This is a genomic window from Bradyrhizobium sp. USDA 336 (genome assembly GCF_044908355.1).
In the GTDB taxonomy this organism is placed as follows: Bacteria; Pseudomonadota; Alphaproteobacteria; order Rhizobiales; family Xanthobacteraceae; genus Bradyrhizobium; species Bradyrhizobium yuanmingense.
Genome location: NZ_JBIYDC010000002.1, coordinates 6966507 through 7192644, shown reverse-complemented (window position 1 = coordinate 7192644; position 226138 = coordinate 6966507). Strand labels below are relative to the sequence as shown.

The following is a 226138-nucleotide window of genomic DNA, read 5'->3' as shown; positions in this document are numbered from 1 at the left end:
GTCAGCCGCGCACGCGGCGCACAAACTAAAAGCCCTCATCACAGTGTTGCGGCGATCGTACGGAAGCCGTTCGGCGATGGTGTAGCGTGGGCCGCAATGGCAGCAACTGATGAAGGGGTAGAGGTAATGCCGATTTTCTGGATCGAATAGCTCTTTGAGGCATTGCTGGCAGACCGCGGCGTCAGCGACGATCTGCGTTGACAATTTGCCGGCTTCGCTCGTACCGATCGAAAAGCCCTTCGCTGCGAGCGCCGTAGTCTCGCGAACGCAGATGTCGACTATGCGTGCCAATGGAGGCGCCTCGAGCGGCAACGTGGCGACAAACTCCGAGGCGCGGTGGCCCTCAACCTCGATGATAACCCCCTCAGGGCCATTGATGACAAACCCCGCCAATCCGTACCGAACGGCAAGTCCATAGACGTAAGGACGAAAGCCGACCCCCTGCACTGCCCCACTCACGACCACGCGCAGCCGTGTTCCGTCGCAGGTGGCTGCGGCGCTCATTGCCCTTTGTCCTCGAACGCGTGCCTCTGACGGCCCGCCTGTCTATCGATCCAGGCGTAGAGCGCGGCAAAGCCTTCGCCAGTCCGAGCCGAAACTACAATCACGTCGATCTTTGGGTTGACCCATCTGGCGTATTCGATGGCCTTGTCCACATCGAATTCGAGCAGCGACGCTAGATCAATCTTGTTAATCACCATGAGCGACGAAGCGGCAAACACATCAGGATATTTGAGCGGCTTGTCTTCACCTTCAGTAATCGAGAACACTACGATTTTGCAGGTTTCGCCAAGATCGAAGCCAGCGGGACAGATCAGATTACCCACGTTCTCGATGAAGAGAATACCGCCCGAGAGCAGCGGCAGGCAGCGATAAGCCTCGCCGATCATTGCAGCGTCGAGATGACAATTCTTGCCGGTATTGATTTGAACGGCTGGGACGCCGGCGGCCTGAATACGTTTGGCATCGTTCGAGGTCTGCTGGTCCCCTTCGATGACCCCGACCCACCGGCTGCGCTTGAGCTCGGACACCGCGCGGACGAGCAGTGTCGTTTTGCCAGCACCGGGGCTGGACAATAGATTAAATACAAGCAGGTCATCGGCTACGAAGAGCGCGCGATTGTTCGCCGCAATTCCATTATTCTTGTCCAGAATATCGCGCTCAATCTCAACGAGCCGCTTTGTGCTCTTGCCACAGCCCCTCAAATCAGGCGGATCGACGCCGCTCGGACGCGCCTGCGCGTTATGCGGCTGGTGATTGGCTGAGCGAGGAGAGCGATTATAGCTATCACCAGGGTGGTTTGACGGCGGCGGCCGTCGCTCGCCCGGTGGAAGGGTAGAATGGCAATCTCGATCGTCCTGAAGGGATCGCTCATGCATCTCCGCATCATTCGGCTCGGCGCGTTTTGTGGACGGCGTCCCTTGGTGGCAGCCGCAAACAGTACACATCAATCGATCTCCAGCTCTTTCACGCGCATCTGTTCGCCCGCGGTCACCTGCAGGTGATAGCTGCCGCAGCAAGGGCAGCACTCACCGCGCCGAGTAATTTCGACGCTCTTCGAACAGCTCATGCACCAGGCAACGCCTGGCAGTTCGACGATGTTAAGAGCCGCGCCCTCGGCAATGGTCCGCCTTGCAGCGGCAGCAAAGCAGAACCTGATCGCTTCAGGCGCCGCATGACTCAGCGCTCCCATCTCCAGACAGATGCTCCGCACCCGCGAAGAGGATCGCTCGTGTACCTTCTCCTCGACGATCTGAATGATGCCAAGACAAATCGCCATTTCATGCATCGCGAACTTCGCTAAGGTTGAGGGTGAACGCGACGCACGGATCGAGCGATGCAATCACCGCATGAACTGCATCTTCGCGTCTTCGAGCCGTCAGCACCGCGCCTTGCAGGTTCCGTACAAGCGGTCCGCGCCGGTGGAAATTCCACTCCGTCGGCGCAAGGAATTCGAAGCGGGATATTCGGCCCTGAGCATCGAGTTCAACCGCGTGGTAGAGACGGCCCCTAGCGCATTCGACCGCGGCCGCTGCACGGCGCGGCCCTAGCTTATATCTTTCGATGATCCCATGCTCCGCGGCACCAATCTGAGCGCCGGCCTTGAGCCAGGCACATAGCCGGAGGATTTCATTAATTCTGGCCATCAGCCGCTCGGCCGCACCGAAGGGTCCCAGCGGGAGCCGATCCCGGCTGACCTGGCGCGCCCATGGACCCGTCTCGGGCACATGTCCGTCAACATCGGGACAATAGCAGAACGTCGAGTCATCCCCGAGCAACCGTTTCGTGATGTTGAGGTCGTCAGCAACAGACAGGAATGAGTGCCCCGCCGGGATTGACTTCACGTCGACGTCATTAAGCGCCGCAACGCGAAGCGCCAGCGGGCTACCAGACCTCAGCGCCTCCCCCTCATGTAGACCGAGCGCGGCCAGCGCAGCGACAATCCGCGCGGTTGCTTCGCGTTGAGCGGAGCTCCAGGCTGGCTGTGCGGAGCGGACAAACGCTGACAGTTCCGACATCAGGGAGCGGATTGCTGCCGCACTGGCGACATCTAACGTAAGATGTCCGACAAAAAGGCTCCGTGCCAAATCCGCGATGCGCTCAGTAACGATCAGTGCAATCCGCTGCTGCCTTGTTGCGCGGGTGATCACTTCGTCGCGCGCCGTCTCGAGGGCGGACAATAATGCAGTTTTCTGCGCAGCGACACACAACGCGAAAAGCCGCGGCAGCACGGTCAGCACTGTCGAGGGCTCCTTTCCGGCGAACACCCGCGCCAGCGGTGGCCGGACTCGCGGCAGGATCTCGACCGAGGCGACTACGTCGGCAGCTAGCAATATGTGGACATCGATTTTGTTGCGGGCAACAAGGCTCATGCGCAACACTCCGCCATCATCCCGCGCAAGCTATAGTCCATGCGCATGCGCCGTCTGCGGGATCCCACCCGATGCCGAATGCCCGACGTCTTCATGTGAAGTACGCCTCGATAATTTCCTGCATGCGCTCGGCTGAGTCCTGGAAATCCTCATCGGCAGCCAACGCAACAATCGGCACGCCGCCGATCTCCAGCGTATCAAGGATGATGTCGTCCGTAGAATTGAAGAACTGCACGGACCAGACATTCCTGATCCCGGTCGCCTGCACTCGGCAGGTGCCGTAGCCGTGCAACATGAGTTGGACCGGTCCATTGCCCAAGCTTTGCTGTAGGAATGCCAAATCCATAATGCTCATTGGCAGTGACGTCAGATTGATGACATGGGCGTGCATGCCTAATCGCCAGACCCTCGCCCGCTCGCGTATTTCGGCCAGCACCGGTTGAACGTTCATCGCGCCATTCGGCGGCATGCCGATCACAAGATCGGCGGACGTCAGGTCAGTTGCGGCACGCCGAACAATCTGCGGAATCGACCCGACCTCAACATATTCATGCGCGGGCTCGGTGCCGATGCGCAAGCGCCAGATTCCCGCAAGCACAGACTCCCGGATTTGCGCCAAAGAGCCATCTGGCAGCGCAACGACGCCGGCCACCTCACCTTCTCCGAGCAATTCGTCGATCAACTTGCGTTCGCCATCGCTAAGATTTGCGAGTCCGTACAGTTGTGTCCGAGCACCGCTTCTCTGACCGCGAACGGCAGCAGCGGCGTTTGCTAACAGCAAGGTGGCGTTCGGATAGTTACTTCCACGCTCGTCCGCATCGCGCCAGGCGCCGCCGGCGAGCGCACTCATGGGGCCGGTATGGAATACATCGAGACTTGCAGAGCCAGTGGCAAGGTCGCTCGTGGCCCGGTCGGCGCCGCCGGATACAACGGAGATCGCTGGTTTCATGATACGAGGTTCCGTTGTCCGCATCGAGGGGCAATGCACTTGCCGACGCAAGTGCTGGCGGCGTGTGCCCTAATGATCGGTACGGAGATGCGGTTGATCGCAAGCAAACGGCCCGATCTCTTGCCAATCAGGCAGAGTTCATCGTGCCTAGAGCATGGGTTCGGCGTCGACGGTCTACGTCGACCGAGCCTGCCGACTCGTGTGCCATTAACGATGCGGAAAACCACTGCGCCTTGCGTGCCTTGCCGAAACCTCTTGACAACTTCAAGAAGGAAGAATGCGAGCTGGATGATCCGGAGCTCGGCCGCCGACAGCGGCATCACAGTCACCCCCACTTGAGGGTGCGCGGCTAGGCGCGCATCGACGCTGACGCCCTCCACGTCGGACGGAGGGGGTCGCGCCGAACCATGCTGCGCCGGCTGCAATTTCATCAGACGCCTTTCTCATGTTGTTCGTTTCTGCTAGCAGGCGGTTAGCAAGGCGCATGCCAATCATGCTCTGGCCGCGCCTCGCACTCGGACCAACGGCGAAGCGCCTGATATTTTCCAGGCAAACGTTACGTGCGATTGGAATTCGAACTGTGAGATCCCTTCAGTCGGCGCAAGCGAGCGGAACGGCTAGCGTAAGTGCTCCGGCAATTGTGGCTCGTGACCGATCAAGTCCGCAAAGAATCGATCGATGTCCTGGCCGTTGAGGCTGGCCTCAAGCCCGACAAGTGCTTCCGAGATCAGTCTTGCTTCATTGTCGTCCAAAACCCGCACCGCGCTGTCGATATGAACGAGCACCTTGGCGCCGACCGGTACATCGGCGAGCAGCATGACCGAGACGCGCCGCTGTTCATTGCCATACTCGCACAGCGCCGTGATACCGTCGGTCTCGGCAATCGTCATTGGCAGGCCAAGGCACATTGTCAGTCGCAGGCCGCTAGACGGGCTGCGCCCTCATCTCATAATTCGCATCGTCGATGCTGTTCGCCAACAGCCGTTCTGATGCAGGCAGCGGCGCTCCCCGCGGTTTTGCCGGCGAGCCCCACTGCGCTAGGAGCTTACAAGCCAGTTCAATCGCAGGCGCAATCTGAAAGCGCACCGGCGCGGTCAGAGGACCGCCCCAAGTCTCCAGGTCCAATGGCTGACAGCCGATGAGAGCGAGCTCTCGCGGGCGGCGGCCAAGAAAATCGGCCGCGCTCAAGACCTCCTGAAAACCGGTCTGATGCAGGCTCACTTTCTTGGCACCAGTAAACTTTGGCACTTCGCCATCTCGTACCAGCTCCAACTGCCCGGGCGGCAATCCATAGTCGATGGCATCGAACACGACCAGGCAATCGGCCTGTTCAAGAAAACTGACGAGGTAGAGTCCCTGGGTACCGCCATCGAGGACGGTGACATTATTATCGACGGCATAGCGGCTATGAAACTCTTCGACCACTCGCACGCCGAAGCCCTCATCGGCCCACAGGATATTGCCGATGCCGAGCACGAGGATCCGTTTTTTGTCTTTCGGGTTGAGCATTCGCTTCCCGGTCAATCGCCAAACCCGCGCTCAGCCGATCTTTTGGAAAAGAAGCTGCGCCGCGATATGATGTATTCCCGGATCACCGCGTAGATGTGGACCAGCGCGAACATCACGATGACCCACAGGCCGAGATGATGCAAGGTGTGGACGTCCTGACTGTTCGGCCAGATTGAAAACACCCAGCCGAACACCTTGTACTGCCAGCTGTCAGTACCGGCACCTTGCCCATAAAGTGCAAACCCAGTGACGACCATGAACGTGATCGTCTGTGTAAACATGAAGAACATTGCGAGCTGAGCAAGGCGATCGTGCCCGGGGCGCCTGTCAGGATCCCCTGTAAGGAACGCATACCAGAGTATCTCCTGATACACCTCCCGCCAGAAGCACCCGCGCCAGAGCGGCACGCAAAAGATCTGGACGGCATGCGCATTTCCCATCAAGGCCCAGTAGATGCGCAGAAGAAAGCCAACGCTGGCCACATATCCCGCCGAGAAATGGGCAAAGCGGATATAGCCGAACAGGAAATTGCCGCTTGCCTCTCCCTTCATCGCTGGTGTGCCGGTCCCAATAAGGTAGCCGGTTAAACTTAGTACCAGAATGGCCGCCGCGTTAGCCCAATGCCACAGTCGCACCGGCGCATAAACGTAGGCGACGCCACCGCCAATGCTACGATCAGTCGGTGCAGCATCGTCGGCGGCGAGGAGCTTCCGAGCCCTATTCAGCATGGACCTAACGCACTTTGACTGAAGCCATTTCTTGGCCCTCAGGACTCATCACGTGGGTCGAGCAAGCCAAGCACGGGTCAAAGGAATGGATGGTGCGCAAGATCTCCAGGGGCCGCTGCGGATCGGCCATCGGGGTACCGATCAGCGAAGCTTCAAAAGCGCCAATATTGCCTTTGGAATCCCGAGGAGATCCGTTCCACGTCGTCGGAACGACACATTGATAATTGTCGATCTTAGCGTCCTTGATCTTGATCCAGTGGCCGAGTGCACCGCGAGGCGCCTCAGTGAACCCGTAACCCTTGGCCTCCTTACGCCAGCTTTCCGGGTCCCACCTGCTAACGTCGGCAGTTGCCGTATTGCCTGCCCTGAGCTGGACTACGAGCTTATCCTGAAAATAACGCATCTGATGCGCCGCCCACTGGCATTCGAGCGCCCGCGCCGCTGTACGGCCAAGCGTCGAGAACAGCGCAGTCAGAGGGAGATTGAGCCCCTTGAGCAGTCTCTCGGCGGGATCCTTGAACTCGGCTTTGCCTTGCGCATAACCAATGATGTATCGCGCCAACGGCCCGACCTCGACGGCGTGGCCGCGCCAGCGCGGCGCTTTGATCCAGGAATACTTGCTGCCTTCGTCGAGTTCCTTGATATCTGTCTTGCTGCCCTTGAATTCTGGCCCAAGTTCAAAGCTCGGCTCGGTGATGCCGTCCCAGGGATGCAGCCCACCGCAATCGCTGGGGTATTTATACCATGAATGCGCGACGAATTCCTGGATCTGCTCGGGATCGCCATGGTCGATCGGCAGTATCTCCTTGAGATTGCCATTAAGAATGACCCCGCGCGGCAGCTTGAGACTTTTCGCAGAACAGTCATTGGCGTTTTCGGGGATGTCGCCATAGGACATCACGCTTTTGCTCGAAAGACCACCGCCGTGGAGCCAGTCCTTATAGAACGAGCAGATTGCAGCAATGTCGGGTAGATAGACCTGCTCGACAAACTCGATCGAGCGGGCGACGATCGAGGACACGATATTCAGTCGTTCCATATTGATCGCGCCCACCGCACCGATTCCGTCGATGTTGATCGCGCAGGGTACGCCGCCGACCAGCCAGTTCGGATGCGGGTTCTTGCCACCATAGATAGCTTGGATCTTGACGATCTCCTTCTGGAAGTCGAGCGCTTCCATATAATGAGCTACCGCCATCAGGTTTGCTTCCGGTGGTAGCTTGTAGGCTGGATGCCCCCAATAGCCATTCTTGAACGGACCGAGTTGCCCTGACCCGAAGAATTTGTTGAGCCGGATCTGAAAATCTCTGAAATAGCCGGGGGATGACAGCGGCCAGGGCGAGATAGACTGCGCCAGTGCGGAGGTCGACTTGGGATCGGCGTTGAGCGCGGAAACCACGTCGACCCAATCCAACGCATGCAAGTGATAGAAATGTACGACGTGATCATGCACGAGCAAGCACAACTGCATGATGTTACGGATCGAATTGGCATTCTCCGGAATCGTAATTCCTAGTGCATTTTCAACCGCGCGCACGGAGGCGAGCGCATGGGTGCCGGTGCAGACCCCGCAGATCCGCTCGGTGAACGCCCAGGCGTCGCGCGGATCGCGCCCGCGCAGGATGACTTCGATGCCACGCCACATCGTCCCGCTTGAGACCGCATTGCGGATTACATTGTCGGAATCGAGATTGGCTTCGACGCGCAGGTGGCCTTCGATCCGCGTCAGCGGATCGATGACGATTCGCCTGCCGGAACGATCGAGACTGAACCCATTCGGCGTCTGGACGGCCACCGTCGTGTCTCCTCAACTCGGTTTGCCTTTATCGGCCGCGCGATCCGGGTTGTGAGTCCACCGATTCACGGCGGTGACCGCCGCATGGGCAGCGACGGTTAGCCCGACCACGCCGGCAGCGGCCATGCCGATCTTGTCGGCGTTCTCCTCAATGCCGAACTGCTTGATGGTTGTAAGTCGGTCGTAAAATGACCCTTTGTCCCAGAAGCCGTCCTCGGAACAGCCGAGGCAGCCGTGGCCGGATTGAATGGGAAATGAAACGCCGCCGTTCCACCGAACGGCCGAACAGGCATTGTAGGTGGTTGGCCCCTTGCAGCCCATCTTGTACAGGCAATAGCCCTTGCGGGCGTACGTATCGTCCCACGCTTCGACGAATTGGCCAGCGTCGAAATGGGAACGCCGATAGCACTTGTCGTGAATGCGCTCGGAATAAAACATACTCGGACGTCCTTGGCGATCGAGCTCCGGAAGCTTTCCGAATGTGATGATGAAAGTCACGAGACCACTCATGATCTCTGCGATAGGAGGGCACCCGGGCACCTTGATGATGGGCTTGTTGGTGAGCACCTTATCGATTGGCGCCGCGCCAGTCGGATTGGGCTTGGCCGCTTGCACGCATCCCCAGGACGCACACGTGCCCCAAGCGATAACCGCCATGGCCTCTTCCGCCATCGACCTGAGCTTTTCAACGAACGGTTTGCCGCCGTCAATGCAGAACATGCCACCCTCCTTCAACGGTGGATTGCCTTCGACTGCGAGCACATACCTGCCTTTGTACTTGGCACGAGTTTCTTCCAGGATGGCCTCAGCCTGGTGTCCAGCCGCCGCCATGATCGTATCGTCGTAGTCGAGCGAAATCATCGACAGCAGCGCGTCTTTGATCAAGGGATGGCCCGAGCGGATAAAGCTTTCCGAGCAACAGGTACACTCGAGCCCGTGCAACCAGATGACGGGCACACGCGGCTTGGTTTCCAGGGCCTGGGCAATACTGCTTGCGGTGAGCGAACCAAGTCCCAAGCTCGCGGCCGTCACACTACAGAATTTGTGGAAACTACGGCGCGTGATACCCTGACGTCTGATCACGCTGTAGAACGTTTCCGTTGCATCAGCCATGAAACCTTCCAAGTGAGTAGTCGTGGCCGTTACGAATTGCTGGCGGTTTAGCAAGAACCAGGCCAGCGAAGCGAAACCCTTAAGACATCAAGCGACCGCTGAGATTTGCAAAATTGTGAACCTGGCCACCTGCCAGTAGCTTTGCCATGGATCTGTCATGCTAATGGTTCAGTTGCGGAGATGTGAGCACTTGAACAACTCAGCATGAAGGTTCACCACTGCACGGAGACTAACCTACAATCGCGACACTCGTCAGCCCGATTGTCGAATAGAATTGGTGCAGTTGACGGGCACCGCAATGCGCGCTCCCCCAAGGCGCTGCTGAGAAACGCCGATCTCATCGGCCGCCGCTTCGGGCAGAGGCGCGGAGTGCACCGATTGAGAGCGAATCCAGCGGCTGCCGTGGCGATAGCAAGCTTGTTCATTGTACCCTCGGAAGGATGGATGGGCCCAGTTTGCAAGACTGCCGCCCGCATTATCGGATGTCGGGCGGCAGTCCTAAGACGATTAGGTGCCCCTCCTGGCACAGTGTCTGTCGATGAGCGCCAAAGTGAAGATTGTCGCAAAGGCGAACATCACCATACCACCAGCAACCACACTTGCCTCACGCCAGCGCGACGCTTGGACGTAGTCTACGACGTATGCCGACAACACCTTGGTGCGCCCAGGAATATTGCCGCCGATCATCATCACGACGCCGAATGTGCCGATCGTATGAGAAAAGCCAACCACGGCGGCTTTAACAAATTCCAATCGCGCCAGTGGCGCGGTGATGGCGATGAAGGCATACAACCGCGAAACGCGCCCGGTCGTCTCCAAGGGGAAATCGCCTATCGCAACAAAGGCGTTACGGATCGGCTGCACGACCAACGGCAGCGCCGAGAGGACCGATCCGACCACGATTCCGGCGAAAGTAAAGGCCAGCGTGCGCTCGCCCCAGAAAGAGGCGAGAACGCCACCCGGTCCGTGGGGGCCGAGCAAAACGAGGACGCAAAAGCCGAGAGCCGTTGGCGGCAGCACCAGCGGCAGAGCGATCAACGTGGCCACCGCCTCGCCCGCAAAGGTCTTTGAGCGCGCTAGCCACCAAGCCAGGGGCACACCAATCAAGAGAAGGATCACGGTCGTCAAGCTGGCGAGCTCAATCGTGAGCGCAAGGGATTGCGAAATCTCTGCCCAAACCACATCCATCTGCGTCAGCCCGCCAGGGAGCGCGGGCCGACGTATCCTGACAGTGATGGCCTGCACGTGCGGCTCACGCAGCGCGGTGGCGCGAATCGCCAGTTGGTCGCGCGGCAGCTCGTGGCGGCCGCCAAATTCACGCGCTTCGTTTGTGCGAGCAAGAGCGGCATCGCAAGCCTCATCGACAACTCCTGTGGCAGGTCCGCTTCGGTTCATGCGACGGCGGCAACTTCTCATTTGGCATCAGCAATTCCTGTGCCGGGTGCGAACAGTGGCAGCTCTATGCTCAGCGAGAGAAATTCGCGTGGACGGCGACGTCACTTTGGAGTGGACCTAACACTCTGTTAGGTTTCCGGCACCTTTGTTTCCGAGCAGACAGCGACGGCCCTGCAACGAAGCGTTAGAAATTGTCAGCCGAAGAGATGCCTGTGTGATTGGTCGACGGCTCGCCGCGCCGGTAGTGGAGCGGACCGCAGGAAGCCCGCCGTTTGGCAGCAACACGAACGGATAGCCGAGAACTCGTTGTAAGCTGCTTCTGCGACGGCGCAAAAAGCGCGAGGGGCCGCGAGCGAAGCCGGCCTCGTGACCGCCCTGGCCAATGCGGATCGTCAGCACAGGCCTGGAGACAAATGGCTTTTACGAACAATCTTGTTTTCCAAGCCGCGCTTCCATCCGGCAAATGCGTGCAATCCAAACTATCGATTTTACCGATGCCACGTGTTGTTGCATCGATCTCAGCACTGTGTGCATATCGATCACGCTAAGGCTCCCAGTCGAGACGTAACTCCGCCAATGTGCGCTACGCTGCAATTATTTTGTTCGACCTTGCGAATGCGGTCCGCGCTCGACTCAGTCAATGCCGCCCAGGCAGACGACTTGTCCACGACTAATCAATCGGCCGCAGTTTAGGCATCTGGTGCATATCTTGCTTAACGAGAATGGACAACGTAACTACACGCCTGCCTTTGGAAGGACGCGCCGGCTCCCGGAACCGTCTTCAATCGGACACGGCTAAAATGATGAGTCTCGTATGACGCTGCCGCCTCTGAAGCGCGGCGGCTCACATTCGAGTATATTCGGGAAGGAAGCGTCATGACCACCATGGCAACTGCGGCGCCTGTACGCGCGTCGCAAGCTTGGTATAAGATACTCTACGTTCAGGTGCTGATCGCGATCTTTATGGGCGCCGTGGTCGGCTGCCTCTGGCCATCTCTAGCCACCAACGACTGGATTAAGGCTCTCGGTGACGGGTTCATCAAGCTCATCAAGATGGTGATCGCGCCGATTATTTTCTGCACCGTCACATCTGGTATTGCGCATATTCAGGATGCGAAGAAAGTTGGATCCGTCGGCCTCAAGGCGCTGTTCTATTTCGAGATCGTCTCCAGCTTTGCCTTGCTGTTGGGCCTTGTTATGGGCAATCTCGTCCAAATCGGCCATGGCCTTGCGGTCAAGCCGGATGCTGCGGCGGTCGCCAATTACGTCAAGCAGGCGGAAGCTTCGAAGACCGTCGACTTTTTTCTCAACATCATTCCCGATAGCGTGGTCGGCGCCTTCGCTCGCGGGGATGTTCTGCAGGTTCTCCTGTTCGCGATCCTTTTCGGCTTTTCTCTGATGGCTCTGGGAAAGCGTGGGGAGCGGCTGCGCGGCATGATTGACGACGTCGCGCACGCAGTGTTCGGCGTAATCGCTATTGTAATGAAAGCCGCCCCGGTCGGCGCCTTCGGCGCCATGGCGTTCACGGTCGGCAAGTTTGGGCCGGCAGCACTCGGTAATTTGATCGGCCTGATCGCGCTGTTTTACGCAACTGCCGCGCTGTTTGTTGTGGTGGTGCTCGGCCTGATCGCGCGCCTCGTCGGCTTTTCAATTTTCAAGTTCCTCCTCTATATCAAAGGCGAGATTCTGATCGTGCTCGGTACTTCGTCCTCCGAAAGCGCACTGCCGCAATTGATGGAGAAGCTCGAGCGGCTGGGCTGCTCCAAGACGGTCGTCGGACTGGTGGTGCCAACTGGCTATTCCTTCAACCTCGACGGCACCAACATCTATATGACACTTGCAACATTGTTCATTGCCCAGGCACTCGGCGTCGATCTCTCCTTTAACCAGCAGCTGACGATCTTGCTTGTGGCAATGCTAACGTCGAAGGGAGCAAGCGGCGTCACCGGCGCTGGCTTCATCACCCTCGCTGCGACATTGTCGGTGGTAAACCCAGCGCTTGTGCCGGGCATGGCAATCGTGTTTTCGATCGACAAGTTCATGAGCGAGGTGCGTGCCCTGACCAACATCATCGGCAATGGCATCGCGGCCGTGTTCGTATCCTGGTGGGAAGACGAGCTAGAGCACGGAACGCTGCAGGCTCGGCTCAACCAGCCCGCAGTTTCGACCACTATCGACCCTACAAGCACAATGAAGTAGGTCCCCGGATCTTAACCGCCACCAGCCGAACCCGAATTGAATGCAAGATTCACACTTCTTGTACTTCGAATCGGCCAGGCCAAGTTAAGGCAAGCCGGCACTTTCTCGTGCGCTCTCCAGTGCACAGCTCTTGCTCCCGCGTCGCGGCCAGGCAGCTCCCCCTGAAAAGCACGCGATCAAAGAAGTGCGGGCTTCTTCAGGGCGCCTCTTTGCCGGTCAAGGCTACCGTCCACCTGAATGCGGCGAGTCGCCCACGGCACCGTCGGCTCGGTGTCATGTCGGCGCTCGATCCCACCGAAACCAATTGGAGACGACCTCCGCAGCTAGGCTGATGGCCTAATCGCCAAGTAGCACTCGCGCAACTTGGCCTTCCTGTCTCAACACATGACGGTTGCGCTTTCCTCCGCAGGACCGACTGTGCCGGCGAGATGAGTGGTTCGCCCGCTTATTTCTGCTCGTCAGGCTCGAGCGACTGCCGTAAGGCCATCGTCAAGGGGAGCAAAGCAGACGTTTCAGCTTCGACTGCCGCACGGTCAGCGACCCTCATCGAAAAGTTTAGGACAACTATACGTACGTTTATGATGCGTTTTTTCCCCGCACGTGCTGAGTTCGGCCGCAGGTGATCAATCTCGGACACGCTCGATCCAAGCGTCGAGGATTGCCCCATTTTTGCCTAGAATGCTATAGCTCTCCCGCCGGAGAACAGGCCGGACGGTCTCAAAATGTCTATCCAGATCAGCAGTCTTAAACGTTCAGCCCCTCAGTTGACCTTCGGCGGTATAACGCTAGCCGCTGTTACATTGAGTTGCGTATACCTTAATGCCCATTTCGCCGCGACGGCGTTCGCCTATTTGTTAGTAGTCTTGCTATTCTCGTTGATGGGCAGCTTCATCGCGTCATCCGCGCTTTGCATCATGGCAATCGCTGCTCTCGCATACTACTTTGCGCCGCCCGCGTTCAGCCTACAAATCGATGACCCCCGCGATCTTCCAGCGGTTGTCGCATTCTTTATTGTCTCGATCGTAGGAACGTACTTGATCGGAAAGCTCCGCCAGGAAAGAGAGGCTGCGCGTGTGGCTGCGGTCAAGCTTCAGCGGAGTGCGGCGGATTTGGAGGATCGTGAAAAACGGTGGCGAGCAATCTTCGAGCACAATCCGGCCATGTACTTCATGGTCGATGAAGCCGGCACTGTCCTTAACGTCAATACATTCGGCGCGACCCAACTCGGCTATGCTCCTGCAGAACTGATCGGCCACTCCGTGCTCTGCATATTTCTTGAGGAGGATCGCGCATTCGTTCACAAATGCATTCGGGCGTGCCTTGAGGATATTGGACAATCGCGCACGTGGGACGTCCAGAAAGTCAGGAAGGACGGCTCCGTATTGTGGGTACGTGAAAACGCCAAGGCCATGCTTTGGGCCGACGACCGGCCCATTGTCCTTATCGCCTGCGAAGATGTCACGGAGCGAAAGCAGACGGAACTTGCCCTGCAGCGGAGCGAAGCGCATTTGGCTCAAGCGCAGGAGTTGAGTCATACAGGCAGCTTCAGCTGGAACGCCACCACCGGCGAGGCGTTCTGGTCAAAGGAGACATTTCGGATTTTCCAATTAGATCCTCAAACGACTCCCTCGCCGCAGCTTGTCGTTGATCGCACTCACCCAGATGATCGGGCTTCGGTTAAACAGGTTATCGATGGAGCGATGCGGGATTTGAGCGATTTCGAGCACGAGTATCGATTGCTGCTACCAGACGGCTCTGTGAAGCACATCCATGCGAAGGCACGACTCACGAGAACCGCTTCTGGTGAAATCGAGTTTGTCGGGGCAGCTACCGATATTACGGCAGCGAGGAGAGCAGAACAGCAGTTGCGTCGCAGCGAGGCCTATCTGGCCGAGGCCCAGCATCTCACCCACACAGGCAGCTGGTCCTGGGACGTCCATGGTCTAGATTTCGTGTATCGCTCCGCGGAAGTTGATCGACTGTTTGGCTTTAACCCACAAGAGCCGGTATCGATAGAGACCATTCGCTCGCGCATCCATCCGGAAGACTTGCCGCGGTTACAGGAGGTGCAGCGCCAGGCGAGAGAAAAGGAGCAGGAGCGGTTCGAATATGACTTCCGTGTTCTTCTGCCAGATGGCGGGATAAGGCGCATACACTCCGTTGCGCATGTTGTCGTCGCTAGCGATGGTAAGATCAGCGAGCTGATTGGAACACATATGGATGTCACCGATCAACACGCAGCTAGGGAACGCCTGGAAAACACACTTGTCGCGCTGCGCGAAAGCGAACAGCGCTTTCGCGACTACGCCGAGACAGCTTCCGACTGGCTCTGGGAGACCGGTCCAGATCATCGGGTCACTCGCTTATCCGAGCACACCAGCACTGCAGGAATTTTGGCCACAGGATTGTTAGACCTGCTTCGCTGGGAGATCGCGTGCGACGTCGAAGACGAGCCCGAAAAGTGGCGGCAGCATCGGGCGACGTTGCAGGCGCATCAGCCGTTTCGGGATCTCGTCTACCGCACAGTGAATAGGATGGGATCTCCGATCTACGTCCGCACGAGTGGCAAACCTTTCTTCGACGGAAACGGCAATTTTCTGGGCTACCGTGGCGTCAGCACTGACATTACAGCCATTATTCGCGCCGATCAGGCCGAACAAGACCTGCGAAAGGCACAGGCGGAGCTTGCCCATGTGACGCGTGTAACGACGTTAGGAGAACTGACAACCTCCATCGCCCACGAGATAAACCAGCCACTCGCCGCTATTCTCACGAACGCCGATGCGTGCCTCGGATGGATGGCTCGCGAAGCTCCTGATCTTGCCGAAGCGCGCTCTTCAGTGGAATGGATCATCGAAGACGCGATCCGGGCAAGCGAGGTGATCCGTAGTGTTCGCGCACTCGCGAAGAAAGGCGAGATTGAGATGGTGCCGCTAGACATTAATGATGTCGTCAGGGACGTCATTGCGCTGGTAACACGAGAGCTGGTGAGCCACCGGGTGACGTTGCGAACCGAGTTGACGGCCGTGCTGCCTAGGATCCTCGGTGATCGAATTCAGCTACAACAGGTGATCATCAATCTGGTAATGAACGGAATCGAGGCGATGGACGCAATTACAGACCGGCCGCGCGAACTTCTGATTCAATCATCCAAGGACGATCTGGGGCGCGTGCAGCTTGCCGTGGCCGATTGCGGCGTCGGGATCGCTGAGAAGGACGCTGACCACGTCTTGGATCCCTTCTTCACCACCAAGTCGAGTGGCCTTGGAATGGGACTTTCGATCTGCCGTTCTATCGTGGAAGCTCACGGAGGGCGGCTATCGTTTCTTCAGAAAGATGAACCGGGCGCGACCTTCCAGTTTGTACTGCCCGTGCATAAGGAGGCCATCCAGTGACAGGACCATTTGACTCGCCAGGTGAGGGTAGCAGTGCGGAGGCCTCGACGAAGGCGATCGTCTTTGTCGTTGAGGATGACATCTCCGTGCGCCGCTCGCTTACTAACCTTTTTAAACAGGTAGGATTGGAGGTCGTTGCGTTCGGATCGGCCCGGGAAATGCTGCAGAGCACAATTCCGGACGTCACAAGCTGTCTAGTTCTTGATGTCCGGCTGCCAGGCCTGAGCGGCCTCGAATACCAGACCGAGCTGGCCAGGTTGAACATACACATCCCGATCATTTTCATCACCGGTCATGGCGACATTCCCATGACCGTCAGGGCCATGAAGGGAGGTGCGGTCGATTTTCTCAGCAAGCCCTTCCGCGATCAGGAACTGCTTGATGCTGTGGTTGCGGCGACCGAACGCGATCGCAAAAGACGGGAAGCTCAGCGAACCGTCGCGAACCTGCAGTCTTTATTTGAGACCTTAAGCCCGCGAGAGCAGGGGGTGATGAAACTGGTCACGGCCGGCCTGATGAACAAGCAGGTAGCCGCCGAACTTGGGCTCGCCGAGATTACCGTCAAGATCTACCGGGGTCACGTAATGAAAAAGATGCGTGCCCGGTCGCTCGCCGAGCTGATCAGAATGAGCGAGACGCTGGGGCTTCGTGCAAATCGTCCTGAACAAACGCAAGTATGATTTTACAGCTTCATCTCTCCAGCCCATCTTTGGCCGAAGGTGGCTAGTGCTTTGGCAGCCGCTATTCCCGCGTCAGGAGGGCTCATCTTGTCCACGCCTTTGATTTCCGTCGTTGACGACGACGCCTCAGTCCGTGCGGCGACAGGGAACCTCTTAAAATCGCGTGGCTACCTCGTGCAGATATTTGCTTCGGCCGAGGCGCTCCTGCAGTCGCCGCAATTGAACGAGATATCCTGTGTCATTACCGATGTGCAGATGTCGACGATGAGCGGGCTGGAGCTGCTGGAACAGATGCGGACGCGTGGTTACGAAGCACCTTTCATTTTCATTACCGCTTTTCCCAGCGAGCGTGTGCGCACGTCAGCCCTGGACGCGGGAGCAATTGGCTTCCTCGCCAAACCATTTGGCGGACAAGAGTTACTTAAGTGCCTCGACAGCGCACTGAAGGCACCTGGCGCCCGGGGCGATATCTGATTCCAACCTGCAGCTTGAGTTCATGTCCGATCTAAACGCTCGTGGGCGACAATCACGCCACCTTGCAACGTCTTCGCAGTCCGAACCCGGGCTTACTGTAAATATGCTAGCGGCCAGCAATTTCTTGCCCGTCCACGCTTTACGGATATGGGAGGCTGCAGAACAGACTATCCTGCGAGAGACGCTGGCACGCCAACTCGACTGATTCCACGCCAACGCTCATCGTAACGCTGACCCAGAGCCGTCGTTGCGCTAAAGCACTTCTTAGCTCCATCTGGAGCGAGGCTATATATTCCATTGCAGAGTGCCGAGATGGCCCGGCAAGCACGAGATTGGCTGTGCAGCCCCACGGCGGTGACGATGACAATGGAGCTTCGCTCAGCAGCGGCCCATGTATTGGGTATCCCTCTTCTGGTGAGAGCGTTCTGCACTATGCTCGTGCTCACCGCATCGTTACGTCCGTTGACGCTTGCGGGGCCCGGCTTGTCCGTTGGGCGGCCATTCGCTGTACATTGTTGCGACTGACTATCGTCAGGCGCCCACGCCATTATTTCTTCGCAAGCTTCATCTGCGGAAGAGTTGTGGTCCCAGCCGTCCAACGTGCTGGCGCCACACGTGCCGGCCCCTCGGCCGGCCCCGGGGTCACAACAGGTCGTCGCCGCAGGCGAGCATTCTCAGCAATAGGCTTGTACAAGAAGCCCTACTTCCCAGGCGCGACAATCAGCAACTGCTAAGCCAAAGGAGAACTGAGGAGAGAGCATTCTGAGTCAAACGAGGAACTCTGAGCTAAACGCCGACGCCGCCGCAGAGAAGTGCGGAGCAGGCTAGATCGATTTCTTCCACGAGGCCAAATGCCGGTAATCCCATGATCACATGAAATCATCCTCATAATCGTATGTTGAAGCACTCGCTGGCATCTCGACTTTACGGTCTTGGCTGTCGTCAGCTTTGCGAAGATACCGCGAAGCGGTGCCTTCTCGCTGCCACTTGCCGTCGCCATTCCTCACCCACTTGTCTGACTTCACTGGGTCGAGAACCATGTTATCGGCGTCAACCTCGACGAACCCCATCTTTGCAGCACGGGCTCTTGCCTCCGGATTAGCCGGACGCAAATTCAGCAGTGGCCGTTCACCGGCCATTCCAAGTTGATGCTCGAGCAGAATATCGCCGGCGTTCTCGACAAGCGGATGAACGACCTGGAGATCTACAGTTCCGGTCGTCCCAGGTCGCCCGGGAAACAGCTCCTGCCACTTTTCCACGTCGAAATTCGTCATGCTGTCGCCCCCTTCCATTCGAAGAAGACCGACACTCTTGTTTCCTAATTGATAGCTGAAGTATCGCGCATTTACAGAATCTTGAGTTGTTCCATACTCCTCAGCAACCTCTGCAGTTCGCGCCGCTTTCTGAGAGACGAAGTCCGAATATTCTTGTGGGTTATCGGCGATTTTCCTGATTTCGTCGCTGTGATAGCCCTCTGCTGCTTTTCTGAACGACCTCTTATCGATCTCTACGACAGGCGGGCTTGAATCAAGCCAATAGGGCCGTGCTGCCGAAGACGAAGTGCCGCTGGAGTTTGGCGGGGCTAAGCGCAGTTGCCGAAACGCATCCGCGAAAGTGTCTGCGTCGTTTTGCTCATCAGCCTCGTCAAGGGGAGAAGATGTGAAATAGGACGAGCCATTGATCCGATTATACATGGCAATTGGTACTCCGGTCAGACATGCAGTTTCCACGTCTAGTTCAGGCTTGCTAGACCATGCGGCCCAGATAGGGACTCGGGCTTACCAAAACCTGACGTGATGCTGCTGGCCGCCCTCACGTTAGCGGACACAGGACCTGCTTCTAATGGAACGGCGGCGCGCTCGCCCATTGCCATTCACTCGGTCGGATGAGAAGCGAGCAGTGCGAGGATCCGCCTCCGTTGGGAACGGTCGATTGACCATTCACCTGCGGACGCCAATCAGATCCTTCCCATAGATCGCGATACTATGCAGAACGGCATTGTAGAGCGCGTGCTTCATGACGACTGCATCGCGACCGTTCAATCCCAGCATACGGCTTGGAGCATCATTAGGCCAACAAGCCTGGAACTCTTGGCATCCTGTGGCGGATTGCAATGCCTCCTGAACGGCTTCGCCAGCACATTGCAAGATCCCGCGCCGCCGCTAGGGTGACCAATCCTACTACACCAAGGCGGGCTGACAGTAGTATCGGTTGAGGTTGCACGACCGCACGGCGGCTACCAGCGACTTCGGATTGGGAACTCGTCGAGATCCATCTCGATACCAACACTGCAGCCTCATTCCACAGTGACCGATTTTGCGAGGTTACGCGGCTGATCGACGTCCGCGCCGCTTACGACGCCGGTATGGTAAGCCAAGAGCTGGACCGGAATGGCATAGACCATCGGCGTAAAGCTTGCGACCATTGTCGGCAGAACGATGGTCACGAGCGTGTCCACCGTCGCTTCTGAAGCGCCCTTCGCATCGGTGATCAGGATGATCTTGCCGCCCCGAGCCGCCACTTCTTGCATGTTCGAAATGGTCTTCTCGAAAACGCCGTCGTAAGGTGCGATCACCACCACAGGCATAGCCTCATCGACGAGTGCGATCGGCCCGTGCTTGAGCTCGCCGGCGGCATAACCTTCTGAGTGGATATAGGAAATTTCCTTCAGCTTGAGCGCGCCCTCCAACGCCAGAGGTGCCGATGTGCCACGACCGAGGTAGAGTGCGGCCCTAGCGGCGGCGATATAGCGCGCGAGCTTCTCAATCTGCGGCTCGACCAACAAGGCCGCAGCAATCAACCGCGGCATCTCGATGAGCTCTTGCACGAGCTTCGATTCATCGATTTCAGACAGCTTGCCTCGCTCTCTCCCTGCTGCGATGGCAAGCACCGCCAGTACCATCAGCTGGCAGAGGAATGCCTTGGTGGAAGCGACGCCGATTTCTGCCCCCGCCAGCGTCGGCAGAACGGATTCGCTCTCGCGCGCAATCGTCGACGTCGGGACATTAACGACAGATATCGTGTGCAGGCCCTGGCCCTTGGCGTATCGCAACGCAGCTAGTGTGTCGGCCGTCTCGCCCGATTGCGAGATGACGATCGCGAGATCGCCCCGGCGCAGAGGCGCCTCCCGGTAGCGGAACTCAGAGGCTACATCTATCTCGACAGACAAACGCGCCAGCCGCTCGAACCAGTATTTCGCGATGTGGCCAGCGTAGCTTGCCGTGCCGCACGCAGTAATTGAAATGCGCTCAATGGAATTGAAGTCGAACGGCAACGCGACCGGCAGCGCTACCCGTTTGGCCGCCACATCGAGATAATGCGCCAATGTCTTGCCGACAACTGTCGGCTGCTCGTGGATTTCCTTAGCCATGAAGTGGCGATAATTCGCCTTATCCGCAAGGAGAGACGATACATCAGACTTTGATGTTTCTCGTGGGACGACAGAGCCGTCTGTACCATAGATCACGCACGTCGCGCGTGTAAGCACGGCCCAGTCACCGTCCTCAAGATAAGTAATGGTATCGGTCAAAGACGCGAGCGCGAGCGCATCAGATCCTAAGTACACTTCACCGTTACCATGTCCGATCGCAAGGGGCGACCCTTTGCACGCACCGATCAAAAGGTCGTCGTGCCCCTTGAAAAGGAATGCCAACGCGAAGGCACCGCGCAAGCGCGGCAACGACGCCTGCACCGCATCCTGCGGTGAGTAGCCATTTTTGAGGTAGAATTCGACGAGATGCACCACAACCTCGGTGTCCGTCTCTGAGTAAAACTCGGCTCCATTTCGTTCCAGCTCCGCTCGCAGCTCGCGGAAATTCTCAATGATCCCGTTATGCACGACCGCGACATTATCCGTCGCATGCGGATGAGCATTGCTCTCGGTCGGCTTTCCATGAGTCGCCCAGCGGGTGTGACCGATGCCGCTTTGACCTGCAGGGGGACTGTAGCTCAACTGCTCCTCAAGGTTTCTCAGCTTACCTTGAGCGCGGCGGCGCTCGATACGGAGACCTTCGAGAGTCGCGAGACCCGCTGAGTCGTAGCCTCGATATTCCAGTCGCCTGAGCGACGCGACCAACTGCCCAACGACCGGACCACGTCCCAAAATGCCAATAATTCCACACATATTATCCATGCAGCCCAAGTTCGAGGAGTCCGGCGTCCGCGCTATAGGAGCCCCGTGATAGAACTCGCTTGCCCGATAACAACGGGCTTCAAGTTCGGAATCTTCCGCGGCCGTCTTTATCGCATCCCCATTCGCCCGCGTGATTTAGATCTCTTTCAGCCATCATTGTTCGTCGGCTTCATTCCACCCTTTAGCTAGCTAGTCGAATGACGCTGCGACGGGATCGCCAACGCCGTGACCGCCTGGACGAGAGCCAAACGTGCAGTAGCGCCTGCACGGCGACGTCCAGCTTGGCACAAACAGCCTCACCCTTACTGATGAGCCACCTCACGACTCTCACTTCTAAGTCTCCAAAAAGAAATGAGCAGCGATACTGGCCTACCGGATGAAGTTGATGCGGCAACAACTGCGTCGATGCTCAGGATCGACTCCTCGATAGGGGTCACGTTTCGTCTCGGCTTCTCTCCATTTCAGGCAGAAAAAAGAACGCTGCCCACATCCTCTACATGGTCTGCTGGTGATATACCTGCGCAGCAGCTCTAGCTTGAATTGTCCAGTTCTCCCGGGAACAAATTTCCGGCGCGGGCTTTAAGAGACTTGTCATACTCGGACTGAGGCAACTTACGTTCGGTCAAGATTAAAAGATCGGCGTCGAAGCTCCATTGTACTAACGTAAACTTTCGATATCGAAACGTTCGACGGTCTATACCAACGTTTGCCAGTCCCTTTGTCTTGCATCGGCTGTGCATCGCCTACTGCAAACCAGCTATTAGGGAACGGCGTGGATTATAATTTTATGCCGACGATAAGACGGGTTCTTCTATTCGGAAGCCGCAACCCCGCCGCTCCTCTGCGCCCCGATGAGAGCGCGCGGATCCATACATGCTCGTCAGGATCGATGAGGCTCACAGATGGACGGCATCTGTCTCGTTGGCGACATAGGCAGGCGGCAAGCGCGCCCGGGCGGGCGTACCGGCGCTTACAATTCATCTCACCTGCCTCGGATCATCGCCGTTGCGACGTCGCCTGACTTTCATCTCTGAAGATCGATGTGTTGGCATAAAACAGTCCACTTATAAATCAATGTATATGGTGTGTATTCCTACGCGATGTGTATGACAGGGGCTAACGATCGCGCTCCTTGAGTTGACGGTGGAGCGCGCGTGCGCATCTCGAACTTTCGGGAAGCGGCTTCGCAATGGTTCTCAGAGCGAACTCTTTCCGTCGCAACTAAGCGAGATCATGGTGGCTCACAATTCTAAACGGCGCGTTGCGCTGATCACCGGCGTCACCGGGCAGGATGGCGCATATCTCGCCCAGCATTTGCTCGGTCTCGGCTACACCGTGCATGGGATCAAGCGCCGGTCGTCCTCCTTCAACACAGCGCGCGTGGATCATCTCTACAAGGACCGGCATGCCGGTGATGTGCCATTCCTAATGCACTATGGGGACATGACGGATTCGTCCAACCTGATCCGGCTCGTGCAGCAAATTCGGCCGACCGAGATCTATAACCTGGCCGCACAGAGCCACGTCCAGGTCAGTTTCGAGAGCCCGGAATACACCGCCAATGCCGACGCGATCGGTGTGCTGCGCCTGTTGGAAGCTATCCGCATCCTCGGTATGGAAAAGGAGACGCGCTTCTACCAAGCCTCGACCTCCGAGCTTTACGGCCTCGTGCAAGAGGTGCCGCAGAAGGAAACCACGCCATTTTATCCGCGTTCGCCCTATGGCGTCGCCAAGCTCTATGGCTACTGGATCACGGTGAACTACCGTGAGGCGTACGGTATGTTCGCGAGCAACGGCATCCTGTTCAACCACGAGAGTCCGATCCGCGGCGAGACTTTCGTGACCCGCAAGATCACCCGCGCCGTCGCCGGCATCGAGGTCGGCCTCGAGAACAAGCTCTATCTGGGAAATCTCGACGCCAAGCGCGACTGGGGCCATGCCGGCGACTACGTCGAAGGCATGCACAGGGTCCTGCAGGTCGACGAGCCCGGAGACTTCGTGCTTGCGACCGGCCAGACGCGGTCCGTCCGCGAGTTCGTCGAGCTAGCGTTTGCCGAGGTCGGGCGCAGAATCGAATGGCGGGGCAAGGGCGCCGAGGAGATCGGCGTCGATATGGCTTCTGGCAAGACCCTGGTACAGGTCGATCCGACATATTTCCGTCCGACCGAGGTCGATCTCCTGATCGGGGACGCCAGCAAGGCGCGCGCGAAACTCGGCTGGACGCCGAAAACGTCGTTCTCGCAAATGGTGAAGGAAATGGTCGCCAGCGATCTCGTCCAAGCCAGACAGGACGCAGCAAATGGCAAGCGCGGCTTTTGAGCTGAAAGGCAAAACGGTTTTCGTCGGCGGCCATCGCGGCATGGTCGGCTCGGCGCTGATGCGCCGGCTCGCACGCGAGCAGGTCGATCTCTTGACGGTGTCGCGAAGCGAGGTTGACCTGCGTGACCAGGCCGCGGTGACTGCCTGGTTTGCAGCGAAGAGGCCGCGGGCCGTGTTCCTCGCCGCTGCCAAGGTCGGCGGCATCGTCGCAAACAACACGCTGCGCACCGAGTTTCTCCACGACAACCTCGCAATATCGAGCAACGTGATCCAGGCGGCCCATGCCAACAGATGCGAGAAGCTGATGTTCTTCGGCTCCTCCTGCATCTATCCACGCCTGGCGCCGCAGCCGGTGCGAGAGGATTCGATGCTGACCGGCCCGCTGGAGCCGACCAACGAGCCCTATGCCATCGCCAAGATCGCGGGCATCAAGTTGGCCGAGGCCTATCGCAGCCAGTACGGCGCCGATTTCATCAGCGTGATGCCGACCAATCTATACGGCCCCGGCGACAATTATCACCCAGAATACAGCCACGTCATGGCCGCGCTGATCCGCCGCTTCCACGAAGCCAAGATTGCGGGCGGCAGCAACGTCGTGGTGTGGGGTACCGGCAAGCCGCGCCGCGAATTTCTCTACGTCGACGATCTCGCTGACGCCTGCATCCATTTGATGAAGACCTATTCCTCGCCAGAACCGGTCAATATCGGCACCGGCGAGGACATCAGCATCGCCGAGTTATCACTCATGGTTGCGGCCGCCGTCGGCTTTCGCGGTGAGATCAGCTTCGACACGTCGCGCCCAGACGGAACGCCGCGCAAGCTGCTCGATGTCAGTCGGCTGTCCGGGCTCGGCTGGCGCGCCACCACCTCGCTCAAGGAGGGCATTCAGCTGGCATACCGCGCGTTTCGCGCTGAGAGCGATCAACGGCACAAGTGTGATCGGCTTGTTCACGAAAAGGAAGCCTGCATCACGGATCAGAGCAACCCCACCAACGATCCGAATGGCAAGCCGAGCCATTCGCGATGATTGGTAGGTCCACCTCTTTATCAAGAGAGCACCAATTGTCTTTTGCTCCCTCCGCGAGGTCGAGCTTGGTTCCGAAGCCGTGAATATCCGGCGCCGTTACGCCTGAGCAGCCAGCAGCGGACCAGCGAAGTGTTCTTCTCCGAGCAGATGAGGCGCCCTGCTCGGCACCAAATGCGCGAAGATCTCGATGCCCCAGGAAACGTGAAACGGTCCTAGGCTCCTTCGCGCGCCACACGGAGCAAACCCAATTTGATTTGATGGGTCATTGCCTGACCATCTCGGCATCAGCAGCGCCGGTGAGGTCGAGCTTGGCGAGGTTCGCGCAGTCGGCGCTCGCGTCGTCACGGTGATCGGACGCGATCGCGACATAGAGCGCAGGAAGCACGAATAGCGTGATCAGAGTGCCCACAGACATGCCGGCGGCGAGGACGAGCCCGATCGAGAAGCGGCTCGCCGCGCCAGCTCCCGTTGCAGTCAACAAGGGTATGAAGCCCGTGACCATCGCCGCCGTGGTCATCAGTATTGGGCGCAATCGGACCCGCGCCGCCATCTCTATAGCAGAGCGACGGTCAAATCTCTGCTTGAGCTGCAGCTCATTGGCGAACTCAACCATTAGGATGCCGTGCTTAGAAATCAACCCGACAAGTGTTAACAGTCCAACCTGGGTGTAGATGTTCATGGTCGCCCAGCCAAAGAATGGCGGAATCAACGCGCCGACCATTGCCATCGGCACGCTGATCATGATGATGAGCGGATCGCGCAGACTTTCGAACTGCGCCGAAAGCACCAAGAATATGATGATGAGTGCAAATGCAAATGTAAGGGCCAGTTGATTACCCTCTTGCACATACTGGCGCGCGTCGGCCAGGAAGTCGTGGCTGAAGCCTGCGGGCAGTTTCTTCGCCTCGGCTTCCAGGAAATCCACAGCCTGTTCGATCGTGACGCCAGGCATAGGCACTGCCTGAAAAGTCGCGCAGTTGAGCTGGTTGTAGTGGGTGAGCGCGTTCGGATCGATGGCGGTCTCGATGGAGACTACGGTAGACAACGGAAGCATTGAGCCTGTCGCGGTCTTTACGTAATAACTCCCGATTGCTTGCGGTACCAAGCGTTCCCCTCGGGGAACCTGCGGGATCACCTGGTAAGAGCGGCCCTGCAAATTGAAGCGGTTAACGTAGTTTCCCCCAAGTAAGGTGGCAAGCGCATTGCCGATGGTCTGCATGGTGATGCCAAGCTCGTTAGCCTTGGATCGATCAACCTTGATTCGTACCACCGGCTGGTTGAACTCGAGGTCAGAGTCGCTCACCATGAACAGGCCGCTCTTTCGCGCGGCATCCTTCAGCTTTGACATCTGCTCGTAGATGGATTGGAAGCCAAGGGTCGAATTGATCACCATCTGCACTGGTAGCCCGTCCGAACCGCCCGGAAGCGGAGGCAAGCTAAAGGCAAACGCGTTGATGCCTTCGATTTTTGACAGCTCGGCCTGGACAAGGGACTTTAGTACAATCGATGATCGCGTGCGGTCGTCCCACGGCTTGAGCAACATGCCCGCCAGGCCACTCTGCTGGCCGCTAACGCCATTGAGCACGAAGCTCAAGTCAGTCTCTGGAAATTTCTGTAACGCGTTTTCGAGCTTGTTGCCGTAATAGTCGAGGTAGTCGATATTTGCGTATTTCGGCGCCTTCATTAAAGCGAATACGATCCCTTGATCCTCCTCGGGGGCGAGTTCTTTGGAAGTGTGCATATAGAGAAAGCCGACGAGGCCCAGCATGGTTACCGCAAACAGCCCCGTAACCGGTCGATAGTCAAGCGAGCGATCGAGCTTGCGGCCGTACCACTGTGTCATGGCGCCGAACCCACGGTTCACAAATCTTGCAAACCCTCCCCCCTCGGCGCTCTTCAGGAGGAGCGAGCACATCATCGGCGATAGCGTCAAAGCGATCACGCCCGAAACGATCACCGCTCCCGCTAGCGTAAACGCGAACTCGCGGAACAGCGCACCGGTGAGCCCGCCCAGAAATCCGATTGGGGCATATACCGCAGCCAAAGTAATCGTCATGGAGACAACGGGGCCGACGATCTCGCGCGCGCCCGCTGTGGCAGCCTTTAGGGGCGTCGCACCTTCTTCTAAATGGCGGTGAATGTTCTCCACCACCACTATCGCGTCGTCGACCACGAGACCGATAGCCAGAACCATTGCAAGGAGGGTCAAGAGATTGAATGAAAACCCCAGCACCAGCATCATGCTGCAGACACCAACGAGCGACAACGGAATAGTGACGACAGGAATGATGACCGAGCGCAGCGAGGCCAGGAATAGGAAGATCACGACCACAACGACCACGACGGCCTCAATGAGCGTCTTCTCAACTTCATCGATCGATGATTGAATAAATTTGGTGGAGTCGTAGGCTACTTTCATCCTCAGTGAAGGCGGCAGGTTACGCTCGATTTCTGGAAACAGCCCTCGAACGCCTCGCGCTATGTTTAGAGGATTGCCTTGCGGGCTCGCCTGCACGCCGACAAAGACCGCGTGCTCGCCGTTCATCGCGACACTAATGTCAGTAGTCTGCGCGGCAAGCTCCACTACCGCAATGTCCTCCATGCGCACAAAGCCACCGTCATTGGCCTTCACGATCATGCGCTTGAAATCTTCGACACTCCGCAGATCCGTATTTGCCGTGACATCGGAGATAGTGAAATAGCCCTTGGTCTGGCCCGCCGCGGCCTGGAAGTTGTTGGCGGCGATTGCAGCCGAAACCTCAGCCGGCGACACGCCGTGCCCAGCCATTTTCGCAGTATCGAGCCATAGCCGCATCGCAAAACTCTGGCCGCCCAGAATGTCTGCCGCTGCAACGCCGTCGACCGTCGAGATAACCGGTTGCACGACGCGTGAGAGATAGTCGGAGATCGCACTTGCCGCCAGTTCCTCGCTGGAGAAGGCGATGTACATGACAGCAGTCTTCTGACCCGTCGACTTCGTGACGACTGGATCGTTTGATTCCTTCGGGATCAGGTATTTGACTGAGTTGACCTTGGAGAGCACCTCCGTGAGCGCTTCGTTGGGATCGAAATTGAGCTTGATGTAGACTTTGATGGTCGAAGTACCAAGCACAGACGAGGAACTAATGTAGTCAACGCCCTCGGCGGACGCGACTGCCTGCTCCAGCGGAGAGGTGATGAACCCCTGGATCATGTCGGCGGAAGCGCCAGGATAGGAAGTCGTGATATTGACAACCGTATTAGACAGCTTGGGATATTGCCGGATCGGCAGTACGGTGGCCGCGCGCAAGCCGATCAGCAAAATCAAAGAACTGACGACGATAGACAATACCGGACGTTTGATGAAAAGCTCGGTAAATGCCATATCGACCTATGTTTTCAAGAGTGGGATGCAAATTCGCCGCAACTTATAAAGCGGCAATGATCACCGATGCTGCGGCTGTGCTAGAGCCTCCGGTATGAGGGACGCGCCATCGGCTACTCTAAGAGCTCACGTGCTCGCGGATGCGGACGCCCTATCCTTCTCTTCCATGTTCGTCACTCGAGTGAATGTTGTTCCGCTGCTCTGATGGCTGATCCCCGTCTCGATGATGGGCACCTGCTATAAAGCCTCTGTCTTCTTAAGTGCAATCGGCCGAAGGTCCGAACTCTAGATGTTCGTCGCAACACCTGATTGGAACTCAACGAATTATAGCAAGGCAGCAGCTCAGGCTTCGCACTGACCCGCAAACCAAATGATCGAGGTTCGACGTCGAAAGTACAGACGACGTGACGGGTGCTCAACTCTACAAAGGTAAATGGGTGATATAGCCTGGGCTGTAAAGCACTATACCAAGGTTTGTCGAATTGATCGATGATCGCCGTAGAGCAAATCTCGTGATGTTGCCGGACACAAACTTTTAGGTCCCACAATATTCCGTACGCACCCGCGACTTATCGCTTCGCTAAGTCGCTGAACAAGGTCGCCTTGGAGTCGGCCCTTCGCCACCAGCTCGGCGCGCCCTTCGGAGGTGCTTTGAGCATTTCTTGCTGCTCAATATGCTGCGCACGGCTTAGCGACGCATTGCGCTACCGAGTTCGCAACCCCAGTAGGACGTTGTCGATCAGCCGCGTTGAGCCAACGTAGGCTGCCGCACAAAGCGCCGCGGGGCGCCGCAGTGGACTATCGGCGGTTTTGAGCGTGTCACTGTCGACAAGTTCAAGATACTGCAGTCTGTCAACTGCCTCTAAATGCCGCCTGGCGACCGCAATCAGCTTTTCTACGTTGCGCTCTCCCGAGCGAAATTCGTCGAGCGCTGCGGATAGTCCACGATTGATCGCAAGGGCCCGCTGACGCTCTTCTTTGCTCAGGTAGCGGTTGCGACTGCTCATTGCGAGCCCATCCTGTTCGCGAACGGTTGGTACAGTGACCATCTCGATCGGGAGATTGAGATCAATTACCATGCGACGCACGACTGCGCATTGCTGAAAATCCTTCTGCCCAAAAAACGCGACATCGGGCTGCACCATGTTGAACAACTTGCATACGACGGTCGCGACACCGCGAAAATGCCCAGGCCTGAAGACTCCGCACAGAGGTTTGGCGAGGTCGCCCGGTTCAACGAAGGTTTCGAAATGGCTCGTATAGACCTCCTGTGTCTCCGGCGCGAAGAGGATCGCAACACCGCCATCACGGCACAGTCCCTCATCACGTAAAAAGTCGCGCGGATAGCTACTGAGATCCTCGTTTGGTCCGAACTGAGTGGGGTTGACGAAGATGCTGACGACGGTGACGTCGCATTGCGCCTGGCTCGCCGCGATCAGCGCCATGTGGCCATCGTGGAGATAGCCCATTGTCGGCACCAATCCGACCCGTTGATCGGCACCGCGGGATTTTGCGAGAGTACGGCGAAGTTCAGCGACCCTCGTGATTGTTTGCATGTAGAGCTCTATATCAAGTTGGGTTGGACGGCGCCCAGTTGGTAATTGCTTCTTCGACGCCTTCGGGAAGCCTATAGGACTCTTGCGGTCCCGGGAATGCACCACCGCGGACATCCGCGGCCCAGCGCGAAAGCGCATCATGCAACTGCTGAAAGCCTTCTGCATAGGCGCGAACGAATTTGGGGCGATGACCTCCAGTGAGGCCCAGCACGTCGTGAAACACGAGCACCTGGCCTGAACAGTCCGGGCCGGCGCCGATCCCGATCGTCGGTATTGTCAAGGACTTGGTTGCTCGAGCAGCAAGCTCGGCCGGAATGCCCTCCAATACCAAAGCGAAACAGCCGGCCTCCTGCAGACGGTGAGCGTCATCGAGCAAACGCAACGCTTCATCCGCTTTCCGACCCTGCACTTTGAAGCCCCCCATGACGTTGACGCTCTGGGGCATAAGACCGAGATGACCCATCACAGGAATCTCGCAATCGACGAGGGCCTGTACCATCTCGATTCTCTTGCCACCGCCTTCGAGTTTCACCGCAGCTGCGCCTCGCTGCAGGAATCCGCCGGCATTGCGTATGGTTTCCTCGACGCTGACGTGGAAGCTAAGAAATGGCATATCGGCGACGAGTAAAGCACGAGGCTTGCTGCGTACCACGGCTTCCAGATGATGGTTCATCATCGCAACGCTCACTGGAAGCGTATTTTCGAATCCAAGGCAAACGTTACCCACACTGTCGCCGACGAGAATGATGTCGACGGACGGATCCGCGATACGCGCCGCAACCGCGTCGTAGGCAGTCGTCATGACGAGACGCCGACCGTCCTGCTTCCACCGCTGCAGCATGGGAATTGTGATGCGATCGATCGGCTGCTCCGAAACGTGGCTCATTTGGACCTCAGTTCGATTTTGCGGTGCGAATGTGGCAAAGCTTGAACTTCGCTTAACTCGCCGACGATTTCGAAGTCATAGCTATCCACAGCGTTCGAAATGATCGAATATGTCGGGCGATCACTGGTTGCTGCGAAACGCAGGTGAACCTCTTCTTTGTGCTCATCCAAGAAGGACAAACAGCAAACAATGAGTTGGTCACGGGATTGGCAGATCCGCGCAACAGCGGCGTTGAGAGCGCAGCAACGCGAGCGCCTGCGCTGAGAATGACATAGGTCGACATCCGCATCCCGGAGTTCTTGTTCCGGATGTTCACGAACTTCATTGGCGGAAGGGCCGCTGCGAGATAGGGGTGGATCGAGGGGTGATGGAACCGAGGTAATGAAGATTGCCTCCGTCACACGCTTCGCAGCGTATACTGTTCTCATTGAAGAACGTTCAGCCTTCCGCACACACGGTACTTCCTACGGAGCGCGGAAGAAAATTGTCAACTTGCGGAAGAGAAAAAGAAATCGACGGCTCAAAAATGGCCCTCGGATGGATGAAAATCCTTTTGGTTGCGCCATCATCGCCGGGAGACTTTCTTGGGTTGTCTGTTGGTTACGCGGGCGAGGGTCGGCTTCCGCCGATTCGCCGACCGGCTGCCGCCGTCGGCGGCCGATCCGGTCTGCTCTAGAGCAGCTCATCGGCTGGATCGACGATGTACAGTGTAGAATTCCTTGAGGTCCGCCGAGGTGACGCAATACTGCGGCGTGACAAAGATCGTGTTTCCAAGCCAGCGCAGCACCAGATCTCGATCGCGAAATAGCCCCTGCGCCCCGCTTGCATTTCTTCCGAAAAATATAGAGCTCGGTGCCGATTTGCTCGAGGCCGAGGCGTTCGCATGCTTTGCGGGAAGCAGAGGTTCGTAGCAGGGTCCGTTGTCGGTCATGACCTCCTGACCTTGACGCCGACGCTTGTGGCGTCCCCGCCTTGAGGAGGGCCGCGGCGCAGCCCTGCCGCTCGCTCTTCATCTCTTTGCTGAAGGTATTTCGGGAGGCATCCTCGATTCAGACGTCGACATAATCCCGGCCAGGTTCTTCGCCGCGTACCCGCAGGCTGCTCTTTCGAGTCCGGCCACCATCGATCGATGGTCTACACGGTTGGACTCGCCCAGCTTTGTCGATAGCGATGTGTCAGCTCACCGGGACGTTCACGTTCATAGCGCCGCACCGGCTCGGCCGGGTCAAGCTGCGCAATCGGCGTGGCGCGGCCGTGGCACTCCGAGTTCGGCGCATGTGGCAGGCAGAGTTTGGCTTGGCGTTGAAAGAGCCTTGTAGAGCGATCACGCTCCATCGACGCCTGTCCTTGCGGAACGCTTGACCCACTTGGCGACGGTTTTGGCCGAAATATTGAATTGCAGCGCGGGTTGGCCTTGTGAGGCCACTATGATCACGCTCGTCACCACGGCTTCCCGATCTTTCGGCGTCAGAGCCGCGTCCTTATGGGTGCCTATCGATCCTCCACGAGCGGGCTAAAGCTTCGCCAACTTCAGCTTCCTCGTTCACGAGAGGCTGGACAGCTTACCGAAAGCTCACACTAGTGGTCTCACAGACATGCTACCCGAACCGGCTGACACCCATGCGCCCCCTCTAAAAGCGCGCGTATGCGCGCAGCGATCTGCCGTGCTTCCTTCGGCCGCAGGTCGGGTTTTATGCAATCGAGTATGGCTAGCATTGCCTGAACTTCATCCATGTTCAATGTGGCGAGCTTGCGATCGGATAGTCCCAGAGACTGATCGGCGGCACGGACCTGATTGGCTACAAGCACCGCAAGCGCTTGCGACCGCAGGGACGTGATATGCCGCTCGAACATGTGCATTTTTGCCCTGTAGCTGCCCTATGGGCATGGTGTCGCAAGCGCTGGTGGCCAACCCGGTCACAAAGACTGGGGCTGGCCACCTTTGCTCCCATGAGGCTCAAATTCCCAAGGGCGACCTAGTCATATCTTCGAGAAGTAACGAAGGGCACCTATCAAAATAGGTCGGTCCCATCTCATCGGCGACTCTCTAAGCTGGGTCTTTGCTTGAAAGAGACACCAGCATGACCAGACACGTGGGCGTTCCTAGAAAACCGTGCATAAAACACAATGACAGGCCAACGCACATGAGAGGCGCAAGGAATGTTGGCAGAGCAAGTCCAGACGAAGCGCGATAGAATCAGTCCATTGAGAAGATTATCCTAGACCTTGAAAGCCGCGACAGGGAGCACCGCGTTGAAGAATCGACGACGCTGTCGGCATCGTCGTCGCCACACATGGCGGACACAATTGCATCAAGACAACAGCGGACCGGATTCAGCCAGGCAATCTCCTTTCCCTCCTGAGTGTTGGCGAAGATTGATCGGAAGCAGTGCGGGCGCGACTCGGCGCCGCTTGGTTGCGCTGGAGCAGACGCTGTCCCTACCCCGCCCGCACTGCCAGTTGAACTTAGCAGAACTTGAATCAGCGCTTTTCCCCCACGCATACATAGGGGCAGCGCTTTCGCTGCCACCCAGCTAACTGCTCCAAACTGAGCTTCAAGCGGCGCAAGAAGCTGATTGCTTGCAGAACGAGCAAAATCGGCAGAAGGAGAACTAACCCGCGAGTTGGAAGCATTGCGGGCGCGGCTCGGCGCCTGGGGGCATCATGAGGCACTATCCTGCCGCATCCGCAATGCAATGAGCTTAACGGAAGCGTGACTCGGCACATGGTGGTCCTTCAGCTCATGCGCTGTCCCTGCCACACCCCCGTTAAACCCAACGATTCTTTATCGGGGCTGGCTTACCGAAAGCTGACAGACCTGCACAATTTACAGAACGAAAGGCGACCCATGTGGGCGGGCCGCTTGCCGTTGGCAGCGATATCGCCGTTTACGCCTCAGATAACAGTCAATTGGGCGCGCTTGCGATCAGCGGCACCCGCATTGGGACTACGCGCCGGATTGACACTCAGCCAATCCACTGCACGTTTGATGACTGATCGGCCGTATGACCTCACGCCCCCTGGCTCGTGGGCTCTTCGACCATGCAGGATTGGCCATTCGGATTGCGCATCAGTTGCTCTCGAATTTGAATACGTCGCGCCGCTTACCGGCTCGTGCTCCACGCTGGGTTCGCGTGGGGAGGACGATTGGGTTCCGATCTGTCAAAATGCTTAATGAGCTCGATCAGCCTATCTCCCAGTAAGGCGCGAAAACTAGACGCAATTAGCGAGTTCGAGAGAAAGCAGCGCGGATGCGACTCGGCGCCGATGTCCACCGGGGAGGTGGATAAATGCGCTATCTGCCGCATCCGCTTCGCCGGAACGCTAGTCAGCCTCGCGGATCACAAGGCTAACCCACCCGGCTTTCCCGTGAGGCCCGCCGCCTCAGGGTACAATGACTTTAGCGAGAGAGCGGCCTCGGGTGACCTACCAGCATTGGTAGTCATGCACAGCACGGCGGCGCAAATGGGCAAGCACACCACGTTGAACCACCTTGCATGAAGGCAGCACGCTTCGCGCCGGGTTCGGCGGTATCGGCCGCTCCGTAACGCGTTATCCAGAGCGTCTCTGCGTACAAGCACTGGAGCTCCCTCACTACACCGTGGCCTTTGTCGGGCCGATATAGCTCCCGGCGCTGTTCGCCATTCTGGCGAGCTTCTCGTTGCCCAGCGCCCCTACGCGCCCCTTGCTTTGCGAGAGACCAAGGTGTGGCCACCACGGCTTGCGGCGGCGAGCCTTGGCTTCGAGGCGTTTGTCCCTCGGCTAGCGTCTTCGGCAGGCTTCCTGCTATTTATGGAGCGCAGTTGCGCGATGAAGTTCGCGGCGAACAGCTCGATGTCAGGCAGAGCCTTTGATTTTTATAGAGAGGCGCAAGCGTCTGCATGCTTTCTTTCACTAAGCATCGGTCAATTCCTTCTCTCGCGAGCGACCAAACGAGTTCCCGTTCCCAAAAATGAAGCCACACGAGCAACGCCATGACGGCTATGCGTGCCGCAATGCAGTCGCGCCTCTTTGCGTACAGTCAGCGCGTGGCTCCGAATTCCCGCAGGATCCTTCGATGGATCCCGAGAATTCGCGCGGCCTCAACCTGTGAGGCTGCGAGGCCATCAGCGTTGATGTTATCTATGCTCAGCATAGCTTTGAAATTCGCGTCTGCCGGTTCGTCAACGGCATGCCACCATTTTGCTTCGCCGAGACACGGCGGAACAACTCGCAACATTGGAAAGTGCGAATGTGCGGGATCGGCTGCGAAAATACGCGCGGAAGAGAAGTGCTGCCGCCCTCGTCGAGCGGCCTGCCATGATCTGTTCGGCGAGGACATCGGAAAGGACCTTGTAGCTGCGCAATGCTCAGGTAGACTATCTGATTTGCGCGTTTGCCTCTTCGCTCTCGCCAAAAATCTCTACTCATCTGCGATATCTCGTACGCGCGGCAGAAGATCCGTCACCTGCCGAACCGCAATGGGCGGCGTTTGGCGGCACCAGCATTCGGCCTCCTCTGCAGCTTAAGCGAGGTCAAGGAAGCTATGACCTATCGGATCTAAGAGGGCGCAAAAGACGTCGCTGATCGAGATCAGAGAAACCGTCCATGGTGACAAAAGCGATCTCAGCGGCGCTCGGCATGGGCAGCCGCCTCGACTCATGCTGACGCTTGCCAAGGAACGTGTCCGTCCGCTTATGCAGCAGATCGCGAAAGCATCTCAAGGTTCTGGCTGACAGCAATCGACGAGCAGGATCGGGCATGGCTCACCCGTTAGTGTGTCGAAGTATTCCGAGGCCCAGAAGGTCTAGAATTAGAAGGGAGGCAGCGCGGGCCGGGCCTCCGCGCTGTTCAAAGCTCTGAAACTACCAACTCCGCGCTGCCAGCGGAGTTAAATGACGTGTGACTCGGCGCTCGTCGGAGAGGCCCTTGGAAAGCGCTGTCCCTATCACGGCGCCACTAACTTCGCTCGCCAGCGTCGCGGTACTGCAACGCTGCCGCCTCGCACCCTTGGGGCGGCTGCCCCGGGGCGCCCTGCCTTTTATCGTCGAGACGTCCCGCAAGGCACCTGCCAGATTTGGTAGGTTGAGCTGTCTTACAAGGGAGAAACTGAAGCGTTGTGCCGAGCACTCCTGCCCCCGCGCCCGATCCTGAAGCCGCTTATCGCGAGGGGGCAAATATGAGCTTCTGGCTTGTGCACCGTAGCCACGCATCTGATTCCCGACTCCCGCATCATCTGGAGCGCGCGTGAAAACACCGGCCATCTCACGGGAATATTGAAATGTCAGAACCTGAAGGCATTTCGCAGAATTCGCTACGTATGCGCGTCCTTCATCTGAGACAAAATTCGGCAGACGATCGTACCTGGCCATATGCTTATTGCGGTTGCGCCAATGCCGTATGAGAGTCTTTCTAAATGGATCTTCGAAACCGGTTCCACATGGCACCTGCCAGATTTGATGGGTAGGCTCCCCGTCACACGACGTTAGCCATCAGGAGTCGCAGCAACATGCGCACGAGGGTCGTGCGCCAGCGAAGGGGCATCGATTTCGTCAAAAGACGCAATATCCAGGCCATAGTCGAGCCATAGCAGTCTGTCTGATGGTTGCGAGAACGGCGAAGGCCATTTCCGCTCGCTGGGTAGACCTGCCTATGGACGGTTGAACCATCCACCGCCTCCTCGCTCAGGGTCTAGCTAAGGGCTCCAATCAGGCCGAACTGGTGGCGAATTCGACAGCTGGAATAGAGTCCTTTGGCGAGGCCCGGAGTTTCCACTTCGGTTTTCGCTAGAGGGAGAGGTTGTGCGCTTCCCAGCAGTATCAATTCCATTCACGCAAAGCCGTTCGCTCCTGTCTTTTTCTTCGCCTAGGCATCCGATTGCACGACGAGTTCATAGCGGCCGTTGCACTTAGTCATGATCCGAGCAGGATGCTCGAGATGATCAGTTCCCCCCACGTCGTCTTGTCGACTGACGCCAGCGTAGGTGCGTGCACCTCGTTGAGCTGCGCGATTGCCTAGAGGTTCGATCGTGCGGGAAGCCGATCTCAAATTTTCCTTGCAGGCGAAACCAGACAAGGCGATCTTACGCCTCGCGCGAGTACTTGCCCGTGTGGCCGCGAGGGAAGATCATGAAAGACAGCTCATCGAGCGAAGCGGGAAAAGAGCGACGATCTATGCTCGATTCTCAACCGATCTTCAGAACGAGCGATCGATTGAGGATCAGCTTTCGCTTTGTCAGAGCTATGCCGAGCGCGAAGGATTAATTGTTGTCAGTACCCATGAAGATCGGGCTCGTTCGGGCGGGTCTGTCATGGGCCGCGAAGGCCTTCTACAGATGTTGGACCAAGCGCGGGAGAGATCCTTTGACGTGGTGATCGTCGAAGCGCTCGATCGCCTCTCTCGCGACATGGAAGATCTGGCTGGCATTCATAAGCGGCTGTCATTTCTCGGGATCGAGATCCGGGCGGTCCACGAGGGCGTCGCTAACACCGTGCTGGTGGGCCTTCGCGGCTTGGTCGGACAACTTTATCGCGAGGACAATGCGCACAAAGTGCGTCGCGGCCAAGCGGGGCGGGTTAAGCAAGGTTTGGCTGGCGGGGGCCTGACGTACGGATACGCAGCGGTACCTGGAAGAAGTGGTGAACGAGTGGTTGTCGAGGCCGAGGCACAAGTGATCCGGCGCATCTTTCAGGAATACGTGGATGGTCGTACGCCTCGGGAAATCGCGCATGATCTCAATAACGAGGGGGTATCACCTCCGCGGGGGCGAAGCTGGAATGCGTCAACGATCAATGGCAATCATGAGAGGGGCGCCGGCATTCTGCTAAACGAACTTTATGTGGGGCGCCTTGTCTGGAACAAAGTCAGGATGGTGAAGGACCCCGACTCGGGAAAACGCCTGTCACGACCAAATCCGAAGAGTGACTGGCAAGTGGCTGAAGTGCCGCATCTTGCAATTGTCAATCCAGAGCTATTCACGGCTGCTCAGCAACGCAAGGAAGAGCGCGGTCACATCCACCCCAGCCACCAACGTCGGCCTCGTCGGATGCTATCCGGACTGCTCCGGTGCGGCTCATGCGGTTCGGGTATGGCAACTAATGGACGCGACAAGTCAGGCCGCATTCGTATTCGCTGCTCTGCGGCGAAAGAGAGCGGCACATGTTCTGATGCCAAGACCTTTTATTTAGATGCGGTCGAAAGTGCAGTCCTCAGCGGGCTCAGGGCCGAGCTGCGTGCACCGAAGGTTTTTTCGGAATACGTACGAACGTATCTGGAGGAGCGGAAGCGCCTCCTAGCTACATCACAGGCAAAGCGGCACCGCCTTGAGCAGCAGCTAGGGCAGTTGAGTCGAGAAATCGAACGACTGGTGGATGCGATCGCGAAGGGACATGGCGATCCGTCCGTGCTCGGGCCGCGATCGACTGCCTTAGATGCCGAACGAAAGCGGATATCTGAGGAGTTGCAAAGCGAACCACCCGCTCCGATGGAAATTGCGCTGCATCCGGCCATCCTCAAACGATATGAGGAGCAACTCGGTCGGCTTGAAGAAGCACTGGGTAAAGGTGTCAGTGCGGGCGACGGAGAGGCCGCAGAAGCCATTAGAGACTTGGTCGAGACGGTCACCGTGTTCCGCGAAGCGGAACGCCCAGGTGGTTTAGCCGTCGAGATAGCAGGCCGACTAAACGCCCTGCTCGGCGAAACGGCCTATCCAAATCAAGTCAAAGGAGTGTGGGGAAAGGTGGTAGCGGGGGAGGGACTCGAACCCCCGACCCCAGGATTATGATTCCCGTGCTCTAACCAGCTGAGCTACCCCGCCACAGGGATCGCGGCGGCGAACAAGGCCGATCTCGCGAACGCGCGGCATATAAGGAAGGGGGCGGGGGTAAGTCAAGCAAAGTGGTCCGCCGCCTTCGCAAAAGGCTATGGCAGGACAAGTCGCCTTGTGAATGCGGCCTCTTTTCAATGAGTTCGTCATGGCCGGGCTCGTCCCGGCCATCCACGCCTTTGTTCGCTCGTCCAAGAACGTGGATGCCCGGGACGAGCCCGGGCATGACGAAGATTGGAGTGCGGAACAAGCCGCTATTTCGGCCTCACATTGGGGTCGCCGCCGGGGCTGCCGGGGGGCGGGATCACCGGGGTGTTGCTGTCGGTGCTGGGGGCCGGAGCGTGCATGTCGGGATCGACGCCCGCGGGCGGGCAGAGCACGCCGTCCGTCTTGGCCAGCTTGTCGCCGAGCGGTTCCCGGGACTGGCCGGTCGTGGTGCCTTCCGGGGTGGTGGCCAGCCGATCGGATGGGGCACAGCCGGCGGCGCGTTGCGGGGATGGCGGCGCGGTCGCTTGCGGCGGCGTCGCCGGGGCGGGCGGGGCCTGCGCGATCGCTGGTGCAGAGGCGGCGATCAGGAGGCCCGCAACAATGAGGTTTGTCGTGCGCATAGGAAGCAAACGCGCGCGCGAGGCCCCCTGTTCCCGCAGTTCGCAATCACGATTTGCGATAGCGGATCAGCGAAAAATGACCCATCGGCGGCATGGGGCGGCGCTCGGTGAGCGCGACGCCGCCGTGCCTTTTGGCCCAGCCCTCAAGGCGAGCCCACGGGAATTCCGGGCGCCAGCCGAGGCGGCGGGCGATGGGCGCGAAGGCAAGCTCGAACAGCTTTCGGGGACCGCTCTCCGCACCGATGTGATTGACCAGGATCAGCTCGCCGCCGGACTTGAGCACGCGCATGAACTCGTCGAGCGTGCCTTCGGGATCGGGCACGGCGGTGATGACATATTGCGCCACCACCGCGTCGAAGAAATCGTCCGGGAAGGCGAGGTTCTTCGCATCCATCACCGACAGCACTTCGACGTTGGAGAGGCGGAGCGAACGCACGCGCGCCTGCGCCTTGCGCAGCATCGGCTCGGAGATGTCGACGCCGCAGACCTTGGTGGTGCGCGCGTATTCGGAGAGCGAAAGACCGGTGCCGACGCCGACGTCGAGGACGCGGCCGCCGATGCGGTCGGCCTCCGCGATGGTCGACTGCCGGCCGGCGTCGAACACCTTGCCGAACACGAGATCATAGACCGGCGCCCAGCGGCCATAGGCCTTCTCGACCCCGGCCCGCGAGATGTCTGCTGCCATGCCCCCTGCCCTTGCGCGAAGATTCTCTAAGGTGTGTTTGTTGGTGAGAACGGATCCCGCCCCGCGGGAGGTCTAGTGCCTCTCCCGCGTGCGGGAGAGGTCGCGCCGAAGGCGCGGGTGAGGGTTCTCTCCGCATCGGGAGTATCCCATCGCGGAAGCACCCTCTCCCCAACCCTCTCCCGCAAGCGGGAGAGGGGGCGCACCGTGGCTGCGGTGACAGTTGGGCTCAATCTCATCGCGCTCAGCCGCGCACGGCTTCCGCGAGCGGGCGCGATGTGCCCGTGCTGGCCTTGGCCGCGGCGCTCTGGATGAAGCCGCCGCCGAGCACGCGGGCCTGGCCGCTCGCCGCGTCGTAGAACACGCAGGCCTGTCCCGGCGAGACGCCCTCCTCGCCGGCGACGAGCTCGACCTCGTAACGGCCATTGCTGCCGCGCAGCCAGGCCGGCTGCGGGCTGCGGGTGGAGCGCACGCGCACGAACATTTCAAGGCCGCTTCCGATGGCGCGGTCGATGTCGCCGTCGCCGATCCAGTTGACGTCGCGCAAGCTGATGCGGTGCATCTTCAGCGCCTCGCGCGGGCCGACCACGACGCGGCGGGTCACCGCGTCCAGCCGCACCACGAACAGCGGCGCATGGGCTGCGATGCCGAGGCCGCGGCGCTGGCCGACGGTGAAATTGGCGATGCCGTTGTGCCGGCCGAGCACGCGGCCCTCGAGATCGACGATGTCGCCGGGGTCCATCGCATTGGGACGCAACCGCGTGATGACGTCGGTGTAGCGCCCCGTAGGCACGAAGCAGATGTCCTGGCTGTCGTGCTTGTCGGCGACCGCAAGCCCGAAGCGGCGGGCGAGTTCGCGCGTCTCGGGCTTGGTCATGTCGCCGAGCGGAAAGCGCAGGAAGTCGAGCTGCTCCTGCGTGGTCGCGAACAGGAAGTAACTCTGGTCGCGGTCGGCGTCGGCCGCGCAGACCAGCGCGCGCGAGCCGTCGCCCCGGCGGCGCGAGGCGACGTAATGGCCGGTGGCGAGCGCCTGCGCGCCGAGCTCCCGCGCGGTCTTCAAGAGGTCGCGAAACTTGACGCTGCGGTTACACTCGATGCAGGGCACCGGCGTCTCGCCGAGCGCGTAGGAGTCGGCGAAATTGTCGATGACGGACTCGCGGAAGCGGTCCTCGTAATCGAGCACGTAATGGGGAATGCCGAGCTTGGCGGCGACGTCGCGGGCGTCGTGGATGTCCTGGCCGGCGCAGCAGGCACCCTTGCGATGGGTGGCCGCGCCATGGTCGTAGAGCTGCAGCGTGATGCCGACGACGTCGTAGCCCTCAGCCTTCAAGAGCGCAGCCGTCGTCGAGGAATCGACGCCGCCCGACATGGCGACGACGACCCTGGTGTCCTCGGGACGGCCTTCGAGATCCAGACTGTTGAGCATGGGCCCTAAAGCGTTGTGACGGCGGCGACGCGCGATCCGCGATTGCTGTGCTTTCTCCGGGGACGGCGGCGATCTCCCGGAACCTTGGTTCCCGAAGAGCACGACTGCCCAAGTCGAAGGCGGCTGAGAGTAACCTCTTTAATATAGGCGGCATTCCGGTGAAGCAATCACGCGGGCCCCCGCTTAGGGCAATTCTTGCCGGGGCGGCAGAAATGGCGGGGTCGGGGCCGGCGGCCCGGCAATGCATCCACGTCGCCAAAACGTTGATTATATTACTGAAATCTTCGAGTTGGGGCGCTGGCCCGCTCCTTGCTCCCTCTTGATGCGAAGTTGCTTGCAAGGGGTTGCCTGTGGTCGGTCGGATGTCAGATGTCGTGGCAAGCGTGCAAATCCAGAGCGCGCAGCAGAAGCCTGCCCGGTCGCAAGCCCCGAAGGACACGCCGGCGAGCGAGGCTTTCGGCTCGCTGGTCGACAGCAACACGCAGGCCAGCGGCAACAACGCGCCGGCGCAGGACAGCGCACCGCGCCGGAGCGAGCAGACCTCGTCCTCCCCGGCGACCGAGCGGCCGTCGCGCGACACCTCGTCCACGGACCAGACTTCGCAGAGCAAGGCGAGCGACGACACCGACGCGTCTGCGCCGGCGGAGCATGACAGCGAGGCGCCCGGCAATCCGGCCAAGGACGCCGGCAAGGTCAAGGACAAGTCCGAAACGGCGGACGCCAAATCGGAGGAGAAACCCGACGAGACCGCGAGCGCCGCGACTGATGGCACCGAGGTCCTCACCGCCGCCGCCGAGGCGGCTGTTGCCGCGCCGCCCGCTACGGCGCAGACCGCCCTGCCCGACCCCGGAATCATCGTTGCCGCGCCGGTCGTGCCGGTCGATCCGAATGCAGCTGCGAACCAGGCTGGCGATGCCGCCGCCGCGCCGCTCGCGATCGCCGCGGCAGGTCTTGCCGCCAGCGCCTCCATCGCGGCCCAGATCGCCGGCACCAAGACCGATACCGCCACGGCGAGCGCCAAGGCCGCAGGCGCCGAGGTCGACGCCGAGACTACGACAACGCTCGGCGAGGCCGCGGCCGGCACGACCGAGACCGCCTCGACCGATGGAAAAGCTGGTGGCGGACTGATCGCCGCGGTCAGCCAGGGCACGCCCAAGACCGCGTTCAAGGATGCCGCCACGGCGCAGGCCCAGACCGACATCTCGAATATCGGCCAGGACACCGGCAAGGCGAACGTCGCCGCGCAGGCACCGGCCGCCAACGCCGCCCATGCGCAAGGCTTGAAGCCGCAGGCCGATAATTTCGCGACCGACGCCAAGGCGGGCCCCGCCGACCGCACCGCCGAGCCGGTCCAGGGCACGCCGGCCGCGCCGGCGCATGCCGGCCCGCAAGCCACGATCGCTCCGACCGAAGCCAGCGCGCAGGCCGCTTCCGCCGTGCAGGCGCCGCTGACCAATGCGACCTCGGCCGCCACCGCCTCCACCGCGACGCTGACCGCGACCGCGGCGACCCACACTACGGCGGTGCCGATCAGCGGCATCCCGATCGAGATCGCGGCCGCCATTCGCTCCGGCAAGTCGCGGTTCGACATCAGCCTCGATCCGGCCGAGCTCGGCAAGATCGACGTCCGCATCAATATCGACCGCGCCGGCAACGTCACCTCGCATCTGACGGTGGAAAAGCCGGAGACGCTGCAGATGCTGCGTCAGGACGCGCCGCAATTGCAGCGCGCGCTCGACGATGCCGGCTTCAAGACCGGCAGCAACGGTCTGTCCTTCAGCCTGCGCGACCAGAATTCATCGGGTCAGCACTCAGGCCAGAACAACGACAATGGCGGCAATGCCCGCCGCCTGATCGTCAGCGAGGACGACAGCGTTCCCGCAGCGCCCATCGGGCGCGGCTATGGCCGCATGCTCGGATCGAGCAGCGGCGTCGACATCAGAGTGTGAGGAGTATCTGGCAATGACCACCACGAATGCCGCCACTTCGCCCGCGGTCGTCTCCGGAACGACCGACCTGCCGAAATCCTCGTCGAATTCGTCGATGAGCTCGACCACGGGGTCGACGCTCGCCGGCAATTTCCAGACCTTCCTGACCCTGCTGACGACGCAGCTGCAGAACCAGAACCCGCTCGATCCGCTCGATACCAACCAGTTCACCCAGCAGCTGGTGCAGTTCGCCGGCGTCGAGCAGCAGCTCAAGACCAACGAATCGCTGGCTCAGCTCGTCACCCTGCAGCAGACCACGCAGGCGACCCAGGCGCTGGGCTTCGTCGGCAAGACCGCGCTGGTCGACGGCTCGACCGCGACGATGAAGAATTCGTCGGCGACCTGGCATCTCAACGTGCCGACCGACTCCACGGTCGAGATCTCGATCGCCAATTCCAGCGGCCAGACCGTGTTCAACGGCAAATATACCGCCGCCGCCGGCAACGACATCCCCTTCACCTGGAACGGCATGGGCAATGACGGCACGCAATGGCCCGACGGCAAGTACACGATCTCGGCCACGGGCAAGGACGTCGCGAACAACAATGTCGGCATCGCCGCGCAGGTGCAGGGCGTGGTGTCGTCGGTCGATCTGACCCAGTCGCCGCCGCTGCTCACCATCGACGGCGCCAGCTACACGCTGAGCCAGGTCAAGAGCATCATTGCGACGGGCAATTGAGGGAGCGCTGCAGCGACAAGTTCGGTGTCATCCCCGCCTAGTGCGCAATTGCGCACGGGGGGCGGGATCCATAGCCACAGGGTGTGGTTGGAGCGCATAGCTGGTTTCCCAAGTCTTCGTCAAACCCCTTCCTGGGGTTATGGATCCTCAGATGCGCAATTGCGCATCATAGCTCGCGCTCCGCGCGCCCCGGGATGACAAGAGAGGGACTCCGCGGCACCTCGGCAGACCCTCTTTGTTAGTAAAGTATTTACCTTCTGCCCCGCTCAGCCGGCCGAGATTGCGTCTTCCGCCCGCCGAGTCGGCCGCGTTCCCGCAAGTTTCAACGAGAATTGTATTGAACCCTTAGGCTTAGCGGATTTTTAAGCCGCGGGGGTTACGGTTACGGCGTGAGTTCAGTGGTTGAGAGTTTGTGAGTACGCCATGACAGAACCCCATCGCCCGAGGGTAAAATACGTCATCGGGCCGGACGGCAGTCCGTTGACGATCGCGGATCTGCCTGCACCCGGCACCAAACGCTGGGTCATCCGTCGCAAGGCCGAAGTCGTCGCCGCTGTCCGTGGCGGACTTCTCTCCCTCGAGGAGGCCTGCAGCCGTTATACCCTGACGGTCGACGAATTCCTCTCCTGGCAGTTTTCCATCGACCAGCACGGTCTGGCGGGTCTTCGCACCACCCGCATCCAGCAATATCGCCAGTAGGCGATCCGGAATTCTGCGGTTTTTGACGAAAATCGGCCTCGCTCTGCGAGGCCGATTTTTTTCATGATGCACTTTTGTCCGACCTCTTAACCTTCGTTAACCATATCGAAACCATCACCTAGGCAATAATTGCCCAGTCGGCCTTTCCAGTGAAGCGGCCGGAGCTGTGGGGCGGTTGCTTGCAAGGGCTTGCGGACTTTCTGAAGAGTATCGGTGCCGCCCGGTTCGGGGCAATGATCGCGGTCACCGCCGCGCTCATCGGCTTCTTTGCGTTCGTCATCATGCGCGTCACCACGCCGCAGATGACGACGCTGTTCACGGACCTGTCCGTCGAAGACTCCTCCAGCATCATCAAGGACCTGGAACGCCAGGGCATCCAGTTCGAGATCCGCAATGAGGGCTCCATCATCATGGTGCCCAAGGACAAGGTCACGCGTCTCAGGATGAAGCTCGCCGAGGGCGGCCTGCCTAAGGGCGGCGGCGTCGGCTACGAAGTGTTCGACAAGTCGGACGCGCTCGGCACCACCTCCTTCGTCCAGAATATCAACCACCTGCGCGCGTTGGAGGGCGAACTCGCCCGCACCATCCGGGCCATCGACCGCATCCAGGCCGCCCGCGTCCATCTGGTGCTGCCCGAGCGGCCGCTGTTCGCCCGCGAGGCGCCGGAACCGTCGGCCTCGATCGTGGTGCGCGTCCGCGGCGCACTGGAAGCCCAGCAGATCCGCGCCATCCGCCATCTCGTCGCCTCCGCGGTCAACGGGCTGAAGCCGCAGCGGGTCTCCATCGTCGACGAGGCCGGCCAGCTGCTCGCCGACGGCGCCCAGACCGATCCGGAGCAGGCCATCGGCGAGGAGCGCCGCATCGCCTTCGAGAAGCGGATGCGCAAGCAGGTCGAGGACATCGTCTCCTCCGTGGTCGGCTCGGGCCGCGCCCGCGTGCAGCTCTCTGCCGATTTCGACTTCAACAAGGTCACCCAGACCTCGGACAAATTCGACCCCGAGGGCCGCGTGCTGCGCTCGAGCCAGACCCGCGAAGAGCAGAGCATGACCGCCGACAACAACGGCCAGGTCACCGTCAACAACGAGCTGCCCGGCAACCAGCAGAACAACGGCGTCGCGCCCAAGGACCAGAGCAAGAAGACCGAGGAGACCAACAATTACGAGATCTCCCGCACCACCAAGACCGAGGTGACCGAGGCCGGCCGGGTTAACCGCATCTCGGTCGCGGTGCTGGTCGACGGCATCTACAGCAAGAACGACAAGGGCGAGCTGGCGTATCAGGACCGCACCAAGGAGCAGCTCGACCGCATCGCCACGCTGGTGCGCTCGGCGATCGGCTTCGACCAGAAGCGCGGCGACCAGGTCGAGGTCGTCAACCTGCGCTTCGCCGACGCGCCCTCCACCGCCCCGATCGGCGAACCCGGCGGCTTCCTCGGCATGCTGCAGTTCACCAAGGACGACGTCATGTACTTCGTCGAGCTCGGCGTGATGATGCTGCTCGGCCTCGTCGTGCTGTTCCTGGTGATCCGCCCGCTGGTCAAGCGCATTCTCGCCTCCGACGAGGTCGCCGCCGTCATCTCCGGCGTGCTGACGGGCCCAGCTGCCTCGGAAGAGGCCGCGCCGGCCGGCCAGCCGCTGCTGCCGAGCGGCGGCACCAGCGCCATCGACGTCGCCACCATTCAGGGCCAGGTCCACGCCCAGTCCGTTCACCGCGTCGGCGAACTCGCCGAACGCAATCCCAACGAAACCGTCGCAATCATCCGCCAATGGCTGACTGAGCCGGCGAAATAACCGAAGCCAAGTGCATCAAGAAGTGATCTGACATGGCCGCCACCTTGCAAAACGCCAACTCGAACGACATCACCAGCGTGATCTCCACGCTCGGTCAGCGCGCCGGCAGCCGTGAGGGCGGTCCCAAAACCCAGGGCCTGGCGGGGCCGAAGCGCGCCGCGATCCTGATGCTGGCGCTCGGCGAGCAATATGGCGGCAAGATCTGGGGCCTGCTCGACGACGACGAGGTGCGCCAGCTCTCGCTGGAGATGTCGACGCTCGGCACCGTCGAGGTCGACACCGTCGAGGACATGCTGCTCGAATTCGTCTCGCGCATGTCGGCCTCGGGCGCGCTGATGGGCAATTTCGACGCCACCGAGCGGCTGCTCCAGCAATACCTGCCGCCGGAACGCGTCAACGGCATCATGGACGAGATCCGCGGGCCCGCCGGGCGCAACATGTGGGAGAAGCTCTCCAACGTGCAGGAAGAGGTTCTCGCCAACTACCTCAAGAACGAATATCCGCAGACCATCGCGGTGGTGCTGTCGAAGCTGAAGCCGGAGCATGCCGCCCGGGTGCTCGGCATCCTGCCAGAGGAGCTCGCGCTCGACGTCATCAACCGCATGCTGAAGATGGAGGCGGTGCAGAAGGAGGTGATCGAGAGCGTGGAGAAGACGCTGCGCGTCGAGTTCATGTCCAACCTGTCGCAGACCCGTCGCCGCGACGCCCACGAGGTGATGGCGGAAATCTTCAACAATTTCGACCGCCAGACCGAAACCCGCTTCATCACCTCGCTGGAAGAGGACAACCGCGAATCCGCCGAGCGCATCAAGGCGCTGATGTTCACCTTCGACGACCTGGTGAAGCTCGATTCCGGCTCCGCCCAGACCTTGATGCGCAACGTCGACAAGGACAAGCTCGGCGTCGCGCTCAAGAGCGCCAACGAGGACGTCCGCAACTTCTTCTTCGGCAACATGTCCTCGCGCGCGGCCAAGATGCTCCAGGACGACATGGCGGCGATGGGCCCCGTGCGCCTGCGCGACGTCGACGAAGCCCAGGCGCTGCTGGTCAATCTCGCCAAGGACCTCGCCGCCAAGGGTGAGATCATGCTGACCAAGAACCGCGCCGACGACGAGCTGGTGTACTGATGGCCGCTCCGGCAAAATTCCTGTTCGATACCGACTTCGCGGCGCCCGAGCGCGCGACGCGCGAGAAGGCCGCGACCGCGGCCGAGATCGCGCAGAAGGTCGCGGAAGCCGAGGCGCGCGCCTATCAGGACGGCTTTGCCGCCGGCCAGCGCGAGGCCAAGGCCGAGAGCGACCGTCGCGTCGCGCTCGCGATGGAAGAGATCAACATCGCCATCCGCGGCGTCGCCGCCGGCATCGGCAACATCGAGACCAGGATGGAGACCGAGGCGGTCGAGGTCGCGGTCGCGGTGGCGCGCAAGCTGTGCGCCGACCTCGTCGCCGCCGAGCCGCTCGGCGAGGTCATCGCGCTGGTCAAGGACTGTTTCTCGCATCTGGTCGCGACGCCGCATCTCGTCGTCCGCATCAACGATGCGCTCTACGACAGCGCGCGCGAGAAGATCGAGCGGCTCGCCAAGCAGAGCGGCTTCGAGGGCCGGCTGGTGATCCTGGCCGAGCCGGAAATTGCCACCGGCGACTGCCGGATCGAATGGGCCGATGGCGGCGTCGTGCTGGAGCGCGGCGCCATCGCGGCCAAGATCGACGAAATGGTCGGACGCTACATCGCGTCCCGCAGGGGGAGCTAAACCATGAGCGACACCGACGGACAGGTCCCGCTGCCCGATCTCAACGGCCCGATGCCGCCTGCCGGCACCGACGTCGGCTACAACGAGGACGAATATGCGGCGCGTGCCGCCGCCGACCTCGAGGCGGTGTTCGACGTGCCGGTGCAGGTCTCGGCCGTGCTCGGCCGCTCCAAGATGGACGTCGGCGAGCTCCTGAAGCTCGGACCGGGCACCGTGCTCGAGCTCGACCGGCGCGTCGGCGAGGCCATCGACATCTACGTCAACAACAAGCTGGTCGCCCGCGGCGAGGTCGTCCTGGTCGAGGACAAGCTCGGCGTGACCATGACGGAAATCATCAAGGCCGAACGCGGCTGACAAAGGACATGACGCGCGACGGCGCGAGCAGACGGACAGGAGACTGACATGCGGCTTCTCATCGTTGGCACATTGAAGGGCCAGCTCACCACCGCCACCAAGATCGCGATGGAGAACGGCGCCACCGTGACCCATGCCGAGGATCACGAGCAGGCGATGCGCGTGCTGCGCGGGGGCAAGGGCGCCGACCTCCTGCTGGTCGATGTCGCGCTCGATATCCGCGACCTCGTGCTGCGGCTGGAAGCCGAGCACATCCACGCCCCGATCGTCGCCTGCGGCATCACCAACGACGCCCGCGCCGCGGTCGCCGCGATCCATGCCGGGGCCAAGGAATACATCCCGCTGCCGCCCGATCCGGAGCTGATCGCCGCGGTGCTGGCTGCCGTCGCCAACGATTCCCGCGAGCTGGTCTACCGTGACGATGCGATGGCAAAGGTGATCAAGCTCGCCCAGCAGATCGCCGGCTCCGACGCCTCGGTGATGATCACCGGCGAATCCGGCACGGGCAAGGAAGTGCTGGCGCGCTACGTTCACTCCCGTTCGGCCCGTGCCAAGCGCCCGTTCATCTCGATCAACTGCGCCGCCATCCCGGAGCACCTGCTGGAATCCGAGCTGTTCGGCCACGAGAAGGGCGCCTTCACCGGCGCGGTCGCCCGCCGCATCGGCAAGTTCGAGGAGGCGACCGGCGGCACGCTGCTGCTCGACGAAATCTCGGAGATGGACGTCCGCCTGCAATCGAAACTACTGCGCGCCATCCAGGAGCGTGTGATCGACCGCGTCGGCGGCACCAAGCCGGTTCCGGTCGACATCCGCATCATCGCGACCTCGAACCGCAATCTCGCCGAGGCCGTGCGAGAGGGCACGTTCCGCGAGGACTTGCTGTTCCGCCTCAACGTCGTGAATTTGAAGATCCCGCCGCTGCGCGAGCGTCCCGCCGACATCCTCGAGCTCGCCCAGCACTTCGTGAAGAAATATGCCGAGGCCAACGGCGTGCCGCTGCGTCCGCTCTCGGCCGAGGCGCGCCGCGTGCTCTCCGCCAACCGCTGGCAGGGCAACGTCCGCGAGCTCGAAAACACCATGCACCGCGCGGTGCTGATGGCCCAGGGCGACGAGATCGGGCCCGACGCCATCATCACGCCGGACGGCGACCGCCTCGACCTCGCCAAGACCGTCCCGGCCGTGGCGCATGCCACTATGGCCGCCGAGCAGGTGACGCGCGCACTGGTGGGGCGCACCGTCGCCGACGTCGAACGCGATCTGATTCTGGAGACGCTGAAGCACTGCCTCGGCAACCGCACCCATGCCGCCAACATCCTCGGCATCTCGATCCGCACGCTGCGCAACAAGCTCAACGAATATGCCGACGGCGGCATCCCGATCCCGCCCGCAGGCACGCCCGGGGAATATCCGCGGATGCCGATGATGGGCGCGTAGACGCCCGCGACCATCGAGCGGACGCGAATGCCCGGGCCAAGTCCGGGCATTTTTCGTTTGGCGCAGGCCGCCACCCCGTCATTGCGAGCGCAGCGAAGCAATCCAGAATCCCGCGGAGGCGACAGACTGGATTGCTTCGCTGCGCTCGCAATGACGAACCTCAAGAGCGTCCTTCGCATGACCGAACCGCGCCACGTGACTATGCCATCCGCGCGGCACGCCCTATAACCTCGCCCGAAAACCACGCGAGGGACAACATGTCTGAAGCTCAAATCACGGATTGGCTGGCGTCGCAGAAGCAGGCGATGATCGACCTGCTGCGCGACGTCGTGAACATCGATTCCGGCTCCTACGACAAGGAAGGCGTCGATGCGGTCGGTGCGCGGTTCGAGCGGCATTTTGCCGAGCACGGCATTCCGTTCCGGCGCGAAGGCCACGGCACGTTCGGCGACGCGATCCATGCCGAGGTGGCAAAGCCCGGCAGCAACGAGAAGCCGGTGCTGTTGATGGGGCACCGCGACACCGTTTTCGGCAAGGGCGAGACCGGGCGGCGGCCGTTCACGATCCGGGATGGCCGCGCCTATGGACCCGGTGTCGCCGACATGAAGTCCGGCCTCGTCATGAACGTGTTCGTGGCCGCCGCCTTCCACAAGTTCGGCGGCGCACCGCATCCGATCAAGGTGCTGATCACCTCCGACGAGGAGATCGGCTCGCCCTCCTCGCGCCCGGTGATCGAGCGCGAGGGACGCGCGGCCCGCGCGGTGTTCAATTCCGAGCCGGGCCGGCCCACGGGCAACGTCGTCACCGGGCGCAAGGGCGGCATCTTCATGCACATGGCCATCACCGGCAAGGCCGCGCATTCCGGCGCCAACTTCGCCGCCGGCGTCAGCGCCATTGGCGAGCTCGCGCACAAGATCGTCCAAATCCACGCGCTCACCGATCTCGACAAGGGCATCACGCTCAATGTGGGCCTCGTCTCGGGTGGGCAGTCCGTCAATACGACGGCGCCTTACGCGGAAGGGCAGATCGACCTGCGCTATGTCGATCCGGCCGATCGCGCGCGGATCATGGGTGCGATCGAAAAGATCGTCGCGACCTCCTACGTGCCGGGCACCAGCGCGACGCTGTCGATCAAGGGCGAGTTCGTGCCGGTGGTGCAGAGCGCGGACTCGAAGGCGCTGTTCGAAGGCTATCAGGCGGCCGCAAGGCAGGTGGGCCTCACCACGCTGCAGGGCGAGTTCTCCGGCGGCTGCGCCGATTCCGGCTTCACCGCCGCGGTCGGCACGCCGACCATTTGCGGTCTCGGTCCAGTCGGCGGGCTCGCGCACACGCCGGAGGAATATTTGGAGATCGACAGCATCGTGCCGCGCGCACAGGCGCTGGCGCTGGCGATTCTGCGGGGGTGAACGGAGGTGCCGTAGGGTGGGCAAAGCGAAGCGTGCCCACCGTTCCGGTTGCTGCCTTGGAGAGATGGTGGGCACGGCGCAAGGGCGCCTTTGCCCACCCTACGAGACCGACCAAGCTCTACGAATAACTCGGTGCATCCGGCTTGCGGAAGATGTGGATGGGATCGCCTGGCACGATCGGAGAGCCAGAGAACATCGCGTAGGCGTAGAGCGCGAGATAGGCGATCGCGAGCGCACCGACGGCGTAGAAGACAAAGGTTGCCACGCGCTTCATCGTTCCGCTCCATCCGTTCGGCGGGACAGCTCAGGGCGCTTCTAGAGCGATGAGGCGGAAAAGGCCAGCCTTGAGCAGGGCTCGCTGACGGCGATCAAATGCCGCGCCGGCCGCGCGCGGGAAGGCTGACATCGGCGAGCCGGGCCGCGTCTTCGTCCTGGTCGACCGCCACGTACCGGCCGTGCCAATAGGCCAACGCGGCATTGCGGGTCGAGCTCCTGATGTCCCTGACGCGGCCGATGACGATGCCGTGCGAGTGGCGCTCGACTATCTCCTCGACCTCGCAATCAAAGGCCGAGAGCGCGCCGACCAGCAGCGGAACACCCGAGACTGCCGTCACCCATTGGCTGCCTGCAAACCGATCCGCGCCCTTCAGCCCGCCCTTGCCGGCAAAGCGTTCGGCGACCTCGAGCTGGTCGGCATTGAGGATGTTCACGCCGAAAGCGCCAATGCGGCGGATCAGCGGAAACGACGAGGCGTCGCGGTTGATGCTGACCAGCAGCGTCGGCGGCTCGACCGACAGCGAGGTGACCGAGGTCACCGTCATGCCGGTGATGTCCTTGCCCCGCCCGGCGGTGATGACGCTGACGCCGCCGGTGAGATGGCGCATGGCGCCGCGGAAATCGGCGGACGAGACGGGAATTTCGGTCATGAGCTCGCGGGGCACTACATTCATGGCGTTGCTCCCCGAAAGCGGGGTTCCCTCTATTTAGGTACGATCGTCCGCCGACAACAGGTGGCTCAGGATCGAGCCTTCAAGGCCGGCAAGCTCGGCCGAGCCGCGCTGGCGCGGCCGGGCGGCGTTAACCGTGACGTCATGGGCGATGCGGCCCTCCTCGATGACGAGCACGCGGTCGGCCAGCGCCACGGCTTCCGAGACATCGTGGGTCACCAGGATCGCGGTAAAGCCCTGATCGCGCCAGACCCGCTCGAGGAGCCGCTGCATCGAGATGCGGGTCAGCGCGTCCAGCGCGCCGAGCGGCTCGTCGAAGGCGAGCACACGCGGGCGCGAGACCAGCGCGCGGCCGAGCGCGACGCGCTGCTTCTGGCCCCCTGAGAGCACCGACGGCCATTGATCGCGCTTGTCAGCGAGGCCGACCTCGATCAGCGCCTTCTCGGCGCGGGCATGCGCATCGCTTGAGGCACGATCGCGGCCGAGGCCGACCTCGACATTGGCGAGCACGCGGGCCCAGGGCAGCAGCCGCGGCTCCTGGAACATCACGCGGATGTCCTCGGGCTGGATCTCCTGACCGAAGCTGATGCTGCCCGCATCGATCTTGTCGAGGCCGGCGATCAGGCGCAGCAGGGTGCTCTTGCCGCAGCCGCTCTTGCCGACGATCGCGACGAACTGGCCGGCGGGAATGTGCAGGTCGATGCCGCGCAGCACCTCGTTGTCACCGAAGGATTTGCGCAAGCCGCGGATGCTGAGCGGCAGGCCGCTGGCCTGAACTCGGTGTTCTTCTTGCCGCTCCTCACGCACCACGCGGGCGTGAGGAGCGAAAGTGGCGCGGCCGGCGAGCTCGGTCTCGGGAAGAGAGGTACGAAGCGCTGTCTGCATGTGATTCCCAGTATTTTCGGTCAACGTTTCTGGAAGGCGGGGTGCCAGGAGAGCGTCAGACGCTCCAGCACGCGGGAGGCGCTGTCGGCGAGCTTGCCGAGCAGGGCGTAGATCAGGATCGAGAGCACGACGACGTCGATCAGCATGAACTCGCGCGCCTGCATCGCCATGTAGCCGAGGCCGGAAGAGGCCGCGATGGTCTCGGCGACGATCAGCGTCAGCCACATGATGCCGAGCGCAAAGCGGATGCCGACGAAGATCGAAGGCAGCGCACCCGGGAAGATGACGCGGCGGAACAGTTCGCCATCGGTCATGCCGTAGATGCGGCCCATCTCGATCAGCTGCGGATCGACGGTGCGGATGCCGTGCAGCGTGTTGAGATAAATCGGGAAGAACACCCCGAGCGCCACCAGGAAGAGCTTTGCGCTTTCGTCGATGCCGAACCAGAGGATGACCAGCGGGATCAGCGCCAGATGCGGCACGTTGCGCACCATCTGCAGGGTGGTATCGGTGAGCCTGGCCGAGAGCTGCGACAGGCCGTTGGCAAGGCCGAAAGCGAAGCCGATGCTGCCGCCGATCAAAAAGCCGATCGAGGCGCGCCAGAACGACACCCAGATGTTGCGGACGAGCTCACCGGAGACCAGCAGCTTCCAGCCCGCGAGCACGACGTCGCTCGGCGCCGGCAGCACCCGCGTCGGCACGAAGCCGGTGACGCTCGCGACCTGCCAGACCGCGATGATGGCGAGCGGCACGATCCACTGGATCAGGCCGTCGGCCCGCGGCAGGCGGTTGCTGCGCGGAAGCGAAATGCTGTCGATCAGGCTCATGACTGCGACACCCGGTGCTGCGGACGGAAATCGCTGCCGACCGTCTCCCCGAACGGACCGCCGTTGAAATGCAGCCTTGTCACGTTGCTCGGCTGCTCCAGCGCGAGCAGCGGGAACACCAGCTCGGCGAAGCGATAGGCTTCCTCGAGATGCGGATAGCCCGACATGATGAAGGTATCGATGCCGAGATCCTGGTACTCCTTGATGCGGGCCGCCACGGTCTGGGCGTCGCCGACCAGCGCCGTGCCGGCGCCGCCGCGGACGAGGCCGACGCCGGCCCACAGGTTCGGCGCGATCTCGAGCTTGTCGCGCTTGCCGCCGTGGAGCTGCGCCATGCGGTGCTGGCCGACGGAATCCATGCGGGCAAAGTTCTTCTGCGCCAGCGCGATGGTGTCGTCGCTGACATGCCTGATCAGCTCGTTCGCGGCGTCCCAGGCTTCTTCGTTGGTCTCGCGGACGATGACGTGAAGGCGGATGCCGAAGGAGAGTTTGCGGCCACGGGCCGCGGCAACCTCCCTCACCTTCGCGATCTTCTCGGCAACGAGCGCCGGCGGCTCGCCCCAGGTGAGATATTTGTCGACGGTGTCGACGGCGACGTCGATGCCGGCATCGGAGGAACCGCCGAAATAGAGCGGCGGCCGCGGCGACTGCACGGGGGGAAACAGCAGCTTGCCGCCCTCGATGCGGATGTGCTTGCCCTCGACGTTCACCGTCTTGCCGGCGAGCAGGTCGGTGTAGACGTTCAGGAACTCGCGGGTGACCTCGTAGCGCTCGTCATGGCCGAGGAAGATGCCGTCGCCCTTGTTCTCGACGGGATCGCCGCCGGTGACGACGTTGACGAGGAGCCGGCCGTTCGAGACGCGATCAAGCGTCGCGGTCATGCGCGCGGCTACGCTCGGCGATTGCAGGCCGGGACGAACGGCGACGAGATAGCGCAACCGCTCGGTGAACGGCGCGACCGAGGACGCAACGATCCAGGAATCCTCGCAGGACCGCCCGGTCGGCAACAGCACGCCGAAATAGCCGAGTTGATCGGCGGCCTGCGCGATCTGGCGCAGATAGTTGAAGTTGACCTCGCGGCCGCCGATGCCGGTGCCGAGATAGCGGCCGTCGCCGTGGGTCGGCAGGAACCAGAGGATGTTGGCGTTGGATTGGTTCATGGATCGCCCCTAGCCGTAAGTCGTGCCGACGGCGGCCGCGACGATGCCGATCGACAGCACGATGGCTGCGATCACGCGTTGAACGATGCGCTTCATGTTCAGACCTTTTTGAACGGGAAGAGTTGTCGGCACGGTCAGGCTGCCGGGTTGCGCCAGACGATGTCGCGAATGACGATCGGCTTCGGGATCAGGCCGAGCTTGTAGAAGCGGTCGGCGACGCCCTGCTGGGTCGCGACGATCTCGTCGGTGACGGGGCCGACCACGAAGTTCGCGCGATTGGCGGCGACGGTCTGGATATCCAGGGGAACGCCGGTGATCGCGGCGAGCGATCTGGCGACCTCGTCGCGGTGCTGCTCGGCCCATTGGCCTGCCGCGGTCGTCACGTCGACGATCTGCTGCAGGATCGCCCCATGGTTCTTCGCGAACTCGCGGTTGGCGATGTAGAAGGAATTGGTCTTGGTGACCTCGCGCGCATTGATCAGGATGCGGCCGTTCTGCTTGGTCTCGCCGATCGCAAAATAGGGATCCCAGATCGCCCAGGCCTCGATGCTGCCATTAGCAAAGGCGGGGCCGGCATCCGGCGGCGTCAGGTAGACCGGTGTGATGTCGGCATAGGTGAGGCCGGCCTTCTCCAGCGTCTGCACTACGACGTTGTGGGCGCTGGAGCCCTTGGTGAAGCCGATGCGCTTGCCCTTGAGATCGGCGATGTCGCGGATCGGCGAATCCTTCGGCACCAGGATGCCCTGGCCGTTGGTGATGGGCTGACCGGCGGCGTAGACGATCGCCGCGCCCGCGGCCTGGGCAAACACCGGCGGGGAATCGCCGACCGCGCCGAAATCGACGCTGCCGACATTCATCGCCTCCATCATCGGCGGGCCCGAGGAGAACTCGATCCACTTCACCTCGATGCCTGAGGCTGCGAAATGTCTTTCCAGGGCAGCCTGCTGGCGCGTGATGACCAGCACGCCGGTCTTCTGATAGCCGATGCGAATTTCCTTCACCGCGCCTTGCGCGATCGCAGGCGATGCGAACGCAGCGGTGGCCGCAGTTCCAACCGAAAGTTTCAGAAAGTCTCGACGCTGCATTCCACACTCCGGGCCGCGTGCGGCCGTCATCATTCACGTTTGCCGAATGATGGTGCGCGTCATCGGAAGTGTCGAGACGTCCGGGAAAATAGCGATGCGAGCACTGCGCTGCATGCCGCGCGCGTGATTAATCTTTCAAGCGGCGAAGCGAATGAGGATGGAATTTTTCTGCACGCGAATGTGAGAGCTCCACGGATTTGGTCGAGCGGTCTTTGGCGCGAAACATAAACGTGAAAAACAACCCCATGCACAGTAGACGAGACGTGCAAGATCAATGACTTGCGAATTATCCGAAATTTGTTTGACCTGTCGGGCAAAACAGCGGCAGAATGGCATGATTGCAGCCTTGGGGGAGAGGCTTCCTACCGCCCTATTGCTCCCACCTCACCGGTAGATTCTGCAGCCCGCGGAAGGCCCAGCCGCCGATCCGCACCTCTTCGTCCTCGGCGAGCTCGATGCGCGAGGCGCGCGCGAACAATGTCGGCAGTGCGACGTCGGCGATCATGGCGCGCGAGGCGAAGGCGCCGGCGCAGAAATGCGGGCCGGCGCCGAAGGCGACGCTCTTGGAGGTGTCGCGCCGCACGTCGAACTGATCGGCGCGCTCGAAATGCTTCTCGTCGCGGTTGGCGGAGCCGAACATCAGGAACACGCGCTCGTCGAGCTCGAACGCCACATCGCGAATGGTCCAGGGTTTTGCGATGCGGCGCGGCGACATGCCGATCGGCGAGATCCAGCGGGCATATTCCTCGAAGGCTTGCAGCCACGACACCTCGCCGCGCAGGACCAGATCGAGCTGGTCGGGATGGGTCAGCAGCGCCCAGACCGTGCCGGCAATCGCCTTGCGCGGCTCGTTCTGGCCGCCGGAGATGGCGAGCTTGACGTTGGCGCGCACGCTCTCCATCGGCATGTCCGAGGCGAGCAGCACGCCCAAAATGCTCTGGTCGGGATGCTTGCGCATCACCGGCAGGATGTCGTCGATCGCGGCGTCGATGCCCGCGGTTGCCGCATGACAGCGCGCCTCGACCTCAGGGTCGCCGGCATAATTGGCGATGCCTTCGATCATGCCCTGCGACCACGAATCCATGTCCTGAAAGCCGATATTGGTAAGGCCGGTGATCGACTTCAGGCATTCGCCGGAGAACGGCAGCGCGAAGTCGCGCATGAGATCGATCCGGCCCGGTTCGAGCGAAGCGATGATGCGATCCGCATGGGCCTGGAACTGGGCGGTCCAGTAGCCCTTCACCGTCTTCGGCGAGACCGTCGGAAACATGGCGCGGCGCTCGACGAGATGCGCTTCGCCATCCTTGCGCATCATGTTGTGGCCCATCAGCCGGTTCATCAGGCCGGCGGGCTGGTGCGACGAGAACACGTCGATCTGCTTCTCGGAGATCGAGATGTCGTCGCGGCTCGTCAGCAGCGTCGAGCCGAGCTGCGGCACGAAGGCGATCGGCGCCTCCTTCCGCATCTTGGCGAGCATCGGATAGGGGTCGGCCCAGAAGGCAGCCGGGTCGATCTCGATGCGCGGCGCGGTGCTCAAGCTTCGCTCCCTTGTGGTCTCCTCGATGCCGAGGCTAGCGCCTTTCAGTTGCCGCCGTCTGTCCCCATGGATTGGGACAGGCGGGCCACAAGCTGCCGCTCGCGTCAACCATGCCAGCGTCGAACTGCTGCGAGGTCAACTCGGCAAAGGTGCGACGGGGTTGCGCATCATTCACCTCTGGAAGAAAATTCCAGCTCAGCACGATATCCAGGGCCTGCCTTCTGAACTGGCGCAGCTCGACGGGTTCGGCCATCCTGTATCTTCTCAGGCCTTTGTCTGCTTTCAACTCAGATGGCAGCTCCGGCCAGCAAGAAAGCGCCGCCAAGCGCGACCATCACAAGTCCAGGCCAGTTCGATTTGACGCCGAAGCCGCTACCGGGCCTTTCGGGCTCCAGCGTGTCACGTCCGGAGCGAAGCCACTTCCCACCACTGAATCGACCTCGCCAAATGGGCTGAAACGCCATTTGGAATAGGCCGCCGAAAACAAGGAGCACTCCAAGCCATATGAGGATCATGCTCACCTCCTCTACCCGCGAACGCCGATAGGTTGATGCGCCGAGAACCGTGGTCCATTCAGCGCTGCCCCCGGCTTACGGAATCAGACCGACCTTGAAAGCCGCCGGGACAACCTCTGACCTGTCAAATAGTTGATATATGGACATGATTTCTGCTAGCCGTCCATCCGGGCCAGCTTGGGAAAAAGTAGCAATTGGTTCCGCCGAAGCGGATTGGTATCAAGGGCCTTGGGCGGGCGAAGCACGAAGGCTGCTGCAGAAGTGCACGCCGCGCGTCTGAAAGATCGGTCGAATCTGATGGGTCCAGCGCAGCAATGACGGGCATCGATTTCGAGCAGATCGTGGACCGCATCCACGAGGCAGCGACCGTTCCAGAGCTCTGGCCTGATGTCCTGGAGCAAATCGCTCATGCCGCGGGCGCGCATGGCATGGTCATGATCACCTCGGACTCCGATCAATGGTCCGGTGTCTGGAACGGCGCCGTGGCGTCGCCGTCGATTCGCGAGGCCTTCTCGGCGTTCCTGAGTGGCGACCTCTCCAGCCGGACGGAGACGACCCCGCGACTCCTTGCGCTTGATCATCCCGGCTTCGTCGGCGAGCACGAGGCGTTTTCGCCGGAGGAATGGGAGCGCGATCCATATCGGGTGGAATGGAACAAGAAATGGGGCTTCGAGCATGCCTGCGCGACGGCGGTCCGCAGCCCGTCCGGCGAGATCATCGTCTTCCATATGGAAAGATTGGCCGGCCGCCCCGCCTTTTCGCGGCAGGACCTCGAATTTCTCGACCGCTTTCGCCCCCATCTCGCGCGGGCAGCTTTGCTGTCGACGCGCTGGCGCCTCACCCGGATGCGGGCGGCAACCGAGGCGTTGTCTCTGGTCGGCTTGCCGGCCCTTGCGATCACGCGCTCCGGGCGGGTTCTGGCCGCCAACGCCTTGATCGAAGGCATGACCGACGTTCTGCAATGGCTGCCGAAGGACCGGATCGCCATCAAGGACCGCGCGGCCGACACCCTGCTGCGCGCTGGCCTCGCTCAACTCGATGCGCCGGACAAGGCCGTGTGCTCCTTTGCGGCGCGTCGCAGCAGCGATCTCGATCGGGTGGTGCTTCATCTCGTGTCGATGCCGGGCGAAGCCCGCGATCTCTTCGATGGGGCGGTTGGCCTCCTCATCGCAACGCCGGTCGCCGCCTCGCAGGCACCGAGCCTTGCCCTCATTCGTGGCCTATTCGATCTCACCCCGAGCGAGGCGCGCGTTGCGCGCGGAATTGCGCAAGGACAGACGATCGGCGATATCGCCGCGCATCACGGGCTCAGCCGCGAAACCATCCGCACGCAGGTCAAGGCCGTCCTCGCCAAGACGGGAACGCGGAACCAGAAGAGCGCAGCTGCCCTCTTCGGTGCGATCCCCAAATTGCCGCTGAGAGATTGACGCCGGACTTGTGCGGTGGCCTGCCCCGGCAGGGGCAAACTTCGCTTCACCCAAATGGGTGAAGACACGGGCCGGCCCGCCGGGTTCAACTCCGCCCAAATTGGATGTCTGGCGAGAAGCGGCGGCAATGGCGGGACCGGAATTTCCGATTTTCGAAATGACCCTGGCGCAGCGCAGGCGCCGGACATGGAGCTGGGCCGTCTGCACCATTCAAGGGGCGGTGGTGATGCAGGGCCGGGAAGCCAGTCGACCCGCAGCAAAGTACCAGGCCGAGAGAGCGCTGTTCATGCTGCTGCTCACCGCGCCCTATCGTTCCCGACTTTCCGCATAGCAAGCCGCTCGTCGAGCGCTGCAGGGGTGCCAGTGTGCGACAACTGCGAGCATTGATGGGAACAGCAAGCTAAGCGTCGGTCGGCGAGCGACCATGCGTCAGCCAATGGTCGATCTGCCAGGTCTCGTAACCGAGCAATTCGCCGAAGCGCCGTTCTCGATCATCGGACCAGACTCCGGGCTCCTTCAGGAGCGCAAGCATGGCGTCAATCCGCCACTCGTGACTGGGCAATGTGTAGAACAGCATCCGATATTCGAGCTGCGGCGCTCCAGGACATGGCTCGATGAGCTCGCGCTTCGTCAGGCGGCCTTCAGCGACATGCCGGTCGAACATTCGCCAATACCGAGTATAGATGTCTGGTTCACGGCCAATGAAATGGTGAAATATGCGAGGGGCTTGGTGCCCTGGAGCATCAGGCCGAGCTCTCTATTGGTGTGAACCTGATAGGGCAGTTGACGACGCCATTCGGAATGCATGTCGAGCATATTGGCGACGCAACGTTAATTTCCGCTGAGGACCCCACGCGAACGTCCTGAGCGAAAGCCCACGCCGGCTTCCGGCCCGACCGGACAACGAATTCCACGGCGCAGCCCCTCGTCGTGACGGTGCTCGTCATGATGGCCAAGACGTCCAGCAAAGAAACGGCTAACCACGTTGCAACGACCGCATGCGCGAGAGCATCGAGGACAAATCAACTCGTGATAGTATCGGTTTTCTCAGCCCACCAAAGGGAACTGCCGTGACTGAAATGACCAAGCTTCGATCTCGACTTCTGTTGATTGCCTTGTGGGTCAGTCTCGTCGGAGCTCTCGTCGTTTTGTTTACGTTCGTCGGTACACGAGGCGGAAGCGATGGTTCATCCTGGGCGTTCAGCCTGATCGTGTCCTGGTTGCCATTCCTCGCGCTGATGGGCTTTTGGCTATGGTACGCGCGTTTGAGCCGGCGCTCATCATCCGGAACGAGTTGGGTCGATCTCTACGAGCAGCAGGTCGCCGAAAACAGGCGAACCAATGCATTGCTGGAGAGGATCGCGGCGGCTCTGGAAAAGCCGTCTCCGGGTTAGCTCGAACGCCGGTTCAATGTAGTGAGCAGTAGTATGCGCTCAGGATTTTCCGCGCGCCTCTGGCTGGTCGCCTTGGCCCTCGCAGCCGCCGTCGTCAGCCGGCCAGCGGCTGCCGACGATCGACAGGCTTGTCTGGACGGATCGAAGGCAGCCTCTGCCGAGAACATCGCCGCCTGCACCCGCGCCATCCAAAGCGGAGACTACAACAACCAGGACCTCGCCGGTTTGTATCATGCGCGAGGCTATTCCTGGTCAGCGACCAGCTTCGCCGATCGCGACGACCGCGCCTTGGCGGACTTCACCGCGGCAATCCGAGCCAACCCGAAGTCTAGCGGTTCGCTGCTCAACCGAGCGCACATCTACAACCAGCGGCACGATTACGACCGGGTGATAGCGGACGTCAACCAGGCATTCGAAGCCGGCCTGTCGGACTATGGAAAGCGGGTCGGATACGGCGAGCGCGGCCATGCCTACCACGGGAAAGGGGACAACGATCGCGCCATCGCAGACTTCACCGCCAGCATCCAGCTGAATGCGAACGATAGTTTCGCCATCATGGCCCGAGGCAGCGCCTACTTTGCCAAAGGCGATTATGACCGTGCCATTGCCGACTACACCCAGGTGATCGCACTTGATCCCGAATTTGCTCGCGACTACTCCGCCCGCAGCGGCCGCGCCATTGCGTACCTGTTCAAGGGTAACTTCCGCCGCGCCTTCGCGGACGTCGACCAGGGGCAGGCGCTATCCTGGTTCGCTGCCGGCGCCTTTCTGACAGCACTGGTCTGGCTTTGTTGCCGACGGGGCGCGCACGCGTTCGGATGGCGGTCTGGACGGACGCTGATCGAGATGTGCGAACAGCAGCTGGCCGACCTGCGGCACACAAACGCCGCCCTGGAGAAGATCGCGGCGGCTGTCGAGAAGCGATCGTCGCGTTAGCTCGGGTTCACCGGACGTTCAACCACGCCGACGTGTGCAAGCTTCGCGAATGGTGGTCAGAGCCGCAATCATCGCACCAAAACACCGGCTATGCGTCGTGTGAACCGGCGGACTCCAACGCGCAAATCTCTCACCCTGAACAGGAGGGATATGGCCCATTCCGGCGTTCGCAGATGACGGAGCGCCTCCACGACGCCTTCGTCCATGCTCTGCTGCATATTCTGATCCGTATAGTACGTGCCTTCGTCACGGCACAAATCGAGCCTCTGCGCAATCTCTTCCTGCAAGGCATCAACGCCCGTCAGATGGCGGGCAAAGTCGAGCTCTCTTCTGGCGCAGATCCGTTCGATCCGGGGGCGGGCGGCCTCGTCGTAGCGGATCCCCCAGTTCTCAAGCCGTGCATGGGTCGCCTCATGAACGATAGCGGACGCGATCCATTCGATCGTCGTGGTTTCGGAAGCGACGACGCGCGGGTCAAGCAGGCAGGCGTTCAGGGAATGCTGATAGCAGCCGGCGCCATGTGGAACCAGCTGCACCCAGATTCGAGAAAGGCTCTTCTTGACCCGCTGGTAATGAAGTGGAGCGGACCGTTCGATCAGCCGAAGCGCGGCTTCAACGCGTTGCAGGGCCCGCTCGGGATCATCCGAAAGAGTTCCGATCCAAATGCCATCGACCATGCGGCTTGTCGAAAGCCATAGCTGGATTCTATCGACAAGCGGAGGCTTCACCGACGAGCCGCGATATATGGTGGCCAGCATCTCTTTCGCCCAACCAAGCGATCTCCAAACTGATACAGGAGACTCCACTTCGGCGGGCTTAACGAATTCAGTCGAACATATCGGTTTTTCGGGCACCTCCGCTTTTGGTCAACAGATCGCGGACCAATATCCTCAGTTCAGGCCGCGCGGACCCGTCAGCAGGCGCAGCACGATCGCAAACAGCTCGCTCTGCGAGGAGATGCCCAGCCGCTCATAGGCGCGCTTGCGGTAGGTCAGGGTCGAATGCAGGCTGATGCCGAGTCCTTGCGAGATCGCCTCGGAGCTGAAGCCTGCGAGGATGCGGCGACAGACCTCCTGCTCGCGCGGGGAGAGCGCGGAGAGCGGCTTGCGCGTCGCGAACAGGGTCGCAAGATCGGACGTCGGCTTCTCCTGGAAATGGCGCGCGACGCTGGCTGCGATCGCCGGTGCGATCGCCCCGAGCCGCTCGCGCTGGGCGGCGCGGAAGCGGCCCTGCGCGGCGATCCGATAGAAGTTGACGTAGAAGCAGGTATCGCCGCTCCAGATCGCGGTCGCACATTTGTCGACGATGCCGGAATCCTGGAAGAAGATCTTGCGGTAGCGCGCGCCGTACATGCGCGGCGCGAAGCGAGGCAGCATGATCGGCGCGCCCCCCTCGCCTTCGAACAGCGCATCGCGGTTGGGATCCGTTTCGTGAAACTGGCCGGCATAGGCGGCGCCGAGATCGGCGCCGATCGGGATGTTGCCGGCATCGAGCAGGCAGCTTGCCGCGCCGGCCCGGCTCAGCGCGAACACCATGCAATGGCCGACATCGGCCTGCCGGCGCAGCGTGTCGATGAGCACATCGGGAAAATCGGAGCGGCCGATGGCGAGCACCGCGGGCGTGATATCGCCGGCCGACGGATCAAGGGTCATCCCGTTGGGGCGCACCGTATTCCTCCGCAAGACGTTCTTTTGCGAGAGGATAGCAGCAACGGAATCTTACCGGAAGCGCTCACGAGCACCGCCGCCCAGGGCCGCTCGGCTGTTGCAGACGCCATTGACGGGTCTCACGCTGCGCCTCGCCCTTCGAGACGGCATCGTCGCGATTTTCTCAGATGAGGCTGATCCGATGGCCCCACCGAGTCACTTCACCCTGTGCCTGAAAGCAATCTCGCGCAGATGACTGAAAAGCTTTGAGAGCCGCTTCAAGCGCTCACTGACCACCGCGCAAAAAAGCATCAGCCACGTTGCGAGAGCGACACACCACAACAGAAATTCCAATGCTGCGGGCATGAGGGCACCTTTCGAAACGTGTTGCGAAACAAAGGCGGGGCACTAATGCTCGTTCAAGAACGCGAGCGCGCCGCGTCTGCGTTATCAGCCTTTATGGCCTCTCGCGCTGCCGCGATCATGATCGCCTCCGCTGCCGACCGCATTCGAAGGCTATTACGACCTCCTGAATTGCACTAGAATTAATGCTGAAAGTCACAATTCCATTTCGGGGAATGATCCGATGGACAGGCTCGATGAACTTGCGACATTCGTCGCGATAGTTGAGGTTGGAAGTCTGGTAGGCGCAGCAAAGCGATTGAAGCGTTCACCTCCCGCGGTCACTCGCGCGCTTGCGGCCCTCGAGGAAAGGGTCGGAAGACGATTGGTGGAGCGAACAACCCGCCGTCTTGCACCGACGGATGCCGGACGCCACTTTGCTGAGCGCGCCCGCGAGCTGGTCAACGGCTACTCGACCGTCATGAGCAGGCTTGTCGAGACGGAAGGGGCTCCGCTGCACGGTATCCTGCGAATAGCCGCTCCCACCATCTTCGGACGCCGTCATGTCGCTCCGATCGTATCGAGCTTCCTTGACGCTCATCCGGCGATCCGTATCGAGCTCGTCATGGGTGAAAGATCGCTCGACCTGATCAGTGAAGGCATCGATGTTGCGGTCAGGATAGGTCAGCCGCGCGACTCGCGCCTCGTCGTCAGATCAGTGGGGTCGGTCCGTCGCGTCCTGGTGGCCAGCCCTTCCTACTTGCGCAGGCAACCTGAGCTTCGACATCCGCGAGACATACCGAAGCACGATGTCGTGTTCTTTTCCGGATTTGCGGGGCCGACCGAACTGCGTTTTCAGAATCGAGGTCGCTTGCACACGGTTCGCATGATGCCGCGCCTCATGACGACAGATCTCGACACGGTCATTGCCGCCGTGACATCGGGCCAAGGCATCGCTCGACTTTTATCCTATCAGGTCGAAGCCGAGATTTCGTCGGGCAAGCTCGTGCGTCTTCTTCCGGCCTATGAGCCGCCTGCCGTACCGGTTCAAGTCGTGATTCCCGGTTCCCGGCGCACCACACCGGCTGTGAGGGCATTCGCGGATCACGCCGCTGCGTCGCTCCGTACCCTTTCGATCATCCGCCAGTAGTTTCAAGGGAGCTGCGCGGGGCGAGGTGTCCGATTCTCTGCCTGCAGCCAAACCCATCAGTTCCCCCGCGAGGAACGATTGCAGCCCCGCTTTATTGGTCCGTATCTTCAAGGCTTGATCAAGGCGTTGCCCAGGCCGCCCATCGAAGGATCAGTCGATGCGCATCCTTCTCGTCGGGGCTACAGGACTTATCGGATCGGCGATCCACGCCAGGCTGTCCGCCGAAGGACATGACTGCATCTTGGTGTCGCGCCATCCCGCGGCGACGCACGATCCTCGCCACATCACGCTCGATGTCGCCCGAACCACCGATGCGTCGAAATGGAAGGGCCTTCTCGCCGGCGTCGATGCCGTGATCAATGCAGCGGGTGCGCTGCAGGGACAGGACATGCAAGGCGTTCATGTCGCCGGCAGCGCGGCGCTCTATGCGGCCTGCGAGACCGCCGGGGTCCGCAGGGTCATCCTGTTCTCGGCAATCGGCAGCAATGATGCGCTCAGCGATTTTTCCCGCACCAAGCGCGAGGGCGAAGCCGCCTTGATGGCGCGGGAGCTCGATTGGGTGGTGCTGCGGCCTTCTGTCGTGGTCGGCCGGCCCGCCTATGGTGGCAGCGCGCTGCTGCGCGGGCTGGCGGCGCTGCCGGTTCTGCCGGTCATGCCGGACACGGCGGCGATTCAACCGGTGCATCTCGACGACGTCGTTGAGACCGTGCTGTTCTTCCTGCAGCCCGGCGCGCCTTCACGGGTCGCGGTCGATTTGGCCGGCCCGCGGCGGATCGCCTTCAGCGATGCGGTCGCGCTGTTTCGCGCCTGGCTGCGCTGGCGCCCGGCCTATCGCCTGCAGCTGCCGCGCTGGGCGGCTTCAATTGCCTATCGTGCGGGCGACGTTGCGCAGATGCTGGGATGGCCAACGCCCATCAACACGACGGCACAGGCGGAAATGCGCCGCGGTGCGACCGGCGATCCCGAGCCCTGGCGTCGATTGACCGGCACTCCATCGCGCGATCTCGAAGTCGCGCTCGCACGCGAGCCTGCGTCGGTGCAGGAACGCTGGTTTGCTCAGCTGTATGCGCTCAAGCCGCTGATCTTTGGCGTCTTCGGCGCGTTCTGGATCGCCACCGGCATCATCTCGCTGAGCGCGGGCTGGAACATCGGCATGTCGTTGCTGCTTGAAGGCGGGCTGCAAGGGAACGTCGCGGCGCTCGTCGTCACCGCGGGCGCGCTCGCCGACATCGTCATCGGCATCGCCATTCTCTGGCGACCCCTGAGCCGCTACGGACTCTGGGCCGCACTGATCATCTCGCTCACCTATGCCGCGATCGGCACCGTCCTGGTGCCGCGGCTGTGGGCCGATCCGCTGGGACCGATGCTGAAGATCTGGCCGGTGATCATGCTCAACCTGGTCGCCATGGCGATCCGGGAGGATCGCTGATGCTCTACTTCCTCGTGAAGATGGCGCACATCATCGGTGCTGCCGTGCTGCTCGGCACCGGGGCCGGCATCGCCTTCTTCATGCTGGTGGCGCATCTGCGCGGCGACCCGCGCGAGATCGCGGGCGTCGCGCGGACGGTGGTGCTGGCCGACTTCCTGTTCACGGCGAGTGCCGTGATCCTGCAGCCGATCACCGGGACATGGCTCGCCTGGTCGAGCGGGTATTCCCTCGGCGACGGCTGGGTGGCGGCGTCGATTGCACTGTATCTCGTGATCGGCGCCTTCTGGCTGCCGGTGGTGTGGATGCAGATGCAGATGCGCGATCTCGCCGTCGCAGCGGTCGCGACCAACGGCAAGCTGCCTGCCCGCTATCACCGTCTCTTCTGGTGGTGGTTCGCCTTCGGCTTTCCGGCTTTCGCGGCCGTGCTGATGATCTTCTGGCTGATGATCGCCCGTCCGGCCATTCCATACTGGGATTAGGTTCGCCGTCAGGACAACCCACCTGCCTGATCACCCAACCAGAGCGGGGCGCGTGGCCAGCGCACCCCGCTCTCCCTCGCCTCATTACGGAGCCTTCACCTCGGCGCGGGCAGCTGCCGCGGCGTCCATCCCGGCCTGCTTGACTCGGTCCACAATCTCGGCGCCGGTATCGCTGATTTCCGAGACAACCGTGTCCGAGGCTTCGCGCATGGCCTGCGAGACCGCACCGGCGCGCCGGTTCAGGTCGGCCTTCACGTCGTCGCTGACGTCTCCGATATACTGGTTCTCGATCTCGGAGGCGCGGAACGCTCCCGCCACGGCCGCACCAATTGCGATGCCCACGACCCCCAGCACGAGCGGTTGCCGCTCCAGCATGTCCGCCAGTGACGACTTCGCACTCGTCATGGTGTCCTTGTTCGGAAGCGCATTGCCCAGCTTGCTGAATTGCTCCTGCGCGAAGGCGACGCCCTCGTCGAAACGATCCCGAACGCCCTCGGCGGCCTGCGACACAGTATCGGAAGCGGTGGCGGTCGCGCCACGCAGGGTCTCCCCGAACCGTTGCGAGCCGTCGTTGTCCATTTCGGGGGCGGTCGGCGGCGCCACGGTCTGCTTGATCGCGGATGCTGCCGACCTGAAACCACTCGTCCCGATATCGGCAACAGGTTCGACGGCCTCGGCGGCGGAACGCGCCACAGTCTTCAGCCTCTGGTCTCCGGCCAACAGCCAAAGCGCGCCGCCTCCGATGAGGGCTGCGGCGAGCGGGTTGTCCCTGGCGGCCGTTACCAGATTGTCGATAAAGCTGATCTTTGTGCTGCTCATCGCACCATTCCCTTCACGGTGTCCTTGTCTTTTTCCAGCTGGCCGATCGTTTCGCGGGGCGCCAGCTGACGCATATCAAGCCGGTTCATGCCCATGGCGACCAGCGCGGCGGCGATGGCCGCAGCGATGACTGCCGATGTCAGATATGACAGCGGCTGCGACCATCCTGCGGAGATCAATGCGGCCGAGAGGGCAAACAAGGCCATGACGATGGCCGGGATCACCAGAACGGCGCCGCCTACGATCAAGCCGACGGCGCCGCCGATCTTCTGGAGCTTCTCGCCAACTTCTGCCTTTGCCAGGTCGATCTCGTTCTGGAACAGCTTGGCGAACTGCGACATGGCATCGCCGAGCAGCGTCGAGATTTCCCTGAACTCGCTTTTGCTGGTTTTGATATCGCGCTCGATGCTCATGGTAACGTGCTGCCCTGTGTGGAAGAGGTTTGTTGCCGATCAGGACCACGCTGCATCGAATCCTGAGGCCAGGTTTCTGGTCCCGCCGAGAACGACGTCCCGCTTGGGTTCTGACTGCTTCCCGACCACGATCTGTCCATCGTGTCGCGCTGCCCACGGGATGACGACTGTCCGCCTGACGCCTTCAGGAAGCGCACGGCCGCGAAGCCCGCCAGCACCGATATCCCGAGAAAGGCCGCAGGCTGACGTCTGGCGAAATCGGTCGCGCCTTGGACGAGATCTCGGAAGCTTCCATCCCGGATCTTCTGCGCAGCGTCCTCGACATAGTCGGCGGCGGAGCCGATGCCGCGTGCGGCGAACGGGACGTCGCTCTCGAAAGCCCGGCCGGCCTCGCGGATGTTGCCGGCGAGGCGCTCGACGAAATCGGCGCCCGATCGCTGCTGTTCGCGCGCCTGGCTCTGGATCTGGTCCATGGTTCCGTCCGCGACGCCCTTCGCTGCATCCGCGGCCTCGCCGAACTTGTCGCGCGCGACGTCGGCCGATGCCCGGAACGCATCGCCGGCGCGCTGCTTCACCTCCGCTGTGGCACCACTCATCTGCTCCTTGATGTCCTTTGCGGTGCCCTTGTCCTGGTTCTTTTCCTGGTTCTTTGCGAACTGCGTCACGTTGCGGGGGTCCAAATCGCTCATGATCGTTCCTTCAAGTGTTGGGTTGAGAGGGGCTGAAGGCAGCTTTGACGACGTCCTCGGCAGCCTCCTTCAATGTGTCGGCCATGTTCTGGGTCACACGGCTGGCATGGCTGCCGAGATCTGCGTCGGCGACCTTTTGCGTCGCAGCATTGGCCGCAGATGTGGTTGCGTCTCTCGCTGCCTCGAAGCCGGATTGCATGGCGGCTGCCGCAGCCTGTTTCACGCCATCGCTTGCTCCGCCCATCACCTTGGCTTCAGCCTTGGTCTCGGGAAGAGCCGCAGCAATGATCGCCCCGATCGCGATGCCCAAGCCTGCGATCAGCGCGGCATTGTCGCCGATGGTCTGTCGGGCCTGGTCGGGCGCGCTCGCAGCGGCATCCTTGACCGCATCCTTGGCCGCGTCCATGCCGCTCTTGAGCTTTTCACTTGCGAAGCTGGCCGCCTGCGCCGCGCTCGCCTTGAGATCAGCGGCGAGACCAGCGGCCTTGTCCTGGGCCTCACCAGCCATGCCGGCGGCTCGGCTTTGGGCGGAGGATAGCGTCTCCTTGGCGCCGCCTTGCATGGACCGCGCGCCCTCCGTCACCTCCTCGAGCATGCGCCCCGCTCTGTCCATGACCGGACCGGTGGCGTCTGCCGCGCGCTCCCGCACTGTCTTGGACGTCAGGGCGAGTCCTGCGCCGATCATGAGAAGTGGCAACGGCGTACCTCGCACCAACCGAAGCAACGGAACGCCCACTGCGGCGCCCGCGGCCACTGCGCCCATCGGGTTGTCCATGATCTGTTGCTTGAGCCCTTCGACCCAGCTCTGGGTCTTGTGGCTGACGTATTCGGTGACTTCGGATTTGATGTGCTGCGGCGAGACTTTGTGGCGAATGTCCTCGGCGGTGTCCGATATCTGCTCCTTCAACCGTCCGACCGTCGCCGCCAGCTCCGCGCGGCTACGCTCGGACTCCCGTCTCAACTCCTCCACGGATCGTGTCATCGCGTTACCCTCTTGCTTTGTTTCTTGGATTTGAGGTCGAACTCACGCTGTGTTGAATCGTTCCTCGCGCCGCTTGGGCGCTTGCTGGGACGACGATATGCGTGAAGCAGCGCAAGGGAGAGCGACGTCGAGCGCCCAGCCATTGCTGGATGCAGAGAGTTCGAAAGGTCTGCTCCGGGTCAAAACGCCGCACTCCTGCGCGGCTCCCCGCACCGGCTTCAGCGCCAGGACCTGTCGTTGCTTACACGCTACCCCGCCGCCGCCTTCGCGGGGGCCACGTTGATCGCCAGCTTGCCGTAGCGATCGGTGAAGGCCTCGGTATCGATCTCTTCCAGCTCGATCTCGCCGCTCATCACGCCCTGCTTCCAGGCCGCCTGCGCCGGATCGTTCTGGAACTCCGGCATCACCTCGCGGCCGAACAGCTCCAGCGACTCGCAGATATGCTCGTGGCTGTTCTTGCCGGCCTGGTTGAGCAGGATGACCTGGTCGATGTGCGAGGACTGGAAGCGCTTCAGCTTCTTGCGGATCGTCTCGGGTGAGCCGATCAGGCCGCCACGCAGCGCCGCCTCCTGGGCTTGCGGATTGTCGCGCTTCCACTTGTTGTACTCGTCCCACATGTTGACGGTGTAGGGCGCGGGGCGCTGGCGGCTCTGCGAAGCGCCGTAGAAGCGCAGCGCGAACTGGAAGAAGGTGGCGCCGTCGGCGCGGGCACGCGCCTCCTCGTCCGTCTTGGCGCACATGAAGAACGAGACCAGCGCCATGTTCGGATTGATCTCGTAGTCGGCGAGCTTGTGCAGGCGCTTGGTGATGGCGTTGTAATAGGCGTGCACCCAGGCGTGCGCGGCGTCGGCGCTGACGAACTGGAAGCCGAGCGCGCCGAAGCCATGGCGGCCGGCGCGCTCGATAGTCGGCAGCTGCGAGCAGGCCATCCACAACGGCGGGTGCGGCTTCTGCACCGGCTTCGGCACGACATTGCGCAAGGGGATGTCGAAATACTTGCCGTGATGCTCTGAGCCGGCGTCCCGAAACATCGGGAAGATCGCCGCGACCGCCTCCTCGAACACCTCCTTCTTGGTCTCCATGTCGCGGCCGAACGGCTCGAGCTCGGTGATCGAGGCGCTCTCGCCCATACCGAACTCGCAGCGGCCGTTCGAGAGCAGATCCAGCACCGCGACACGCTCGGCGACGCGCGCCGGATGGTTGGTGGTGAGCTGGAGGATGCCGTGGCCGAGCCGGATATTCTTCGTGCGCTGGCTTGCGGCAGCCAGGAACGATTCCGGCGAGGGCGAGTGCGAATATTCTTCGAGGAAGTGATGCTCGACCACCCAGGCATGGTCGTAGCCGAGCTTGTCGGCGAGCTCCATCTGCGAGAGCGCATTCTGATAAAGGGCGAGCTCGTCGCCGGCCACCCAGGGCCGCGGCAGCTGCAGCTCGTAGAAGATGCCGAACTTCATGGCGTCGCTCTCCCGCTTATTGTTGTTAACGGCATCTTAGTGCGCGAGGCGACGCTGTCTACGGATGCGCAATTCCGCCACGTGGGAGACGATCCATCCTCCGGCGCAGCGAGAAGCAGCCAACCGACATTGATCCAAATCAACGCGTTGTCGGGTGGAACGTATCTAAAGTGCAGCAAGGCGACGGCCCGGATGCCGTCACGATTCCCCACAGCATTCAAGAGACCGAATATGTCGGCCCCTGACGACACGACGTCGCGCGTGCGCCGTAAGCGCATGGAGATCTTCGCCTTCCTGTTCCTGACCGCGATCGTGATGCCCGTGCTCGCGGTCGGAACGGTCGGCAGTTACGGCCTCGGCGTCTGGATCTACCAGATGTTCGCCGGCCCTCCCGGCCCGCCGCCCTCCCCGCATTGATCGGCAACCAGCGAAAGACAGCCATCATGGCTCACGCCACACTCAACCGCCGCGCCTTGATCACCGGCCGGGTGCTCAGCGCCGACCGCGTCATCGCGCCGCCGGGCGCCGAGATCGCCAGCATCATCGTGCAGGCGCGGCCCGAGCGCCTTGCCGAACTGGAAGCGGAGATCGCAGCGCTTCCCGGCTGCGAGATTCATGCCCGCGACGCGCGCGGAAAGCTCGTCGTCGTGGCTGAAGCGGCGGATGCCGGCAGCCTTGGCACCATGCTCAACACCATCCAGTCGCTGCCGAACGTCTATTCCGCAGCGCTCGTCTTCCACGCCATTGAAACCGCCTGAGTCAGGAAGAGCCATCATGACATCGCCGAAGCTCGACCGCCGCCAGATGCTCAAGCTCGAGGCTGCCGCGATCGCCGCGGCCGCCGCGGGCCTGCCGGCACCGGCGCTCGCCGCGAACCTCGCCGCCGAGCGGAAGGAGAGCGAATTGAAATGGGACAAGGCCGCCTGCCGCTTCTGCGGCACCGGCTGCTCGGTGATGGTCGCGACCAAGGACAACCGCGTCGTCGCTACCCACGGCGACATCAAGGCGGAGGTCAATCGCGGCCTCAACTGCGTCAAGGGCTACTTCCTCTCCAAGATCATGTACGGCCACGACCGCCTGACACAGCCGATGCTGCGCAAGACGGGCGGCAAATACGACAAGAACGGCGAGTTCACGCCCGTGAGCTGGACCGAAGCCTTCGACATCATGGAGCTGAAGTGGAAGGAGGCGATCAAGAAGCGCGGGCCCAACGGCGTCGCCATGTTCGGCTCCGGCCAGTGGACGATCTGGGAAGGCTATGCGGCCTCAAAACTGTTCAAGGCCGGCTTCCGCACCAACAACATCGACCCCAATGCGCGGCACTGCATGGCCTCGGCGGTCGCCGGCATGATGCGCACCTTCGGCATCGACGAGCCGGCCGGCTGCTATGACGACATCGAGGCCACCGATGCCTTCGTGCTGTGGGGCTCCAACATGGCGGAGATGCATCCGATCCTGTGGACGCGCATCGCCGACCGCCGGCTGTCGGCACCGCATGTCCGCGTCGCCGTGCTCTCGACCTTCGAGCACCGCTCGTTCGACCTCGCCGATATCGGCATGGTGTTCAAGCCGCACACCGACCTGTACATCCTCAACGCCATTGCCAACCACATCATCAAGACCGGTCGCATCAACAAGGACTTCGTTGCCGCGCATACCGTGTTCAAGCGCGGCCAGACCGACATCGGCTACGGCCTGCGGCCCGAGCATCCGCTGCAGAAGCAGGCGACGGGCGCGGCGAAACCCAACGACGCCACCGACATGAGCTATGACGAATTCGCCAAGTTCGTGTCGGAGTACACGCTGGAGAAAGCCGCCCAAATGTCGGGCGTGCCGCTCAACCGTCTCGAGGCGCTCGCCGAACTCTACGCCGCCCCGAAGACGAAGGTGGTCTCGTTCTGGACCATGGGCTTCAACCAGCACACCCGCGGCGTCTGGTGCAACAACCTCGTCTACAACATCCACCTTTTGACCGGAAAGATCTCCGCGCCCGGCAACAGCCCGTTCTCGCTGACCGGCCAGCCCTCGGCGTGCGGTACCGCGCGCGAGGTCGGCACCTTCTCGCACCGCCTGCCCGCGGACATGGTGGTGACCAACAAGAAGCATCGCGACCACACCGAGCAGATCTGGCAGCTGCCCGAGGGCACCATTCCCGACAAACCCGGCGCGCACGCCGTGCTGCAAAGCCGGATGCTGAAGGACGGCTTGATCAACGCCTATTGGGTGCAGGTCAACAACAATCTCCAGGCCGGTCCCAATGTCAACGAGGAGATCTATCCAGGCTTCCGCAATCCCGACAATTTCATCGTGGTCTCGGATGCGTATCCAACCGTGACGGCGCTCGCCGCCGATCTGATCCTGCCCACTGCGATGTGGGTGGAGAAGGAAGGCGCCTACGGCAATGCCGAGCGGCGCACCCAGTTCTGGCACCAGCTCGTCTCCGCGCCGGGCGAGTCGAAGTCGGATCTCTGGCAACTCATGGAGTTCTCCAAACGCTTTAGAATCGAGGAGGTCTGGCCCGCCGAGCTGATCGCCAAGAAGCCGGAATATCGCGGCAAGACCCTGTTCGACGTGCTCTACAAGAATGGCCAGGTCGACAAATTCCCGGTCACCGATATCGAGCCGGGCTATGCCAACGACGAATCCAAGGCGTTCGGCTTCTACGTGCAGAAGGGCCTGTTCGAGGAATATGCCCAGTTCGGCCGCGGCCATGGCCACGACCTCGCGCCGTTCGACACCTATCACCGGGAGCGCGGCCTGCGCTGGCCCGTCGTCAACGGCCAGGAGACCAAGTGGCGCTTCCGCGAAGGCAGCGATCCCTACGTCAAGCAGGGCACCAACGTGCAGTTCTACGGCCATGCCGACGGCAAGGCCCGCATCTTCGCGCTGCCCTACGAGCCGCCGGCGGAATCGCCCGACAACGAATATCCCTACTGGCTCTCGACCGGCCGCGTGCTGGAGCACTGGCATTCCGGCACCATGACGCGCCGCGTCCCCGAGCTGTTCAAGGCCTTTCCCGAAGCGGTCTGCTTCATGCATCCGGACGATGCGCAGGAGGCGAAGCTCCGGCGCGGCGACGAGGTGAAGGTGGTCTCCCGCCGCGGCTTCATCCGCGCCCGCGTCGAGACGCGCGGCCGCGACCGGCCGCCGCGCGGCCTCGTCTTCGTGCCGTGGTTCGACGAATCCAAGCTGATCAACAAGGTGACGCTCGACGCCACCGATCCGATCTCGCTGCAGACCGATTTCAAGAAATGCGCCGTGCGCATCGAGCGGGTGAACATGTCATGATGAAACGATCCGCAATGATCCTGCTCGCCTTCGCGATCGCAGCGGGCACGAGCTCGCTGACGGCGCAGACCGTGACCTCCGGCCTGCGCGGCCCGACCCCGCTCAACGACGAGGGCCCGGCGCCGCCGATGCTGCCGAACCGCAACACCTCCGAGAGGGAGGTGCGCAATTATCCGGAGCAGCCGCCCGTCATCCCGCACAATATCGACGGCTATCAGGTCGACCTCAACGGCAACAAATGCCTGTCCTGCCATGCGCGGGCGCGCACCGCCGAGTCGCAGGCGCCGATGGTCTCGATCACGCACTTCATGGATCGCGACGGCCAATTCCTGGCCTCGGTCTCGCCGCGCCGCTTCTTCTGCACCGAATGCCACGTGCCGCAGAACACCGCCAACCCGCCAGTCAGCAACGATTTCACCGACATCGACACGCTGCTGTCGCGCGCAAGCCCGGGTGGCCGCAGATGACGACGACCGCCGATGATCCCAACGCGGAGCTGAATGCCAAGCGCGGCTTCATCGCGCGCAGCTGGGCGTTTCTGCTCGAGCTGTGGCAGGTGCTGACCCGGCCGAGCTCGGTGTTCGCGCTCGGCACCCTCGTGCTGGCCGGTTTCGTCGCCGGCGTGATCTTCTGGGGCGGCTTCAACACCGCGCTGGAAATCACCAACACCGAGAAGTTCTGCACCGGCTGCCATGAGATGAAGGACAACGTCTACGCCGAGCTGAAGTCGACCGTCCATTTCTCCAACCGCTCCGGCGTGCGCGCGACCTGCCCGGACTGCCACGTGCCGCACAACTGGACCGACAAGATCGCGCGCAAGATGCAGGCCTCCAAGGAGGTCTGGGGCAAGATCTTCGGCACGATCGACACCCGCGAGAAATTCCAGGATCACCGGCTCGAGCTCGCCGCGCACGAATGGGCGCGCTTCAAGGCCAATGATTCCCTGGAATGCCGCAACTGCCATAGCGCCGATTCCATGGACATCACCAAGCAGTCGCCGCGGGCCTCGGTGGCGCACCAGCGCTTCCTCTTCACCAAGGAAAAGACCTGCATCGACTGCCACAAGGGCATCGCTCACCAGCTGCCCGACATGCGCGGCGTTCCCGGCTGGCAGTAGGGTTTGGCGACGCCTGAGTGAACGCCTCGTCCTTCGAGACGGCTGCTTCGCAGCCTCCTCAGGATGAGGCTGAGCGGCATCTCGCCCGCCGAAACCGCCGCCGCGCACTCTGTCCTCATCCTGAGGGCCCGCCAAGGCGGGCGTCTCGAAGGATGGCCGCGAGAACGGCCTTGAAATGCGATCGCCCTGCGCTTGAACCGTTGGGGCGAATGGTTAGTTTGGGGGAAGGCGAATCGCCTCATTCGCCCCTCCCTCAAGACAGACATGGCCACTTTCACCCCGCATCAGGATGCTGCGCTCAAGGCCGTCGGCGACTGGCTCAAGGCCAAGCCGGGACGGGGCGGCACGCCGCCGGTGTTCCGCCTGTTCGGCTTTGCCGGCACCGGCAAGACCACGTTGGCGCGGCACATCGCCGAGGGCGTCGACGGCGAGGTGAAGTTCGCCGCCTTCACCGGCAAGGCGGCCCTCGTCATGCGCAACAAGGGCTGCGACGGCGCCTCCACCATCCATTCGCTGATCTACCGCGCCCGCGAATCCGGCGAGGAGCAGCCGAGCTTCGAATTGTGGGACGATGCGCCAGCCTCCAAGGCGAAGCTGATCGTGATCGACGAATGCTCGATGGTCGATGCCGAGCTCGGGCGTGACCTGATGTCGTTCGACTGCCCTCTCTTGGTGCTCGGCGATCCCGCGCAGTTGCCCCCGATCCAGGGCGGCGGCTTCTTCACCAATTCCGAGCCGGATGCGATGCTGACCGAGGTGCATCGCCAAGCCCAGGACGATCCGATCGTGCGGATGTCGATGGACGTGCGCGAGGGCCGCGAGCTCGACATCGGCCGCTATGGCGAGAGCGAGGTCGTCTCGCGCAAGGAGCTCGATCCCGATCGCGTCATGGGCGCCGACCAGATCCTGGTCGGCCGCAACAACACCCGCCGCGCCTACAACATGCGGGTACGCCAGCGCCAGAATATCGAGGATCAGTTTCCCGTCGCCGGCGACAAGCTGGTGTGCCTGCGCAACAACCGCAAGAAGGGCCTGTTCAATGGCGGCCTGTGGCGCGTCAAGTCGCGCAACACCTCGCGATCGAAATCGCGCATCCTCTCGATGCGGCTGTCGCCGGACGAGGATTTCGGCCACAAGGTGACCAAGGTCTCAGTGCGCGCCGATTGCTTCGAGGGCGGCGTCGAGCAGATCGCCTGGGAGCAGCGCAAACCTTATGACGAGTTCGACTACGGCTATGTCCTGACCGTGCACAAATCGCAGGGCTCGCAATGGGACGACGTCGTGCTGTTCGACGAGAGCTTTGCGTTTCAGGATTCGCGAGCACGGTGGCTGTATACCGGCATCACGCGGGCGGCTAAACGGCTGAGTATCGTCGTCTAGAGCGCCGCTGCCGTAGGGTGGGCAAAGGCGCAAAGCGCCGTGCCCACGATCTTTCTCCATAAGCGAATAAACGCGTGGGCACGCTTCGCTTTGCCCACCTACGGCACTTGTAGCCCGGATGGAGCGTAGCGTAATCCGGGGTTGGATCCGCGATCGCGATTCCCGGATTACGCTGCGCGCCATCCGGGCTACGGCCTCTCTCCAAGCTCACCTCCCCGCAACGAAGTAAAAATCTTCCCGCCCCGGCGGCGACCCATACGTGAACGGCTGCTGCTCGTGCCTGGTCGCGGCCCAGACGTCGTCGCGGACGATGTCGAACAATTTCCGGATCTCGACGCGCGGCTGCTTGATCTCGCGCGCGAGCGCGGTGGCGAACGGGCTGTTGGGGCTACCATCGCCATCCATCGCGGTCTGGCCGTGCTTGGCGGCGTAGACGACCATGAAGCCGGCACCGGGCTCGATGTTGGAAAAGCCCTTCTCGACCAGCTTCAGCGACAGCGTGCGCTGCATGGCCGGCGCGAACGGATTGTCGCGGCAGGCATCGAGGACGACGAGACGCACTTTTCGCGCCGCGCCGACCGCGGCGATCACCTGCTCGAGCGCGACGGCCTCGGTCTCGGCGTCCTTGTCGGCGGTGAGCTTGGCGTCGACCGGAACGAGATAGTTCACCCCGCCGATCTCGAAACCATGGCCGGCATAATAGACCATGGCCCAATCGGCCTTTTCCGCTTCCTCGGCGAAGGCCTTCAGCGTCTGGAAGAACGCATCGCGGGTGAGGTCCCTGGTGTCCATCACGGTCTGGAAGCCGAGGTCGCGCAGCACGCCCGCGACCAGCTGCGAGTCGCGCGGCGGATTGGGCAACGCATGGACGTTCTTGTAGGCGCCGTTGCCGACCACCAGCGCGACGCGACGGCCGGCCGTCGCGCTCGCCGCCTCCTTCGGCGTCAGGGCGGCGAGCCGCTTCTGCGCGATGGCGCGGGCGCGCGCAACCTCGGTCTCGTCGAACCTCGTCAGCGAATAGGCGGCGGCGCGATAATCAGCGCGCGCCTGCGCGAGATCCTTCCTGCGCTCGTAGATCTGGCCGCGGCCGGAATGGCGCGGACATTGTTCGGGTTGATCTGGATGACCGTGTTGTAATCCTTCAGCGCCGCGTCGAGATCACCCTTCATCATGTTGACGTCGGCGCGGTTGTTGATCACGAACGCGTTCCTGGGCTGCTTTTCGATCAGGCCATTGCAATCGGCCAGGGCGCGGTCGAACTTGCCCATCATGCCGTAAGTGACGCAGCGGTTGCCGGCGATCTGCGGCGCAGCCGCATCGATCTTCTCGGCCTCGGCGAAATCGGCGATGGCGCCGTCGAAATCCTTCAACAGCGTGCGCGCGCGGGCGCGATTGGTCCAGGCGAGCAGGAATTTCGGCGTGTACTTGATCGACAGGCTGAAATCGTCGATCGCGAGATCCTCCTGCCCGCTCCGCTCATAGGCGAGGCCGCGCAGGTTGAGCGCGACGATGTTGCCGGGATCGAGGTCGATGGCCATGGACAGCGTCTCCGCATCCCGCCAAGCCGGCCGGTCGCCGCGCCGACCGCGTCCTCACGGTCTCGTGTCCGCCCCGGCGTAACAATCTGCGGTACGGCCCGTATCTCGGATGATGCGAAAACGCGGCCGGGCAGGCTGTTCGCCCGGTCCCGACCGCCCTAGACTGTCAGCCCTTCCGAAAGAGGATGCCATGCGCCGAACCGCCCTCGCCACCCTGCTCGCCGCAACCACCGCCCTGACGCTGGCTTTCGTGATGCCGTCGCGGGCCGCGGAGGAGGCGGTCGTGATCCCAGCCCCTACATTGGACGCGGCACCCGCGAGCGGCGTCCAGACCGCCGTGCTCGCCGGCGGCTGCTTCTGGGGCGTGCAAGGCGTCTTCCAGCACACCGCAGGCGTGGTCAACGCGGTCTCCGGCTATGCCGGCGGCACCAAGGCGACCGCCGACTACAAGACCGTGTCGAGCGGCCGCTCCGGCCATGCCGAGGTGGTCGAGATCAAGTACGACCCGAAGAAGATCTCCTACGGCAAGATCCTCCAGATCTACTTCTCGGTGGTGCACGACCCGACCCAGCTCAATCGCCAGGGTCCCGACGTCGGTCCGCAATATCGCTCGGCCATCTTCACTACGTCGGACGAGCAGAAGAAGGTCGCGGAGGCCTATATCGCCCAGCTCAACGGCGCCAAGGTGTTCAACAAGCCGATCGTGACCAAGGTCGGCGCGCTGGAGGCGTTCTACCCGGCGGAGGCCTATCACCAGGACTATATGACGTTGCACCCGAACCAGCCCTACATCGCCTTCAACGACATTCCGAAGGTCGAGAACCTGAAAAAGCTGTTCGCGGATAATTACATCGAGAAGCCGACGCTGGTGAATGCCGGCAAGGCGACCAACTGATCGCGAGATCACCAAAGCAACGGGAGACCCATGCCCGACACCAAGACGGAAGCGACCGACGACAAGGTCATCAAGAGTGAAGAGCAGTGGCGGCGCGAGCTGACGCCAATGCAATACGCCGTGCTGCGCGAGAAGGCGACCGAGCGTCCCTTCTCGGGCGAATATGAGCACGACCACCGTGCCGGCACCTACGTCTGCGCTGGCTGCGGCAATGTGCTGTTCGAGTCGGATGCCAAGTTCGATTCCGGCTGCGGCTGGCCGAGCTTCACCCAACCCGCAGTCGAGAGCCACATCGACGAGGAGCGGGACACCAGCCACGGCATGATCCGCACCGAGGTGCTCTGCTCCAAATGCAGCGGCCATCTCGGCCACGTCTTCCCCGACGGCCCCGGGCCGACCGGCCTGCGCTACTGCATCAATTCCGCGGCCCTGAAGCTCGAGCCCAAATAACCCAAGCCCGCCGCCGGGTTCCCCCGTGGAACCCGGCGGCCTGATGTGCTTTTCTGCTCTGGCGGTGCGGCCGATCATCGCATTTCGGTGGCCGCCAGGGAGGATGCCATGGCGCTTGGGACCATCCTGATCATCCTGGTGATCATCTATCTCATCGGCGGCCTGTCGGGCCGGTTCGGCGGCTACGGCTATGGCCTTGGCCATTCCGGTATCGGGATCGGCGGGGTCGTGCTGGTGATCCTGGTCGTGCTGCTGCTTCTTGACAAAGTTTAAGTGATATAAGCCCCTGAAATATCAATAAATTTCGTCTCCGCGGGGCTGCCATGCGCTGATTCATCATCTCGCATCGCGGGGGTCGCATTTTTGTCAAATCAGCCTATATTAGAGGGCGACAATGACATGCGGCGGGCCCGCTCGATTGCGGCCCCTGCCCTCCCCAACCCCACGCGCTTAAAGCCCCAGAGAAGATCACGAGGTCTTTGACCATGCGTCCACTGCGTCCGTTCAACTTCAACACCTCCGCCGAGCTCTTCCCCGCCGCCATCCGCAAGAAGAAGCGCGCGGGCTTCACCTATCGGCGGTTCGGCACTGCGGCCGAGGCCGTGCAGTTCGCGATGGAGCAGTTGCCGACGGACTCGCTGAACGGCGCCTATCTCCAGGTCGAGGAAGCGCGCTTCGACCAGAACGGCATCCGCTCGCTGTACGAGAGCGATGCCTTCCCGCTGCCCCGCCGGCCCAAGCCGGCCCCGGCCGCGGAGACCGACGCCGACGCGGCGTAAGCTTTCGCAACAAGTTCGATGTGCGCAGAAGGCGCGATGGCCGAAAGGTCGTCGCGCCTTTTGTGTTTGGGGGCTTTCTCACCCGCTATCTCTCATCCGTCATTGCGAGCGCAGCGAAGCAATCCAGCGTCCCTCCGCGGCAAGATTCTGGATTGCTTCGCTGCGCTCGCAATGACGACTCTGGGAGATGGAGCGCATTGTCGACCAGTCGGACTCGCGGCGAGCGCTCTCAGCCAGGCTACATCCGCGGCTGCTTTTCCAGCCAGCGCTGGAGCAGGCGGACGTTGCGCGTGTTGGCGCGGAACATGACGTCGAAGGCGTCGCCCGCGAACGGGACCAGGCCAACCACGCCGTCGACCGCGACATTGCCGAGCATGCGCGCCGTGATGTGCCAGGGCGCGCCCAGCGCGCGGGCTTCGCGCACCAGCCACAGCGAGATCGCGGTGGTGATGATGTCGCCGACGACGGGAATCAATCCGATCAGCCCGTCGATGCCGTAGCGGATGTTGGTGCCGGGCAGGATGAAGGCGACGTCGAGCAGCTTGGCGATCGCCTCGAGCCGCGCGATCCGCTGCTCGCGCGTCAGATTGCCGAACGGGCTGCCTTGACCGAACTCGAAACGAAACTCGCGAAATCCGTGCTCCAGGCTTTCCGGCCTGATCTCGTGGCCGTCCTGGTCGATGATCGGGCCGCGCGCCTCGTCGCGCGAGAAGCGCGCATGCGAGCCGCTCCCGGAACGGGATTTGCGCGGAGCGAGGATGTCGTCGTCTTGCATGGCCATGGCCTTCAGTGAACGCGCCAGCGCGGCGGAGGTTGCGCCGCGCCCGAACGCCGCGCGTCAGGTCGGCACCGGCACGGCTTGCGGCTCCTCGACGTAGCGATGCACCAGCCAGGATGAAATCACCGCCGGCACGAAACCGACGAGCCCGTACAGGATGATCTGCACCGCGCCCGAATCCGGCCCGCGCGAGCTGTGAGTGAGCGAGGCCAGAGCGAAGGCGAACAGGCCGACCAGGAGCATCCGCAAGACCGGCCCGATCCGGCGGATGTGGATCAGGATGTCATCGACTGCGCCGATCATCAGCGCAGGCAAGAACCCGAACAGGTAGCTGTATTGGAGCGTCTTGAAGAACACCGCGAACAGCTTGCCGACCTCGCCGAGGTTGGTCTGGGCCCAATAGCCGGACTGGTAGGTCGTCGTCAGCAGCAGCAGGAACCCGCCGATGAATGGGACGACCAGCGCAAATACCAGATAGCGTTTCATCAAGCACCTCACACTCTGCAGGCGTTATAGCAGCGCAGCGGGAACCTTGAACAGCGGGCGCCGGGCTCCTCAAGGGGAACAAGTGGCAAGGCGATGAGTTCATGCTGGACTGAATTCAACCCTGGCAGTTCAACCCCTGGCAGACTGGAGCCGCCGATGGCCCGCAAATTCTTTCTGGCGACGATCGCGCTGGCGGCCCTGAGCAGCCTGCCGACGGCACCCGCGCTGGCCCAAGGTCATATGGGCACGCCGCAGGAGCGGCAGGCCTGCACGCGCGATGCGCAGCGCTTCTGCCGCAAGGACCTCGGCAATGATGGGGCAGTGCAGAGCTGCTTGCAAGCCAACCGGGGCAAGCTGTCGAAGTCCTGCAGCAAGGTGTTTCAGAGCCACGGCATGTGAGGACGAACCCATACCCGCGAACGGAGAGTGACGCCATGTTGCACGACGAAGAACTCTCGATCCTGCGGGACATCAGCCAGTCCGTTGCCTTTGCCGACGACCGGCAGGGCAAGATGGGGCAATTGATCGCCGACGGCTACGTGATGAAGGACGGCGATCTGTTCGAGCTGACGCCCAAGGGCGTGACTGCTGTCGAGGAGCACGCCGCCGCTCTCGGCGCGAGCGACGCGGAACAAGCGTCTCCGATCGGCTGATCTGATCGCGCGACGTGACTGGCGTGCAACAATTGCGAATTCCTTTGTGCCGGCCATTGCGGGCGCGTGACAATGGCGCATACTTCGCTCGGGCGGCGCAGCACTTTCGATTCGAGCATCAAGAAGTCGAGCGACCACACGCGGGATCGAAGCTCCCGACGTGAAGGCTGCGACATGCGGCAGATCAAGCCGCGTGCGGCGCCCCAAAACCAAGCGGCTCAAGCCTTACGGGAACTCGGGGATCCATTCCACATGACACGCCTTCAGACCATCGCTTCGCTCTTCGCAGTCGCCACCACCTTCGCTCTCCAGACCTCACCCAGTCTCGCCTTCACGCAAGAAGCCCAGCAGATGTGCTCGGGTGACGCCATGCGGCTGTGCTCCAGCGAAATTCCCGACATCCCGCGGATCACCGCCTGCATGGTGCGGAACAAGGCGCAGGTCAGCCCCGGCTGCCGCGCCGTGATGGACCGCCAGCACGCCGCCGCCGCGGCATCGCGCAAGCGGGAAGCCGCGGCGCAGTAGTCCTCTCGGACGTCATTCCGGGGCGTGCGAAGCACGAGCCCGGAATCCATCGGGCGGCATGTGACGCGTTGAAATGGATTCCGGGTTCGCGCTACGCGCCCCCCGGAATGACAGAAGAACCTCAGTCGCCCCACTGCGCGAAGGCGTCGTTGAAGGCGCGCTCGCCGGGGGCGCCCTTCTCGATGGCGATGATGGCGCGGCGCTGGTTGGCGTAGACCAGCGGCACGTCGAACCAGGAGCGCTCCTTCAGGAGCTGGACGTTGCGGGCGCGGTCGGCGTCGACATTGGAGAGGCCGACCAGGAAGAACCCGTCGGTGACCTTGACCGCGAGGCCGGCGAGCGGCGTGCCGCGGGCCTGCTCGTTCGACTTCATCAAGATGCCCGGCACGTTGGAGACGCTGCCGCCGGGGAAATCCTGCGGCAGGATGAAGGTCAGCTCCGCCGTGTGGCTCGCCGGCAGCGAGGAATCGGTGTTGCGGCGGAACGACATCGTCATCTTGAACTTGCGGTCGGGAATCTCGATGTCGGCGCGCACGGCGACGTCGGCCTTCTGGTTGCCCGAGGCCTTGATCGGCTCGAGCCGCCACACCACCGAGCCGACATATTGCTTGCCCTTCGGATCGGACGGATCCTCGTCGTAGAGCACGACCTTCTGCGCCACCGGCGCGACCGGCTGGTCCGCCGAGGGCTGACCGACGCGATCGGGAATCTTGGGCTTGCTCTGCGGCTGCGCCGGGGTCGTCGGCGTATCCGCAACTTGCGTCGCGGACGGCTTGAGAAAGCCGTTGACGATCTGGACCAGTTGCTTGCCCCAGAGGATGCCGGCGCCGACCAGGATGAGCACGATGCCGACGGCAATCGCGCTCTTGAACGGAAAGGCGGAGCCGGTGCGGGCGCGCTTCTTGACGTCGCGATCGGGGGCGATGCGCGGACGCGGCGACGGCGGTTGCGGCGTGTAGCGCTCGGCCTCCTCGATCGACTCGTCGTAGGAATAGGGCGCTTCGGTCTCACCGGCGCGGTTTTCCAGGCTCGGCTCCAGCCGGTCGAATTCCGGCGAGGGCGAGGGCACGTTGGCGTAGGTGCGGCGCGCGGCGCGGCTGGCCTGCGCGGCGGCACCGCCGAGATCGTTGGCATCGGCCGTGATGTCGCGGAAGCCGCGCACGCCGGGTGAGGACGGCAGCGGCGGCGGGGGGCCGACGTCGGGCGGACGCCGCCCACCCTGGCGATCGCGGCCGGCCGGCGGCTCCGGCGGCGGGGCGGAGGGGCTAGGTGGGCGCGGGGCGTCGAAGCGGGGTGCGCGTGGCGGCCGCGGGGCCTCGCCCGGGTCGTCGACATTGAAGGACGGGCGGTCGGCGCGCGGCGGCGTCGGGGCCGGACGCGTGCGCGGCGGCACTGCTGCCGGGTTGGCCTCGGTGGCACGGGTGCTGGCGCGGCGGAAGGCATCGCCACTCGAGCCGGAGCGGGCGCCGCCACCGGGACGCGAGGCCTCGCGGGCTCGCTGGGCGGCCTCCGATTCGACCTTGCGGACGGCCTCCTCGAGCGACAGCCGTTCCCGGGTGATCTCGGATTCGGAGAGCGGCGGCTGCACGCTGCGCAGTTGCGCGATCAGGGCCGTGCGCGCCCGCTCATAGAGCGCGCGACGGCTTTCGCCGGGAGCGTTGGGGTCCAGGGCGGCAATAGCGCGGGCGATCAGCGGATAGTAATCAGCCATTTCTACTCAACTATACGCGCGTCCCGGTAAGATATCGTTAAGCCTCAAACGGATTTTGCACCAGGATAGTATCTTCGCGTTCCGGGCTGGTGGAAAGCAGCGCGACCGGACATCCCACCAATTCCTCGATCCGCCGGACATATTTGATGGCCTGCGCCGGCAGGTCGGCCCAGGACCGCGCATTGGCGGTCGGCTCCTTCCAGCCCTCGATGGTCTCGTAGATCGGCTCGACCCGGCTTTGCGCGCCCTCGCCGGCCGGGAAATGGTCGATCTCCTTGCCGTCGAGCTTGTAGCCGGTGCAGACCTCGATCGAATCGAAGCCGTCGAGGATGTCGAGCTTGGTCAGCGCCAGGCCATTGATGCCGCAGGTCCGGACCGCCTGGCGGACCAGCACGGCGTCGAACCAGCCGCAGCGGCGCGGACGGCCGGTATTGGTGCCGAACTCGCGGCCGCGCTCGCCGATCTTGCGGCCGATCTCGTTGTCCTGCTCGGTCGGGAACGGGCCCTGGCCGACGCGGGTCGTGTAGGCCTTGCACAGGCCGAGCACGTAGCCGACCGCGCCCGGCCCGAGGCCGGCGCCGGTCGCGGCCTGGGCCGCCACCGTGTTGGACGAGGTGACGTAGGGATAGGTGCCGTGGTCGACGTCGAGCAGCGCGCCTTGCGCGCCCTCGAACAACATGCGCTTGCCGGCGCGCCGCTCGATATCGAGCAGCCGCCAGACCGTCTCGGCATAGGGCAGGAGCTGCGGCGCCATCGCCATCAGCTCCTTCAGGATCACCGCGCCGTCGAATTCCGGCAGGTTGAGGCCGCGGCGCAGCGCGTTGTGGTGCGCCAGCAGGCGGTCGATCTTGTGCGGCAGCGTCTGATGATCGGCAAGATCCATCAGGCGGATGGCGCGGCGGCCGACCTTGTCTTCATAGGCCGGGCCGATGCCGCGGCGGGTGGTGCCGATCGCGGTGGCGGCGCTGGCGGATTCGCGGTGCGCGTCGAGCTCGCGGTGCAGCGGCAGGATCAACGTGACGTTTTCCGCGACACGCAGGTTGTCGGGGCCGACATCGACGCCCTGCGACCTGAGCCTGGCGACCTCGTCGAGGAAGGCGGCGGGGTCGAACACGACGCCGTTGCCGATCACCGACAGCTTGCCCTCGCGCAGCACGCCGGAGGGCAGGAGCGCGAGCTTGTAGGTCTTGCCGTTGATTACCAGCGTGTGGCCGGCGTTGTGGCCGCCCTGGAAGCGGACGACGATATCCGCCTGCTCCGACAACCAGTCGACGATCTTGCCCTTCCCTTCGTCGCCCCATTGGGCGCCGACGACGACAACATTGGCCATTCGCGGGTAATCCTGTTCAATCTGTCTCTAGAAGGCATGATCCTCGCGGAAAACCGGTGCCCACTTTTCCGGGATCACGCCTGCGCCCAGCCCAATCGGCAGCCGGAGCCGCCCGCACGCAAGGCAGCCAACCGGATAAAGGAAGCAGCCTCTCTAGGCAAGCAAGAACGGGGCTTTTTCGGGGTCCAACGTCCGGTCCAAGCCCTTGATATCCGCGGAAAATCCCGAACCCTGGCAGGCCGGCGCAACAGCTTCGACCAAAGCGGGAGAGGCCGCCTTCGCCGCCAGCATGGTCGCGATGCGCCCGTCCCCGTTGATGCAACCTCGTTTTCCGTGTCTTTGGACCTGCCGGGTGATCAGCCGGCCCGGACCTCGCCGGGCCGGAGGGCTCGGCGTACTCGACGCGGGGCTCAACCATCACAATGTCCGCCACCGGCCAGACCACGCCCGCGGAAACATCCGGCCACAGCTGGATCGCCAACCAGCCTTACCTGCTGCTCAGCATCACCGCGCTGTGCTGGGCCGGCAACGCCATCGTCGGGCGGCTCGCGGCCGGCCACATTCCGCCGGTGACGCTGTCGTTCCTGCGCTGGTTCTTTGCCTTCCTGCTGGTGCTGCCGTTCGCCTTCAAGCATCTCGTGCAGGACTGGCCGGCGATCCGCGGCAAGCTTGGCCTGATGGTCACGCTCTCGGTCACCGGCATCGGCGCCTTCAACACGTTGCAATATTGGGCCCTGGAGCACACCCAGGCGCTCAACACGCTGCTGCTGCAGTCGGCCGCGCCGCTGCTGGTGGCGCTGTGGTCGCTCGTCATCCTCGGCATCCGTCTCACCGCCGCGCAGGCCTTCGGCGTGCTGCTGTCGATGTGCGGCGTGCTGACCATCCTGCTGCACGGCGATTTCACCACGCTGTCGAGCATCGACTTCAACAAGGGCGACCTGATCTTCCTGCTCGCGCTCCTGATCTTCGCGCTCTATTCGGTGCTGTCACTGAGGCGGCCGCCGATGCACGGCCTCTCGTTCCTCGCCTTCACCTTCGGCTGCGGCGCCGCCTGTCTCATTCCGCTGGAGATCTGGGAACTGTCCGCTCGCCCGGTGATGAAGCTCGACGGGCCGAATCTCCTGACCCTGTTCTACGTCGCCGTCTTCCCCTCGACGCTCGCCTATCTCTGCTTCAATCGCGGCGTGCGCCTGATCGGCGCCAACCGCGCCGCACCGTTCTTCCACGTCGTGCCGGTGTTCGGCTCGATCATGGCGATGGCGTTTCTGGCCGAGCACCCGCAGGCGTTCCACTTCATCGGTTTTGCGTTGGTGCTGGCCGGCGTGTTCGCGGCGTCGCGAAAGCAGACAAGTTAGGCGCAGCATTCATTCAACCACAGTGCCGCTTTCACCCTCCCCTGGAGGGGGAGGCCGCAAAGCGCGAGCGGGGTGGGGTGATCTCTCCACTCGAGCACTGTTTGATGCGGAGAGACCGTCACCCCACCCCGCTCCGCATTGCGCTTCGCTTCATGCGCAGCGACCCTCCCCCTCCAGGGTAGGGTGAGCAAGCCTGCCCCGCTACTTCGTCTTGAACTTGCTGTAGGCCTCGCTCGTCGCGATGATCAGGTGCTCGGCGCAGGCGTTGACGCGATGCGGATCGGCTTCGCGCTCGTAGGCTTGCGAGGTCATCATGTCGATGAAGGCCGAGACGGACGGGTAATGCACCAGCGCGACGAAGTCCCAATCGTTGCCCGCGTGCGGACCGAGTGCGACCGCCTTGGCTTCGCCGGTCCAGAGCAGCGTGCCGCCGCGCGCCTTGATCATCGGCACCGTGATCGCACTGTAGCGCAAATATGCGTCCCAGCCCGACCCGTCGCCATCGCGCGAGCGCGCGTGGAAGCGCATCAGGTTCAGCATCACCACGGGCGCATTCGGATCGAGCCGCTCCAGGCCCTCGATGTTCAACATATTGACCGCCAATGGCACCTCCTCAAGGCTCGGCTGCATTGTAGCATTGCGGCGCTGTGACTTGTGCCATCGCGGCAATCGGGCGCAAGTTGTATCCAACGCCCATGACGACCGCTTCGCCCGCGCCACCGGCCGCCAATCCGGCCAGCTGGCTCAACAACCAGCCTTATCTGCTGCTCAGCCTGAGCTCGCTGTTCTGGGCCGGCAACATCGTGCTCGCGCGCCATGTCGGGGCGCATGTGCCGCCGCTGACGATCACCACGATCCGCTGGTTCGGCGTGTTCCTGATCCTGTTGCCGTTCGCCTGGCCGCACCTGAAGCGCGATTGGCCTGCCTTGCGCCAGAGCATGCCATTGATGCTGTTCCTGTCGCTGGTCGGCTTTGCCTTCAACAACGCGATCTCGTACTGGGCGCTGCAATACACCGAGGCGCTGAACGCGCTGCTGATCCAGTCGGCGGGTCCGCTGTTCGTGGCGCTGTGGTCGCTGGTGCTGTTCGGCGTGCGGCTGACCGGCGCGCAGCTCGGCGGCATCGCGATCTCGCTGCTCGGCGTGCTGATCATCATCCTGCGCGGCGATCTCGCGGCGCTGGCAAGCATCAGCTTCAACAGGGGCGACATCATGTTCGCCTCCTCGCTGGTGGCGTTCGGGCTCTATTCGGCCTTCATCCCGCGGCGACCGAAGATCCACCAGCTCTCGTTCCTGTCCTTCACCACCTGCTGCGGCGCGACGATGCTGCTGCCGACGGCGATCTGGGAGGCGGCGAGCGGCAGCGTGCTGCAATTCGACACGATCACGCTGGCGACGCTGGGCTACATCCTGATCTTTCCCTCCACCCTCGCCTATCTCTTCTTCAACCGCGGCGTGGCGCTGATCGGGCCGAACCGGGCGGCGCCGTTCTTCCATCTGGTGCCGGTGTTCGGCTCGGCGCTGGCGATCGTGCTGCTGGGCGAGAAGCTCCAGCCGTTCCACCTGATCGGTTACGCGCTGGTGCTCGCCGGAGTCGTGCTTGCATCGCGGCGGGGCTCGGCGATGACATAATTCCGCGCGACGGACGCGGTCACGACCTATAGCCATCTTCCGATTCCCCTTTGGACCAGCTAGGTTCCCCGCCAACCAAAAAGAGGGAACGACCGACATGATTTCAGGGCTGATTCGAAACCTGCGGACCGTCGCCGCGACCGCGCTATGCCTCACGGCAGCCTCCACCGCTCACGCCGACACCTATCCCAGCCGCAACATCACGCTGGTGCTGCCCTTCGCGGCCGGCAGCGGCACCGACACCACGACGCGGCTGATTTCGCAGCATCTGTCGCAGGCGCTCGGCGTCGGCATCGTGATCGAGAACAAGGCCGGCGCCAACGGCATGCTCGCAGCCACCCATGTCGCGAAGGCCGCTCCCGACGGCTACACGCTGCTGGTGACGACCAACACCACGCATTCGGCCAATCCCTATCTGCTCAAGAGCCTGACTTACGATCCGGTGAAGGATTTCACCCCGATCGCCCGCACCGGCGATCTGCCCTTCATGCTGGTCATCAATCCCGAGGTGCCGGCCAAGACGGTCGGAGAGCTGGTGGCCTACGGCAAGGCCAATCCAGGCAAGCTGAGCTACGCCTCGGGCTCGTCGGCGGCGATCGTGTCGGGTGCGACCTTCGCGCACAATGCCGGGCTCGACCTGCTGCACGTGCCCTACAAGAGCTCGCCGCCGGCGCTCAACGACGTCATGGGCGGCCGCGTGTCGATGATGTTCGTCGACATCCTGACCGGCCTGCCCCATGTCAACGGCAACGCCCTGCGCGCGCTCGCCGTCACCACCAAGAACCGCACGCCGCTGGTGCCACACCTGCCCTCGATGCAGGAGGCCGGCGTGCCGGACTTCGACATCACGTCCTGGCAGGGCTATTTCGGCCCGGCCGGCATGCCGAAGGAGATCGTGACCCGGCTCAACACCGAGATCCGCAAGATCATCGAGAACCCGGAGATCAAGGCCAAGCTCGCCACGCTCGGCATGGACGCTTTTTCCGGCACGCCGGAGCAGCTCGGTACTTTCGTGAACGAGCAGCTGGTGCTGTGGGAAAAGCTGATCGACAACGCGAAGATCGAGAAGCAGTGACGCGGTCTTGTGTCCTGGACGCGCTGCAGCGTGAAACGCTGCTGCGCAGAGCCGGGACCCAGATTGCCGCTAGCATGGGCCCCGGCTCTGCAGCGCACCGCTGCACCGGACGATGCTTCGCATCGCCGGGGAAGCGCTGCGCTGCGTCCGGGGCACGAGATCGTGTGCTCGCGCATTCTCCGTCATGGCCGGGCTTGTCCCGGCCATCCACGCAGCCGCACATGCCGCGCCCAAGAACGTGGATGCCCGGGACAAGCCCGGGCATGACGACGGCGTAGAGTTTTTGCGCGACGAGTTACGCCGCGCGGACCTTGGCGAGGAAGCCGTCGACGGCATCGCGCAGCGCGCCGGACTGGGTGTCCAGCTCGCGGGCGTTGGTGAGCACATCGCTGGCCGCGCTGCCGGTCGCTTCGGCGGCCGAGGTGACGCTGCCGATATGGGCGTTGATTTCACTCGAGCCGGCCGCGACCGACTGGATGTTGCGGGCGATCTCGCGCGTCGCCTCGCCCTGCTGCTCGATCGATACGGAAATGCCGGCGGTGATCTCGCTCATCTCGGCGATCGTCTGGGTGATGCCGGAGATGGCCGACACCGCGTCGCTGGTCGAGGTCTGCATCGCCGCGACCTGGGCGGAGATCTCCTCGGTCGCCTTCGCGGTCTGGTTGGCGAGCGCCTTGACCTCGGAGGCGACCACGGCGAAGCCGCGGCCGGACTCGCCGGCACGCGCCGCCTCGATGGTGGCGTTGAGCGCGAGCAGGTTGGTCTGCGCCGCGATCGAGTGAATGAGCTTGACCACCTCGCCGATCTTCTCGGCACCGGTGGAGAGCTCCTGCACCGTGGCGTTGGTGCGCTCGGCATCGCTAACGGCACGGCTCGCAACTTCAGTCGAGCGCGTCACCTGGCGGGAGATTTCCGCAACCGAGCTCGACAGCTCTTCGGCGGCGGCCGCAACGGTGCCAACATTGCCGGACGCCTTCTGCGAGGCGGCACCGACGGTCGCCGCGCGCGAGGAGGCATCGCTGGCGGTCGCGGTCATCGATTGCGCCGTGGTCTGCATGCCGGCTGCGGCCGAGGAGACCGAGCCGACGATGCCGTTGACGCTGCGTTCGAAGTCGTTGGCGATCTCCTCCATGGCGCTGCGGCGTTCCGCCGCGGCGTGTTCCTTGGCGTCCGCCTCGGTCTTCTCGAGGTCGCGGATGCGAACCGCGTTGTCCTTGAAGATCTGCACGGTCGATGCCATCGCGCCGACCTCGTCGCCGCGGCCGACGCCCGGAATATCACCCTCGAGCTTGCCGTCGGCGAGATCCTTCATCCGGGTGCCGAGCAGGCCGAGCGGAGCACTGATGCTGCGGCCGATCATCCAGGCGACGCTGCCGGCAACGATGACGATGCCGAGCACGGCGAGGCCGAGCAGCCAGTAGACCGGACCCATCTTGGCCTCGATATCATCCAGATAGGCGCCGGTGCCGAGATACATATCGAAGCCGGGGATCGCGACGGCGTAACCGACCTTGCGGATCGGCGTTTCCTGGCCGGGCTTCATATATTCATAGTGAAGCAGTATCTCGCCGTTGGCTTTGACGCCGTTCATCAATTCCAGCGACAGCTTGCGGCCGTTGGTCACGACGTCCATTCGGTTGGTGCCGATCACCTTCGGATCGGGCGCAAGCTGGGTGAGACCGTCATAGGACGTGCCGAACAGGTAGCCGGCACCCTTGTCATAGGTCATCGCGTTGCCGTAGCGGCGAAGCTCGGCCATCGCGGCGTCCTTCGTCATCTCGCCGGCATCGACGCGCTTCTTCAACGCGGCGGCATAGTTGCGCGCCAGCTCGACGATCGCCTTGGCCTGGTCGATGCGCGCATTCACCATCTCGCGCTTCATCAGATAGCCGGCGAGAACTCCGGAGATGCAGAGGCCGAACAGCGTGACTCCAACGAGAATGCCAAGCTTCGAGGCGATCTTCAGATTGCTCAACTTCACGGGGTTAGCTCCGGCAATATTGGGGTACGGGCGCACGACGAGATCGATCAAATTCGAATCAAGTCTTAGTGGCGGAGCCCTTAGCAAGTTACTTACGCACCTCCGTAGAAGCCCGGGGCTTGCACGGAAAAACGGAAATATACGTCGCCCGCAACAACCGTGAATTGTACGCACTTGCCCGAATTTCGCGTAAAAGACGCAAAGGCCCGCTCGTCGAGGCGGACCACGACAAGAAACCAAATCGGGAGCAGAGAATGCCGAAATACAGGGTGGTGACGCCGAAGGGTGCGAGCTTCACGGTCGCCGGCAGCGATTATTCCTATGAGCGCGAGGCGCTCGATCCGATCGATGCCGAGATCATCGAGGCGCCCGCCGACGAGGCCGGGTTCATCGCCGCCGCGAAGAACGCCGACGCGATCTACGCCAAGGGCATCCCGATCACCAAGTCGATCATCGACGCGCTCGAGAGCTGCAAGGTCATCACGCTCGGCTCGGTCGGCGTCGACAGCGTCGACGTCAAGGCCGCCACGGCCCGCGGCATTCCCGTCACCAACATCCCCGACACTTTCATCGAGGAGGTCGCCGACCACGCCATGATGCTGCTGCTCGCCGGCTTCCGCCGCTTGGTCGAGCAGGACCGCATGGTGCGCGATGGCCGCTGGGCCGAGGGCCGGCCGGCGCTTTTGAAGATCCCGAGACTGATGGGCCAGACGCTCGGCTTCATCTCGTTCGGCCGGGTTGCGCGTGCGGTCGCGAAACGCGCCGGGCCTTTCGGCCTGCGCATGATGGCCTACGACCCCTTCATCCAGGAAACGCTGATGTACGAGCACGGCGTGATCCCGGCGACACTGAACGAGGTGCTGTCGCAATCCGACTTCGTCTCGATGCATGCCCCGGCGCGACCCGAGGTGCATCACATGCTGACCGAGAAGCACTTCCGGCAGATGAAGAAGGGCTCGATCTTCATCAACACCGGCCGCGGTGCCACCGTGGACGAGGAGAGCCTGATCAAGGCGCTGCAGGAGGGCTGGATCGCGCACGCCGCCCTCGACGTGCTGGAAAAGGAGCCGCCCTCGCACAACAATCCCCTGCTCGGCCTGGAGAACGTGACCCTGACCGCCCATGTCGCCTCGGCCTCGGCACGGTTCGACGAGGCGCGCAAGCGCCGGGTGGGCTACGAATTGTCACTGGTGCTCCAGGGCATGTGGCCGGTAAGCTGCGTCAATCCGTCGGTGCTGCAGAACACCGCGCTCCGCCGCTGGCAGCCCGTCAGCATGGACCGCGGGCCGAACAGCTAGACGGGCGGCGCAGCAAGCGCCCACGACCGAAACGGCCCTTCACCGGCGATCAACGCCGGGAAGGGAGACATCATAGGGAGGTACTGATGAGGAACGACATCACACGTCGTGATGCCTTGGCGCTGGGCCTGTCCGCTGCAACGCTCGCGGCCACCGGTGCTGCAGCGCAAACATCCAACATCAAGGCTGCCGACGTCCCGGCACCCAAGCGCGAGATCGAAAAGGGCGCGTCCTTGCGCATGCTGCGCCCGGTGCGCTTCGTCCAGGCGGACGAGGACGTGTTCCGCGCCAATGCGGCAAAGTTCACCAAGGACACCGGGGTCGAGGTCAAGGTCGACTTCGTCGGCTGGGAGGACATCAACCAGCAGACCGCGGTGACCTCGAATTCCGGCGCCGGCCCCGATATCATCATCGGCTTCTCCGACGCGCCTCACATCTACATCGACAAGCTGATCGAGCTCACCGACGTCGCCGACTATCTCGGCAAGAAGTACGGCGGCTGGCTGCCGCTGGCGCAACGCTACGGCAAGAAGAACAAGAGCGAGTCCTGGATCGGACTGCCGTTCGGCGCCACCGCAGGTCCCCTGATCTACCGCAAGTCGGTCCTGCAATCGGTCGGCTTCGACAAGGTTCCGGAAGATCATGCCGGCGTGCTCGACCTCTGCCGCAAGCTGCAAAAGGCCGGCAAGCCGGCCGGCTTCGCGCTCGGCAACGCCAAGGGCGACGGCAACGGCTTCGCCAACTGGGCGCTGTGGTCGCACAACGCCTCGCTGCTCGACGAGGAGGGCAACGTCACCGTCAACAGCAAGGAGACGATCGCCGCGCTCAACTGGGTCAAGGAGCTGTATCCGACCTTCATCGCCGGCACGCCGTCCTGGAATGACGTCAGCAACAACCGGGCCTATTCCTCGCAGGAGATCGCGCTGACCGCCAACGGCGTCTCACTGTACTTCTCGCTGAAGAACGACCCGGCCACCAAGGCCATCGCCGAGGACAGCGAGCATCAGCTGCTGCCCAAGGGCCTCGCCAAGGTCTCGCCGATGGCGGGCCTGACATTGAATGCCATGGTGTTCAAGCACAGCCCGTACCCCAATGCCGCCAAGGCCTTCCTGCAGTACATGCTGGAGAAGGACCAATACGAGCCGTGGCTCAACGCCAATTCCGGCTACTGGTCCCAGCCGCTGGCCGCCTATGCCGAGGCCGCCGTGTGGTCGCAGGATCCGAAGGTGAGCCTGTTCAAGAACACGATGAACAGCACTTACTATGACGGCTACAAGGGGCCGATCTCGACGGCGACCGGCGCGGTCAGCGCCGATTACGTGCTGATTCAGATGTGCGCGTCCGTCGCCACCGGCGCCGCCACGCCGGAAGCCGCAGCTGCGGAAGCCGAGCAACGCTGCAAACGCTACTTCCGGCGACAGCGGTAGAGACCGTCATTGCGAGCGAAGCGAAGCAATCCAGAGACTCTCCGCAGATACAGTCTGGATTGCTTCGTCGCTTCGCTCCCTCGCAATGACGACGTGAAAGCCTAGAACAGGACAACACACTAATGTCCGTGACCACCCTTTCCTCCCACGCACTGGCGCAACGGCAGCCGAACTGGATCGTGCGCCTGTTCGACTACAAGCCGTTCCTGATCGTGATGTGCCTCGCGCCCGCGCTCGGGCTGCTCACGGTATTCCTGACCTACCCGCTCGGCCTCGGCGTCTGGCTCGCCTTCACCGACACCACGATCGGCCGCCGCGGCATCTATGTCGGGATCGAGAATTTCCAGTACCTGCTCACGGACCCCTTGTGGTGGAACGCGGTGTTCTACAGCGTGTTCTACACGGCCGTGGCGACCTTCGGAAAATTCGCGCTCGGCTTCTGGCTCGCCCTGCTGCTCAACAACCATTTCCCGTTCAAGAGCCTGCTGCGCGCCATCGTGCTGCTGCCCTGGATCGTGCCGACCGTGCTGTCGGCGCTGGCATTCTGGTGGATCTACGATCCGCAGTTCTCGATCATCTCCTACCTCCTGGTCGACGTGCTGCATTGGCGGGACAGCAATATCGACTTCCTCGGCTCGCCCTGGCCGGCGCGGTTCTCGCTGATCGCCGCCAACATCTGGCGCGGCATTCCCTTCGTCGCGATCTCGCTGCTGGCGGGCTTGCAGACCATCTCGCCCTCGCTCTACGAGGCCGCGATGCTGGACGGCGCCAGCGCCTGGCAGCGCTTCCGCTACATCACCTTCCCGATGATGCTGCCGATCCTCGCCATCGTCATGACGTTCTCGATCATCTTCACCTTCACTGACTTCCAGCTGGTCTACGCCATTACCCGCGGCGGTCCGGTGAACTCGACCCACCTCTTGGCGACGCTGGCGTTCCAGCGCGGCATCGCCGGCGGCGAGCTCGGCGAAGGCGCGGCGATCGCAGTGTCGATGATCCCGTTCCTGGTGTTCGCGACGCTGTTCTCCTATTTCGGCCTGGCACGCCGCAAATGGCAGCAGGGAGAGGCCAATGACTGAAACCGTCGCGCAATCGACCGTCGCGGACGCAAAAGCACCGCCCGACACCATGGCCTGGGATTCCGGGCTGCGGCGGCTGATGATGATCTATCTGCCGCTCGGCTGCTTCGTTCTGATCCTGCTGTTTCCGTTCTATTGGATGGCGATCACCTCGTTCAAGCCGAACGCGGAGCTGATGAACTACCGGGACAACAACCCGTTCTGGATCTCCTCGCCGACCCTGGCGCACATCAAGCATCTGTTGTTCAACACCGCCTATCCGCAATGGCTGAAGACGACGATGCTGGTCGCGATCGGCTCGACCACGCTGTCGCTGATCGCGAGCACGCTGGCGGCCTACGCGATCGAGCGCCTGCGCTTCCGCGGCAGTCCCTATGTCGGCCTCGGCATCTATCTCGCCTATCTGGTGCCGCCGTCGATCCTGTTCATTCCGCTCGCGACAGTCGTCGTGCAATTCGGCCTGTTCGACTCGCCGCTGGCCCTGATCCTGGTCTATCCGACCTTCCTGGTTCCGTTCTGCACCTGGCTCCTGATCGGCTATTTCAAGTCGATTCCTTACGAGCTCGAGGAATGCGCGCTGGTCGACGGCGCCACGCGGCTGCAGATCCTGCGCCGGATCACGCTGCCGCTCGCAGTGCCCGGCCTGATCTCGGCCGGCATCTTCTCCTTCACGCTGTCCTGGAACGAGTTCATCTACGCGCTGGCCTTCATCCAGAGCGGCGCCAACAAGACCGTGCCGGTCGCGATCCTGACCGAGCTCGTCACCGGCGACGTCTATCAATGGGGTGCGCTGATGGCGGGATCGCTGCTCGGCTCGCTCCCGGTCGCGATCTTCTACTCGCTGTTCGTGGATTACTACGTCTCTTCGCTGACGGGTGCGGTGAAGGAGTAGCCCCGCTCTCTCGTCCCCCTCTCCCCGTTCTCACGGTCTGCAGGCGGGGAGAGGCGAAGAGCGCTGCGGCCTTTGGCCCGGCTTCACAATACTGCAACATGCGATCCGCATAAGCGTTGCGTCCGCCAACAGGAGACGCACATGCGCGCGACTTTTCTTTGCACCGTCGCCACGATCATGCTCACTGCGAGCACAGCGCTCGCGCAGAGCGAGGGCGAATTTCCCGCCAAGCTCGCCGGCCACGCGGTGATGCCGGCCGAAACCTTCATCGAGGCGCCGGCTGATGCCCCCGCCGATCTCAAGGCGGCGGGCAAATATACCACCGGCAAGCGGGTCGACGCGCTCGGCACCGTGATGGGTAAGTCCTTCGAGCGTCCGACCGGCGTGTCGCTGCCGTTCAAGGGCCAGCCGCTGCAGGGCCATTCCGGCATCAAGACCCTGCCCGACGGCACGTTCTGGGTCCTCACCGACAACGGCATGGGCGCGCGCGCCAACTCGCCGGATTCGATGCTGTACCTCAACCGCTACAAGATGGACTGGGCCAGCGGCAAGATGGAGCGGCTGGAGACCATTTTCCTGCACGACCCCGACAGACGCGTCCCCTTCCGCATCGTGCATGAGGACACCCAGAAGCGCTATCTCACCGGCTCCGATTTCGACACCGAAGGTTTCCAGATCGTCGGCGACACCTTCTGGATCGGCGACGAGTTCGGCCCCTACGTCCTGAAGGCGGACAAGTCAGGCAAAATCCTCGGCGTGTTCGATACGGTCGCCGACGGCAAGCCGGTGTGCTCGCCCGACAATTGGGCGGTGGGGACGCCGGCCGCGCCGGGCGCGACCTACACCAATGTCAATCTCCGCCGCTCCCGGGGCTATGAGGGCTTCGCCGCGTCGAAGGACGGCAAGTTCCTCTACGGCCTGCTCGAGGGACCGCTGTGGGATGCCGACAAGAAGGACTGGGAGAAGGTCGACGGCAAGGAGGCCTCGCGCATCCTCGAATTCGACGTCGCTGCGGAGAAATTCACCGGCCGCTACTGGCACTATGTGTTCGAGCAGAACGGCAACGCCATCGGCGACTTCAACATGATCGACCAGGCCTCCGGCCTCGTCATCGAGCGCGACAATGGCGAAGGCACCGCCGACAAGGCCTGCCCGCAGGGCCAGCGCGGCGAGAACTGCTTCCCCGACCTCGCCAAGTTCAAGCGCGTCTACAAGATCGAGCTGACGGACGCCAATGTCGGCAAGCCCGTGCGCAAGATCGGCTATATCGACCTGATGAAGATCAGGGATCCCGACAAGAAGGCGAAGAAGCCGCTCAACGACGGCGTCTACACTTTCCCGTTCTTCACCATCGAGAACGTCGATCGCGTCGACGACACCCACATCATCGTCGGCAACGACAACAACCTGCCGTTCTCCTCCAGCCGCGATCCCAACAAGGCCGACGACAACGAGTTCGTGCTGCTCGAGGTCGCGGATTTCCTGAAGGCGAAGTAGGCACTGCATCCTGCCTTCCTCTTCCGCTTTTCGCGGGAGAGGAAGCCGTGCTCAATCACCGATCCCCGAACTTCACCCCGACCTTGATGAGCATGGTACCATAAGTGATCTCGGGCGGCACCGGCGGAAATGGCTGGGCCTGGCGCACCATGGCCATGGCCTGAGCATCGAGCACTGCGACACCCGATGAGCCGCCCACGCGACTGGACAAGACTTGACCACCGCGACCGAGAGTAAGATTCAGCGTCACCACACCCTTTTGCCCGTTGGCGCTCTTCGGATACTGGTGGAACCGCATGAGATGCGCGCGGACACGCTGGTTGTATGTCGCGATCATCGAGGCCACTGACCCCGCATTCACGGCGGATGCAAGCGGGGCTTCTCGCTCCGCACGCGGCGGTGCACTGGTGCGCGGCATCGGAAGCGCATCCGACGGCTTCCGGGCCTCGGGACGGACCACCCTGGGCTTCGCCGGAGCCGGCTTCTCCACGGGCGGAACTTTCGCAGGCTCGGGCTTCGGCGGGCTCGGCTCGAGCTTCTGTTCCGGTGGAGCCACCACATCCGGCTGCTCCTGCGGCGGTGTCGGCGGGATCATTTCCTCGACAGCCTGCTGCTGCACCGGCTCGGGCGGTGACGCATCCGCCTGCTGCATCGTCGGTCCCGGCGCGATGTCCAGCGGCATCGACCGCGGTGCCGACGTCTCCGGCGTCATGTCGATCAGGATGGCCGGCAGGTTGACGCCCTCGTCCGGCACCTGCTTCAGCAAGTTCATCGCAAGCAGCGCGGCGCCGAGATGCAACGCCACGATCATCGTCGCCGAGGCGCCCCAGGGCGCGCCCTCCCGCTCGTCAAGCGGCTGATGCAAGGCAAAGGCGTTCGCGGCCATCAGCTGCGTCCGTCGAGCCCGACGAGGGCGACCTTGAGATAGCCGGCGTTGCGCAAGGTGTTCATCACCTCCATCAGGTCGCCATAGGACACGGCCTTGTCGGCGCGCAGATAGATGCGCTCGTCCTTGCGGCCCTTGGTGGCGGCGACGAGCGAGGTGCTAAGCGCGTCGCGAGCGACGATATCCTCGCCCACAGCGATCGAAAGGTCCGGCTTGACGGTGACGAAGACCGGCTTGTCGGGCCGCGGTGCCGGCTCGGCCGCCGTTGCCGGCAGATCGACGCCGATGTCGACCGTGGCAAGCGGCGCCGCCACCATGAAGATGATCAGCAGCACCAGCATGACGTCGATGAACGGGGTGACGTTGATCTCGTGGGTGACCTCGAGTTCGCTCGCCTCGCCGCGCGAGCCGAGCTTCGATGTCCCGAGCCTGGCGGCCATGGCCTACTCCGCCGCCCGGGCCAGACGGAAATGGCCGTGGTCGCGCTGGCGGCTCGCCAGCAGCATCAGCTGCGCCGAGGCGTCGCCGAGCAAAGCGCGGTAATTGGCGATGCCACGGACGAGATGATTGTAGATCACGACCGCCGGGATCGCGGCGACGAGACCGAGCGCCGTCGCTAGCAGTGCCTCTGCAATGCCGGGCGCGACCACCGCAAGGCTGGTGGTATGGCTCTCGGAGATGCCGATGAACGAATTCATGATGCCCCAGACGGTACCGAACAGACCGACGAACGGCGCGATGGCGCCGATGGTCGCGAGCACGCCGGTGCCGCGCGCGATCTGCCTGGACATCGCCGCTTCGACCCGCTCCAGCCGTAACGCGACGCGTTCCTGCAGGCGGTCGTCGAGAATGCCGCCGGAGAGCTCGGCCTCCCTGGCGCAGGACTGGATCAGCTGCGCGACCGCGTCGCGCGCGTCGCCGGCCCGCGCGGATGCCTCGGCCAGAGTCATGTTGCCCTCGAGCGCACGCGTCCGCTCGAGAGCAAGCGAGCCCTTGCGGCACAGCTCGATGGTCTTGGCGAGCCACACCGTCCATGTCACCAGCGAGGCGACGGCGAGCCCAATCATCACGATCTTCACGACGATGTCGGCGCCGAGGAACATGCCCCAGGGCGACAGATTGCGCGGCAACAGCACCGCGTCGATCGCAAAGGCCGGTGCCGGCGCGAGCGCCAGCGCGCTTGTTAGGATCACATGGCGAAGCGTGGGATTGCTCTGCATCCTGATCTCCCGACAGGTTGAAGCAAGCTAGAGCGCGGGCGCGATCCGGTCCGCAAGCTGCCGGAACCGCGCCAGCTGATCCGCCCGTAGCGCCCTCGTCTCGTCGCGGCCGACGAAGACCTTGAACATGATGCCGCCGTCGGCGTTCACGAAAGCGACGAAGGCCGAGGACTTGCTCATGAAGGGCCGCTCGACGAAGGCAATTCCCGCGCAGCGCTCATGGCGGAGATGGCCGTGCAGGCCCTTTGGCTGCATCAGGTTGAAATAGCCGCGGCCGATCTCCCCCGTGGGAACGGTCCCGGTGAACTCGAAGATCGCATCATCCGTGTGGACGATCAGCGTGACCTCGCCCCATTCCGCGATGTCCTGCATGGCGGCGGCAAAATGTTCGCCGCTCCCGATGCGCACCATTGACGGCGGCAACGCCTCGATCACCGCGCGCGGCGTGACGCTGCGCTCGCGCGCGACGTCCTCGATCACCGCGCCGGAATTTTCGGCCATGTAGGCCTTGAGATCGGCGAGATCGGTGCTCAGCATGTCCGGCTTCCTTTCGTCATCGGCCGCGATCAGGCCGCCGCGCTCGCCTTGCGCTCGGTCATGATGACCTCGAAGCCTTCGAACTTGGGGTGACCGAGATAGAGGCTCTCGCCGGTCTTGTTGTCGGCGCGCGCATGAGCGCGGCGGAATTCCTCCGAGCGCGTCCAGGCCTCGAAAGCCGCCTTGTCGACCCACACGGTATGCGAGGAGTACAGCGTGTGGTCCTCGGCGACCGGCCCCTTGAGCAGATGGAATTCGACGAAGCCCGCCATGCTGCCGAGATAAGACTCGCGGGTCCGCCAGACGGTTTCGAACGCGGCTTCCGAGCCGGGCTTTACCTGGAAGCGATTCATGGCGATGAACATTCGACTTTTCTCCTGTGACTTGTAAATCGGCGATTGCCGATCGGATATTTCAGAACGGACCGAAAGCCACGCTGACGCATCAGCGTGGCTTTCGAGATCAGCAAGGCAGAACCTCCGGTGTCTCCCTCAGGTGCCGCCAAAGTGGTACTTGAGACCACCCTTGATCACGAGCCCGGCGCCGGCGCTCGCCCACTTCACGTCGTTTTGCGTGTCGCCCGTGCTGCCGACCGGAATGGCGTACGGGCGATAGTAGCGGTTGAAGAGGTTCTCGACGGAGAAGTTGAGCGTGAGATCCGGCGTCGGGTGATACTGCGCGTAGAGATTGACGAGATCGTACGAGGTCGCCGGCGTGTAGGTCCTGGGGATGTCGTAGTTGGCGATTGCCGACGTCCACATCATCGAAAGGATGAGGGTGCGGTCGAGCAGACGCACGCCGGCCGTCGTCGTGATCTTCTGCGGCGGAATGCTGTAGAGGCCGAAGCCGGTCTGGAGATTCTTTCCGCTCTGATAGGTCCCGGAGAGGCCGAAGAACCACAGGTTCGCGTCATACATCGCCTCGGCCTCGACGCCCTGAATGAGCGCGGACGCCACGTTCTGATACTGCAGGAACGGCAGCACCGTGATCGACGGGGCCGGTGGCGGCCCGGTCGGGACCACGAGTGGGTTTCCGTAAGCGACCTGATCGATGAAGTCGCTGATGTCATTGCGGAACACGTTGATCTTGCCGCGCAGCGTGTCGCCTGCAGTGAACAGATCGTTCTTCTTGATGTTGAAGCCGATCTCCTTGTTCTTGCCGACCTCGGGGCGCAGGTTGGGATTGGGCACGAAGCAGAAGGTCGAATCCGCGCCCGGTCCCGGCGTGCCCGACGGACAGCGGAAGAACGAGTCGTTGACCGTCGCGCCGGCATGCGGGCCGCTCACCAGCGTCTCCGTGATCGAGGGCGCCCGGTAGCCTTCCGCGTAGCTGGCATAGGGGGTCACGACCGCGGTCGGAACGAGAGCAACCGTGATCTTCGGCGAGAGGCGATCGCCGCCCGACGACGAGGACGCCGAGGAAAGCTGATAATTGTCGTAACGGAGCGCACCGATCACCTCGAGCATCGAAGTGTAGTTCGCCCGCCACTGCACGAAGCCGCCAGACACCGTGCGCTGGCCGCCGGGCGTCGTCACTTCGGCGGTACCCGTCCTATCCTGCGTAGATACTTTGTCCTGAAAGGCGTCCAGGCCGTATGTCACCGCGTGACGCCAGCTTCCAGTGTCGAACCGCGTCGTATTGTGCACGTCGACACCGATTGTATCGAGCAGATAGCCGCGGTTGCTCCCGATGCACCCCGAAACGGCATTGCCCGGCACGCCGCCGCAATAAACGGACGGGGTCGTGCTGGTATGTCTCGTCTTGACCTGATCGTTCTCGGTGCGATTCCAGTAGATCTTCGCATCCCAGTCGAACCATTGATCATCCGGCTGCGAGTATTTCCAGCCGAGCGTCGTGGTGTAATTCTTCACGTTGGAGGCGTAGATCGACGTGCCGTTCAGATTGTTCGTGCCGTTCGCATTGGTCGAATTGGGATCGCCCGCGCGTCGCGGCGGCTGGCCAAGGCTGTAGATGTCTTCCTGGAAGATGGCGCCGAGCTTGACCTCGTGACCGTCCGCCGGCCGCACCGTCAGCTTGGCGATGCCGCTGCTCAGACGGTTGCCGGTGTTTGCGACTTCGTAGCCGGTACCGTCCTTGTAGCTCTCCTGCGTCGAATAGGTGCCGCCTGCGAACACGTCGACATTCGGATTGACATGCACGCCGCCGAAGGCCGAGCCGAGCGCACGTCCATAATTGCTGCCGAGGATGGTTTTCACGTCGAGGCCCCAGCGCTCTCCCACGCGGACAACGTCCTCGATGTCCTTGGTGCGGAACGAGGCCACGCCGCCGATCGCCCCGGAGCCGTAGATGTTCGCGGTCGGGCCGCGCACGATGTCGATGCCGCTGATCAGTTCCGGATTGAGGAAGAACGAACCATTGGCGAAATGACCGGTGCGCTGGTAGTTCTGCCGCGCGCCGTCGACCACGACGGCAACACGGCCGAAATCCTGAAGGCCGCGGATATTGATCGAGGTCGACGGCTCGTCGCCGCGGTTCTGAACCCATACGCCGGGAACGTTGTAGATAAGATCGCCGACGGTGCTGGCCTGACGGGCTTCGATCTGCTCGGACGTCACGACACTGACCGGCGCAAGTGCGTCGACGGCTCGCTCTTCCGTCTTGGTCGCCGCAACCGTGATGGTGTCGAGCACTTGAACCGGCGAGGCGCCGCCCGCCTGCGCGCGGGGCGTTCATCACCTCGGGCGCGGCCCGCTGCGCAACTTGGGGCGCCTGCTTGCGCTTGGCCTGCTTTGGCTTTTCCGACGACGCGTTTTCACTCTGCGGCGATGCGGTCTGCGCGAGACTGCCCTCCGCCGTCATTGCCGCAATTGAAACCACCGACGCGCCCAAAATCAGGGCGCGCGAATACCTAGCCCCGTCAGCCATATCAGCCCCAGCCTGCACTTCACTTTAGTTTTTGATGTCGTCTGGCTGGCGCGCGCTCGCAACGCGAGCGACTGGCTGGCTGATTGTCTCAAGAGGCGGGCGAGTTCCCCGCTGTCGGAAATGGTTACGTGGCAACACTCTGACGGTCAATGACATCGGGTTACAGTTTATATCGATTGTAAACTGCGACGGTTGGAATGCGCTTGGCGCCACCTGTACAAACGGGCGGTACTCCAGCTTTCGAAAGCGCATCACACCGACAATGTCAGCAACATCAGGAGACAACAGCGGCAGCGCGGCAGGACCGGCACAAAGCCCTTCTGCAGCAACGCGAACTCTCACCATGCGCGGCAGCCGCATCGACAGCCGCGAGCTGTTTGCCGCCGAGCGCGAGATCATCATTGCGCATGGCGAGGACAGCTATCGTCTCCGCCTGACCTCGCAGAACAAGCTGATCCTGACGAAGTAACTGCAATGACATGTTGCCGCACCCTCGCCCGTCTCCTGCTCTCCGGCGGACTCGCGTTCGCGTCTGCTGCGCACGCCGCGGGCATCACCGTGCATGACGCGCGCAATCGCGACGTCACTGTTACCGATTTTGCCCGCACGGTGTCGATCGGCGGCGCCATCACCGAGATCCTCTATGCGCTGGGATTGGAAAGCCGGCTGGTCGGCGTCGACACAACGAGCCTCTATCCGGCGGCGGCACTGCAAGACAAGCCGAATGTCGGCTATGTGCGCCAGATCTCGGCCGAAGGCGTGCTCGGTCTCAACCCGACGCTGATCCTGGCGATCCAGGGCTCGGGCCCGCGCGATACCATGGACATCCTGGAGACGGCGAAGGTGCCGCTGGTGCTGGTGCCCGAGACCTTTTCCGAGGAAGGCCTGATCGAGAAGATCAAGCTGGTCGGCCATGCCATGGGCGTCGATGCGCGTGCCGAATGTCTCAGCGCCGCGGTCGGCGCCGATCTTGCACAGCTCCGTGCCCTGCGCGCCAAGGTAACGAAGCCGGTGCGGGTGATGTTCGTGATGTCGCTCCAGAACGGGCGGGCGATGGTGGCGGGCCACAAGACCGCGGCGGATGAAATCATCCAGCTCGCGGGCGCGGCCAACGCGGTCGAGGATTACGACGGCTACAAGGTCATCAGCGACGAGGCGATCGTGGCCGCAAAGCCCGATGTCGTGCTGTCGATCGAGCGCGGCAAGGATTCGCTGCAGGCCGATGCAGTCTACACGCATCCCGCCTTTGCGCTGACGCCGGTCGCGGCCAACAAGAGCTTCATCACCATGGATGGGCTTTATCTGCTTGGCTTCGGGCCGCGCACCGCGGCAGCGGCGCGCGATCTCTCGGTCAAGCTCTATCCGGCCTTGGCCGAGGGCGGCGCGTTCGCGTCAGCGCTGTCGACGGCGAATTGCCGGCAATGAGCGTGGCCGCCGGGATCGAAGCACGACGCCCGCGACACGGCGCGGGGCGGCGGTCCGCATCGTTCGCGATCCCCCTCCTGCTCGTGGTGCTGGTGGTCACCGCGATCGGTGCCCTGACGGTCGGTGCCGCCGGCATCCCGCTCTCCCGGCTGCCAGCCGCGCTGGGCTTGGCCGGCGAAAGCACGACCATGACGGCCCGCGACCAGCTCGTGCTGTGGTCGATCCGCATTCCCCGGATCGCGGCGGCGGCGATGATCGGCGGGCTGCTTGCCGCGGCCGGCGCGATCATGCAGGGGCTGTTTCGCAACCCGCTCGCCGATCCCGCCCTGGTCGGCGTCTCCAGTGGCGGCGCGCTCGCAGCCGCGAGCGCGATCGTCTTCACCGATTCCCGCTTCGGCGAGGCGCTGCGCTTTCTCCAGACCGAGCTGTTGCCGCTCGCCGCCTTCGCAGGTTCGCTGGCGACCACCACAATCCTCTACGGCATCTCCAGCCGCTCGGGACGCACCTCGATCGCGATCTTTCTGCTCGCCGGCGTCGCCATCACCGCGATCGCCAATGCGGGCATCGGCCTCCTGGTATTCATCGCCGACGACCGTCAGCTGCGCGACATCACGTTCTGGATGCTGGGCTCGATGAGCGGCGCGACCTGGACCAAGGCCGCCGTGCTCGCGCCGGTGCTCATTGCCGGACTCGCAGGCTGCGTCTTCATCGCGCGCGGCCTCGACCTGCTGGTGCTCGGCGAGGCCGACGCCTTTCACGGCGGCGTCGACGTCGAGCGCCTGAAGCGGATCTCGATCGTGATGGTCTCGGCCATGACCGGCGTCGCTGTGTCGATCAGCGGCGTGATCGGCTTCGTCGGCATCGTCGTGCCGCATCTGCTCCGTCTCGTGATCGGCCCGGCGCATCGCCTGCTGCTGCCGGCCTCGGTGCTGTCAGGCGCGATCCTGATGGTCGGGGCCGACACGCTGGCGCGCACCATCGTGGCGCCCGCGGAGATGCCGATCGGCATCCTGACGGCGGCCGTCGGCGCACCCGTCTTTCTCTTCATCCTGCTGCGGCAGCGCGGGCTCGCCGCGCTATGACCGCAGTGCTCGAAGCACGACACTTAGGCAAGCGCGCCGGCCGCGCGACATTGCTTGACGGCGTCAGCCTAACGGTTGCGGCCGGCGAGATGATCGCCATCATCGGCCCGAACGGCGCCGGCAAGTCGACGCTGCTGCGGCTGCTCTCCGGCGATCTCCGCCCGAGCGCCGGAGAGGTACGGCTCAAGCAGCGCGACATCGGCAGCTTCGCGCCGCGCGAGCTCGCCGCGCGCCGCGCGATGCTGTCTCAGCACATCAACGTCACCTTCCCCTTCACCGTCGAGGAGATCGTGCTGATGGGCGCGGGCGAGCGCAGCTTGCGCGAGGCCGGCCCGCTCGTCGACGCCGCGCTGGACGAGGTCGGGCTTTCTCATTTCCGCGAACGGCAATTGCCGACGCTGTCAGGCGGCGAGCAGCAGCGCGCCCATTTCGCCCGCGTGCTGGTGCAGCTCGCCTGCGGCGAAGCCAAGCACGGCCCTGGGCTCTTGCTACTGGACGAACCGACCTCGAGCCTCGATCTGCGCCACCAGATCGACCTCGTCGAGGCGGCCCGCCGCCGCGCGGCAGCCGGCACCGCCGTGATCGCGATCCTGCACGATCTCAACCTCGCGATCCGCTTTGCCGACCGGCTGGTCGTGCTGGCCGGCGGCAGGCTCGCTGCAGACGGCCCGCGCGCCGATATCGTCACGCGGGAGAGGATCCGGGACGTCTTCGAGATCGACGCGGACGTGAATCAGGTTGACGGCGTGCCTTATGTGCTGCCGCAGTCGATGCGGGCTGCGGGGCAAGCTGAACTGCCGCCACGGTGAAGGTGCGCTCCCTCGCCCCGTTCTTACGGGGAGAGGGTTGGGGTGAGGGGCCTCTCTCCACACGCGAGATGGTCGAGAGACCTGTACCCCCTCACCCGGATTGCATCTTCGATGCAATCCGACCTCTCCCCGCAAGCGGGGCGAGGTGAAGCTGCGCCACCTGTGCAGGAAATCAGCCCGCCGGCACGATCACCATGCTCCTGTCCTTCGGCCAGCGGACGCGCCAGGCGAAGTTGATGTCGCGGACCTCGCCGGGCTTGGCGTCGAACGACCATTGCAGCACCCCGCGCTTGTCGCGGATGTTGCTTGCGGTGGGCTGGGTGCTCGAGGGCAGCATCTCGACGACGATGTCCTCGTTCTCGCTGACCGGCAGCTGGTCTTCGATGGAGACCTTGATCGGGAAGTCGTGGCCGTTGCGGATCGTGGTCTTGAACGCGCGCTCGTCGGTCTTCGACGTCGTCAGGAGCAAGCCGGCCGAACCTTCGTTGCGCTTGAGCACGGCGCGCTCGATTTTCACCTTGTCGTCGGCGCCGAAGCCGAGCCGCACGATGTCGTCCTTGGCGGACGCGGTGATGTTGCCGCGGCCGACGTAGACGCCGCCGCGGTAGATCGCGACCTTGCCGGGCAGCAGAATGGCGTCGTCCGCCTGCTTGAAGCTGGCTTCGAGAAACGCGGTCGGATCCAGCACCGGCGCGGCGCGCACCGCGAGGTCGGCGGGAACATTGACGGAAGCGATGCGGAGACTCTTGGCGCCTTCGGCCGCGCCGAGGCTGACACGGCCCGGAATTTTGAAGGTGGCCTGGAAGTCGCCCATCTCGGCGACGGCCTGTTGCTCGTCGGTCCGCTCGGTCGTTTCTGCGACCTTGGACATGGGCTCGTACTGCGCCGAACGCTGGCGGACGGTTGGCGCGGGGCGGGCCAGATCCGAAGTCGTGCCGAGCGCCGGCGGCTTCGGCACTTGCGGATACTGCGCTACCAGCGAGTTCAACTCAGGGGCACTGCCGCCGCGGCTGATGCGGACCGTGGAGACGCCGAGCGTCACGTTCGACCAGTCCTCGCCGGTGGCCTGCGTCACCTCGGCGCGACGAACCAGCTCGAGCTGCGGCTTGCGGTCCTTGGCGCCGGTGTCGAGCCGGGCGTCGTAGAGCGGCACCCAGCGCGCGTTGCGCACGGTATAGGTCACGCGCAGCGTCGCCTTGGTCGCGGCGGCCGAGGCGACGTCGATCCGCACTTCCAGCTTGCTCGGCGGCTTGGCCGAGCGCTCGGCTTCCAATTCCGCGATCTGGCGGTCAAGCTCGCGCTGTTTTCGGGTGGCTTCACGAATGGCGGTGTCCGCAGTCGCGACCTCCTCGGCGACAGCCGCAAAGGCCGTGCGCCATTCGGCGATCGGACGTGCCTCGCCCTTCTCGCCGAGGCCGGCCGGCGAAGCTTCAGCAAAACGCTGCGCAAACTTGCGCCGGGCATTGGCGGAATCGATCGCGCCCTGCAGATCGGCCCGTTGATCCCTCAGCGCTTCGATGCGCTTGTCGAGCTCGGGCAGGTTGACCGGCGGCGCGGCCTTCGGCGGGCGTGCATCGATCGTGCCGATGGTGAGCTTGGCGCCCGCCTCGCCTTCGACGCGGAGGGAAGACGGGTCGAGCGAGAGCGGAAAATCCTTGGCCACCAGCGTCGAGTCGCCGGAGGCGAGATCCAGCGAAATGACGCGGGTGACGGTGGCGCCATCGGGATAGACGGTGACCGTATCGATCGTCGAACTGGCGTCCACGTTGGCCGCCCATGACGGCGATGCGAGCGCCGTGGTCACCAAGACCAGCCCCGTAGTTGCCAAATATCTTGCGGTGATGCGCATGAAGTCCCTCCTGCCGGTATCGCCGCGCCGCCAGCCGGACGCGCGCGATGAGATGCCTCGCCATCGTGGTTGGACGCGGCAGGGAAGGAACCGGTTCGATTGAGACTTCCGTGGGGCGCCGCCGCGGCGGCACCATGTGTGTGGAACGCTCGGTGGTCCGGGCGGCTTCAGGCCTGGGCCTAAGAGCCCTGGCCGAAAATGCGCCGGAGCAGATCGGTCACGTTCTTGGCGCCGGCCTTCTTCAGAACGCCGGCGCGGTAACCTTCGACGGTCCGCGCGCTCAGATGCATCCGCCGGGCGATCTCCTTGTTGGTAAGGCCGGCGGCAAGATGCTCGAGCACGTCGGCTTCGCGCGCGGTCAGAGGCTCACAGCCCGGCAGCCAGCGTTGCCGGATCGCCCCGGGTTGCGCGAATTGATCGATGGCGGCATCGATCCGGTTGACGATGTCGTGGGTGCGGAACGGCTTTTCGATGAAGTCGGTCGCGCCGCTCTTGATGGCGTCGACCGCCATGGCGATGCTGCCATTCGCCGACGTCACCAGCACCGGCGCCAGGCAATTCTCCTCGCGAAGCTGCCTGAGCACCTCGAGAGCGGAGCGATCCGGCGGCATCTCCAGCAGCACACAGGCCGGCATCCGCGCCTTGGCTTCCGAGAGCAGAGAGGCACCATCGGCAAAGCAGATCACGTCATAGGCGCTCTGTTCGAGCGCGGCGGAAAGTTGTTCGCGGGAGGCGGCGTCGGTGTCGATGACGAATACCTCGCCCTTGGAAAGCATGTTCCCCGGCATAGTCCCGATCCAGCAATGTCTTGGTCAAATGGCCCGAGACGGCCGGGGCCCCGTCGCGCCCGCCGTCATGCGCACGGCATTCACGCCGGTGCTTCGGTTTCCCTTTATGTATGTTCCATCCGGTTCCTGGATTTGACGGATCGGGACAGAAACTTTACATTTCGGGACATCTGCGGGAATGGCTGACAGGAACGGTTTGCATGACCGACCTCATTCGCAGCGCAGGCTTGAGCTGTTACCCCGAGGTCGCCCGGTCGGCCGGGCTCGACCCCAGCCAGATGATGCGCAAGGTCAGGCTGCCGCTGGCCTGCCTCGACCAGCCGAACACCCCTATCGCCGTCACCGGCATGCGCCGCCTGCTCGAACTATCGGCAAAGGCCTCCGGTGCAGAGGATTTCGGCCTGCGTCTCGCCGAGCGCGGCGGCCTCACCAATTTCGGCGCGGTCGGCCTGATCGTGCGCGAACAGGCGACCGTCGGCGAAGCGATCGAGGCGTTTTCGCGCTTCATCCATATCCATCACGACGGCATGCGGCTCGAGGTCACGCGTGACGAGCGGACCGTGACCATCACGCTGCATTTGCGCGGCCGGCGGCCGCGCGCGCCGCGGCAGTCGATCGACATGGCCCTCGGCAGCGTTCAGCGCATCATCCAGTCGCTGTTCGGAGGCGATTGGCGGCCGCTGGAAGTGCATCTGCACTACCCGCCCCCGCTCGACCGCAAGCGTTACCGCGACTTCTTCGGCTGCCGGGTGATCTTCAATGCGGACGACGATGCGATCCTGTTGTCGGCGCACGACATGCAGCGCCGGATCCCAAGCGCGCATCCCTTGATCGCGAGTTACTTGCGCAAGCGGATCGAGGCAATCGAGAGCAGGCCGGCAAGCTGGGAGGCGAAGGTCGACGAGGTGGTGCGGAGCCTGCTCGCCAGCGGCGATTGCACGGTCGAGCGCGTCGCCGAGCATCTGGCCTGCACCCGCCGCACCATCCACCGCCGCCTCGCCGCATCGGGCACCAGCTTCTCGGCCATCCTGGACGCGCAGCGCGCCGATCTCGTGGTCCAGCTGATCGAGGATCCCGCCCGGCCGCTGGCCGACATCGCGGTGCAGCTCGGCTTCTCCGCACAGAGCGCCATGGCGCGCTGGTTTCGCGGCCGTTTCGGCTGCACCATCACCCAGTGGCGCAAGGGCGCGCGGCCGCCCTCGGCCAGTGCCGCCTGACCTCAGCGCGCCGGAGCGGGCACGCCCATCGTGGCGAGCGCCCGCCGCCCGCTGCCGGCGAGCAGCGGACCGAATGCGACGGCAAATCCGAGGAAGGCGAGAATCCAGCCGCAGGCGGCGATGTGCAGCAGCACGTCGCCACACGCGGGCAACACGACGGCACCGATCCGGGCCAGGGCCGCCATGATGATTGCAGCATAGATTGCCTGGATCGCCGGCGAAGCCGTCAGCGCCTGCCCGGTATGGCCGAGGCTGGCGCGGGTCATCACCGCGAGCGTCATCGTTCCCGCAGCACCCGCCATCCAGGCATGGATGCCGGCGCTCGGCGGCAGCTCGCCGAAGGCGGCCACAGCGTTCAGGATGAAGCCGAGCGGCACGAAGACATAACCGACATGCAGGATCAGCAGCAGCCGCTCCCGCGTAGTGCGGTCGCCGGCCCAGCGTGCAAGCCGAACCAGATGCAGCACGCCCACTGCTGCCATCGCGACGCCGGTGATCATGTTCAGCGGTGCCGCGATCCATGCGATCAGCGCCAGCGCGCTCAAGCCGATCACCGCGCCGTCAAATCGTCCGAACGGCACCGGAAGACGGCCGGGATTGAACTTGACCAGCCAGTTGCGGGTGAAGCTCGGAATGATGCGGCCGCCGATCAAGCCGATCAGCAGGACGACCACGCCGATGCCGACGCGGAAGCTGACGTCGGCTGCGCCTTCGTAATGCGTCTCGACATGGAAGGCGACGTTGCCGGCGAGCAGAACCAGCACCAGCCCCACCACGGGCAGGTTTCGCCAGTTGCCGCCTGCGATGATCTCGCGCGTCGCGGCGGCAACGACCAATGCCAGGAACGCGGCATCGACGACCAGTGCAAACGCCCAACCGGTATTCGCCGACAGCGTCACCGCGACGCGTCCGGCAAGCCAGACCGTCACCAAGCCCGCGAGCGGCGCGCCCTGGATCGGCAGGCGCCCCGTCCAGTTCGGGATGGCGGTGAACAGGAAGCCGGTGATGACGGCCGGCAGGAAGCCATAGAGCATCTCGTGGATGTGCCAGTCGCGCGGCGCGAACGCGGAGCTCACCGACAATTCGCCGTAGAACATCGGCAGCCAGACCAGGATCGACAGCGCCGCCTGGATTGCGGCGAGCAGGAAAAAGGGGCGAAAGCTGTTCGCAAACAGCGGCCAGCCCGCAAAGTTGCGGGATCGGGCGCCAGCCATGGGTCAACTCCAATCAATTCAGACCGTTACTCAGATCGTTATTTGGAAAAATACTGCCGCCGGGCCGCCTCGTTTTGCGCTAACGCAAACTACCTGACGATTGCAGGTGCCATCACACTCCCCAATGCCAGGGAGGCAGAATGGCCAAGGTCGACACATCGCTGGTTGCGCATCTGCCGCTGTTTGCGGGGATGACGCCGGAAGCTCTCGACGAGATCCTGCGTGAGGCCCGCTCGGCGCGCTATCCCAAGAACAGTGCAATCTTCGAGCAGGGCGCGGACGCGCAGTCCTTCTTCCTGCTGCTGCACGGCCATATCCGCGCGGCCAAGACCACGCCCGCCGGCGAGCAGATCGTGGTGCGCTATGTCTCGCCCGGCGAGACGTTCGGTCTCGCGATGGCGATCGGAGCCGCGCGGTATCCGGCGACGGCCATGGCCGTCGACGACAGCGTCGTGCTGATCTGGCCGAATTCGGCCTGGCCGCGGCTGGTCGAGCGATTTCCGGGGCTTGCCGCCAACACGCTCCAGACCGTGGGCACGCGGCTGCAGGAAAGTCACACCCGTATCCTGGAAATGTCGACCCAGCAGGTCGAGCAACGCATCGCGCACGCGCTGCTGCGCCTCGCCAAGCAGTCCGGCAGGAAGCGCGACCACGGCATCGAGATCGACTTCCCGATCAGCCGCCAGGACATCGCGCAGATGACGGGCACCACGCTGCACACCGTCAGCCGCATCCTGAGCGGCTGGGAGAGCCAGGGCCTCGTCGAGAGCGGCCGCCAGCGCATCATCCTGCGCGAGCCGCACAAGATTGTGGTTCTGGCGGAGCGGAGCGCCGACAGCGGCGCGGCATGAAAGCTGAAGCATCTCTCCTCAAGATAGTAGGGTGAGGGGCGCTTGCGCTTACGACGCAAGCGCGCCCTCATCCGGGAATCCGCGCACACCTGCGCGCTTCCTGACCGTTTCACGCCGGCACGCACTCGCTCAATGCGGCGAGGAACTTCTCGCGGTCGATGCCATGCTCGCGGCAGGCGTCATCGACCGTGTGGAAGGTCGCGATCGGACAGCCGACGCAAGCCATCCTGAAGGCGAGAAACACGCGGATCGTGTGCGGCGCCGAATGCATGATGTCATCGACCAGATCGTCGGATCGGAAGGGCATGGACAACTCCATTCCGATCGACGATAGCGGCGCGGGACCGAGTTTCTTTGCTGGAGCGCAAGCTGCCTTGTCATTCCGGGGCGCGCCGCTTGGCGCGAGCCCGGAATCCATTGTGCAACGGATTGCGTGGAAGGATGGATTCCGGGCTCGCGCTTCGCGCGCCCCGGATGATAGGGAGCTACACCGCCCGACTGTGCAACTGCTTGGCCGGATCCAGATGCGCGTCGAACGCGGCGGCGACGCTGCGGACCAGGAAGCGCGAATCTCCGGCGACCGCAAGCCGCTCGCCGTCCAGCCTCACGACGCCGTCGGAGATCAGCGGCTTCAGACGAGAGGCCGATCTCAGCATGGCGCCGGCCTCCGCGCCGTGGCGCGCGCAGATGTCGCCGAGATCGGCACCGAACTCGCACATGATGCGTTCGATAATGTCGGCGCGCAATCGGTCGTCATCGGTGAGGCCGTAGCCCTTCGCGGTGGCGAGGCGGCCGGCAGCAATGCTCTGCGCATAGGCGCCGATCTGGACCTCGTTCTGGACATAGCCCTGCGGCAGGTGCCCGATCGCACTGGCGCCGAAGCCGAGCAGGACTTCGCTCCGATCGGTGGTGTAGCCCTGAAAGTTGCGCCGCAGCGTGCCCTGCTCGAACGCCACGGCCATGGCATCGTCGGGCCGCGCGAAATGATCGAGCCCGATCTGCACGTAACCGGCTTCCTTCAGCGCATTGGCAATGGCGCAGGCCTGGTCGTGGCGCGCAAGGCCGTCGGGCAACACGCCTTCGTTGATCATGCGCTGGTGCTTCTTGAAATCCGGCACGTGAGCATAGCCGAACACCGAGAAGCGGCTGGGCGCGAGCGCGAGACTGCGCCGGACCGTCTCCAGGCACGAAGCCATTGTCTGGTGCGGCAACCCGTAGATCAGGTCGAAGTTGATGCCCTCGATCCCGGCGCCGCGGAGCATGTCGACCACGGACGCCGTCTGCGCGAAGCTTTGCACGCGGTTGATCGCCCGCTGCACCACGGGATCGAAGCTCTGCACGCCGAGGCTCGCGCGGTTGACGCCGGAGAGCCGCATCGCCTCGACCATGTCCGCGGTCAATGTGCGGGGATCGATCTCGACCGCGATTTCGGCCGAAGGCAGCACGAAGAATTCCTGGCGCATCGTCGCCATCAATTCGGCAAAGGCCTCCGGCGCCATGATCGTCGGCGTACCGCCGCCGAAATGGATGTGCTCGACCTTGATGCGGTGGCCGATGGCTGCGGCGGTCAGCGCGATCTCGCTGCGCAGCGTCCGCTGGTAGCCGGCGACGAGATCGTCGCGGCGGACGATCTGGGTATGGCAGCCGCAGTACCAGCACATCTCGCGGCAGAACGGCACGTGCAGATAGAGCGAGGCGCTGGCGGCCACCGGCAGCTCCGCCAGCCAGCGGGCATAGGCGTCCGGACCGATCGCGGGCGTGAAATGCGGTGCGGTCGGATAGCTGGTGTAGCGAGGCAGGCGTTCCTCGCCGTAGATCGCCGCAAGATCAGCTCTCATAAGTTACCCATTCGTAAATCCCCGCCGCGCGCGAGACATCGCGGCAAATCACGGAATGAACTCAAATAACCAGGATCGGCGGACCCGACTTTGCGCTCGCGCAAAGCGGAGGCGCCGGTTCCCGGCCATTGTGAGAAAAATCGCGGCCATCCGGAGCGTTTGCCATGAGGCTTTTCGCACTCGAACTCATTCTCTCCCTGCTCGACGTCCGCGGCCATATCCCGCGTTTCGACGACTTCCGGCCGGTCCCGGCCGCGCCGGCCCCCGTCGGCGTGGTGCGCGCCCTGGCCGCCGCGATCGCCGTCTTCACCGCGCTGTCGCTGGCGGTCTGGGGATTGGTCTGGCTTACCTTGAACCTGCTCTGACCGGCCGCACTTTCGTCAAGGGCTTGCCTTGCGATCTCATCCACGCGCATGAGCGGGGCGATCGAGATCGTCCTCCAACTTGAACATGCAAACAAGTTGCCGCTGAGTTGACGCTCGGCCTCGATCAGCATCACGCCCTGCGAACGCGGTGAGTTGCCATCGCCGATCCCGCTCTTTCGAGAAACCTAGATCCTGTTGCGGAGGTGAATCCCGCGGAAGCTTGTCGCAGCACAAACACGCTTTCCGTAACAGGCGCACACTGCACTCCGTCATCAAAACCATTTCAGATGAAGGATGCTTCCGATGTTCACCCGCAGAGCCGCATTGATCAGCGCCGCCGCGACCGCCCTGATGTTGGCTACCCCGGCTTTCGCCACCGGCGACCTCAAGCTGCCGCGTCAGAAGGTGGAGCTGGTCGCTCCGCCCTTCGTGCACGCGCACGAGCAGGCCACGACACAAGGCCCCAAGATCGTCGAGTTCAGGATGACGGTCGAGGAGAAGAAAGTCGTCGTCGACGACAAGGGTACCACCTTCCAGGCGATGACGTTCAACGGCTCGATGCCGGGCCCGCTCATGGTCGTGCACGAGGGTGACTATGTCGAGCTGACGCTGGTCAATCCCGCGACCAACACCATGCCGCACAACATCGACTTCCATTCCGCGACCGGCGCGCTCGGCGGCGGCGAGCTCACGCTCATCAATCCCGGCGAGCAGGTCGTGCTGCGCTGGAAGGCGACCAAGACCGGCGTGTTCGTGTATCACTGCGCACCGGGCGGCCCGATGACCCCCTGGCACGTCGTCTCGGGCATGAACGGTGCCGTGATGGTGCTGCCGCGCGAGGGGCTGAACGACGGCAAGGGCCGCGCGCTGAAATACGACAAGGTCTACTATATCGGCGAGCAGGACATGTACGTGCCGCGCGACGAGAAGGGCAATTTCAAGTCCTACGAATCGCCGGGCGAAGCCTTCACCGAGACCGAAGAGGTGATGAAGAAGCTGACCCCGACCCATGTCGTGTTCAACGGCAAGGTTGGCGCGCTCACCGGCAAGAACGCGCTCACCGCGAAGGTCGGCGAGAACGTGCTGATCGTGCACTCGCAGGCCAATCGCGACAGCCGTCCGCATCTGATCGGTGGCCACGGCGACTATGTCTGGGAGACCGGCAAGTTCGGCAACGCGCCCGAGGTCGGGCTCGAGACCTGGTTCATCCGCGGCGGCTCGGCGGGAGCTGCGCTGTACAAGTTCCAGCAGCCCGGCATCTACGCCTATGTCACGCATAACCTGATCGAGGCGGCCAATCTCGGCGCCACCGCGCACTTCAAGGTCGAAGGCAAGTGGAACGACGATCTGATGATGCAAGTGAAGGCGCCTGCCGAAATACCTCCTGCCAGCACCAACTAGACGCGATGAAGGGGCCGGTCATCGCCGGCCCCTTTTTTCCTTCTGCGGAGGAATGATTGTGCTGATCGCATTCAAGCTCAAGCTGGCACTTGCCTGCGCGGCCGGGCTTGCGGGGCCACTGGGCGTTGCGCCTCTGGTCTCGGAGCTGACGATGCGCCATGCCGTCGGCGAGCCGGCCTCGGTCGAGGTCGCCCCGGGCAGCTTCGCCTATCGCGAGGCCGGCGATTTCACCCGCGGCGGACAGCAGGCGGAAGCGCCGATGCGCACCATCCGGATGAACCGGCCGCTGCGCATCATGCGGAATCAGGTCGCTTCATCCGACTATCAGCATTGCGTGCAGGATGGCGCCTGCCGCGCACTCGATCGCGACGTCGCAATCGCCCCCGATCGTCCCGCAGTGCAGGTGAGCTGGCACGACGCTGAGGCCTATGCAGGCTGGCTGTCGCGCAAGACCGGCCATCAATACCGCCTGCCGAGCGACGAGGAATGGGCCTTTGCCGCCGGCTCCAGATTCCGGGATGACGGGGTACCGGTTGATGCAAGCGACTCTTCGAAGCGCTGGATCAGCCGCTACGAGCGCGAATCCGAACGCGACCTCTCCGACACCACGGCTCATCGCTTCGGCAAGTTCGGCCCGAACGAGCATGGCGTCGAAGACCTCGCCGGCAATGTCTGGGAGTGGACCGCGACGTGCTTCGTGCGCTCGCGAGTCGATGATTCCGGCAATCCCGGCCGCGCGACCGTGAATTGCGGCGTACGGGTCGCCGAGGGCGCGCACCGCGCCTATGTCACCGACTTCATCCGCGACGCCCGTGCCGGCGGCTGCGCCCAGGGCGTGCCGCCCGCCAATCTCGGCTTCCGCCTGGTGCGCGAGGAGACGTGGTGGCTGGCCAGCGTCTCGCAGCGCTTGAGCAAAGCGTGGCCGGCAGGATCATAGGGCGCCAATCATTTCCCATGACCGTCGCTTCAGTATTAGAATGAGTCTAAAAGATACTTTGGAATTGCTCTAAGCTCATGCCCTCGCGACATCGCGTCGCTAACGTTGTCTCACCGCCTGCGCTACTCAATCGGCGTTCAATCTCGCGCCTGGGAGCAGCCCTTATGATCTATCTTCGCGTCCTCGCCGCGTCTGCGGCGGTGTTGAGCCTAACCACGTCTTTCGTGTCGGAGGCAGCCGCCAATGGCGAGGTCAACGTCTATACCTACCGCGAGACCAAGCTGATCCAGCCGCTGTTCGATGCGTTCACCAAGGACACGGGCATCAAGGTCAACGTCGTCTCCGCAAGCTCCGGTCTGGAGCAGCGCATGAAGGCGGAAGGGGCCAACAGTCCGGCCGACGTGCTGCTGACGGTGGACATCGGCCGCATCGACGAGGCCGTGCAGGCCGGCGTCACCCAGCCGATCAAGTCGGAGGCGGTCGACAAGGTCGTGCCGGCGCAATATCGCGATCCGGACGGACACTGGGCCGGCATCTCCATGCGCGCGCGCGTGATCTATGCCTCGAAGGATCGCGTCAAGCAGGACAAGATCACCTATGAGGAGCTCGCCGATCCCAAGTGGAAGGGCAAGATCTGCATTCGCTCGGGCCAGCACATCTATAACAACGCGCTGTTCGCGGCCTACGCGGCCAAGTACGGCGAGGCCAAGGCCGAGGAATGGCTGCGCGGCCTGAAGGCCAATCTCGCACAGAAGCCGTCGGGCGGCGATCGCGAAGCCGCGCGTGACGTCGCCGCCGGCAAATGCGATATCGGCATCGGCAACACCTATTACTGGGCGCTGATGATGAACAACGATCCCGAGAAGAAGCCGTGGGCGGAGGCGACCCGCGTTATCCTGCCGACCTTCGAGGGTGGCGGCACCCACGTCAACCTCTCCGGCGTGCTGCTCGCCAAGAACGCGCCCAACAAGGCCAACGGTACCAAGCTGATCGAGTGGCTCGTCAGCGAGCAGGCGCAGCAGATGTATGCCGACCAGAACTACGAATATCCGGTTCGGAGCGGTGTCGCCGTCAATGCGACCATCGCCGGCTACGGCAAGCTCGTCCCGGATCCGTTGCCGATCGCAAAGATCGCCGCCAACCGCAAGGCTGCGGCCTCGCTGGTGGATAAGGTCGGCTTTGACAACTGATCTCTGGCGGCCCACGTCTATCGAACTGCTGGAAGCTACGAGCACACGGCCTCGATCGAGGGGCCGTGTGCGCGCCGGTCGCGCCGCAACCGCCATCGCGATCGCAACCGCGATCTTGGTCGCGGCGCCCGTGATCTCGATCGTTGCGCTGGCTCTGCAGCCGGCGTCCGATGTGTGGCACGACCTGATCAACTACGTGTTGCCGGCCGCCCTTCTCGACACTGCCCTTCTGCTCGTCGGGGTCGGCGCGGTCACACTGCTGATCGGCGCCGGCACTGCGTGGGTGATGTCGCGCCACGATTTTGCCGGCCGGGGCATGCTGCTGTGGCTGATGCCGCTGCCGCTGGCGATTCCGACCTATCTTGCGGCGTACGTCTATGCCGATCTGTTCGAACCGCTGGGCCTGGTGCATCGCACCCTGGCGACCTGGCTGCCGCTCGGCGATGCTCTCGGCCTTCTGCCCAACCTCCGCTCGCTGCCGGGCGCCATCTTCGTGATCGGGCTCGTGCTCTATCCTTACGTCTATCTCTCGGCGCGTGCGACGTTCCAGGTTCAGTCAGCCGAATTTGCGGAAGCGGCCACGACGCTGGGCGCCGGCCGATGGACCATCTTGTGGCGCGTTTCACTGCCGATGGCGCGGCCGGCGCTCGCGGTCGGCGTGGCGCTGGTCGCGCTGGAAACGCTCAACGACATCGGAGCCAGCGAATATCTCGGCATCCGCACGCTGACGGTCTCGATCTTCACCACCTGGCTCAACCGCGGCAGCCTCGCCGGTGCAGCGCAGCTCGCATGCCTGATGCTTGCGATCGTCGCCGGCCTGATCGCGATGGAGCGTTACGGCCGTCGCAACGCCAGCATCGAATTCTCGGCCGAAAGCCCGCATGTGAGGCGGCGAACCCCGCTGTCGGGCGCAAGAGCGTCGATCGCGTTCGCGGTCTGCGTGCTGCCGGTGCTGATCGGCTTCGTGGTCCCGCTGTTCTATCTGGCGCATCAGGCTCTCGGCCGCGGCCTGCTTGCAAATTTCGACCCGCTGCTGTGGCGCCACACCTTCCATTCGTTTGCCTTTGCAGGGCTCGCAACGCTCATGGCCTTGATGCTTGCGCTCGCCACCACGATCGCGCATCGCTTACGGCCGGATCCTGTGCGCTATGTCGCGCTGAGCATCGCGCAGGCCGGATACGCGCTGCCGGGCCTCGTCATCGCTCTCGGCCTGCTCACCCCGGTCCTGGCGGTCGACAATGCGCTGAGCGCGGTCGCGACCTGGACCGGACGTTCGCTTCCCGGGCTGGTCCTGGTTGGCTCCGGGATGGCCGTCGTGATCGCCTACACGATTCGTTTTCTGGCTGTGCCGGTCGGCATGATCAAGGCCGGGTTCGACAGCATTCCGAGCGACTATGACGAGAGCGCGCGCGCGGTCGGCGCAGGCCAGGGGGTCATGTTGAGGCAGATCTATCTGCCGTTGCTCCGGCCCGCGATGATTGGCGCCGTTATCATCATGTTCGTCGACTGCCTGAAGGAGCTGCCGGCAACGCTGCTCCTGCGGCCCCTCAACGTCGAAACGCTGTCCACGTCGATCTACCAGTACGCAAGCCGCGGCAATTTCGAGGACGGCGCGCTCGCGGCGCTCCTGATCATCGCCGCGAGCATCGGCCCGGTTGCCTGGCTGACCCGGTTCTCCGAGGTGCCGAGCGGCCCCGCTTGAAGGGGCACATCGTCCGCACATTCATGGCGCTTCGACGAATTGATAGCAAACGCTTGGTTGTCGCCGGCGCCTGCAACCTGCTCAAATCTTCCGCGCGAACATGCGAAAACCGGGCGCGCCGATGATTGCCTCGAAATTCGGATCGCGCTTCTCTTCCGCGAAGACAAAACCCGCCTTCGCGTAGGCGCGCTCGGCCGGCTCGTTGCCGATCAGGAACGATATCGTCGCCCGGGCAAACCCAGCTGCCCGCCCGTTGTCCAGCGCATGCGCGATCAACGCCTGCATCAAGCCGCGACCACGATAGGCAAGGTCGGTCGCGACATGCTCGATCATCCAATCGCCCTCGCCGCCCTGGACCCAGCAAACTCGCGAATAGGCACCGCGCTGGCGGATGGCGTCGAGCTCTGACGCCGTCAGCCCAATTGAGAGACCGACCTCTTCGACCGCGCGCCATGCCGCCGGTCCGGTGCCGGCTGCCGGCACGGCGCAAAGTGCAGCAGCGGGCTTGCCATCAATCTCGGCGACCAGGAACTGCGAAAAATGCCACATCGACACCGCCCGTGCGACGGCGACGCGCGTGACGAAAGCGAGGCACTCCGCTTCCGGCCAGCCGAGCGCCACGTCGAACCAGCCGCGCGGCCGGTGGCCGCGCATCGAATTCAGGATGGTTTGTGCGATGAATTCGGCATCTTCGGGACGCGCGGACCGTATCGTCATGCGCGCCCCTTTAGACGACCTTACGTGTTCTTCAGCGCGACGCGGAATTCGGCTTCGGTCTTGGACTTGATCTCGTCGAGCGTGACGCCGTCGGCGAGCTCGATCAGCGCCATGCCGCCATCGCCGTGCTTGTCGATGGTGAAGACGGCAAGATCAGTGACGACCATGTCGACGACGCGCTCGCCGGTCAGCGGCAGATTGCACCTCTTCAGGAGCTTCGGGCCGTCCTTGGCCGAATGCTCCATCACCACGACGACGCGCTTGACGCCGGCGACGAGATCCATCGCGCCGCCCATGCCCTTGACCATCTTGCCGGGGATCATCCAGTTGGCGAGATCGCCGTTCTGGGCCACCTGCATGGCGCCGAGGATCGAGAGATCCATGTGGCCGCCGCGGATCATGCCGAAGGAATCCGCGCTCGAGAAATACGAGGTCGACGGCAGCTCGCTCACCGTCTGCTTGCCGGCGTTGATGAGATCGGCGTCTTCCTCGCCCTCATAGGGGAACGGCCCCATGCCGAGCATGCCGTTCTCGCTCTGCAAGGAGACGTCCATGCCATCGGGGATGTAGTTCGAGACCAGCGTCGGGATGCCGATGCCGAGATTGACGTAGTAGCCGTCGCGCAATTCCTTCGCGGCGCGCGCGGCCATCTGTTCACGGGTCCAGGCCATGTGAGTCTCCTGTTGCGCTTAAGCGGCGGTACGCGGGCGGGTGTTGCGGAATTCGATGCGCTTCTTGGCCGTGCCGACCTCGACGATGCGCTTCACGAAGATGCCGGGCGTGTGGATGTGGTCGGGATTGAGTTCACCGGCGGGAACCAGATGCTCGACCTCGGCCACCGTGATCTTCGCGGCGGTCGCCATCATCGGGTTAAAGTTGCGCGCGGTCTTGCGGTAGATCAGGTTTCCGGCGGTGTCGCCCTTCCAGGCGTGCACGATGGCGAGGTCGGCGAACAGGCCGCGCTCCATCAGGTACTTCTCGCCGTCGAATTCCTTCACTTCCTTGCCTTCGGCGATCAGCGTGCCGACGCCGGTCTTGGTGTAGAAGGCCGGGATGCCGGCGCCGCCGGCGCGGATGCGCTCGGCCAGCGTGCCCTGCGGATTGAACTCGAGTTCCAGCTCGCCGGCGAGATATTGCTGGGCGAACAGCTTGTTCTCGCCGACATAGGACGAGATCATCTTCTTGATCTGGCGGGTTTCGAGCAGGCGGCTGAGGCCGATGCCGTCGACGCCGGCATTGTTGGAGACCACGGTCAGGCCCTTGACGCCGGAATCCCGGATCGCGTCCGACAGCTCCTCGGCAATGCCGCAGAGGCCGAAGCCGCCCGACATGATCATCATGTTGTCTTTTAGAATGCCTGACAGCGCCGACTTGGCGTCGGGATAGACCTTGTTCATGAAAAAAACCTCGACTGAACCTTCGGCTGGCGGGCGTCGCGCCTCATTGGCGGCGATTATTAGGCGAAATCGTCCGAAGCCGTCAATGATACGGGGTTCTCCGCTCCGCCCCCGGGTGATAGAAGCTGCCCATGCCGTGGGCATAACCGAGCAGCGGCCTTGAAAGCGTCAAGAAAACCCATCAAGTTGCGGTACTTAACACCATAGGATCTGGGCGTTCGGCACACACGTTTCGCGACCCGCCCTTCTGGCTCCAACGACCAACCCGATCAGGACATGCCATTGACCATGGCCCAAGGAATGAAGCGCCTCGGGACGCCGATCGCGGCGCTGCTCGGCGTCGCGCTGATCGCCCTGATCGCGACCTCCTGGCTCATCAACCGCGACGCGCTGCGCAAGGCGGTCGAAGCGCAGATCCGCGACGTCACCGGGCTCGAGCTCAATGTCGCAGGCAGCATCGAGATCTCGGTGCTTCCGGCGAGCTATATCTCCTTCCGCGACGTCGGCCTCAAGGGCGGCGGCACCAGCGCTCCCGCGCTCCAGGTCGACGTGCTCACTGCGAATTTGCGGCTGCTGCCGCTCCTGCTGCAACGCTTCGAGATCGCCGACCTGACGCTGCTGCGGCCGCGCATCCACGTCAGCCTGAAGCCGGATGGCGAGAGCAACTGGACGCCCTTCATCCAGACCATCGCACGGACCATGAAGCCCGGGGCCGAGAACCAGGTCTCGTTCTCCGAAATCCGCATCCAGGACGGCGTGCTCGATTACGAGGACGTTGCCACGCGTGCCACCGAGAAGCTGGACGACATCGACCTGTCGCTGGCCTGGCCTTCGATCTCCCGCTCCTTTGCCGCGACCGGGCAGTTCGACTGGCGCGGCGAGCGCGTCGACGGCTCGATCAGCTTTTCCGATTTCGTCGCCGCCCTCTCCGGCGACCGCTCCGGCCTGAAGGCACGCATCGCCAGCGCGCCGCTCAAGCTCGCCTTCGACGGCAGCGTCGCCAACCGCACCAGCCCGATGATGGAGGGCACGCTCACGGTGGACAGCCCGTCCTTGCGCAATGCGCTGCGCTGGACCGGGCAGCCGCAGCCCGGCAGCGGCGGCTTCGGCCGCTTCGTGCTGAAGGCGCGCGCCAACGTCGTCGGCGCCTCGATCGCGCTCACCAATGTCAATGTCGAGCTCGACGGCAATGCCGCCGAAGGCGTCATGACCTACGCCAATAACGGCCGGCAGACGCTGCAGGCCACGCTCGCCGCCGACGCGCTCGACTTCACACCTTATATCTCGACGTTCCGCCTGCTCGCGAGCGGCGCGCGCGACTGGAACAGGCAGCTGTTCGACCTCCAGGGATTGTCGACCACCGACCTCGACATGCGCCTGTCGGCGGCCAAGCTGACAGTCGGGCCCACCAAGCTCGGCCGCACCGCGATCGGCGCCAATTTGCGCAACGGCACGCTGGCGCTCTCGGTCGGCGAGGCGCAGGTCTATGGCGGTATCGCGAAAGGCTCGTTCGGCATCGCGCGGTCCGATACGGTCGCCGACATCAAGGCGCAATTCCAGTTCACCGACGTGGATCTGCAGGCCTGCGCCACCGAGCTGTTCGGCCTCAACAAGCTGTCCGGCCGCGGCAATATCAACGTCTCGCTCTTCGCCTCGGGCTCGAGCCCGTTCGGCCTCGTGCAGTCGCTCGACGGCAGCGCCACCGTGACCGGGCATAACGGCGCGATCGCGGGCTTCAATGCCGAGCAGTTGCTGAAGCGGCTGGAGCGGCGGCCGCTGTCGGGCGGCGGCAATTTCCGCAACGGCTCGACGCCATACGACAAGCTCACGATCTCGGTGAAATTCTCCGACGGCATCGCAACCGCCGAAGACATCCGCATCGAGGGCCCGGCGGCCAAGATCACGCTGACCGGCACCGCCTCCGTGCCGACCCGCGAATACGACATGAAGGGCGTGGCGAGCCTCAACACGACGTCCGGCTTTCAATTGCCCTTCATGGTGCAGGGCCCCTGGGACGATCCCCTGATCTTCCCCGATCCCGAAAGCCTGATCCGGCAATCGCCTGCGGCGTCTCCGTTCCTCGACCTCCTCAAGCAGCGCATCACCGGCAGCGGAAAGCGCCCGGCGCAGGACGGATCGCCGACAGCCGAGAACGCCAAGGAGAATGCGAAGTCCAACTGAGGATCGCGTTCCTCTGCCGCTGCCCGATGATCGCGAATTGATCGTGGTGAATTGATGCGGCGATTGGATCGATGCGCGCATGATGCATCTCCGCAGTTGAAACGCTACGACCTTGGTCCGACAAGATGCGTTGATTGCGCTACCACCATGCGCTAGTGTTTTATACGACCGGTTAAAACACCGGCCGTTTGAGGGAGAAAAACGTGAAATCCAAGGTTATTGGCGCAGTTTCATTGGCGGTCGCTGCGGTCGGGCTGTTTGCCGCCACTGCGCCCGCATTTGCGCAACAAAAGACGATCACGGTCTGGTGGGTCAAAGGCTTTTACAAGTCCGAGGACGAAGCGCTCGCCGAGACGATCAAGAAGTTTGAAGCCAAGACCGGCATCAAAGTCGAATTGTCGCAGTACGCGATCCAGGACATGATTCCGAAGACCGTCGCAGCGCTCGATGCCGGCACCGTGCCCGACGTCGCCTATTCCGACAGCTACGACGTGCAGGTGCAGGGCAAGTGGGCCTATGAGGGCAAGCTCGAGGACCTCACCGATGTCATGGACCCGATCAAGGGCCGGTTCGTGCAGAACACGCTGGACGCCTCGATCCTCTACAACGACGTCGCCAAGAAGAAGGCCTATTACGGCTTCCCGCTGAAGCAGCAGAGCATGCACGTCCAAATCTGGGGCGACATGCTGGAGAAAGCCAGCTTCAAGCAGAGTGACATCCCGAACGACTGGACCGGCTACTGGAGCTTCTGGTGCGACAAGGTGCAGCCGGCGATCCGTAAGGCCACAGGCCAGCGCATCTATGCCGTCGGCCAGCCGATGGGCGTGGAATCCACCGACTCGTTCCAATCGTTCTACACCTTCATGGACGCCTACCACGTCAAGCTCGTCGACGACGACGGCAAGCTGCTGGTCGACGACCCCAAGGTCCGCGACGGCCTGATCAAGGCGCTGAAGGACTACACCGACACCTACGTCAAGGGCTGCGCCCCGCCCTCCGCGACCACCTGGAAGGACCCGGACAACAACGTCGCCTTCCACAACAAGACCATCGTGATGACCCACAACTTCACGATCTCGATCGCGGCGAAATGGTACGAGGAATCACAGAATCAGAACGTCACGCCGGAACAGCGCGAGGCCGGCAAGAAGGCCTATGAGCAGGACATCGTCACGGCATCTTTCCCCAAGGCTCCCGATGGCTCGACCATCCAGTATCGCTCGGACGTCAAGACGGGTCTGATCTTCACCGCGGCCAAGAACAAGGCCGAGGGCAAGCAGTTCCTCAACTTCCTGCTCCAGGAAGAGAACATCCGTCCCTACATCGAGGGCGCGCTCGGCCGCTGGTTCCCGGTGACGAAGGAAAGCCAGGAAAGCCCGTTCTGGCAGGCTGACAAGCACCGCAAGGCCGTCTACACGCAGTTCAAGGGCGGCACCTCTCAGTTCGACTTCACCAAGAACTGGAAGTTCACCATTCTGAACAACGAGAACGTGTGGGCGAAGGCGATGAACCGCGTCGTCAGCGAAAAGGTTCCGGTCGACAAGGCCGTCGACGAGCTGATCGCCCGCATCAAGCAGGTCGCGGGCTAAGTCGTCCGCCCCTTCTCTCCGCATCACGGCGGAGAGTGCAACAACACACCGGCCGCGTTTCGCGGCCGGCTTCTCTTTGAAGAGTCCGAAAGAATGGCGATCACCCTCTCTGGCGATCAGGCAATACCCGGCCCGCCCCTGTCGTCGCGGCTGACCCCAGCGCAGGTCTGGGGCATCATCCTGCTAACACCCTATCTGCTCGTCTTCCTTGCCTTTGTCGTCTATCCCGTCTGCTACGGGCTCTGGCTGGCACGCGATCCGGCGAACTATGTGGCGCTGTATCACGACCCGATCTTCGCGCGTGCTGCCGTCAACACGCTGATCTTCCTGGTCGTCGGCATCAACATCAAGATGATGATCGCGCTGTTCCTGTCCGGCTTTTTCGCGCAGCAGCGCACCTGGATCAGATGGCTCTCGGTGATCTTCATCCTGCCCTGGGCGGTGCCGTCGATCCCGACCATCCTGTCGGTGCGCTTCATGCTCAATCCCGAATGGGGCATGGTCAACCAATTCATCTTCTCCCTGACCGGCGATGACGGCCCGAACTGGCTGAACGACCCGACCGTCGCGCTGTGCATGGCGATCGCCGTGCACATCTGGAAGTCGCTGCCGTTCTGGACGCTGATCCTGATCACCGGGCGCCTTGCGATCTCGCACGATCTGTTCGAAGCCGCGGAGGTCGACGGCGCCAGCTGGTGGCAGAAATTCCGCTACATCACCTGGCCCTCGATGCAGACGCTCTACGTCACACTTGCACGCTGCTCTCGATGATCTGGACGCTGGGCGATTTCAACAGCGTCTACCTGCTCACCGGCGGCGGACCTGCCGACCTCACGCACGTGCTGGCGACGCTCGGCATCCGCTATCTCCGGCTCGACCAGCTCTCGCTTGCGATGGCATCCATCGTCTGCGCGATGCCGTTCGTGCTGCCGCTCGTTTACTTCATGATGAAACGGTTGTCGCGATGAAGCTCCCCTCTCTCCGTGACGTCGCGACGGAAGCGCGGCTGCTGCTGATCGGCATTCCCGTCTTCCTGTGGACGATGATCCCGATCTACCACATGTTCCTGTTCGCGATCTCTCCGAAGGAGGACGCGTTCTCGGGCAAGCTGTGGCCGGACCATCCGACGCTGCACAACTTCGAGATCGTGTTCAAGCAGCAGCACTATTTCCTGCGCGACTTCTACGCCCAGTTCTGGAATTCGACGCTGATCGCAGTCTCCGTGGGCGTGCTGACGCTGTTCATCGCCACCGCCGCCGCGTTCTCGATCTCGCGGCTGAAGGTGCCGGGCGGACGCGCGGTGCTGAACCTCGCGCTGTTCACCTATTTCATTCCTGCGGCGTTCCTCGCGGTGCCGATGTATCGCACCATGGGCAATTACGGCCTGCTCAACAATCACTGGTCGCTGATCCTGGCCATGGTGACGATCGCGAGCCCCTACGCGATCTGGGTGCTGAAGCAGGCCTCCGACAAGCTGCCGGTGGAGCTGGACGAAGCCGCGGTGATGGACGGCGCCACCACGCTGCAGATCTTCCGCTTGGTCTACTTGCCGCTGATGATGCCCTCGCTGGTCGCGATCGGCACCTATGCGGTGCTGCTGGCCTGGAACGAGTATCTCTACGCGTTCCTGCTGCTGTCGAACGACCGCGACATCACCCTCCCCGTCGCGCTCGGCAACTTCCTCGCCGCCGACGACTCGCCGTGGGAGCTGCTGATGACCACCGGCTTCATCTACGCCCTGCCGCCGGCCGCGGTCTATTACGCCTTCCGCCGCTACATGGTGGGCGGGCTCACGGCGGGTGCGGTGAAGTCGTAAATAGGCTGTCATTCCGGGATGGTCCGAAGGACCAGACCCGGAATCTCGGGCTTCTCAGTTGCGCCATTCCGCACCATGGTTCGATGCTTCGCATCGCCCCGGAATGACGCTCTCCCCTACAGCGGCGCCGCGCTCTCGCCTTGCGAGCTCGACAGCTTCGAAGCGAGCGAGGCGATGACGATGACGACCGCGATCAGCGCGATCACCAGCGTGCAGATCGCGTTGATCTCGGGCTTCACGCCGAGCCGCACCTCCGAATAGATGCGGATCGGCAGCGTCGCCGAGCCGGGGCCGGTGGTGAAGCTCGCGATCACGAGATCGTCGAGCGACAGCGTGAACGCCAGCATCCAGCCCGCGACGATCGCCGGCGCAATCAGCGGCAGCGTCACGGCAACGAACGCACCGACGGGATTGCAGCCGAGATCCATCGCAGCCCTCCTCCAGCGAGCGATCGAGCGAGCCGAGGCGCGACTGCACGACCACCGCGACGAAGCACATGGTCAGCGTGGTGTGGGCGATCGTCACCGTCCAGAAACCGCGCTCGGCGTTCAGCGCGACGAACAGCAAGAGCAGCGACAATCCGGTGATCACCTCCGGCATCACCAGTGGGGCGTAGAGCATGCCGGAGAACAGGGTGCGTCCGCGAAAGCGCTCACCGCGCGACAGCGCCACCGCCGCGAGCGTGCCGAGCAGCGTCGCAATGGTCGCGGAGGAGACCGCAACCCGCAGGCTCATCCAGGCCGCCTCGATCATGGCGCGGTCGTTGAAGAACTCATGATACCAGCGCAGCGACCAGCCGCCCCACACCGTCACCAGGCGCGAGGCGTTGAAGGAGTAGAGGACGAGGATGAGGATCGGCAAATAGAGGAACGCCAGCCCCAGCGCGAGCGAGGCGATGTTGAAGCGGGACAGGCGGGAGACCTTGCGCATCGCGCTATCTTCCCTGTTCCAGCTGCCGCTTCTGCAGCCGCTCGTACGCCAAGAGCGGCACCAGCAGCACGACCAGCAACACGATCGCCGCAGCGGAGGCAACCGGCCAGTCCTTGTTGGTGAAGAATTCGAGCCACAGGGTCTGGCCGATCATCAGCGCGTTGGAGCCGGCCAGGAGATCCGGAATCACGAACTCGCCGACGATCGGGATGAAGCACAAAAGCACGCCGGCGCCGACGCCGGGCAGCGACAGCGGGAAGGTGACGAGCCAGAACACCTGCCAGGGCGGCGCGCCGAGATCGGAGGCCGCCTCCTCCAGCGCCGGCTCCATCTTGGCGAGCGTCGCGTAGAGCGGCAGGATCATGAACGGCAGATAGGAATAGACGATGCCGATATACATCGCGGTGTCGGTGGAGAGCCACACCACGGGCTGGCTGACCAGATGCAGCGCCAGCAGGACCTGGTTCAGCAGGCCGTCGTGCTGGAGGATGTTGATCCAGGCGTAGATGCGGATCAGGAACGAGGTCCAGAACGGCACGATCACCAGCACCATCGCCACGGCCTGCCAGCGCTTGGGCAGCCGCGCCATGCCATAGGCGATGGGATAGCCGATCAGGAGCAGCAGGGCGGTCGCGGTGACCGCGACGGTGAGGCTGCGCACATAGGCGAAGACATAGATGTCGTCGGAGCCGAGCAGCCGGAAATTGTCGATCGACAGCGCGGCAAAGGCGACCTTGAGCGCGTCCCATCCCGCCGTCAGGTCGAACACGGGCTCATAAGGCGGCTGCGCGATCGCGGTCTGCGACACGCTGATCTTGAGCACGAAGCCGAACGGCACCAGGAAGAACAGCATCATCCAGACATAGGGCGCGATGGCCGCGAAGCGCGCCGGCTTTGCGAAGATGCGGCGCGAGCTCATGATTGCAGCACCACGCAATCGTCGGGCGTGAACCAGGCAACGACCTGCTGGTTCAGGCTGTAGGCGTCGAGGTCGAGCCGCGCGCTGTTGGCGACCGACGCCTGCAGCATCCCGCCGGTGTCGAGCTTCACCTTGTAGGTGGTGGTGCCGCCGAGATAGCAGATGTCCACGATCACGCCGTCGAGGGCGTTGATCGCGGTCTCACGACCGGCCTCGCGGACCGGGCCGCGCCGCGACAGCTTGATCTTTTCGGGGCGGATCGCGACCGCCAGTTTTCCGGTGCGAACCGCCTCGCGCGGCTCGGCCACCACCAGCGCCCCCGCATCAGGCGTGCCGATGATCAGACGATGACCGTCGCGCAATTTGGACTCGCCGTCGAACAGATTGATGTCGCCGACGAACTCGGCGATCCAGCGCGAGCGCGGCGCCTCGTAGAGCTCGCGGGGGCTCGCGACCTGGACGAGCTTGCCTGATTTCATCACGCCGATCCGGCTCGCCATCGTCATCGCCTCCTCCTGGTCGTGGGTGACGATGATGAAGGTCATGCCGAGCCGCCGCTGCAGCTCCATCAGCTCGGCTTGCGTGTTTTCGCGCAGCTTCTTGTCGAGCGCTGCGAGCGGCTCGTCGAGCAGCAGGAGCTGCGGGCGGCGCGCCAATGCGCGGGCGAGCGCTACGCGCTGGCGCTGACCGCCGGACAGTTGGTCCGGCTTGCGCTTTTCCAATCCTTCGAGCTTGACCAGCGCCACCATCTCCGCCACGCGCGTTGCGATGTCGGCCCGCGGCATGCCGGCGCGCTTCAGGCCGAAGGCGATGTTGTCGCGCACCGACAGATGCGGGAACAGCGCATAGTTCTGGAACATCATGTTGATCGGGCGCTCATGCGGCAGCGCCTGGGCGATATCCTTGCCGCCGAGCAGGATACGCCCCTCGTCCGGCGCCTCGAAGCCCGCGAGCATGCGCAAGAGCGTGGTCTTGCCGCAGCCGCTCGGGCCGAGCAGCGCGAAGAACTCGCCGGCCTTGATATCGAGCGACACGCCGTCGACGGCGCGGAACGTGCCAAAGGTCTTGGCGACGCCCTCGATGCGCAGCAGCGGCTGGCCACCCGCCGGACATGCATCCCCGCCAGATGTTTCAGCCGCAACGTTCGTTCCGGGCAATTCTTCCGCCATCGTCCCTGCCAACCCCGATTCCGCCGCACGCTAGCGGCCGATCGTGTTTAGCTCAACCGGTTCGGGGTGAATCGTTCACATCAGCCATGAACGCCGCCAGCGCCTCACGGTCCGCTGCAGGCATTGTCAGGCCCAGCTTGGAACGGCGCCATAGAACGTCATCCGGAAAACGCGCCCATTCGCAGGTCATGAGATATCGCACCTCCGCGCCGGTCAGTTCGGGACCGAAGGCTGGGCCAAGCTCTTCGCGCGTCCTTGCTTCGCCGAGCACGGCCGCCAATCGCGAGCCGTAGGCCGCGACCAGGCGCTGGGCTTCCGGCTCGGACAGAAAGCGCCAGCGCTCGCGTGCCAGGTCGACCTCGGTGTCGAAACGATCCCAGGCGAAATCTCCACCGGGTAGCGCTGCACCGGCGGTCCAGGGCGGCGACATCGGATAGAACGGCGTCAGCTTCGTCACCGCCCGCTCGGCGCGCCGACGCGCGGTGGTGAGGTCGCCGCCGAACATCGTGATCAGCGGTGCCTTGCGCCGGCGCGCGTGGAACAGGGTTGTGCCCTCGCGTTGCGGCGCGGACGCCGGCCTCAGATTGACGCCGCAGACCGCCCGGACCACGTCGGTCGGGGCGACGCGCTCGCGGAAGTAGCGGCTCGCCGCTTCGCAGAGATAGCCGACATCGGCCCCTCGCACCGCCACGATGGCGGGGTCGCCGGTGAAATCGTGCGTGACCGTGCCGATCAGCGTGAACGCGCGTTCAAACGGGCTTGCGAAGATCAGTCGGCCGTCGCTGTTCTGGAACACGTAGACATTGTCTGAATCGAACAGCCTGGGCACGATGATCTGGCTCATCTGCATGGCCGTCGCGGCGGGCTGCGGCTGGCGCAGGACCGTCTCCGCGACGATCGAGGTCCAGCCGCCACTGGTATTGGCCAGCGCCCTTGCTGTAACGGAGCGGCGGTGGCCGCGATCGACCACGGCGAGCCGCCAGATGTCGGTTCGGTCGGCACGCACGCAGCGCGCCCCGGTCCGGATCGTCGCACCGCGCTCGGCGGCGTCCAGCGCAGTGAGCACGACAAGGCGGGAATCGTCGACGATACAGTCCGAATATTCGAACGCCGTGCCGAACGGGCGTTTCAGCGCGTTGCCGACCGGGTGATGGGTGATGTCGAGGGTCGTCGATCCGGGCAGGCCGCTCCGGCCGGAGAGGACGTCATAAAGAAACAGGCCGGCCCGCAGCAGCCACGGTGGACGCTCGTCCACATGCGCGGGGATCACGAAACGCATCGGCCGCACCAGATGCGGCGCGATGGCGAGCCAGGTCCGGCGCTCGGCCAGTGCCCGGCGCACCCGCCAAAAGCCGCGGCGCTCCAGCACCGAGAGATCGCCGTGGATCAGCCGCGGTGTGGCCGACGACGCCGCGCCGCCGAGATCGCCCTGCTCGAACAGGATCACCCGCAGGCCGCGGCCCGCCGCATCGCGGGCGAGGCTGACGCCGTTCAGGCCGCCGCCGATGATCGCGAGGTCGTAGTCCGCCATGAAGCCGTCGAATGGGAGCGAAGCACTCCCATCACTAGAGCGATTTCCGTTCCGATGAAATCGGAACGGTGGCTCTAGATTCATATTCTGACGCGCTTTCTTGACGCGAGCCGATGTCCACTTCGCTCGAAAACGCTCTAACCGGTCTTCAGCGCAAGCTCCATGGCTTCGGCGCGGCCGATGAGCCCGGCATATTTGCCGATCGGCAAAGGCTTGCCGAGCAGATAGCCCTGTACCCCGTCACAGCCTTCCTTGGCGAGGAAGGCGAGCTGGTCGAGCGTCTCTACGCCCTCGGCGATGATCGACATTTCGAGGCCGTGGCCGAGGTCGATGACGGCGCGGACGATCGCCGCCGATTGCGGGTTGCGGCCGAGATTGATGATGAAGGCGCGGTCGATCTTGATCTTGTCGAACGGAAACGCCTGGAGATAGCTCAGCGAGGAATAGCCGCTGCCGAAATCGTCCATGGAGATGCGCACGCCGAGCGCCTTCAGGCGGCGCAGCAGCGCAAGGCCGCGATCGAAATCCTCGATCAGAACGCCTTCGGTGATCTCGAGCTCGAGCCGGCCGGGTGCAAGGCCCGTCTCGATCAGGATCGAATGGACGAGGCCGACGACATCGCCGTGCATGAACTGCGCCGGCGATAGATTGACCGCGACCTGCAGCGGCTTCGGCCAGGACGCCGCCTCGCGGCAGGCCTCGCGCAGGATCCACTCGCCCATCTCGACGATGAGGCCGCTCTCCTCGGCGATGGGAATGAATTCGGCCGGCGAAACCTGGCCGCGCACGGGATGCTGCCAGCGCGCCAGCGCCTCGAAGCCGATGATCTCGCTCTCGGCGACGCTGTGGCCCGCGGCCCCCTGCGGCTGGAAGGCGAGCGAGAGCTCGCCGTTCTTGACCGCCATGGAGAGGTCCTGGTGCAGCACGCGGCGGTCGCGGATCTGCTGGTCCATCTCGGGCTGGTAGAGGCTGATCGTGCCGCGCGACTTCTGCTTGGCGCGGAACAGCGCCGCGCCGGCATTGGCGAGCAGCGAGGCTCCATCGGTGCCATTGTGGGGGAAGACCGACATGCCCGTGGTGATGCCGGCGCGGACCGGCCGGCCGTCGATCTGAAAATCCTTCGCGACGGCTTCGCCGATCTGCCGCGCCAGCGCGAGGCCCGCCTCGGGCTGCTTGCCGTCGATGATCAGGCCGAACTCGTCCCCGGACAGGCGCGCCACCACGCCGCCGCGTGCGGAATCCTGGAGCCGATGGGCGACCTCGATCAGGAGCTTGTCGCCGAGCGCATGGCCGAAGACGTCGTTGACCTCCTTAAGGCCGTCGAGGTCGACGCAGAGCACCGCGAACTCCTCGCGGGTGCCCTCGCAAGCCTCGATCATCTGGGTCAGAGCCTGCAGGAAGGCGGCGCGATTCGGCAGATCGGTGAGGCCGTCGTGATAGGCCATGTGCGCCATGCGCGACTCGGTCTGCCGGCGGTCGGTGACGTCCTCGTGGGTCTTGATCAGATATTGCGGCTCGCCGGCGTCATTGAGCACGGTGGCGCGGCGGGTGAGGAACAGCCGCAGGCCGTTCTTGGTGGAGATCGGATGCTCCTCGGTGATCATCCCGCGCTTCCTGATCGCGGCCTCGTCGCGCGCGACGATCAGCTTGGCTTCCTTGGCGTTGAAGATGTCGGACGCGGTCAGGCCGGTGGCTTCCTCGCGCCTGCGGTTGAGGATCGTCTCCGCGCTGCGGTTGGCGAGCAGATAGCGGCCATCCTTGACCTGCTCCACGATCAACGCGACCGGGATGTTGTCGACCACGAGCTCGAGGAACTTCTTGGTGCTCTCCAGCTCCTGCGACAGCGAGCGGCGGTCGGTGATGTCCTCGAATAGGATGAGCAGAAATTCGGGCTTGTTGCTCTCGTTGCGGACCACGATCCGGATCGAGGCGACCATGCGCCGCGCGCCGGCACGATCCACCTCGAACTCATTGCGGTGCTGGCCATCCGGTGAATTGAGCGCCGCTTGGTCAGCGGCCTCGATGCTGGCCGCCGAGGCCGACGCAAACAGCTCCCGTGCATTCCTGCCGACGGCGAAGTCCCGCGACAATCCCCAGAACTTCTCATAGGCGCTGTTGGCGAAAATGTAGCAGCCGTCCTCGATGTTCTTGGCCGCCACGCAGGCCGGCACATGATCGAGCACCGATTCCAGGAACTGCTTGGTGGAGGCGAGCTGCCGCGACAGGTTGCGCTGCTCGGTGACGTCGAGGTGGGTCGCCACCGAGCCGCCGTTCGGCAACACGAAATACTTCACCAGGATGGCCCGTCCGTCCGGCAGTTCCGTGGTCAGGCCATTGGCGCTCGATGCCTTCTCGTAAAATTCGTCATCGGTGACGCCGAGCACTCCGCGCTCGCGGCGCAGCCTCAGGATGTCGCAACCGGTCATGTTGGGCCGGAGGTCGGATCGCGTCAGGCCATAGATCTCGAGATAGCGGTCATTGCAGAAGATGACGCGGCGCTGCGCATCCGTCATCACCACGCCCTGGTTGAGGTTGTTCATGGCGGAGGAGATGAAGGCGTTTCGACGCAGCTGCAAACGGCTGGACCGGCGCAGCGAGGAATGGATCCACAGCCCGATCGCGGCGAGGAACGAGCAGACCACGATGCCCGCGATGAGGGCTTCCCAGATCACGCCGGGATCAAGCCTGGTGAGATCGCCCGGAACGGCAAGTCTGTCCGATGCCGCAAAGGCGCGCGCAGGCGCGCCCGTAACGGCCAGGCATAGGAGGGCGTGCACAGCAATCGAAAGCGTGCTGCCCACGTGCCAGTTCTTCTCAGCCATCAGCCACCCGCGATTTCAACGTCGGATTGTCTGGCCTCGCGGGTTTGGATCGGGTAAACGCCTGTGGGCACAACAGAATAATGTGACATAAAATGCGGCAATTGCCCTGACATGATAAACGACTTCTTAACGGAAGCCCCGCCTGCGCCGCCGCATCCGGACCGTGCGCCACCGGTGCTTCCAACTGGTTTCCTGCACAACCATGGATAGGGTCGATTGCGTCGTCATCGGAGCCGGCGTGGTCGGGCTCGCGGTGGCCCGGAAGCTCGCCCAGGCCGGGCGCGAGGTGATCGTGCTCGAGGAAGCCGAGGCGATCGGCACCGTCACCTCCTCGCGCAACAGCGAGGTGATCCATGCCGGCATCTACTACCGGGCCGGGAGCTGGATGGCGCGCATGTGCGTGGCAGGCAAGCACGCGCTGTACCGCTACTGCGCCGAGCGCGGCATCCCGCACAAGAATTGCGGCAAGCTGATCGTCGCGACCAGCCCGAAGGAGACCGAGAAGCTCCAATCGATCAAGGCGCACGCCGAGGCCAACGGCGTGCTCGACATGCAGCTGCTCTCGGGCGAGGCCGCACGCGCGCTGGAGCCGGCGCTCGCCTGCGACGCCGCGCTGCTGTCACCGTCGACGGGCATCATCGACAGCCACGCCTACATGCTCTCGCTGCGCGGCGAAGCCGAGGACGCCGGCGCAGCTTTCGCGTTTCACACCCCGCTGATCCGTGCCAAGGCGGCGGCCGGCCTCATCGAGATCGATGCCGGCGGCGAGGCACCGATGACGCTGCAATGCAGCCTCCTCGTCAACGCCGCGGGGCTGTCGGCGACGCATGTGGCGCGCTGCATCGACGGCATGCCGCTGGACCGGATTCCGCCGGCCTATCTCGCCAAGGGAAACTACTTCAGCTGCAACGCCAGGGCGCCGTTCTCGCGCCTGATCTATCCGGTGCCAGAGCCCGGCGGCCTGGGCGTGCACCTGACGCTGGACATGGCAGGACAGGCGCGCTTCGGGCCTGACGTCGAATGGATCGAGACGATCGACTACGAGGTCGATCCGTCACGCGCCGAGCGCTTCTATCCCGCGATCCGCAAATACTGGCCGACGCTGCCTGACGGCGCGCTGATGCCGAGCTATTCGGGCATCCGCCCGAAGATCGTGCCTCCGGCCGTGGCCACGCAGGATTTCTTGATGCAGGGCCCGCGCGATCACGGCGTTGCAGGCCTGATCAATCTGTTCGGCATCGAATCGCCGGGACTGACGTCCTCGCTCGCGATCGCCGATCACGTCGCCGAACTCGCAGACATCGAGAGCGTTTCGAGAAGCGGATAAGTGTGCGCGTCGAGAACCACGGGTCCAAGCAAGAGTGAGCGCCGCACAACCGCGTGCACGGTACACACCTTGCAGCAGGGATGAGCACGAATGCTCTCATCCCTGCGTGAAGGACGTGATCAACTCTACACTGTCACGGGGGTTACTAGTGGAGCGTGTCGCCAGATTGCTTCAGACGCTCGATCTGGTCCTTGACCATCAACTTCCGGCGCTTCAACTCAACAATTTGCAGGTCGTCTGTTGAAAGGTGCACGAGAGCTTCGTGCAATTCGTTTTCGAGAAGTTTGTGCTTCCGTTCCAATTCAACGAGATGTGCCTGAATTGTCATTCGAAACCTCCTCGGTAGGGTTGAACCTTTAGGATTCGATCCGGACAACCAAGTCTACATCACCGATTCGTCCTGTCGATGGGTATCCGTCGTTGCAGCGTCATTTTTGAAAGTTCATATGTAACGAAGCGTGACTAAGGAACCACGCCGGAAAAATCCATGATATCAATACGCCGGCGCACCGCCGCGGCTCCCTGCAGAAATATGTTGCGGGAGATTGGCGACGGGGGATCGCAGATCGCTTGCGATCACGCGGCGCAAGGACGATAATTTCCACAGGGCATCCACAGCCCGGATCTCACGCCTATCGGTTTTCGGCCACCGCAGACATGACCAATGAAGATGAGCGTGAACTCGAAGCCGAGCTCACCCGGTTGCAGCAGGAACACCGAGATCTCGATGCGGCGATCGATGCGTTGCATCAATCGCCCGCCCCCGACCTGTTGCGGTTACAGCGCCTGAAGAAGCGCAAGCTGTTGTTGCGCGACCGTATCGCGTTCATCGAAGACCAGATCACCCCCGACATCATCGCCTGACCGTGAGCCGGTCTTGCGCGGCGCCCCGCCGCTTCCGAATCCGCTTGACTCAATAAGAACAAAATAGGAACATTCGCGGGCACCCCAACACCTCAGAGAACGCTCAAGGACAACACACGAGGACAACGCAGATGTCGGCAACCGCCCTTTTCGACAACAGCCATTACGAACAGGCCTGCGATCAGGCGATCGCGATGTGCGACGGCAATCTGCGCAGCACCATCAAGGCGCTGATCATGGCCAACGAATATCTGGAAGCCGAGCTGGAGGAATTGCAGGCGGCGATTTCCGCCGGCTGCATTCCGGAGATCTCGCGCAGCAAGATGCGGAGCAAGAGCAGCGCCGCATAATCTTCAACCTTGGAGCAACGCCATGTCGGATGTGACCTATTACGTTGCAATGCCCTTCTTGATCGATGACGACGGATCACCCGTCGCAGGCGCTGCAGAGGAGTGCCAGTCCTCGACGGCGGCGCTGCGACGCGCCGAGATGCTGGCGCGCGGCGCCGGCCATATCGGCGCAATCGCATTCAGCCGCAGCGGCGATCCCATGACGGGCGAATTTGGCGGCGCGACGCTGCTGCGCAAGTTCGGCAACGTGCCGGAAGATCTTGCCTCCCTGTAGACTAGCGCTCGCTGCCGACCAGCTTGATCCGCGGCTCGTGCCGGCGGCTCGCCTTGCGCACATACATGGCGGCATCCGCCTCCTCCAGGGCGCGGCCTGCAGCGGATTGCGGACCGAGCAGCGCGACGCCGGCCGAGGCGCCCGCGGTCACGTGCTGGCCGCGAAAAACGAATGACAATTCGTCGATCGCCTGCTCCAAGGCCGCGGCCTTCGCCTTGGCATCGGTCTCGCTGAGATTCCAGAGCAGCAGCGCGAACTCGTCGCCGCCAAGGCGGCCGATCACGTCGGAGGCGCGGACCTGTCGCGTCAACGTGGCGACGATCGCCTTGAGCACCTCATCGCCGGCGGCATGACCGAAGGAATCGTTGATCGGCTTCAACCGATCGACGTCGAGCACGATCAGCGCCCCGCTGGCGCGGTAACGCTTCATATAGGCGATGGCGCGCGCGAGCTCGCGCTCGAAACCGCGCCGGTTGGGAATCCCGAGCAGGAAATCGGTGTCGGCGGCCGCCTCGAGCTCCGAGATCCGCAGCAGGGCCGCCTTGAGCTTGCTCCTGAGGCCGCGGATGATCGCCTTGTCGTCATCGGCAGCCGGCGCTCTGCGCAAGGCCGGTTTGGCCGCGCGGCTCGAAACGGCTTTGGATCGGGCGGCGCTGATGTTCCGGCCCTTTCTGGCCTTCGCAGGGCTCGCCCTTTTCGGTTTCTTCATGGGCATCCTGCTCAATGAAGGCTTGCGGGGATTCACCAAGACAGGATAGTGGATTCCCTTCTCCTTGCCACCGCCTTGCGAGCCGCCGGCCGGAATCATTAATCTGGCCTATCTCTCTGTTTTTCTGGGCACAATTGACGTCATGACCGCGCCGATCGCCATCATCATGGGAAGCCAGTCGGACTGGGAAACGATGCGGCACGCCGCCGACACGCTTGACGCGCTCGGCATTGTTGCCGACAGCCGCATCGTCTCGGCCCACCGCACGCCCGACCGGCTGTTCGCATTCGCCAAGGGTGCCAAGGCCGCAGGTTACAAGATTATCATCGCCGGCGCCGGTGGCGCGGCCCATCTGCCCGGCATGGCGGCGGCGCTGACGGAACTCCCGGTGTTTGGCGTTCCCGTCGAATCCAAGACGCTCAAGGGCGTCGATTCGCTCTATTCAATCGTCCAGATGCCCGCGGGCATTCCGGTCGGCACCCTCGCCATCGGCAAGGCCGGCGCGATCAATGCTGCGCTGCTGGCAGCCGCCGTGCTGGCATTGTCCGACCCGGCCCTGTCGGATCGCCTCGCCGCCTGGCGCAAGGCCCAGACCGAGGCGGTCGCCGAGCGGCCGGAGGACAAGGCGTGATGGGCACCAGGCACGTGAAGCTGAAGCCCGGTGACACCATCGGAATCCTCGGCGGCGGACAATTGGGCCGGATGCTTGCCATGGCCGCGGCGCGACTCGGCCTGCGCTGCCAGGTGTTCTCGCCCGATCCCGATTCACCGGCCTTCGACGTCGTGCTGAACGCGACCTGCGCCGAATATGCCGACGTCGAGGCGCTCGAATTGTTCGCACATGATGTCGACGTCATCACCTACGAATTCGAGAACGTGCCGGCGGCAGCCGCGCTGGTATTGGACGCGCGCCGCCCGGTGCTGCCCAACCGCAAGATCCTCGAGACGACCCAGGACCGGCTCGCCGAGAAGGATTTCGTGACGAAGCTCGGGATCGGCACTGCCGCCTACGCCGACGTCACCTCCGTCTCCTCGCTGCGCGAGGCGATCGCCAGGATCGGCCTTCCAGCGGTGCTGAAAACCCGCCGCTTCGGCTATGACGGCAAGGGCCAGGCCATCATCCGCGAGGGCGACGACATCGCGAAGGTGTGGACCAGCCTCGCCACCAAATCGGCGATCCTGGAGGCCTTCGTGCCCTACGAGCGCGAGATCTCCGTGATCGCCGCGCGCGCGGCCACGGGCGAGGTCGAGTGCTTCGACGTCACCGAGAACGAGCACCGCGACCACATCCTGAAGATATCGCGTGCGCCCGCGCCGATCCCTGACGCGCTCGCCGAGGAGGCGCGCAGCATCGCGAGCAAGATCGCGAGCGCGCTCGACTATGTCGGCGTGCTCGCCGTCGAAATGTTCGTGCTGAACAACGGCACCGGACCCAAGGTGCTGGTGAACGAGATCGCGCCACGCGTGCACAATTCCGGGCACTGGACGCTCGACGGCGCCTCCGTCTCGCAGTTCGAGCAGCACATCCGCGCCATCGCCGGCTGGCCGCTCGGCAAGCCGGTGCGCCACGGCGACGTCGTCACCATGACCAATCTGATCGGCGACGAGATCAACGATTACGAAAAGTGGCTGAGCGTGCCGGGCGCGACCGTGCACATCTACGGCAAGGGCGCGCCGCGCCCCGGCCGCAAGATGGGCCACGTGACCGAAGTCAGGCCGCCCCGGGACAAGTGACGGGATCGCAGCAAAGGCTGCAATCCCGCCGGGTGCTTGTGACTACGCCGTCTTCACGCCCGCAACGACACCCGTGGGCTCCTCGCTGAGCCAGCGATAGATCACTCCGCCGAGCGCGCCGCCGATCAGCGGCGCGACCCAGAACAGCCAGAGCTGCGCCAGCGCCCAGCCGCCGACGAACAGTGCCGGGCCGGTGCTGCGTGCTGGGTTCACCGATGTGTTGGTGACGGGAATGCTGACGAGGTGGATCATCACGAGCGCGAAGCCGATCGCCAGCGGCGCGAAACCCGCCGGCGCGCGGCCATGGGTCGCCCCCATGATGATGAACAGGAACATCATGGTCATCACCACCTCGGTGAGGAAGCACACGATCATGCTGTACTGGCCGGGCGAATGCGCGTCATAGCCGTTGGAGGCAAAGCCCTTGCCGACGTCGAAGCCGGGCGCTCCGCTCGCAATGACATAGAGCAGCGAGGCGGCAATGATCGCGCCCGCCACCTGAGCGACGATGTAAGGCAGAACCTGCCCCACCGGAAAACGGCCACCGGCGGCAAGGCCGACCGTGACGGCCGGGTTGAGATGACAGCCGGAGATATGGCCGATCGCGTAGGCCATAGTGACGACGCTCAATCCAAAGGCCAGGGACACGCCGACCAGCCCGATCCCGACCTGCGGGAAGCCGGCGGCGATCACCGCGCTTCCGCAGCCCGCGAATGTGAGCCAGAAGGTGCCGATGGCTTCGGCAGCATATTTTTTGACGTCCATTGTGGTCCCCTCATTGCAAAGATTCCGGAACAAAGCTCCGGTGCGGCCCCGTCCTCGGCGCCAAATCGCCCAAATCGCGGCCGCATGAAGGTATTTTCGCCGCATTTAATGGCCGAACTTGGCCCAAAAACCCGCTTGGCCGGTGGACATCTGCGGTTTTGTCTGATACATCCGCGCGCTCAAGGTTAAGGGCTTGCGCGTTTCGCCATCCCCTTTGACTTACCAGAATTCAAATCCGATCCACCTGAAGAGGATGCCGCGTGCAGGTTCTCGTTCGCGATAACAATGTTGATCAAGCCCTCAAGGCGCTGAAGAAGAAGATGCAGCGCGAGGGAATTTTCCGCGAGATGAAGCTCCGCGGTCATTACGAGAAGCCCTCCGAGAAGAAGGCCCGCGAAAAGGCCGAAGCCGTGCGCCGCGCGCGCAAGCTGGCCCGCAAGAAGCTGCAGCGCGAAGGCCTGCTGCCGATGAAGCCGAAGCCGGTGTTCGGCGCCGGTCCGGGCGGTGATCGCGGCGGTCGTGGCGGCCCCGGCGCAGGTCCGCGCGGACCGCGCTGAGCCGATTCAGCAAGACTCTAGTTTTCGATGACGCGGGCCCCAGGCCCGCGTTATTGTTTTGAGGACTTGTCGGATCAAGCTCTAGCGCGAGCCAACCGTAGATGGCCTCTCCTTTCTCCCAGCGCGGCCTTCCGCGACGGCGCCGGATCTGGCAGCCGCCGCTCGCGGCGGCCCTGACGGGGATCGTGCTGGGCGGCTGCTCGTTCGATCTGGGCTCGCTGATGCCGGAGAAGGACAAGCCGCAGGAGGCCCCCAAGGCCGCCGCGCCGGCCGAGAGCGCCGTCAGCGCCGGCAACGTCACCGAAGCCCAGGCCCATACCGCGAAGGCCCAGTCCCTGGCGAAGTCAGGCGAGACCGCGGCAGCGCTCGACGAGTTCAATCGCGCGATCGGCCTCGATCCCTACAATGCGCAGGCGCTCTATGGCCGCGCCCTGATCTACCAAGGCAACAACCAGCACGACTTCGCGATCGCCGATTTCAGCGCCGCCAGCGGACTCAACCCGCAAAAGGCCGAGCCGCTGCTGGGCCGCGCCAACAGCTATCTCGCGCTCGGCAAGGTCAAGGAGGCCGCAGCCGATCTCGATGAAGCCTCCGAGGCCGATCCGAACAATGCCCAGGTCTGGACCGCGCGCGGTCAGGTCTATGAGCGCCTGGGCGACAAAGCCAAGGCGGCGGCGTCCTACACCAAGGCGGTCGCGCTTCGTCCACGCGACGAACCCGCCCGCAGTGGTCTCGCCCGCGTCGGCGGCTGACGGTTTGGCGCAGGCTGAGCGGAGTTCTAGTCGGGCGTGGCGCTCTTGGGCAGAACGGCGTTGAACATCGACTTCATGCCCGACAGCATCTCGTCGGCGACATTGGTCTTCTTCGGCCGCGGCAGGGCGGCGCCCGCATCGGCACGCAGGTCGAGCGGCGGTGCGATGACCGGCACGGGAATGTCGGCCGGCGGCGTCACCCGATTCGGATCATCGTTGCCGATCGAGGCCGTGTAGGGCGGATTGGAGCCCCCATTGCCATAGGCCTCGGGTGAGGGCGTCGAGACATTGATCGGCGGCGGCAGCGGACGGACTGGAGACGGCTCCACATTCACGACCCGCGGGGCCTCCGGCGTGCGGGCGGCGTCCCGCACCGCAGGCTCAGCCGGCTTGGTCTCCGACGCGCGAGCCTCGGACGGCTTGGTCTCGGACGCTCTGGCCTCGGCAGCCTTGCCCTCGGGCGACTTGCGCAGACGCTCGATCGCAGCACGCGCCAGATCGTTGGCATCGGGGGCCGGGGAAGCCGCCGTCGGGGCCGAATTGGCCTCAACCACGGGAGCAGAGGCAGCCGGTGCGGATTTCGCCGCGGCCTTGTCGCGGGCAGAGGGACGGCCGCGCGGGCCGGTCTCAGCGGGAGCCACGTCTGCGGCCTTGGTCTCGGCGGCCGGCGGATGATCGACCGGCTTCTCGACCGCCGCCTTGTCCGTCACGCTCTTCTCGGGGATGCCCTTGGCCTTGACGCCGGGAGCGGGAAGGTTGGCGGTATCGGTGGGCTTGCCGTCGCTGCCGGTCTGGGCAGGCGCGGTTACGGCGGCTGGGGTGTCGGCGGCGGGCTTGGCGTTGATGTAATGATTGACGATGTAGGCCCCGATGATCGTCGCGAGCACCGAGGGGAAAATATCCATCGAAATTTTTGCGAGGTATTTCAGCATTCCGACCACACTCCCCGCGCGACCTGATGCGGGAACTTTAGGGCATTGTGAGGGATCAACTGCGACGGATCGATGGCAAACAGGGGGCGCGACCCTAGCGTTTCAGCTCAATTTCAAGGAACACGATCTCAGTTGAGGTTTCGTTAAGTACGTCATGCTGGACGCCGGCCTTGCGAAAATAGGATTTCCCGGCGGCAAGCTGAGCCTTGGACCTTTCGCCATTGGGCGCGACGATGGTCATCTCGCCGGCGGCGACCGGAACGATCACATAGTCCATGCCATGGGTGTGATGACCGGTGGCGCTGCCGGGGGCAAGCCGCCATTCCGTCACCCGGACCTCTTCGTTGTCGACCTGAACCTCGGACTGGGCGGCAAGCACTGGGAGCTCCTTCTAGGGTACGAAAACCATGAAGACGTAGACGGCAAATACCACCATATGCACCAGGCCGAACAGGACATTGGTCCTGCCCGTGCCGAAGGTCAGCATGCTCAGGAAGAAGGTCAGCAGCAGGAGCACGCTGCCCTGGGCGCCGAGGCCGAGCTCGAGCTCCTTGTCGAGCGCGTAAGTGGCGACGCCGACGGCAGGAATGGTCAGGCCGATGGTCGCGAGCGACGATCCCAGAGCGAGGTTGATGCTCTTCTGGAGGTCGTTCTGGCGGGCCGCCGAGACGGCCGCGACGCCTTCCGGCATCAGGATCAGAAGCGCGACCAGAAGCCCGGCAAAGGCCGGCGGCGCGCCGATCTTGGCCGCGACGGCGTCGACCACCAGCGAGAACTTCTTGGAGAGCAGCACGACCGCTAGCAGCGCGATCAGCAGCAGCACGACGCTGAGCACCAGCATCCTGCCCGACAGATGCACCTCGCCGCTGCCGCCGTACGCCCGCTCGTGGACGAAGTAATCCTTGTGCAGGACCGTCTGGGTGTAGAGAAACACCGCATAGAGCGCCAGCGTGACCACGTCGACGAAGCCGAGCTGGACCGCCGAATAGACCGGCCCCGGCGTGGTGGTGGTGTAGTTCGGCAGGATCAGCGTGATGGTCGCGAGCGCGAACAGGACGCTGAGATAGACGTTGGCGCCGGAGAGCTGAAAACCCTGCTCGCGATAGCGCAGGCCGCCGATGAAGATGCAGAGCCCGACGAGGCCGTTGCAGACGATCATGACCACGGCGAACACGGTGTCGCGGGCCAGTGCCGGGGCGGGCTTTTCGCCCAGCATGATCGTGGTGATCAGCGCGACCTCGATGATGGTCACCGAGAGCGTCAGCACCAGCGTGCCATAGGGTTCGCCGACCCGCTCCGCGATCACCTCGGCATGATGAACCGCCGCGAACACCGTGCCGAACAGGATGACCAGAAGGACGACGGTGAAGAGAAGACCGCCAAACGACAGCGTGAAGACGTAATCCGTGGCGCTGACGGCTGCGAACAACAGCAGGGACAGCGCCGGAAAGACCCAGGCCGACCGGGGCATCGGATCATGCGCGCTCATCCATCGGCTCCAACTACGAAAGCGAGCAATAGCAAATCGGCCGGCAGATTCAATGCCAGTGCAGGATCGGTGCGACCGGCAGGAACGTCAGCAACAGGAACAGCGGGATCAGCACGGCGCCGGCGCGCAGGAGATAACCGAAGAAGCTCGGCATCGCGATGCCGTTCTCGCGGGCGATGCTGCTCACCATGAAGTTCGGCGCGTTGCCGATATAGGTGAGCGCTCCCATGTAGACCGCTCCCATGGAGATCGAGGCGAGCGTGCCCGAGAGCTGATGCATCAGCACCTGCGGATTGCCGCCAGCGAGCTCGAAGAACAGCAGATAGGTCGGCGCATTGTCGAGGAACGCGGACATCAGGCCGGTGAACCAGAAATAGACGACCTCGCGCGGTGCGCCATCCGGCGCCGTCACCGCCGACAGCAGCCAGGCGAACGCGCCGTGATGGCCGGCATTCAGCATGGCAATGACCGGGATGATGGCGACGAAGATGCCCGCGAACAGTTTTGCGACCTCGCGGATCGGCTCCCAGGTGAAGCCGTTGGCCTGCCTGTGCTCGTCGGGCGTCAGCCACACCGACAGCGCCGCGATGGCCAGCAGCGCCAGGTTGCGCGCGACGTCCTCCAGCTCCAGCTTGGTGCCGAAAATGTCGAAAGCGATGTCGGGCCTCCACATCGCCGAGGCGAGAAGGCTGGCGACAACGGCTGCGATCAGCACCAGATTGACGAGGCCGCGGATGCGCAACGGCTCTCCCCGGCCTGTGACGGCGGGCGGCGGCTCACTGCGAAAGCGCCAGACGTCGACGACGGCGAAGATCGCGAGCAGCAGGACGGCGACGAGTGCGGTCTGCAACCAGATGGTCCGCGTGGTCCAGAAGAAGTCAACGCCATGCAGGAAGCCGACGAACAGCGGGGGATCGCCGAGCGGGCTCAGCGCGCCGCCGACATTGGCCACCAGGATGATAAAGAAGATGACGACATGGGTGTTGTGGCGCCGCTGCCGGTTGGCGCGGATCAAGGGGCGGATCAGGATCATCGCGGCACCCGTGGTGCCGACGATGCTCGCCCCCAGCGTGCCGAGCGCGAGGATGCCGACATTCGCCGCCGGCGTGCCCTTGATGTCGCCCGTGATGAGGATGCCGCCGGCCACGACATAGAGCGCGAACAGCAGCACGATGAAGCCGAGATATTCGGCGAGCATGGCATGGACCAGCGCCGCCAGTGTCGCCATGCCGCCGGCGAAGACCACGAGCGCGGCGAGCGCCAGCAGCGACCAGGCAGCGGTGATCTTGCCGTAATGGTGATGCCAGATCTTCGGCAACAGCAGCGGCCCCATTGCAATCGACAGCAACAAGCCGGCAAAGGGCAGCGCATAGGGCCAGCGCATCGCCGCACCATCGAGGCCGGTCGCGGCAAGCGCATTCTGCGGCAGAAGCGTCAAACAGGAGACGGCGAGCGCAGGGATGTAACGTTGAGCCAAGCCGTCAGCCGCCAATGAAGCCTCTCGCGGTTTCGATCGCGCCATATTGATCGAGATCGTCGTGCCCGCCGCCCTCCATGCGAACGAACCGCTTGGGCTCGCGGGCGAGTGCGAACAGACGCTCTCCGAAGACGATCGAAATGACATGGTCATTGGTGCCATGCATGACGAGCAGCGGCACCGTGACGCGCGACATGCGCTGGTCCGAATGGAAGGGGTCACGCATCAGAAGGCGGACCGGAACGAACCAGAACGATGCCCCCGCAATGTCGGCCGTCGAGGTATAGGGCGCCTCCAGGATGAGTTTTCCAACGCGATGCTCCGAGGCGAGCGCGACTGCGACGCCCGTCCCGAGCGAAAAGCCCCAGGCGACGATTCGTTCCGCCGCATAACGCGCGGTGGTGAACGCGTAGGCGGCGGCAGCGTCGCGCAGCAGGCCCTGCTCGCTCGGCACCCCGCTCGAGCCGCCATAGCCGCGATAGGACAACGCAACGAGGCCGGTGCCGTCGGCGGTCATCGCCTTGAAACGGCCGACGCGGCCGGCGAGAAAATCGCCATTGCCGTGGAAGTAGAGGATCACGGAACGACCGGGCTTGGCCGGCACGTGCCAGACGATGACCTGCTCGCCATCAGACGTGGTCAGGACATGCTCTTGTGCCTCGGGAAGGCCCGCAGCATCGGGTGCGGTGCGGCCAACGGGCGGGATCGGAAACAGCATCTCGCGCTGGCGGACGTACAGCACGACGAGACCGACGAGATAGACGGTCACGAGCAGGATGGCGATCCACTTGACGATTGTCATCATTTGCGCGGCCGGCCCCTCGGTTGAGACTAGGGCTTGCGACGGCTCCACAGCAATTTCATGACGTCGGGCCGCAGGCTCGCCGGAACGTCGCGGCAGCCGCACGCCGCCTTGTGGGCAGCGTGCCAGGCGATGCGCTGCTCGCGCGTCGCTTTGGGCGGCATGCGATGGGACTGGTGCCATTCCTAATTGATGGCCACGGTCCGCGCGCCTGGCGCTACATCGCCTTGACGATGTTCTCGGTGACCTTCTTGGCGTCGCCGAGCAGCATCATGGTATTGTCGCGGTAGAACAGCGGATTGTCGATGCCAGCATAGCCAGAGGCCAGCGAGCGCTTGATGAACATCACCGTGCCGGCCTTCCAGACCTGGAGCACCGGCATGCCGTAGATCGGCGAAGTCTTGTCCTCTTCGGCCGCCGGGTTGGTGACGTCGTTGGCGCCGATCACGAAAGCGATGTCGGCCTGCGCGAATTCGCTGTTGATGTCCTCGAGCTCGAACACCTCGTCATAGGGCACGTTGGCTTCGGCCAGCAGCACGTTCATGTGGCCGGGCATGCGGCCGGCGACCGGGTGAATGGCGTATTTCACCTCGACGCCTTCCTTCTTTAGCATGTCCGCCATCTCGCGCAGCGCGTGCTGCGCCTGCGCCACCGCCATGCCGTAGCCGGGCACGATGATGACCTTGGAGGCGTTCTTCATGATGAAGGCGGCATCGTCCGCCGAGCCGAGCTTGGCGGGCTTCTGCTCGCCCGTGGCGCCGCCGGCCGCCGCGGTCTCGCCGCCGAAGCCGCCGAGGATGACCGAGATGAAGGACCGGTTCATCGCGTGGCACATGATGTAGGACAGGATCGCGCCGCTCGATCCGACCAGCGCGCCGGTGATGATCAGCGCGGAATTGCCGAGCGTGAAGCCGATGCCGGCGGCCGCCCAGCCGGAATAGGAGTTCAGCATCGAGATCACGACCGGCATGTCGGCGCCGCCGATCGGGATGATCATGAGCACGCCGAGCGCCAGCGCGATGATGGTGATCATCCAGAAGTCGAACGCGCCGCCGGTGAGGACGAGACGGACGATGAAGAACACCAGCGCCACGGCGAGCGCGATGTTGATGATGTGACGGGCGGGCAGGATAATCGGCGCGCCGCTCATGCGCGCGGACAGCTTCAGGAACGCGATCACCGAGCCGGTGAAGGTCAGCGCGCCGATGGCGACGCCGAGCGACATTTCGACCAGACTTGATGCATGAATGGCGCCAGGCTTGCCGATGTCGAATGCCTCCGGCGCGTAGAACGCGCCGGCGGCGACCAGCACGGCGGCCATGCCGACCAGCGAGTGGAAGGCGGCGACCAGTTCCGGCATCGAGGTCATCGGCACGCGACGGGCGATCACCGCGCCGATGCCGCCGCCGATCGCGACCGCGAGGATCACGAGGACCCAGGCCACGCCATCGGCCGGCGGATGGCTCGCCAGCGTGGTGGCGACCGCGATCGCCATGCCGATCATGCCGAACAGATTGCCCTGGCGCGAGGTTGCCGGGCTCGACAGCCCGCGCAGCGACAGGATGAACAGCACCCCCGCCACGAGATACAAGAATGCAGAGAGATTGGCGCTCATCTCAGGTCCCCATTGATCCCTTCAGCCCGAGGTGGCCGCTTACTTCGACTTCTTCTTGTACATCGCCAGCATGCGCTGGGTGACAAGGAAGCCGCCGAAGATGTTCACGCAGGCGAAGACGAGCGCGACGAAGCCGAAGCCGCGCGCCCAGCCCGAGCCGCTCGAAACCATGCCGACGCCGACGGCGAGCAGCGCGCCGACCACGATCACCGAGGAGATCGCGTTGGTCACGCTCATCAGCGGCGTGTGCAGCGCGGGCGTCACCGACCACACCACGAAATAACCGACGAAGACGGCGAGAACGAAGATCGACAGCCGGAAGATGAAGGGGTCGACGACCTGTGCAGCGTGCTCCATGGCGGCTCTCCTTAAACCTTCGGCTGGAAGTTCGGGTGGATCACGGCGCCGTCCTTCGTCAGCGCGGTGGCCTTGACGAGCTCGTCGTCCCAGTTCACGGCGAGCTTCTTCTCCTTCTTGTCGACCATGGTCTCGATGAAGGAGAACAGATTGCGGGCATAGAGGCTGGAGGCCGAGGCTGCGACGCGGCCGGCGACGTTGGTGTAGCCGACGATCTTGATGCCATCGACATCGACGACCTCGCCCGGCTTCGCACCCTCGACATTGCCGCCGCGCTCGACGGCGAGGTCGACGAGCACCGAGCCGGGCTTCATCGACTTGACCATGTCGGCACTGACAAGCTTCGGCGCCGGGCGGCCCGGAATCAGCGCAGTGGTGATGACGATGTCCTGCTTCTTGATGTGCTCGGCGGTGAGCGCGGCCTGCTTGGCCTGGTATTCTTTCGACATTTCCTTGGCGTAGCCGCCGGCGGTCTGCGCGTTCTTGAACTCCTCGTCCTCGACGGCGAGGAATTTCGCGCCGAGGGATTCCACCTGCTCCTTGGTGGCGGGCCGCACGTCGGTCGCGGTCACGACGGCGCCGAGACGGCGCGCGGTCGCGATCGCCTGGAGGCCGGCGACGCCGACGCCCATCACGAACACCTTTGCGGCAGGCACGGTGCCGGCTGCGGTCATCATCATCGGAAAGGCGCGGCCGAAGGCTTCGGCGCCCTCGATCACGGCGCGGTAGCCGGCGAGGTTGGCCTGCGAGGACAGCACGTCCATCACCTGCGCTCGGGTGATGCGCGGCATCAATTCCATCGCGAAGGCGGCGATGCCCGCATCGGCCATCGTCTTCAGCGCGGCATCGTTGCCGTAGGGGTCCATGATCGCGATGACGAGGGTGCCGCGCTTGTACTGCGCCAGCTCGGACGCCTCGGGGCGCTTCACCTTGATGATGATGTCGGCGTCCTTGAGCGCGTCAGCGCTGACGGTGGCGCCGGCCGCGGTGAATTCGGAATCCGGAAGCCCCGATTTGATGCCGGCACCCGGCTCGACGGCGATCTCGGCGCCCAACGCCTTGAACTTCTTCACCGTATCAGGCGAAGCGGCGACCCGCGGCTCCGACGGATCTATTTCTTTGGCAACGGCGATCTTCATAGGCCCTCCGGCGACGCGGACAAAAACGCGCACGCGAACTTAGCGTTACTCCCGCAACGTTTGGATACCGGTTTTGAAACCGGCTTGTATGCAAATTTAATGAGCAGCCGCCGGCGTTGGCGGATGCAGCCGACGATGGATCAGGTCAGAAAGACCGCCATCAGGATCACGATGAGCGCGACCGAGACCGTGCCGTACTTCACCAGCTTGATGAAGCCCTCATAGGTCTGCTCGTGGGCAACGTAGTCGTTGCCGTCGGCGGTGGTGTACGCCACTTCGCTATGGTCAGCCATGGAATGTCCCCAGTCGAACGTCGAATTCTCGGGCTGGGATACCTGAAAGATTTAGACAGGGCAACGGCACCGAGGCGGGGTTTTCCCGCAAATCGGGTCATTTGGAATTCCAATTGTCCCGGATCCAGCGCGCGAGGCTCTCCTCGCTGACTTCGCCGGCAGCGAGAGAGAGGATGATCGCTGTCGCTTCTGCGGGATCGGGGCTGAAAGCTACGCCGTTCTTGCGAAGAAAAGCCATCATGGTCATGAAGGCGATGCGCTTGTTTCCGTCGACGAATGCATGATTTTTCGCGAGGTCGAATGCATAGGCTGCAGCGAGTTCGTCCAACGGCGCCTGTCCATAGCGCCATTTGTTGATCGGGCGCTCCAGCGCCGAGCGCAGCATGCCTTCGTCGCGCAATCGCGGCGCACCGCCGAAGCGCCGGAGCTGTCGACCATGAATTGCGACAGCCTGCTCGTAGGTGACCCAGAGCGGCTCCTGAGGATCGCTCATGCGCATCGCCAGCTATTTTGCGAGCGCAGCGAGCGTGTCGCGATACTTATCCATGATCTCGTCGGCGATCTCCATCGTCCGCTCGAAATCGGGGTCGTAGGGCAGCAGCTGAAAACCACCACCAGGCAATTCCACCACATGCAATTGCTGGCCGCGCTTGAGATCGAGGCGCTGCATCAGCTCGCGTGGCAACAGCAAACCATCCGAATTGCCGATCTTCTTGATCTCAATTTTCATGGCTGACCTCCGGCGCGTTATACACTTGTATAACACAACCAACAGAGTCGGTTCAACGGATGTTTTACGGATGGCGAATGCGTCAGCCCATCGCCTCCAGCTCGTCGATCATCCCGGCGATGACGCTGAGCCCGCCGTCCCAGAACTTTGGGTCCTTCGCATCTAATCCGAATGGCCGCAGCAGCTCGGAATAGTGCTTGGTACCGCCGGCGGCGAGCATGTCGAGATAGCGCTCGGCGAAACCCTCGGCCGCGTTCTCGTAGACGGCATAGAGCGAGTTCACGAGACAGTCGCCGAACGCGTAGGCGTAGACGTAGAACGGCGAATGGATGAAGTGCGGGATGTACATCCAGTAGTTCTCGTAACCCGCCTTGATCTCGATCGCCGGCCCGAGGCTCTCGCCCTGCACCGACAGCCAGATCTCGCCGAGCCGCGTCGCGGTGAGCTCGCCGTTCTTGCGCTCGGTGTGGACCGCGCGCTCGAAGGAGTAGAACGCGATCTGCCGCACCACGGTGTTGATCATGTCCTCGACCTTGCCGGCGAGCAGCGCCTGGCGCTGCTTCGCGCTCTTGGTCTGGGCCAGCAGCCGCTTGAAGGTGAGCATTTCGCCGAACACGCTCGCGGTCTCCGCCAGCGTCAACGGCGTCGGCGCCATCAGCGCGCCGTTCTTTGCCGCGAGCACCTGATGGACGCCATGGCCGAGCTCGTGCGCGAGCGTCATCACGTCGCGCGGCTTGCCCTGGTAGTTCATGAGCACGTAAGGGTGCGCCGACGGCGTGGTCGGATGCGAGAACGCACCGGGCGCCTTGCCCGGCCGCACCGGCGCGTCGATCCAGCGGTCGGTGAAGAAGCGCTCGGCGATATCGGCCATTTTAGGCGAGAAGCCGCGATAGGCCGTCAGCACCATGCTGCGCGCCTCCGGCCAGGCGATGACATCGGTCGCCGCAAAAGGCAGCGGCGCGTTGCGGTCCCAATAGGCCAGCCGCTTCTTGCCGAACCATTTCGCCTTCAGCGCATAATAGCGATGCGACAGCTTCGGATAGGCTGCGCGAACCGAGGCGACCAGCGCGTCGACGACCTCCCGCTCGACGCGGTTGTTCAGATGGCGAGAATCGGCCACGTCCTTGAAGCCGCGCCAGCGGTCGGAGATGTCCTTGTCCTTGGCGAGCGTGTTGGTGATCAGCGCAAAGGTCCGCTCATTGGCCTTGAAGGTCTTCGCCAGTGCCTCCGCCGCGCTCTTGCGCTTGGCGCCGTCGCGATCCTGCAGCAGATTCAGCGTCGGCTCGATCGCGAGCTCCTTGGCGCCGACCTTGAAACGGAGGCCGGAGATGGTCTGATCGAACAGCCGGTTGAAGGCTGAATAGCCGGTCTGCGCCTTCTCCAGGAAAAGCTGCTCCAGCTTGTCATCGAGCTGGTACGGCTTCTCCTTGCGCAGATCCTCGATCCAGGGACGGTAGTGCGCGAGCTCGGCGGCCTGCATCGCGCGATTCAAAATATCGTCATCGATCCGGTTGAGTTCGAGCGCGAAGAACAACAGATGCGTGGACGCCGCCGTCAGCCGCTCGGACACGTCGCCGTAAAACTTTGAAATCGCAGGGTCCACACTGTCGCCGGCATGGACGAGCCCGGCATAGGAGCCGAGACGGCCGGCGAGATCGTCGATCGCCTCATAGCGTCGCACCGCCTCGGCGAGCCACTTTCCGCCATCTTCGTTTGCTGTCCCTGTCGCCAGCTTGCCCCTGTAGTCCGTCTCGAAGGCGATGCAGTTGGCATCCAGCTTTTCGAGATCGCGCGCCACCTCCGGCGCCGCGATCCCGGAATAGAGGTCGGCCAGGTTCCACTCCGGAAGCTTGCCGGTCTTGCTCGCAGCTTTGGAGGGTGCAGCTTTGGAGGGTCTTGCCTTGGCGGCGGATTTTTTGGTGCTTGGCTTGCGGGGAGCGGGCTTGCCGGGAGCAGACTTCTTGAGAGCGGTCTTGTTCAAGGCAGACTTGTTCAAGGCGGACTTGGAGCGCGAATTCATTGTGTGGGAAACCTGTGTTCAACAATCGCGGCGGCAGGCGGGGACATCAAGGTTTAAGCGTGCGTTAATCGGCTTCGGCCAGAGTGCCCCGATTCGAGACAGATAGTAGTAGCGTGCGGGGAACACCATGGCTGCCAGTATTTTGATCGCCGACGACGACGCTGTAGCCCGCCGGCTGGTCGAGAACATGGTGCAGAAATGCGGCTATGAGACGGTCGTCGTGGACTCCGGTGACGCCGCAATTGCCGCCCTCACTGCCCCCGACGGACCAACCATCGACGCCGTCATCCTCGATCTCGTGATGCCCGGCCTCGACGGCATGGGCGTATTGGCGAAGATCCGCGAAGCGGGGCTGAGCGTCCCCGTCATCGTGCAGACCGCCCATGGCGGCATCGACAACGTGATCTCCGCGATGCGCGCGGGCGCGGCCGATTTCGTCGTCAAGCCGGTCGGCGTCGAGCGGCTCCAGGTCTCGCTTCGCAACGCGCTCAACACGTCCGCGCTCAAGGGCGAATTGCAGCGCATCCGTCACAGCCGCGAAGGACGGCTCACCTTCTCCGACATCATCACCCGCTCCGAAGCGATGACGGGCGTGATGCGCGCCGCCCAGAAGGCGGCAAACTCCGCGATCCCCGTGCTGATCGAGGGCGAGTCCGGCGTCGGCAAGGAGATGTTCGCGCGCGCCATCCATGGCAGCGGCGAGCGCAAGGCCAAGCCGTTCGTTGCGGTCAATTGCGGCGCAATTCCCGACAACCTCGTCGAGTCCATCCTGTTCGGCCATGAGAGGGGCGCCTTCACCGGCGCCACCGAGCGGCACACCGGCAAGTTCGTCGAGGCTCATGGCGGCACGCTGTTTCTGGACGAGGTCAGCGAGCTGCCGCTGACGGCGCAGGTGAAGCTGCTGCGCGCGCTCCAGGAAGGCGCCGTGGAATCGGTCGGCGGCCGCAAGCCGGTCAAGGTCGATGTCCGCATCATCTCGGCCACCAATCGCAAGCTGCTGGAGCGGGTCAAGCAGGGACATTTCCGGGAAGACCTGTTCTACCGGCTGCACGTGCTGCCACTGACGATCCCCTCGCTCCGCGCGCGGCGTGAGGACATCCCGCACCTGCTCAGGCATTTCATCACGCGCTTTGCCGCCGAGGAGAACCGCCCGATCACGGGGATCAGCGGCGAGGTGGTGGCCCATCTTGCCCAGCTCGACTGGCCCGGCAACATCCGCCAGCTCGAGAACGCGGTCTATCGCGCCGTGGTGATGAGCGATGGGGACCAGCTCGGTCTCGGCGACTTCCCCCTGCTGGCCTCGCAGGCGCATCCCGTCACGGATATTCCGACCGCTCCGCTGTTGCTCGAGCCGGCGGCGACGCCCTCCCTGGTGTCGGGTAATGAAATACCAATCGCCCCGCTCCCCGCGGTGGGAACGCTGTCCATGCTCACTGCGACCGGGGATGTCCGCCCGCTGGAGGCCATGGAGAACGAGATCATCCGTTTCGCCATCTCGCATTATCGCGGCCAGATGTCCGAAGTGGCTCGCCGACTCAAAATCGGCCGCTCGACGCTCTACCGCAAACTCGACGAGGCCGGGGTTCCCGGGCATGGCGGCAAAAGCGGCGAGGAGACGCATTGAGCCCAGTGCGAACGAAGCTTCGCGCGGCGGTGCGAGATCGCTCTAAGCCGTTCGCGTCACGACGGAATTCATCTGCGATTTGAACCGTGACTTGGAAGTGACAGACAGAGGGAAAAGCGCGTGGCAGAAGCGTACAATCCGTTGCCAAGAGGCTCCCTTGAAGTCAGTTTGTCGTGAGTTGTCCCGGGTAGCGCTGGCCGCAAAATCGGGGCCTGTATATCGTCTGCGTCAGAATCGTTGCGTGCAGGCGTGCAACTTTCGAGAGGCCGGCGCGGTTTAGCCGAAACATCAATAAGCGATAACGAAGCTGTTCCATGAAGGAACAGTTCACCCGAGGGGTGCGACACAATGCGTGACTGTTTGAACCACCGTGTGGGCTTTGACCGTGTCTTGATGACGGTCGCGGCGACCTTCCTCACGGTGTCGGCCAGCTCGGCCCTGGCGCAGGATCTGCCGCGCAGCAGCGCCGCCGAACTCGCGATCGAAGCCGCGATCCCGCGCCCCGAGCCCGCAAACGTCCCGCCCCCGACTGCAGCAGACATCAAGATCGACACCACCGCGACGCTTCAGGACGGCGCCAAGGAGTCTGCGAAGGCTGACGCGGCACCATCGGCCGCACCCAGACCTTCGGACGTCGCCACTACGCCTGCCACTGACGCGCCCAAGAACGACACAGCCAAAACTGAACCGCCAAAGACGGAACCGGCAAAGACCGAGCCCGCCAAGGCCGACACCGCTACGACAGCACCGACCGCTCCGGCTGCTGCGACCGCTCCGGCCGCCGAGCCGGTGAAAGCCGCAAGCAACGTTCCCGCCGCCGACCAGCCGGTCGCGGACAAGCTCAAGGACATCATCGGCGCCAAGGCCTCGCGGCACTTCGACCGCAAGAACGAACGTGCAGCTATTGAGAAGTTCTACGGCGCGCGCGACTACACGCCGGTCTGGACGCAAGGCGGCAACCTGACTGCCGCGGCCAAGGGTGTAATCGCACGGCTCAAGGATGCGGCCTCCGACGGCCTCAATCCCGCCGACTATCCGGTGCCGGATTTCGCCGCCACGACCCCCGATGCGCTGGCTGATGCCGAGCTCAAGCTCACCGCTAGCATGTTCGACTATGCGCGCCATGCCCAGAGCGGCCGCATGCATTGGTCGCAGGCGAGCGGCGACATTCTCTATCCCGAGCATCCGGTCGATCCCGGCGAAGTGCTCACCAAGGTCACGACGGCGGCGGACGCCTCCGCGGCGCTCGAGAGTTACAACCCGCCGCACAAGCTCTACAAGGAGCTGAAGGCCAAGCTCGCCGAGCTGCGCGGCCAGGGCAGCGGTCCGGCGATCGAGATCGCCGACGGCCCCGCGTTGAAATACACCCCGGCCGGCAAGAAGCAGGCCGAGATCGTCGTGGAAGATCCGCGCGTGCCGCAGCTGCGCGCCAAGCTCGGCCTCGCCGAGAACGCGGGCGACACCCGCTATGACGCGGCGGTCGCCGAAGCCGTGCGCAAATTCCAGAGCGGCGCTGAGTTGAAGGCGACCGGCATCCTCGACGACAAAACGGTGAAGGCGCTCAACACCCCCAAGCGCGACAAGCAGATCGACGTGGTGCTGGTGAACATGGAACGCTGGCGCTGGCTGCCGCGCGAGCTCGGCGCGCCGTCGCTGGGTGATGCCTATGTCATCCTCAACATTCCCGATTTCACTTTGAAAGTGATGCAACGCGGCCAGCAGGTCTGGACCACACGCGTCGTCACCGGCAAGCCGGGCAAGCAAGCCACCCCGCTCCTCACCGAGACGATGAAGTACATCACGGTGAACCCGACCTGGAATGTGCCGCCATCCATCGTTTACAACGAGTACCTGCCGGCATTGCAGCAGGACCCGACCGTGCTTCAACGCATGGGCCTGAGGCTTGAGCAAAACCGCGACGGCTCGGTGCACATTTCGCAGCCGCCGGGCGAAGCCAACGCGCTCGGCCGCATCCGCTTCAACTTCCCGAACAAGTTCCTCGTCTATCAACACGACACGCCGGACAAGCACTTATTCGCCAAGGAAGAGCGCGCCTTCAGCCATGGCTGCATGCGCGTGCAGAATCCGGATCAGTACGCCTCCGTTCTACTCAACATCGTCATGCCGAACGAGAAGTACACGCCGGAGCGCATCCGCAGCATGTACGGCAAGAGCGAGATCGACCTGAAATTCCCGACGCCGATTCCGGTCAACATCACCTATCAGACCGCGTTCGTGGATGAGGCCGGCAAGCTGCAATTCCGCAAGGACGTCTATGGTCGCGACGCGGTCATGATCAACGTCCTGAAGAACAATCGCGGCAAGGACCTCGAGGCCGTCGTGGCACATTCCCAGCCGAGCTATTCGCGTCCGGCGACGACGCTGCCCGCAGGAGTGGCCGTGGCCAACAACGGCAGCGGCTTCGGCTCGTCCGGGCCGAACTTCTTCGAGCGGCTGTTCGGGGCGCCCACCCAGGCCGTGCCGCCGGCACCGGTTGGCCGCCGTCCGCAACAGCAGCGGGTGTTTACCCGCTGACGCCCGTCCGGCACTCGTTTTCCTGAAATTCTACAACGAAATGAGCGACCCCATCCCCCGATGGGGTCGTCTGACTTAACCATGTCCCACCGTCTACCCGGGCAGTGGGCGTTTTTTTGCCACAGTCAACCGGTTAGGATCGTATTCTGACTTGGTTTGGGGGCGAGAAGGTCAACCTCAAATTAACCTTCTCGCTTTAAGAAAGCGTTCATCCTCTTTCGCGCTGCTAACGGGGTTGGCGGGAGAGTCCATTTGAACGCTCGTCGACTGGGTGGGCTCATACGTGCTGACTTGTCTCGCACGCCAATTCGCTGTGCTGTCGTTGTCCCATGCGGGCGTGAAGGCCGGGTCCCGAATCGGCCTTGCCGCTGCATTGCTGCTTGCGGCGGCCGGTTCGGTTCATGACGCCGCCGCGCTGAACGAGACCAAGACGCTCTCGTTCCACCACACCCATTCCGGCGAAGACCTCACCGTCACCTTCAAGCGCGACGGGCGCTACGACGAAGCGGCGCTGAAGCAGCTCAACCATTTCCTGCGCGACTGGCGCAGCCAGGAGCAGACGGTGATGGACCGTCGCCTGTTCGACATCCTCTGGGAAGTCTACAAGGACGTCGACGGCAAGCAGCCGATCCAGATCATCTCCGCCTACCGCTCTCCCGCCACCAACGCCATGCTCCGCCGACGCTCCTCCGGCGTGGCGCGCTTCAGCCAGCACACGCTGGGCCATGCAATGGACTTCTACATCCCCGGCGTGCCGCTGGAGCAGATCCGCTTCGCCGGCCTGCGCCTGCAGCGCGGCGGTGTCGGTTTCTATCCGACCTCGGGCTCGCCCTTCGTGCATCTCGACACCGGCAGTGTCCGGCACTGGCCGCGCATGACGCATGACCAGCTCGCCCGTGTATTCCCGGATGGAAAGACGGTGCATCTGCCGACCGACGGCACGCCGCTGAAGAACTATGAGCTCGCCAAGGCCGAGATCGAGCGACGCGGCAGCGGCGACGATGCCGGCAGCAAGCCGAATTTCTTCGCCGCCTTGTTCAGGAGCAAGCCGGCAGCTCCGGCCGCCAGCGACGAGGATGACGAGGGCGCGCCCGCCCCGGCCGCAAAGCCGGCGGCACCGACCGTCGTCGCAGCCGCCGCCAAGCCCGCCGAGCCGGTGCCGACGCCGCGCGCCAAGCCGCAGATCGCCGCAACCATCCAGCTCGCCTCGGCCGATGCGCAGATCGTCGCGCCGCCCAAGCCGAAGCCCGCCCCCGTGGCTGACAAGCCCGCTTCCGGCAAGCCGGAGACCCCGGCCGACATCATCAATGCGCGCGGTTTCTGGGATGACGTTCCGGCCACGCCGCAGCAAGCGACGCCGGCGCAGGTCGCCGCGCTGAAGGCGCGCCAGGCGCTGGCCGCGGCCACCGATCCGCAGCCAACCGCGAGCGTGTCCAACGCGGCCCTCCAAGCCCTGGCTTTCGCGCCGGCGGCCTCCCCGGTCGACCGCGCCAATGTCGTCGCCGCCTCCGCGCCGATCCCGCGCACCGCCCGCCCCCGCAGCCTGGCTCAGGCGACGGAGATCAACACGGTGGTCGGCAAGAGCATCGACGGCAGGATCGCAACCGCGACCCGTCTCTCCGCGGCCAAGGGCGAGAGCATCTGGCTCAAGATCGTGATGCTGTCGCCGAGCGCCAGCCGCGCGATGTCGGTGACGCTGATGGGCGAGCTCGATACCGCGGCGCTGCGCGGCTATTTCGTCAAGCCGAAGGCCGTGCTCGCGATGGGCTTCTCCGACGACCCGATGCAGGGCCTGTCCTGCGACAATTTCTCGGGCAGCGCGACCGCAAAGCTCGAGACGACGTCGTTCGTCATGCGCACCGCCGCGCTGCGCTGAGTCCTCTGTACCCGCAAAACTCTCTCTGTTCGTCCTTGCCCGGGTCGATCAAGCCGGCAAGCCGGCCGCGATGAGGCCGGCCTCGTGACGCTGCCGGTCGGGCTCGCGCTTGTAGTGCAGCGTCGCAAGATAAGCTGCCACCGAGAATCCCGGTTCGCGCTTCAAGACCTCGGCGGCGTGAGCGCCGGCCGCGATCGCGTTCTTCATCTGCGCGAATGTCGCCGCCAGGAACGCGTGATGGGTATAGTCGGGGCGCGTGATCCTTGAAAACGCCTCGGCGGCCTCGGCGTATTTCTCCGCGCAATAATAGGCGCGGCCCAGGTGGCTCCAGAAGCGCTCGGGATGATAGGGGTTGAGACGCATCGCTCTCCTGATCCAGTCGATGCCTTCCTCCGGCAGGCCCAGCCAGGTCAGAAGCTCTCCCTGTTGCACGACGACGAGGTCGTAGTTCGGATTGAGGGCGAGTGCACGCTCCTGGTGATAGGTGGCCTTTTCGTAGTCGTGTCGCGTCAGATTGAGCGCGGCGAGAATTCGGTGCACGTCCGCGTCGTTGTCGTCGAGCGCCAACGCAATTTCCAGCTCCGAAGCAACCTGCTCGAAGGTCGCCTCGCGGTCGGCGCACCAGCCATAGATCCAGCACTGACCGAGCACGCATGCCTTCCAGGCATGAGCGTGGGCATAATTCGGATCCATGGCCAGCGCGCGGTTGAGCAGCGTCTGCGCCTGAGCGTTGTCGTCGCGGGTTGACCGATGATGCAGGAGCTTTGCGGCCAGCACGCATTCGTAAGCGGGCATGTTGTCGGTCGGCTTGCGCTTGGTGCGGTCGTGCGTTGCGGCTTCTACCCGCCCCGGCAACGTCGCCACGATCGCGCGGGTCATCTCGTCCTGGATGGCGAAGATATCCCGGAGCTCGCGGTCGTAGCGTTCGGCCCAGATATGGCGATCGGTCTCTGCATCGATCAGCTGAACAGTGACGCGGACGCGCTCGCCGGCCTTGCGAACGCTGCCCTCGATGACATAGTCGACTCCGAACTCACGGCCGATGTCCTGGACCTTTACGGCCTTGCCCTTGTAGACGAACGTCGAGTTGCGGGAGATGACGAGCAGGTCGTGGAAGCGCGAAAGCTCGGTGATGATGTCCTCGGTGAGACCGTCAGCGAAGAACTCCTGCTCCGGATCGCCGCTCATATTGGCGAACGGCAGCACGGCGATGGACGGCTTCTTCGAAACACCCGGCGGTGTCAGAGCACGATTGGACCCGTCAGGCAGGCTTGCGGGCCCCTCCGCCAGCCGAATGCGGAAGATGCGGATCGGACGGGCGATGTTCTTGACGCTCTGTTCGCCGAGATCATCGAACTGAACGCCGTCGAGCCGGTCGCCGACCTGATCGCGCACCGCGCCGGAGACGCAGATTCCTCCGGGCTCGGCCAGCGTCTCCAGCCGCGCCGCGACGTTGACGCCATCGCCGAATATGTCGTTCTGATCGACGATGACGTCGCCGAGATTGATGCCGATGCGGAATTGGATCCACCGCGGCGGCGGGACGTCGGCATTGCGCCGCGCCATGCGGCGCTGAACCTCGGCCGCACATAGCACGGCATCGACGACGCTGTGGAATTCCGCGAGCATGCCGTCGCCGGTCGTCTTGATGATACGGCCGCGATTCTTGGCAATGGCGGGATCGATGAGCTCGACACGATGGGTCTTGAGGCGCGCAAGAGTGCCGGCCTCGTCGACCTCCATCAGCCGGCTGAAGCCGACCATGTCGGCAGCGAGAACCGCGGCAAGCCTGCGCTCTGGTCCCGGCACATCCATCGCTCGGTCCCTTCGCCGAGCAACCTAGCAGATGCCGAGATTTTGCCCAAGCTTGGTGCGCTGCAACGCCGACCGGGCGGGGCGCCTCAGAGCATCCCCAGCGCCTGCATGTAGGTCTCGAGGATGGTCTCGGCCTCGGCGCGCTCGTTGGGGTCCTGCTTGCGCAGGCGCACGATGGTGCGCAGCGCCTTGACGTCATAGCCGTTGCCCTTGCTTTCGGCATAGACGTCGCGGATGTCGTCGGAGATCGCCTTCTTCTCTTCCTCCAGCCGCTCGATGCGCTCGATGATGGATTTGAGCTGGTCCTTGGCGAATTTCGTCGCGGGCTCGTCGTCGCGGACGGCGGCGGAGGTGGCCATCTTGGTACTCCCAATGGAACTGGCAAAACGAGGTGACGCCGGCATCCCTCACCGCGCGTGCTGGGTAGACCCTTAGGGTCGGCGCTCCCAGCGTTCAAGCAAGCATCACGCTCGTCCACAGCGCGCCCACACCTTCCTGCGCCGACGCACAGAGCTGTTGTGTGGTGCGACTCAGGGCCCGGCGATGGGCCGTTCAATGCCCGTGGGGATGGACCTTCTTCATCGCCTCGAGCTGCTCGGGCGTGGCCGTGCCCTGGTGCTTCGCCTTCCAGGTCTCATAGGGCATGCCGTAGACGGCCTCCCGGCTCTCGTCCTTGCTCAAGGCGACGCCCTGGGCGTCCGCGGCGTCCTTGAGCCAGTTGGACAGGCAATTGCGGCAGAAGCCGGCCAGATTCATCAGATCGATGTTCTGGACGTCGGTGCGGCTCCGCAGATGCTCGACCAGGCGCCGAAAAGCGGCCGCCTCGAGCTCCGTTCTGGTTTTGTCGTCGATCGCCATGGCTGTCTTCCTCAAGGTCCGTTCCGGGGCAGGGTTACGGGATCAGGTGGGGTCTTGTCACAGATTTTGCCATATCGCGGCGCAAAGGGGCCACTGCCCGGCTGCCCCCGGCCCAACGCCAAATCGTCAATGATCTGGTATAGCTTCCGCGACAATGACTGCCGAATCTCCCCGCTCCCTACTTTACCTGCTCGCCCGGTTGGTCCCGGTGCTGGTGGTCGCCCTGGCGTGCCTCTACGCCGGCCCGGCCTCCGCCGATTTCCGCCTCTGCAACAACACGTCGAGCCGGGTCGGGATCGCGCTCGGCTACAAGGACGCCGAGGGCTGGACCACCGAGGGCTGGTGGAACATCTCGTCCCGCTCCTGCGAGACGCTGCTGCGCGGCACGCTGGTCGCCCGGTACTACTACATCTACGCCATCGACTACGACCGCGGCGGCGAATGGTCGGGCCAGGCCTTCATGTGCTCCCGCGACAAGGAGTTCACCATCCGCGGCACCGAGGATTGCCTGGCGCGCGGCTATGACCGCACCGGCTATTTCGAGGTCGACACCGGCGAGCAGCGCGCCTGGACGGTGCAGCTGACCGACGCCAACGAACAGCCGGCGCAGCAGCGCGTGCCTGGCCTGCCCGGCCCGGTGGGCCCGGGCGGCGTTCCGGGTTTGCCCAATAGCCCGCCCGGTGCTACGCCCCCGGGCTCGCCCGGCCTGCCACCCCCGTCTGGAAATAAGCCATGAGGCGCCTTCGCCGTATCAAGATTCTCGCGACCCTGGGACCAGCCTCTTCAGACCTCGCGATGATCCGCCGCCTGTTCGAGGCCGGCGCCGACCTGTTCCGCATCAACATGAGCCACACCCCGCATGACAAGATGCGGGAGCTGGTGGCGACGATCCGCAACGTCGAGAGCAGCTACGGCCGGCCGATCGGCATCCTGGTCGACCTGCAGGGCCCGAAGCTGAGACTGGGCGCCTTTGCCGAAGGGGCGATCCAGCTCCAGAACGGGCAGACCTTCACGCTGGATTCCGACAAGACGCCCGGCGATGCCACGCGCGTCCAGCTCCCGCATCCGGAGATCCTGGCGGCGCTCAGGCCCGGCCATGCGCTGCTGCTCGACGACGGCAAGGTGCGGCTGATCGCGGAGGAGACCTCGAAGGAGCATGCGGTGACGCGTGTCGTGGTCGGCGGCAAGATGAGCGACCGCAAGGGCGTCAGCCTGCCCGACACCGATTTGCCGGTCTCGGCGATGACGCCCAAGGACCGCGCCGACCTCGAGGCCGCCCTCGTCACCGGCGTCGACTGGATCGCGCTGTCCTTCGTGCAGCGCGCCGACGACGTCATCGAGGCCAAGAAGATGATCCGCGGCCGTGCCGCCGTGATGGCCAAGATCGAGAAGCCGCAGGCGATCGACCGCCTCGCCGACATCATCGAGGCTTCCGATGCGCTGATGGTGGCGCGCGGCGACCTCGGCGTCGAGCTGCCGCTGGAGCGGGTGCCGAGCCTGCAGAAGCAGATGACGCGGATGGCGCGCCGCGCCGGCAAGCCGGTGGTGATCGCGACCCAGATGCTGGAATCGATGATCCAGTCGCCGGTGCCGACCCGCGCCGAGGTCTCCGACGTCGCCACCGCGGTCTATGAGGGCGCCGACGCCATCATGCTGTCGGCGGAATCGGCGGCCGGCAAATTCCCGGTCGAGGCGGTCTCCACCATGAACCGCATCGGCGAGGAGGTCGAACGCGATCCGACCTACCGTTCGGTGATCATGGCCCAGCGCCCGGCGCCGGAATCCACCGCGGGCGATGCCATCGCCGACGCCGCGCGGCAGATCGCCGAGACGCTCGACCTGCCCGCCCTGATCTGCTGGACCTCATCGGGCTCGACCGCCGTGCGCGTGGCGCGCGAGCGGCCGAAGCCGCCGATCGTGGCGATCACCCCGAACATCACCGCCGGCCGCAGGCTCGCCGTGGTCTGGGGCGTGCACTGCGTCGTGGCCGAGGACGCGCGCGACCAGGACGACATGGTGGGCCGCGCCGGGCAGATCGCATTCCGCGACGGTTTCGTCCGCGCCGGCCAGCGCGTCATCATCGTCGCCGGCGTGCCGCTCGGCATCCCCGGCACCACCAACATGGTGCGCATCGCCTCGGTCGGCCCCGAGGGCGACGCCAACATGTGAGGCCCCCCGGGGCGGCCAAACAAAAAGTTGAAAAACAACCCCATGCACAGTAGCCGGCCGCTCTGGCCGGTTTTGCCGGGATTTTACGAAAAGGCACGCTCAGGCAATGGCCTGAGCGTGGCCGCCACCGCACACGCGGGGCGATCTTTACGCCCCGACCAAAGCCTTGGTCGTCGGCAGCAGCGTCTGCTGGACCACGAGGCCGCGGGCGCGGGCGTCCATGACGCCGACGGCGCGCAGCGCCAGCAGCGTCACGGTCTGCACCGCATCGCGCATCTTGACGGGATCATCGAGATTGTCGGGCGCGAGCGGGCCGACCAGCGCCTCATGCAGCGCGCCGAGCAAGGCGGTGGCGGCGAGCGCGGTGTCCTGCGCCGGCAGATGGCCGGCGCGCACGGCTGCGTCGATCCGGCCAGCGATCTCCCCGGCGATCTCGCGCCGGCTGGCAAGCCGGGAGGCGCTGACATCGACATCAACAGGCTCGGCCAGGATGCCCCAGGCCAGCCTGCGCTGCGACAGCGTATGCACCGCCACGGTGGTCACCGCGGCCGCCAGCGCCGAGGACGGCCCCGGCGCGGCATCGGCCGCCCTTCGGATCGCCGCGAGCTCGTCGCGGGAGACCTCGGCAATGAGCTCGGAGATCAGCTCGGCCTTAGAAGGGAAATAACGGTAGACCGTGCCCGCTGCGACATTGGCCCGGACCGCGACCGGCGCGATCTGCACCGCCGCCATCCCGCCTTCCGCCGCCGCCTCCCGCGCTGCCGCCAGAATGGCGCTGCGCCGCGCCGCAAGGCGCTTCACCACTTGATGCGTCCGCCGATAAACCATGGCGCGCTTCCTGTCCCACACGCCGGCCGCACGCCCTGCGGCCCGACGCTTCTCACGCAATAGATGCAAATCGCCCCGCAAGGACTGAACAACTATTCAGGGTGAATGACAAGATGCAAATGCGTGAAGCGCCATGGTGGGCGGACGGGGACGCCACGGCTGCGCTGGCGGGCGCGTAAGCTTTCGTTCTGCAACGCACTCCGCCCTCATTCTCGTTTCCGAAGTCCGCAATCTCTACGTGTCAACTCAGAAAGTTCTCGCAAGGATTCATGCAACCTTAACTGGCTCTCCCTAGTCATGCGGTTGTAAATTGGAATTCGGCAATGCGTTTCACGAGCGGGCTTTCTGCGTTGAGCGATCCGGCTCTGCTCCTGATGTTCCCGGCGCACATGGCGCCTTGATGCTGGAACGCGCGGCGATTTCCTCCGGCCTGCGGGAGGTCATGTCCCTGCCCGCGGCCGGGAGGCTGCGGCGATCATGGACGGCGAAGCTGCGCGGCAATGCGCTTGCCGCCATCACCGTTGTCGTCTGCTCGATGCTGGCAGGCGCGCTCTACACCCTGGCCATGGGCGAGGACGTCAGCTGGGATTGGCAGAACTACCACGAATACAATGTCTGGGCCGTTCTCAACGGCCGCTATGGGATCGATGTGGTCGCGCCGGGCTTGGCTCTTCTTATAACCTATTCGGAGAGAATCTTGCTCGCGGCTCTGGCCGAACTCTGAGCCTGACGACCTGTACGAGAGCCCCGTGGGACGGCGACACATGGACTTTGAAAAGGCGGCAGCACTGGCGACGCTAGGGGTCGAGCTCATGTCCGAGCGGCAGGCGCGCATAGTGCGCAAATCCACAATCAGCAATCCCTGCTTAATGTCCGTTCATGGGCTTGAATCGATGGTCTCCGCTGGCGAGTAGGATATCAGACCAATAAAGAATGTCGCATTTTGGCCCGTCACCGACCATAGCTCAGAGCACCGTGTCGTCTGCTTCCGGTAGGTGAGCCGACCACCGTGATGCGAGCTCACGGGCAGCCTTTGACCCAACTCCGTCGAAGGATTAGGTTGATTTACGCGGCGCGATCCTTGTCGGACTGTTCCTTGACTGCGGTCGCGGTTTCTTCGAACCCCTTTTCGTAATTGCCCGCAAACCGTTCGATGCTGTCGGCCCACATCCTCAGCATTGAGACCTGAAAGTGCATAATCGGCTTCAAGGCAATCATACCGATTTCTGTCGCGGCGGTTGTGCGCTTTTGGGCGTCGCGCGCGAGACGGTCTGAGTTAGAGGTGTTGTCTGCCATGACTTGCTCCTTGTCCGGTGATTAACCCAAAGCTAGTTGCCAGGTTGTGCACCACGTGATGCTAACCGTTCGGCCAAAGCCTGATCTGCCGCGAGTGTAGCGCGTCGGTCGTCATGCAGTTCGTCCAGCTTTTTCAAGTAAGCGACCGCTGCTGTTTGCAAGAGATCGAAATCATATTCGCCGGAATCACGAAGATTGGTGACGTAGCGAAAGAGGGCGGAACGCCTGTTATCGTCCTCACTGATGCCACTATGGAGCAGCAAGTAGTTCCGCCAAGCAAACGCACATGCGCCTTCTATGGCCTGAGAAGTCATGGGCACCTCCCGAAGTCAGAGAAAGACTGATGAGTCAATTCGTTCCGCGATTTTCCAGATGTAATGTTGTTCCGTAGGTCAACCGCAAGGTGTTTCGCGAAGGTGACAGTGCTGCAATCGACGACGTCCCTCGAGGCGGATGCGAGGACTCGACGCTCTCGGCAGAAGAAACAAGGTCCACCAAGGATCGAACCTGCATCTGAATCATCACCCCGTAGCGGTATGCACTTCATCGTGCACCCTGATGCGCGGCGATCTCCCTTTGTTAGTTCTACAGCGAACGACGACTTCAAAGACCTGTCGCTCGCCGCCAATGTACTCGCCTGCATGGGAAAGGATTGGGCGGCATATCCGACCAAAGGCGCAGCGCTGTCCTAATTTGAATTCTTGGCCGCGTCTAAGGAGGCCTGCCATGGAGCGCGTCATTCACATGAGAATATCCGCCTAGCCCGGCGATTTCTCGAGAGGAACAGAATGAGGCAAGCGGGGCCCAATCGAAAGCTCCTAGCCGCAAGGAGAAGCCAGAGAGTGCCCGCAACGCCGCGTGGAAGCTAGTTTCGCCAGGAATTTGTCTGGCCTCCATGAAGCGGCGACCGCTCTCGACGTGAGACGGCCCACCCACGCGAGCTGCTCGTCCAGGATCATTTGAATGGCTTCCCTTGAAAAACGCTGGCGAACATCCAACTAACATCCAATCACCATCCAGCTGGATGGTAAGGGGATGTTTCGCTATGGCTGCTAACGTGCACGAGCTGCGACCCAAGGCCCCCGACACCGAGAAGATCACGATCAACCTTGGCTACGTTGACCTCGGTCATGTCGATCTTATGGTGCAGGAAGGGTTCTATTCGAACCGGACCGATTTCATCCGGACAGCAATCCGCAACCAGCTCGAGCGACACAGAGAGGTCGTCAGACAGTCCACGGCCCGGAAGAACCTGGACCTCGGGCTCCGCCATTACACTCGCGAGGACCTCGAAGCGGCGCGGCGCGCCGGCGAGATGCTGCAAATCAATGTTTTGGGCTTGGCCACCATCGCCCAGGACGTCACTCCCGCGTTGGCTCGCGCCACAATCGCGTCGGTCTCGGTGCTGGGGGCGCTTCACGCCACTCCCGCGGTCAAGGCCGCTCTCGCCGACAGAACAAGGTGAATGATGCTGAATCAAGACATAGTCCGCGAAGCAACCCGCCTCACGCGTGCCGGCCAACTAGTTGAGGCCACCGCACTGCTGGAGCGCATGCTCCAGGGCGGCATTGCTCCAACACCGGACTGGCGCAGCGCCACTCAGGCTCAGCTCCCGCGGTGCGATCCGCTTACCATCGACGCCACGGCCGACGTTGTCGAGGAGCGGAAAGCTCCGCAGATTGCGCCGGCCCGCTCTGGTCAGGGACTCAGACCCTCCTTACTGCGCGACGGCATGCGGGATGTTTCCGGGCTCCGCCTGCGAAGTCCGATCGCACGCGCTCCTCTGTCCCCATCGGACATCGTGCCGGAGGGCACACGGTTCATCGCCGGCCAGTTCAGTAACGTCGCGGGAAGCCGGACCTATAAGCTGTTCATCCCAAGCCGCTATCAGGAACAACGGCTTCCCCTGATCGTCATGCTTCACGGCTGCACCCAGTCGCCGGACGATTTCGCGGCCGGCACCCGGATGAACTTTCTGGCGGAAGAGCAGAATTGCTTGGTGGCCTATCCTGAGCAGCCGAGCGGAGCCAACCAGTCGAAGTGCTGGAACTGGTTTCGCACGAGCGACCAGCGCCGCGGCGGGGGCGAGCCCTCGATAATCGCCGGCATTACCCGCCAGATCATGCGCGACCATGTGATCGATCCGAAGCGCGTATACGTCGCGGGTCTGTCGGCCGGCGGGGCCGCCGCCGCCATCATGGGCGCAACGTATAGCGACCTGTATGCGGCCGTCGGTATTCATTCAGGCCTCGCGTGCGGAGCCGCGAGTGATCTTTCCTCCGCGTTCATCGCCATGCGGCAGGGAGGCGGCTCCAGGGCAATTGCGGACATTTCTGTGCCGACCATCGTTTTCCATGGCGATCGCGACACAACGGTGCATCCAAATAATGGCGATCAGATTATCGAGCAGTCCGCCAGCGCAACGAGGTCGACTAGGAAGGTGCTTCGTGGACGCGTACCCCACGGCCATTCCTATACTCGCACCATCCTGATCGACGGGGCCGGCCGGGCGATTTCCGAACACTGGAACATCGATGGCGCCGGACACGCGTGGTCAGGCGGTAGCCCCGCTGGGTCCTACACTGATCCGCAAGGGCCGGATGCGACCAGGGAAATATTGCGCTTCTTCCTCGAGCATTCGCTCAGTGGATAGTCAGGGCGCTCAGGTTGTCCTCGAGCACATCGCCGAGCTCCCGGATCAGTTTGGCGTCCGAAGCCGGCCTGTATCCGCCAGCGCGGGCGCGACGGCGAGAAACAGATCGCATAGATCTCCGGTCGGTTGGGGCCATCCTCGCGGCAACGTTCGGCGATCTGCCATCCGTCGATGCCTTCGGGCAGCTTGACGTCCGTGATGAGGGTCGGCGACCCGCCGTTGCGTACCACGCCTACGGCTCTGCGCCGTCACCCACATGGATGACCTCGTACTCTTCCTCTCCTCCACCAAGAACCGCTGGTACTACTGCTAGTGCTAGAGCACCAACTCGCTCCAGCGATATGGCCCATCATGGTCGCCGCAATTTAAGGCGATCTGGAGAGAACAACGAGCGGAGGGCTGATTGTTCTCAGACTGACGCCGATGTTTGCTACCAAAGATCAGGGTCGACATCGTAGAACGTGCGATTGGTCTCAGTTCATGCGGCACCCAACAGCACGGAATTGGAACGCCACGTCACCAAGCCTGTTGTCATTTCAGACATGACCGTTGTGGTCGCCCCCCCATTTTCCTGGAGCGTCAGATGAGCAAGCGCAAACCAGCGGCAGCGCCAAAGCGCGCCCGCAATCCGAAAATGCCCTCGCGGGCCCAACGGAACAAGCAGGCCATTGTTAGAAGCCCGAAAGAGAATTTACTTCACTCTGCTGCGGCAGACTCGGTCGAACCGCTTCCTGAGCTTCAAGATGATCCTCAACACGAGGTCACTATCATTGAGCCTCTGCCGGATTCCTTAGTAGATGACCTCAGTCAGAGAATGACGGATAGCGATGCAACGAAAGGCTCTGCTCTAGCGACGGCAAACATGCAGGCGTTTCAAACGAAGCTTCTTGAGATAGCCGGGATCAACGCGCAATTTGCTTTTGAATTGGGCCTGAGACTTGCGACGATCAGGTCACCAACTGAATTTTTCGGCGTCATGACGGAGTTTACAAGCAGACAGGTCAAAATGTTCGCGCAGCATTCGAAAGAACTGGCGGCATATTCGTTCTGGCCGATCAAGCCGCCTCGAGAGCTTACGGCTCTGCCGAGACGATAACTGCAAGCCGTCAGGATGGACGCAAACGCGGATCACGCACGCGCAGCGACCGTCCGCGGGCGCGCATTTGGACGGCCGGCCGAAGCAGTTGAGGTCGGCCGCCGGCCCCCCGCCAGGCTGCGCAGCGTGAGCGGACTGCGCGGGCGCGTGAATAGCTTCGGCTTGGGATCATCCCCATTGTGGAAACACCCCTCCCTGCCCTCTCCCGCAAACTGATCGGCCGAACGCGACCTTTACGTGTAGTACCGAGGAATTCCCGCATTGATTCATACAACCTTAACTGGCTATCCGTAGTCATACGGTTGTAAATTGGAATTCGGCAATGCGTTTCACGAGCGGGCTTCCTGCGGTTCAGCGACCCGACTCTGCTCGTGAAGTTGCCGGCGCACATGGCGCCTTGATGCTGGAACGCGCGGCGATTTCCTCCGATCTGCGAGAGGTCATGTCCCTGCCGGCGGCCGACAGGCTGCGGCGATCGTGGAGGGCGAAGCAGCGCGGCAATGCGCTTGCAACCATCGCCATTGTCGTCTGCTCGATGCTGGCAGGCGCGCTCTACACCCTGGCCATGGGCGAAGACGTCAACTGGGATTGGCAGAACTACCACGAATACAATGTCTGGGCCGTTCTCAACGGCCGCTATGGCGTCGATGTGATTCCACCGGGCTTTCAGACCTACTTCAATCCGCTCGTCTATTTTCCCGTCTACTATTTCCGCCATGTCCTGCCGGCGCCCTACGGGCTGATGATCATCGGCGCCGTTCACGGCCTCAACCTTGCGCTGATCTGGCTGTTCGCACGTCTGGTGCTGCGCCAGGCCGCAACCATCGCGTCGGTCGCAGCAGTGGTCGTCATCGCGGCGTCAGGTCCGATGACGCTCTCGGAAGTCGGCACCAGCTTTTCCGACGTGCTGCTGGCCCTGCCCGTGATCGGCGGCTGCCTTCTGATCCTGACTGCGGATCGCCGACCCACGATCTGTGTCCTGCTCGCGGGATTGCTGATCGGCGCCGCCGTCGGGCTGAAGCTGACCAATGTCGTCTACGCGATCGGCGCTGCCGCGGCGCTGCTCGTCTCTGCGCGTCCGCTGCGGGCGATCACGCTTCTTGGAATCGGGGGGATTTTCGGCGCGGCGCTCACCGGCGGCGGATGGTGCCTGATCACGTGGCGCGACACCGGCAATCCGATCTTCCCGCTGTTCAATGCACTGTTTCAGTCGAGCGAGGTAGCCGACGTCAATCTGATGGATGCGCAGTTCATGCCGCATGGCGTGCTCGACGCACTGGCCTACCCCTTCTACTGGCTGATCGGCGACCACCGAGGCGCGGAGCATCCGTTCCGCGACGCGCGCTTCGCGGTGGTGATGGTCCTGCTCGCGCTCGGCCTGTGGGTCCGCGCGAGGCGCAAGAGCGCGATCCTCACCCGGGGTGACTTGCAGCTGGTGGTGCTGTTTGCGGCCTCTTACCTCGCATGGCTCGGCTTGTTCTCGATCCAGCGCTATGCGGTGGTTCTGGAGCTCCTGTGCGGCCCGCTGATCGTTCTGTTGCTCGCGCGCCTCGCCGGAAGCGTGGGGCCGACATGGCTGACGACGTCCCCTCGACCGCTCGCCGCGCTGACGTTGACGGTCGCAGTCGCGATCGCAGCGTGGTCGCAGCCGGCGGACTGGTGGCACCGCCCCTGGTCCGACGTCTACCGGCCGAAGATCGCCTACGAGCTCGATCAGCCCGCGACCTATTTCATCCTCGGCAAGCCGCTCGCCTATATCGCGCCGCAGCTCCCCTCCCAGTCGCGCTTCTACCTGCTCGCCGATATCGCCGTGCCAATCGTCCCCGGCGGCATCTTCGACCAGCGCATTCGCGCCGGGCTGAAGGCGCCGCTGCCCGGCGGCGTCCGCGAATTGCACATGCGCGGCGAACCGGACCGCAGCGCGCTCTTGGGTCGCTACGAGCTCACCATCGATCGCTCACGGCCCTGCGTCACCATCGAGGGCGCCCGCCCCGGCACGGTGATCGAAAGCTGCCCGCTGATCGCGCGGGGCTCACTTTGAAAACCACCGCCCTTCCTTGAACAGAGGCTTTACCCCTTTGAGCTGTACAATGAATCATGGCGAGCTTGGCACAGGCAATTCCACATCAGTCAGGATTTACGCGGCCTTCACCGTGGTCGCTGCGGCCATTCTGCTAGCGATCGTCATATTTGACTTCCAACTGGCAGCAGCCCAGTCGTTCCCATCGTTCGTACTTGACCCAGGCGGCTTTCCGGTTGGTCGAGATTTCATGAACACCTGGATGGGCGGCCGATCGGCTTTTTCCGGCGGCCCTGCTGACTGGTTTGATTCCGGCGCCTACATGGCTGCAATAACGAAGGTGACCGGCATCCCCGATCTGGCACCTCTGTATTGGTCGTATCCGCCGCATCTGCTGTTCTTCATTTGGCCCCTTGGCTTGCTTGGTTTTCTGCCGTCGTACATTTCGTGGTGCGTCGCCGGGCTCGCCCTGTATGTTTGGACGGCAACATCGTGCGGTGTCGAACGAAAATACTGGGTGTTTCTGGCCGTCGCACCTGCCGTCACGGTTAACGTCTTCCTCGGCCAGAATGGTTTCTTGACCGCCGCGCTCTTGATCGGCGGTCTTGCAAACCTCGAGCGACGGCCGATACTCGCTGGAATTTTGTTTGGTATCCTGACCATCAAGCCGCAACTCGGACTCCTGCTTCCGATCGTGCTGGTGCTGGGTGGGCACTGGCGAGTCATTGGTTCAGCCGTCGTCACGACGGTGTTTCTTGTCGCCGCGACTGCAGCATGGTTTGGGCCAGAAATCTGGACAGCGTATTTGCATAAGGTTTTGCCGCAACAGAACGAACTGCTCGATGTGGCAGGTATCATGGGCTGGCCGATCGTCGCCTCGGCCTTGATTAACGCACGCCTTGCGGGTCTTCCGGCTGATCTAGCCTGGGTGGTGCAAGGAGCGGCGTCGGTATGCGCCGTCGGTGCGGTGGTTTGGACGTTCTGGCGCAAGCGCGATCCGGTCCTCTCACTAGCGCTCTTCGTTACCGCCACCTTCTTGTTTTCACCCTGGATCATGAACTACGACATGGTCGTATTCGGATGGATTGTCGCGCTCCTGCGTCAGCGCGGAAACGAAGCGTTCGCCGATCAAATTCTTTCACTTGCGTTGTGGATGTTGCCTATTCTGATGTTTCCATTCGGCTTCGCGCAAATACCGATCGCTTTACTGATCCTCCCCTTGTTCGCCGCTCGTCTCCTGTGGCGGTTGTCCAATGACAAATCAAAGCAGGCCTCGTCAGTGACGTTGCCGGCTCTAGCTTGAGGGGCGACATTTCCTGTTGCGTGACACCATCGAGTTCGATGAAGACATCGAGTGCCCGTTCGATCGCGGCCGAGACGTCAACGGTTCGCACGGGAACCTCCCGCAGGCGAAGAAGGGCAGCCTTGGCTGCTTCTATGGTGATCGCGCGGGCCGCGCGCGGAACGCAGACTTGAGAGCCCAGCCAAGGCGAACGAACTTTGCTCCTGGATGATGTTTTCGAAGCTTTGGCAGGCTCGATCTCTTCAATGGGCGCCAAGGGGCATCTTCAGCTGGCGCCTTCTCTCTTCTCCGAGCAAATCTCTTCTCCGGGCAAACTTGCCATGTGGCCTATTGGCCCGTTGCAGACCTCGGGCACGCTCGACTAGGCTTGTCACCGGACCGCCGCCCGCCGTTGCCAGCACGATCACCCCCGCGGCCAATTCGAGTTTTGTCGAGACAGGCCCCAAGCATGAAAATACAGGTTGGCTTCGAAATGACCTACGACTTCCAGCAAGTCACACCATTGATTGCTGTCGTCGGCATGCACTTCACCCGCGCGTCCGACATCATTGTGCCGGATCACCTCATCACCGAGCCTTCCGTGCCGATCTCGCCATACCGCGACGGCTTTGGAAACTGGTGCAGTCGGTTCGTTGCGCCTGCTGGCCGCATGCGCCTTTCCGCCAACGGTGCAGTGCGCGATAACGGTTTGCCTGATGTGATCGCACCTTCCGCGACACAATACGCGGTCGAGGATCTTCCACCTGATACCATCGTTTATCTGCTTGGCAGCCGCTACTGCGAAACCGATCGGCTTTCCGACATCGCATGGAAGCTGTTCGAGAAAGCGGCGCCGGGTTGGCCACGGGTCCAGGCGATCTGCGATTTCGTGCACAATCACATCGCGTTCGGCTACGAGCACGCGCGGGCCACCATGACGGCTTGGGACGTATTCAACGAGGGCAAGGGCGTCTGCCGCGACTATGCGCATCTTGCCATTGCATTCTGCCGTTGCATGAACATTCCAGCCCGCTATTGCACCGGCTATCTCGGCGACATCGGGATCCCGCCGCCCCATGCCCCCGGGGACTTTGCAGGCTGGTTCGAAGCCTATCTTGGCGGCCGCTGGTACACGTTCGATGCCCGCAACAACACTCCGCGAATCGGGCGCGTCCTGATCGCGCAAGGCCGCGATGCGGCGGATGTTCCGATCGTCCATACTTTCGGACCCAATACGCTCGTCAGCTTCAAGGTGTGGACTGACGAGCTTGTGTAAAGCGCTCGCCTTGGGCGATTGGGTACCAGCCGGCTGAGATTGATCTCGCTAATTGCTTAGAAGACTGCTACAGAGTTCGCATCACCGCGCGCTACGTGGCTGTTATCGGTGACTGAGAGCTTTGCGCTCCCGCCCTCAACCCAAGAGAAGGCGGTCAGATGGCAAATTCCGACAAATTCGACATTCGTGAGTGGCTCGTACCACCTTTGTTGGTACCGGTCTTCCTCGTACTGCTGATTGCGGTCACGGCCATTTTATAGCGGTAAGTCCGTTCAATCACCATGCGTCAGAACTGCAAACCGGGGCGTTGCGCCAGTTCAAGCCAAACGGGAGCCCAAAAATGGCAAACACGGCAATCATCAGGGATGCCTACGGGGTTCCGGCGATCTTCGTTGGTTCGAAGACTGGCCGGGACGATGCTCCCTTTGTTTTCGTGAGGGTCGGAGGTGAGGAGCGCCGGATGCGTTGGTCCGAATGGGATGCTCTTCCGGCCTGGACCGGCGAGAGTCCCACCTGGGCGAGTAAAACCAATTAGCTAGGAGTGCTCAGCATGAAGATGGTTCGAACCGGCATATTGACCGCGGCGCTTTTGCTGACATCCGCACTGGGCACATTCACGCCAGCAGCTGTTGCTGCGGAGCCGAATTGCCGTGCGATTGAAAGCACCAGCGCCCGCCTCTCCTGTTACGATGCGGCATTTCCTCCAAAAGCCAGGAAGCCCACCGAAGCCGGCGTCGATCCATCGTCAGGCTACAAGGATCCATTCCTTGCGGAAGAAGCCCGAACCGCCGCGAAGCTCAAAAATATTTGCCGCGGTTGCTGAGTTTCGCTTCCGAACGTGCGCGCCAATTGAGAGACCCTGTAAGATGACGAACGATGCTAATGATCGCCGAGTGGGCCGCCAACGAAAGCGCGCTCTTCATCTGGCGGGCACGGTTTTGGATGGGAGGGCAGACCACTCTGCGAGCTCTAAGGACCAATCGGCCAGAAAGCAGCGCCTGCTTGACGGGCCAGCGGAATTCAAAGCGGTCCGCGTCGATCGTTCGAAGAAAAGACTTCAAACGATGCTGAGTGATCGAGGTTTGTCACCGCGCATGGTTGCTTCGGCCCGGAGTCATGATGACGCATGGAACATCTTGGGATTAGATACACGGTGGTCCAGACGATCAACCCGCCCGGCTGGAAATGGTCGTTTGAGCGAGACGGTCGGTCACCCCGAACGGGAATTGCCTTCAATCGAGCGGAGGCCGTCAGCGCAGCTGAACGAGCGATCAGCCGATCGCTCAGAGATCAGCAACGCCAATAGAAGCGCTCGGTTTGCAGCTGTCCTGTCCTCGGCACGTTGCCTCTCGACCCCGGCGTCAGCTTCCAGCAATTCGCAATAGTTCCTGCCAGGAACCGAACAAAGCGCTCGCTATTCGGCAGATAAAGGCGCACTGTCTCACTACCATCGAGCGGCCCTTAGCATCTATCGGTGGTGTGAACGCAAAGTTGCGCTCCCGCTCAACCCCAAGCGGAGCGTCAAACATGCCGCCTCAACCGTCCCCAGGACAATTCTCGACACTTGAATACCGCCTCGCGCAAGAGGCGATCAACCTGCGCCTACAGGCCGAGGGGATGCCCGTTGGTGTCCGCCGCACGGAGCTTCTGCGAAAAGCCCGGCAGATCGATGTTGCGGGGGAGATTAACAATTGGCTGTCCTCACCGGGACTACAGGCGCCCTCGTGAATTTAAGTCTCGCTCTTGTGCGGCGTGATGAACTTCAGCATGCCACGTGGAGACCAACGTCTATCGGGATTTTACTCTCACCCTCCCGGGGCTGGTAAGCCGCCGCCTGCGCTTCATTTAAGCGGGCGGCGTTTTTGCTCGAGTTGGTATGCCATTGACGGGACGTCCTGCTGCTGATCGTGATTTCCATGTGGCTTTCTGGGAACGCCGCTGGGCGAACGGCTTTAAGCTTAATCACCTTTTCGGATCCGTGGGCTACTATCGGTGACTGAGAGCTGGTTGCTCCCGCCTCCAAGCCGCGGGATGAACATGTGCAACAAATGCGTCAAGATAGACAACGAGATTGAACAGTTCCGCAGGTTGATGGCACCGGGAATGGACGCGCTTAGCCTGGCGATGATCCGATGCACCATCGAATTGCTGGAAGATGATAAGGCGGCCTTCAAGTGCCGCGGGAGCGCGCGCAACTAAATGCACGAAGCCGGCTTCCTGATGGTGATCCGAACGAGGCAATGCAAGCTGGCCAGGGCCGCCTTTGAGCCGCTGCGGACCTGAAGGACCGACCTCATTGCCGCGTCATCAGCGCGACAGCGAACCCAAGCAGAGTCAGCAGAATGGAGAGGGGATACAGCCGAGCGAGCTTCGTCCTGAGCGGAATGGGAGTGCCACGGTTGTCGAGGTCGAACTCGAATGGCACCTCGGAGAAACGTAGCCCGAAGTCCAGCTCGTATTTCTCACAAAGATAGGCCAAAAGGTCGTTCGTGAGGAAACAGAACTCGAAGAAGATGATGGTCGGCAAAACATAGAGCCCCGTCTTAGAGCTCAGTATTTGCGACGTCCTGCTCCATTGCATCCCAAGGACACCAGCCAAGACGATGACCAGGAGCACTGTGGCGAGGATTGCAGCGCAGGCAGCCACGAGGGCAATTTTGAGCAGCGTTCTCACGCGCGGACATCCCTCGTGCGAAGGCGCAACATCTGTCGGTTGTGCAGCAACGAGCGCTAAGCTTCGGTAAATTGCCAGCCGCGTTCCATCTCCGGCGCTCGGCCGACAATCTCCGGCTCTCAGCCGGCGCCCATCGCGGCCAACACCGTCTGCCGCCTCGACGTCGCCTGTGAGGGGTAGACCGGGCGCAACGGAGTCCAGGCCCAACCGTCGAGAATAACCCAACCCAGTCCCGAGCCGGGCCGGAATTCCGCAGCGCAGCGCTCTCCCACGTTGCCGAGGTGTGCTATTGTTTTGGTCAGCGCGCGGAGGCAATGCTGTGAGGCGACGCGAGCTCATTACTCTGCTAGGCGCCGCGGCGGTGTGGCCGCTGGCGGCGCACGCGCAGCAAGCGGCCAGACCGCCGCTGCTGGCGATGTTCCATCCGGCAATCCCGCCGGCGCTCCTGACTGAAACGGGCGGAGGCAGCCCATGGCGCGCCTTTTTCGGCGAGTTGCGCCGTTTGGGTTATTTGGAAGGACAAAATCTGATCATCGAGCGCTACTGGGCCGAGGGGCGTCATGATCGTTATGCCGAAGTGATCCGTGAAATCGTGAGCCGCAAGCCGGATGTCATCGTCACCGGAACGAATCCCGTCGTAACCATGTTCAAGGCGGCAACCGATACGATACCGATCGTTGCTTTCATGCTGGATCCGCTGCAGGCGGGACTGGTGACCAACCTTCAGCAGCCCGGCGGCAACCTCACCGGCATCACGCTTGATGCCGGCATCGAGATCTGGGGCAAGCGGCTGGAGTTCTTGAAAGAAGCGATTCCTTCGATGCAGAAGGCCGTATTCCTCGGGATGCGCGGCGGTTGGGATGGGTCTGTGGGCCAGGTCTTGCAGAATGCCGCCACCCGCCTGGGAATCTCACTGACCTTTGTCTTCCCACAGGAAGGGAAACCCTCGGAGATTGAGCGCGTCTTCGATGCTATAGCCGAGCAACGGCCGGACGCCGTGCTTGTGAGCGGAGAGGGCGATCTTTACGCCAATCGCCAATTCATCGCCGAGCTCGCCGTGAAAAAACGCCTGCCGACGATATGTCCGTACCGCGACTACGTCGAAGCCGGCGTGCTGATGGGTTATGCTCTCAATCTCTCGGAGCTGTTCAGGCGGTTGGCCGACGACGTGCACAAGGTCCTGAAAGGTGCCAAACCGGGTGACATTCCGATTTATCAGGCGACCAGATTTGAATTCCTGATCAATCTGAAAACGGCAAAGGCATTCGGCCTGACCCTGCCCCCGGCGTTGCTTGCCCGCGCCGACGAGGTGATCGAATAATTCCGCCATGTCCATTCATCGACCATCGCGGCCGTTGAGAAATGTCAACTTGTCCGGCGCCATCGAGAGTGCAGCAAACACCGGCGCGCTGACGGCGAGCGTCAACGAGTACACGCCCCAGCGTCTCACCCGGAGCCCGATCAGAGCATGATCGCGCTTCTCAGCTCGTTCGCGTGAGAGCGAGCTGCGCCGATGCGGCCTCGGCACTCCGCCAGGCTGCGCAGCGTCCGAGGATCATCCCGAACACGATCAGGATTGCCGGGAAGCCGACCGGTTGCCCGAGAAACAGGAAGCTCGCAAGCAGCGCGAAGACGAGCGCCAGCGCCATCACTTCGTGGCGCGCGAAACCTTCATCGAGCCCGGCGCGGATGAGGAAGGCCACCGCGACGCCCAGCACAACCAGATCGTACATAAAAAGATAGGGCGTCGTGAGCAGCGTCGCCGTCGCGAGCATCGCTGCCTTGAGGGCGTAGGGCAGCCGGCTCCGCCACACCACGACCAGCGCGACGGCCACAGAAGCGGTCAACACCCATTGGAATATCCATGCGAGCTGCTCGGTGCCGCCGACATAGCGCACCAGCGCGAAGATGCTCTGCATCTTGAACCAGGGCGCCCGGCCCTCGGTCAGGAAGGCCTGGGAGAACATCGGGATCCAGTGGAAGAACGCCTGCCAGCTCTCGGTGCCGAAGGCGAGCCAGGATAGTGCAGCGATCGCAACGGTGACGATTGCGGCGGTGAACAGCACGGTCCATTCGGCGGCGGCGAGCAGAACCAGCGGAAACAACAATCCGTATTGCGGCTTGTAGCTCAGCAGCCCGACGCAGATTCCAGCCAGCACCGGCCGCGTCGGCAGCAGATACAACATGCCGCCGATCAGCGAGGCCGTGAGGAAACCGTTCTGCCCGACCAGGATGTTGAGGAAGGCGGCCGGAAATCCAACCGCAATCACAAGGCCCGCATTGCGCCCGATGATCGCGCGCATCACGGCGAGATAGGGCACCATGCTGAACGCGGCCCAGCCGATGAAAGCCACCGTATAGGGAAACTGCGCGAGGAAGGACGCGACGAACAGGAAGGGCGGCGGATAGTGCCAGGCGAAATGGCCGACGAAATCCTGCTTGAGCAGCGCAAGCTCGACCTGCTTCTGAATGTCCCAATCCCAGGCCTGCGCGGGATGCCCCTCGAGCGCCAGTCTTCCGGCCGCCCAGACGTTGACGAAATCGGTGGGAATGCCGCGCCCGTCGGCGTCAAAGATCCAGAGATGGGCGAGATAGGCCGTCGGAAAATACGCCAGCGTGACGATCGCCAGCACGAAGGAGATGTTGACGAGGATCGCGGGGACCGCACCGTGACGGCCGACGGCAGACGGGACGGAGGAGGCTTCGGCCATGCGGCTTCCTTGCGCGATGATGTGAGGCGGATGCGCCCAAGCCATACACCCGAGTGACTTGAAGGAGGCTTAAGCCTGATCGTCGAACGCCCCGCGCCGAATTCCCGGGCAACGCAAAAGAGCCCCGTCGATGACGGGGCCCTTCGCTATTCCGCTGGTCGTCCGGCCTTACTTGAGGCTGGTCGAGATCGAGCTGAACTTCGTGTTCAGCGTGGTGCCGAGGTTGTTGACGACGGTGATGATCGCCAGCGCGATGCCGGCAGCGATCAGGCCGTATTCAATGGCGGTGGCGCCGGATTCATCCTTCATGAAACGCGCAACGAGGTTCTTCATAGAGTGCTCCAAATGAGTACACGAGGCTACAACTGATCTGGTCTCTTCGGCTTCCCAGCGCCGCCCGACCATGGCAACGGAACGTAGAGGCAAAGAATTGCACCGCAGTTAATTTGGCTGCGTAAACACCGAGCGGATTGCGTGTATCGGCCCATGGTAAATCCAAGTTCGAAACAATCCGTTAAATTGTACGCATCTGACGCCGGCCTAGCGCGGCCGGTTTACCCGAAGTTATGACCGGCGTGGTCCAATGCCGCCCGCTCGGGCCGGCAAGAACAACCAGGACGACGAGACGGCATGTCCCTTTCCTTCGCCAACAGCATCGCGGTGCAAGGTCGCGCGCGTGCCCTGGTGCCGTTGTGCGTCGGCGCCGGCGCCTATCTGTTCTTCCTTTTTCTCGGCGACACGCTGCTTCAGGATTCCGACTCGTTCTGGCAGATCAAGATCGGGCAATGGATCCTCGATCACCGCGCCATGCCCATGATCGACTTCTATTCCTTCACGCGGACGGGCGCGCCGTGGATCTCGACGTCCTGGCTGTCGCAGGTCGCGTTCGCCTTCTCGCATGCACAATGGGGCTGGGCAGGCCCCGTCATCCTCACCGCGGCCGCCGTCGCGCTCACCGTCGCGATCCTCGTCTATCTGCTCGAAGTGCATATCGGAGCCCCGCGCGCGGTGCTGTTCGCGATGCTGGCGCTGCTGCTGTCGATTCACCACGTGCTGGCGCGCCCGCATATTCTCGCGCTGCCGGTGATGGTGGCGTGGGTCGGCTTGCTGATGGCGGCTGCGAGCCGCAGGAGCGCGCCGTCCTGGACCTGGCTGCCGCTGATGGCGCTGTGGGCGAACCTGCACGGCGGCTTCGTGCTCGGGCTCGCGCTGATCGGCCCGATCTCGCTCGAAGCGGTCGAGCATGCCGAGAAGGGACGGCGGCTCGCCCTGTTCATGCGCTGGGTGCTGTTCGGAATCGGGGCGCTGATCGCGAGCTGCTGCACGCCGTACGGCTGGCGAACGCTGCAGGGCGCGACCAACATCCTCAGCCTCGGCGAGCTGCTGACGCTGATCGTCGAATGGATGCCGGCGAACTTCGCCACGTTCACCCCGTTCGAAGGCGCCCTGCTCGCCCTGATCGCATTCGGCTATTATCGCGGCCTGGTGCTGTCGGCACCCCGGATCTTCCTGATCCTGTTCCTGACCTGGAGCGCGTTGAGCCACGTCAGGAGCATCGACGCATTTGCATTCCTGGTGCCGCTGGTGCTGGCAAAGCCGCTCGGCGAGATGTTCCCGCAGCCACAGCCAGAGGCCGCCGGTGCCGAAAGCTGGCCGGGCCGCTACGTCACGGCGCTCGGCGCACTGATGATCGTGGCGGCAAGCTGGACCTCGACCTCGCTCTATCTGGGGCACCACCGCTTCACCTTCACGATGACGCAGACGCCGGTTGCGGCGGTCGACCTGCTCGAGCAACGCAAGGTGCAGCGCGTCTTCAACGCCTACCAGTTCGGCGGCTATCTGATCTCGCGCAATATCCCTGTTTTCGTCGACGGCCGCGCCGAGCTCTACGGCGAGAAATTCATCATGGACTTCTTCAAGGCGACCGAGGGCAAGAAGCCCGAGCTGCTGCCACGCCTGCTCGACGAGCACAAGATCGATGCAACACTGCTGGGCGCGGATGCGCCGGGCCCGCAGATCCTCGACCAGCTCAAGGGCTGGAAGCGGATCTATGCGGACGACATCGCCGTGATCCACGTGCGCGACGCCGCAGACGGCGCGACCGCGGCGCCTTCGAAGTGACGAGCCGCTCCAGCGCGCGTCTTCGGCCTCAGCCACTTCATCAGATGGTTCCTTCCAGCAAGCCGATCCTGTCAGATCCGGCGCGTCCCGACCCGGACCGAGCCGTGGCGATGATCGTGCTTGCGATGCTGGCTGTGGTCTCGTTTGTTCCGGTGCTGCTGACGCCCATTCCGGCGATGGTCGATTATCCCAATCACCTCGCCCGCATGTCTGTTCTGAGCCAGAACGGCACCGCGGGTGCAAATCCGTACTACGAGGTGAGGTGGGCCTTCTATCCCAACCTCGGAATGGACCTGCTGGTCCCGCAGCTGGCGCGGTTGATGAGCGTCGAGAACGCGACGCGGCTGTTTCTGTTGCTGAGCCAATGCCTGATCGTCACCGGTGCGCTTCTGCTCGAATGGGTCAGGAAGGGACGCATCCATCTCGCCGGTTTCGCCGCGCTCGCTTTCCTCTATTGCCTGCCGTTCAGCTGGGGTTTCGTGAACTTCGAGTTCGGGCTCGGCCTCGCGCTCTGGGGCATCGCCGTCTATCTGATGCTGGCCGAAGGCCCCTGGCCGCTGCGCTTCATGGCCAATCTGATCTTCGTCGCCGCGCTCTATGTGGCGCATTTCTTTTCGCTCGGCATCTATGGCGCAACGCTCGGCCTTTTCGAGCTGTCGCGCATCCGCCAAGGGCGGGTCGCGTATCCCGTCGCGGCCGCGCGGCTGGGCGCGCTGGCCCTACCGGCGCTTGCGCTGCTTGCGATCATGCATGTCACGGCAGGCGCGATCGGAAGCCAAGGCAACGATTGGTTCCTCGCATTCAAGCCGGTCTGGCCGCTCCGCATCATGAACGGCTACAACCTGACGGCCGCGGCGGTGACCGGGCTGACCCTCATGACCGCGTTGCTGTTCGCCGCAAGGCGCGGCGTGCTCAGGCTCGAGCCCGCCGGGATCTGGATCGCGCTCGGTCTTGCGCTCCTGTACGTGGCCATTCCCTCGAGACTGTTCGGGACCTCTTTCGCCGACCTCCGCGTGTTTCCTGCTGCGGCGCTGATCCTGCCGGCGTTCTGCTCGCTGTCGCTGCCAAGCCGGGCTTGGCGGATGGCTGCACTCGCTGCGATCAGCGGCATCACGCTGATCAATCTCGCCGTTGTCTTCACGGTATGGCTGCCCTACCGCGCTGACTACGCGGCCATTGTCGAGTCGTTCCGCAAGGTCGAACGCGGCTCGCGCGTCCTCGTCAGCAATGCGGACGAAGCGGGCGACCCGCCCTTCGCCGATCTCACCGCGTATCCGATGTATTATGCGCCAACGCTGGCGGTGCACTATGCCAACGCGTTCGTGCCCAATCTCTTCACGGAGGCGGGCAAGCAGCCTGTTCGGGCCGTCGAGGCCGTGCGCCATCTTGCCACTCCGGATGGCGGATTGGTGTCCTCAGGCCTTCTCACCGCGATAGCAGCGGGCCGCCCGCCGGCGGACTCGCCGCGCTTTGTCCGCACCTGGTACCGGGATTTCGACTACCTCTATGTGCTGGGACCGCGGGCCGCAAACCCGCTGCCGGATCTGCTGGAACTATTGCAGACCTCGGATCGGTTCGTCCTCTATAGGATTCGCCGCAAGTCCTGAGAAAGGCGACCTTAACCACCTGCCCATAGACTTCCGCCCCTGCAACCCAGCTGGACTCCTTCGCATGGCGGCCAATTCCGGACCGATCCGCTACAGCCTCGTCATTCCCGTGTTCAACGAGGAAGCCGTACTGCCGATATTGTTACGCCGGCTCGACTTGCTGCTGTCCCGGCTCGACGGGCCGGCAGAGGCGATTTTCGTCGACGACGGCAGCAGCGATTCCAGCTCGATCGTGCTACAGGCACTCGCTGTGCGCGACTCCCGCTTTCGCTATATCGGCCTGTCGCGGAATTTCGGCCATCAAGTCGCCATCACCGCCGGCATGGACGCCGCGCAGGGTGACGCGATCATCGTCATGGACGCCGATTTGCAGGATCCGCCCGAAGTGATCGAGCAATTGATCGCAAAATGGCAGGAAGGCAACGACGTCGTCCACGCCCGCCGCCTGTCGCGCGAGGGAGAGAGCCCATTCAAGCGCGCGACCGCACACCTGTTCTACCGGCTGCTCGGCAAGATGTCCTCCGTAGGCATCCCCGCCGACGTCGGCGACTTCCGCCTGATCGATCGCAAGGTGCTGGACGCGCTCAGGCAGATGCCGGAGCAGGATCGCTTCGTACGCGGCATGATCGCCTGGCTCGGCTTCCGCCAGGCCGAGGTCACCTTCCATCGTCTCGAGCGCGCCGCGGGCGAGACCAAGTACCCCCTGTTCAAGATGATCCGACTCGCGGTGAACGCCGCGCTCGGCTTTTCCGATCTGCCCTTGCGCCTGGCGATCTGGTGCGGATTGACCGTCTCGGCATTCGCACTGCTCTACGGCGGCTGGGTCGTCGTGATGTGGCTGAGCAACGACGCTCATCTCGTGACCGGCTGGTCCTCGACCATCGTCCTCCTCTCGCTGTTGTGTGGAATGAACATGCTGATGACGGGGATCGTGGGCCTTTACGTCGGCCGCATCCATGCCGAAGTAAAGCGCCGTCCACTGTACGTGGTCCAGAAGCGAGCCGGCTTCGATCGCAACGAGGCGGCGACCGTACCCGCCAAGCACGTAATCAACGAGTGATCCGCCGCAATCATCTCGGACGTGAGGCCAACACCTGGTCTTCGATGCTGCTGCCGAGCGGGCTTTACTGCATCTCCCGGCGCTTGTGGACGACCGCCACATCGTCGCTGTACACGCGCTGCCAGTGCGGCAGCCGGTCAAGCATCGCTGTGGCGGGCGTATTCGGTGCGAGCAGCGTCGCGCGGATCTTGTAGTCGTCGAGCAGCTTGAGAAAATCTCCGAGGTCAATCAGCGCCAGGGCGCGATTGTAGCGGTCGATGAACGGTCCGCCGAACAGTTCCGCGCGGCCGTCGATGAAGGTTGGAATGCCGGCAAAGACCAAATAGCCGCCGAAGGAATAATCGTTGAGCAGCGGCCCCGCCTTGGCGAGGTCGGCACGGGCGACGGCCGCCTCGGGGGTGATGAGGTGAGCCGGCCGGATGTCGCGCGCCAGCGCCAAGCCACTCATCGCGGCCAAGATGCCGAATGCCGCCAGGTTCAAGCCGCGCGAGGAGCGGTCGGTCTCGTTCCCGCTCGGCCCGCCGAACCTCCGGGCCAGCGGGGCCGCGAGGTAGAGCGGCGCCAGCATGGCCAGCAGATCCGCATTGCGCATCTGCGCCAGCGCGAAATGGAGCAAGCCGATCACCACCAGGGTCCGCACGACCGGCAGCGTGACGCCGCGCGAGAGCGCGAAGATGCCCCCCAGCAACAGCAGCTCGAAGCCGCCGATGCGGCTGAAATCCTGCGGCCGCCATTCCGCGATCCAGGCGAGCGCGGGACCGAGGCCGAGTGTCGTGATCGGCATCAGCAGCGGTTCCGGCCCATGCGGCGTCAGACAGGATGCGGCGACGGCAAGCAGTGTGAATGGCACCCAGCGCAGCAGCACGCGTGGCCATTGGCTTCGCTCCTCGCGCAGCAGCGCCTCGAGCACCACGGGTCCAATCAAGCCAAGCGCCAACACTCCGCTGCCGTGCAGATTGCCCCACACGACCAGCAGCGGCAGGGCCCAGTATGGTGGCGGCCTGCCATGATCCATGCAACGCACCAGGGCAGCCGCCCAGATCACCATGATGGGCATCACGAGCACGTGTGGCCGCGCCAGCATGTGCGGCGCCGTCAGGATGATGGCCGCGATCACCATGATCAGCGTCTGGGTCGGCGACAGATCGCGCAGCAGGAAGTATGTGAGCAGACCAAAGGCGAGTGCGATCGCCGCGGCCGCGACGACGACGACGCCGGACCAGCCGGACAGAACGTAGGCTCCGGCATAGATGACTTCCGACAGCCATTCGAACGTGATCCAGGGCGCGCCATGCTTCGAAAACGAAAATGGATCGCTCGTCGGCAGGGTCCCATGCGCCATGATCCAGCGCCCGAGCTCGACGTGAGAATAGCTGTCGGGATCTCCGAGCAGCTTCGGGCCGACAGCCAGCAACACAGCGTAGACGGCGAGCCCCACAGCCCAAGGGAGCACTGCACGCGCCGAAAACGGTTGAACCGCGCTGGAGACGACCTGATCAGTCATGGCGGGCCAAGCTAGGCCTTAAATGTTAAGGTGTTCTTTAATGTTTCACCGATCGCGCGGGCGGAAGCGAGAGAACCGCCATCGCAACGCCCGGGTCCTCCGCCGAAACGCCACGCGGGCGCTATCCCACGAGGTCGATCAGGAGCAATGCGGCGCTTGTGAACAGTCCTGCGATCGGCACCCAAATGGGCACGAGGAACACGCCGGCGGGAGGCTTGGATTCTCTCGTCTTGATGCGAAGAAGCGCCAGGTTGACCAGGACGAAGATCCCGAGCGTCAGGCGTGAGGTCCATTCGGCCAATCCGGTCAAGGGAACGCCAAGGGAGAGGATCAGGATGGCGCCCACGCCGAAGAGGGTTGCAACCACCGGCGCGCCGCTTCTGGCGTTCACCCGGGCCAGAAAGGCCGGAAGGCTGCCTTGGTCCGCAAGCCCGTACAGCACACGTCCGATCATCAGCATGTGAACGATGATCCCGTTCACCGTCGCAACGATCGCGATGACGCTCAAGACCGAGAGGGGAAGACCGGTCAACCGCTGAAAGACAAGTGCAAGCGGAGCCGAGGCGTGCGCGAGCTCGGCCGGGGGCACCGCGACCACCGCAACCCAGACGACGATCATGTAGAGGAGCGCGGTCACGCCGAGGGTGATGAAGAGCGCCCACGGCAACGTTTGGGACGGATTCTTCATTTCCTCGGAGATGTTCACGAGGTGCTCGAACCCGATGAACGCAAACACGGCGAGCAGCGACGTCTGTGCGATCCCGGCCCACGCTGCTTTATCGCTCAAGGGAGCCAACAGTTCGGGCAGCCGGGAGACCAGGCCGTCGCCCTCAAACAGCCCGGCTCCGACAATGAGGGCCAATCCTCCGATCTCCACGACCGTCATCAAGCCGGCGAAGCTGATGGACTGAACCGCGGACAGGCAGGCGATCGCTCCCATCGCGAGCACGACGCCGGCGATGATCCAGCTGGCCGGCAGCGGCAGGAACACGCTGATGTAGCCGGCGCTCCCAACGGTGATGGTCGCGCCCGAAATCGTCGCTGCAGCCACCACGAGCAACCCTGTGGCACCGCTGAGCCATTTTCGATGAAACGCGGCCTGGACATAGGCGGCCTCGCTCGCCGCGACCGGCAGTCGCGTGCCCAGTTCGGCAAAGCTCCCGGCCGTCACGCCCATCACGACCGCGGCAGCGAGGAACGCCAGAGGTGCATGCATTCCGCTCCGGGCGGCGGCCGCGCCCACCAGGACGTAGATTCCGGCGCCGATCGTCACGCCGAGCCCGTAGAGGACCGCGTGCGTGAGCGTCAGCGATCTGACCAGTTTCGTAGACCCGAGCGGCGCCACCTCCTGCATCACCAGCCGTCAATGCGAAAACAGGATCGGGATCGGCGGCTTGGACAGCAGGCCCCTGGTCGCGCCGCCGAGCACGAATTCCCGCCACCTCGGCGTTCCGTACGCGCCCATCACGAGGACGTCGATGCCGTGGGATAGCACGTAAGATGCAAGGATCTCGTCGATCGGCTTGCCCTCGGCATCGATCTCATCGCGCACAACCTCGATGCCATGACGAGCGAGGTTCTTCGCCAGTTCTTGGCCGGAATGTCTGGAATCCAGGGGCTTTTCATTGGTGACAGTCACGAGGCGCACACTTCTTGCGATTTCGAGCAAAGGAAGTGCGTCGGAAACCGCTCGCGCAGCGGTACGGCTGAAGTCCCAAGCCACGCAGATGGCATCGAGCCGCAACGGACGCGACCGCGGGCCGGTGGGAAGGATCAGCGTCGGCCTGCCGGATTCGAAGATCACCTCCTCGGCGTATCCCAGATCATGGGAGTCCGGCACCGCCATGATCGTGAGATCGCGAAGCCTTGCATAGTCGACCAGCAGCGCGGCCTCGCTGGCGATTGCACATTGCTCGAAGATGGTCTCATGCCGGACGCCGGATTTGTCGGCGGAGGCTTCGAATGCGGCAAGCAGGGCTTTCGCATTCCCGCGGCTCTTGGCGGCCTCGCGCGCAACAAGCGCGGGTATGTCCAGGATGACATCCCCGAGCAGGCTTGCGCGCACTTCCGCATGGACCTCGCAGGAAATGGCTGCGAGGTGCGCACCCAAGGCGGCGGCCACCGAGACGGCATCGTCGATCACCGAAACCGGCGTCGGCTCCGGATAGCTCGCCAGGGTCAACAGAACATCCTTGAAAGCCATGTGTGCCTCCTTTGACGAGGCGGAACCTAACGCCGTCGAGATGCTCCTTCTTGACCCACCGCAACCGATTCAGCGGGATGGCTGTGGCAAAACGGCCCAGGCTCGAACGATGCGCCGGAACAGAACGCTCTGGTTCGGCGGCGCCTGCGTTGCGGGAGGGGCCAGCGCAATGCCAGCTCGCGAAGGCGCGCTCGGACAATAAAAAACGCGGCGTTACCGCCGCGCTTTTCGATTCTCAACTGCCGCTTGGAATTACGCCTGCGGCTGCGGCTCGAGGCCGGGATCCGGATCGGGACGCGGGCGCGGCTTGCCGGCCGGGGGCACGGCGGAGGCGCGCGGGGTGGTCGGCTCGAGCACCGACTCGCGGTTCGGCTTCTTGCCCTTGAGCAGGTCGACGATCTCATCGCCGGTCAGCGTCTCGAACTCGAGCAGGCCCTTGGCCAGCGTCTCGAGATCGGCGCGCTTCTCGGTGAGGATGCGCGTCGCCTCCTTGTAGCCTTCCTCGACCAGGCGCTTGATCTCGGAATCGATCTTCTGGACGGTGGCTTCGGAGGCGTTCTGCGTGCGCGACACCGACATGCCGAGGAAGACCTCGTCCTGGTTCTCGCCATAGGAGACGGTGCCGAGCTCTTCCGACAGGCCCCAGCGCGTCACCATCATGCGGGCCAGGCGCGTGGCCTGCTCGATGTCGGAGGCCGCACCCGAGGTCACCTTCTCGCGGCCGAAGATCAGCTCTTCGGCGACGCGGCCGCCCATCATGATGGCGAGGCGCGAGGTCATCTGCTCCAGCGACATCGACAGCTTGTCGCGCTCGGGCAGCTGCATGACCATGCCGAGCGCACGGCCGCGCGGGATGATGGTCGCCTTGTGGATCGGATCGGTCGCGGGCACGTTGAGGCCGACGATGGCGTGGCCGCCCTCGTGATAGGCCGTGAGCAGCTTCTCTTCCTCGGTCATGACGAGCGACTTGCGCTCGGCGCCCATCATCACCTTGTCCTTGGCCTCCTCGAACTCGGCCTGCGTCACCATCCGCTTGTTGCGGCGGGCGGCGGTCAAAGCGGCCTCGTTGACGAGGTTCATCAGGTCGGCGCCGGAGAAGCCCGGGGTGCCGCGCGCGATGGTCTTGAGATTGATATCGGGCGCCAGCGGAACCTTGCGAACATGCACCTTCAGGATCTGCTCGCGGCCGACGACGTCGGGGTTCGGCACCACGACCTGACGGTCGAAGCGGCCCGGACGCAGCAGCGCGGGATCGAGCACGTCGGGACGGTTGGTGGCGGCGATCAGGATCACGCCCTCGTTGGCCTCGAAGCCGTCCATCTCGACGAGCAGCTGGTTCAGCGTCTGCTCGCGCTCGTCATTGCCGCCGCCGAGACCGGCGCCACGGTGACGACCGACGGCATCGATTTCGTCGATGAAGATGATGCAGGGCGCATTCTTCTTGGCCTGCTCGAACATGTCGCGGACGCGGCTCGCGCCGACGCCGACGAACATCTCGACGAAGTCGGAACCGGAGATGGTGAAGAACGGCACGTTGGCTTCGCCCGCGACCGCGCGCGCGATCAGGGTCTTACCGGTGCCGGGCGGGCCGACCAGCAGCACGCCGCGCGGAATGCGGCCTCCGAGGCGCTGGAATTTGCCGGGGTCGCGCAGGAACTCGACGATCTCCTGCAGGTCCTGCTTGGCCTCGTCGACGCCGGCGACGTCCTCGAAGGTGACGCGGCCATGGGCCTCCGTCAGCATCTTCGCACGCGACTTGCCGAAGCCCATCGCCTTGCCGGCGCCACCCTGCATCTGACGCGACAGGAAGATCCAGACGCCGATCAGCGCGATGAAGGGCAGCCAGGAGACCAAGAGCGAGACGAACCACGGCACGTTGTCGCCGGGCGGCTTCGCAGTGATCTGCACCTTGCTGTCATAGAGGCGCTTCACCAGCGTCGGGTCGTTCGGCGCGTAAGTCTGGAAGCTGGAGCCGTTGGTAAAGGTGCCGTGGATGTCCGGTCCCTGGATCACGACGTCGCGCACATTGCCGCGGTCAACTTCGCTCAGCAGCTGCGAGAAGGCGATGTCCTGCGAGGAGGCCCGCTGACCCGGATTCTGGAAGAGCGTGAACAACGCCAACAGCAGCAAGACAATGATGACCCAGAGGGCGAAATTGCGCAGATTGGCGTTCATCGATCTTCCTTCGTGGTCGCGCGGATCGCGGCCGTGATCCTTGGGCAGTTGATTTGGTCAATGCGAGGAAATCCCAAGGAATCCTCATCGTTAGACGGATACAATTTAGGTGCCGCCCCGGTCGCTGCCAAGGGAACGAGATGGGACTATTTATCCCATCTTAGCGCGATTCCCGCTGAAATCATGGCGTCCGAACCCGGGTTTTTCCTGCCTGGTTAAGGTGGCCTGACGGCACGGACGCGAATTGACCGGTGTCATGATCCGCTCTCGTCGCGCTCATCTGCCCTTGCGCCGCCGGGCCGGCGCCGGCGCGATCTGGATACGCCCGCCGGCAAGGCTGATCAAGGCTCCTGCGAGGGTCTGCTTCAGGACCGGCCGGCCATTTGCGGCCGCGCGGGGGCTGGCGATCGCCCGATCAAGGACGGACATCAGGGTTTCGACCTTGCCGAGTTCCGCCCGCCCTTCATGGCCGAGCGCGTCGATGGCCCGCAGCAGGAGCCGCAGCCGCACCTCCTCCGGCAGGGCCGCAAAGGCCGAGGCCTCGAAGCTCCTGACGCCCGCCTGCGGCGCATCGCCGCGAGCCCGCAGGCGGAGGAAGCGCTCGGCGCCGTCGGCAAGCACCTCGACCGCCGCATTGGCCCGCGCCAGCCTTGCCGCGAGCCGGGCCAGATTTCTGGCATCGCCGCCCTCGGCCGCGAGGAGCGGCAGCAGCGCGCGCAGCCGCGGCCGTGTGAAGGCGGTGTCGCGGTTGGTGGGATCCTCGGCAAAGCCGATCCTCGCCCGCCGCAAGGTCGCGATCAGCTGCGATTTCGGAACGTCGAGCAACGGACGCGCCAGCACGATTCCGTCGCGCTCGGTGAGTGGAGCCATGGCGGAGAGCCCGGCAAGTCCGCTGCCGCGGAACAGGCGCATCAACAGGGTCTCGGCCTGATCGTCGCGGGTGTGGGCTGTCAGGACATGGCTCGCGCCGGCGGCACGCGCGGCCTGTGCGAGCAGGCGATAGCGGGCCTCGCGCGCAGCGGCAGGCAGCCCCGTCTTCGGCTTTTCACCGCGCCAGCGCAGCGTCCGGTGCGGCAATCCGAGCGCCGCGGCGAGCCGCTTGACCTCGCGCGCCTCGCGGGCGGCCTCCGGGCGCAGGCCGTGATCGATGGTGACGACCGTGAGTTGCGGGCCTCGCGCGAGGCTGCGCTGCCAGCGCGCTGCAAGCCACATCAGGGCAACCGAGTCGGGCCCGCCGGAGACCGCGAGCACCAGCGCCGGGGCATCCCTCAGGCCCGCGAAGAGCCGACTCGCCTCGCGCGCCGAGATCGGTGAATCGTCGTCGTCTGACATGACGCTGCAATCATCCGCGGATGGACCGAATGTTTAGCGCAACGCCATCCGCTTTGTCAGCGGATCAGCACTTCACTCGCTTCTGCTCGCGATCGACGGTGGCTTTGACGCCGGCGGAGGCGCGCGGATATTTGCGGCCGATCTCGCCGAAGGCGGCGCAGGCGGCCTCCTTCTCCTTCAGCGCGGCGAGCGACTGGCCGAGCCGCAGCAGCGCATCCGGCGCCTTGGCCGATTTCTCGTATTTGGTGGTGACGGCGAGGAACGCTTCGGCGGAATCGCGATATTGCTGGCGCTGGAAATAGCTCTCGCCGAGCCAGTATTGCGCGTCGCCGACCAGCGGGTCGCTCGGAAATTTCTGCGTGAAGTTCTTCATGGTTTGCTCGGCCAGCGCGTAGTCCTTGCGCTGCATGTAGCCGATGCCGAGGTCGAACTCGTCGCGGGGCGTCGCCGACGGCGGCAGGGTGGCCAAAGCAGCGCCACCGGCCGGTGCGGGATAACCCGATTGTGCCGGCGGATAGCCGGGCTGCGCGGCCGGCGGCACACCTTGCTGGTAGCGCGGGCTGGTGTTGGCGAGATCGAGCGGCTCGCCCGCATTGCGGCCGCCGCCAGGCGTGACCGCCGGCATCGGCTGCTGCCCGCCGCCGAGTGCGCGCGGCGCGCCGGGTGCATTCGGGTTCTGGTTCGGGTCGAAGGCATCGCCGCGGCGGCGCGTGCCGGGTGCACCGGGCGCCGGCTGCTCCTGAACGATCGGTGCGGGCGCGGCGATCTGCGGCTGCTCGTAGCTCGGCTGCGCGGCTTGCTGTTGCGGCGGCGGCTGGCGATAGCCGGGCGCGACCTGACCTGGTGCAATCTGGCTCGGTGCGATCTGCGCGGGCGGCATCGCCGCGACGTTGGGTGCCTGCCCGGGCGCCCCTTGCGCGCCGCCCTCGAGCGCCCGCAGGCGCTCTTCGAGCTGGCGGTTGCGATATTGCAGCTCCTCGTTCTGGCCGGTGAGCTGGCGCAGCCGGTTCTCCAGCCGCTCGATCCGCATCTCCGGGTCGGCATCATCCGACTGCCCGTAGACCGATTGCGCAAGCGCGGGCGAGCACAAGGAGAGCAGCGCGGCGGTCGCCGCGGTACCGGTAAAAGCCTTAAATCTGGATGACATCTTGCCCTGACGACGAAAGCGAAATGGCCTGCGACGGAACCCTCGACGCGCCACACATTGAAGTGGAGTACGCCAAAAATGTGACTGATACCAAGGGGTTTTCAGTCACAGAATGCTGAAACGAAACCGGCGCCCGAGAGGGCGCCGGCATCATCCAATTGCAAAGCTGAACGGGGCCTGACTGACCGCCGGGGACCTGACCGATCGTCAGGAGCTGGCGTTCAGGACAGTGACGGCGCGGCGGTTCTGCGACCAGCAGGAGATGTCGTTACAGACGGCGACCGGCCGTTCCTTGCCGTAGGAGATCGTGCGCATGCGGTTCGGGTCGATGCCGCGCGAGGCGAGGAACGAACGCACCGACTGGGCACGGCGGGCGCCGAGCGCGATGTTGTATTCGCGGGTGCCGCGCTCGTCGGCATGACCTTCGATGGTGAAGGCGTAGCGCGGATAGGTTTGCAGCCACTGCGCCTGCTTCTCCAGGGTCACGATCGCCTGCGGGGTCAGATCGGTCTGGTCGCTTTCGAAGAACACGCGGTCGCCGACGTTGACGACGAAGTCCTGCTGGCTGCCGGGCGTCGCCGCATTGGCCATCGCATCCGTCGCGGCATTCTTGTTGGCGCAGGCGCCCATCGACAGCGCGACGGCGAGCACCGCGGCCAGCTTCAATCCCTGGAGGATACGCATAGGATGTCTCATTCCGGAGCCTCCACGCTCACGTTAGTCCACTGCTGTCCGGTCTACAGGGGGTTGGTTAAGCGAACGTTCCGTCAACCTTGACGGAACCTTGCCTCAGCCGGTCAAATGCCCCCAACCAGCGAAAAGCAAACGTCATGGTTAATGGGTTGTAAATGTGGCGCGAGGGTGAAGGCAAGCCGCGTCGGCCGGCAAAAGAGCCGGCACTTGCTGGAATTTTGGGCCGAAATGACCGGGGAGCGCCCGCCTAGACCGAACCGAGCGCTTGAGAGACCACGTCCAGGGTCCGCGGCGTGGTGAGCAGAATCGGCCGCGTGGCGGCCTGGCGGGGGATGCTGCGTTCAAACAGCATGCGCCGCTCGAACGCACTGGAGCGCATGATCGGAAAGCGCGCCAGCACCTTGTCCCGCTGCCGCCGGACGTCTGTCGCCATCAGGACCGCCTTCTTGGTGGGCCAGCCCGGAAAGCCCCGCGGCTCCGGCGAAATGGTCTCGTGCAGGAAGATGCGGCGGTAGAACGCCTGATGATCGGTCCGGATCATGGCAAGGCCGGTGTCGGCGTTGAAATGATCGCACGCGACAAAGGCGAGGCGGACGGTCAAATAGGGCAGCTCGGGAAAGCGGTGGTGCTTGTCGGGATCTGCAACGAGCCGGCACGGATCGACAAAAACCTCGCCGCGATCGAGGCGGGGATGCAGGATGTCGCCGAACACCTCGGTGGTATAGGACATCCGCCATTCCGACGTCAGCAGATGGATGCGGACGGAGCTGCAAAGCTCTCCGTCAACGTAGACCCCGAAATTCCAGGTGTTGGGCGTTTCGTCGAAACGATCGCTGACGCGCAGTGAAGGTGATGGCTCGATCAGACCGGCCTGCAGATAGGCGCGGTAGCGCATCAGATACAGGTTGTCCTTGTCCTCGGGCGTTTCGATGAGCCGATAATCGATGCGGTCAAACAACGCGGCGCCTCGTGGAAGGAGCGCCGTGTTCGGTTCGGCTCCGGACTTCATCTGCAACCTCTGACTCCAAGCAACTTCCACGAGTAGCCAGACCTTAATGGTTCCTTAACGGAATTGCAAAGCTATAGAATCGTTAGGGTTAACCTTTGCGAGCCCGCAAGACTACGGTGCAGATGGGAGCCGATTGCGGGAGTGGAGCTGTCGGGAAGGGATCGGGCCTATCGCGACGACACGAGGGCGAGCTGGTCGTCGGGCACGCGACGACCATGCGAGGCGTTGAGCAATTGCCGGATCCGCACCGCCGGTACGGGCCGGCTGAACAGGTAGCCCTGCCCTTCGGTCACGGTGCCGTCGGCGCTGATCAGCTCGAGCTGCTCATTGGTCTCGATGCCTTCGACCACGACGGCCATGCCGAGATCGGCGGACAGCCGCGCGACACCGCGCAGCAGCGTCAGCGGCCGGTCGGAATCGATGCCTTCGAGGAAGGAGCGATCGATCTTCACCTTCTGCATCGGAAAATTGTGCAGGTAGCTGAGGCTGGAATAGCCGGTGCCGAAATCGTCGAGCGAGATGCGCACGCCGAGCGCATGCAATTGCGACAGGATGTCGTGGGTGAGTTGGGTGTTGCGCAGCAGCGAGGACTCGGTGATCTCGATCTCAAGACGATGCGCCGGCAGGCCCGACACTTCGAGCGCGTAGCGGATTTCGTTCAGGACGTCGCGCTGGTGGAATTGTTGCGGCGAGAAATTGACGGCGACGCTGACACCCTCCGGCCACTTCATGCATTCCATGCAGGCGCGGCGCAGGATCCAGCGGCCGAGATCGACGATCAGGCCCATGTCCTCGGCGACCGGGATGATGTCGACCGGGGAGACCGTGCCGCGCACCGGATGATTCCAGCGCAGCAGCGCTTCGCAGGTGGTGATCTTGCCGGACCTCAGATTGACCAGCGGCTGGAAGAACAGCTCGAATTCCTCGTTGGCGAGCGCCTTGCGCAGGTCGAGCTCGAGGATGCGGCGCTGCTCGACGGTCGCGGCCATCTCGTCGCGGAAGAAACAATAGGTGCCGCGGCCGTCGGCTTTGGCGCGGTACAGCGCCATATCGGCGTTCTTGAGCAGCGTGTCGGCGCTGGTGCCCTCCGGCGAGGTCAGCGCGATGCCAACGCTGGCGCCGATCTCGACCAGATGATTGTCGATGCGGTACCGCTCGCTCAACCGCTCGACGATGCGGCGGGCGAGTGCCGCGGCGTCCTCGGGCGCCGTGAGGTTCTGCTGGAACACGACGAACTCGTCGCCGCCGAACCGGGCGACGAAATCCTCGGGGCGCAGCATCTCGCGCAGGCGGTTGGCGACGGCGCACAGGAGCTGGTCGCCGCAGGGATGGCCCAGCGTGTCGTTGACCTGCTTGAACTGGTCGAGGTCGATGAACAGCAGCGCAGAGAGCTGCGCCGCATCGTGGGAGACAGCCAGCAGGTGCTCGATCTGGTCGCGGAAGTTGACCCTGTTCGGCAACGCCGTCAGGTCGTCGTATCGCGCAAGATGGGTGATCTTGGCCTCTGCGTTGCGCCGCTCGGTGATGTCCTCGAGCAGCAGCACCGCCCCTCCGTCCGCCATCGGCTGAACGGTCCAGCACAGCGACCGATTTCGCTCCAGGTTCGCCTCGGCGGTGATGATCTCCTTCTCTCGCGAACTTTCGATGCCGGCGACGATATGCTCGCCGTCCGCGCTCGAGATGGATCTTGCCTGCACGCACGCCGCGATGATGTCGCGCGCGCTGGCGCCGCTCCGAGGCAGATGGTCAGGCAGGTTCATCATCGCCGCGAAGCGGTGATTCATCACCGCGAGCTGGCCATCGCGATGGAACATGCAAAGACCGTGCGGCATGTTGTTGAGGGCGGTATCGAACTGGCCCGCAAGTGCGGCTTCGCGTTCGCGCGCCACCACGGCGCCCATGAAGATCCGGTGCAAGTTGACCGAGAGCTGCATGATCGCCAGCAGGAAGGCCGCGCTCACAACGGCCATCGCGATGTAGTAGGGCGTGCCGCGCCACGCCAATGCCAACACCGCCGGGGCGAAAATGAGCAGCGCCTGCAGATGGAAGATCGACGGTCGTCCGTACGCCCTTCCCGCTCCCCCTGCGGCGATGCCTGTCGTGACCGACAGGGCAATCATATGCGCGACCGCGTCGTCGGTGGCGAGCAGAGTCGTGCCGCACCAGATGCCGATCGCTGCAGCTTGGATCTTCGCGCCGATCTGATACCGCGCCTGCCAGCGTTTGGCCGCCTCGGCGGTCACGCTCGACTTGCGTCCCTGATAGCGCCGCAAATCGATCGCCCGCACCGTTCCGGCCAAGACGAGCAACGCCACGCACGCCCAAATCAGGGTCTCACCTGTCTTCAGCGCAGTCAGCGCAGCACCGATCGACACGAAGATGAGACCGGCCAGCAGCGGTCCGGGCGCTTCAAAGAGCGAATCGATCTGCGCCGCCGGATTGACCGGCGGCGGCTGCCCCTGCTCTCCGCTCTGGCTTGCGAACTGCATTTTGGTTTGTACGCGCGTCCTGTTCAGCGCGTAGTCTTACCCAGCCGAGATGAAGCTTTTCTGAGGGAACATCGTTAAAGTCGGGTTGCTTTTCGGCAATAGCGAAATGATTTCCGCTGGAATATCAAGCAGGTAGGCAAGCCTTGCCGGGCGCAAGGTGAAGGAAGTGTTGCCGGTCACGGCAAACTCGGAAAAAATCGGCGCGGTTTTTCGAAAACATCGCGCGTCTGAACGCGCGATGTTTCAACTGCGCCGTTGTCAGCCCGAGGTCGAGGACAACAGTGGCGACCATGCCGGGTCCGAGGCAAAACCCGGCGTCGGCACTTTCAATTCGTTGCGGCCGGAGATGTCGACCGAGTACAGCGACGGTCCGCCATTGCCGCCAGGATCGCGGAAGAACATCAGCACGCGGCCGTTCGGCGAGAAGGTCGGGCCTTCGTTGTGAAAGCCGGAGGTGAGCAGCCGCTCGCCCGAGCCGTCGGGCTTCATGACGCCGATCGCGAACTGCCCGCCGCCCTGCCGGGTGAAGGCGATGTAGTCGCCCTTCGGCGACCACACCGGCGTCGAATAGCTGGCGTTGGTGTCGTCCTTGGAGAAGGAGATGCGCTGCGCCTGTCCGCCGCCCGCGCTCATCACGTAGATCTGCGACCTGCCGCCACGATCGGACTCGAAGCAGATGCGGCTGCCGTCCGGCGAATAGGACGGCGAGGTGTCGATCGCCGGCGTGTCGGTGAGACGCGTGGTCGAACGCGAGCGCAGATCCATCACGAACAGGTTGGAATTGCCGCCCTGCTGCAGGCTCATGATGACGCGCTGGCCGTCCGGCGAGAAGCGCGGCGCAAAGGTCATGCCGGGGAAATTGCCGACGATCTCGCGCTGGCCGGTCTCGATGTTGTAGAGGTAGACCTTCGGATCGCCCTGGCCGAACTCCATATAGGTGATCTCTTGCGAGTTCGGCGAGAAGCGCGGGGTCAGCACGAGATCGGAGCCGCGGGTCAGATAGCGCACATTGGCGCCGTCCTGATCCATGATCGCGAGCCGCTTGACGCGGCGCTCCTTCGGGCCGGTCTCATCCACGAACACGACGCGGCTGTCGAAATAGCCCTTCTCGCCGGTCAATTTCTCATAGATCTGGTCGGAGATGATGTGGGCGATGCGGCGCCAATATTCCGGCGAGGTGAAATATTGCTGGCCGGTGAGCTGCTGGCCGGAGAGGACGTCCCACAAGCGAAACTCGGCCTTGAGCCGGCCGTCCGGCTGCCGCGTCATGCGGCCGGTGACGAGGGCCTGCGCGTTCAGGGTCTTCCAGTTCTCGAATTGGGGCGCGACGTCGATGTTGCTGATGCGCTCGATGAAGGCGGCCTGGTCGATCGGCGCAAACAGACCTGAGCGCTTCAGATTGTTGGTGATGACCTGCGTGACGCCATTGCCGACATCTCCGTCAGAGGGAGAACCAGGCACGAAGTTGCTGATCGCGATTGAGATGGGTTGGAATCCGCCGGGACTGACTTGAAGTCGCCCCTGCGCGGTTGCGGCGCGTGTGGCCAGCAGGGTAACTGTCGATCCCGCGGCCGCGATAAACCCACGTCGCGTCAGAAAAGGCATCTTATCCACCTGAGTCAATTCATGTCTCATCTAATGCGGATCTTTCATATCGAAAGTCAGCGCAATCGTTTTCCACGTGTCGTACTGGGACTTGGGCAAGAATGTGTAGGCCTGACACTCTTGGATCGCACGCTTGGCACTCTCCGCCATCGCATTTGCAACTGTCCGAGACGGTCCTCGCACAGCGACGATGACAGGAACTGAAGCGAGCGTGCCATCGGGACGCATCTGTATGTCTATGTCGGCCTCAAACTGATCCCTGTCCTGAGCATCGTAAGGGAATTTGAAGCAGTGCTTAACCCTGGAAACGAAAGCTCCCTGCCACGTCGCGACGTTGTTTGCGGCTGTCCCTGACGTCGAACCCAGTGATGCCGACGCATTCAGCGCCGAGCCGGTCTGCTCGTGCCGCGTCGCGGCGCGCTTGTCGAGGTCGCGCTGGATCTGCGCGGGGTCGAACGTGCGCTCCTTGGGCTTGGGCTGCTGCTGCGGCTGCACCGCCGCGACCTTCTGCTCCACGGGCTTCGGCGGCGGCTTCTTGGTCTCCATCTTCTTCTGCAGCTCGGCGATCGGATCTTCCTTGGCCGGATCAGGCTTCTTTTCCTGCGGCTTCGGCTCTTCCTTCGGCTTGGCCTCCGCCACGGGCTTCGGCGGCTCCGGCTTCTTCTCCACCGGCTTCTCGACCGGCTTCGGCGGCGGCTCCGGCTGGGAGTTGGTCTTGATCAGCTCTTTCTTCTCGGTGACCTTGCCGACGGCGTCTTCCTCGGGCTTGGGCTCCGCGATCTTCTCGACCTTCGGCTTCGGCTCCTCCTTCTTGCCGGTCTTCTGCCCCGCCATCATCTTGGCGAGCTGATCGGAGGAGATGATGTCGATCGGAAGCGATTCCTGCGTAGCGATGTAGGCCTTGCTGCTGAAGGTGACGAGCCCCCATCCCAGCACGAGGACATGCAGGGCAATCGACGCAACGAGTGTCTTGTCGACGTTCACCTTCACGGCCTCAAGACCCCTGATCCGCTTCCGTGACGAGCGCCAGCTTCTTGAATCCGGCGCCCGAGAGCTGGCCCATCACCTTGGCCACGGTGCCGTAATCCGCCTTCTTGTCGGCGCGCAGATAGATGCGTTCCTCGAGGCCGCCGCGCGCATCGGTGATCGCCTTCAGCTTCGGGATCAGCTCGTTCAGCGCAATCTCGGTGTCGTTGATGAACACCTTGCCCTTGATGTCGACCGACATCTGGATCGGCTTCTGGTCGTTGTTTTCGAGGCTCTTGGCACTGGTCTGGGGCAGGTCGAGCGGGACGCCGACCGTCAGCATCGGTGCCGACACCATGAAGATGATGAGCAGCACCAGCATGACGTCGACCATCGGCGTGACGTTGATCTCGGCCACGACCGGCTTGCGCCGGCCGCGGCGCCCGCCGCCGCCGGACGAACTCGCAACGTTCATGGCCATGATCGCGTGCCCAGATTGCCCTTCACACTATACATGCCGTCCGTCAGCCCCGCTCGTCGATCTGACGAGACAGAATGGCTGAAAATTCATCAGCAAAGCCCTCGAGCCGCTGGGCCTGCCGGTTCACCTCGGAGGTGAACTTATTGTAGAAAATAGTGGCAGGAATGGCGGCGATAAGGCCGACGGCGGTCGCAAACAGCGCCTCGGCGATACCGGGGGCGACCACCGCCAGAGAGGTATTTTTCGAGGCCGCGATCGACTGGAAGCTCGACATGATGCCCCAGACCGTGCCGAACAGGCCGACGAAGGGGCCGGCGGAGCCGACGGTCGCCAGCACCAAAAGGCGCCGTTCCAGCCGCTCGACCTCGCGCGCAATCGAGACGTTCATCACCTTGTCGATGCGCATCTGAAGCCCTGCGACCGAGCGGGCATGGCTCTCGAACGAGCGCTTCCATTCGCGCATCGCCGCCACGAAGCAGGCCGCCATGGAATGCGTCGGCTTGGCCGACAGCGTGCGATAGAGCTCCTCGATCGACTCGCCGGACCAGAACGCCTGCTCGAACCGGTCCATCGAGCGGCGGGTGCGCGCGTAGAGAAAGATCTTGTCGATGGCGATCGCCCAGACCCAGACCGAGCAGGCCAGAAGCCCCAGCATCACCGCTTTCACGATCCAGTGAGCCTGCCAGAACAGCGCGATCAGCGACACGTCGGCGGAGGCAGCAACCGGAAGGGCTGACTGAGCCAATTCGGCCGGATTCATAAGCAGTATCCTCTCAAGGCGATCGTTACCTAATGTCCTTCGGCCAGCAAATCGCGGCCGGTGTTCCCCAACAGCCGCGCTGGACCCGCGCGGCGGGCAAGCCCGCTCAAAGCCTTGTCTTTCTGGGGTGCAGGGCTCGTCCAAAGGCTCGTCAAAAGCCGGCCGCCTGCATTCCCCGCCAAGATGTCAAAACTAAGGGGCCTCGACCCCAGGCCTTGACGTCGGGCTCCGGGCACGCCTGTCCGCACATACCAGAGCCCGCCGATGGTTAATGCGGGGTTACCGGCGGCGCATTTGGTTGCAGGAAAGGCAGTCCGTGCAGGGGGATGGACCCCGGATCCCGTGTTCCGGACGCACCGGCCGGAGGAACCTGCTCTCGCGCCAAAAATTGTCCGGAAAATCACTCTCAGCGAGGTCCTGCCATGTCCATCAACCCCAAGACGACCGCCGCGATCGGCGATCACCCGCTCCACCCCATGCTGATCCCGTTCCCCGTCGCGTTCCTGGTCGGCGCCCCCATCGCCGATCTCGCCTTCATCGGAACCGGCGACGGTTTTTGGGCACGCGCCGCGATGTGGCTGATCGGCGCCGGCATCGTCATGGCGCTGGTTGCCGCCGCAGCCGGCTTTACCGACTTCTTCAGCGAGCCGCGCATCCGCCGCCTGAACGACGCCTGGTACCACATGATCGGCAATCTCGCGGCGGTGGTGCTGGCCCTGGTCAATTTCTATCTCCGCTACGCCCAAGGCGCGGAGGCGGCGATCAACCCCTGGGGCGTCGTGCTGTCCCTGGTCGTGGTCGGCATCCTCCTGTTCACGGGATGGAAGGGCTGGGAAATGGTCTACCGCCACCACGTCGCGGTGCTGGACGCGCCGGGCCAGACCAGCTCGGAGCCGGTCAACCCGCATCATGGCGGCGAAAGCCACCGCCGCGCCGCCTGAGCGACAGTCAAGCGGACGAAGCGGCCGCAAGGCAATTGGTGAGCCGCGCGGGATTGCCGATTGCGGTGCAGCCGCCAGGCACGTCACCGGTCACGACAGTCCCGGCGCCGATCTTGGCGAAGTCGCCGATCTCGATGTCGCCGAGGATGGTCGCGCCGGAGCCGATGAACACGCCGCGACCGATGCGAGGCGAGCGCATCGGCAGGTCGCCATGGCGTCCGATGCTGACATTCTGAAGGATGGTCGCCTCGTCGCCGATGACGACATTGGCACCGATCACGATGCCGGTGGCATGGTCGAGATAAACCGACGAGCCGAGGCTCGCGGCCGGATGAATGCTGACCTGCAGGACGTTCGAAGCCTCGTTCTGCAACAGCAGCGCCGCATCACGATGGTCATGACGCCATAGCCAGTGCGAGACGCGCCAGGACTGCAGCGCGACATAGCCCTTGAAGTGCAGCAGCGGCGGCAACAATCCGGCGATGGCGGGATCGCGGAGCACGATGGCGGTTAGGTCGCGGCCGGCCGCTTCGACCAGATCCGGTTGGCCGCGAAAGGCATCGCGGGAAAACGTCGTGAAGCGCTCGCGATCGGCGGCGCTGCCGCCCAGCCGACGCCCGATCAGATCGGCCAAGGCAGCGGTAAAATCGTCATGGGCAAGGATGGCATCGGCGACAGCCTTGCCGAAGACGGGATCCGCCGCTGCGGCGCGCCGCGCCTCGCCGCGTATCTCCTGCCAGAGGATGTCGCTCGCCATGATCGCAGTCTCCGTCCGCATTGCCGCCTGCGGTGTTTTGACGCTTGCTTCTCGCTGTCGAATATAGGACCCAGGCCGCCTGCGCGCCAATTGGCGTCGGCAACACGCGCGGCCACCTGTGCGCCATGCTCCCCGTAAGGCTACGGGCTTGCTTGCCAGAGAGCTGCGGCCACCCTTCGGCCGAAGCCCGCGGTGGCATCCGCGGGTTTTGGTACCCGCCGGACGTCAAGCTGCCGGATCCAGTTCCGAATCCACGTCATCCGAGGTCACGCTCAAATATGTCGCCCAACGCCCCCGCCGACGACCAGCACGACGACATCATGTATCCATCCGCCCTGCCGTTCCTGCTGGTCCATCTCGGCTGCCTTGCGGCAATCTGGTCGGGCGTCACCTGGCAGGCGGTCGCGATCTGCGTCTCACTCTATTGCTTGCGGATGTTCGCGATCGGAGCCGGCTACCATCGCTATTTCTCGCATCGGGCGTTTGCGACCAGCCGGGTGTTTCAGTTCATCCTGGCCTGCCTTGCGCAAAGCAGCGCCCAGAAGAGCGTGTTGTGGTGGGCGGCCAAACATCGCCACCATCACCTGCATTCCGACACCGAAAACGACGTGCATTCACCGCGTCACCGCGGCTTCCTCTATAGCCATCTCGGCTGGATCTTTTACCGGCAGCACGACGCAACCGACCTCGTGAAGGTCGGCGATCTCGCCGCCTATCCCGAGCTGATGTGGCTGCATCGGCTGGAGCTGCTGCCGGCGTTCGTGCTGGCAGGGCTCTGCTTCCTGGTCGCAGGATGGTCGGGTCTGGTGGTCGGCTTTCTCTGGAGCACTGTGCTGGTCTATCACGCGACCTTCTGCATCAATTCGCTTGCCCATGTGCACGGGCGCAAGCGCTACGTGACCGGCGATGATTCCCGCAACAACTGGCTGCTGGCGTTGTTCACGCTGGGTGAGGGCTGGCACAACAATCACCACGCCTATCAGAGCAGCGTGCGACAGGGCTTTCGCTGGTGGGAAGTCGACGTGACCTATTACATCCTGACGCTGCTGTCGTGGATCGGCGTCGTCTGGAACATGAAAGCGCCGCCCGAACAGGTGCTGCGCAACGAGCAGCCGCTCGGCGCGCGGGTCATCCAGCGGGCCGCCCGCCAGCTCGCCGGACGGTTCGATGCGCAGACCCTGGCGCATGCGATTTCGTCGGCACGCCGCCGTGCCGATCTCGCCCAGTTGCAGCTGCCGTCGCTGCACGACATTCTCAATCGCGCGCATGAAGGTGTCGACGCGCTGACGCATCTGCATCTGCCGAAGATCCCGACCCGCGAGGAGTTTCTCGCGGAGGCCAAAGCGATGTTCGCGCGCACGCGATCGCTCAACGAGATCGTCGACCACGCCTACGAATACTTCCTGGCCTCGGTTCACGCGCAACTCGCCGCAGTGCGCTGAAACTTCACGCCATGCGACACCGGCCGGCAGCGGTCATGCTGCCGGGGCGCGTCCATCGCGGGCGCGGCCGGGGTCAGCCTGCTTGCGGAGGCTGAGCGCATAGAGCCAGCCGCCTGCGGCGATCAGCACCGGCAGGACGAAAAGCGCGAAATCGCGGAGCAGGATCATGGGACGATACTTCCCTTCGCGAACGACACCGCGCGGCTGAGTGCGTACGATGCGCCCCAATATAGATTGGCGCTGAGAAACAACCGCCAGGACTCGCCGAGCTGCCATTCCGGGTAGAGCTGAACTTCCGCGGGCCACCCACTGAGGAACGCAATCGCCACCGGCACCACAGGGCCGAAGCGCTCGAACAACACGGCCGCGCGCTCGAACAATCCGAGGCGCTGGCCGATTTGTTTGCGTTCAATATTGGTCATGATCGTGCCCGTCGGCGCCGCGGAGGCGCAGTCAAGGCTTGGTCGGTGCTCGCGCGGTCCGGGTTCTATCGACCCTGCACATCTGCGTGATGGGCCTCGCAAAGCCCTCGCAGGCGCTTCGCATCGCCAGGACGACCATCGAAGTTTGACATAAACCAAACCGCCCGCCTGCGGGTTGCGCAGACGGGCGGCTCGAGGCCATCAGGACTTTGGGGGCATGCGCCTGAAGGCTTGAGAGGTGGACTTCTTCAGATCAGCCCTGCTGCTGGTCGGTCGGCGGCGGAGTCGGGCGCGTCTTGTGCTGCGCCATGAACTGGTCGAACTCTTCCTTGTCCTTGGCGTGACGCAGGCGGTCGAGGAAGTTCTTGAACTCGACCTGCTCTTCCTCGAGCCGGCGCAGCGTCTCACTGCGATACTCGTCGAAGGCTCGGTTGCCGGAGGACGGCGGCCCGAAGCCAAAGCCGAAGCCGCGGCGCTCCATGCGGTCGCGCATGCGATCCATCTTGTACTGCATCTTTTCCATCTTGTTCTGCCAGCGGTCCTGATGGCTCCAGCACGACATTCTTCTGCTCCCGAGTGTGAAAAAGAGAAGGGCAAGTCCGATCGGCCACCAGATGATGAAGCCGAGGATGGTCACGGCGATCCAGCCCGGATGCCAAGGCGTATCGAGCATGCGGGGACGCTCGTACTGTTGGTATTGGTCCGAAGGGCCGCGCCAGCGATTGACGTCAGCGGTATAGGCCATTTCCCATCTCCATCACGGCACCAGCGCCGTTGTGAATGTAAATAACATTTACATAGCTAGACTATCCCGCGATTTTGTCAAGCCGACCGCCAGACACGCCCGCGTGATTCTTCGAGCAATCTTATTTCGGCTTGCCCCAGGGACTGCCGGGCGGCAGGCCCGAACCGGAGGAAGCCTCCGGTGGCACCGGCGGCGGCTCGGCGCCCTTGCCTGAGGGACGACGGTCGGTCGGGAAGCCGAGGCCGCGCAAATAGATCAGCACCTCGGCCTCCAGCAGCTCGTCCGGCGACATCGGCAGCTTGCGGCGCGCGGCATCGCCGCGGGAAAACAGCGAGGCCACGCCGTGGGCCATCGACCAGATGTGCAAGGCCATCATCATGGCCGGCGGCCGCGGCGTGCCCGGCGGCGTCAGGGCCGCGAGCCGCTCGGCGGCGGCGCGAATGATGTTGAATGCGCGCTCGCTGGCCGCCTGAAGCGCAGGATTGGCATCCACCGGCACGCCCGATTCGAACATCGCGCTGTAGAAGGCGGGCTCCTCGCGGGCGAAGGCCAGATAGGCCTTGCCGACGCGCTCGAACGCGGTGACCGTATCGGGGCGCCCGTCGTCCCAGACCGCGGCCAGGCGCGCCTCGAACTGCTCGAAACCGCGCTGGGCGATCGAGGACAGCAGCTCGTCACGGTCGCGGAAATGCCGGTAGGGCGCCGCCGCACTGACGCCGGCCATGCGCGCGGCATCGGCGAAGGTGAAGCCGGCCGCCCCCTTCTCGGCGATCAGCCCGAGGGCCGCCTGCAACAGGGCTTCCTTCAGATTGCCGTGGTGATAGCCGCGCTCGGCGCGGCGCTGCTCCTTGCGCCAGCTCATGTGAACGACCTTTACATGAGCCGGGCGTGAAGGTCACTAGCGGCGGCCGGACTGGTTAACCCGTATTTTCACGTCATTCCGGGGCGATACGGAGTATCGAACCCGGAATGACGGGTGACCGGGGCTACATCTCCGGAATCGGCAGCACGGGCATGACCTCGATTGCTTCGCCGGGGAAGATCGCAAAATGCGGATGGTTCTCGAACAGCTTTGCAGCGTCCTCCTGCGAGGCGGCGCGCACCACCGTGAAACCGGTCAGCGCGTTGCTGACTTCCGTGATGCCGCTCCCGTCGATCCTGCGGGTCTTGCCGAGCGGGCCGCCCATCTCGACGATCACGGATTTGTGCTTCTCGACCCAGCCATGCCAAGCGGCCATGCCCGCCTGCTCCTTCGCCTTCCGCTCGGCCTCGGGCAGCGCCCGCCACGCCGCCATTTTCGATCCGCTCATGCTGCCGAGATAGACGGCGAGAAATTTATGTTCGGCGCTCATGGGTTTTCTCCTTCAGGTTGATTGGGAATCGCGCAGCCGCCGTCTCGTCTACGTCTTCAGGTCGCCAAACCCGGCGACGATCTCCTGCACTTCGGGCGAGTAGTCGGCCATCTCCTGCACTTGGCGGACCTCGATGATCTCGTTGGCTGAAGCCGGGCACTTCTTGGCCCACGCGATCGCTTCCTCGCGCGAGGCCACCTCGATCATCCAATAGCCGCCCAGGACTTCCTTGGCTTCGGCAAAGGGCCCGTCGGTGACGACGGGCTTGCCGGTCGCGAACGAGACGCGCGCCCCGGTCGACGGCGGGTGCAGCCCATCGAGCGTGATCAGCACGCCCGCATCCTTCAGCGCCTCGTTGTAGCGCATCATCGCGGCGACGCGCTCGGGATCGAGTTGAAGCTCCGGCGGCGCGTTCTCGTAGCCGAGCGGGATCATCAGCATCATGAATCGCATGGGAGTTCCTTGCTGTCTCAGTCGCTCCGATATGTCCTGCGGGCGGAAACGGCTGGCCCGCGCTCACCTCCAAGACGAACGGCATTCTGCCCGGCCGACAGTGGGACAGAAATTATTTCGAGGCCGCAGCGCAGCCGCGGCTGGCGCATTCTGGGCCGCATCGGGCTCGATCGGCTCGGCGAGGCCTTTCATGCCGGAACCAAAGCGCAGTAAAAGGGGCCGGCGCTCTCGCACGCCGCTCCCGGACGCAGGACAGATCAGCCAATGCCGCAAGCCCCGCAAAAAGTCGCCCTCGTCACCGGTGCCGCCCGCGGCATCGGGCTTGCGACCGCGAAGAAATTCTTGGCCGAGGGCTGGCGCGTGGCCCTGCTCGACATCGAGCACGAACTGCTCGGCCACGCGGTCGCGGACATCGGCCAGAGCGAGGCGACGCTGGCGCTGACCTGCGATATCGCCGACGCGGCCGCAGTCAGCGCCGCAATGACGGCGATCGAGCGGCGGTTCGGCCGGCTGGACGCGCTGGTCAACAATGCCGGCATCGCGGTGTTCGCGCCGCTGATGGAGACGTCGGATGCCGACTGGCGCCGCGTGCTCGAGGTCAACCTCACCGGACCTTTCCTCTGCACCAAGGCGGCTGTGCCTTTGATGCGCGACGGCAATGGCGGCGCCATCGTCAACATCACCTCGATCTCGGCCGTGCGCGCTTCGACGCTGCGCTCGGCCTACGGCACCAGCAAGGCAGGCCTTGCACACCTCACCAAGCAGCTCGCGGTCGAGCTCGCCTCCCTCAACATCCGCGTCAACGCGGTCGCACCGGGACCCGTCGACACCGCGATGGCGAAGCAGGTGCACACCAAGGAGATCCGAGCCGACTATCACGACGCCATTCCGCTCAACCGCTACGGCCTGGAAGAGGAACTCGCGGAAGCGATCTATTTCCTGTGCTCGGGCCGCGCGAGTTACATCACCGGCCAAATTTTGGCCGTGGACGGCGGCTTCGATGCGGCGGGCATCGGCCTGCCGACGCTGCGCGGGCAGAGGCGCAACGGGTAGGCACAGGATTTGTAGGGTGGGCAAAGGCGCAACGCGCCGTGCCCACCACTATCGCAAGTTTGCGGTGCGGATGGTGGGCACGCTACGCTTTGCCCACCCCACGAAAGCGGTTTGGTGGAGAGTTCATGCAACGCATCACCTTCCTCAAAGCTCTGATGCTTGCATCCGCGCTGCTCGCCGCCGCGCCCGCGGCGGCCGAGATCCGCATCATCCAGTCCCCGGGCGGACAGGTCGGGCCGTTCCTCGATCTGTTCGAAAAGGTCCGCGACAGTGGCGAGCGCGTGGTGATCGACGGCCCCTGCCTGTCCGCCTGCACGCTGGTGCTGAGCATCGTGCCGGGCGAGCGCATCTGCGTCACCAAGCGCGCCGTGCTCGGCTTCCATGCCGCACGCTCGGTTGATCGGCGCGGCCGCTTCTATGCCGAGCCGGAAGCATCGGTCGCGGTGCTTGCCGCCTATCCCGGTCCGGTGCGCGACTGGATCAGCCGCCGTGGCGGCCTGACCTCGCGGTTGCTGCTGTTGAAGGGGCGCGATCTCGCCGCGATCTATCCGCGTTGCCGCTGATACAGCCGGCAGCCGCCAACCGCTTTCAAAACAGCGTCTGGATCACTGGCGCCAGCTTCGCGCTGGCGCAAATGAGCATTCCCCAAAGAGCAAAGTTGATCTGTAGCGCCGCCGCCATCGGTCGCTCCCCTTGCAAGTGACGTCCATCCCAGTTTGTAGCTTTTATGACTCACCAATAACGATTCTGGCGTGCAGAGCACAGCCCAATATTGCGCCAATTGTTGTGCGATGCAGCTCGCTTCACGAAGCGGCCTCACTGCGTCCGCAAAGTGATGCGAAAGCACGACTCATATTCGGCCATGCCGGCAAGCTTGTTCTGCTTGAGTTCCATTGAACCGACGATGCGCGTGTCTCATGCAGATTCTGCGCGCCGATTATGGAGGCAAAAGCCCGGCATGATTCGACACGGCTTGATCGTGCTCACTTTTTGCACAGCGCTGATCGGATGCGCAGAGGCGCCAGCGCAGGAACGCCGCGCCATGGCATGGGATGGCCTCGGCAAGGATCCGAACCGTCCGCATGTCGCCAAGCGGCGCGTCACGACCGGCGCGCCGGCTGCAAGTGATCCGAATCAGGAGCGCGAAAAAGTGCTCGGCACATTGCGCCCCTATTCCGAGGCGTGGTGGGCGGTCCAGGACGAGATACAGGCGGAGAACGACAGGACGCTCGGCGCCAAGCTCGTGATCTGCCCTCGCTGCGTGGAATCGTCAGCGCCGCGCGAGGACGTCACCGGATCAATCCGGTGAGAGGACAAACGGCCGATCGGCGCCTGACGTAACGAAACGTACGTCCCCTCTCCCTCAGCATTGGAGAGAGGGGATCGCAACGCGACGGTCGCGCCCAAAGCGCGATGCGATAGGATAAATCGTCATCGCGCTTTAGGTTGTTGTTTGAGCATGATCTTTTCGGAAAACCGCTTCACACTTTTCCGGATCATGCTCTATCACATGCCTTCGGCCGGGCAATTCACCATCCAGGGAATGCCGAACTTGTCGACGCACATGCCGAAGCCCTTGGCCCAGAACGTCTTGCTGAAGGGCATGGTGACGCTGCCACCGTCGGCCAGCGCGTTGAACTTGCGCTCGCCATCCGCGGGGTCTTTGACTGTAAGCGAGATTGCAAAGCCCTGCGGCTTCTGGAAATGCTCGGCCGGCGAGTCGGAGGCCATCAATACCGTGCCGTCCGGCAGTGACATCCGCGCATGCATGATCATCTTCTCACGGCCGGGCGTAGCCGGCACCTCCGGCGGCGCGTCCGATGAACGCATCATCGCATCGATCTTGCCCCCGAGAACCTTGGCGTAATAGTTGAACGCGGCTTCGCAATTGTCCTGGTAGAACAGATAGGGATTGAGCATCGTTTCTCTCCTCTTCGTTTGCCTTGAGACCTATTGCTTCTCGGTGAGCTTCTTCAGGCCGGCGAGGCCGGTCTCGAAATCCTTGCCGATCATGCTGTCCATGTTGAAGAACACCTGCATCAGCTTGGACATGAACGGGGCCGGACCGTACATCGCCCATGTGACGAGTGTGGCATCGCCTTGCGGCACAAAGGTGAACTCGGCGGTGTTGTGGCCTTCGAACGGCCGCTCGAAATCAAGCTTGATCCGGAGCTTGGAGGGCCCGGTCGCCTCCAGGATCTCCATATGGCCGGCGCCGACCTTGTTGTTGCCGTCCCAGGCATAGGTCGCACCCTTCCCTGCCGGGGTTCCGCCGAACGTCCGCTTCATGGCGGGATCGCGGGTCTCATAGGGCGACCAGGCGGTCCAGCGATGGAAATCGGCAACCAGCGGATAGATCGCAGCGGCCGGCGCCTTGACGGCGAGCGAGCGTTCCACACGGAACGTGTCGGGTTTCGTCAGGGCGAAGACGAGGACCGCGGCAAGGCCGGCGGCGAAAACGATGGCGGTGACGGCAATGGCTTTCAGCATGGATGGCTCCCCTGGTACGGGATTAAGACGAAGGGGAACGGCGGGGGCCGACAATGGGAGAGAAATTCTTTGGCGCACTGCCCACCGCTCGTCATGGCCGGGCTTGTCCCGGCCATCCACGTTCTTGGCGTAGATGGAAAGACCGTGGATGCCCGGGACAAGCCCGGGCATGACGATGTGGAGGCAGACGGGCCTACTTTGCCTTCGTACCCAACTTCACGCTGCCATCGCTGCGCTTCGGCTGGCTGTCCCGGATCAGGCGATCGAGATGCATGCGGATGTGGGCGGCTTCGGCCGAGGTGTTGGCGAGCGCAATGGCGCGGTCGAAGGCGATGCGGGCTTCGTCGTTGCGGCCGAGCTGCATCAGGAAGGCGCCGCGCACGCCGTAGAAATGAAAATAATTGGCGAGCTTCGGCGCCAGCGGCTCGATCAGCTCGAGCGCGGCCTGCGGCCCGCGCACCTTGGAGACTGCGACCGCCCGGTTGAGCGTCACCACCGGCGAGGGCTGCACCACTTCGAGCGCCCCGTAGAGCAGGTCGATCTCCGTCCAGTCGGTCTCCTCCGGCCTCGCCGCGCGCGCATGCAGGGCGGCGATCGCGGCCTGGATCTGGTAGGGCCCGCTGCGGCGGTGGCGCATCGCCTTGTCGATCAGCGCGAGGCCCTCCGCGATCATCGTGCCGTTCCACAACGAACGATCCTGATCGTCCAGCAGGATCAGCGAGCCGTCCGCGGCAAAGCGCGCCGCGCTGCGCGCGTGCTGCAACAGGATCAGCGCGGTCAGGCCCATGATCTCCGGCTCGCTCGGAAACAGCCGCAGCAGCAGCCGCGCCAGCCGGATCGCCTCCTCGCACAGCGGCTTCCTGATCTCCGCGGTGTCACCGCTCGCCGAATAGCCTTCATTGAAGATCAGGTAGATCATCGCCGCGACGCCGGCGAGCCGTTCAGAGCGCTCGACCGCGCCCGGCGCCTCGAACGGCGTCCCGGCCTCGGCCACCTTTGCCTTGGCGCGCGTGATGCGCTGCTCCATCGCCGCTTCCGAAACCAGGAACGCGCGGGCGATCTGCTTCACCGTGAGGCCCGAGACGATGCGCAGCGCCAGCGCGATCTGCTGCGTCGCCGGCAATCCTGGATGGCAGCAGATGAACATCAGCCGCAAGATGTCGTCGCGATAGTGCGAGCCGTCGAGCCGCTCGGCCAGCTCACCTTCGGCGTCGTCGAGATCGGAGATCGCCTGGTCGTCCTCCGGCAGCGGCTGCTGCCTGCGCGCGCGTCGCACTTCGTCGATCGCAACGTTGCGGCCGACCATGATCAGCCAGGCCGCGGGATCGCGCGGCGGCCCATTCTGCGGCCAGGTCTTGAGCGCGCGCAGGCAGGCGTTCTGAAACGCCTCCTCGGCGGTGTCGAGATCGCGGAAATAGCGCAGCAGCGCGCCGACCGCCTGGGGTCGCGCCGAAGTCAGCGCAGTCTCGATCCAGGCGGTATCGGCCTCGCTCACGTCAGGTTTCCTCCAGGCCGGAACACGCCGACGGGACGCACCTCATAGGCGCCGCCGGGATTGGCGGCACCCAGCTCGCGTGCGACGTCGAGCGCGTCGTCGAGATTCTTGCAGTCGACGATGTAGAAGCCGAGCAGCTGCTCCTTGGTCTCGGCATAGGGGCCGTCGAGCACCAGCGGCGGATCCTCCTTGCGCAGCGTCGCCGCCGCGGTCGTCGGCAACAGCCGCGCCACCGGCCCGAGCCGGCCCTGCCTTGTGAGCTTGTCCTGCACAACGGCGAGCTTCTTCATCACGGCCTCGTCCTGGTCCTTGCTCCAGGAGCCGACGAAATCCTCATCGTGATAGCAAAGTATGGCGTAAAGCATGGGCGGCACTTCCCTCGTCTGTACTGAAGACGCGCCAATATGCCCCGCGCCGACAGCGCTGCGGAAAAAATTTGCAAGAAAAATCCGGCAGATCGTGCCAAGGAGGGCTCTCTCGAGCGGAACCCGAAAGAGGCACTTCGAATGACCATGGGCACACTGGCCGTCCTGATCAACAGCACGCAGCAGAACTGGCTGCCGGAGCGCTGGAAGGCCCGATTCGAAGCCGTCTGCGGGGACCGCCGCGTGGTGCTGCTGCCGGACGCCGGACTCGATCCGGCGGAGGTGCATTATGCGGCGGTATGGAAGCCGGCGCCGGGCGATCTCGGGGCGTTCCCAAATCTGCGGGCGATCTTCAACCTCGGCGCCGGCGTCGACGCGCTGATGGCCGACAAGAGCCTGCCCGAGGTGCCGCTGGTGCGCGTCGCCGTGCCCGATCTCACCAATCGCATGACCGAATATGTCGTGCTGCACGTTCTGATGCATCACCGCCAGGAGCTTTACCTCCGGCAATCGCAGCGCGAGAAGCGCTGGGAGCCCAGATATCAGTGGCCGGCGAGCGCGATCACGGTCGGCGTCATGGGACTGGGCACGCTCGGCGCCGATGCGGCCGACGTGCTGCGGCGGCTCGGCTTCCGCGTCGCCGGCTGGAGCCGCAGCCCGCGCACGATTGAGGGCGTCGAATGCGTCCATGGCACTGCAGGCATGGACGCGTTCCTGCGCAAGACCGATATCCTGGTCTGCCTGCTGCCGCTGACATCAGACACGCACGGCATCCTCAACCGCGAGGTCTTCGAAAAACTCAATCGCACCAGCCCGCTCGGCGCGCCGGTGCTGATCAATGCCGGCCGTGGCGGCCTGCAGAACGAGGCCGATATTCTCGCCTGCCTCGACGACGGCACGCTCGGCGCCGCCTCGCTCGACGTCTTCGTGCAGGAGCCGCAGCCGAAGGACAGCCGGTTCTGGACCCACCCCAAGGTGGTGTTGACGCCGCACAATGCCGCCGACACCGACGCGGATGCGATCTCGGCCTATGTCGCCGAGCAGATCACCCGGTTCGAGGCGGGCGGCGCGCTGGAGAACGTGGTGGACCGCGCAAGGGGGTACTGAGGCTTCGCTTTAGGCTATTGTTTGAGCATGATCTTTCGGAAAACCGCTGCACACTTTTCCGGATCATGCTCTAGCTTTTAGCTCCCACCATCACATCGATCGCCCCCTTCACGATCGCCTCCAGCTCCTTGCGCGGCACACGGGCGCGGGAGCGGATGGCGATGGTGTGGATGGTGGCCGATGCGATCTGCGCCAGCGCGAACGGATCGGCGCTCTCCGGCAGCTCGCCTTTCTCCTTGGCGCGGCGGAAGCAACTGGCAAAGGCCTTGTCGAGCCCGGTGAGGCCGTCCAGCACCATGGCGCGGATCTCGGGATCGCCGACCGCCTCGGAGGCCGCGGTCACGACCGTGAAGCAACCGCGCGGCCCGGTGTCGCCGGACAGATAGATGTCCAGCGCGGCCGCGTAGATGCGCTCCAGCCGCTGGCGCAGCGGCATCTCCTCGCGGAAGATCGCGACCATCGCCGCGCCCGCTTCGTCGCGATAGCGCTGATAGCTTTTGATGTAGAGCTCGCGCTTGTCGCCGAAGGCGCCGTAGAGGCTCGGCCGGTTCATGCCGGTGGCTGCGCTGAGATCGTCGAGCGAGGTGGCCGCGAAACCCTGCTTGCGGAACAGATCGAGCGCCTTGCCGAGCGCGATATCGGGCTCGTAGGCGCGCGGACGGCCGCGGCGCTTAAGCCCACCGCGACGCTCGGGTTCGCCGCGGCGTTCGGGCTGATTGGCAGCAGTTGGCGGCTTCGATTTTTGTACCATTCCGCAAGTTATTCCTTGACCTCACCCATATTATGCAAGATGGTACAAAAATCAATCTGGCCAGGTTGAGCGACACCCAAAGAGGAATTGCCCAAGGAGGCTACAGATGGATCTCTATTTCTCGCCGCTTGCCTGCTCGATGGCGACACGCGTCGCGCTGTATGAAGCCGGCGCCGAGGCGAATTACCTCGAAGTCGATCCGCCGACCAAGAAGGTGCTGAGCGACGGCTCCGACTTCCGCACCGTGAATCCGATCGGCCTCGTGCCGACGCTGCGCACCGACGACGGCATGGTGCTGACCGAGAACGCTGCGATCCTGCAATATGTCGCGGACCGTTTCCCGCAAGCCGGCCTCGGCGCGAGCGCCGGCATCGAACGCACCCGGCTGCATCAATGGCTCTGCTTCATCGGCACCGAGCTGCACAAGGGTCTGTTCATCCCCATGCTCGACCGCAAGGCGCCGCAGGAAGCCAAGGCCTATGCCCTGGAGAAGAACCTGTCGCGGCTCGACTATCTCGACAATTACCTGAAAGGACGCGAGTTCCTGCTCGACCATTTCAGCGTGGCCGATGCCTATCTCGTCACGGTCATCAACTGGACCATGGCGACGCCGCCGATCGAGCTTGCGAAATGGCCGAACCTGAAGGCGTATCACGAGCGGCTGCGTCAGCGACCTTCGATTGCCAAGGCGATCGCCGAGGAGTTCGAGCTGTACAAGGCCGAGCTCGCGCGGAAGAAGGCGGCGGCCTGAGGCATGACGAAATGAGGCTCGATCGCTGCACCGACGGAGGTGCGCTCCCTCTCCCGCTTGCGGGAGAGGGTTGGAGAGAGGGTGCTTCTCCAATGGGACAGTCCCCAAGAGGAGAAAGCCCTCACCCGCGCCTCCGGCGCGACCTCTCCCGCAAGCGGGAGAGGTGAACGAGCCGTGGCAATCGATTCGACCTGCGCGCTATCTCGGCGGCTGCAGCGCGATGCCATAGCGACGGTAGATCCGGTCGATCGTGCCGTCGCTGCGCAGCCGTTCGACGGCTGCGTCGATGGCTTCGCGGAACGCATCGTCCGGACGGACCATGCCGACGCCGACGTTCCAGTTCAGATCGGCCGTGCTCTCGTCACGATCCAGGATCCGGAGCGGATTGTCCGGATGGGTCAGATTGAAATAGCTCGCCGCAGTGGGCGTCACCGCCGCGGCGTCGATCTCGCGGTTCGACACGGCCTCCAGGCTGTCGCTCTCGAAGCCGAAGGTCGATATCGGCACGCGCCGCCGGCCGATGATCATGGCTGCGATCGATCCAACCTGCACGCCCACCTTGGTCGATTCGTTGAGGCTGGCGAAGGACGTGAGCGTGCTGGATGCGGGCACGGCGAGCGCGACGCCTGTGCGATAATACGGTTTGGAGATTCTCAGGCGGGTTTCGCCTTGCGCTTCGCGATCGGCGATGACGTCCAGAAGAATGTCGCAGCCGGCGCTGCGCATCTGGTACTGCGTGATGATCCAATCGAGCCTCAGCGAGACACCGAGCTCGCGTGCCAGCACCCGACCGAGTTCGACCTGGAAGCCGGGCGGATCGCCGGTCTTGTGCGCGAAGGGAAGCGAATTGGGATGTGCGCAGAGCCCGATCACGCCGCTGGATCGGATCGCCTCCAGGGGTCGCGCCGCCGCCTGCCCGGACAGAGCGATGGCGGCAGCGACGATGGCGGGAACATATGCCTTCATTCCGCGCTCTCTGCGGTTCAACCCTCGCGCGGTTTCAGCGCGCGGATGTACTTGACCATCTGGTCGATCTGGGCGTCGGTGAACGCGCCGTCGAACGCCGGCATCGCCCCTTGCTTGCCGTGCTTGATGCGATTGCGGATGTAGTCGTCGTCGCGCGGCGAATTCATCAATTGCGGCCCCTTGCCCGCGGCCCGGCCGCCGTCGGAGTGACAGAAGCCGCAAGTCCCGGCGAACACCTGCTCGACCTCGAACGCCGCGTTCTCCGGCGCCGGTGTGGCGGATTGGGCCTGGGCCATCGCAGCCCACAGCAACGAGGCGCCCAGCCCCGCCAAAATCGTCTTGCAAGACAGTCTCAACAGCTACGCTCCATTCCTGAGCCACGCGGCCGCGACATCGATCGAGGAGCGGGCTTGCGCCCGCTCCATGATCAGAACATCTGCGGCAGACTATTTCAGGCTGAAGACGACCAAGGCGCCGTCGTCACGCGGCATGCTCTTGTAGACGCCGCCGAAGTTCGGCGCATATTCGTCCGCCAGCATCCCGCCGAAGCCCGCCGTCACCGCGATATATTGCCTGCCGCCGACGGAGTAGCTGACGATGCCGCCCTGATGGCCGGTGCCGTTGTTGTGCCTCCATAGCTCGGCGCCGGTTTCGGCATCATAGGCGTGCAGCACGCCACGCGAATCAGGCACGAAGACGAGGTTGCCCGCGGTCGACAGCACGCTTCCGAGCGGAGGCTCGGGATAGCGAACCTCCCATTTCTTCGCGCCCGTGATGGGATCGCGCGCGTCGAGATGTCCGTAGATCTCGCCACCCGGAGGAGGCACCATCTTGAAATCGGCACCGATGTTGAGCTGGACCTGCGGCGTGGTGACCGGCGTCGTCTTCTGGATATCCAGCGTCATGCACCATTCCTGTCCGATCTTGTAATAGAGACCGGTCTTGGGGCTGTAGGAGCCGGCGTTCCAGCTGATGCCGCCGCCGATGAACGGACACAGCGGTGGTTCGGTGACCTTGCCGACCGGGAAATCGCGACGGCCGATCAGCGCGCCGGTCTTGGGATCGATATCCTTGACGAAGTTGATGTTCTCGACCAGCCGCCAGACGTTCTTCACTTTGAGATTGCGGTCGTAGACGAAGACGAAGCCGCCCTTGTTCGGATGGACGACGTATTTCTGGCCGTCACGCTCGAGCATCACGAATTCGCCGACCGAGCTGTCGAAGTCCCAGGCATCGTGCGGCAGTTCCTGATGGTAGAATTTCAGCTTGCCGGTATCGATGTCGAGCCCGATCACCGAACTCGTGTAGAGGTTGTCGCCGGGACGCGCCCCCTGGGTCTTGTAGTCCGGACCCGACCAATCGTAGAGCGGCGCCGGGTTCGCAGTGCCCCACAGGATGGTGTTGGTCTCCGAATCGTAGGTGCCCCGGCATCCAGCCGCCACCACCGCCGGTGCGCCAGGACTCGTTGCCCCAGGTCTTCATCGCCTCTTCGGTGCCTGCGACCGTGAGGAACTCCCACTTCTTCTTTCCGGTTGCGGCATCGAGCGCGAAGATCGGGCCGCGGCCCGGCCATTCGCCGCCCTGCGCGCCGATGATCACGCTGCCCTTGGCGTAGAGCGGCGCGCCGGTGAAGCCGACAGTCAGCTTCTGCGAGTCGATTAGCCTGGTCTCCCAGAGAACCTTTCCGGTCTTGGCATCCAGCCCGAAGACACGACCGTCCATGGTGCCGACGAAGACCTTGCCTTCGCCGAGAGCGACGCCGCGGTTGTAAGGAGAGTGCGTCTGCCGGCTGATCAGCGCCTCATCCAGCTCCGGAAAGAACGACCAGATGACCTCGCCGCTGGCGCCGTTCAGCGCGAAGACCCGGCTGTAAGAGCCCGAATAGTACAGCACGCCGTCGGCGACGAGCGGCATCGACTGCAGGCCGCGCGTCGATCGCCCGGGAATGTGCATCCATGCCACGCCCAGATTGCCGACATTGCTCGTATTAATCTGTGCAAGCGGGCTGTAGTGATGGGATTTGTACGAACCGTGATAGGTGAGCCAATCGTTCTGGCCGGCGGCCTCGATACGGGCCGTATCCACGGACTGAGCCAATGCCGCCGTCGCTGCAAGTGTCGCAACGACAACGACAGCCAAGGCCGAGCTGAGCCACTGCTTCCTCATTTGCACTTCCTCCCGCTCTTGTGTTTGTTGATTGCGTCTCGTGAATGCGGCTTGCGAGGGGTACTTGCAGTTCAGTGTGCGTCGATCGTCCTCCATCGGACCGAATCGTCAACAGACGTCCCCTCCTCGGCGCATCGCGCCGAGGAGCCACGTTCACCGGAGTGGTTGCTGTTGTACTTCTGCTTGCCGTCACACTGTACGACGGATCACAGGGCCTGCAAATATGGAATGCGCGCCGAAGCCGATTCGATGCAGGGCGGACTTGAAACGGCAGCGGCGCTGACCGTTTTTGCTTTCGATCCGCCGATCCCGGAACAAGTCGTCTTATCCGTAAAGCACCTTCGGCAGTATCGTGACGATGCCCGGCCACAGCGTCAGCAGCAGCACGAAGCCGATCATGATCAAGAGATAGGGCAAGGTGACACGCGCGATGTAGCCGAGCCCGTCATCGGTGAGGCCCTGGATGACGAACAGGTTGAAGCCGACGGGCGGCGTGATCTGCGCCATCTCCACGGCGAGCACAAGGAAGATGCCGAACCAGACCTCGTCGAAGCCGGCACCCTTCACGATCGGCAGCACGATCGGCAGCGTCATCACGATCATCGAGAAGCCGTCGAGGAAACAGCCGAGCACGAGATAGAAGACGATCAGCGCCACGATCAGCATGAACGGCGACAGGCCGAGGCTCTTGACGAACGCGGCCACCGCCTGCGGGATGCCGAGGAAGGCCGCGGCATTGCCGAGGATCGAGGCCCCCAGCACAATCAGCGCGATCATCGAGCAAGTGACGACCGAGCCGATCAAGACGTCGCGGATTACCTGCTGCGACATTGCGCCTTGCGCCCAGGCAACCAGGGCCGCGCCGAGCACGCCGACCGCGGCAGCTTCCGAGGGCGTTGCGAGCCCGCCATACATCGAGCCGAGCACGCATGCGATCAGGAACAGCGCCGGCGCGAGATCCTTCAGTGCTGCAAAGCGCTCGCTCCAAGGCACCTGCGAGAGCTTGGCTTCGGTCTCGGGCACCATCGCGGGTTTGAGGGTGGTGTGCAGCATCACCCAGGCCATGAACGTCGCGGCCAGCAGGAAGCCCGGCAGCACGCCGGCGGTGAACAGCTTCAGGATCGAGACGTCGCCGAGCACCCCGTAGATGATCATGATGTTGGACGGCGGGATCAGGAAGCCGAGCGTGCCGGCGCCGGCGAGCGAGCCGATCGCGATGTCGCGGGAATAACCGCGGCGCGTGAGCTCGTTGAGCGACATGCGGCCGATCACCTGCGTCGTCGCCGCCGACGAGCCCGAGATCGCCGCGAAGATGGTGCAGCCGATCACGTTCACATGCAGCAGGCGCCCGGGCAGCAGCCCGGCCCAGGGCGCCAACCCCTGAAACAGCGAGCGTGACAGACGGGTGCGGAACAGCAGCTCGCCCATCAGGATGAACAGCGGCAGCGCCAGCAGCTCCTGCGTGGTCAGGATGTTCCAGGCGTATTGCGGCAGCAGCTTGTCGAGCGGGACCGAACGGAACATCGCGAGCAGCAGCGTCGCGGTCAGCGCAAGCGTGAGGCCGATCCAGACGCCGCAAGCCAGCAGCACAAACAGGATCGCGAACAGGGCGACGACTTCGATGGTCATGCGATCTTGGATCCGGATGCGGGCAAGGCGATCATTCGACGGGCGAGGCCTTCATGCGATGATCCTCCAGCGGCAGGCCGAGCGCGGCCTGGATCGCACGCGCCAGGAACTGCAGCGTCAGCAGCAACATGCCGAAGGTGACGATCGCTTGCGGAAACCACAGCGGCGTGTCGCTCGAGGTCGAGACCTGGCCGCGCACGAAGGCGCTCCAGGCGAATTTCGCCATGGCCATGGTCAGGAACGCCATGAAGGCGAAGCCGGCCGCCGCCGAGAGGATCTCGAGCGCGCGCTGCACCGGCACGGGTGCGTTCTTCAGGAGCAGCACGACGCGGATGTGGCCGCCGACGCGCAGCGTCATGGCGGCGCCGAAAGTGAAGGCCGCCGCCATCAGATAGGAGGAGTATTCCCACGCGATCGAGATGGTCGGCGGGAAGAACGGCAGGAAATTCGAGAGGAAGCGGGTTGCGACCTCGCACAGCATCAACAGCGTCAGCATCAGGAGACAGAAGCCGCCGATCCAGCCGTCGAGCCGGCCAAGGCGATCGATGCCGTCGAGGACGATGCGCAGCGGCGCGGGCGCCGCTGCGTTGAGGCTTTGCGATGCTTCGGGCGAAAGGCTCACCACGCCTCGTCCTCAGCCGCGCTTGATTTCAGCGAGATAGGCTCGCACCGGCTTGTCCGCCGCCGGCACGCGCTTGAGGAAGGCATCCAACTGCGGCGCGGTCTTGGCCCGGATGTCCTTCATCATGGCGTCCGAGACCGGCACCACCTCCATGCCGCCTTCCTTGAGGCGATTGAGGCTGTCAACGTCGGCCTTGAGCGAATTGGCCCAGAAGCCGGGCTCCATCTTCGCCGCGATGTCAGCGACCAGTTTCTGTTGATCGGCGCCGAGCGCCTTCCAGGAATCGAGATTGACCGTGAGCATCTGCGACGACCAGACATGGTTGGTCGGGTAGACGTATTTCAGGAACTCCCAGAACTTGCCGTCGACGCCGGACACCGACGAGGTGGAGACGCCGGACACGGCGCCGGAGGCAAGCGCGGGAATGGTCTCGCCCCAGGGAATCATCACGGCCGCCATACCGATGGCATTGAGCATCTCGACCGCATTCTTGTCGGGTACGCGGATCTTGATGTTCTTGAGGCCCTCGACGTCGGCGACCTTCGTCTTCAGATGCAGATATTGCGTCGGCCATGGCACGACGTAGAGGATCTTCTGATTGTTGCGCGCGGCGATCTTCTCGTATTCGGGCCGCACATATTTGTGCAGCACCTTGAGCTCGTCCACGGAGCCGCAGAGGAAGGGGATGCTCTCGACGCCCATGAAGGGCTCGTCGCCGACCTGCTGGATGTTGAGGACGTCGGCGAGCGGCACCAGGCCGTCGCGCACGGCCCGCAAGTGCTCGGGCCCCTTGAAGCCGAGCTGGCCGCCGGCCTTCACGGTGATGGCGACCGCACCATTGCTCTGCTTCTTCACCTCCTCCGCAAACGCCATCGCGTTCTGGGTGTGGAAATTGCCGTCGGGCCAGACCGTCGACATATCCCAGCTCGTTGCCGCCCGGGCGCGAGTCGAGATGTGGCCGGCGGCGAGCAGCGTCGCTGCGCCCACAGTGAAGTTCCGTCGCGTAATCATTGCTCCCCTCCGTTTACCGAGCGTGTTGATGCATCAACGCGCGTACCCATAGACCTTGACTGCGTTCTCCGAAGACACGAGACCGCTTGCGACGTCGTCGTTGACGGCCGCGCGATCGCGCTCCCTGGGATCGCCGATGCCGGCACCGCCGGGCGTCAGCACGACCAGCCGGTCATCCGGCGGCACCTGCTGAAAGCCCTTGCCGCGCAGCTTCTTGCCGGATTTGAGACCGACATAGCCGGCCTCGCCGTTCTGGCCGCCGTCCCGCCCGCGCGGCGGGTGGTCGATGCGGTCGAACGCGGCGAGGATGTCGAACGGCGCATCGACCCCGCTGCCGACTTCGATGATCTGGCCGAGGCCGCCGCGGGTGCGCCCTGCCCCGCCGGAATCCGGGCGCAGCTCCTTGCGCCAGAAGATCAGCGGCGTCTGGGTCTCCGCGATCTCGACCGGCGTGCCGCGCACGCCGCTTGGGTAAGCGGTCGCCGACAGCCCGTCCTTGCCGAAGCGCGCACCGGTGCCGCCGTTGGAGGTGACTGCCATCGAGAACCCGTAATTGCCGCCGGCGCCGGAGCGGGTCTGGCCGCGCACGTTGAGATTCCACAGGCAGGAGGTGCCTTCCGCAGGCACGCGCTCGGGAATGATCTGGCGCAGGCAGCCGAACACGACGTCGGGCAGCATCTGGCCGATGACGTGGCGCGACGCCACGGGCGCCGGCTTTGGCGCATTGAGGATGGCACCAGCCGGCGCAGACACCGTCAGCGGCGAGAGCGAGCCGGCATTGTTGGGGATCTGCGAGGCGACGACGCAGCCGAGGCCGAACACGGTATAGGCGGTGGTGTAGGACAGCGGCACGTTGATGCCGAACTTCGAGGCCGCCGAGGTGCCGTCGAAATCGACGTGGATGCCGGTATCCGAGATCGTCAGCGTCGCCGCCAGCGTCACCGGCGCATCATAGCCGTCGACCACCATGGTGTTGCGCCAGCTGCCCTTCGGCAGCTTTGCGATTTCGGCCAGCACGGCCTCGCGCGAGCGGTCGCAGATGTAGTCGCCGAGTTCGTCGAGCGTGTCGATGCCGAACTCGGTCATCATCTCGACCAGCCGCTCGCAGCCGACATCGTTGCAGCCGGCGAGCGAATAGGTGTCGCCCTCGGTGTCGATCGGCAGTCGCGTATTGGTGCGGATCATCGCCATCAGCGTCTCGTTGACGACGCCCTGGTCGATCAGCTTCAGCATGGGGATGTAGAGTCCCTCCATGAAGACGTCGGTAGCGTCGGGCCCGAAGCCGATGCCGCCGATGTCCATGAGATGGCTGGTGCAGGAGAACAGCGCGACGACCTTGCCGTCCTTGAAGCAGGGCGTGGTGACGACGAAATCGTTGAGATGACCGGTCCCCATCCAGGGATCGTTGGTGATGTAGGCATCGCCCTCCTTCATCGTCTCGATCGGGAAGTGAGCGATGAAGTGCTTGACCGATTCGGCCATCGAGTTGACGTGGCCGGGTGTGCCGGTCACCGCCTGCGCCAGCATCCGCCCCCTGAGGTCGAACACGCCGGCCGAGAGGTCGCCGCATTCGCGCACGATCGGGCTGAAGGCGGTGCGAAGCAGCACCTGGGCCTGCTCCTCGACCACGGCGATCAGCCGGTGCCACATGATCTGGAGGTCGATCAGGCTCGCGCCATTTGCCTTGCTCATGATTAGGCCGCCTTTCGTTCCATGACGATGCTGCCGGCACCGTCGATATGGGCGTCGAAACTGGTGGAGACGAAGGTCGAGGTTTCGTCTTCCGCGATCACGGCGGGGCCTGCGATGGTCGCCCCTGGCGCCATGTCCTCGCGCCGATAGAGCGGGATCTCGATCACTTCGCCGGCCCGGCCGTCGAAGAATTTTCGGCTGCCGGACGCCTTGGCCGCGGGCTTGCGCGCGACGGAAGCGACGGCGGGCGGATTGCGCGCCTCCGTGGTCGCGAGCACCGACCAGCTCAACACCTCGATCGCGGCGCCCGGGATCGGTCGCTCGAACATCGCCGAATAGTCGGCCTCGAACTTTTGCCGCAGGCCAGCGAGATCGGCCGACGTCAGCGGCCGGTTCGGCAGCTCGACCGAGATCTCGTGGCCCTGGCCGACATAGCGCATGAAGGCAGCACGGCGCTCGCGCACCGGCGCGCCAGCGGCGCCAGGCTCGACCAGCGCACGCGCTTCGGTCGCCATCTCCCGCAAGAGGTCGGAGACAGCCTCGGTGTCGAAATCATCGAGGCGCACGTGCCGGCTGCGCACCAATTCATACGCGATGGGAGCCGCCAGAAATCCGACCGCCGAGCCGACGCCGGCATTCGAGGGCACGATCACGCGGGACACGCCGATCTTCTCGGCGACACGGGCCGCATGCAGCGGCGCGGCGCCGCCGAAGGCGATCAGCGTGTGCTGGCCGACCACCGCGCCGCGCTCGACAGCGTGCACGCGCGCCGCGCTCGCCATGTTCTCGCAGACCACCTCGTGCACGGCATAAGCCGCGGTTTCCGCCGACAGGCCGAGCGGCGCACCGACATCGCGCAGCAGCGCCTCTTTCGACAGCTCCGGATCGAGCTTGATCGTACCGGCCGCAAAGGTATCGGGATCGATCATGCCGAGCGCAACGTCGGCATCCGTCACTGCCGGACGCTGGCCGCCGCGGCCATAGCAGGCCGGCCCCGGCTCCGACGAGGCGCTCTCCGGGCCGACGGTGACGCGCTTCATCGCGTCAACATGGGCAATCGAGCCGCCGCCGGCGCCGATCTCGACCATCTCGATCACGGGGATGCGCACCGGCAGGCCGGAGCCCTTGAGGAAGCGCGCCGCGCGATCGACCTCGAACACGCGTGAGGTCTCGGGCTGGTATTTCTCGATCAGGCAGATTTTTGCCGTGGTGCCGCCCATGTCAAAAGAGAGCACCTTGCTCTCGCCAAGGCGCGCCGCGATCTGCGCCGCGAAGATCGCGCCGCCCGCAGGACCGGATTCGACGAGACGCACCGGAAAGCGCCGCGCCGTCTCGATCGAGGTGACGCCGCCGCCTGACGTGACGAGATAGATCGAGCCGCGGAACTGCTCGACCTGCAGGGCGTCGGCCATGCGGGCGAGATAGCCGTCGATCAGGGGTTGCACATAGGCGTTCGCGACCGCAGTCGATGTGCGCTCATACTCGCGAATTTCGGGACAGACGGCGGAAGACAATGTGACGGAGATGCCGGGCATCTCCTCGGCCAGGATCGCCGCTGTGCGCCGCTCGTGCTCGGGATTGGCATAGGAATGCAGGAAGGCGATGGCGACGCTCTTGACCTCGAGTTCGCGCAATTTCGGCGCGAGCGCCCGCACCGAAGCTTCGTCGAGCGGGAGGCGGACGGCGCCGTGAGCGTCGATGCGCTCGGGCACGGTGAAGCGGAGGCCGCGCGGCGCCAGCGGCTTCGGCTTGTCGATGCTGAGGTCGTACTGGTCGTAGCGGCTCTCCGTGCCGATATCGAGCACGTCGCGAAAGCCTTCGGTTGCGATCAGCGCCGTCCTGGCGCCGCGCCGCTCGATGATCGCGTTGGTCGCGAGCGTCGTGCCATGGATGAAGACGTCGATATCGCTGATATGCGCGCGCGCATCGGCAAGAATGAGCCGCATGCCGTCCAGCACCGCCTGCTCAGGCCGCTGCGGCGTCGTCAGCACCTTGCGGGTTTTGCGGTCTTGTCCCACGTCCAGCACGATGTCGGTGAACGTGCCACCGATATCAACGGCAAGCCGTACCTCGGCTCCCTCGAGCATTCCAATTTCTCCGTGCTGGTCGTCAAGACCGGGTCCAAAAGCGCAGCAATTCCCGTGCCATGACGCATGCCTGTAACGCTGTGCCCGGCTATTTTGCGCGGCACCTATGCAATAGGCAAGGCGTGTTCGCGCCTGAGCGATCAGAGCAGGAATGCAAGCGCCGCCTCGCAGCGCTGCTCGACCTTCAGCGTCAGGAGATCGTCGGCGCGGGTGCGGCCGAGATTGAC

The 226138-nt window shown here is 63.5% G+C and carries 211 protein-coding genes, 1 tRNA gene and 5 pseudogenes (2 of these 217 only partly in view); 93 read left to right on the top strand and 124 right to left on the bottom strand.

Features of this window, described 5'->3' with window-relative positions; all coding sequences use genetic code 11:
• The 11 genes from hypF to ABIA45_RS34640 form a co-directional block, all read right to left on the bottom strand.
• Window positions 1-504 carry the beginning of a carbamoyltransferase HypF gene (gene hypF / locus ABIA45_RS34690; RefSeq protein ID WP_404655043.1) on the bottom strand. The gene continues 1752 nt to the left of window position 1, outside the view, so 504 of the gene's 2256 nt are visible here — the first part of the coding sequence; its start codon is at window positions 502-504; its stop codon lies off the left edge, out of view.
• A complete protein-coding gene (gene hypB, locus ABIA45_RS34685) occupies window positions 501-1448 on the bottom strand; it encodes a hydrogenase nickel incorporation protein HypB (protein WP_404655805.1) in 948 nt (315 codons plus the stop codon). The genes hypF and hypB overlap by 4 nt, the downstream gene beginning before the upstream one ends.
• Window positions 1448-1789 (bottom strand): hydrogenase maturation nickel metallochaperone HypA, encoded by a 342-nt coding sequence (gene hypA / locus ABIA45_RS34680; RefSeq protein WP_225124674.1) that lies wholly within the window; start codon window positions 1787-1789, stop codon window positions 1448-1450. The genes hypB and hypA overlap by 1 nt, the downstream gene beginning before the upstream one ends.
• Complete coding sequence (locus ABIA45_RS34675) at window positions 1782-2873, bottom strand: hypothetical protein (RefSeq protein ID WP_404655042.1); 1092 nt, start codon at window positions 2871-2873, stop codon at window positions 1782-1784. Before ABIA45_RS34675 ends, hypA begins: the two co-directional genes overlap by 8 nt.
• Before the next feature lie 91 nt (window positions 2874-2964).
• On the bottom strand, window positions 2965-3822 hold the full coding sequence (locus ABIA45_RS34670; RefSeq protein ID WP_225157492.1) for a hydrogenase expression/formation protein: 858 nt from the start codon (window positions 3820-3822) through the stop codon (window positions 2965-2967).
• A 617-nt stretch (window positions 3823-4439) separates the two neighbouring features.
• The gene (locus ABIA45_RS34665; RefSeq protein WP_035999129.1) at window positions 4440-4730 is read right to left on the bottom strand and encodes a HypC/HybG/HupF family hydrogenase formation chaperone; all 291 of its coding nucleotides are present in this window, start codon (window positions 4728-4730) and stop codon (window positions 4440-4442) included.
• A gap of 16 nt (window positions 4731-4746) precedes the next feature.
• Window positions 4747-5331 (bottom strand): HyaD/HybD family hydrogenase maturation endopeptidase, encoded by a 585-nt coding sequence (locus ABIA45_RS34660; RefSeq protein WP_225124677.1) that lies wholly within the window; start codon window positions 5329-5331, stop codon window positions 4747-4749.
• A gap of 11 nt (window positions 5332-5342) precedes the next feature.
• Window positions 5343-6059 carry a Ni/Fe-hydrogenase, b-type cytochrome subunit gene (gene cybH, locus ABIA45_RS34655; protein WP_035999123.1) on the bottom strand — a complete coding sequence of 239 codons (717 nt, stop codon included), beginning with the start codon at window positions 6057-6059 and terminating at the stop codon, window positions 5343-5345.
• A 4-nt stretch (window positions 6060-6063) separates the two neighbouring features.
• Window positions 6064-7854 (bottom strand): nickel-dependent hydrogenase large subunit, encoded by a 1791-nt coding sequence (locus ABIA45_RS34650; protein ID WP_404655040.1) that lies wholly within the window; start codon window positions 7852-7854, stop codon window positions 6064-6066.
• Window positions 7855-7866: 12 nt separating this feature from the next.
• Window positions 7867-8967 (bottom strand): hydrogenase small subunit, encoded by a 1101-nt coding sequence (locus ABIA45_RS34645; RefSeq protein WP_035999169.1) that lies wholly within the window; start codon window positions 8965-8967, stop codon window positions 7867-7869.
• A 507-nt stretch (window positions 8968-9474) separates the two neighbouring features.
• On the bottom strand, window positions 9475-10155 hold the full coding sequence (locus ABIA45_RS34640; RefSeq protein WP_404655803.1) for a molybdate ABC transporter permease subunit: 681 nt from the start codon (window positions 10153-10155) through the stop codon (window positions 9475-9477).
• 1083 nt (window positions 10156-11238) lie between these two features.
• Between ABIA45_RS34640 and dctA the strand changes: the two genes are divergently transcribed.
• The 4 genes from dctA (at window position 11239) to ABIA45_RS34620 (ending at window position 17110) form a co-directional block, all read left to right on the top strand.
• Window positions 11239-12561 carry a C4-dicarboxylate transporter DctA gene (gene dctA / locus ABIA45_RS34635; protein WP_225124680.1) on the top strand — a complete coding sequence of 441 codons (1323 nt, stop codon included), beginning with the start codon at window positions 11239-11241 and terminating at the stop codon, window positions 12559-12561.
• A 722-nt stretch (window positions 12562-13283) separates the two neighbouring features.
• Window positions 13284-15956, top strand: coding sequence for a PAS domain S-box protein (locus ABIA45_RS34630; protein WP_404655039.1), 2673 nt, complete (start codon window positions 13284-13286; stop codon window positions 15954-15956).
• Entirely contained in the window at window positions 15953-16636 is a 684-nt protein-coding gene (locus tag ABIA45_RS34625; RefSeq protein ID WP_225124682.1) for a response regulator transcription factor, read from the top strand. The genes ABIA45_RS34630 and ABIA45_RS34625 overlap by 4 nt, the downstream gene beginning before the upstream one ends.
• A gap of 87 nt (window positions 16637-16723) precedes the next feature.
• Window positions 16724-17110, top strand: coding sequence for a response regulator transcription factor (locus ABIA45_RS34620; RefSeq protein WP_035999163.1), 387 nt, complete (start codon window positions 16724-16726; stop codon window positions 17108-17110).
• Window positions 17111-17979: 869 nt separating this feature from the next.
• Here the strand turns inward: ABIA45_RS34620 and ABIA45_RS34615 are convergent.
• Together ABIA45_RS34615 and glmS are read right to left on the bottom strand one after the other, a co-directional pair.
• Window positions 17980-18804 (bottom strand): Effector protein NopP, encoded by an 825-nt coding sequence (locus tag ABIA45_RS34615; RefSeq protein WP_225124683.1) that lies wholly within the window; start codon window positions 18802-18804, stop codon window positions 17980-17982.
• A 602-nt stretch (window positions 18805-19406) separates the two neighbouring features.
• The gene (gene glmS / locus ABIA45_RS34610; protein WP_404655801.1) at window positions 19407-21233 is read right to left on the bottom strand and encodes a glutamine--fructose-6-phosphate transaminase (isomerizing); all 1827 of its coding nucleotides are present in this window, start codon (window positions 21231-21233) and stop codon (window positions 19407-19409) included.
• Window positions 21234-22475: 1242 nt separating this feature from the next.
• Here glmS and gmd point away from each other — a divergent pair.
• Window positions 22476-23561 (top strand): GDP-mannose 4,6-dehydratase, encoded by a 1086-nt coding sequence (gene gmd, locus ABIA45_RS34605; protein WP_404655036.1) that lies wholly within the window; start codon window positions 22476-22478, stop codon window positions 23559-23561.
• Entirely contained in the window at window positions 23542-24588 is a 1047-nt protein-coding gene (locus ABIA45_RS34600; protein ID WP_404655034.1) for a GDP-L-fucose synthase family protein, read from the top strand. Before gmd ends, ABIA45_RS34600 begins: the two co-directional genes overlap by 20 nt.
• Window positions 24589-24850: 262 nt before the next feature.
• Here the strand turns inward: ABIA45_RS34600 and ABIA45_RS34595 are convergent, their stop codons facing one another.
• The 3 genes from ABIA45_RS34595 to panB all read right to left on the bottom strand — a co-directional run bounded on the left by ABIA45_RS34595 (window position 24851) and on the right by panB (window position 30394).
• Window positions 24851-27952 (bottom strand): efflux RND transporter permease subunit, encoded by a 3102-nt coding sequence (locus ABIA45_RS34595; RefSeq protein WP_404655032.1) that lies wholly within the window; start codon window positions 27950-27952, stop codon window positions 24851-24853.
• Window positions 27953-28656: 704 nt separating this feature from the next.
• Window positions 28657-29508, bottom strand: coding sequence for a pantoate--beta-alanine ligase (gene panC, locus ABIA45_RS34590; RefSeq protein WP_225137820.1), 852 nt, complete (start codon window positions 29506-29508; stop codon window positions 28657-28659).
• Window positions 29509-29521: 13 nt separating this feature from the next.
• The gene (gene panB / locus ABIA45_RS34585; RefSeq protein WP_225124690.1) at window positions 29522-30394 is read right to left on the bottom strand and encodes a 3-methyl-2-oxobutanoate hydroxymethyltransferase; all 873 of its coding nucleotides are present in this window, start codon (window positions 30392-30394) and stop codon (window positions 29522-29524) included.
• Between the two features lie 6007 nt (window positions 30395-36401).
• Between panB and ABIA45_RS34580 the strand changes: the two genes are divergently transcribed.
• On the top strand, window positions 36402-38156 hold the full coding sequence (locus ABIA45_RS34580; protein ID WP_404655799.1) for a recombinase family protein: 1755 nt from the start codon (window positions 36402-36404) through the stop codon (window positions 38154-38156).
• Here ABIA45_RS34580 and ABIA45_RS34575 read toward each other — a convergent pair.
• The 4 genes from ABIA45_RS34575 to mnmA form a co-directional block, all read right to left on the bottom strand.
• Window positions 38113-38189: transfer RNA gene (locus tag ABIA45_RS34575), tRNA-Met, on the bottom strand. The genes ABIA45_RS34580 and ABIA45_RS34575 overlap by 44 nt on opposite strands.
• 263 nt (window positions 38190-38452) lie before the next feature.
• Window positions 38453-38806, bottom strand: a complete 354-nt coding sequence (locus ABIA45_RS34570) for a hypothetical protein (protein WP_404655030.1) — start codon at window positions 38804-38806, stop codon at window positions 38453-38455.
• Window positions 38807-38852: 46 nt separating this feature from the next.
• Window positions 38853-39491: a class I SAM-dependent methyltransferase gene (locus ABIA45_RS34565; protein ID WP_128264089.1), complete on the bottom strand. Its 639-nt coding sequence runs from the start codon at window positions 39489-39491 to the stop codon at window positions 38853-38855.
• 241 nt (window positions 39492-39732) lie between these two features.
• A complete protein-coding gene (gene mnmA, locus ABIA45_RS34560; RefSeq protein WP_271541330.1) occupies window positions 39733-40914 on the bottom strand; it encodes a tRNA 2-thiouridine(34) synthase MnmA in 1182 nt (393 codons plus the stop codon).
• 374 nt (window positions 40915-41288) lie between these two features.
• On the opposite strand from mnmA, the gene ABIA45_RS34555 reads away from it, so the two are divergent.
• The 9 genes from ABIA45_RS34555 to ABIA45_RS34515 all read left to right on the top strand — a co-directional run bounded on the left by ABIA45_RS34555 (window position 41289) and on the right by ABIA45_RS34515 (window position 51014).
• Window positions 41289-42863: a flagellar hook-length control protein FliK gene (locus ABIA45_RS34555; protein ID WP_333919224.1), complete on the top strand. Its 1575-nt coding sequence runs from the start codon at window positions 41289-41291 to the stop codon at window positions 42861-42863.
• A gap of 13 nt (window positions 42864-42876) precedes the next feature.
• Complete coding sequence (locus ABIA45_RS34550; protein ID WP_271541325.1) at window positions 42877-43581, top strand: flagellar hook assembly protein FlgD; 705 nt, start codon at window positions 42877-42879, stop codon at window positions 43579-43581.
• Window positions 43582-44004: 423 nt separating this feature from the next.
• The gene (locus tag ABIA45_RS34545; protein ID WP_002714638.1) at window positions 44005-44280 is read left to right on the top strand and encodes a DUF1153 domain-containing protein; all 276 of its coding nucleotides are present in this window, start codon (window positions 44005-44007) and stop codon (window positions 44278-44280) included.
• Window positions 44281-44459: 179 nt separating this feature from the next.
• Window positions 44460-46070: a flagellar basal-body MS-ring/collar protein FliF gene (gene fliF, locus ABIA45_RS34540; protein ID WP_404655026.1), complete on the top strand. Its 1611-nt coding sequence runs from the start codon at window positions 44460-44462 to the stop codon at window positions 46068-46070.
• Between the two features lie 32 nt (window positions 46071-46102).
• Window positions 46103-47197, top strand: coding sequence for a flagellar motor switch protein FliG (gene fliG, locus ABIA45_RS34535; protein WP_404655025.1), 1095 nt, complete (start codon window positions 46103-46105; stop codon window positions 47195-47197).
• On the top strand, window positions 47197-47820 hold the full coding sequence (locus ABIA45_RS34530; RefSeq protein WP_036043750.1) for a FliH/SctL family protein: 624 nt from the start codon (window positions 47197-47199) through the stop codon (window positions 47818-47820). The genes fliG and ABIA45_RS34530 overlap by 1 nt, the downstream gene beginning before the upstream one ends.
• A gap of 3 nt (window positions 47821-47823) precedes the next feature.
• Window positions 47824-48174, top strand: a complete 351-nt coding sequence (gene fliN, locus ABIA45_RS34525; RefSeq protein WP_035704875.1) for a flagellar motor switch protein FliN — start codon at window positions 47824-47826, stop codon at window positions 48172-48174.
• A gap of 48 nt (window positions 48175-48222) precedes the next feature.
• Window positions 48223-49608, top strand: a complete 1386-nt coding sequence (locus ABIA45_RS34520) for a sigma-54-dependent Fis family transcriptional regulator (protein ID WP_157287382.1) — start codon at window positions 48223-48225, stop codon at window positions 49606-49608.
• Between the two features lie 257 nt (window positions 49609-49865).
• The gene (locus ABIA45_RS34515; protein WP_404655023.1) at window positions 49866-51014 is read left to right on the top strand and encodes a M20 family metallopeptidase; all 1149 of its coding nucleotides are present in this window, start codon (window positions 49866-49868) and stop codon (window positions 51012-51014) included.
• 118 nt (window positions 51015-51132) lie between these two features.
• Here the strand turns inward: ABIA45_RS34515 and ABIA45_RS34510 are convergent, their stop codons facing one another.
• The 9 genes from ABIA45_RS34510 to ABIA45_RS34470 form a co-directional block, all read right to left on the bottom strand.
• The gene (locus tag ABIA45_RS34510) at window positions 51133-51288 is read right to left on the bottom strand and encodes a hypothetical protein (protein ID WP_225146495.1); all 156 of its coding nucleotides are present in this window, start codon (window positions 51286-51288) and stop codon (window positions 51133-51135) included.
• A gap of 94 nt (window positions 51289-51382) precedes the next feature.
• Entirely contained in the window at window positions 51383-51964 is a 582-nt protein-coding gene (locus ABIA45_RS34505; protein ID WP_404655021.1) for a flavin reductase family protein, read from the bottom strand.
• 33 nt (window positions 51965-51997) lie between these two features.
• Window positions 51998-52846 (bottom strand): ATP-binding cassette domain-containing protein, encoded by an 849-nt coding sequence (locus ABIA45_RS34500; protein WP_036022154.1) that lies wholly within the window; start codon window positions 52844-52846, stop codon window positions 51998-52000.
• A 20-nt stretch (window positions 52847-52866) separates the two neighbouring features.
• Window positions 52867-53673, bottom strand: a complete 807-nt coding sequence (gene ssuC, locus ABIA45_RS34495; RefSeq protein ID WP_404655020.1) for an aliphatic sulfonate ABC transporter permease SsuC — start codon at window positions 53671-53673, stop codon at window positions 52867-52869.
• Window positions 53670-54833 (bottom strand): FMNH2-dependent alkanesulfonate monooxygenase, encoded by a 1164-nt coding sequence (ssuD, locus tag ABIA45_RS34490; protein ID WP_404655019.1) that lies wholly within the window; start codon window positions 54831-54833, stop codon window positions 53670-53672. Before ssuD ends, ssuC begins: the two co-directional genes overlap by 4 nt.
• Window positions 54834-54842: 9 nt before the next feature.
• Complete coding sequence (locus ABIA45_RS34485) at window positions 54843-54965, bottom strand: hypothetical protein (RefSeq protein WP_260344179.1); 123 nt, start codon at window positions 54963-54965, stop codon at window positions 54843-54845.
• A 2-nt stretch (window positions 54966-54967) separates the two neighbouring features.
• Window positions 54968-55918, bottom strand: a complete 951-nt coding sequence (locus ABIA45_RS34480) for a sulfonate ABC transporter substrate-binding protein (RefSeq protein ID WP_404655018.1) — start codon at window positions 55916-55918, stop codon at window positions 54968-54970.
• Window positions 55919-56288: 370 nt separating this feature from the next.
• Window positions 56289-57455 carry a cytochrome P450 gene (locus ABIA45_RS34475; RefSeq protein WP_271541306.1) on the bottom strand — a complete coding sequence of 389 codons (1167 nt, stop codon included), beginning with the start codon at window positions 57453-57455 and terminating at the stop codon, window positions 56289-56291.
• Window positions 57456-57489: 34 nt separating this feature from the next.
• On the bottom strand, window positions 57490-57708 hold the full coding sequence (locus ABIA45_RS34470; RefSeq protein WP_271541304.1) for a hypothetical protein: 219 nt from the start codon (window positions 57706-57708) through the stop codon (window positions 57490-57492).
• A 576-nt stretch (window positions 57709-58284) separates the two neighbouring features.
• Here ABIA45_RS34470 and ABIA45_RS34465 point away from each other — a divergent pair.
• A complete protein-coding gene (locus ABIA45_RS34465) occupies window positions 58285-59397 on the top strand; it encodes a helix-turn-helix transcriptional regulator (protein WP_271541302.1) in 1113 nt (370 codons plus the stop codon).
• A gap of 127 nt (window positions 59398-59524) precedes the next feature.
• Window positions 59525-59728: a hypothetical protein gene (locus ABIA45_RS34460; protein ID WP_275510465.1), complete on the top strand. Its 204-nt coding sequence runs from the start codon at window positions 59525-59527 to the stop codon at window positions 59726-59728.
• Between the two features lie 69 nt (window positions 59729-59797).
• On the opposite strand, the gene ABIA45_RS34455 is transcribed toward ABIA45_RS34460, so the two are convergent.
• Window positions 59798-60061, bottom strand: coding sequence for a hypothetical protein (locus ABIA45_RS34455; protein WP_404655016.1), 264 nt, complete (start codon window positions 60059-60061; stop codon window positions 59798-59800).
• Entirely contained in the window at window positions 60028-60213 is a 186-nt protein-coding gene (locus tag ABIA45_RS34450; RefSeq protein WP_404655014.1) for a hypothetical protein, read from the bottom strand. Before ABIA45_RS34450 ends, ABIA45_RS34455 begins: the two co-directional genes overlap by 34 nt.
• A gap of 182 nt (window positions 60214-60395) precedes the next feature.
• Between ABIA45_RS34450 and ABIA45_RS34445 the strand changes: the two genes are divergently transcribed.
• Both ABIA45_RS34445 and ABIA45_RS34440 read left to right on the top strand, forming a co-directional pair.
• Entirely contained in the window at window positions 60396-60791 is a 396-nt protein-coding gene (locus ABIA45_RS34445; RefSeq protein ID WP_275510467.1) for a hypothetical protein, read from the top strand.
• Window positions 60792-60824: 33 nt separating this feature from the next.
• Window positions 60825-61727, top strand: coding sequence for a tetratricopeptide repeat protein (locus ABIA45_RS34440; protein WP_404655013.1), 903 nt, complete (start codon window positions 60825-60827; stop codon window positions 61725-61727).
• Window positions 61728-61795: 68 nt separating this feature from the next.
• Here the strand turns inward: ABIA45_RS34440 and ABIA45_RS34435 are convergent, their stop codons facing one another.
• Both ABIA45_RS34435 and ABIA45_RS34430 read right to left on the bottom strand, forming a co-directional pair.
• The gene (locus ABIA45_RS34435; RefSeq protein ID WP_404655011.1) at window positions 61796-62485 is read right to left on the bottom strand and encodes a hypothetical protein; all 690 of its coding nucleotides are present in this window, start codon (window positions 62483-62485) and stop codon (window positions 61796-61798) included.
• A gap of 132 nt (window positions 62486-62617) precedes the next feature.
• Complete coding sequence (locus tag ABIA45_RS34430; RefSeq protein ID WP_404655010.1) at window positions 62618-63379, bottom strand: helix-turn-helix transcriptional regulator; 762 nt, start codon at window positions 63377-63379, stop codon at window positions 62618-62620.
• Window positions 63380-63959: 580 nt separating this feature from the next.
• Between ABIA45_RS34430 and ABIA45_RS34425 the strand changes: the two genes are divergently transcribed.
• The 3 genes from ABIA45_RS34425 (at window position 63960) to ABIA45_RS34415 (ending at window position 66773) form a co-directional block, all read left to right on the top strand.
• The gene (locus ABIA45_RS34425; RefSeq protein ID WP_271541295.1) at window positions 63960-64865 is read left to right on the top strand and encodes a LysR family transcriptional regulator; all 906 of its coding nucleotides are present in this window, start codon (window positions 63960-63962) and stop codon (window positions 64863-64865) included.
• A 157-nt stretch (window positions 64866-65022) separates the two neighbouring features.
• Entirely contained in the window at window positions 65023-66294 is a 1272-nt protein-coding gene (locus ABIA45_RS34420; protein WP_404655008.1) for an SDR family oxidoreductase, read from the top strand.
• On the top strand, window positions 66294-66773 hold the full coding sequence (locus ABIA45_RS34415) for a DUF2269 family protein (RefSeq protein WP_404655007.1): 480 nt from the start codon (window positions 66294-66296) through the stop codon (window positions 66771-66773). Before ABIA45_RS34420 ends, ABIA45_RS34415 begins: the two co-directional genes overlap by 1 nt.
• Before the next feature lie 84 nt (window positions 66774-66857).
• Here ABIA45_RS34415 and ABIA45_RS34410 read toward each other — a convergent pair whose 3' ends face one another.
• The 5 genes from ABIA45_RS34410 to ABIA45_RS34390 form a co-directional block, all read right to left on the bottom strand.
• Complete coding sequence (locus tag ABIA45_RS34410; protein WP_404655006.1) at window positions 66858-67592, bottom strand: hypothetical protein; 735 nt, start codon at window positions 67590-67592, stop codon at window positions 66858-66860.
• On the bottom strand, window positions 67589-68005 hold the full coding sequence (locus ABIA45_RS34405; protein WP_036022122.1) for a phage holin family protein: 417 nt from the start codon (window positions 68003-68005) through the stop codon (window positions 67589-67591). The genes ABIA45_RS34410 and ABIA45_RS34405 overlap by 4 nt, the downstream gene beginning before the upstream one ends.
• Window positions 68002-68694 (bottom strand): hypothetical protein, encoded by a 693-nt coding sequence (locus tag ABIA45_RS34400; RefSeq protein WP_157287399.1) that lies wholly within the window; start codon window positions 68692-68694, stop codon window positions 68002-68004. The genes ABIA45_RS34405 and ABIA45_RS34400 overlap by 4 nt, the downstream gene beginning before the upstream one ends.
• 10 nt (window positions 68695-68704) lie before the next feature.
• A complete protein-coding gene (locus ABIA45_RS34395; protein WP_404655004.1) occupies window positions 68705-69676 on the bottom strand; it encodes a DUF3618 domain-containing protein in 972 nt (323 codons plus the stop codon).
• 248 nt (window positions 69677-69924) lie between these two features.
• Window positions 69925-71130 (bottom strand): LLM class flavin-dependent oxidoreductase, encoded by a 1206-nt coding sequence (locus tag ABIA45_RS34390; protein ID WP_404655003.1) that lies wholly within the window; start codon window positions 71128-71130, stop codon window positions 69925-69927.
• Between the two features lie 231 nt (window positions 71131-71361).
• Between ABIA45_RS34390 and napE the strand changes: the two genes are divergently transcribed.
• The 6 genes from napE to ABIA45_RS34360 all read left to right on the top strand — a co-directional run bounded on the left by napE (window position 71362) and on the right by ABIA45_RS34360 (window position 76915).
• Window positions 71362-71547 carry a periplasmic nitrate reductase, NapE protein gene (gene napE, locus ABIA45_RS34385; protein ID WP_018318384.1) on the top strand — a complete coding sequence of 62 codons (186 nt, stop codon included), beginning with the start codon at window positions 71362-71364 and terminating at the stop codon, window positions 71545-71547.
• A gap of 26 nt (window positions 71548-71573) precedes the next feature.
• The gene (locus ABIA45_RS34380; protein WP_157287402.1) at window positions 71574-71888 is read left to right on the top strand and encodes a chaperone NapD; all 315 of its coding nucleotides are present in this window, start codon (window positions 71574-71576) and stop codon (window positions 71886-71888) included.
• A 16-nt stretch (window positions 71889-71904) separates the two neighbouring features.
• A complete protein-coding gene (gene napA / locus ABIA45_RS34375) occupies window positions 71905-74418 on the top strand; it encodes a nitrate reductase catalytic subunit NapA (RefSeq protein WP_404655001.1) in 2514 nt (837 codons plus the stop codon).
• On the top strand, window positions 74415-74885 hold the full coding sequence (locus ABIA45_RS34370) for a nitrate reductase cytochrome c-type subunit (protein WP_404654999.1): 471 nt from the start codon (window positions 74415-74417) through the stop codon (window positions 74883-74885). The genes napA and ABIA45_RS34370 overlap by 4 nt, the downstream gene beginning before the upstream one ends.
• Window positions 74882-75535, top strand: a complete 654-nt coding sequence (locus tag ABIA45_RS34365) for a NapC/NirT family cytochrome c (protein ID WP_404654997.1) — start codon at window positions 74882-74884, stop codon at window positions 75533-75535. The genes ABIA45_RS34370 and ABIA45_RS34365 overlap by 4 nt, the downstream gene beginning before the upstream one ends.
• 264 nt (window positions 75536-75799) lie before the next feature.
• Window positions 75800-76915 carry an ATP-dependent RecD-like DNA helicase gene (locus tag ABIA45_RS34360; RefSeq protein ID WP_157287405.1) on the top strand — a complete coding sequence of 372 codons (1116 nt, stop codon included), beginning with the start codon at window positions 75800-75802 and terminating at the stop codon, window positions 76913-76915.
• A 207-nt stretch (window positions 76916-77122) separates the two neighbouring features.
• Here ABIA45_RS34360 and ABIA45_RS34355 read toward each other — a convergent pair.
• A pseudogene (locus tag ABIA45_RS34355) lies at window positions 77123-78465 on the bottom strand (caspase family protein); the annotation flags it as partial.
• Window positions 78466-78643: 178 nt separating this feature from the next.
• On the opposite strand from ABIA45_RS34355, the gene msrA reads away from it, so the two are divergent.
• The 4 genes from msrA to ABIA45_RS34335 all read left to right on the top strand — a co-directional run bounded on the left by msrA (window position 78644) and on the right by ABIA45_RS34335 (window position 80577).
• Complete coding sequence (gene msrA / locus ABIA45_RS34350) at window positions 78644-79348, top strand: peptide-methionine (S)-S-oxide reductase MsrA (RefSeq protein WP_275503399.1); 705 nt, start codon at window positions 78644-78646, stop codon at window positions 79346-79348.
• Window positions 79349-79378: 30 nt separating this feature from the next.
• Window positions 79379-79798 carry a peptide-methionine (R)-S-oxide reductase MsrB gene (gene msrB, locus ABIA45_RS34345; RefSeq protein ID WP_275510478.1) on the top strand — a complete coding sequence of 140 codons (420 nt, stop codon included), beginning with the start codon at window positions 79379-79381 and terminating at the stop codon, window positions 79796-79798.
• 108 nt (window positions 79799-79906) lie between these two features.
• Complete coding sequence (locus ABIA45_RS34340) at window positions 79907-80071, top strand: DUF3309 family protein (protein WP_275510479.1); 165 nt, start codon at window positions 79907-79909, stop codon at window positions 80069-80071.
• Between the two features lie 212 nt (window positions 80072-80283).
• Complete coding sequence (locus ABIA45_RS34335) at window positions 80284-80577, top strand: hypothetical protein (RefSeq protein WP_024337713.1); 294 nt, start codon at window positions 80284-80286, stop codon at window positions 80575-80577.
• A 238-nt stretch (window positions 80578-80815) separates the two neighbouring features.
• Here the strand turns inward: ABIA45_RS34335 and ABIA45_RS34330 are convergent, their stop codons facing one another.
• Window positions 80816-81358, bottom strand: a complete 543-nt coding sequence (locus ABIA45_RS34330) for a DUF4112 domain-containing protein (RefSeq protein WP_271541261.1) — start codon at window positions 81356-81358, stop codon at window positions 80816-80818.
• 57 nt (window positions 81359-81415) lie between these two features.
• Entirely contained in the window at window positions 81416-81841 is a 426-nt protein-coding gene (locus ABIA45_RS34325; protein ID WP_271541259.1) for a DUF5413 family protein, read from the bottom strand.
• 156 nt (window positions 81842-81997) lie between these two features.
• Here ABIA45_RS34325 and ABIA45_RS34320 point away from each other — a divergent pair, with 156 nt between their 5' ends.
• From ABIA45_RS34320 to ABIA45_RS34310, 3 genes are all read left to right on the top strand, one after another.
• Window positions 81998-82240, top strand: a complete 243-nt coding sequence (locus tag ABIA45_RS34320) for a cysteine rich repeat-containing protein (RefSeq protein ID WP_157288099.1) — start codon at window positions 81998-82000, stop codon at window positions 82238-82240.
• A gap of 35 nt (window positions 82241-82275) precedes the next feature.
• Window positions 82276-82494 carry a hypothetical protein gene (locus ABIA45_RS34315; protein ID WP_197963910.1) on the top strand — a complete coding sequence of 73 codons (219 nt, stop codon included), beginning with the start codon at window positions 82276-82278 and terminating at the stop codon, window positions 82492-82494.
• A gap of 252 nt (window positions 82495-82746) precedes the next feature.
• Window positions 82747-83019, top strand: coding sequence for a hypothetical protein (locus tag ABIA45_RS34310; RefSeq protein WP_035998968.1), 273 nt, complete (start codon window positions 82747-82749; stop codon window positions 83017-83019).
• A 121-nt stretch (window positions 83020-83140) separates the two neighbouring features.
• Here ABIA45_RS34310 and ABIA45_RS34305 read toward each other — a convergent pair whose 3' ends face one another.
• On the bottom strand, window positions 83141-84730 hold the full coding sequence (locus ABIA45_RS34305; RefSeq protein ID WP_404654995.1) for a hypothetical protein: 1590 nt from the start codon (window positions 84728-84730) through the stop codon (window positions 83141-83143).
• A 37-nt stretch (window positions 84731-84767) separates the two neighbouring features.
• Window positions 84768-86060, bottom strand: a complete 1293-nt coding sequence (locus tag ABIA45_RS34300; RefSeq protein WP_057028019.1) for an adenylosuccinate synthase — start codon at window positions 86058-86060, stop codon at window positions 84768-84770.
• Between the two features lie 422 nt (window positions 86061-86482).
• Between ABIA45_RS34300 and ABIA45_RS34295 the strand changes: the two genes are divergently transcribed.
• A complete protein-coding gene (locus tag ABIA45_RS34295; RefSeq protein ID WP_404654993.1) occupies window positions 86483-87415 on the top strand; it encodes a DMT family transporter in 933 nt (310 codons plus the stop codon).
• Window positions 87416-87616: 201 nt separating this feature from the next.
• On the opposite strand, the gene ABIA45_RS34290 is transcribed toward ABIA45_RS34295, so the two are convergent.
• Entirely contained in the window at window positions 87617-88006 is a 390-nt protein-coding gene (locus tag ABIA45_RS34290) for a DUF1330 domain-containing protein (RefSeq protein ID WP_404655797.1), read from the bottom strand.
• A 104-nt stretch (window positions 88007-88110) separates the two neighbouring features.
• On the opposite strand from ABIA45_RS34290, the gene ABIA45_RS34285 reads away from it, so the two are divergent.
• Window positions 88111-89046 carry a DMT family transporter gene (locus tag ABIA45_RS34285; RefSeq protein ID WP_404654991.1) on the top strand — a complete coding sequence of 312 codons (936 nt, stop codon included), beginning with the start codon at window positions 88111-88113 and terminating at the stop codon, window positions 89044-89046.
• 97 nt (window positions 89047-89143) lie between these two features.
• Window positions 89144-90121 (top strand): Bug family tripartite tricarboxylate transporter substrate binding protein, encoded by a 978-nt coding sequence (locus ABIA45_RS34280; protein WP_404654990.1) that lies wholly within the window; start codon window positions 89144-89146, stop codon window positions 90119-90121.
• A gap of 295 nt (window positions 90122-90416) precedes the next feature.
• Here ABIA45_RS34280 and ABIA45_RS34275 read toward each other — a convergent pair whose 3' ends face one another.
• Window positions 90417-92102 carry a methyl-accepting chemotaxis protein gene (locus ABIA45_RS34275; RefSeq protein ID WP_404654989.1) on the bottom strand — a complete coding sequence of 562 codons (1686 nt, stop codon included), beginning with the start codon at window positions 92100-92102 and terminating at the stop codon, window positions 90417-90419.
• Between the two features lie 254 nt (window positions 92103-92356).
• Between ABIA45_RS34275 and ABIA45_RS34270 the strand changes: the two genes are divergently transcribed.
• The 5 genes from ABIA45_RS34270 to ABIA45_RS34250 all read left to right on the top strand — a co-directional run bounded on the left by ABIA45_RS34270 (window position 92357) and on the right by ABIA45_RS34250 (window position 98295).
• Window positions 92357-93400, top strand: coding sequence for a C-terminal binding protein (locus ABIA45_RS34270; protein ID WP_404654987.1), 1044 nt, complete (start codon window positions 92357-92359; stop codon window positions 93398-93400).
• An 86-nt stretch (window positions 93401-93486) separates the two neighbouring features.
• The gene (locus ABIA45_RS34265; protein ID WP_404654985.1) at window positions 93487-94827 is read left to right on the top strand and encodes an ABC transporter substrate-binding protein; all 1341 of its coding nucleotides are present in this window, start codon (window positions 93487-93489) and stop codon (window positions 94825-94827) included.
• 122 nt (window positions 94828-94949) lie between these two features.
• Window positions 94950-95906: a carbohydrate ABC transporter permease gene (locus ABIA45_RS34260; RefSeq protein ID WP_035998865.1), complete on the top strand. Its 957-nt coding sequence runs from the start codon at window positions 94950-94952 to the stop codon at window positions 95904-95906.
• On the top strand, window positions 95899-96798 hold the full coding sequence (locus tag ABIA45_RS34255) for a carbohydrate ABC transporter permease (protein WP_035998862.1): 900 nt from the start codon (window positions 95899-95901) through the stop codon (window positions 96796-96798). Before ABIA45_RS34260 ends, ABIA45_RS34255 begins: the two co-directional genes overlap by 8 nt.
• A 141-nt stretch (window positions 96799-96939) precedes the next feature.
• Entirely contained in the window at window positions 96940-98295 is a 1356-nt protein-coding gene (locus ABIA45_RS34250) for an esterase-like activity of phytase family protein (protein ID WP_404654983.1), read from the top strand.
• A 55-nt stretch (window positions 98296-98350) separates the two neighbouring features.
• Here ABIA45_RS34250 and ABIA45_RS34245 read toward each other — a convergent pair whose 3' ends face one another.
• From ABIA45_RS34245 to ABIA45_RS34220, 6 genes and pseudogenes are all read right to left on the bottom strand, one after another.
• Window positions 98351-99181 carry a TonB family protein gene (locus ABIA45_RS34245; protein WP_404654982.1) on the bottom strand — a complete coding sequence of 277 codons (831 nt, stop codon included), beginning with the start codon at window positions 99179-99181 and terminating at the stop codon, window positions 98351-98353.
• Window positions 99181-99621, bottom strand: a complete 441-nt coding sequence (gene exbD, locus ABIA45_RS34240; protein WP_271543062.1) for a TonB system transport protein ExbD — start codon at window positions 99619-99621, stop codon at window positions 99181-99183. The genes ABIA45_RS34245 and exbD overlap by 1 nt, the downstream gene beginning before the upstream one ends.
• Before the next feature lie 3 nt (window positions 99622-99624).
• Window positions 99625-100401, bottom strand: coding sequence for a tonB-system energizer ExbB (exbB, locus tag ABIA45_RS34235; protein ID WP_404654980.1), 777 nt, complete (start codon window positions 100399-100401; stop codon window positions 99625-99627).
• A 27-nt stretch (window positions 100402-100428) separates the two neighbouring features.
• Complete coding sequence (gene hutX / locus ABIA45_RS34230; protein WP_404654978.1) at window positions 100429-100938, bottom strand: heme utilization cystosolic carrier protein HutX; 510 nt, start codon at window positions 100936-100938, stop codon at window positions 100429-100431.
• A 29-nt stretch (window positions 100939-100967) separates the two neighbouring features.
• Window positions 100968-101303, bottom strand: a complete 336-nt coding sequence (locus ABIA45_RS34225) for an antibiotic biosynthesis monooxygenase (RefSeq protein WP_035998838.1) — start codon at window positions 101301-101303, stop codon at window positions 100968-100970.
• Window positions 101304-101429: 126 nt separating this feature from the next.
• Window positions 101430-103824, bottom strand: a pseudogene (locus tag ABIA45_RS34220) (TonB-dependent hemoglobin/transferrin/lactoferrin family receptor).
• A 262-nt stretch (window positions 103825-104086) separates the two neighbouring features.
• Here ABIA45_RS34220 and ABIA45_RS34215 point away from each other — a divergent pair.
• Genes ABIA45_RS34215 through ABIA45_RS34200 form a run of 4 tightly spaced genes read left to right on the top strand, consistent with a single transcriptional unit; the run spans window position 104087 to window position 107140 of the window.
• On the top strand, window positions 104087-104293 hold the full coding sequence (locus tag ABIA45_RS34215) for a hemin uptake protein HemP (RefSeq protein WP_404546091.1): 207 nt from the start codon (window positions 104087-104089) through the stop codon (window positions 104291-104293).
• Between the two features lie 5 nt (window positions 104294-104298).
• The gene (locus tag ABIA45_RS34210) at window positions 104299-105249 is read left to right on the top strand and encodes a hemin ABC transporter substrate-binding protein (protein ID WP_404654976.1); all 951 of its coding nucleotides are present in this window, start codon (window positions 104299-104301) and stop codon (window positions 105247-105249) included.
• Window positions 105246-106331: a FecCD family ABC transporter permease gene (locus ABIA45_RS34205; RefSeq protein WP_404546089.1), complete on the top strand. Its 1086-nt coding sequence runs from the start codon at window positions 105246-105248 to the stop codon at window positions 106329-106331. Before ABIA45_RS34210 ends, ABIA45_RS34205 begins: the two co-directional genes overlap by 4 nt.
• Window positions 106328-107140, top strand: coding sequence for a heme ABC transporter ATP-binding protein (locus tag ABIA45_RS34200; RefSeq protein WP_404546087.1), 813 nt, complete (start codon window positions 106328-106330; stop codon window positions 107138-107140). Before ABIA45_RS34205 ends, ABIA45_RS34200 begins: the two co-directional genes overlap by 4 nt.
• Window positions 107141-107312: 172 nt before the next feature.
• On the opposite strand, the gene ABIA45_RS34195 is transcribed toward ABIA45_RS34200, so the two are convergent.
• Window positions 107313-108989 carry a mucoidy inhibitor MuiA family protein gene (locus ABIA45_RS34195; RefSeq protein ID WP_404546085.1) on the bottom strand — a complete coding sequence of 559 codons (1677 nt, stop codon included), beginning with the start codon at window positions 108987-108989 and terminating at the stop codon, window positions 107313-107315.
• Between the two features lie 179 nt (window positions 108990-109168).
• Window positions 109169-109777 carry a response regulator transcription factor gene (locus tag ABIA45_RS34190; protein ID WP_404546084.1) on the bottom strand — a complete coding sequence of 203 codons (609 nt, stop codon included), beginning with the start codon at window positions 109775-109777 and terminating at the stop codon, window positions 109169-109171.
• A 200-nt stretch (window positions 109778-109977) separates the two neighbouring features.
• On the opposite strand from ABIA45_RS34190, the gene ABIA45_RS34185 reads away from it, so the two are divergent.
• Window positions 109978-110994 carry an AraC family transcriptional regulator gene (locus ABIA45_RS34185; RefSeq protein WP_404654975.1) on the top strand — a complete coding sequence of 339 codons (1017 nt, stop codon included), beginning with the start codon at window positions 109978-109980 and terminating at the stop codon, window positions 110992-110994.
• 2 nt (window positions 110995-110996) lie between these two features.
• Here ABIA45_RS34185 and ABIA45_RS34180 read toward each other — a convergent pair whose 3' ends face one another.
• The gene (locus tag ABIA45_RS34180; RefSeq protein ID WP_404654974.1) at window positions 110997-112208 is read right to left on the bottom strand and encodes an NnrS family protein; all 1212 of its coding nucleotides are present in this window, start codon (window positions 112206-112208) and stop codon (window positions 110997-110999) included.
• A 140-nt stretch (window positions 112209-112348) separates the two neighbouring features.
• Here ABIA45_RS34180 and ABIA45_RS34175 point away from each other — a divergent pair, with 140 nt between their 5' ends.
• Entirely contained in the window at window positions 112349-113059 is a 711-nt protein-coding gene (locus ABIA45_RS34175) for a Crp/Fnr family transcriptional regulator (protein WP_404654973.1), read from the top strand.
• Window positions 113060-113168: 109 nt separating this feature from the next.
• On the opposite strand, the gene ABIA45_RS34170 is transcribed toward ABIA45_RS34175, so the two are convergent.
• On the bottom strand, window positions 113169-113366 hold the full coding sequence (locus ABIA45_RS34170) for a DUF1858 domain-containing protein (protein WP_157286877.1): 198 nt from the start codon (window positions 113364-113366) through the stop codon (window positions 113169-113171).
• 178 nt (window positions 113367-113544) lie between these two features.
• On the bottom strand, window positions 113545-114897 hold the full coding sequence (gene hemN / locus ABIA45_RS34165) for an oxygen-independent coproporphyrinogen III oxidase (RefSeq protein ID WP_404654972.1): 1353 nt from the start codon (window positions 114895-114897) through the stop codon (window positions 113545-113547).
• 164 nt (window positions 114898-115061) lie between these two features.
• On the opposite strand from hemN, the gene ABIA45_RS34160 reads away from it, so the two are divergent.
• The 5 genes from ABIA45_RS34160 to ABIA45_RS34140 all read left to right on the top strand — a co-directional run bounded on the left by ABIA45_RS34160 (window position 115062) and on the right by ABIA45_RS34140 (window position 120492).
• A complete protein-coding gene (locus ABIA45_RS34160; protein WP_271543035.1) occupies window positions 115062-115262 on the top strand; it encodes a hypothetical protein in 201 nt (66 codons plus the stop codon).
• 303 nt (window positions 115263-115565) lie between these two features.
• Entirely contained in the window at window positions 115566-116663 is a 1098-nt protein-coding gene (gene nirK, locus ABIA45_RS34155; protein ID WP_404654971.1) for a copper-containing nitrite reductase, read from the top strand.
• Between the two features lie 58 nt (window positions 116664-116721).
• Window positions 116722-117600: an SUMF1/EgtB/PvdO family nonheme iron enzyme gene (locus ABIA45_RS34150; protein WP_404654970.1), complete on the top strand. Its 879-nt coding sequence runs from the start codon at window positions 116722-116724 to the stop codon at window positions 117598-117600.
• A gap of 164 nt (window positions 117601-117764) precedes the next feature.
• Window positions 117765-118790, top strand: coding sequence for a Fe(3+) ABC transporter substrate-binding protein (locus ABIA45_RS34145; protein ID WP_035998784.1), 1026 nt, complete (start codon window positions 117765-117767; stop codon window positions 118788-118790).
• Between the two features lie 67 nt (window positions 118791-118857).
• Window positions 118858-120492, top strand: a complete 1635-nt coding sequence (locus tag ABIA45_RS34140; protein ID WP_404546068.1) for an ABC transporter permease — start codon at window positions 118858-118860, stop codon at window positions 120490-120492.
• Window positions 120493-120573: 81 nt separating this feature from the next.
• Here the strand turns inward: ABIA45_RS34140 and ABIA45_RS34135 are convergent, their stop codons facing one another.
• The 3 genes from ABIA45_RS34135 to ABIA45_RS34125 are packed head-to-tail and all read right to left on the bottom strand — an operon-like array spanning window position 120574 to window position 122606.
• A complete protein-coding gene (locus tag ABIA45_RS34135; protein WP_404546066.1) occupies window positions 120574-121209 on the bottom strand; it encodes a GNAT family N-acetyltransferase in 636 nt (211 codons plus the stop codon).
• A 20-nt stretch (window positions 121210-121229) separates the two neighbouring features.
• Window positions 121230-121880: a CoA transferase subunit B gene (locus ABIA45_RS34130; protein ID WP_035998776.1), complete on the bottom strand. Its 651-nt coding sequence runs from the start codon at window positions 121878-121880 to the stop codon at window positions 121230-121232.
• A gap of 18 nt (window positions 121881-121898) precedes the next feature.
• Complete coding sequence (locus tag ABIA45_RS34125; protein WP_035998773.1) at window positions 121899-122606, bottom strand: CoA transferase subunit A; 708 nt, start codon at window positions 122604-122606, stop codon at window positions 121899-121901.
• Between the two features lie 288 nt (window positions 122607-122894).
• On the opposite strand from ABIA45_RS34125, the gene ABIA45_RS34120 reads away from it, so the two are divergent.
• From ABIA45_RS34120 to ABIA45_RS34105, 4 genes and pseudogenes are all read left to right on the top strand, one after another.
• Window positions 122895-124787, top strand: coding sequence for an AsmA family protein (locus ABIA45_RS34120; protein ID WP_198399966.1), 1893 nt, complete (start codon window positions 122895-122897; stop codon window positions 124785-124787).
• Between the two features lie 203 nt (window positions 124788-124990).
• Window positions 124991-126376: an ABC transporter substrate-binding protein gene (locus ABIA45_RS34115; RefSeq protein WP_404654968.1), complete on the top strand. Its 1386-nt coding sequence runs from the start codon at window positions 124991-124993 to the stop codon at window positions 126374-126376.
• A 93-nt stretch (window positions 126377-126469) separates the two neighbouring features.
• Window positions 126470-127344 (top strand): annotated as a pseudogene (locus tag ABIA45_RS34110) (carbohydrate ABC transporter permease).
• On the top strand, window positions 127341-128192 hold the full coding sequence (locus ABIA45_RS34105; RefSeq protein WP_036041159.1) for a carbohydrate ABC transporter permease: 852 nt from the start codon (window positions 127341-127343) through the stop codon (window positions 128190-128192). The pseudogene ABIA45_RS34110 and the gene ABIA45_RS34105 overlap by 4 nt, the downstream one beginning before the upstream one ends.
• A gap of 116 nt (window positions 128193-128308) precedes the next feature.
• Here the strand turns inward: ABIA45_RS34105 and ABIA45_RS34100 are convergent.
• The 5 genes and pseudogenes from ABIA45_RS34100 to ABIA45_RS34080 all read right to left on the bottom strand — a co-directional run bounded on the left by ABIA45_RS34100 (window position 128309) and on the right by ABIA45_RS34080 (window position 135563).
• Window positions 128309-129122 (bottom strand): annotated as a pseudogene (locus ABIA45_RS34100) (ABC transporter permease).
• Between the two features lie 4 nt (window positions 129123-129126).
• Window positions 129127-130041: an ABC transporter permease gene (locus ABIA45_RS34095; protein ID WP_404654965.1), complete on the bottom strand. Its 915-nt coding sequence runs from the start codon at window positions 130039-130041 to the stop codon at window positions 129127-129129.
• Window positions 130038-131210 carry an ABC transporter ATP-binding protein gene (locus ABIA45_RS34090; protein WP_404654963.1) on the bottom strand — a complete coding sequence of 391 codons (1173 nt, stop codon included), beginning with the start codon at window positions 131208-131210 and terminating at the stop codon, window positions 130038-130040. The genes ABIA45_RS34095 and ABIA45_RS34090 overlap by 4 nt, the downstream gene beginning before the upstream one ends.
• A gap of 52 nt (window positions 131211-131262) precedes the next feature.
• Window positions 131263-132741 carry a glycerol-3-phosphate dehydrogenase gene (locus tag ABIA45_RS34085; RefSeq protein ID WP_404654962.1) on the bottom strand — a complete coding sequence of 493 codons (1479 nt, stop codon included), beginning with the start codon at window positions 132739-132741 and terminating at the stop codon, window positions 131263-131265.
• Window positions 132742-132878: 137 nt separating this feature from the next.
• Window positions 132879-135563, bottom strand: a complete 2685-nt coding sequence (locus tag ABIA45_RS34080) for an EAL domain-containing protein (protein WP_404654960.1) — start codon at window positions 135561-135563, stop codon at window positions 132879-132881.
• 202 nt (window positions 135564-135765) lie between these two features.
• Between ABIA45_RS34080 and ABIA45_RS34075 the strand changes: the two genes are divergently transcribed.
• Window positions 135766-136890 carry an NAD(P)/FAD-dependent oxidoreductase gene (locus ABIA45_RS34075; RefSeq protein WP_404546054.1) on the top strand — a complete coding sequence of 375 codons (1125 nt, stop codon included), beginning with the start codon at window positions 135766-135768 and terminating at the stop codon, window positions 136888-136890.
• Between the two features lie 145 nt (window positions 136891-137035).
• Here ABIA45_RS34075 and ABIA45_RS34070 read toward each other — a convergent pair whose 3' ends face one another.
• On the bottom strand, window positions 137036-137218 hold the full coding sequence (locus ABIA45_RS34070) for a YdcH family protein (protein ID WP_008546178.1): 183 nt from the start codon (window positions 137216-137218) through the stop codon (window positions 137036-137038).
• A gap of 329 nt (window positions 137219-137547) precedes the next feature.
• Here ABIA45_RS34070 and ABIA45_RS34065 point away from each other — a divergent pair, with 329 nt between their 5' ends.
• From ABIA45_RS34065 to ABIA45_RS34055, 3 genes are all read left to right on the top strand, one after another.
• Entirely contained in the window at window positions 137548-137754 is a 207-nt protein-coding gene (locus tag ABIA45_RS34065; RefSeq protein ID WP_008546179.1) for a YdcH family protein, read from the top strand.
• 131 nt (window positions 137755-137885) lie between these two features.
• Entirely contained in the window at window positions 137886-138104 is a 219-nt protein-coding gene (locus tag ABIA45_RS34060; protein WP_035998725.1) for a hypothetical protein, read from the top strand.
• 22 nt (window positions 138105-138126) lie between these two features.
• A complete protein-coding gene (locus tag ABIA45_RS34055; RefSeq protein ID WP_404546052.1) occupies window positions 138127-138378 on the top strand; it encodes a hypothetical protein in 252 nt (83 codons plus the stop codon).
• 1 nt (window position 138379) lies between these two features.
• Here ABIA45_RS34055 and ABIA45_RS34050 read toward each other — a convergent pair whose 3' ends face one another.
• Window positions 138380-139036: a GGDEF domain-containing protein gene (locus ABIA45_RS34050; protein ID WP_404546453.1), complete on the bottom strand. Its 657-nt coding sequence runs from the start codon at window positions 139034-139036 to the stop codon at window positions 138380-138382.
• Here ABIA45_RS34050 and ABIA45_RS34045 point away from each other — a divergent pair.
• From ABIA45_RS34045 to ABIA45_RS34035, 3 genes are all read left to right on the top strand, one after another.
• Window positions 138993-139136 carry a hypothetical protein gene (locus ABIA45_RS34045; RefSeq protein ID WP_404546467.1) on the top strand — a complete coding sequence of 48 codons (144 nt, stop codon included), beginning with the start codon at window positions 138993-138995 and terminating at the stop codon, window positions 139134-139136. The two genes, ABIA45_RS34050 and ABIA45_RS34045, sit on opposite strands and share 44 nt — an antisense overlap.
• Window positions 139137-139229: 93 nt before the next feature.
• Window positions 139230-139718: a 5-(carboxyamino)imidazole ribonucleotide mutase gene (gene purE, locus ABIA45_RS34040; RefSeq protein WP_404546050.1), complete on the top strand. Its 489-nt coding sequence runs from the start codon at window positions 139230-139232 to the stop codon at window positions 139716-139718.
• Entirely contained in the window at window positions 139718-140821 is a 1104-nt protein-coding gene (locus ABIA45_RS34035) for a 5-(carboxyamino)imidazole ribonucleotide synthase (RefSeq protein WP_404546048.1), read from the top strand. The genes purE and ABIA45_RS34035 overlap by 1 nt, the downstream gene beginning before the upstream one ends.
• Window positions 140822-140863: 42 nt before the next feature.
• On the opposite strand, the gene aqpZ is transcribed toward ABIA45_RS34035, so the two are convergent.
• The gene (gene aqpZ / locus ABIA45_RS34030; protein WP_404654958.1) at window positions 140864-141586 is read right to left on the bottom strand and encodes an aquaporin Z; all 723 of its coding nucleotides are present in this window, start codon (window positions 141584-141586) and stop codon (window positions 140864-140866) included.
• Between the two features lie 260 nt (window positions 141587-141846).
• On the opposite strand from aqpZ, the gene rpsU reads away from it, so the two are divergent.
• Together rpsU and ABIA45_RS34020 are read left to right on the top strand one after the other, a co-directional pair.
• Entirely contained in the window at window positions 141847-142143 is a 297-nt protein-coding gene (rpsU, locus tag ABIA45_RS34025) for a 30S ribosomal protein S21 (protein WP_008546194.1), read from the top strand.
• Window positions 142144-142244: 101 nt separating this feature from the next.
• Complete coding sequence (locus tag ABIA45_RS34020) at window positions 142245-142895, top strand: tetratricopeptide repeat protein (protein ID WP_157286896.1); 651 nt, start codon at window positions 142245-142247, stop codon at window positions 142893-142895.
• Window positions 142896-142921: 26 nt separating this feature from the next.
• On the opposite strand, the gene ABIA45_RS34015 is transcribed toward ABIA45_RS34020, so the two are convergent.
• The 13 genes from ABIA45_RS34015 to ABIA45_RS33955 all read right to left on the bottom strand — a co-directional run bounded on the left by ABIA45_RS34015 (window position 142922) and on the right by ABIA45_RS33955 (window position 153749).
• On the bottom strand, window positions 142922-143827 hold the full coding sequence (locus ABIA45_RS34015; protein ID WP_404546045.1) for a hypothetical protein: 906 nt from the start codon (window positions 143825-143827) through the stop codon (window positions 142922-142924).
• Between the two features lie 94 nt (window positions 143828-143921).
• Window positions 143922-144206: a cupin domain-containing protein gene (locus ABIA45_RS34010; protein ID WP_128264157.1), complete on the bottom strand. Its 285-nt coding sequence runs from the start codon at window positions 144204-144206 to the stop codon at window positions 143922-143924.
• A 12-nt stretch (window positions 144207-144218) separates the two neighbouring features.
• Window positions 144219-145316 carry a calcium:proton antiporter gene (locus tag ABIA45_RS34005; RefSeq protein ID WP_404546043.1) on the bottom strand — a complete coding sequence of 366 codons (1098 nt, stop codon included), beginning with the start codon at window positions 145314-145316 and terminating at the stop codon, window positions 144219-144221.
• A 49-nt stretch (window positions 145317-145365) separates the two neighbouring features.
• Window positions 145366-146700, bottom strand: coding sequence for a sodium:proton antiporter (locus ABIA45_RS34000; RefSeq protein ID WP_404546451.1), 1335 nt, complete (start codon window positions 146698-146700; stop codon window positions 145366-145368).
• Window positions 146701-146797: 97 nt separating this feature from the next.
• Window positions 146798-147595 (bottom strand): alpha/beta hydrolase, encoded by a 798-nt coding sequence (locus ABIA45_RS33995; RefSeq protein ID WP_404546449.1) that lies wholly within the window; start codon window positions 147593-147595, stop codon window positions 146798-146800.
• Window positions 147596-147624: 29 nt separating this feature from the next.
• A complete protein-coding gene (locus tag ABIA45_RS33990) occupies window positions 147625-147759 on the bottom strand; it encodes a hypothetical protein (RefSeq protein ID WP_404546041.1) in 135 nt (44 codons plus the stop codon).
• 53 nt (window positions 147760-147812) lie between these two features.
• A complete protein-coding gene (locus ABIA45_RS33985; RefSeq protein ID WP_057028050.1) occupies window positions 147813-149210 on the bottom strand; it encodes an NAD(P)(+) transhydrogenase (Re/Si-specific) subunit beta in 1398 nt (465 codons plus the stop codon).
• A gap of 39 nt (window positions 149211-149249) precedes the next feature.
• Window positions 149250-149567 (bottom strand): proton-translocating transhydrogenase family protein, encoded by a 318-nt coding sequence (locus tag ABIA45_RS33980; protein ID WP_035998681.1) that lies wholly within the window; start codon window positions 149565-149567, stop codon window positions 149250-149252.
• 11 nt (window positions 149568-149578) lie between these two features.
• On the bottom strand, window positions 149579-150706 hold the full coding sequence (locus ABIA45_RS33975) for a Re/Si-specific NAD(P)(+) transhydrogenase subunit alpha (protein WP_157288160.1): 1128 nt from the start codon (window positions 150704-150706) through the stop codon (window positions 149579-149581).
• A gap of 140 nt (window positions 150707-150846) precedes the next feature.
• A complete protein-coding gene (locus tag ABIA45_RS33970) occupies window positions 150847-150999 on the bottom strand; it encodes an aa3-type cytochrome c oxidase subunit IV (protein ID WP_035998674.1) in 153 nt (50 codons plus the stop codon).
• 97 nt (window positions 151000-151096) lie between these two features.
• On the bottom strand, window positions 151097-151492 hold the full coding sequence (locus ABIA45_RS33965) for a type II toxin-antitoxin system death-on-curing family toxin (protein ID WP_404654955.1): 396 nt from the start codon (window positions 151490-151492) through the stop codon (window positions 151097-151099).
• Between the two features lie 12 nt (window positions 151493-151504).
• Window positions 151505-151729: an AbrB family transcriptional regulator gene (locus ABIA45_RS33960; protein ID WP_035998672.1), complete on the bottom strand. Its 225-nt coding sequence runs from the start codon at window positions 151727-151729 to the stop codon at window positions 151505-151507.
• Between the two features lie 82 nt (window positions 151730-151811).
• A complete protein-coding gene (locus ABIA45_RS33955; RefSeq protein ID WP_404654953.1) occupies window positions 151812-153749 on the bottom strand; it encodes a M3 family oligoendopeptidase in 1938 nt (645 codons plus the stop codon).
• Window positions 153750-153876: 127 nt separating this feature from the next.
• Between ABIA45_RS33955 and ABIA45_RS33950 the strand changes: the two genes are divergently transcribed.
• From ABIA45_RS33950 to ABIA45_RS33940, 3 genes are all read left to right on the top strand, one after another.
• Window positions 153877-155373 (top strand): sigma-54 dependent transcriptional regulator, encoded by a 1497-nt coding sequence (locus ABIA45_RS33950; RefSeq protein ID WP_271542981.1) that lies wholly within the window; start codon window positions 153877-153879, stop codon window positions 155371-155373.
• A gap of 348 nt (window positions 155374-155721) precedes the next feature.
• Window positions 155722-157908, top strand: coding sequence for a murein L,D-transpeptidase (locus ABIA45_RS33945; RefSeq protein WP_404654952.1), 2187 nt, complete (start codon window positions 155722-155724; stop codon window positions 157906-157908).
• Window positions 157909-158191: 283 nt separating this feature from the next.
• Window positions 158192-159784, top strand: coding sequence for a DUF882 domain-containing protein (locus ABIA45_RS33940; protein WP_404654950.1), 1593 nt, complete (start codon window positions 158192-158194; stop codon window positions 159782-159784).
• A 48-nt stretch (window positions 159785-159832) separates the two neighbouring features.
• On the opposite strand, the gene ABIA45_RS33935 is transcribed toward ABIA45_RS33940, so the two are convergent.
• The 3 genes from ABIA45_RS33935 to ABIA45_RS33925 all read right to left on the bottom strand — a co-directional run bounded on the left by ABIA45_RS33935 (window position 159833) and on the right by ABIA45_RS33925 (window position 162457).
• Window positions 159833-161599, bottom strand: a complete 1767-nt coding sequence (locus ABIA45_RS33935; protein WP_157283818.1) for an adenylate/guanylate cyclase domain-containing protein — start codon at window positions 161597-161599, stop codon at window positions 159833-159835.
• An 86-nt stretch (window positions 161600-161685) separates the two neighbouring features.
• Window positions 161686-161958, bottom strand: a complete 273-nt coding sequence (locus ABIA45_RS33930; protein WP_018641571.1) for a DUF2312 domain-containing protein — start codon at window positions 161956-161958, stop codon at window positions 161686-161688.
• A 193-nt stretch (window positions 161959-162151) separates the two neighbouring features.
• Window positions 162152-162457 (bottom strand): DUF1244 domain-containing protein, encoded by a 306-nt coding sequence (locus ABIA45_RS33925; protein WP_035998652.1) that lies wholly within the window; start codon window positions 162455-162457, stop codon window positions 162152-162154.
• Between the two features lie 154 nt (window positions 162458-162611).
• Between ABIA45_RS33925 and ABIA45_RS33920 the strand changes: the two genes are divergently transcribed.
• Together ABIA45_RS33920 and pyk are read left to right on the top strand one after the other, a co-directional pair.
• On the top strand, window positions 162612-163193 hold the full coding sequence (locus tag ABIA45_RS33920) for a DUF1036 domain-containing protein (RefSeq protein WP_225187964.1): 582 nt from the start codon (window positions 162612-162614) through the stop codon (window positions 163191-163193).
• Entirely contained in the window at window positions 163190-164626 is a 1437-nt protein-coding gene (gene pyk, locus ABIA45_RS33915) for a pyruvate kinase (protein WP_404654948.1), read from the top strand. The genes ABIA45_RS33920 and pyk overlap by 4 nt, the downstream gene beginning before the upstream one ends.
• Window positions 164627-164773: 147 nt before the next feature.
• On the opposite strand, the gene ABIA45_RS33910 is transcribed toward pyk, so the two are convergent.
• Window positions 164774-165454: a TetR/AcrR family transcriptional regulator gene (locus ABIA45_RS33910; protein WP_025034128.1), complete on the bottom strand. Its 681-nt coding sequence runs from the start codon at window positions 165452-165454 to the stop codon at window positions 164774-164776.
• A 310-nt stretch (window positions 165455-165764) separates the two neighbouring features.
• Between ABIA45_RS33910 and ABIA45_RS33905 the strand changes: the two genes are divergently transcribed.
• Window positions 165765-166178 carry a hypothetical protein gene (locus ABIA45_RS33905; RefSeq protein ID WP_404654946.1) on the top strand — a complete coding sequence of 138 codons (414 nt, stop codon included), beginning with the start codon at window positions 165765-165767 and terminating at the stop codon, window positions 166176-166178.
• A 40-nt stretch (window positions 166179-166218) separates the two neighbouring features.
• Window positions 166219-166368 (top strand): hypothetical protein, encoded by a 150-nt coding sequence (locus tag ABIA45_RS33900; RefSeq protein WP_404654944.1) that lies wholly within the window; start codon window positions 166219-166221, stop codon window positions 166366-166368.
• Between the two features lie 151 nt (window positions 166369-166519).
• Here ABIA45_RS33900 and ABIA45_RS33895 read toward each other — a convergent pair whose 3' ends face one another.
• Together ABIA45_RS33895 and ABIA45_RS33890 are read right to left on the bottom strand one after the other, a co-directional pair.
• Window positions 166520-166750: a hypothetical protein gene (locus ABIA45_RS33895; RefSeq protein WP_271542969.1), complete on the bottom strand. Its 231-nt coding sequence runs from the start codon at window positions 166748-166750 to the stop codon at window positions 166520-166522.
• A gap of 32 nt (window positions 166751-166782) precedes the next feature.
• Window positions 166783-167064 (bottom strand): hypothetical protein, encoded by a 282-nt coding sequence (locus ABIA45_RS33890; protein ID WP_271542967.1) that lies wholly within the window; start codon window positions 167062-167064, stop codon window positions 166783-166785.
• Between the two features lie 731 nt (window positions 167065-167795).
• Here ABIA45_RS33890 and ABIA45_RS33885 point away from each other — a divergent pair.
• The 7 genes from ABIA45_RS33885 to ABIA45_RS33855 all read left to right on the top strand — a co-directional run bounded on the left by ABIA45_RS33885 (window position 167796) and on the right by ABIA45_RS33855 (window position 175900).
• Complete coding sequence (locus ABIA45_RS33885; RefSeq protein WP_271542966.1) at window positions 167796-168215, top strand: CopG family transcriptional regulator; 420 nt, start codon at window positions 167796-167798, stop codon at window positions 168213-168215.
• Window positions 168216-168218: 3 nt separating this feature from the next.
• Window positions 168219-169403 (top strand): alpha/beta hydrolase family esterase, encoded by a 1185-nt coding sequence (locus tag ABIA45_RS33880; protein ID WP_404655794.1) that lies wholly within the window; start codon window positions 168219-168221, stop codon window positions 169401-169403.
• Window positions 169404-169986: 583 nt separating this feature from the next.
• On the top strand, window positions 169987-170499 hold the full coding sequence (locus ABIA45_RS33875) for a Phasin protein (protein WP_404654941.1): 513 nt from the start codon (window positions 169987-169989) through the stop codon (window positions 170497-170499).
• A 442-nt stretch (window positions 170500-170941) separates the two neighbouring features.
• Window positions 170942-172540, top strand: coding sequence for a glycosyltransferase 87 family protein (locus tag ABIA45_RS33870; protein ID WP_404654939.1), 1599 nt, complete (start codon window positions 170942-170944; stop codon window positions 172538-172540).
• A gap of 49 nt (window positions 172541-172589) precedes the next feature.
• Window positions 172590-173822, top strand: coding sequence for a glycosyltransferase family 87 protein (locus ABIA45_RS33865; RefSeq protein ID WP_404654938.1), 1233 nt, complete (start codon window positions 172590-172592; stop codon window positions 173820-173822).
• Window positions 173823-174270: 448 nt separating this feature from the next.
• Window positions 174271-175077 carry a transglutaminase family protein gene (locus ABIA45_RS33860; RefSeq protein WP_404654937.1) on the top strand — a complete coding sequence of 269 codons (807 nt, stop codon included), beginning with the start codon at window positions 174271-174273 and terminating at the stop codon, window positions 175075-175077.
• Between the two features lie 550 nt (window positions 175078-175627).
• Window positions 175628-175900 (top strand): hypothetical protein, encoded by a 273-nt coding sequence (locus ABIA45_RS33855; protein WP_404654936.1) that lies wholly within the window; start codon window positions 175628-175630, stop codon window positions 175898-175900.
• A 1470-nt stretch (window positions 175901-177370) separates the two neighbouring features.
• Here the strand turns inward: ABIA45_RS33855 and ABIA45_RS33850 are convergent.
• The gene (locus ABIA45_RS33850) at window positions 177371-177751 is read right to left on the bottom strand and encodes a hypothetical protein (RefSeq protein WP_404654934.1); all 381 of its coding nucleotides are present in this window, start codon (window positions 177749-177751) and stop codon (window positions 177371-177373) included.
• Between the two features lie 319 nt (window positions 177752-178070).
• Between ABIA45_RS33850 and ABIA45_RS33845 the strand changes: the two genes are divergently transcribed.
• On the top strand, window positions 178071-179072 hold the full coding sequence (locus ABIA45_RS33845; RefSeq protein WP_404654933.1) for an ABC transporter substrate-binding protein: 1002 nt from the start codon (window positions 178071-178073) through the stop codon (window positions 179070-179072).
• 160 nt (window positions 179073-179232) lie between these two features.
• On the opposite strand, the gene ABIA45_RS33840 is transcribed toward ABIA45_RS33845, so the two are convergent.
• Together ABIA45_RS33840 and ABIA45_RS33835 are read right to left on the bottom strand one after the other, a co-directional pair.
• A complete protein-coding gene (locus ABIA45_RS33840; RefSeq protein ID WP_404546018.1) occupies window positions 179233-180462 on the bottom strand; it encodes a glycosyltransferase family 87 protein in 1230 nt (409 codons plus the stop codon).
• A 168-nt stretch (window positions 180463-180630) separates the two neighbouring features.
• On the bottom strand, window positions 180631-180795 hold the full coding sequence (locus ABIA45_RS33835) for a Flp family type IVb pilin (protein ID WP_035998610.1): 165 nt from the start codon (window positions 180793-180795) through the stop codon (window positions 180631-180633).
• A 297-nt stretch (window positions 180796-181092) separates the two neighbouring features.
• Here ABIA45_RS33835 and ABIA45_RS33830 point away from each other — a divergent pair, with 297 nt between their 5' ends.
• The 3 genes from ABIA45_RS33830 to ABIA45_RS33820 all read left to right on the top strand — a co-directional run bounded on the left by ABIA45_RS33830 (window position 181093) and on the right by ABIA45_RS33820 (window position 185250).
• Entirely contained in the window at window positions 181093-182583 is a 1491-nt protein-coding gene (locus tag ABIA45_RS33830; RefSeq protein ID WP_404654931.1) for a hypothetical protein, read from the top strand.
• Between the two features lie 44 nt (window positions 182584-182627).
• Window positions 182628-184190 (top strand): hypothetical protein, encoded by a 1563-nt coding sequence (locus ABIA45_RS33825; protein ID WP_404654930.1) that lies wholly within the window; start codon window positions 182628-182630, stop codon window positions 184188-184190.
• A gap of 64 nt (window positions 184191-184254) precedes the next feature.
• Window positions 184255-185250 carry a glycosyltransferase family 2 protein gene (locus ABIA45_RS33820; protein ID WP_404654929.1) on the top strand — a complete coding sequence of 332 codons (996 nt, stop codon included), beginning with the start codon at window positions 184255-184257 and terminating at the stop codon, window positions 185248-185250.
• A 64-nt stretch (window positions 185251-185314) separates the two neighbouring features.
• On the opposite strand, the gene ABIA45_RS33815 is transcribed toward ABIA45_RS33820, so the two are convergent.
• The 14 genes from ABIA45_RS33815 to tolQ form a co-directional block, all read right to left on the bottom strand.
• The gene (locus ABIA45_RS33815; protein WP_404654928.1) at window positions 185315-186754 is read right to left on the bottom strand and encodes a hypothetical protein; all 1440 of its coding nucleotides are present in this window, start codon (window positions 186752-186754) and stop codon (window positions 185315-185317) included.
• 121 nt (window positions 186755-186875) lie between these two features.
• Window positions 186876-188108 (bottom strand): APC family permease, encoded by a 1233-nt coding sequence (locus tag ABIA45_RS33810; RefSeq protein WP_404654927.1) that lies wholly within the window; start codon window positions 188106-188108, stop codon window positions 186876-186878.
• 9 nt (window positions 188109-188117) lie between these two features.
• The gene (locus tag ABIA45_RS33805; RefSeq protein ID WP_404654925.1) at window positions 188118-188957 is read right to left on the bottom strand and encodes a universal stress protein; all 840 of its coding nucleotides are present in this window, start codon (window positions 188955-188957) and stop codon (window positions 188118-188120) included.
• A 252-nt stretch (window positions 188958-189209) separates the two neighbouring features.
• The gene (gene ftsH / locus ABIA45_RS33800) at window positions 189210-191132 is read right to left on the bottom strand and encodes an ATP-dependent zinc metalloprotease FtsH (RefSeq protein WP_035998585.1); all 1923 of its coding nucleotides are present in this window, start codon (window positions 191130-191132) and stop codon (window positions 189210-189212) included.
• 276 nt (window positions 191133-191408) lie between these two features.
• Window positions 191409-192464 (bottom strand): tRNA lysidine(34) synthetase TilS, encoded by a 1056-nt coding sequence (tilS, locus tag ABIA45_RS33795; RefSeq protein WP_404654923.1) that lies wholly within the window; start codon window positions 192462-192464, stop codon window positions 191409-191411.
• A gap of 64 nt (window positions 192465-192528) precedes the next feature.
• The gene (ybgF, locus tag ABIA45_RS33790) at window positions 192529-193611 is read right to left on the bottom strand and encodes a tol-pal system protein YbgF (protein ID WP_404546007.1); all 1083 of its coding nucleotides are present in this window, start codon (window positions 193609-193611) and stop codon (window positions 192529-192531) included.
• A 207-nt stretch (window positions 193612-193818) separates the two neighbouring features.
• Window positions 193819-194307, bottom strand: coding sequence for a peptidoglycan-associated lipoprotein Pal (gene pal, locus ABIA45_RS33785; protein WP_157283802.1), 489 nt, complete (start codon window positions 194305-194307; stop codon window positions 193819-193821).
• Between the two features lie 244 nt (window positions 194308-194551).
• Window positions 194552-195313, bottom strand: a complete 762-nt coding sequence (locus tag ABIA45_RS33780) for an N-acyl amino acid synthase FeeM domain-containing protein (RefSeq protein WP_404654920.1) — start codon at window positions 195311-195313, stop codon at window positions 194552-194554.
• Between the two features lie 167 nt (window positions 195314-195480).
• Window positions 195481-197802: a bifunctional diguanylate cyclase/phosphodiesterase gene (locus tag ABIA45_RS33775; protein WP_271542929.1), complete on the bottom strand. Its 2322-nt coding sequence runs from the start codon at window positions 197800-197802 to the stop codon at window positions 195481-195483.
• A 36-nt stretch (window positions 197803-197838) separates the two neighbouring features.
• Window positions 197839-197982, bottom strand: a complete 144-nt coding sequence (locus ABIA45_RS33770) for a hypothetical protein (protein WP_404654918.1) — start codon at window positions 197980-197982, stop codon at window positions 197839-197841.
• Between the two features lie 78 nt (window positions 197983-198060).
• Window positions 198061-199407: a Tol-Pal system beta propeller repeat protein TolB gene (tolB, locus tag ABIA45_RS33765; protein WP_404654917.1), complete on the bottom strand. Its 1347-nt coding sequence runs from the start codon at window positions 199405-199407 to the stop codon at window positions 198061-198063.
• Between the two features lie 30 nt (window positions 199408-199437).
• A complete protein-coding gene (locus ABIA45_RS33760; protein ID WP_404654915.1) occupies window positions 199438-200397 on the bottom strand; it encodes a cell envelope integrity protein TolA in 960 nt (319 codons plus the stop codon).
• A gap of 4 nt (window positions 200398-200401) precedes the next feature.
• Entirely contained in the window at window positions 200402-200854 is a 453-nt protein-coding gene (gene tolR, locus ABIA45_RS33755; protein ID WP_036021864.1) for a protein TolR, read from the bottom strand.
• Window positions 200855-200897: 43 nt separating this feature from the next.
• Window positions 200898-201614: a protein TolQ gene (gene tolQ, locus ABIA45_RS33750; protein ID WP_008546343.1), complete on the bottom strand. Its 717-nt coding sequence runs from the start codon at window positions 201612-201614 to the stop codon at window positions 200898-200900.
• A 422-nt stretch (window positions 201615-202036) separates the two neighbouring features.
• On the opposite strand from tolQ, the gene ABIA45_RS33745 reads away from it, so the two are divergent.
• Window positions 202037-202555, top strand: coding sequence for a DUF2231 domain-containing protein (locus tag ABIA45_RS33745; protein WP_157283799.1), 519 nt, complete (start codon window positions 202037-202039; stop codon window positions 202553-202555).
• A 7-nt stretch (window positions 202556-202562) separates the two neighbouring features.
• Here the strand turns inward: ABIA45_RS33745 and ABIA45_RS33740 are convergent, their stop codons facing one another.
• Window positions 202563-203312 (bottom strand): DapH/DapD/GlmU-related protein, encoded by a 750-nt coding sequence (locus tag ABIA45_RS33740; RefSeq protein WP_404546003.1) that lies wholly within the window; start codon window positions 203310-203312, stop codon window positions 202563-202565.
• Window positions 203313-203590: 278 nt separating this feature from the next.
• On the opposite strand from ABIA45_RS33740, the gene ABIA45_RS33735 reads away from it, so the two are divergent.
• Entirely contained in the window at window positions 203591-204754 is a 1164-nt protein-coding gene (locus tag ABIA45_RS33735; RefSeq protein WP_404546001.1) for an acyl-CoA desaturase, read from the top strand.
• 33 nt (window positions 204755-204787) lie between these two features.
• Here the strand turns inward: ABIA45_RS33735 and ABIA45_RS33730 are convergent, their stop codons facing one another.
• From ABIA45_RS33730 to ABIA45_RS33705, 6 genes are all read right to left on the bottom strand, one after another.
• Complete coding sequence (locus tag ABIA45_RS33730; protein ID WP_271542926.1) at window positions 204788-204922, bottom strand: hypothetical protein; 135 nt, start codon at window positions 204920-204922, stop codon at window positions 204788-204790.
• Complete coding sequence (locus ABIA45_RS33725; RefSeq protein WP_404654912.1) at window positions 204919-205176, bottom strand: hypothetical protein; 258 nt, start codon at window positions 205174-205176, stop codon at window positions 204919-204921. The genes ABIA45_RS33730 and ABIA45_RS33725 overlap by 4 nt, the downstream gene beginning before the upstream one ends.
• A 253-nt stretch (window positions 205177-205429) precedes the next feature.
• Window positions 205430-205921 carry a DUF2852 domain-containing protein gene (locus ABIA45_RS33720; RefSeq protein WP_025034098.1) on the bottom strand — a complete coding sequence of 164 codons (492 nt, stop codon included), beginning with the start codon at window positions 205919-205921 and terminating at the stop codon, window positions 205430-205432.
• A 121-nt stretch (window positions 205922-206042) separates the two neighbouring features.
• Window positions 206043-206783, bottom strand: a complete 741-nt coding sequence (locus tag ABIA45_RS33715) for a TetR/AcrR family transcriptional regulator (RefSeq protein WP_128264187.1) — start codon at window positions 206781-206783, stop codon at window positions 206043-206045.
• Window positions 206784-206907: 124 nt separating this feature from the next.
• Window positions 206908-207273 (bottom strand): YciI family protein, encoded by a 366-nt coding sequence (locus ABIA45_RS33710; RefSeq protein WP_128264188.1) that lies wholly within the window; start codon window positions 207271-207273, stop codon window positions 206908-206910.
• A gap of 48 nt (window positions 207274-207321) precedes the next feature.
• Window positions 207322-207726 carry a YciI family protein gene (locus ABIA45_RS33705; RefSeq protein WP_128264189.1) on the bottom strand — a complete coding sequence of 135 codons (405 nt, stop codon included), beginning with the start codon at window positions 207724-207726 and terminating at the stop codon, window positions 207322-207324.
• 264 nt (window positions 207727-207990) lie between these two features.
• Here ABIA45_RS33705 and ABIA45_RS33700 point away from each other — a divergent pair, with 264 nt between their 5' ends.
• The 3 genes from ABIA45_RS33700 to ABIA45_RS33690 all read left to right on the top strand — a co-directional run bounded on the left by ABIA45_RS33700 (window position 207991) and on the right by ABIA45_RS33690 (window position 210088).
• Complete coding sequence (locus ABIA45_RS33700) at window positions 207991-208779, top strand: SDR family NAD(P)-dependent oxidoreductase (RefSeq protein ID WP_157283796.1); 789 nt, start codon at window positions 207991-207993, stop codon at window positions 208777-208779.
• 125 nt (window positions 208780-208904) lie between these two features.
• Window positions 208905-209342 (top strand): hypothetical protein, encoded by a 438-nt coding sequence (locus ABIA45_RS33695; protein WP_035998510.1) that lies wholly within the window; start codon window positions 208905-208907, stop codon window positions 209340-209342.
• A gap of 395 nt (window positions 209343-209737) precedes the next feature.
• Window positions 209738-210088: a hypothetical protein gene (locus ABIA45_RS33690; RefSeq protein WP_157283795.1), complete on the top strand. Its 351-nt coding sequence runs from the start codon at window positions 209738-209740 to the stop codon at window positions 210086-210088.
• Between the two features lie 197 nt (window positions 210089-210285).
• Here the strand turns inward: ABIA45_RS33690 and ABIA45_RS33685 are convergent, their stop codons facing one another.
• From ABIA45_RS33685 to ABIA45_RS33670, 4 genes are all read right to left on the bottom strand, one after another.
• A complete protein-coding gene (locus ABIA45_RS33685; RefSeq protein ID WP_157283794.1) occupies window positions 210286-210699 on the bottom strand; it encodes a VOC family protein in 414 nt (137 codons plus the stop codon).
• A gap of 30 nt (window positions 210700-210729) precedes the next feature.
• Window positions 210730-211269 carry an SRPBCC family protein gene (locus ABIA45_RS33680; protein ID WP_404654907.1) on the bottom strand — a complete coding sequence of 180 codons (540 nt, stop codon included), beginning with the start codon at window positions 211267-211269 and terminating at the stop codon, window positions 210730-210732.
• A gap of 193 nt (window positions 211270-211462) precedes the next feature.
• Entirely contained in the window at window positions 211463-212764 is a 1302-nt protein-coding gene (locus tag ABIA45_RS33675; RefSeq protein WP_404654905.1) for an RNA polymerase sigma factor, read from the bottom strand.
• Window positions 212761-213129 (bottom strand): YciI family protein, encoded by a 369-nt coding sequence (locus tag ABIA45_RS33670; protein ID WP_025034087.1) that lies wholly within the window; start codon window positions 213127-213129, stop codon window positions 212761-212763. The genes ABIA45_RS33675 and ABIA45_RS33670 overlap by 4 nt, the downstream gene beginning before the upstream one ends.
• A gap of 141 nt (window positions 213130-213270) precedes the next feature.
• Here ABIA45_RS33670 and ABIA45_RS33665 point away from each other — a divergent pair, with 141 nt between their 5' ends.
• Window positions 213271-214236 carry a 2-hydroxyacid dehydrogenase gene (locus ABIA45_RS33665; RefSeq protein WP_404654903.1) on the top strand — a complete coding sequence of 322 codons (966 nt, stop codon included), beginning with the start codon at window positions 213271-213273 and terminating at the stop codon, window positions 214234-214236.
• A 70-nt stretch (window positions 214237-214306) separates the two neighbouring features.
• Here ABIA45_RS33665 and ABIA45_RS33660 read toward each other — a convergent pair whose 3' ends face one another.
• Window positions 214307-214987 (bottom strand): TetR/AcrR family transcriptional regulator, encoded by a 681-nt coding sequence (locus ABIA45_RS33660; protein ID WP_404654902.1) that lies wholly within the window; start codon window positions 214985-214987, stop codon window positions 214307-214309.
• Window positions 214988-215093: 106 nt separating this feature from the next.
• On the opposite strand from ABIA45_RS33660, the gene ABIA45_RS33655 reads away from it, so the two are divergent.
• Entirely contained in the window at window positions 215094-215738 is a 645-nt protein-coding gene (locus ABIA45_RS33655) for a glutathione binding-like protein (protein WP_057028081.1), read from the top strand.
• Between the two features lie 198 nt (window positions 215739-215936).
• Here the strand turns inward: ABIA45_RS33655 and ABIA45_RS33650 are convergent, their stop codons facing one another.
• The 9 genes and pseudogenes from ABIA45_RS33650 to ABIA45_RS33610 form a co-directional block, all read right to left on the bottom strand.
• Complete coding sequence (locus tag ABIA45_RS33650) at window positions 215937-216704, bottom strand: substrate-binding periplasmic protein (protein ID WP_404654901.1); 768 nt, start codon at window positions 216702-216704, stop codon at window positions 215937-215939.
• A gap of 17 nt (window positions 216705-216721) precedes the next feature.
• On the bottom strand, window positions 216722-217036 hold the full coding sequence (locus tag ABIA45_RS33645; protein ID WP_246732250.1) for a cytochrome c: 315 nt from the start codon (window positions 217034-217036) through the stop codon (window positions 216722-216724).
• Between the two features lie 114 nt (window positions 217037-217150).
• Window positions 217151-218870, bottom strand: a pseudogene (locus ABIA45_RS33640) (pyrroloquinoline quinone-dependent dehydrogenase).
• 324 nt (window positions 218871-219194) lie between these two features.
• Window positions 219195-220499: a TRAP transporter large permease gene (locus ABIA45_RS33635; RefSeq protein ID WP_275498045.1), complete on the bottom strand. Its 1305-nt coding sequence runs from the start codon at window positions 220497-220499 to the stop codon at window positions 219195-219197.
• Window positions 220500-220530: 31 nt separating this feature from the next.
• Window positions 220531-221124, bottom strand: a complete 594-nt coding sequence (locus ABIA45_RS33630) for a TRAP transporter small permease subunit (RefSeq protein WP_035998480.1) — start codon at window positions 221122-221124, stop codon at window positions 220531-220533.
• A gap of 9 nt (window positions 221125-221133) precedes the next feature.
• Window positions 221134-222132: a TRAP transporter substrate-binding protein gene (locus tag ABIA45_RS33625; RefSeq protein ID WP_404654899.1), complete on the bottom strand. Its 999-nt coding sequence runs from the start codon at window positions 222130-222132 to the stop codon at window positions 221134-221136.
• Window positions 222133-222165: 33 nt separating this feature from the next.
• The gene (locus tag ABIA45_RS33620; RefSeq protein ID WP_271542913.1) at window positions 222166-223824 is read right to left on the bottom strand and encodes a hydantoinase B/oxoprolinase family protein; all 1659 of its coding nucleotides are present in this window, start codon (window positions 223822-223824) and stop codon (window positions 222166-222168) included.
• Between the two features lie 2 nt (window positions 223825-223826).
• On the bottom strand, window positions 223827-225911 hold the full coding sequence (locus ABIA45_RS33615) for a hydantoinase/oxoprolinase family protein (RefSeq protein WP_404654898.1): 2085 nt from the start codon (window positions 225909-225911) through the stop codon (window positions 223827-223829).
• Between the two features lie 140 nt (window positions 225912-226051).
• A protein-coding gene (locus ABIA45_RS33610) for an NAD-dependent protein deacetylase (protein ID WP_271542911.1) crosses the window boundary here: on the bottom strand, window positions 226052-226138 show its end. Its footprint extends 735 nt past the window's final position; only the last 87 of its 822 coding nucleotides appear in the window; the start codon falls outside the window, past its right edge; the stop codon is at window positions 226052-226054.

What these genes read in the sequence shown, in the direction of transcription:
- hypB (WP_404655805.1), bottom strand. Translation starts at nt 1,448, where the DNA reads ATGTGTACTGTTTGCGGCTGCCACCAAGGGACGCCGTCCACAAAACGC.
- hypA (WP_225124674.1), bottom strand. Translation starts at nt 1,789, where the DNA reads ATGCATGAAATGGCGATTTGTCTTGGCATCATTCAGATCGTCGAGGAG.
- ABIA45_RS34675 (WP_404655042.1), bottom strand. Translation starts at nt 2,873, where the DNA reads ATGAGCCTTGTTGCCCGCAACAAAATCGATGTCCACATATTGCTAGCT.
- ABIA45_RS34670 (WP_225157492.1), bottom strand. Translation starts at nt 3,822, where the DNA reads ATGAAACCAGCGATCTCCGTTGTATCCGGCGGCGCCGACCGGGCCACG.
- ABIA45_RS34665 (WP_035999129.1), bottom strand. Translation starts at nt 4,730, where the DNA reads ATGTGCCTTGGCCTGCCAATGACGATTGCCGAGACCGACGGTATCACG.
- ABIA45_RS34660 (WP_225124677.1), bottom strand. Translation starts at nt 5,331, where the DNA reads ATGCTCAACCCGAAAGACAAAAAACGGATCCTCGTGCTCGGCATCGGC.
- cybH (WP_035999123.1), bottom strand. Translation starts at nt 6,059, where the DNA reads ATGCTGAATAGGGCTCGGAAGCTCCTCGCCGCCGACGATGCTGCACCG.
- ABIA45_RS34645 (WP_035999169.1), bottom strand. Translation starts at nt 8,967, where the DNA reads ATGGCTGATGCAACGGAAACGTTCTACAGCGTGATCAGACGTCAGGGT.
- ABIA45_RS34640 (WP_404655803.1), bottom strand. Translation starts at nt 10,155, where the DNA reads ATGGATGTGGTTTGGGCAGAGATTTCGCAATCCCTTGCGCTCACGATT.
- dctA (WP_225124680.1), top strand. Translation starts at nt 11,239, where the DNA reads ATGACCACCATGGCAACTGCGGCGCCTGTACGCGCGTCGCAAGCTTGG.
- ABIA45_RS34630 (WP_404655039.1), top strand. Translation starts at nt 13,284, where the DNA reads ATGTCTATCCAGATCAGCAGTCTTAAACGTTCAGCCCCTCAGTTGACC.
- ABIA45_RS34615 (WP_225124683.1), bottom strand. Translation starts at nt 18,804, where the DNA reads ATGTATAATCGGATCAATGGCTCGTCCTATTTCACATCTTCTCCCCTT.
- glmS (WP_404655801.1), bottom strand. Translation starts at nt 21,233, where the DNA reads ATGTGTGGAATTATTGGCATTTTGGGACGTGGTCCGGTCGTTGGGCAG.
- gmd (WP_404655036.1), top strand. Translation starts at nt 22,476, where the DNA reads ATGGTGGCTCACAATTCTAAACGGCGCGTTGCGCTGATCACCGGCGTC.
- ABIA45_RS34600 (WP_404655034.1), top strand. Translation starts at nt 23,542, where the DNA reads ATGGCAAGCGCGGCTTTTGAGCTGAAAGGCAAAACGGTTTTCGTCGGC.
- ABIA45_RS34595 (WP_404655032.1), bottom strand. Translation starts at nt 27,952, where the DNA reads ATGGCATTTACCGAGCTTTTCATCAAACGTCCGGTATTGTCTATCGTC.
- panC (WP_225137820.1), bottom strand. Translation starts at nt 29,508, where the DNA reads ATGCAAACAATCACGAGGGTCGCTGAACTTCGCCGTACTCTCGCAAAA.
- panB (WP_225124690.1), bottom strand. Translation starts at nt 30,394, where the DNA reads ATGAGCCACGTTTCGGAGCAGCCGATCGATCGCATCACAATTCCCATG.
- ABIA45_RS34570 (WP_404655030.1), bottom strand. Translation starts at nt 38,806, where the DNA reads ATGCGCACGACAAACCTCATTGTTGCGGGCCTCCTGATCGCCGCCTCT.
- ABIA45_RS34565 (WP_128264089.1), bottom strand. Translation starts at nt 39,491, where the DNA reads ATGGCAGCAGACATCTCGCGGGCCGGGGTCGAGAAGGCCTATGGCCGC.
- mnmA (WP_271541330.1), bottom strand. Translation starts at nt 40,914, where the DNA reads ATGCTCAACAGTCTGGATCTCGAAGGCCGTCCCGAGGACACCAGGGTC.
- ABIA45_RS34550 (WP_271541325.1), top strand. Translation starts at nt 42,877, where the DNA reads ATGACCACCACGAATGCCGCCACTTCGCCCGCGGTCGTCTCCGGAACG.
- ABIA45_RS34545 (WP_002714638.1), top strand. Translation starts at nt 44,005, where the DNA reads ATGACAGAACCCCATCGCCCGAGGGTAAAATACGTCATCGGGCCGGAC.
- fliG (WP_404655025.1), top strand. Translation starts at nt 46,103, where the DNA reads ATGGCCGCCACCTTGCAAAACGCCAACTCGAACGACATCACCAGCGTG.
- ABIA45_RS34530 (WP_036043750.1), top strand. Translation starts at nt 47,197, where the DNA reads ATGGCCGCTCCGGCAAAATTCCTGTTCGATACCGACTTCGCGGCGCCC.
- fliN (WP_035704875.1), top strand. Translation starts at nt 47,824, where the DNA reads ATGAGCGACACCGACGGACAGGTCCCGCTGCCCGATCTCAACGGCCCG.
- ABIA45_RS34520 (WP_157287382.1), top strand. Translation starts at nt 48,223, where the DNA reads ATGCGGCTTCTCATCGTTGGCACATTGAAGGGCCAGCTCACCACCGCC.
- ABIA45_RS34515 (WP_404655023.1), top strand. Translation starts at nt 49,866, where the DNA reads ATGTCTGAAGCTCAAATCACGGATTGGCTGGCGTCGCAGAAGCAGGCG.
- ABIA45_RS34510 (WP_225146495.1), bottom strand. Translation starts at nt 51,288, where the DNA reads ATGAAGCGCGTGGCAACCTTTGTCTTCTACGCCGTCGGTGCGCTCGCG.
- ABIA45_RS34505 (WP_404655021.1), bottom strand. Translation starts at nt 51,964, where the DNA reads ATGAATGTAGTGCCCCGCGAGCTCATGACCGAAATTCCCGTCTCGTCC.
- ABIA45_RS34500 (WP_036022154.1), bottom strand. Translation starts at nt 52,846, where the DNA reads ATGCAGACAGCGCTTCGTACCTCTCTTCCCGAGACCGAGCTCGCCGGC.
- ssuC (WP_404655020.1), bottom strand. Translation starts at nt 53,673, where the DNA reads ATGAGCCTGATCGACAGCATTTCGCTTCCGCGCAGCAACCGCCTGCCG.
- ssuD (WP_404655019.1), bottom strand. Translation starts at nt 54,833, where the DNA reads ATGAACCAATCCAACGCCAACATCCTCTGGTTCCTGCCGACCCACGGC.
- ABIA45_RS34480 (WP_404655018.1), bottom strand. Translation starts at nt 55,918, where the DNA reads ATGCAGCGTCGAGACTTTCTGAAACTTTCGGTTGGAACTGCGGCCACC.
- ABIA45_RS34470 (WP_271541304.1), bottom strand. Translation starts at nt 57,708, where the DNA reads ATGGCCGAACCCGTCGAGCTGCGCCAGTTCAGAAGGCAGGCCCTGGAT.
- ABIA45_RS34465 (WP_271541302.1), top strand. Translation starts at nt 58,285, where the DNA reads ATGACGGGCATCGATTTCGAGCAGATCGTGGACCGCATCCACGAGGCA.
- ABIA45_RS34460 (WP_275510465.1), top strand. Translation starts at nt 59,525, where the DNA reads ATGGCGGGACCGGAATTTCCGATTTTCGAAATGACCCTGGCGCAGCGC.
- ABIA45_RS34455 (WP_404655016.1), bottom strand. Translation starts at nt 60,061, where the DNA reads ATGTTCGACCGGCATGTCGCTGAAGGCCGCCTGACGAAGCGCGAGCTC.
- ABIA45_RS34450 (WP_404655014.1), bottom strand. Translation starts at nt 60,213, where the DNA reads ATGCTCGACATGCATTCCGAATGGCGTCGTCAACTGCCCTATCAGGTT.
- ABIA45_RS34445 (WP_275510467.1), top strand. Translation starts at nt 60,396, where the DNA reads ATGCGCGAGAGCATCGAGGACAAATCAACTCGTGATAGTATCGGTTTT.
- ABIA45_RS34440 (WP_404655013.1), top strand. Translation starts at nt 60,825, where the DNA reads ATGCGCTCAGGATTTTCCGCGCGCCTCTGGCTGGTCGCCTTGGCCCTC.
- ABIA45_RS34435 (WP_404655011.1), bottom strand. Translation starts at nt 62,485, where the DNA reads ATGCTGGCCACCATATATCGCGGCTCGTCGGTGAAGCCTCCGCTTGTC.
- ABIA45_RS34430 (WP_404655010.1), bottom strand. Translation starts at nt 63,379, where the DNA reads ATGACCCTTGATCCGTCGGCCGGCGATATCACGCCCGCGGTGCTCGCC.
- ABIA45_RS34425 (WP_271541295.1), top strand. Translation starts at nt 63,960, where the DNA reads ATGGACAGGCTCGATGAACTTGCGACATTCGTCGCGATAGTTGAGGTT.
- ABIA45_RS34420 (WP_404655008.1), top strand. Translation starts at nt 65,023, where the DNA reads ATGCGCATCCTTCTCGTCGGGGCTACAGGACTTATCGGATCGGCGATC.
- ABIA45_RS34415 (WP_404655007.1), top strand. Translation starts at nt 66,294, where the DNA reads ATGCTCTACTTCCTCGTGAAGATGGCGCACATCATCGGTGCTGCCGTG.
- ABIA45_RS34410 (WP_404655006.1), bottom strand. Translation starts at nt 67,592, where the DNA reads ATGAGCAGCACAAAGATCAGCTTTATCGACAATCTGGTAACGGCCGCC.
- ABIA45_RS34405 (WP_036022122.1), bottom strand. Translation starts at nt 68,005, where the DNA reads ATGAGCATCGAGCGCGATATCAAAACCAGCAAAAGCGAGTTCAGGGAA.
- ABIA45_RS34400 (WP_157287399.1), bottom strand. Translation starts at nt 68,694, where the DNA reads ATGAGCGATTTGGACCCCCGCAACGTGACGCAGTTCGCAAAGAACCAG.
- ABIA45_RS34395 (WP_404655004.1), bottom strand. Translation starts at nt 69,676, where the DNA reads ATGACACGATCCGTGGAGGAGTTGAGACGGGAGTCCGAGCGTAGCCGC.
- ABIA45_RS34390 (WP_404655003.1), bottom strand. Translation starts at nt 71,130, where the DNA reads ATGAAGTTCGGCATCTTCTACGAGCTGCAGCTGCCGCGGCCCTGGGTG.
- napE (WP_018318384.1), top strand. Translation starts at nt 71,362, where the DNA reads ATGTCGGCCCCTGACGACACGACGTCGCGCGTGCGCCGTAAGCGCATG.
- ABIA45_RS34380 (WP_157287402.1), top strand. Translation starts at nt 71,574, where the DNA reads ATGGCTCACGCCACACTCAACCGCCGCGCCTTGATCACCGGCCGGGTG.
- napA (WP_404655001.1), top strand. Translation starts at nt 71,905, where the DNA reads ATGACATCGCCGAAGCTCGACCGCCGCCAGATGCTCAAGCTCGAGGCT.
- ABIA45_RS34370 (WP_404654999.1), top strand. Translation starts at nt 74,415, where the DNA reads ATGATGAAACGATCCGCAATGATCCTGCTCGCCTTCGCGATCGCAGCG.
- ABIA45_RS34365 (WP_404654997.1), top strand. Translation starts at nt 74,882, where the DNA reads ATGACGACGACCGCCGATGATCCCAACGCGGAGCTGAATGCCAAGCGC.
- ABIA45_RS34360 (WP_157287405.1), top strand. Translation starts at nt 75,800, where the DNA reads ATGGCCACTTTCACCCCGCATCAGGATGCTGCGCTCAAGGCCGTCGGC.
- msrA (WP_275503399.1), top strand. Translation starts at nt 78,644, where the DNA reads ATGCGCCGAACCGCCCTCGCCACCCTGCTCGCCGCAACCACCGCCCTG.
- msrB (WP_275510478.1), top strand. Translation starts at nt 79,379, where the DNA reads ATGCCCGACACCAAGACGGAAGCGACCGACGACAAGGTCATCAAGAGT.
- ABIA45_RS34340 (WP_275510479.1), top strand. Translation starts at nt 79,907, where the DNA reads ATGGCGCTTGGGACCATCCTGATCATCCTGGTGATCATCTATCTCATC.
- ABIA45_RS34335 (WP_024337713.1), top strand. Translation starts at nt 80,284, where the DNA reads ATGCGTCCACTGCGTCCGTTCAACTTCAACACCTCCGCCGAGCTCTTC.
- ABIA45_RS34330 (WP_271541261.1), bottom strand. Translation starts at nt 81,358, where the DNA reads ATGGCCATGCAAGACGACGACATCCTCGCTCCGCGCAAATCCCGTTCC.
- ABIA45_RS34325 (WP_271541259.1), bottom strand. Translation starts at nt 81,841, where the DNA reads ATGAAACGCTATCTGGTATTTGCGCTGGTCGTCCCATTCATCGGCGGG.
- ABIA45_RS34320 (WP_157288099.1), top strand. Translation starts at nt 81,998, where the DNA reads ATGGCCCGCAAATTCTTTCTGGCGACGATCGCGCTGGCGGCCCTGAGC.
- ABIA45_RS34315 (WP_197963910.1), top strand. Translation starts at nt 82,276, where the DNA reads ATGTTGCACGACGAAGAACTCTCGATCCTGCGGGACATCAGCCAGTCC.
- ABIA45_RS34310 (WP_035998968.1), top strand. Translation starts at nt 82,747, where the DNA reads ATGACACGCCTTCAGACCATCGCTTCGCTCTTCGCAGTCGCCACCACC.
- ABIA45_RS34305 (WP_404654995.1), bottom strand. Translation starts at nt 84,730, where the DNA reads ATGGCTGATTACTATCCGCTGATCGCCCGCGCTATTGCCGCCCTGGAC.
- ABIA45_RS34300 (WP_057028019.1), bottom strand. Translation starts at nt 86,060, where the DNA reads ATGGCCAATGTTGTCGTCGTCGGCGCCCAATGGGGCGACGAAGGGAAG.
- ABIA45_RS34295 (WP_404654993.1), top strand. Translation starts at nt 86,483, where the DNA reads ATGTCCGCCACCGGCCAGACCACGCCCGCGGAAACATCCGGCCACAGC.
- ABIA45_RS34290 (WP_404655797.1), bottom strand. Translation starts at nt 88,006, where the DNA reads ATGTTGAACATCGAGGGCCTGGAGCGGCTCGATCCGAATGCGCCCGTG.
- ABIA45_RS34285 (WP_404654991.1), top strand. Translation starts at nt 88,111, where the DNA reads ATGACGACCGCTTCGCCCGCGCCACCGGCCGCCAATCCGGCCAGCTGG.
- ABIA45_RS34280 (WP_404654990.1), top strand. Translation starts at nt 89,144, where the DNA reads ATGATTTCAGGGCTGATTCGAAACCTGCGGACCGTCGCCGCGACCGCG.
- ABIA45_RS34270 (WP_404654987.1), top strand. Translation starts at nt 92,357, where the DNA reads ATGCCGAAATACAGGGTGGTGACGCCGAAGGGTGCGAGCTTCACGGTC.
- ABIA45_RS34265 (WP_404654985.1), top strand. Translation starts at nt 93,487, where the DNA reads ATGAGGAACGACATCACACGTCGTGATGCCTTGGCGCTGGGCCTGTCC.
- ABIA45_RS34260 (WP_035998865.1), top strand. Translation starts at nt 94,950, where the DNA reads ATGTCCGTGACCACCCTTTCCTCCCACGCACTGGCGCAACGGCAGCCG.
- ABIA45_RS34255 (WP_035998862.1), top strand. Translation starts at nt 95,899, where the DNA reads ATGACTGAAACCGTCGCGCAATCGACCGTCGCGGACGCAAAAGCACCG.
- ABIA45_RS34250 (WP_404654983.1), top strand. Translation starts at nt 96,940, where the DNA reads ATGCGCGCGACTTTTCTTTGCACCGTCGCCACGATCATGCTCACTGCG.
- ABIA45_RS34245 (WP_404654982.1), bottom strand. Translation starts at nt 99,181, where the DNA reads ATGGCCGCGAACGCCTTTGCCTTGCATCAGCCGCTTGACGAGCGGGAG.
- exbD (WP_271543062.1), bottom strand. Translation starts at nt 99,621, where the DNA reads ATGGCCGCCAGGCTCGGGACATCGAAGCTCGGCTCGCGCGGCGAGGCG.
- exbB (WP_404654980.1), bottom strand. Translation starts at nt 100,401, where the DNA reads ATGCAGAGCAATCCCACGCTTCGCCATGTGATCCTAACAAGCGCGCTG.
- hutX (WP_404654978.1), bottom strand. Translation starts at nt 100,938, where the DNA reads ATGCTGAGCACCGATCTCGCCGATCTCAAGGCCTACATGGCCGAAAAT.
- ABIA45_RS34225 (WP_035998838.1), bottom strand. Translation starts at nt 101,303, where the DNA reads ATGTTCATCGCCATGAATCGCTTCCAGGTAAAGCCCGGCTCGGAAGCC.
- ABIA45_RS34215 (WP_404546091.1), top strand. Translation starts at nt 104,087, where the DNA reads ATGTCAGCAACATCAGGAGACAACAGCGGCAGCGCGGCAGGACCGGCA.
- ABIA45_RS34210 (WP_404654976.1), top strand. Translation starts at nt 104,299, where the DNA reads ATGACATGTTGCCGCACCCTCGCCCGTCTCCTGCTCTCCGGCGGACTC.
- ABIA45_RS34205 (WP_404546089.1), top strand. Translation starts at nt 105,246, where the DNA reads ATGAGCGTGGCCGCCGGGATCGAAGCACGACGCCCGCGACACGGCGCG.
- ABIA45_RS34200 (WP_404546087.1), top strand. Translation starts at nt 106,328, where the DNA reads ATGACCGCAGTGCTCGAAGCACGACACTTAGGCAAGCGCGCCGGCCGC.
- ABIA45_RS34195 (WP_404546085.1), bottom strand. Translation starts at nt 108,989, where the DNA reads ATGCGCATCACCGCAAGATATTTGGCAACTACGGGGCTGGTCTTGGTG.
- ABIA45_RS34190 (WP_404546084.1), bottom strand. Translation starts at nt 109,777, where the DNA reads ATGCCGGGGAACATGCTTTCCAAGGGCGAGGTATTCGTCATCGACACC.
- ABIA45_RS34185 (WP_404654975.1), top strand. Translation starts at nt 109,978, where the DNA reads ATGACCGACCTCATTCGCAGCGCAGGCTTGAGCTGTTACCCCGAGGTC.
- ABIA45_RS34180 (WP_404654974.1), bottom strand. Translation starts at nt 112,208, where the DNA reads ATGGCTGGCGCCCGATCCCGCAACTTTGCGGGCTGGCCGCTGTTTGCG.
- ABIA45_RS34175 (WP_404654973.1), top strand. Translation starts at nt 112,349, where the DNA reads ATGGCCAAGGTCGACACATCGCTGGTTGCGCATCTGCCGCTGTTTGCG.
- ABIA45_RS34170 (WP_157286877.1), bottom strand. Translation starts at nt 113,366, where the DNA reads ATGCCCTTCCGATCCGACGATCTGGTCGATGACATCATGCATTCGGCG.
- hemN (WP_404654972.1), bottom strand. Translation starts at nt 114,897, where the DNA reads ATGAGAGCTGATCTTGCGGCGATCTACGGCGAGGAACGCCTGCCTCGC.
- ABIA45_RS34160 (WP_271543035.1), top strand. Translation starts at nt 115,062, where the DNA reads ATGAGGCTTTTCGCACTCGAACTCATTCTCTCCCTGCTCGACGTCCGC.
- nirK (WP_404654971.1), top strand. Translation starts at nt 115,566, where the DNA reads ATGTTCACCCGCAGAGCCGCATTGATCAGCGCCGCCGCGACCGCCCTG.
- ABIA45_RS34145 (WP_035998784.1), top strand. Translation starts at nt 117,765, where the DNA reads ATGATCTATCTTCGCGTCCTCGCCGCGTCTGCGGCGGTGTTGAGCCTA.
- ABIA45_RS34135 (WP_404546066.1), bottom strand. Translation starts at nt 121,209, where the DNA reads ATGACGATACGGTCCGCGCGTCCCGAAGATGCCGAATTCATCGCACAA.
- ABIA45_RS34130 (WP_035998776.1), bottom strand. Translation starts at nt 121,880, where the DNA reads ATGGCCTGGACCCGTGAACAGATGGCCGCGCGCGCCGCGAAGGAATTG.
- ABIA45_RS34125 (WP_035998773.1), bottom strand. Translation starts at nt 122,606, where the DNA reads ATGAACAAGGTCTATCCCGACGCCAAGTCGGCGCTGTCAGGCATTCTA.
- ABIA45_RS34120 (WP_198399966.1), top strand. Translation starts at nt 122,895, where the DNA reads ATGGCCCAAGGAATGAAGCGCCTCGGGACGCCGATCGCGGCGCTGCTC.
- ABIA45_RS34105 (WP_036041159.1), top strand. Translation starts at nt 127,341, where the DNA reads ATGAAGCTCCCCTCTCTCCGTGACGTCGCGACGGAAGCGCGGCTGCTG.
- ABIA45_RS34095 (WP_404654965.1), bottom strand. Translation starts at nt 130,041, where the DNA reads ATGAGCTCGCGCCGCATCTTCGCAAAGCCGGCGCGCTTCGCGGCCATC.
- ABIA45_RS34090 (WP_404654963.1), bottom strand. Translation starts at nt 131,210, where the DNA reads ATGGCGGAAGAATTGCCCGGAACGAACGTTGCGGCTGAAACATCTGGC.
- ABIA45_RS34085 (WP_404654962.1), bottom strand. Translation starts at nt 132,741, where the DNA reads ATGGCGGACTACGACCTCGCGATCATCGGCGGCGGCCTGAACGGCGTC.
- ABIA45_RS34080 (WP_404654960.1), bottom strand. Translation starts at nt 135,563, where the DNA reads ATGGCTGAGAAGAACTGGCACGTGGGCAGCACGCTTTCGATTGCTGTG.
- ABIA45_RS34075 (WP_404546054.1), top strand. Translation starts at nt 135,766, where the DNA reads ATGGATAGGGTCGATTGCGTCGTCATCGGAGCCGGCGTGGTCGGGCTC.
- ABIA45_RS34070 (WP_008546178.1), bottom strand. Translation starts at nt 137,218, where the DNA reads ATGACAATTCAGGCACATCTCGTTGAATTGGAACGGAAGCACAAACTT.
- ABIA45_RS34065 (WP_008546179.1), top strand. Translation starts at nt 137,548, where the DNA reads ATGACCAATGAAGATGAGCGTGAACTCGAAGCCGAGCTCACCCGGTTG.
- ABIA45_RS34060 (WP_035998725.1), top strand. Translation starts at nt 137,886, where the DNA reads ATGTCGGCAACCGCCCTTTTCGACAACAGCCATTACGAACAGGCCTGC.
- ABIA45_RS34055 (WP_404546052.1), top strand. Translation starts at nt 138,127, where the DNA reads ATGTCGGATGTGACCTATTACGTTGCAATGCCCTTCTTGATCGATGAC.
- purE (WP_404546050.1), top strand. Translation starts at nt 139,230, where the DNA reads ATGACCGCGCCGATCGCCATCATCATGGGAAGCCAGTCGGACTGGGAA.
- ABIA45_RS34035 (WP_404546048.1), top strand. Translation starts at nt 139,718, where the DNA reads ATGGGCACCAGGCACGTGAAGCTGAAGCCCGGTGACACCATCGGAATC.
- aqpZ (WP_404654958.1), bottom strand. Translation starts at nt 141,586, where the DNA reads ATGGACGTCAAAAAATATGCTGCCGAAGCCATCGGCACCTTCTGGCTC.
- ABIA45_RS34020 (WP_157286896.1), top strand. Translation starts at nt 142,245, where the DNA reads ATGGCCTCTCCTTTCTCCCAGCGCGGCCTTCCGCGACGGCGCCGGATC.
- ABIA45_RS34015 (WP_404546045.1), bottom strand. Translation starts at nt 143,827, where the DNA reads ATGCTGAAATACCTCGCAAAAATTTCGATGGATATTTTCCCCTCGGTG.
- ABIA45_RS34005 (WP_404546043.1), bottom strand. Translation starts at nt 145,316, where the DNA reads ATGAGCGCGCATGATCCGATGCCCCGGTCGGCCTGGGTCTTTCCGGCG.
- ABIA45_RS34000 (WP_404546451.1), bottom strand. Translation starts at nt 146,700, where the DNA reads ATGCGCTGGCCCTATGCGCTGCCCTTTGCCGGCTTGTTGCTGTCGATT.
- ABIA45_RS33995 (WP_404546449.1), bottom strand. Translation starts at nt 147,595, where the DNA reads ATGACAATCGTCAAGTGGATCGCCATCCTGCTCGTGACCGTCTATCTC.
- ABIA45_RS33990 (WP_404546041.1), bottom strand. Translation starts at nt 147,759, where the DNA reads ATGCCGCCCAAAGCGACGCGCGAGCAGCGCATCGCCTGGCACGCTGCC.
- ABIA45_RS33985 (WP_057028050.1), bottom strand. Translation starts at nt 149,210, where the DNA reads ATGAGCGCCAATCTCTCTGCATTCTTGTATCTCGTGGCGGGGGTGCTG.
- ABIA45_RS33980 (WP_035998681.1), bottom strand. Translation starts at nt 149,567, where the DNA reads ATGGAGCACGCTGCACAGGTCGTCGACCCCTTCATCTTCCGGCTGTCG.
- ABIA45_RS33975 (WP_157288160.1), bottom strand. Translation starts at nt 150,706, where the DNA reads ATGAAGATCGCCGTTGCCAAAGAAATAGATCCGTCGGAGCCGCGGGTC.
- ABIA45_RS33970 (WP_035998674.1), bottom strand. Translation starts at nt 150,999, where the DNA reads ATGGCTGACCATAGCGAAGTGGCGTACACCACCGCCGACGGCAACGAC.
- ABIA45_RS33965 (WP_404654955.1), bottom strand. Translation starts at nt 151,492, where the DNA reads ATGAGCGATCCTCAGGAGCCGCTCTGGGTCACCTACGAGCAGGCTGTC.
- ABIA45_RS33960 (WP_035998672.1), bottom strand. Translation starts at nt 151,729, where the DNA reads ATGAAAATTGAGATCAAGAAGATCGGCAATTCGGATGGTTTGCTGTTG.
- ABIA45_RS33955 (WP_404654953.1), bottom strand. Translation starts at nt 153,749, where the DNA reads ATGAATTCGCGCTCCAAGTCCGCCTTGAACAAGTCTGCCTTGAACAAG.
- ABIA45_RS33950 (WP_271542981.1), top strand. Translation starts at nt 153,877, where the DNA reads ATGGCTGCCAGTATTTTGATCGCCGACGACGACGCTGTAGCCCGCCGG.
- ABIA45_RS33945 (WP_404654952.1), top strand. Translation starts at nt 155,722, where the DNA reads ATGCGTGACTGTTTGAACCACCGTGTGGGCTTTGACCGTGTCTTGATG.
- ABIA45_RS33935 (WP_157283818.1), bottom strand. Translation starts at nt 161,599, where the DNA reads ATGGATGTGCCGGGACCAGAGCGCAGGCTTGCCGCGGTTCTCGCTGCC.
- ABIA45_RS33930 (WP_018641571.1), bottom strand. Translation starts at nt 161,958, where the DNA reads ATGGCCACCTCCGCCGCCGTCCGCGACGACGAGCCCGCGACGAAATTC.
- ABIA45_RS33925 (WP_035998652.1), bottom strand. Translation starts at nt 162,457, where the DNA reads ATGGCGATCGACGACAAAACCAGAACGGAGCTCGAGGCGGCCGCTTTT.
- ABIA45_RS33920 (WP_225187964.1), top strand. Translation starts at nt 162,612, where the DNA reads ATGACTGCCGAATCTCCCCGCTCCCTACTTTACCTGCTCGCCCGGTTG.
- pyk (WP_404654948.1), top strand. Translation starts at nt 163,190, where the DNA reads ATGAGGCGCCTTCGCCGTATCAAGATTCTCGCGACCCTGGGACCAGCC.
- ABIA45_RS33910 (WP_025034128.1), bottom strand. Translation starts at nt 165,454, where the DNA reads ATGGTTTATCGGCGGACGCATCAAGTGGTGAAGCGCCTTGCGGCGCGG.
- ABIA45_RS33900 (WP_404654944.1), top strand. Translation starts at nt 166,219, where the DNA reads ATGGACTTTGAAAAGGCGGCAGCACTGGCGACGCTAGGGGTCGAGCTC.
- ABIA45_RS33895 (WP_271542969.1), bottom strand. Translation starts at nt 166,750, where the DNA reads ATGGCAGACAACACCTCTAACTCAGACCGTCTCGCGCGCGACGCCCAA.
- ABIA45_RS33890 (WP_271542967.1), bottom strand. Translation starts at nt 167,064, where the DNA reads ATGACTTCTCAGGCCATAGAAGGCGCATGTGCGTTTGCTTGGCGGAAC.
- ABIA45_RS33885 (WP_271542966.1), top strand. Translation starts at nt 167,796, where the DNA reads ATGGCTGCTAACGTGCACGAGCTGCGACCCAAGGCCCCCGACACCGAG.
- ABIA45_RS33880 (WP_404655794.1), top strand. Translation starts at nt 168,219, where the DNA reads ATGCTGAATCAAGACATAGTCCGCGAAGCAACCCGCCTCACGCGTGCC.
- ABIA45_RS33875 (WP_404654941.1), top strand. Translation starts at nt 169,987, where the DNA reads ATGAGCAAGCGCAAACCAGCGGCAGCGCCAAAGCGCGCCCGCAATCCG.
- ABIA45_RS33870 (WP_404654939.1), top strand. Translation starts at nt 170,942, where the DNA reads ATGTCCCTGCCGGCGGCCGACAGGCTGCGGCGATCGTGGAGGGCGAAG.
- ABIA45_RS33865 (WP_404654938.1), top strand. Translation starts at nt 172,590, where the DNA reads ATGAATCATGGCGAGCTTGGCACAGGCAATTCCACATCAGTCAGGATT.
- ABIA45_RS33860 (WP_404654937.1), top strand. Translation starts at nt 174,271, where the DNA reads ATGAAAATACAGGTTGGCTTCGAAATGACCTACGACTTCCAGCAAGTC.
- ABIA45_RS33855 (WP_404654936.1), top strand. Translation starts at nt 175,628, where the DNA reads ATGAAGATGGTTCGAACCGGCATATTGACCGCGGCGCTTTTGCTGACA.
- ABIA45_RS33840 (WP_404546018.1), bottom strand. Translation starts at nt 180,462, where the DNA reads ATGGCCGAAGCCTCCTCCGTCCCGTCTGCCGTCGGCCGTCACGGTGCG.
- ABIA45_RS33835 (WP_035998610.1), bottom strand. Translation starts at nt 180,795, where the DNA reads ATGAAGAACCTCGTTGCGCGTTTCATGAAGGATGAATCCGGCGCCACC.
- ABIA45_RS33830 (WP_404654931.1), top strand. Translation starts at nt 181,093, where the DNA reads ATGTCCCTTTCCTTCGCCAACAGCATCGCGGTGCAAGGTCGCGCGCGT.
- ABIA45_RS33825 (WP_404654930.1), top strand. Translation starts at nt 182,628, where the DNA reads ATGGTTCCTTCCAGCAAGCCGATCCTGTCAGATCCGGCGCGTCCCGAC.
- ABIA45_RS33820 (WP_404654929.1), top strand. Translation starts at nt 184,255, where the DNA reads ATGGCGGCCAATTCCGGACCGATCCGCTACAGCCTCGTCATTCCCGTG.
- ABIA45_RS33815 (WP_404654928.1), bottom strand. Translation starts at nt 186,754, where the DNA reads ATGACTGATCAGGTCGTCTCCAGCGCGGTTCAACCGTTTTCGGCGCGT.
- ABIA45_RS33810 (WP_404654927.1), bottom strand. Translation starts at nt 188,108, where the DNA reads ATGCAGGAGGTGGCGCCGCTCGGGTCTACGAAACTGGTCAGATCGCTG.
- ABIA45_RS33805 (WP_404654925.1), bottom strand. Translation starts at nt 188,957, where the DNA reads ATGGCTTTCAAGGATGTTCTGTTGACCCTGGCGAGCTATCCGGAGCCG.
- ftsH (WP_035998585.1), bottom strand. Translation starts at nt 191,132, where the DNA reads ATGAACGCCAATCTGCGCAATTTCGCCCTCTGGGTCATCATTGTCTTG.
- tilS (WP_404654923.1), bottom strand. Translation starts at nt 192,464, where the DNA reads ATGTCAGACGACGACGATTCACCGATCTCGGCGCGCGAGGCGAGTCGG.
- ybgF (WP_404546007.1), bottom strand. Translation starts at nt 193,611, where the DNA reads ATGTCATCCAGATTTAAGGCTTTTACCGGTACCGCGGCGACCGCCGCG.
- pal (WP_157283802.1), bottom strand. Translation starts at nt 194,307, where the DNA reads ATGAGACATCCTATGCGTATCCTCCAGGGATTGAAGCTGGCCGCGGTG.
- ABIA45_RS33780 (WP_404654920.1), bottom strand. Translation starts at nt 195,313, where the DNA reads ATGAAGTCCGGAGCCGAACCGAACACGGCGCTCCTTCCACGAGGCGCC.
- ABIA45_RS33775 (WP_271542929.1), bottom strand. Translation starts at nt 197,802, where the DNA reads ATGCAGTTCGCAAGCCAGAGCGGAGAGCAGGGGCAGCCGCCGCCGGTC.
- tolB (WP_404654917.1), bottom strand. Translation starts at nt 199,407, where the DNA reads ATGCCTTTTCTGACGCGACGTGGGTTTATCGCGGCCGCGGGATCGACA.
- tolR (WP_036021864.1), bottom strand. Translation starts at nt 200,854, where the DNA reads ATGGCCATGAACGTTGCGAGTTCGTCCGGCGGCGGCGGGCGCCGCGGC.
- tolQ (WP_008546343.1), bottom strand. Translation starts at nt 201,614, where the DNA reads ATGAATCCGGCCGAATTGGCTCAGTCAGCCCTTCCGGTTGCTGCCTCC.
- ABIA45_RS33745 (WP_157283799.1), top strand. Translation starts at nt 202,037, where the DNA reads ATGTCCATCAACCCCAAGACGACCGCCGCGATCGGCGATCACCCGCTC.
- ABIA45_RS33740 (WP_404546003.1), bottom strand. Translation starts at nt 203,312, where the DNA reads ATGGCGAGCGACATCCTCTGGCAGGAGATACGCGGCGAGGCGCGGCGC.
- ABIA45_RS33735 (WP_404546001.1), top strand. Translation starts at nt 203,591, where the DNA reads ATGTCGCCCAACGCCCCCGCCGACGACCAGCACGACGACATCATGTAT.
- ABIA45_RS33730 (WP_271542926.1), bottom strand. Translation starts at nt 204,922, where the DNA reads ATGATCCTGCTCCGCGATTTCGCGCTTTTCGTCCTGCCGGTGCTGATC.
- ABIA45_RS33725 (WP_404654912.1), bottom strand. Translation starts at nt 205,176, where the DNA reads ATGACCAATATTGAACGCAAACAAATCGGCCAGCGCCTCGGATTGTTC.
- ABIA45_RS33720 (WP_025034098.1), bottom strand. Translation starts at nt 205,921, where the DNA reads ATGGCCTATACCGCTGACGTCAATCGCTGGCGCGGCCCTTCGGACCAA.
- ABIA45_RS33715 (WP_128264187.1), bottom strand. Translation starts at nt 206,783, where the DNA reads ATGAGCTGGCGCAAGGAGCAGCGCCGCGCCGAGCGCGGCTATCACCAC.
- ABIA45_RS33710 (WP_128264188.1), bottom strand. Translation starts at nt 207,273, where the DNA reads ATGAGCGCCGAACATAAATTTCTCGCCGTCTATCTCGGCAGCATGAGC.
- ABIA45_RS33705 (WP_128264189.1), bottom strand. Translation starts at nt 207,726, where the DNA reads ATGCGATTCATGATGCTGATGATCCCGCTCGGCTACGAGAACGCGCCG.
- ABIA45_RS33700 (WP_157283796.1), top strand. Translation starts at nt 207,991, where the DNA reads ATGCCGCAAGCCCCGCAAAAAGTCGCCCTCGTCACCGGTGCCGCCCGC.
- ABIA45_RS33695 (WP_035998510.1), top strand. Translation starts at nt 208,905, where the DNA reads ATGCAACGCATCACCTTCCTCAAAGCTCTGATGCTTGCATCCGCGCTG.
- ABIA45_RS33690 (WP_157283795.1), top strand. Translation starts at nt 209,738, where the DNA reads ATGATTCGACACGGCTTGATCGTGCTCACTTTTTGCACAGCGCTGATC.
- ABIA45_RS33685 (WP_157283794.1), bottom strand. Translation starts at nt 210,699, where the DNA reads ATGCTCAATCCCTATCTGTTCTACCAGGACAATTGCGAAGCCGCGTTC.
- ABIA45_RS33680 (WP_404654907.1), bottom strand. Translation starts at nt 211,269, where the DNA reads ATGCTGAAAGCCATTGCCGTCACCGCCATCGTTTTCGCCGCCGGCCTT.
- ABIA45_RS33670 (WP_025034087.1), bottom strand. Translation starts at nt 213,129, where the DNA reads ATGCTTTACGCCATACTTTGCTATCACGATGAGGATTTCGTCGGCTCC.
- ABIA45_RS33665 (WP_404654903.1), top strand. Translation starts at nt 213,271, where the DNA reads ATGACCATGGGCACACTGGCCGTCCTGATCAACAGCACGCAGCAGAAC.
- ABIA45_RS33660 (WP_404654902.1), bottom strand. Translation starts at nt 214,987, where the DNA reads ATGGTACAAAAATCGAAGCCGCCAACTGCTGCCAATCAGCCCGAACGC.
- ABIA45_RS33655 (WP_057028081.1), top strand. Translation starts at nt 215,094, where the DNA reads ATGGATCTCTATTTCTCGCCGCTTGCCTGCTCGATGGCGACACGCGTC.
- ABIA45_RS33650 (WP_404654901.1), bottom strand. Translation starts at nt 216,704, where the DNA reads ATGAAGGCATATGTTCCCGCCATCGTCGCTGCCGCCATCGCTCTGTCC.
- ABIA45_RS33635 (WP_275498045.1), bottom strand. Translation starts at nt 220,499, where the DNA reads ATGACCATCGAAGTCGTCGCCCTGTTCGCGATCCTGTTTGTGCTGCTG.
- ABIA45_RS33625 (WP_404654899.1), bottom strand. Translation starts at nt 222,132, where the DNA reads ATGATTACGCGACGGAACTTCACTGTGGGCGCAGCGACGCTGCTCGCC.
- ABIA45_RS33620 (WP_271542913.1), bottom strand. Translation starts at nt 223,824, where the DNA reads ATGAGCAAGGCAAATGGCGCGAGCCTGATCGACCTCCAGATCATGTGG.
- ABIA45_RS33615 (WP_404654898.1), bottom strand. Translation starts at nt 225,911, where the DNA reads ATGCTCGAGGGAGCCGAGGTACGGCTTGCCGTTGATATCGGTGGCACG.